The organism is Pseudoduganella aquatica, from assembly GCF_020865585.1.
Classification (GTDB): Bacteria; Pseudomonadota; Gammaproteobacteria; order Burkholderiales; family Burkholderiaceae_D; genus Rugamonas; species Rugamonas aquatica_A.
In genome coordinates this window covers 2,167,816-2,398,501 of record NZ_CP086370.1, presented here as the reverse complement: position 1 = coordinate 2,398,501, position 230,686 = coordinate 2,167,816, and the positions used below count along the sequence as shown (strand labels likewise).

The window sequence follows — 230,686 nt, the reverse complement described above, 5'->3', positions numbered from 1 at the left end:
TCGAAGGGGATCAAGCAGGTGTCCGCAGCGATCAGCGCCGACTGCGTGAAGAAGTTGTAGGCCGGCGGCGTGTCGATGATGATCTCTTCAAATTCCTTGGCCAGCTCGTTGAGCGCGTCGCGCAGCTTGTAGATCTTGTGGCGCGACTCCAGCTTCGACTGCAGCTCCCCCACTTCCGGATGCGAGGGCATCAGCGACAGGTTTTCAAACCGGGTTTCATGCACGTAGCCGCGCGCCGACAGCGAGAACACCATGAAGTTCAGGGTCTGCTCGAAATAGCCCGCCACGGTAGGCTCGATTTCCTTGGCCGCGTCGCCCAGCAGGTAGCGGCTCGAGTTGCACTGCGGGTCGATATCGATCAGCAGCGTCTTCTTGCCCTTGTGCGCGGCGATGGCGGCAAGATTCACGGCAATGGTCGACTTCCCGACGCCGCCCTTCTGGTTGAAAATCACACGTTTCATTGCTGCTCCGTAGTTTGCGATAAGGGTATGCGAGGGGTTCCGATTGATTTTAGCAGATTGCCAACTCGAATCTGTAGCCTACGCCATACACGGACTGCAAACACTCAGCAGCAGCGGGCCGCGCGGCCAGCTTGCGGCGGATATTCTTGATGTGCGAGTCCACAGTGCGGTCGCTGATGTCGCGCAGATCCTCGTGTGCCACGTCCAGCAGCTGCTGGCGCGAATACACCCGCTCCGGATGTTCGATCAGCTCCGCCAGCAAACGGAATTCCACCGGCGTGAGAGGCAGCGGCGCGCCGGCCAGCAGCACGCGCATGCTGGTGCGGTCCACCGCGAACAGCGGCGCCGCCTGCACCAGCGCCCCGGAAGCGCGCCGCAGCTGCGCGCGCACGCGCGCCACCACCTCGCGCGGGCTGAAGGGCTTGCACACATAGTCGTCCGCGCCCGCCTCCAGTCCCAGCAGGCGGTCTATCTCGTCCACGCGCGCCGTGAGCATGATGATGGGCGCCTGCAGGAAGGCCCGCGCCGCCTTGCACAGTTCCAGGCCGTCCATTCCCGGCAGCATCAGGTCCAGCAGCACCAGGTCCACCGGCGTGGCGCGCAGCCAGGCCAGCGCCTGCGCGCCGTCGGCGATGCAGGTGGCGCGGTAGCCGCCAGCTTGCAGATAGTCCGCCAGCAGCGCGGCGATCTTCGCGTCGTCCTCCACCACGAGTATGTGGGCGTTTTCCATGGTCACCTCAATGTTTCGCCAGCGGCAGCCGCAGGCGGATGCGCACGCCGCCCAGTGCGGACGGCTGCGCCACGATCTCGCCGCCGTGCGCGGCCACCAGCGCTTTGCAAATCGACAGTCCCAGCCCGCTGCCGCCGCGCTCCCGCGTGCGCGCGCGGTCCACGCGGTACAGGCGCTCGAACAGGCGCGCGTAGGCGCCGGGCGGCACGCCGGGGGCGCTGTCGTCAATGGACAGCTCGGCATGGCCGCCACGCACGGCCAGCACTACGGCGATGCGCCCGCCGGCCTCGGTGTAGCGCAAGCTGTTCTCCAGCAGATTGATGACCACCTGGTCCAGCCGGCCTGCGTCCACCATCACCGGCGCGGGCTCATAGCCCAGCGCCCAGGCCAGTTCCAGCCCGGCCGCCGCCGCGCGCGCCCGGTAGCGCTCCAGCAGGGGCGGCAGCGCGTCCCGCCAATCCAGCTCGTGCAGTTCGCAATGGAGGTCGCCCGCATCCGCTAGCGCCAGCTGGTGCAGGTCGTCCACCAGCTTGGTCAGGCGCAGCACTTCACCGTGCAGCGATTCGAGCGCGCCGGGATCGGCCTTGCGGATGCCGTCCAGCAGCGCTTCGATTTCCCCGCGTATCACCGTCAGCGGCGTGCGCAGTTCGTGCGACACGTCGGCCATCACCTGGCGCCGCTGCTGCTCGTTGCGCTCCAGTTCCTGCGCCATGGCGTTCACGTGCAGCGCCAGTTCGCCCAGTTCGTCGCGGCTCAGCACCGGCGCGCGCGCCGAGAACTCGCCTAGCGCCAGGCGCGCCGTTACGCCATGCACAGCAGCCACGGGCCGCAGCAGATGGCGCGCCAGCGCCGCCGCCAGCGCAACCGCCACCAGCAGCAGAACGCCGGACAGCAGCAGGATGTCGCGCACCTGCGCGCGCAGGAAGCTGGCCGCGCTGGTGTTGGCGCTGCTGGCCTGGCGCAGCTGCAGCAGATGCACGCTGCCCACCTGCCGGCCGTCGACCATAATGGCCCGTTCAATGCCGGGCGGCGTATCGCGCGGACCGACCAGCGGCCTGCCCTGCTCGTCCAGCACCGACAGCCGCTGTGCAAACGCCATCGGGTCGCGCAGCGGTCCCTGGCGCGGCGGCGGGTCTTCCGGCCTTGGCGGACCGTAGCCGCCAGGACGCACCGGCGGCGGACGGCGCTGCGGCGGCGCGTCCGGCTCCATCTGGAACTGCGGCGCCATCTGGTCCAGCACATCCCGCATGGCGCGCGGACGTCCGCGCAGCCAGTCAAAGCCGCCTTCCTGCTTGTAGCGCTCGGCCAGCAGGCCGCTCACCTGGTCCAGGTCCTGCGCCTGCATCTCGTTGAGATAGGCGATGAAGCCGCGCTGCAGATTAACGCTGGCCAGCCACGCCATGGTGCCTATGCACAGGATGACGATGGCGCTGACGGCGAGCGCGATCTTGCGGGCGATGGTCAGCCGCATGTGCGCTCCGGGTGCGGAATGTGGAGTGGGTTCATCCCGCCATCATACCTGCCGAATGTGCAGCAATTGTGCATGCCGTTGTTCCTATGAGACCTCACAGCCACATCCATTTTTCCTCCACATTGCCGCGCCAATATGGTCTCCACCAGAACAACGAGGAGAAAACCATGCGTGCAACCATACGCCTCGCGGCAGCCGGCCTTACCGCCGTCATCGCCGCCTCGCTGGCCGGATGCGGCGGCGGAGCCACGGACAGCGGCGCCGCATCCACAAGGCTCGCAGCGGGCGGGCCAAGCCCGGCATCCGCAACGGCGGCGGCAGCGGACACCGGCGCCGAGACTAGCGTAGTCACCACAACTGTCTCCCGCGCGGCGCTAGGCGCTCCGGCGCCCGCCGCCCCGCTGCCTCAGCCCAACCTGGACGGCGCCTCGCTCACCGTCAGCCGCGCGGGCTACATTGACATGGCGAATCCCTTCTTTACGCCCATGGGCAACGGCCGCAGCTGCGCCAGCTGCCACAGCGAGAACGCCGGATGGAGCGTAACCCCAAGTGGCCTGGCGCAGCGCTTCGAGCAAAGCCAGGGTGCGGACCCGGTGTTCCGCCTGGTGGACGGCGCCAACTCGCCCACCGCCGCTGTGGCCACGCTGGACCAGAAGCGCATCGCCTACAGCATGCTGCTGACCAAGGGCCTGATCCGCGTCGGCATGGCGATGCCGGCCAATGCCGAGTTCACGCTGCTGCGCACCGACGATCCCTACGGCTTCGCCAGCGCCCGCGAACTGTCGCTGTTCCGCCGTCCGCTGCCTTCGGCCAACCTGGCCTTCATCAGCAGCGTGATGTGGGACGGCCGCGAAAGCCCAAGCGCCGCCACAGGCGTCAACTGCCTGCTCAATGCGCGTCCCGCGCAATGCTACGCCAGCATAGACAGCGGCCTACTGTCCCAGGCCACCAGCGCCGTGCGCGGCCACGCCGAAGCAGCCCGGGAACTCAGCGCCGCCGACCAGCGCGCGATTGTCGATTTCGAGAGCGGCCTGTACGCCGCGCAGTCCACCAGCAATGCGGCAGGCAGCCTGCTGGCCAACGGCGCCGGCGGCGGCCCGCAAGCGCTGGCCGGCACGGCCTTCTATTTCGGGATTAACGACCTGGAGGCGGGCGACTACCGTACGCAAGCGCCCTTCGACCGCAACGTGATGACAATGTTCGGCGTATGGCGCAACCTGGCCGCGCCGCCCGCCCCGCCGCCACCGCCGCCACTGCCTGGCCAGCGCAATCCACCGCCCGCACCCGCGCAGCCGGCACCGGCCAGCGCTGCGGACCTGGCCCGCGCATCGATCGCGCGCGGCGAAGCCCTGTTCAACAACCGGCCTTTCAATATCACGCAGGTGGCGGGCTTCCCGCAGCGTCCGGGCCAGGTCCAGCCGCAGCGCGGCAGCTGCGCCAGCTGCCACAGCGCGCCCAATACGGGCAGCCATTCGGTGCCGCTGCTGCTCGCCATCGGCGTGGCCGACGGCCGCTTCCGCACGCCGGACATGCCGCTCTACACGCTGCGCAACAACGCCACCGGCGAGACCGTGGACATCACGGACCCCGGCCAGGCCATGCTCACCGGCCGCTGGCGCGACATCGGCAAGATGAAAGTGCCCGTGCTGCGCAACCTCAGTGCCCGCGCGCCCTACTTCCACAACGGTTCGCAGCCGGACCTGCAGGGCGTGGTGCGCTTCTACGACCGCCGTTTCCAGATCGGCCTCACGCCGCAGGAGATGGCGGACCTGGGCGCCTTCCTGAAAGCGCTGTAAGCCGGACAGGAGGGCCCTGCCGGCCCCCTTATTGCGCAGCCACCTTGAAGAAGGAGACGGCGGCCTGCAGCTCCTCCGCGCGCACACTCATCTCCTCGGATGTGGAGGCCAGCTGCTCCGAACCCGCCGCGTTGTGCTGCGTGGTTTCGCTCAGTTGGCCCACCGCCAGATTGATCTGCGCCAGGCCGCTGTTCTGCTCCTCGGACGCGGCCGTGATCTCCTGGACCAGGTCCGAGGTGCGCTTAATATTGGGCACCATCTGGTCCAGCAGCTTGCCCGCGCGTTCGGCCAGCTCCACGCTGCTGGACGCCACTTCGCCTATCTCCTGCGCCGCCACCTGGCTGCGTTCTGCCAGCTTGCGCACTTCGGACGCCACCACCGCGAAGCCCTTGCCATGGTCGCCTGCGCGCGCGGCCTCGATGGCGGCGTTCAAGGCCAGTAAATTGGTCTGGTAAGCGATATCGTCGATGATGACGATCTTCTGCGCAATCTGGCGCATGGCCGACACGGTCGACTTCACCGCCTGCCCGCCCTCGATGGCCTCCTGCGCCGCCTGCGCGGCGATGCCGTCGGTCACCCTGGCGTTCCCGGTGTTCTGCGACACCGACGCCGTCATCTGCTCCACCGAAGCGCTGGTCTGCTCCACGCTGGCGGCCTGCTGGCTCGATGCCTGCGACAGCGACTGCGCCGTGCCGCTGATCTCCTCCGAAGCGCGCGTCAGCGCCAGCGCGCTGCCGGACACTTCGCGCAGCACACTGGAAAGCTTGGCCACCATGCCGTTCATGGCGTACAGCACGCTGCTCTTGTCGCCGCGCCGCAAGGCCATCGCCACACCCAGGTTGCCCTGGGCGATCTCGCGCACGATGTCCGCCGTGTATGCCGGCTCGCCGCCCAGCTGGCGCATCAGGCTGCGGTACAGCAGGTACATCGCCAGCGCGGACACCAGCACCGAGAACGCCAGCAAGGCCATGGTCACCTGCAGCGCGCGCGCAGCAGCCGCTTCAGCCGCGTGCACGGCGTCGCCGGTGCGCTGGTCCAGCAGGGCCAGGAACTCGTTCACCGGCTTCATGATCTTCGCCTTGTTCTGGTGGTAGGCCGCGTCGTGCGTCAGGCGGCGCGCCAGTTCGGGATTGGGCTCGCCCTTCTTCGTGAAGCGGCCCGCGCCATCATCGTACAAGCCCTTGACCGCGTTCATGGCCACGGTCTCCGCCTTCACCAGATCATCCGACTGGGCGCTCGCCTCGCGCAGCTTGCCCAGCTCCTTTTCCGAGAAGCCGGCCTTCTTCATCAGCTCCAGCAAGGGAACGGCCGCCGTGTCCCCGCCCGGCTTGGGCTGGCCCGCCGCCACAAAGTCCCAATAGATGCGCTCATAATCCTTCGGGCGCGGCCTGGCGCCGTTGCGGATCTCGAGGATCTCACCGTACTGCCGCTCAAACGCCGCGTCGCCCGTCACCACATAGGTACGCGCCAGCCGCGTCAGGTCGTCCGAGCTTTGGCGCAGTTCATCGGCCAGCAGGTAGGACTGGTAGCGCGCCGCCGTGGCGGCGCTGACGCCGGACTGGGCGCGCGTCACCTGCGTCAGTCCCCACATCGTCAGGCCGGCCAGGCCCGCCATCACGGCAAGGAACAGGCTGATGGTTTGTTTTAGTGACAATGTGTGGAGTTTCATGCCGTCCCCTTATAAGAAATGCGCGTAAACAAGCACTCTACTTAGAAGGAAATCGCTTGCAACTTGTACTTTGGTACACCCCCACGTTGGGGATTGCCGGCGTCAGGGCCGTCCCGCATCAGGCTTGCTGTAATCGCACACGCCCTGCGGGAAGATGCGGCGCAGCCAGTCCTGCTGGACGGGGCTGAACTGCACGCCGGACGGATACGTGCCGTCCGCCAGCGCCGCGTCCAGCGGCTTCAGGGCGCACTTGAACACGTCGCCCTTGATGGAGCCGCCCGCCACCATGCGCGGGCTGCTGAACACCGGATAGGCCTTGGTGCAGGCGCCCGGCGGATTGCCGTTCAGGATGCCGTCCCACACCGCCGGCCCGGCGGCAATCAGCGTGCTGCCGCTGTCATAGCACTTGTCGGTGAACTCCGGCGGCGCAACACCGCCGGCGAGATGGCGCTCCAGCACCGGCAAGGCCTCCATCACGCGCGTAATCAAATCCTCGTCCAGCCGCGTGAACCAGATCACCTGTTTCTTCGCCTCGGCCGCATTCGCGTCCAGCAGGCGCTGGCGCACGGAGAACGACTGCCGCGCATTGTGCATGTCCAGCTTGGGCTCCAGATAGGGCCGCAGGTCGATCACCGGAATGCCCAGCCGCTGCCCGGTGAACACATGGCCGGACGTGTAGGCCTTGTGCATGGCAGCCAGGTCGCCCGCGCGCCGCGGCGACGGCGCGCCCGCCGGATCGCGGCAGGTGGCGCTGCGCCGCATATTGCGGCTGTCGAAGGGGTCGTCCTTGTCCCAGTTGACGAAATCGGCCTGCTCCTTCCAGCCGCCCACGCAGGCATTGATGCGCAAGAATTCATCCGCCGTGATGGCGCCGCGCGCCAGCGCCGCCAGCCCATACTGCACGCCCACATTGTCCACCGGGATGGGCGCATAGCCGCGCGCGTCCACGCCGTAGATGTCGGCCAGGTCGTTCCAGTGTGTCCATTTCACGCCGCTGAAAACATTGGCGGGATAGCCATACTGCCTGGCGCCCGCGTCGAACCTGGCGTCCCGGTAGACCGGATTGAGCACGGTGGGCATGGCCATGCGCCACCCGGCGATGCACTCGGTTGTGAAGTCGCTGGCGTTCATGCCCTCGATCAGCGCGTGGTTGCGCCACTTGGCCCATGGCGAGGATGGATTGCGCTCCGCCTCCTCCCTGAAGTACTGCTCCAGCAAGGGGCAGTCGGAAACCGGTATGGTCTGCGTCACCATGTCCGGATAGGACTGGATGGCGATGCCGGCATCGATCAGGCCGGGCTGGTTCTGCGCAAACATATACTGCTGCACCGCGCCGCCCGAGCCGCCTATGCCGATGGTGAACAGCGGCTTGCCGTAAGCCTCCACAAAGCGCGCCTTGGTCAGCAAGGCCGTCTGCGCCGCCAGCGCCATATTGTAGTGAACCCCGGTCTCGTTGCCGGTGGAGCTGGCCACTGCGTAACCCTGCGCCAGCAGCTGCGGCATCAGCAAGCGCTCGGAGCTGTTCAGGCGCTCGTTCACCCACATGGGAATGCCCTGCTGGTGGCCTATGCCCACGCCGCCGCGCATCCAGTACACCAGCTTGCGGTTCCAGGCGCCCTGCTCCAGCGTGGCGATGGTGTACAGGAAGCGGTTGATGCTGCCCACCTCCACCCGCACCACGAACGGCGTCTGCACGCCGTTGACGCCAATGGTGCGTACATCGGAAGGCGGGTCCGCCGCGTCGTAGGCCTTGAAGCGGCTGCCGTTGTAGTAGAAGCGCAGCACGCGGGTCTGGATGGCGCACTGCTGGCTGTACCCCAGCAGCTCGCGGTCCGAATTGAACACCGGGTGCCCTATGCCCTGCTGGTTGTCCACCAGCGGCTGGCCCAGGCCCGCCTCCTCTGTGCGGCAAAGGAAAGGCTGCTGCAAAGGCTGCGCCCACGCCTGCCCGCACCAGGCCAGCCCCGCCAGCGCCGCGATGCGGACAGCCCAATGTCCCCAGTTTGCCATGGCATGCCTCCTTGTGACCGCACTCCCCCTACTTCGCCAGCGACGGCGCCAGCTCCATCCATTCGCGCGTGGCGCGGATGCGGCGTATCCCTTCCCATGTGGCCTGCACCACGGCCGGATTGGACTGCGCGTACTCATTGCTGAAGACCAGGTAGGCGTCGCTCACCAGGAAGCTGGGCGCGAGAATACGCAAAGACTTGAATTCATCCTGGGCGAGAAAGCCCCTGGCGTCCGATTCCCGTATCACCACCGCCTGGTAACGCTCCGCCTTCAGCATATGCATCAGCTGCAGGGCCGTCTTGGCGCTATCGGCGTTGCGGATCGCCAGGGCGTCCAGCGCCTGCCGCACCACGTTTACGCCGGCCGGATACGATACCGGACTGTTCGCGCCCAGCAGCGCCTTGCCATCCCAGCTCACGCCGCTGTCCGCCGTGGTCACCACCACCCAGGTGTCCACGCCGAGCGACAAAGCGCGGTCCGGCACGCCGTTCTTGAGCGGGAAGCGGACAAAATCGCGATACGCCTGGAAGGCCTGCACGCCAAGCACGCCGTCCACCTGGCCCGCCTTCACCGATTCGATGCAGCGCCGCCACGGCAGCACCACGAATTGCGGCTCGGCGCCGGCGGCGCGCACGGCGCTGCGCACCAGATACTGGGCCTGGCCTTCGTGGTCGGGAAAGGTCAGCGGCGCGGCCGGACGGTCGCTCACGCACAGCGTCACGGCGGCATCGGCCCCCGCAGCCGCCAGGGCCGCGCACAAGAACGCACACTTCAATGCGGATGCGGGTAGGTACTTCATCGGATCAGCATATCATAACGACAAGCCCATGCTTTAGGATGGTGACCAACTATACAAGGGCGGATACGCTGGCCGGTTGCTGCAATCACAGACCGACCAGGAGAGTAAGACATGCCATCCCAGCGCCGTGGATCGACGTTGCCCAGTATGCTGGCCAAGCTGGGCGCCATGACCTCTATACGCGAGCTGCAGCTCGTCGAGCAAAGCCTGCTGCGCACGCTGGCCCCGCTGCTGGGTGTGGCGGAAACGTCACTCTACCGCACCAATGAGCACCACCAGGTCACGCACAAGCTGCACCACTACCGCTCCGACAAGCGCGGCCCGGACGGCGCCGCCAGCACCACCGAGCGCATCGACGACATCCGCAACGACGCCAGCGTGGCTCCGCATATCAGCGCGCTGCTCGACTATATGCGCCTGCTCAAGCAGCCCAGCCGGCGCACCCACGGCCAGGGCTACCTGTTCGGCTATCCGCTGATCCACGGCGGCGGCCAGCAGTGCGGCTATTTCGTCTTCGAGCGCGAGCAGGACCTCACGCCCGTGGAGGAAGCCGTCATCGCCGGCGTGCTGAAGCTGTACACCAACCACTACACCCTGCTCGACACCAGCCAGCGCGACCGCCTGACCGGCCTGCGCAACCGCTACTCGCTGGAACTCAACCTGGACCGGCTGTGGGAGGAACTGGCCGCCCAGCAGGCGCCCGGCGCCGACGCGCCCCAGCAGGCCTACTGGCTCGGCATCCTCGACATCGACCATTTCAAGCGCGTGAACGACCAGTACGGCCACATCATCGGCGACGAGATCCTGCTGCTGGTGGCGCGCCTGCTGGGCCGCACGCTGCGCCGCGCCGACCTGCTGTACCGCTACGGCGGCGAGGAATTCATCGCCGTGGTGGTGGCGCCCGACCTGGCCGGCGCCACCGCGCTGTTCGAGCGCCTGCGCCTGGCGATTGAACAGTTCACCTTTCCGCAGGTGGGCCGGGTCACCATCAGCGGCGGCTTTTGCAGCGCCACACCCACGCTGCTGCCCGGAACCGTCCTGGACAGGGCGGACCGCGCCCTGTACCAGGCCAAGGCCGCCGGCCGCAACCGCGTGTTGCATTACGACGCCCTGATCAGCCAGGGCATCCTGGATGAAGTGGAATGTGGCACCATCGAACTGTTCTAACCCGGACCCGGCCTCCCCATGTTTGACCGTCTCGCCCAAAAGCTGGCGCCGCCCTCCACCGCCAGCGCCCTGCTGCCCCGCACCGGCATCATGGCCCGGCTGGAACAAGCACGCTGCTACCGCCTGGTGCTGCTGCGCGCCCCGGCCGGCTACGGCAAAACCTCGGTGCTGCGCCTGCTGCACGCCGACTGGCGCAGCCGTGGCGCCGCCGTCGGCTGGCTGACCTTCGACAGCGCCGACAACGACCCCGCGCGCATGCTGCTCAGCCTGCGCGCCGCCCTGCACGGCGAACATCCGCAGCCGGACGCGCCGGTGCGCTCGCTCAAACAGGCGCGCGTCACGCATTTGTTCCTGGACGAAGTGGACAGGCTAGACGCCGCCGCCATCCGGCTGCTGCTCTCCATTGCCACCGAAATCCTGTCGCCCGGCCTGCACATCTTCCTGGCCGGGCGCAGCCTGCACCAGGTCAGCGTGGCCAACCTCAAAGTGCGCAAGGTGCTGTGCGAATTCAACCTGGAGCAGCTGCGCTTCGCGCCCGACGAAACTGCCAGCTACCTGCGGCAAAGCGCGCTCTACCTGGACGAACGCGAACTGGCTTGGCTGCGCGAACAGACCGAGGGCTGGCCGGCGGCGGTGGAACTGCTGGTGCTGGCCTGGCGCCGCATCCAGGGCGGCAGCGCCGCCGGCCTGCCCTGCCTGCACGGCAGCGAACTGAGCGACTACCTGGCGGCCGAAGTGCTGCAGGCCCAGCCGGACCATATCCAGGCCTTCCTGAAAGCCACCGCGCCGCTGGCCTCCTTCAGCGCCGAGCTGGCCGACGCCGTGCGCGGCGCCGGCGACAGCGCCCAGCTGATCGCCGAGCTCCGCCTGGCCGGCCTGCCCATCCATCCGCTGGGTGATTTATGGTATCGATATCACCCCTTGTTTGCCCAGCACATCGTGCGCCACCACGCGGGCCGGCAGCAGGCGCCGGGCAGCAGCGCGGCGCGCGCGGCGGCCTGGCTGCTCAAGCAAGGACGCGGCCTGGAAGCCTTCGACTACTACATCATGGCCGGCGACCACGAAGGCGCGGCCGACGCGCTGGAAACGCTGGCCGAAGCGCTGCGCGCCAGCGGCCAGTTCCCCAGCCTGCTGCTGTGCTGCGACCAGCTGCCGGAAGCGCTGCTGCGCCGCCGCCCCCGCATCACGCGCAACCTGGTGGTGGCCCTGAGCTACTCCACCCGCCTGGCGGACGCCGCGCGCTGGCTGGGCTACTTCCGCGAACAAAGCATGCTGCCGGAAGCCGACCCGGCCTATGGCGACGCGCTGCGCGCCTACGAGCCGGTGCTGGCTTTCCAGTTTGGCGACGTGGACAGCGCCATCCGCCTGGCCGAGCGCCACTGGCCGGACCAGCAGTACGCCAATCCGCACGAACGCGGGGTGCTGGCCACGGTGTTGGCCTATTCCTACCTGGTGCGCGGCATGCTGCCGCAGGCCGCCGGCATGCTCATCACCGCGCGCCGCATCTGCGCCGAGTCGGGCAGCATCAGCAACACGGCGGTGGTCATCTTCGTGCAGGCCTACCTGGACGCGGTGGAAGGCCGGCTGGACATCTGCCTGCAGCAGCTGGCCAGCATAGACGCCATCCTGCACCAGCACAGCGACACCATCGCCCCCACTTTCCACTACTCCTACAGCGCCGCCCTGCTGCTGATGGTGTTGTATGAACGCAACCTGATGGACGCCCTGGCCGACCGCATGAAAGTGGCGCGCGGCCTGGCCGGCATTTCGCTGCATTGGGACACCTTCAGCGCCGCCCTGCTGATCCAGACCCGCATGTGGGCGCTGCAGCACGGCACGGCCAGCGCCAAGCGCTGGCTGGAGGGTGAAATCATGAAAATCGGCGGCAAGCGGCCGCCGCAAGTGACCGCCGCGCTGGAAGGCGAACTGTCGCGCCTGGCGGTGCTGGGCAACAGCCGCACCGCCATTGCCGCCTACGCGGCCCAGCTGGCCCTGCCGTCCGCCGCGCAGCCCGCCTGGATCTTCCCCAGCCAGGAGATAGACGGCGCCGGCATAGCGCAAGCCCGGCTCGACACCAGCGCCGGCCGTCCGGATGCAGCCATAGCGCAGCTGCGCCCGCTGCTCAGCCACGCCACCGCCACGGGCCGGCTCTGGCGCGCCGCCAAGCTGCGCGTATTGCTGGCGCTGGCGCTGGAGCAGACCGGCCAGGAAGACGAGGCCCTGGCGCAGCTGGCCCTGGCGGCCGAGCAGGCAGCCAAGTCCGGCCTGGTGCGCACCTTCCTGGACGAAGGCGCCGGCGTCACGCAGCTGCTGCGCAAGCTGCAAGCGCGGCCACGCAGCCTCAGCCCGGCCGCCGCCGACCACCTGCGCCTGCTGCTGGACTACGCCGCCGGCGCGGACGGCGCCCATCAGCCGGCGGACGGCCTCACCCGCACCGAGCTGTCGCTGCTGGCCCTGGTGGCCGAGGGCCACAGCAACCGCGACGTGGCGGCCAACCTCGGCCTGTCGGTGAACACCGTGAAATGGCACTTGGCGCAAATCTACAGCAAGCTCGACGTGCACAACCGGGGCCAGGCCGTGCACCGCGCGCGCCAGGCCGGCCTGCTGGCGGCCGCCGCGCCGGCCCGGCCGTCCGGCCCATCCTAAAGCATGGTGACTGCCGCCCGGCCCGCTTCTATGCTGGCTGCATGAAGAAGATTCGCCTCTGTGCCCTTGCCCTGCTTGCCGTGTCGTCCGCCCCGCCGCCCTGCAATGCCGCCCCCGCCCTCACACTGCAAATCGTCCAGCGCGCGCCGTATCTGATGGTAGGGCCGGGCAAACAGATGAGCGGCATTTCGGTCGCGCCCACCGTGGCGGCCTTCCGGCACGCCGGCATCGACGTGGCGTGGGAGGAAGTGCCGGCGCTGCGGCAGTTGCAGCGCCTGCGCGCCAACCAGGAGAAAGTGTGCTCGGTGGGCTGGTACAAGACCCCCGAGCGTGAACGCTACGCCAAGTTCAGCGACCCGGTATCGCAGGACTCGCCCTGGGCCGCCTTCGCCTTTCGCGGCTACACGCCGCCGCCCAGCGCCAGCGTGCGCGCCATCTTCTCCGATCCCGGCACCAAGATCCTGCTCAAGCAAGGCTTCGTCTACGGCGACTACCTGGACCAGGCCATCTCCACCATGACGGCGCAGCGCATGGACACCAACGGCGACATGCACCAGCTGTTCAAGATGATCGCCGCCGGCCGCGCCGACATCAGCTTTGCGCCGCTGGAAGAAATCCGCTATCACCTCGACCAGGGCTCCATCAGCCGCGCCAGTATCCGCATCATCGAATTCCCCGAAATGCCGGCCGGCTACCCGCGCCGCCTGATGTGCAGCAAGCGCGTGGACGACGACCTGCTGCGCAGATTCAATGCCGCGCTAGGGGAAAACGAGCGTGCTATGCTGCGCAAACGGTCAACTTCCAAAAAAAAATGACATGAATTCAAAGGTAGACGCCTACCTGCAGCGGGCCACCGCCTGGCAGGAGGAGCTGCAAAAATTGCGCGCGATCATACTCGGCTGCAAGCTGGACGAAGAACTCAAATGGGGCGTGCCCTGCTACACGCACAACGGCAGCAATATCGTGCTGATCCACACCTTCGAGGACTACTGCGCCATCCTGTTCTTCAAGGGCGCCCTGCTCAAGGACGAGGAAGGCATCCTGGTCCAGCAGACCAAAAACGTGCAGGCCGCGCGCCAGATCCGCTTCACCAGCCCCGCCCAGGTGGACCAGCTGCGCGGCACCATCAAGGCCTACATCAAAGCCGCCATCGCCGTGGAGCAAGCAGGCCTGGAAGTGGCGTTCAAGAAAACGGCGGACTTCGACATGGCCGAGGAATTCCAGGCCAGGCTGGACGACTTGCCCGCCCTGCAGGAAGCCTTCGAAGCGCTCACACCGGGCCGCCAGCGCGCCTACCTGCTGTATTTCTCCGAAGCCAAGCAAGCCAGCACCCGCAGCGCCCGCGTGGACAAATGCGCGCCGCGCATCCTCGCCGGCAAAGGCCTGAAAGATTAGGGCTGTGAAACTTTTTCGCTGTGCTATGTTGAATAGATCAGCAAAGGAGGACGCACCATGGGCTACCGGGACGATTTCTACAAGAAAGAAAACATTCTTGGCTACACAGGCGACCTGACGGACATCAAGTTCACCGTCTACTTCGCGGACGCGGGCGGGCTCAATCCCAAGACCGTGGAAGTGGACGGCAGGCAGCAGGTGCTGGTGCAGTTCGGCCGCATCACGCAGTACCATCCGCACAAGGACAACATCGGGCGCGGCGAAGTGCACGAATGCTATTCTTATTCGATCTTCAACGAGAACGGCCAGGCCAAGGAATGCGTGTACGGCCGCAGCGAGCTGAAGAAAATCGGCATGCGGCAAAAAGGCGGCGAGGACGAGCACCTGTCCTTCCACACCAGCCGCAACAGCTTCGAGCCGGTCAACGGCGGCAACCTCGAAATCCTGGCCTCGGCAATCACGCGCTTCCAGAATGCCAAAGACAAGGTCGGCGCATGAAAATCCCGCCCCTCTTACGCATACTCCCGCAGTTTGACCCATCCGTACAAATGGCGTACATTGAAAGAAAGGTGGCTACTGCGATGAGGTACAACCATGCCCGATACCGTTAAAGCGCGCAACGCGCGACTGGAAGCACGCGTGCCAAGCGAGCAAAAGGATTTCTTCCAGCACGCCGCTACGCTGGCTGGCCAAACCCTGAGCGAGTTCGTCATTGAAAGTACGCAGAAGGCTGCAGCCAAGGTCGTGCAGGAACATGAACTTATTCGCCTGTCACGAGAAGAGCAAATTGCCTTCGTATCAACGTTACTCAGCCCGTCCGAGCCCGGTGCTCGCCTGCGACAAGCGGCTGAAAGCTATCGCCGGAAATCGGGGCTGTGATTGCCCATCAGACTGGCCAGTAAATACGTCGTTCCGCTTCAAAAGGAGCACGATCGCAGTGCTTTTGACTGCAAGAATGATGGCCTTAACCGCTACCTCAAACAACTAGCACGGCAGGATGCTGAGAAGTATGTGGCCGCGCCTTTTGCTCTGGTAGAACCCGACGCCCCTGTGGTCCGTGGCTACTATACGCTCGCGTCGTCACTCATCCCTTTGGACGAATTGCCGGCTGAGCTGGCCAGGAAGCTCCCGCGATACAACAACCTTCCCGTCACGCTTCAGCATGCACAACAAATTGCTTCAATGGCTGTTGTAGTGGATGCCAAGGACGATGAGGCCGAACACTTTTATAAGCACTTCAACTTCCTGCCTTTCCAACGGACACCGCTTCGCCTATTTCTGCCGATGATACAGATTGAAAAGCTCTTTCCCTAACAACAGCCGCAGCGACGGCGCCCCAGTTCTGCCTGCTCCACGCTGCGCAGCAGAGCAGCCTTAAACTCGGCGACGCTTCCAGCCGCGAAAGCATCCGCATCAGAACTAGTCGCATCCAAATGAAAGCAAAGTGGCTTGCTTGCCATGCTGGCGCCAGCGAGCGCGGCATTCACGGGTTTCCGATGCGTCCAAACGCACATATTTGTCCGTCCCCGAGTAGAGACAATCGACATAGTCAGCGAACTGGGGGGCGTCAGTATTCATAGCCCACCTTTGAGATACGACACCCTTGTGGATGGTCTCGGATGCGGGTGCCATAATGGGCATTACGGAGTCATCCAGATTTTTACCCTCTCGAGGAAATGAGACTATCCGTACCGATGTCAGCGTCGCCCGGTCAAGTCCCCATCTAGCAGGTCCTAACGCAGGGCAACTCAGGGGTTGTGCGTGCACGCTGCAGGCAACCGCCAAGAGTGACAACGCAAAAATCGAGTCGAGCTTCATTGCACGATGAAGTAAAGCTCAGGCCGTTGTGCCACGCCTCTGCTCGCGGGACGGCCGAAATAGATTTTGCGCTTGACCGGACTGTGGCCTATCCACTGGTCGAAGATCTCAATTCCATTCGGTATCTGGCGCACAAATATTGCGGCGTGATTGCCTGTGGCCTTGTTGGGATAACGGCCTTTGACAAAGGTCGCGATCGCTGTGCCCTCGGGTATGGTCTTACCCGCGTTGAGCAGGTCTTCTACTCGCTCACCTTCCTGCCACGCAGCGGTAGCTGGCGCTCCCGTCAGCGCTTTGACTAGCGCTACACATTGGCCACTACCGACTTTTTCGGTTCGCTTGCTATAGCTTTCGCTTGCGACGTATGGCATTTTTCGCCCCCTAAGATATAAAGCTTCATCCTAGTTCTACATCCAAGCCGTGACGTTGAGCGGAATCAATGCATATTCCTGAAGTTAAGAAGCAAAAAGCCCAACCGATAAAGGCTGGGCTTTTTGTTTTACTGAATTCTGGCTCCCCGACCTGGACTCGAACCAGGGACCTGCGGATTAACAGTCCGTCGCTCTACCGACTGAGCTATCAGGGAAAAGAGGCCACATTATAGTGACCTCGTTCCAGGCTGTCCAGCGCCCCGGCGAAAAATATTCCTCCCGGGCCGGGCCGCCTGCGGGCTGCTTAGAAGCTGCCCTTGAACTGCACGCCCCACTGGCGCGGCTCGTTGATGAAGCCGGTCAGGTTGTTGAAGTCTATGGCGCCGGTGATGCGCTGGGTGTCGGTGATGTTGCGGCCGAATGCTGCCACTTCATACTTGCCGCCGGCCCAGTTGTAGCCCACGCGTACGCCGCCTTCGGTCAGCGCCTTGCCGGTGAACTCTTTGGCTTCGTACAGGAAGAAGTTCACCTTGCTGCGGTAGGACCAGTCGGTCAGCACGAACAGGTTGCCTTCAGCCAGCGGCCAGTTGTAGCGCGCGCTGGCGTTGAAGATCCACTTCGGCGCCTGCGGCAGCGCATTGCCGTCGATGACCACGCGGCCAGCGGCGTTGATCGGGTCCGTCACCGTGCATTTTCCGCACTTGTTCACCGACAGCGACGCGTCGTTGATTTCGGTGAAGTTGTACGAACCGCTCAGCGCAACCTTGAACTGGTTGGTGATGAAACCTTCGATCTCGCCTTCCAGGCCGTGGCCCTTGGTCTTGGCTGCGTTGATCAGCTTGTTGACGTTGGAATTGCCGCCAACCACGGTCAGCTGCTGGTTCTTCACGTCGTACTGGTACACGCTCAGCGAAGCGCGCGCGCGGCGGTTCAGCAGGTCGGCCTTCACGCCGGCTTCCACCGAAGTGATGGTCTCGGCGTCGGCCACGGTGATCGGCACAGAGGTCGAAGCTGCGGCGATACTCGGGGCGCGGAAGCCGGTGGCAACGCGGCCGTACACGCTCACGTCCTTGTTCAGCGCGTAGGTGCCGCTCAGGTCCCAGTTGATCTTGTCCTTGCTGGCGTCCACCGAGGATGGGCCAACCAGCGTGGTGTTGATCGCCTCAAGGGTGTTGAAGTCCTTCTTGTCCTTGGTGTAACGCAGGCCGCCGCGCACGGTGAACTGCTCGTTTACGGCGTAATTCACGGAACCGAAAGCCGCCCAGGCGGTGTTCTTCTGCTGGCTGGTCACGCGGGTGGTGCGTACGCCATTGGTGCCGAAGTTGTCGGTGGTGCCGGTGGCGTCTTCATTGAAGTAGTACACGCCTGCCTGCCAGTTCAGCGGACCGGCGTTCTTCGACTCCACACGGAACTCTTGCGAGTATTGCTTCAGGTCGGGAATGCTGCCTGCGGTCTCCACCTGGAAGGGCACGGCCGGCGCATTGCCCGGGTTGCCGCCGTCGATGTCGCCACGGCTCAGGTACTGGTTGATGGCTTCATAGCCGGTGATCGAGTACAGCTTGACCGCGCCCAGGTCCCAGCTCAGGCGCACGTTGCCGCCGGTGGTTTTCAGGTTCTGGAAGTTCAGGCCGTTGGTGGCGATCTTGTCGGCGTCAAAGCCGTCAATCAGGTCGTTCGTGCCCGGCTTGATGATGTTGGCGCGGAACAGGCGCGAGCTGCCGGTGGTCACGCGCTGGTGCACATTGAACAGCGCGTTGAAGTCGGCGTTCGGCTTGTACAGCACTTGCACGCGCTCGGCGTGTTCGTTGTAGCCTTCCAGCGAGTCGTTTTCCTTGGTGTAGGTGTTCGACACGTAGTCGTCGCGGTGCTGGCGCAGCGCGGATACGCGCAGGGCCCACTCGTTCGACAGCGGAATGTTGAACGCGCCTTCCACGTTGGTGGTGCCGTGGCTGGCGTAGGACAGGTTGTAATAGCCCTCGGTGCCTTTCAGGCTAGGCTTGGCCGATTCGAACTTGACCACGCCGGCCGGGGTATTGCGGCCGAACAGCGTGCCCTGCGGGCCGCGCAGCACTTCCACGTTGGCCAGGTCGAACATCGGATAACCCTTGAGGATGGGGTTCTCTTGAACGACGTCGTCATAGATCAGCGATACGGGCTGCGATGCGAAGGTGCTGAAGTCGGCATTGCCGTAGCCACGGATGTAGAAGCGCGGGAACACGCGGCCGGTCGACGATTCCACGTTCAGGCTAGGCACTTTGCCGGCCAGTACGCGGATATCCTGGCCGCCGGACAGGATCACGTCCAGCTTTTCATCCTTCAGCGAGGAGACCGATACCGGCACGTCGCGGATGTTTTCGGTACGGCGCTGCGCGGTCACGGTGACCGTTTCCAGCTGGCCGGCCTGGGCTTGCTGCGCGTCGGCCGATTGGGCCATGGCCACGCCGCCTGGCACCAGTGCGCTCAGCGCCAGTACGGCGCCGCCGGTGCGGGAAAATCGCTTCTGCATCTTGGACATCTTCATCATCACATTCCTGTCTGGGTAGTGCTTGGTTGAGAAAGTTGTCTCCACCCCTCCCTCGTAGGGAGTGTTTTATGTTGCGCAAAATGCAAAAGGCCGCGCTAGTGGCGCGGCCCCAACACCTTGCATCAAAAGTGCGCGAATTATATATGCCCTATATCAACAGGAACAACATATTTTTCTCGATATGTGTTAAGCAATTTATTACTTCAGTGCAAAATCCACGCCGCAGAATGCCGGCGAGGTCTTGGCGGTGACGATGAAGATGCGTTCGGCCGACACCGCGCCGGTGGTGCTCAGCCACTCCTTGGCCGCTTGCGCGCGGCGCGCGCCCAGGGCCAGCACGTCCGCCTCGGTGACGGTGGAATTGGCCAGCATCAGCTTTTCCATTTCGTCCGGCGGCAGCGTTTTTTGCAGGCCGAGCGCGTTTTTCGGCTTGGCGAAGGTTTCGTCTTTGTACACGCGCGCCAGCAGGGCCGGGTATTCGTCCTTGCCAACCACGACGGTGCCCTCCGGCACGGCGTTGCGGGCTTGCAGGTCACGCGTTTTCAACTGGCGCACCTTGCGTTCGATGGCGACGCGCTTGAGCGCCTCCAGGTCCGCTGCGGGGTCGGCGCGGCCGGTGATGTCGAGCTTCAGGCCGGGGCGCTCGGTCAGCGCCTTGGCCAGCGCCTGCAGCCGCGTTTCGCTGGCGGGCAGCAGGTTGGCGTGGCCGGCCTCGAAGTCCAGCTTGGACAGTTCTTCGCCGCCGCCGAACAGGGAGCCGATCAGCGCGAACGGCGCCGTCACGGTCTTGACGATGGCGTTGCCGATGATCTTGAGGATGATGCCGCCCAGCGAAAACTCCGGGTCGTCCAGCGAACCGCCGATGGGCACGTTGATGTCGATGACGCCGTTGCGGTCGCTCAGCAGGGCTACAGCCAGGCGCACCGGCAGCTTGGTCGCTTCGGGGTTGGTGCTTTCATTGCCGAAGGTGAGCTGGTCCAGCACCAGGCGGTTCTCCGCCTTGAGCGCGCGGTTCTCCAGCTGGTATGCCACCTCGAAGGTCAGCTTGCCCTTCTCAATGCCGTAGCCGACGTATTTGTCGGCATAGGTGGACAGGGAGGCCAGTTCCATGCCGCGCACTTCGGCTTTCAGGTCCAGCGACAGGTCGCGCTTCAGCGGATTGACGCGGCCAGCGATCAGCAGCGGCGCGCTGTTGACTTCTCCGCGCAGGGATACGCTGGCGTTGCTGTTCGGGTCCGACGACAGCCCGGCGACGGTGCCGCCTATGCCTTTCAGGTTGGCCGTGTAATTGGGCTTGATGAAGTTGTCGGTGAAGCGCACGCGCCCGCCGGACAAAGTGAGCTGGCCGATGCGGATGGGGGGCATCGGGGCGGCATCGCCCGCAGGCGCGGGCACGGACGCACTAGGGGTGGAGGAGGCGGCGGCTTTATCGGCCTTGGCCGCTTTGGCTTGCGCAATCGCCGCCGTCGCGCGCGAGCCGGCTTCGGTCAGGCTGCGGTCCTCATTGGCGGCGTTGCGCTTGATGTCCTGCACATTGAGGCGGCCGGTGGGGTCGATAATCACGCGGGCGAAGAAGTCGCTCAAGGCCACCTTGTCCACGCTCAGGGCGAACGGCTGCAGCTTCACGTCCATGCCGTCGAACGACAGCGCTTTCCAGCTCAGGAAATCGTTGGAACTGGTCTTGTCCACCGTGGCCAGATTGTTCACGCTGGCGTTGCCCTTGAAGCCGCCCAGCAACGCGCCGTCCTTGCCGGTCTCCAGCAGCAGCTTGCCCTTGGTGCTTACTGCCGCTTGCGTGAAGCGCAAATTGACGTAGTCCGTGGCGTAAGGCTGCACCGGCAGCAGGCCGATATTTTTCAGGTCCAGCGCCAGGTCGGCATTGAAGGGAGCCAGTCCCAGCGTGCCGGAAATGCCCAGCTGGCCTGTTTTGTTCACCGCCGCTTTCAGGTCGAATTTGCTGTGGCTGGCCGGCGCGGTGGATATGTCCTGCACAGCGAGGCTAGCGGGAGACAGCGCAAAAATAACCGGGTCCGCGTGGCTGCGGTCCTCAACGCGCAGCGACCAGTCCTTGATATCGACATTGGCCACCGTCACGAGATAAGGCGCATCCTCCGCGGCCTTTGCGGCGGGGGCCACAGCAGCGCTGGCGGCGGCGCGCTTGCCCTGCGTGTAGGCGACGTTTGCGCTGGACGACGCCACGTCGCCTATCGCTACCGTCTTCTTGCCCGTGTCCGCCACGATGTCGCGCACGGTCAGGGCGAATTTTTCAACGCCAGCCTTGGCGGCGGATTGCGGCGTATCGTCCGCATAGCGCAGCGACGCGTTGCTGAACACCAGCTCCTTCAGCGAGACTTGCGTGCCGGTGCCCTGTGGCGCAGGCTTGGCGGCGGGCGCAGCGGCCGATGCCACGGCCGGCGCCTTGGACGATGCGGCGGCGGGCACTTCGGCGGGCGCAGCGGCTGGCTGCATCAGCCGGTCAAAGTTCAGGCGCCCCTTGGCGTCGCGCGCCACATCCACATCCAGGCCGTCGAAGGCCAGGCGCGCCAGCTCGTAGCGGCCGGCGAAAATATCCAGGCTGGCCAGCTTCGCATCCAGCGCGGCCAGCTTGAGCAAAGGCTTGCCGTCCGCCTGCGTCATCGCGAGGTTCTTCAGGCTCGCCTCGCCGCGCACCACGAGCGCGGCGGCCTTGCCCTTGGGCTGCACAAAGCTCGCCGTCAGGCGCGTGCTCAGCGACGCGCTGGGCAGCTTGAAATTCGGCGTGCCCGGCAAGTAGTCCAGATAGCGCGGCAACTCCACGCCATCCAGGTTCAAATCCACCGCGAATTCCTTCGCCTCGCTGAATGGACGCGCCTTGCCCTTCACCAGCAGCGGCGCACCGTTGATCTTCGCGCTCAGCAAAGGCTCGACAAACACCTGCACGTCTGACGGCATGGACGACACAAACGGCACGCCCAGCTTCAGCCCCTCCACCGTATGCGTGGCGCGCGCAGGCATATCCTCGAAGGCGATGCGCCCGCCTTCAAGCTCGATATTGTGCACCGCAAAGCGCGCCGGTTCGGGCGACGGCGGCTGGCTGGCCGCCAGTTCCAGAATGTCGTCTATGCTGTAATGGTTGGCGTCCTTGCGCACAAGGTGGACGTAAGGCTGCGTCAAACGCAGCTGTTCCACCACCGGCGCCAGGCGCCACAGCGATTCGCCCGCCAGGTCCAGCGACAGCGCATCAAAACTGGCAAAGACAGCCCCGCCCTGCGGCTCCAGCAGCTTGAAGCCGCGTATCTGCATCGCCAGCGTAAAGGGATTAAATGTCACCTCGTCGATGCTGAGTTGACGGTGTAATTTCTCGGCCGTGAACTGCACTGCCTGGCTTTTAACGATTGCGGGCAAAGCCAGGAAACCAATCCCGGCATACAGCGCCACGGCGCCGGCCACCGCAGCGGGTACGACGCGGAGTAATGTTGTTTTCTTCATGGAGTCATATTAGCCAAACTGGCCAACTATGGATAGTTTGCAATTGTGGACTGTAGCGCAATCATGCAGTATCTTGGCAGCCATGCCGAACCCGATAGTCCGTGTTTTTATCCGCGCCGCGCTTGCCGCTACGCTGCTGGCTAGCGGCCACGCCGCCGCTATGGACGTCGTCATCTTCGACCAGCCAGTCAACAAGGCCGACCGGCGGCGGGAGTACGCCAACGCGCTGCTGAGCGCCGTCATGGAGCGCACCACGCCCGAATTCGGCCCCTACCAGATCAAGCACGCGGCGGTGCACATGGAGCGCCCGCGCCTGTTCGAGGCGCTCAAGGAAGGCAAGCTGGCCAACCTCACTGCCTACCCCGCCACGGCGGACTGGATGCGCGAATTGAAGCCGGTGCCCATCCCCATCGACATGGGCTTGCAGTCGTGGCGCATCTTCCTGATCGACCAGAAAAGCCAGCCCGCGCTGCGCAACGCACAAACGCTGGACGCGCTGGGGCAACTCAGAGCGGGCTCCGGCAGCGCCTGGGCCACGCTGCAATCGCTGCAGGAGGCCAAGCTGCGCGTGGTCACCGGCAGCAATTACATCGGCCTGTTCCAAATGCTGATGGCGGGCCGCTTCGACTATCTGCCGCGCGGCGTGAACGAAATCTTCGCCGAGTACGACACCCACAAGCCGGCCAACCCCACGCTGGCCGTGGAGGAAACCCTGCTGTTGCACGACCAGATTCCCTCGCTGTTCTTCGTCTCGCCGCAGGAGGTGCGGCTGCACCGGCGCATTACGGCGGGCATGGAAGCCTTGCTGAAGGACGGTACGCTGGAGCGTCTGGTGCTGAGCTACCACCGCAACGACCTGCGGCGCGCCAAATTGTGCGGCCGTAAACGATTCGAGCTGCCCAACCGGCAGCTCGATCCCGCCCTGTTCAGGCGCAAGGAATTGTGGCTCAACCCCTTTGAGGCGCGCCACGGGTTCTGCCCGGCGCTGCTGCCGCGCCAGGCGGCAGCGCTGGCGTTCTGACGATTACATGCCCAGCGACTTGAGCAGTTCGTCGTTGTCCTCTTCCGACGACGACGCGGCGGTGTCGGCTGCCGGGGTGGAATGGTCCATATCCATCAGCGCGTCCGGGTCCATTTCCTCGTGCGGGTCGAAGTCGTGCAGACGGATGAACTCGGTGCGGTCGATCGCCAGCTCCAGGTAGAACACATTGTTCTTCTCGGTGTAGAACGACACGCGGCGCATTTCCGGACGGTCCAGCGGGGTGTCCACGTTCAGCATCACCTGCTTGGTCAGCACCAGCATTTTCGGCTGGTTCTGGGTGATGTTGGTTTGCAGCTCGCGGCGGATCTTGCCGGTGAAGTCACCCACGATCTGGTTCATCAGCTCGCCCAGGATGTTGGACACCTCGTCCGAGGTGTGCGAACCGGCCAGCTCGGACTTGGGCATGCCCATGTGCAGCATGTAGCGTTCGTACAACTCCATTGCCGTGTCTTTGGTGAAGTTCAGCACCACCAGGCCGGTAAAGCCGCCGTCGAACAGCACGAAGCAGCCGATATCGGGCTTCAGGCCCACTTTGGTAATCCGCTGTACCATGGCGGAGTAGTGCACCGTACTTTGCGTGGCGATGTTCAGCACGCGCGTGACCGAATCGCACAGACTGGTCAGCAAATCTTCGGTGCCGTATACAACCTTGTCTTCCGTTACCATCATCATCCCTTTTATTTTCTAGCCCGCGAGCACGGCTCGCTTGCACATACCTCAAGAATACTGGCCGGTGCTGCACTCGTCCACCTCATTCGCCCATTCTGCGGCAATTGTGGTTGCAGAAACGAAAAAGGCCCCGCGATGACTCGCGGGGCCTTTCGGCATTCTGGCTCCCCGACCTGGACTCGAACCAGGGACCTGCGGATTAACAGTCCGTCGCTCTACCGACTGAGCTATCAGGGAATTGAGGCCCGAATTATATACGCGGGATTTCAAATTGACCAGTGCCAGCCTGAAAAAACTTTAGCGGGCAGCATTACTTGAGCAGAACATAATATTAGAACAATGTTCTAGCCATGAACACTTCCGCCCGCGCAGCCCGCCGCAAACCGGCCATCCTGGCGGCCGAACCATCCCGCAGCTAGTAGCCATCGGCGGCGCAACCGGCCGTTCAGCCGGAACTTTGTGAAAGTCAGGCCGGGTAACCTATACTGCGTCCCTATTGACTCTGCTCTGGCGGGCATCATGCGATCCATATTGGCACTGGGGGGCCGTCCTGCTGGCTACCCGCGGCGCGGTCGCGGCTGGCCCGGACCTGAAGATTTATGGCATGGAGGCAAAACCGATCAGCTTCCTCAACATGGACGAGCCGGACGGCATGGCAGTGGAGCTTGCGCGCGAGCTGCAACGCTGCACCGGCGGCAAGGAGGCAATCAATATTGTTCCCTGGGCACGCGCGAACGCCATGGCGAACAGCGAACCCAACGTATTGCTGCTGTCGGCCGTGGCAACGCCGGAACGCCGCCACCTGACGTTGATCGGCCCCATCTTTAAATCGCACATCGTTGCCTATGCCGCACGCGGCAGAGCCGATGAACTGCGCGCGCGCGATCCCAGCTTACTCAGCTTGCGCAGCGGCGGCCGGCGCGGCAGCGCCTTCGTCATGTCCGCCCGCGCCAACGGCTACAACCTGTCCGACGCCCCCCCCCCCCCCCGAAAGTGCCGCGCGCATGCTGATGACGGGACGTTTCGATCTCTGGTGGGCAAGCGAGACTTTGGCCGGCGATGCGCTGGAACGGGCTGGCTACCACTTCTCTGATGTGGTAAAGATGACGCAACTGCCGTCGCATGCAGTCCATTTTGCGTTTTCCGAACATACGGACGCCACCATCATCAAGACCTGGGACCGCTGCCTGCGCCAGGCCAAGTGCGACGGTGCCTTCCAGCGCATCCACCGCAAATGGCTGCCGGAGAATGCGCTTCCCCGATCAGCGTGGCAGCGTCCTTTCAACATTCACGCGCGCCAGGGCAAATGCGTCGCGCAGCACCGCCATATCGCCGATATGGTTCGACAGCAGCAGGATCAGCTGGGCGCTCAGCATTTTGCTCTGGCCTTCATCCAGTTCATGATGCGACTCGGTGAGCATGTCATAGAAGCCGTCGTAGTCGTCGAGGTTGGGACTGAGTATCAGTTTTGTGTCCAGCATATATCCCCCTCACGCGGTCAGCATGCGGCCGGTGGCCAGCGCGTGCAGCGTGCGGACGGCCAGCACGGCGACCGACACCGTCAGCATGCACAGCAACACGATGGCGATCCATTCCAGCCCGTGGTTGCCGCCTGGCCCCGTGTACACCAGCGCCGAATTGCACAGCGCCGCCATCGGGAAGCCAACCGCCCACCAGGCAGGGGAAAACGGCGCGGGCTTTGCGGCCAGGCGGTAGCAGACGATCACAAACAGGAACAGGCCGAAGTAGAACAGCAGCGCGGCAAACATATCAACCTTCTGCACCAGGTTCACGTAGGCGATAAAGCCCACCGCAAACGGCGCCACCAAGATCATTTTGGATGGCCGCATACCCTCTGCCAGCGGCGTTTGATGCACCAGCCGCGCGAAGATCAGGATGAAGAAAACAATCGCGCTCACGCCGCCTATGGCAGCAGCCAGCAGGTTCACTTCCCGCGTCCATTCGGCCGTCAGCGCGCCGCCGGTAACCACGATGTCCAGGCTGCCCACGCCAGCGATCAGCCAGGCGGGAACGGCGCTGGCGGCAGCCGCGTTGCCGTTCAGAAGGCGCGAAATCATCACCACGCTGAGCGCCAGCGTCACCGCCGCGCCTATCGCCCACACCACCAGCTGCGCGCTGGCGCTGTAGGCGCCGATCACGCTGGAGAGCAGCAAGATGCTGATGCCCACGGTGCCGAAGAAGCTGCCGATAACGGGATGCGAAAACTCGTCCCTCACCAGCTCGGGGTGTTTGAACAGCTTGCCCAGATAGGACAAGCTCAGTACAGCGAACAGCAGCAAGGCGACCACGCCGATGGCGTTGGATACGGCGATGTCGGCGCCGTAGGATTTGCTGGCCAGGCGCCAGGCCAGCGACAGGCCGGCAATGCTCATGACGGAAGCGAACAGGCTGACAGGTAAAAACCGGACAGACGGACGTGCTTGGGCGGATTCCATGGTGACTCCAGTTGAGATAACGTGGAGCCATTCTGCACGAGCAAATGCGGCCTGTGAGGTGCCCTAAGCCCGCTTGACCCAAAACGCGCACCGCTTGTCCCAAAAGCGGCTATCGCCACCCGGGCCGATGGCGTTCAGGCGGCCGCCCTGCCCTCGTCGCCTGCGCGGAAACGCTCGCGGTACAGCTTGGGCGTGGTGCCGAGCTGGCGCGTAAAGGTCATGCGCATCTGCGTGGGCGTGTGGAAACCGCAGCGGAAAGCCACCGTCTTCAGCGGCACGTCGGTCTCCTCCAGCAGCTTGCGCGCGAAGTCGATACGCACCTGGTCCACAAACACGGACGGCGTAACGTGCGCATGCTTGGCGAAGGCGCGCGAGAAGGTGCGGCGGCTGACGCCCACCGCATCCGCAATATCCTCTATGGTCAGGGCGTCACTGATATGGTCACTCACGTACTTCAGCACTTTGGAGACCAGCGAATCCTCATCGGGACCAACCGCCAGATAGGGACTGTATTGCGACTGGCCGCCATCGCGGCGGATGTAGACGATAAGGCGCTTGGCCACTTTCATCGCGAGTTCATGGCCCCAGTCCTCGGCGATCAGCGCCAGGCACAGGTCGATGCCGGCGGCCACGCCGCCGCAGGTGAACAGATTGCCGTCGCGGACGAAGATCTTGTCCGGCCTCACATTCGCATCGGGGAACTGCATGGACAGCCGCTCCGCGTGGTCCCAATGCGTGGTGATCTCGCGGCCGGCAAGCAGCCCGGCGTGCGCCAGCAGGAATACGCCATTACAGACCGCGCCAAACCGGCCCGCGTTGCGCGCCCGCTCGCTCAGCCAGGCGAGGAAGGCCGGCTCCGGCTGATACTCGGGATAGCGCGGACCGCCCGCCACCAGCAGCAGGTCCGACTCGGCGTGGAAATTGGGATAGTCGCAGTGGATCTTGAACTCCATGCCGCTGGAGCACATCACGCTGTCCGGCCGGCCGCCCACCAGCGTTGTCTGGTAGTGGTCCTTCTCCGGCAGCAGGCGGTTCGCCTCCGCGAATACGTCCAGCGGTCCCGCCACATCAAGCGCCTGCACTCCGTCCAATACCACCAGCGTCAATTTCATAGGAGGCCCGCCCGTCCAGCTAAAGTTCTTTTCAGGCGAGATCCTAACATGCCCCGCCAAGCGCGCAAAACCAGCCTGCCCTGAAGCAAAAAAGCCCAACCGGTTAAGGCTGGGCTCTGTGCCGGCATCACGACGCCGCTTATGCGGCATGGCTGCTGCGCTTTAAACGCGGTTCAGGCCGACGCTTTTTTCTTTTTCCTGGACACAGCGATGCCAGCCAAGCCAAGACCCAGCAGCGCAAGGGAAGCCGGCTCCGGGACGGAAGTCTTCTCGAAGTTGGTGAAGGCCATATATGACTCGGTATTACCGTAAGTAAATGCCGCAGTATAGGTAAGGCTTCCCACGTCATCGCTAGTCGGTGTGTTTCGGTACCAGGCGGACTGAACACTACCGCCAACCAACTTGTATGGAACCCACACTTCGCACAAACTCGTGTTTTCACAGCTCTGAACGAGGTTGGGCTTGCTGTCGAAGTTATATGTGACACCGCCAATGAGGACGTTATCAACGAGTACCTGGTTGAACACGGCATCCAGCGCGGCGGCGGCCTGCTGTTGCGTCGTAAAGTCGAACAAGGCGCTATTACATCCTGCATACATCGAAGCGCACGAGTCGCCGAACGTCACCTTATACGATTCGCCACCAATCATGACACCGCTGGCGCTGACCAATTTGCCACCGCTGACATTGTAGATAACGGCCGCGCTGGCCGTTCCGGCGAAAACCACTGCGCACGAGGCAATCGCATTCAACAACAGTTTTTTCATACTTTCCCCTGAATTGTAAAAAAACCAAGGGGCTGGACCGTTATTGCGTTACCCCATGGATATCATAATATCCAATAAGCAACAACCATGCCACTAGAGCAACCTTCATGCGAATCAATGACTTAAGAGCTCCGGACTGGACGAGCAGCCACCAGATGTAAAGTTTTTCGACACCACAACGGTGCTTCCGATGGCCGTGCCGCACTACCGCATCGGGATCAAGGACGGCAGCCACGCCGCCGCAGGTGAACAGATTGCTGTCGCGGACAAGATTTCCCAGGAGGCCCGCATGTCCAACTTCACGCGAGACCTACCATGCCCCGCCAAGCGCGTACTGCCACCAGGGCTGGTATGCCGGATTGGACAGCGCTTCGCCGTGGGCGCGGGCGCCGCGCACGGGCTGGTCCAAGGCCGCGACATGACTCGCCGGGATATTCAGGACGCGGCTGATTGCCGCCATGGTCCGGGCGGTGGGCTCCTCAACGTGGTAGGCCGCGTACCAGCGTTCCGGCGGTGTCGCGCTGGGCCGGGCGTACCAGCCGGCGATTTCCCCCGGGGCGCTCATGTCCCAGCCGCCGGACAGCATCACCACGCGCGCCACCGGCTTGGCCTTGGCGATGAAGGCGGCATGGCCGCCGCCCTGGGACTGGCCTGCCACCGCGATGCGCTCCCAGCGCGGGCTGCCATCGGCATTCAGGTATTGCTCCCAGTGTTCGTCCTTGCGCGTTTCCTTCAATTGCAAAAGCAGCTTGCTCAGTCGATGGACTATGGCGTCCTGCGGCTGGTCCGCAATCAACGAAAATCCCTCACCGCCGAAAATGCGTTTGCGGCAGAAGTCCTCCGCGCACTGGCGATTCGCGCTCAGGTTTTTGCCTACGCAAACGCCCGACACGGCCTGCCCGGTGATGTAGGACAGCATAACGACGCGATAGCCCTGCTGCGCCGCAAATTGCGGGAAGTCGAGCTTAGGGGACAGGTGCGGCGTACCCAGGGTTCCCGGCATCCAGAGCAAAAGATTGCCGTTCGCCTTGCTCGCGTCGAACAGCACGATATGCGGTGCATCAGCCGCCTGGATCTCCGGCGCCGTCGCAGAAGGCCGCACATCCAGCCGCACCATCTCGGCTTGCGCTGAGCCCATCAGGAACAGCATGGTGCCGCACATCTGTCTCAACACACGCATCCCGCACCTCACCTCGCCTATCAATGGGCAGAGTGTATCATCGGCACTCCACTGGCTAGTGCCGCAATATTGCAATGGTAATATCGCGCTACGTCTGGACCAATACCCTCATCCAGGAAAACGACGGTTGCCAAACTTGGCGGCAACCCTTCCTGGCGCGACATCGCGGCGCGCTACCACGTCGGCCAGATAGAAAAAAGCCAGTGAGCGCCCTCCCTCCTACCAATGGCAGAGCGCTGCGGCATACGCAGATGGCAAGTTCGGGTTATCCTTGGCAGTCTAACAACACGACTATGGAAAACCTTCATGCCGGGACTGTTCAGGTATTGCTTGCTGATCGCGTGCTTGTGCTTCGCGTCCGCTGCGCCGGCCCTCAATCCAGACCTGTCGCTGGCGAGCTACCGCCATGACAAATGGCCGGCCGCCGACGGCGGCGTGCGCCACGCCGGCGCGCTGGCACAAACGCCGGATGGCTGGCTGTGGCAGGGCTCCTCCTTCGGCCTGTACCGCTATGACGGCGTGCACTTCCAGCCCTTCCAGCCGCGCAACGGCGGGCGCCTGCTCAAAAACAATGTCAGCGCGCTGCAGCCCGCACCCAACGGCGACCTCTGGATAGGCTACGGCAGCGGCGGCCTTAGCCTGCTGCGCAACGGCGAGCTCACCCATATCCTGTCCACCCCGGAAGCGCGGGCCGTGTTCTGCCTGGAGCTTGATGGCGATGGCACACTGTGGGCGGCCACCGGCCAGGGCGGCCTGCTGCGCTACCGGAACGGCAAGCTGGAACGCATGGACGACAAGCTGGGCTATCCGGACCGCGCCGCCTACTACGTGCTGCACGACAGCTCGGGCCGTCTGTGGGTGACCTCCGGCACCGGACTGTATCTATTCAACCGCAGCAAGCAGGTGTTCGAACGCATCCGCGACGTCGGCGTCGAAACCATGATGCTGGAGTCGGCCGACGCCCGCGTGTGGATGGTGCAGGCCAAACAAGTCATGCTGCTGGCCAGCCCGCAGGGCGTGACGGCGCGCGTCAAGCGCTCCTACATCAAGAGCTCCTACCAGAGCGTCTTCGACGACGACGGCAATTTCTGGACCGGCAACTGCCCCGCCGGCCTGTGCCGCCTGCGCCCGCGCGACTGGCAATCCAGCACCGAGTTCAGCGGCCTGGCCGCCACGGAGCGCTTCAGCCAGCCGTGGGAAATGACCAGCTTGCAGGTCTACGCCACCATGGTGGACCGCGAAGGCAGCCTGTGGGTGAGCACCACCGGCGGCATGGAGCGGCTGCGGCACAACAAGGTCAACACGCTGGACGGCATCAAGGACGGCTTTTCCAGCATGGCCGAGGACAGCGACGGCACGGTCTGGCTGGCAACCAGCGCGCTCGACCATTCGGCCAAGCTGTGGCGCGTGACCGACGGCCAGGCCGTGCTGCAGCCCAATCCCTATGCGCATACGCGGGTCGCGACCGGCATGGACGGCTCCCTGCTGCTGGCAGGACGGCAGGCGCTGGAGCGGCGCGGCCGCGACGGCGTCAGCGTCCATCCGCTGCCTCCGGGCACGGTCGTGGCGAACGCCTGGGTGTCCAGGCTGGGTGAGGACCGGCACGGTGTCTGGATCGGCACCACGACCCAGGTGCTGCTGCAATATGCCGGCAGCCAGTGGCATACCGAGCCGCTTGGGCCGGGGGGCTACCCGATTACGATGAGCCGGGCGCGGGATGGGGAGATGTGGTTTGGGACGAAGCGCGCCACGCTGCAAGCCGGCGGCGGCTCCGAAGCCAAAATCTACGGCGTGCAGCACGGCATCGATAGCGGAAGCATGCAGTTCATCAACGCCAACGAGGAAATCCTCCTGGGCACCGACCGCGTACTGCAGGTGCTGCAGGGAGAAAAATTCCACACCTTGTCATTCGCCGACGCCGGTGCTATCGGCATCTCCGGCATGCTCACCGATGCACTGGGCGACCGCTGGTTCAATACCCAGCAAGGCCTGCGCCGCGTGCGCGCCGCCGATTGGCGCAAGAGCATGGCCAAGCCCACCGTGCCGCTGCCGGCCACGCTGTTCGACCGGCTGGACGGCTATGTCGGCGACGCCGTCACCGGCGCCCGCCGCCCCGCCGCGCTGCGCACGCGCGACGGCCGGCTGTGGTTCTCCACCGGCGAAGGCGTGGCGTGGCTGGACCCGCTGAAGCTGCCGGTCAACCGCGTGCCGCCGCCGTCGGAAATCACCATGCTGTCGAGCGGCGGCTACGACTACCAGCCGGCCGACGTGCGCAGCTTCCCGGCGGGCACGGAAGCGCTGGCCATCCACTACGCGGCAATGAGTTTCGCGACGCCGGAACGCGTCACCTTCCGCTACCGCCTGACGGGCGTGGACCGGGACTGGCAGCAAGCCGGCCCCCGCCGCACCGCGTACTACAACAACCTGGCGCCGGGCAGCTACCGCTTCGAAGTGCAGGCCACCAATGAAGACGGCGTGCAAGGCCCGCCCGCCCCGCCGCTGGTGTTCGACATCGGCTACCGCTTCAACCAGACCTGGTGGTTCAAGGCGGCGATGGCCGCGCTGGCGGCTGGCGTGCTGTACCTGCTGTACCGCTGGCGCCTGCGGCGCGCCACGGCCCGCATCGAGGAGCGGGTGCATGCCCAGTTGGAGGAACGCGAACGCATCGCGCGAACGCTGCACGACACCTTCCTGCAGGGCGTGTATGGCCTGGTGCTGCGCATCCAGGCGGTGGCGGCGCAACTGCCCGAGGGCAAGGCGCGCAGCGCGCTGGAAACCGCCATGCAGCGCGCGGACCAGCTTCTGGACGAAGGCCGCGAGCAGGTGCACTGCCTGCGCAACGCCACGCCGCCCAGCCTATCCCTGGATGCCGCCTTGCGCATGGAGGCGCAAGCCATCGAGTCCGAGTACGGCATCAAAGTGACGGCGTCGCTGGAGCTGCCGCCGGTCAGCGCCGAAGTGGCGGACGAGCTCTACGCCATCTGCCGGCAGGCCCTGGCGAACGCGGCCCGGCATTCGCACGGCAGCCTGGTCGAACTGGCGGCGCAGCACGCCGGCGGCTGGCTCAAGCTATCGGTGAAGGACAACGGCAAAGGCATGCCGGAACACGTCAGCCAGGGGCAGACGCCGGGACACTATGGCATCGTGGGCATGCGCGAACGCGCCGCCGCCATCGGCGCCGAACTGGCGATTGCAAGCGGGCCGGACGGCACAGAGATTACGCTATCACTGCCGGTGCCGGATTAGCAGTCCGTCCATCGCCAACAAAACATCACATGTGACAAAATAGCGTTTTAACCTCATGAACACTTGCAAGAGTACCTATGCAACTACCAAACTTCAGCGATAAATTTTCCGACAACCTCGCCCTGCTGCCTTCCATGGATGCGGTTGCAGCAATCGAACTGGTCGACCAGTCCGGCGCGCCAGTGGCAAAGATCGAAAACAAACCAGGCCAGGCGGGATCGCTTCGGGTTTATAGCTGGCTGAGCGACACCCTCGGCGCGATTACCCCCGAAGCAGCTGAACTTGGCCTGAAGATTTACGCCGAGCACACTCTGGATGCCCGCGCCAACCCTGGGAATCATCCCAACATTGACCGCCTGCTCAACATTAAAACGGCAGATCAAACCCTGCAGGTGAAGAGCCTGTAAGCTTGGCGCGGACCGCCGGCGCATACCGCCGCCGGTGCCCTCCGAGGCCGCATATCCGGATTTACTCCAGTACCAGCAAGGTCACGCCTTGGCGCGGCAGCGCAAAGCGGATGGTGGCCGCGCCATTACTGATCGCCGGCGCCGGCAATGTGGCCGGGTGCATCACCGATGCGCGCTCCAGTTCCACGTATTGTTTTTCGTTTGGCGATTGCGGTGCGCCCATCGCCTTCCAGGCGCTGAAGGCGTTGGCGGTGCTGCCGTCCACGCGCCACTGGGTCGCCTTGGTCTGGCGCGCCAGGCCGGTGAGCTTGAGCGCGATGGCCGCGTCAGGACCGGCCACGTCGTCGTCGTGGTAATGCCATACCAGGACGGCCACCTTGCCGTCGTCGGTGCGCGAGGCCAGCACGCCAACGTCGGCCTTGCCGCGCACACCGCTCTTCAAGATGTCGTCGAGCGGAGCTTCGCCATCACTGCTGGCCACCAGTTGCGTGGCGCCCAGCTTGGCGAACATGCGAAACACGTTCAGCACCGGCAAATCCACACCATTGCTAGCCAACTGGCGGTAACCGGCAAACCACGGCTGGTCCTCGAACGTAAACGCCCAGGTCAGCGCGCCGTCCAGGTTGACCTGGTTACGCGCCGCCAGTTGCCAGATGCGCTTGTAGCTGGCCGCCGTGTAGCTGGAATACATGGTGCTGTTGCGGTAAGCGTTTTGCGGGCCGGGGCAGGCGGCACAGCCTTCGGGGTCGTTCTCGCCGATCACGATAGGCTTGTCCTTGAGCTTGGGCACGCCCGCGATGCGGCGAAAACCTGCATCAACGCCCTGCAACTGGTTGGCAATGCCCATGCGTACATGGCCGTCCACGAAGGTGGGGCTGCCCTTGGCGTGGAAAGCCAAAAAGTCGGTGGGGGTGCCGATTTCGCCGGTGGCGTGGTTGGTGCCGTTGGCCACGTGATCAAGGAAGGCATCCATGAATTTTCCGCCGGGGCCGGCCACGTCGGGTCCGCCCACGCGCGATTCAGGCAAGGCCCGGCGCACCCCGGCAATGGCGTAGTCGTGCAGCTTGTTGAATTCGGCCTGGGTGCCGGTCCAGTACGATTTTCCATTGGGTTCGTTCCAGACCTGGAAGTACCAGGTTTTCACTTCGTCGCGGCCGTAGCGCTCCACATTGTGTTTGGTCCACTGGTAGGCCAGTTCGCCCCACTTGGCGTAGTCCTTGGGCGGCGCGTTCCAGCCCCCTTCAATCAACTCATAGGCAAAACCGGGGCGCCAGCTATGCTGGTAAGGCGTGCCGGGCTTGGCACTCGACAGCGCCTCTGGCATGAAGCCGATCTGCAAATAGGGCCGCACGCCGCGCGCCAGATAAGTGTCGATAATGCCGTCCACCACGGTCCAGTCGTACACCGGCTTGCCGTCTTTGTCTTCGGTATAGGCATTGGTGCTGCCCCACTTGAAGGCGCCGGTACCGTCGCCGGTGTTCAGCAGGTTGTGGGTGCGGAAATACACATGACCGGGGCGCAGCTCGCCGAGATTCTTGAGCAGCTTGCGGCCATCCTTCATGGTGGCGTAATTGGGTTCGTCGGCGCCGAAGAAGCGCCAGATCGGCGTGAGGGGGCCGGCAGATCTGGCGGCATCGACCTCGATGGTCACCGGGAACGGTTCGCTGGCCTGGGATGAAAGCTGGGCCTGGGCGGCTGCAGCCAACGGTGCGATGGCGGCCGTGATGGCCATGACGGAGATATTGCTAAAAGCGCGCATGGGACTCCTGGACGGACCGGTGGATATGGCAGGCGAACCAGTGTAGTCGAGCCGCCCCATGCGCGGCGATGCAGCCGCGGTTTACTCACCATGTTGATCAGACCCGGAATACTGCCCTGGCAGGGTGCGATTCGCCGGAACAGGCCCTGAAACACAAAAAGCCCAACCGGTCAAGGCTGGGCTTTTCTTTATTCTGGCTCCCCGACCTGGACTCGAACCAGGGACCTGCGGATTAACAGTCCGTCGCTCTACCGACTGAGCTATCAGGGAATTGAGGCCCGAATTATATACGCGGGATTTGGAATTGACCAGTGCAGGGGCAAAAATTCCGATTACTCGTACTCTGTCCCCACCGCCAGCGGCTTGCTGTGGACCAGGAAGTCGCCTTGCGCGGGCCAGTCCGCGAAGCGGTAGATGACGATCTGGTAATCGCCCATGGTCGGATTCTCGAACGGATGGCCGCGCACTGCGGCGAGCGGCGTGAGCTTGCCGTCTGCGCTGCGGAACTGCACGTCGGGCGCCGCCGCGTCACGCGGGTAGACGAATTTCACGCCGGCGCATTTCTTCCCTATCAGCCGCAGCCGGTAGCCCGATTCGCGCTGCGCGCTGATCAGCTGTTCGCAGGCGGCGCGCAGGTCCGCTGCGCTGTAGACGCCGTCGTCCCGCTCGCGGATCGAATAGCGTCCGTTGAAGCTGTAGTTGCCCTTCTGCCGGTTCAGGCGCAGCACGGCGTCCTCGTCGTAGGCCTGCTTCAGCATCGGCAAGGTGGCGCGGCCCAGCGCGTCGACCGGGATGGTCAGGTTCACTGTTTCCCCAGCCAGTTGCAGCTGCAGGCCGTCCATCGGCAGGTCCGGCTGGCGGGGGCGGATCTGCATGTGCGCCTGGATCAAGGGCCGCGTCTTGAGGAAAGGCTCGAAGAAGCGCGCGGCCTTGTAGGCGTGGCGGTAGCTGTGCCACTCGGCGTCGCGCTGGGCCGGGATCAGCACCTGGGGCAAGGCATCGTCCGCCTTCGCCAGCGTTGACCCCATCAGCAGTGCCAGTGTCCACCATCCTGTCCAGTTCAAAGCACGCCTTTGCAAATTGCTATCAAGGCAGCGATTCTACGATACCGCGCGTGCAGCGGCATATGCCGAAAGTCAGGCCGCATGACTTTCGGCACTTTGACGCCCCGCCCTGCTCACGTAGAATGGCGGCGCTAAACATTGTCAATTTTACAGGCCAAATGAACAACAGCAGCCCCCGACCATTGCGTGCGCCCAGCCGCTATCCCGCCGCTGCCATCCTCGCCAGCCTGATACTGGGCCTGCTGGAACTGGCCCCGCACTGGGCTGCGGACCCGGCACGCGCGGAGCTTTACAACGCCGTGGGCCAGCTGGCGCGCTACATTGCTAGCCTGACGACGCCCGCGCCATCGCTGCTGCGCGCGGGATCGGACCGGGCCGAGATGGCCTACCGACTGTTCCTGGGCGGCGAGGCGCTGCTGATCGTCTCGTTTATCGCCCTGCTGTGGTGGCGCATCCGGCCCTCGCCGAGCCGCACGGCGCTGACTGGCACGCTGCTGCTGGCCGCGCAGTTCGCGCTGGCGCTCATGCTCAACTCGCTGGCCTTCCACCTGATCCTGTCCATGGAACTGGCGGCGCTGTTCACGCTGCGGCGCGCCCTGGCTTGGCTGGCAGTGCAGGTGCTGCTCGGCGCGGGCATGGATTTCTGGGTGCTCACCAGCGCCAGCCTGCACATGAACGACCAGCGCATCCACATCACGCTGGCCGTGCTGACCTCGGAGCGCTTCGTGCAGGTGCTTGGTTTCGCCTTTGTCTATCTGATGCGGCAGGAGCAGCGCATGCGCGTGGAGCTGGCCGCATCAAACGCGCAGTTGCGCGCCACGCAGTCGCTGCTGGGCGACACGCTGCGCTCCGCCGAACGCATGCGCATCGCGCGCGACCTGCACGACGCGGTGGGCCACCATCTCACCGCGCTCAATCTGCATCTCGACCTGGCGGTGCGCCAGGCGGACAGCCAGCCCGCAGCCCCGCTGGCGACCGCGCGCGAGCTGGCGAAATCGCTGCTGTCGGAAGTGCGCAGCGTGGTCAGCGCGGAGCGGCGGGAGAGCGATATCAATGTGCGCCAAGCCTTGCGGCTGCTTTGCGGCGGCATCCCCTCGCCCGCCATTGAACTCACTATGGACAGCGGCGTGGACGCCTGCCCCGCCGCAGCAGCCCATACGCTGCTGTGCTGCGTACAGGAAGCCATCACCAACACCATGCGCCACGCGCAGGCGGCCTTGCTGACAATTGATATCCGCTACGCAGGCGGCGGTGTCCACGCGCGCATTGCGGACGACGGCAAAGGCAGCAACGGCGCGCCCGAGGGCAATGGCCTGGCCGGTATGCGCGAACGTCTTGCTGAACATGGCGGCACGCTAAGCACCGGCTCCAGCGCTGCCACTAGCGGACGCCCAGCAGCCCGCCCAGGCCACTGGCTCGAATTCTCGCTCCCCTTCTCCGGAGCGCGCGCATGATCCGCGTGGTGCTGGTGGACGACCAGATGCTGGTGCGCAGCGGCATATGCGGCCTGCTCGAACTCACGCCGGATATCCGCGTGGTGGCCGAGGCGGCGGACGGCGCGGAAGCCGTCGGCGTGCTCGCCCAAAACCAGGCAGACGTGCTGCTGCTGGACGTGCGCATGCCGAACTGCAGCGGCATCGAGCTGCTGCGGCGCGAACAGGGCCGGCTGCCGCCCACCATCCTGCTTACCACCTTCGACGACGACGACGCGCTGTTCGACGGCATGCGCGCAGGCGCGCGCGGCTTCCTGCTCAAGGACATTTCGCTGGAGCGGCTGGCCGACGGCATCCGCAGCGTGGCAGCAGGCGCCACACTGTTCCGCCCCGCGCTCACCGAACGCACCCGCGCCGCCTACGAAAAGCCCGCCGCCTCACCCATGGAACTGTGCACGCCGCTCACCAGCCGCGAAACGGAAATCCTCGCCCTCATGGCGGCGGGTTTCAACAATGCGGAAATCGGCCAGGCGCTCGGTCCCAGCGAGGGCACTATCAAGAATCACGTTTCGAGCATCCTGTCCAAGCTGGGTGTGCGCGACCGCGTGCGCGCCGTGCTGCGCGGCCTGGAACTGGGCCATATCTGAGATGGAGAAACACTATCTGCTGGCAGCCCTGCTCTCAAGCGCCATGCACGCCGCGCTGGCCCAGCAGGATATGACCCTGCTGCCCGAAGGCTCGGTCGACTTGACGGTGGGCGCCATCGCTGCCAACGCGCCCACGCGCGCAGGCAGCAAGCAGCGAGCGAGCTATCTGATGCCGCAGTTTTCAGCGGAATGGAGCAACGGCGTATTCGTGGAGGGACTGGCGCTGGGCATGCATATGTCCGCCGATCCGCTGCTGCGCTACGGCCCGCTGATTGCGCTGGACCTGGGCGCGCAGCGCGCCGGCGGCGGCAGGACCGGGCTGCGTCCGGTGTTCGGCGCATTCGTCAACTACACGCCCCTGCACAGCCTCCTGCTGCACGCGCACGCGTTTGCTCCGGCCAGCAGGGAAGGCAGCGGCGTGCTGCTCGACGTGAAAGCAGCCACGCAAACAGCGCTGGCGCCGCACCACTCGCTGGCCGCCGGCGTGGGCGCCAGCATGGCGGACGGCGCCTATATGCAGTCGGATTTCGGCACGGCGCTTTACCGCCCATCCGGCGGCCTGCGCGACATGTATGCGGAAGCGCGCTGGCAGTGGCAGGTGAGCCGCAAGTACACGCTGTCCACCGGCGTGCGCGCCAGCCGCCTGCTGGGCGGCGCCGCCGCCAGCCCTCGCACCGAGCAGCGCACCGGCATCGCCAGTTCGCTGACGCTGCAATACGGCTACTGAGGCCTAGAAGCCCACCTTCACGCCAAGCTGCGCCGTATTCTGGCGGAGATTCACGCCCTCCTTGCGTGTGCGGCCGATGCTCTCGACTTCCAGCGTCAGGGCTATTTTCTCGGTCACGTTGTAAGCGACGCCCACTGCCAGCAGCGGCTTGGTGGCGGATACGCTGTCGGACGTGCCAGCGCCGGCTGCCTTGTAGCGCGAGCGCGCCAGTCCCGCCTTGGCGAATACGGACCAGTCGTCATTGAAGCTGTGGGTGGCACGGGCGGCCAGCGAGAAGCTGCGCAGCTCGAAGCTCGGGTCGGACGCCAGGCCCAGTTTGGCCTTGTCGAAGTGCGCTTCGGCCCCTTCCGAATAGGCCGCTTCCAGCGCCAGGTTGTTCGCCAGCGCAACGCCGCCGTAAAACTTGAAGATGGCGCCGGGATCGGCGCTGGCGGATTTGCCGTTGAGGGGATTGCGGAAGGTCAGTTCGCCGCCTTTCGCCACCGTGGCGCCCGTGTAGTAATCCTGGGCGGAAGCAGCGGAGCAAGCCAGCGCAGCGGCGGCCAGCAGGGACAATATCGGTAGTTTGGTCATACGGTTCCTTAGAATGAGTGCTGATCCCGGCACAGGCTATGGGCCGAATCAGTACTGTGATTCTAAGAACGCAGCCGCCACGGCGCATGTGCCATCAGGCACGGCAGGAAAGCATGACTTCAGGCACAGGCGGAGTGCCGCATTTATCCAATATTGCGGCGCGTGTCCGGCACGGCAATCCGCTCGGTCTGCGGAGATACGATCCAGCCTTGCAGCTGCTGCCGCAGCGATTCAACATCGGCTGCGGCAATGTCCACCAGCACATTGTCCCCGCTGCGATGGATGACGCGCCCGCGCGGCGCAGCACCGACCACGGCAAGCGCCTCGTCGGTGGACAGCGTTGCGGCATTCGTGCGTCGTAAAATCAGCTGGCTCATAGATTCAATATAGCACAGGCGATGTGCGCTTTTCAGGGCAGCAGCCCGAGCCCCTCCAGGTCTTTCGGGAAGCCGAGCGGCTTGGCTGCGGCGTTGATCACGGCCAGCATGGCCGTTGCGCGCTGGCGGTCGCGCGGCATGGCCAGCACCTGCGGCTGGGCGGCCAACAGGGCGGCGGCAGCGCCGGTGACGGCAGGGCATGCCATCGACGTGCCGCTCATCACGCCGTAAGCACCGCCTGGCAACGTAGACACGATGCCCACACCGGGGCCGGTCACATCGACTTGCGGACCAATATTCGAAAACTGCGCAATAAAAGCCTGCTTGCTGCTCGTGGCAGGCGGCGGTGCTATATCCAGCGCTTCGGATGAGCTGACGGGAAAAGTGCCTTGCTTTCCGGCCGCAGAAACAGCCACGGACTCGGCCCATGCAGCCGGATAGGACACCGGCTGCCGGCCATCGTTACCGGCCGCCACAATGCACAGCACGCCTTGGTCGAACGCGGACTTGATGGCGTCGCGCACCGCCTCATCCGGCGTGGCGGCGCCAAGGCTGAGGTTGAGCAAATCGCATTGATCCTGCACACCCTGCTCGATGGCGCGCAAAATATCATAGTTGCTGGCGCCACCGCCCGCATTGGGAAAGACGCGATAGCTGTACAGTTCAACGCCGGGCGCCACGCCTTTTTTTCCGCGCGGCTTATGCCCCCGCGCAGCAATAATGCCCGCCACATGCGTCCCATGCTCGCCTTCCAGCTTGGCCGGGCCAGGTCCGCCCGCGTCGCTCTCGTCCGCCACAAAGGCCGCGCCGCCAGCCAACTTAAGATCCGGATGTTTGCCGTCAACGCCGGTATCGATCACGCCAACCCGCAGGCCTGCGCCGGCATTGTCGGCATGCGTTCCATACAGCGTATCCAGGTAATCCGGCACGGCCAGGTCCACATGCGCGAGCTTCTTCGTGTCGCCTTGCTTGATCTTCACGTCGCGCTCGCACAAGCCCCAGTATCCCTCCGGCCCGTAGATCAGCAGGAGTTCCAGCTTCTTGCTGCTGGTGGTGAACTTCAACGTCACCATGCCCTTGGCGTTACTCGTGCCCTGCTGCCCCACGCCATTGGCAAAGTCGGTGAAAGCCACGAGCTGCGCGCCTTTCACCGGTTTGCCGCTGGCGGCGTCCACCACCTTGATGACGATTCCGGCCGCCGCCGAAGCAGCCAGCGCGCCGGAGGACTGCTTCACGATTTGCCACCGGGGACTGCGCGCCACGTGGTAAAGCACCTCGGGCACCAGCTTGATGCCGGCATTGCTGGCCTTCAAAGCCAGCGCCTCCGCATCGCTCAGCTCCACCAGCTTGGGACCGCTGTCCTCCATGGAATGCAGGACTTTCATCGCCGTCTTCGGCCGCGCCGCCTTGGCCGGCAGGCCAACCCGCACGAACATGGCTTGGGCAAACTGCTGCTCGGCGGCGGCAGTCAGCTTGAGCGCGTCCGAATGCAGTCCGCGATTGGCCAGCAGGACGTAGCGTTTGACATCCGGCCGTGCTCTGGACGATTTGGCAACCATGGCAATATCACCCTCCTTGAGAAACCCGCGCAAAGAACCCGTACCCCGGAGAATACCGGACACGAGCGTCAAGGCGCGCGCAGCACAAGGGACTCGGCCGCCAGTGCCATGACGGTGGCGAAATTGCAACATCGCACCTGGCTGGCATGCCGCTACCCGCCATCCCGGCCCAAATCGGACTTGATACGCCCCACTGCTCCATGCGCGGGAGTAATATTTAGACATGCCGCCGCAACGCAAACAGATGGAATTTCACTGAGGAGACGCGACGATGTCGTATCAGACCGTCCATACCTTTGGGGTCAGCGCGTACTTCATCTTCATGCTCCTGTTCCTCTGGATGAGCATGATTCCCAGGACCAACCCCGGTGCAGGCTGGTGGGCAGCTTCCATCTGCTGCACCATGCTCGCCCGGCTAAGCATGTTCTTTTTTCCACCCATCGCCGGCCAACCGCTGGCGGGGCCGCTCTACGTACTCTTCATCTCGCTGGAAAAACCGCTCCTGCTGACCGGCCTGACCCGTTTCCTGAATTTGCACATCCAAGCCCGCTGGTTCTGGATGGCATCGCTGGCCTCCGTGCTCTGGCTGCTTGCCGCCCTGGCCGCCGGTCTGCCGCCCTTCGCGCGCGCCATGGGCTTTTGCGCCGTCAACGCGGCGCTGCTGCTCTACATGGGCTGGATCGCCCTGAAAAACAGCGCCGGTTTCCCGCGCTGGCCGCTGGTGCTGACGGCCACAGCGAGCTTCGCGCTCTCCGCCCACTGGCTGTCAGGGCCGGGGCTGATAGAGGTCTTCCCTGCCTGGGCCAGGAACGGCTTCGTGCTGGGGACGCTATTGGTGCTCCTGCAATATCTGTCGCTGATGGCGGCGGTGCTGTCGCTGTTTCAATCGCGGCTGATCGACGCCGAATCCAAGGCCCTCGACCTGGCCTTCCACGACCCGCTCACCGGCCTGAACAACCAGCGCTACATGAAGACGCTGTTCGACCAGGCCCTGGTGCTGGCCACCCGCCCCCACCACGTGGTGGCGGTGTTCTACATCGACCTCGACAACTTCAAGCCCATCAACGACACGGCGGGCCACGCGGTGGGCGACGAAGTACTGAAAACAGTCGCCGCCAGGCTAAAAAGCAGCACGCGCAGCACGGACATCTGCGCCCGGGTCGGTGGCGACGAGTTCGTCGTTATCGCCACCCAGCTGGACGAGGAGGCGCAGGCTAGCGAAGTGGCGAAAAAGCTGCTGGCGCGGCTGACGGAATGCATACCAGTGAACGGCAAGGAGTACGTGCTGGGCGCCAGCATCGGCGTCGCCCTGTATCCGCAGCACGGCAGGAACCTGGCCGAGCTGGTGCAGCGCGCGGACAAGGCCATGTACCAGGTCAAGCGCAACGGCAAGAGCGGCTGCGAGATCTTCGCGGGTGCGGCAACGTGAGCGCCAGCGGCTCGCAATGCAAAAAGCCCAACCGGTTAAGGCTGGGCTTTTCTGTATTCTGGCTCCCCGACCTGGACTCGAACCAGGGACCTGCGGATTAACAGTCCGTCGCTCTACCGACTGAGCTATCAGGGATCAATCAAGCCAAGTTTTTGCTCAGCTCGAAGAAACAAGATTTTAGAGCACTTTGGCGATGGCGTCAACCACCTTGTCGATATTGGTCGAGTTCAGCGCGGCCACGCAGATGCGGCCGGTGTCCACGGCGTAGATCGATTCGGCGCGCAGCGCTTCCACTTGCGCTTTCGTCAAGCCCGAGTAGGAGAACATGCCCACCTGCTCGCGCACGAATTCGAAGTCGTGCGCCGGCGCTTTTTCTTTCAGTTTCTTAACGAAAGTATCACGCATTTCCTTGATGCGCACGCGCATGCCGGCCAGCTCGTCTTCCCACAGCTGGCGCAGTTCCGGCGTGGTCAGTACGGTGGCCACAACCTTGCCGCCGTGCACGGGCGGGTTGGAGTAGTTGGTGCGCACCACGCGCTTGAGCTGCGACATCAGGCGCGCGGCTTCGTCGTCCGATGCGGCCACCACGCTCAGGGCGCCCACGCGCTCGCCGTACAGCGAGAAGGACTTGGAGAAGGAGTTCGACACCAGCAGCGGGCCGCCGGTGGCTGCGAAGCGGCGCACCACGGCGCCGTCTTCGGCGATGCCCGAGCCGAAGCCCTGGTAAGCCATGTCCAGGAACGGCACCAGGCCGTTGGCCGCGACCACGGCGATGATCTCGTCCCACTGGGCCGAGGTCAGGTCGGCGCCGGTCGGGTTGTGGCAGCAGGCGTGCAGCAGCACGATGGAGCCGGCCGGCATGGCCTTCAGGTCGGCCAGCATGCCGGCGAAATTCACGCCGTGGGTGCCCGCGTCGTAGTAGGTGTAGTTGTTGACCTTGAAACCGGCGCTTTCGAACAGCGCGCGGTGGTTTTCCCAGCTTGGATCGCTGATGTAGACTTGCGCGCCCGGCGCGAAGCGCTGCAGGAAGTCGGCGCCGATTTTCAGCGCGCCGGTGCCGCCGATGGCTTGCACGGTCACCGCACGTTTCTCTTGAATTACGGCGCTGTCGGCGCCAAATACCAGCTCTTGCACCGCCTTGTCGTAAGCGGCCAGGCCTTCGATCGGCAGATAGGTGCGCGGCGTAGGCTGGGCGATCAGTGCCGCTTCAGCTTTCTGCACGCAAGACAGCAGCGGAACCTTGCCATTGTTGTCATAATAGACGCCCACGCCAAGATTGATCTTGGCTGGGTTGGTGTCGGCGTTGAAGGCCTCGGTAATGCCGAGGATAGGGTCGCGCGGGGCCATCTCGATGGCGCTGAAAACGGAAGGGTTCGTCATGATAAGATTGGATTCGATTAGAAGCGGTTCGCAGCGGATACGTGTCAGCGCCCGAACAAAATCCGGTTTTAAGCGCCAACAATCGCATATTCTATCAAAGGTCTGACCTCATGGCTGATTCGCAACCTAATAATTCTGCTGCCCCCACCGTCGTCACCTTCCCGGATTCGCCCTTCAAGCTGCATCAGCCCTTCCCTCCCGCCGGCGACCAGCCGACCGCGATCGACGCGTTGTGCGAGGGCATAGACGACGGTTTGTTCTTCCAGACCCTGCTCGGCGTGACCGGTTCCGGCAAGACCTACACCATGGCCAACGTGATCGCCCGCCAGGGCCGGCCCGCCATCGTGTTCGCGCCCAACAAGACGCTGGCCGCGCAGCTCTACAGCGAGTTCCGCGAGTTCTTCCCGGAGAACGCGGTCGAGTACTTCGTGTCCTACTACGACTACTACCAGCCGGAAGCCTACGTGCCGCAGCGCGACCTGTTCATTGAAAAGGACTCGTCCATCAATGAGCACATCGAGCAGATGCGCCTGTCCTGCACCAAGTCGCTGATGGAGCGGCGCGACGTGGTGATCGTGGCCACCGTGTCGGCCATCTACGGTATCGGTAACCCCAACGAATACCACCAGATGATTTTGACGCTGCGCCAGAAGGACAAGCTGGCCCAGCGCGACATCATCGCCCGCCTGATCCAGATGCAGTACACCCGCAACGAGGTGGACTTCGGCCGCGGCACCTTCCGCGTGCGCGGCGACACCATCGACATCTTCCCGGCCGAACACGCCGAGCTGGCGGTGCGCCTGGAGCTGTGGGACGACGAGGTGGAGTCGATCCAGCTGTTCGATCCGCTCACCGGCCGCGTCAAGCAGAAGATCCCGCGCTTCACCGTCTACCCCGGCTCGCACTACGTCACCCCGCGCTCCACCGTGCTGCGCGCCATCGAGACCATCAAGGACGAGCTGCGCGAGCGGCTGGAGTTCTTCCGCAAGGAGACCAAGCTCATTGAAGAGCAGCGCCTGGAGCAGCGCACCCGCTTCGACCTGGAGATGATGGCCGAAATCGGCTTCACCAAGGGCATCGAGAACTACTCGCGCCACCTGAGCGGCGCCAAGGCCGGCGAGCCGCCGCCGACGCTGGTGGACTACCTGCCGCCGGACGCGCTGATGTTCCTGGACGAGTCGCACGTGCTGATCGGCCAACTGTCGGCCATGTACAACGGCGACCGCTCGCGCAAGACCAACCTGGTGGACTACGGCTTCCGCCTGCCGTCCGCGCTGGACAACCGGCCGCTGAAGTTCGAGGAGTTCGAATCGAAGATGCGGCAGACCGTGTTCGTCTCGGCCACGCCGGCCGACTACGAGAACAAGCGCGCCGACCAGGTGGTGGAGCAGGTGGTGCGCCCGACCGGCCTGGTGGACCCGCTGGTGATCGTGCGCCCTGCCCGCACGCAGGTGGACGACCTGATGTCCGAGATCCAGGACCGCATCGCCAAGAACGAGCGCGTGCTGGTGACCACGCTGACCAAGCGCATGTCCGAGCAGCTCACCGAATACCTGAGCGACCACGGGATCAAGGTGCGCTATCTGCACAGCGACATTGAAACGGTGGAGCGCGTGGAGATCCTGCGCGACCTGCGCATCGGCACCTTTGACGTGCTGGTGGGGATCAACCTGCTGCGCGAAGGCCTGGACTTGCCGGAAGTGTCGCTGGTGGCGATCCTGGACGCGGACAAGGAAGGCTTCCTGCGTTCGGAGCGCTCGCTGATCCAGACCATAGGCCGCGCTGCGCGTAACCTGAACGGCGTGGCCTTGCTGTATGCGGACCGCATGACCGACTCGATGGAACGCGCCATCGGCGAGACCGAGCGCCGCCGCGCCAAGCAGATCGCCTTCAACGCCGCCAACGGCATTGTGCCGCGCGGCGTGCACAAGGTGATCAAGGACATGATAGACGGCGTCTACAGCCCGCAGGACGCGCGCGAGCAGCTGGAAGTGGCGCAGGAGGCGGCCAAGTACGAGGCCATGAGCGAGAAGCAGGTCAGCAAGGAAATCAAGCGCCTGGAGAAGCTCATGCTGGACCATGCCAAGAACCTGGAGTTCGAAAAAGCCGCGCAGGTGCGCGACCAGCTGCATGTGCTCAAGCAGCAGCTGTTCGGCGCACCCGGCGCGGACAACGTCGCGTGACCGCTGGCGGGTTACGCGTGCCGCTAACCCGCCCTACGCAATTCCACCTGGCCGGTGCCATCGTCGCGGCACAATTTCACGGGTCCCGTGCAATCGTCGCGGCGCAATCTCACGAGTCCCGCGCAATCGTAGGGCGGGTTAGCGCGCAAGCGCGTAACCCGCCGTGCTTGCAGCTTACGGCGTCTTGATCAGATCCACGGCGTCATACGCATAGCCCGGGCTGAGGTAGGTGGTGCCCGAGCTGCCGCTGGCCGGCGCCAGCGTCAGGATATTCTGCCCCACCACCAGGTTGGCCACCGGCACGGTGAAGGTGAACATCGCATTGTTGCCACGGTAGGTGCCTATCGTCATGCTGCGGCTGTCCGGCTGCGTCGATGCGGTAGGCACGGCCGAGGTCCAGCCATTGACCGTCACCTGCGGCCGCGCATTCGCATACGCTGCCGTAATGCCCACCCGCAGCTGATACGTGGAGCTGGACACCACCTGCGCCGCAGTCAGATTGAAGCGCACGTTTATCGCCCCGTTCACGCCCTTCCACTGGTACGCCGGGAAGCCCGTCGCATCGGATGAGGTGCCGACGATGTAATCGGCCGGCGTCCAGTAAGCCATGCGCGTATCCGACGGATGCATGGCGTTCACCTTGTCGCCATTCAGGAACTCCTTGGGCGAGCCGTCCCATTTACCGATACGCCACAGCGCCGTCTTCGCAGCAGGGTCGCCCGTCACCGCGAAGCTGCTCACGTTGGTGGTGCTGCCCGCGCTCACCGTCACGCTGCGGCTATCCACCGCCAGCTCGTTCTTGTACACCGTCATGGTGTAGGTGCCCGGTTTCATGCCGGTCTTGGTCATCTGCCCGCTGCTGGCGTTGGCCGCGCCCCAGTACTGCGCAGTGCTGTTGGAGAAGCCCACCGTGTATGGATAGCTGCTGTCCAGGCCCGTCATGCCCGCCACCGTTACGCCGCCACGGCCGCTGGCCGCCACGTAGCCGGTGAGGCCCATGTTGGCGACCCAGCTCATGTCCGGAATAGCCGGCGTGCCGCCGCCGGTGAACAGCAGCGCATACGGACCGTGGAAGCCCATGCGGTAGGCCTCGGTCTGGTTGTGGCCGGAGTTCATGTAGTTGTACAGCTCCGTGTCGCCGCTGGTGGTGCTGCTGCTCTGGTTCTGGATGTCGCGGAAGAAGGGACCGCCCGAGGCGCCTTCGCGGTTGTCGTACACCATGTACACGCCCACGCCGGAACCGGTGATGCCGCGCAGCGTGTAGTCCAGCGTGCGCTGGTTGCCGTAGTACTTGGAACGCGTTTCGCCGTTGGCAAAGCCGAATACATCGGTGCTTTCCACCGTGGTGGTGGTGCCGTTCAGGTTGGACTCGGCCGGCACGCCGGTGAGGATGTTGGACTTCATGCGCGTGATCCAGCGGAACTCGCCCACCGACGGCTCGGCCGTGATGTTGGTGCCCATGTAGATGTGGGACACATTGCGGCGCGCCATGTAGTAGTGGGTCAGGTTCCCGGTCGTCACCGTGATCTTGATGGTGTCCGTGTCGGGCTGGGCGGCGCTCACGCTGACCGCCGTTACGCCGGTGTACAGGCCGCTGAAACCGCTGGCGATGTGCGAGCCCTTGGTCTGGCCTTGCAGCTCCACGCCGTTGTACACCAGGCTGGAGATGTCCCCCACGCCCGCCTGGGACGTGGCGGTGCGCAGCACCTTGAACACCAGTCCCGCGCCGGTGTCGATGGTGTAGTCGCCTGTGTTGGTGGTGAGGCCGAATGCGGCCAGTGCTTGCAGCGGTGCGGCGGACAGCGCAAACAGCGCGCAGCCGGCCAGCATGGTCTTGAGTTTCAGATTGCGTTTGAGTTGATGCATTGCGTCTCCGTCTTATAGTTTAGGATATGCCGCCCGCCCCCTGCTCAAACTTTAGGCGGCACACCAGCTTAAAATGGAACGCTTGCGCTCATTGCTCGATTTACTGATTATTTGTAACTATAAAGTTTTAACGAACTGTTTGCCCTGGACGAATCGCCAATCCCGGCGTCTCCGCAAAAACAGCGGCGATGAATTCAATGAAGACCGAGGCGCGGTGCGGCAGCAGCCGCTCCGCTGAATACACGGCGTTCAGCGGCGTCAGTGGCGCGGCGTGCTCGCCGAGCAAGCGCTGCAGCCGCTGCGGCTCCGTGGACGCGGCTGCGCCGCCAAGATGCTCCATCACCATCCACGCCGGCAGATAGGCGATGCCCATGCCGTCGAGCGCAGCGCGCCTTATCCCTTCCAGGCTGTTGATGCGCAGGCGGCCGCGCACATGCACCTCCCCGTCCTTGAACGGCCAGCCGCTGCCCGCCAGCAGGGTGTACACGATGCATTCGTGGCGCAGCAGATCGTCCGGATGCTGCGGCGTGCCGTGCCGCGCCAGATAGGCCGGGCTGGCGACGCAGATGCGCTCGGACATGCCCACGCGCCGCGCACGCAGCGCGCTGTCCTTGAGCACCCCGCCCCGGATGGCGACGTCCACGCCTTCCGCCACCAGGTCCACGTAGCCGTCGCCGAGGCGCAAATCCAGTTCCACGTCCGGATAGCGCGCCATGAACTCCGGCAGCACGCCGATGATTTTCTCGATGCCCAGCCCGGCCGGGCAAGCCACGCGCAGCAGCCCGTGCGGGTTCTGCTTGCCGCGCGCGTCGGACTCGGCGCGCGCAATCGCGTCCAGCGCCACACGGGCCTGGGCGTAGTAGCGCTGCCCTTCCGGCGTGGCCACCAGCTGCCGCGTGGAGCGGTGCAGCAGCCGCGTGCCCAGATCCTGCTCCAGCGAGGCAATGTGGCGGCTCACGTTCGGCTGCCCTATGCCCAGCTCGCGCGCCACGGCGGAAAAGCTGCCGGTTTCCACGGCGCGCACAAAGCACTGCATCCACAGCAATTTATTCATTTTCATCATAGCTCCAGACTGGTCCATGCACTCAAAGCATAAATCATATGCCCACAGCCTGTCTTATCGCCGGCGCGCCGCCACGGCAAACTACATCCATTGAACTCATTTAAAGGAAGCATCATGACGAAGAAACTTGAAGGAAAAGTCGCCGTAGTCACCGGAGGCAGCACAGGCATCGGGCTGGCCATGGCCAAGCGTTTTGTCAGCGAAGGCGCGCAGGTCTACATCACCGGCCGCCGCCAGGCGGAACTGGATGCGGCGGCAGCGGACATCGGCGGCGGCGCCATCGCGGTCCGCGTTGATTCTGCGGATATGGCGCAGCTGCAGGCGCTGTTCGACCGCATCAAGGCGGACCACGGCAAGCTGGACGTACTGGTGGCCAACGCCGGCGGCGGTTCGCTGCTGCCGCTGGGCCAGATCACAGAAGCGCAATTCGACGACACCTTCGCGCGCAATGTTAAAGGCACGCTGTTCACGGTGCAGACCGCGCTGCCGCTGCTGGGCAAAGGCTCGTCCGTGATCCTCACCGGCTCCACCGCAGCCAGCGGCGGCACCGAGGCCTTCAGCGTGTACGCCGCCTCCAAGGCGGCCGTGCGCTCCTTCGCCCGCAACTGGATCGTGGACCTGAAAGACCGCGGCATCCGCGTCAACACGCTCAGCCCCGGTCCGATCAAGACCCCGGGCCTGGTGGAGCTGGTCGGCACGGACGCCGCGCAGCAGCAAGGCTTCCTGGACCACCTGGCATCGACGATACCGATGGGCCGCGTGGGCGACCCGGATGAAGTGGCCAAGGCCGCCGTGTTCCTGGCCAGCGACGACGCCAGCTTCGTCACCGGCGTCGAGCTGTTCGTCGACGGCGGCATGCGCCAGATCTGATCCGGCTTACAGGGTCTTGACGAACTCGCGGATGCCGCCCAGCAGCATCTCGATGGACATCGCGGCCAGGATCAGGCCCATGAGGCGCTCGAAGGCCGTCATCACCTGCGGGCCGAGTACTTTCTGCAAGCGCTCGGCGCCGAGGAACACGGCCAGCCACACCACCACCACCGCCGCCAGCGCGGCAACGTGGATCAGCACTTCGCCCGTGCTGTCGCGCGAGAACAGCAGCACGGTGGCCAGCGCCGAGGGACCGGCCAGCGCGGGAATGGCGAGCGGCACGATGAAGGGCTCGCCGCCTTCGTTACGGCCCAACACGCCGTCCGGATGCGGGAAGATCATGCGGATGGCGATCAGCAGCAGGATCACGCTGCCGGCAATGCGCAGCGACGCTTCCGACAATTGCAGCGCCTGCAGGAAGTGGCGGCCGAAGAACATAAAGATCAGCAGCACCACGAAGGCGATCATGCATTCGCGGATCACGATGCGCGGCCGGCGCGAAGGCGGCACGGGATTGAGCGCGGTGGCGAACAGCGGCACGTTGCCGAAGGGGTCGGTCACCAGCAACAACAGGATAAAGGTCTGGAAAAAATTCTGGGTCATTCGGGGCTTTCGGGAGTGGCTAGCCCGGAGTCTACTACACGGCCGAGGTGCGGCGGCGAATGCTGCTAGAATTGCCGCATGCGTAAATTGTTCCTGATCCTGCTGCTTGCCATTCTGCCGCTCCAGTATGCCTGGTCTGCGGCTGCGGCCTATTGCGGGCATGAGCAGGAACAGGGCCAGCAAAAACGTTCGCACTTCGGCCATCACTCGCACCAGCACAACGCGCAGGCCGAACCGCAGCATGACGGCGATGACGGCAACGACGGCAAGCTGCCCGGCAAAGCCAAGGTGCATGCCGACTGCGCGGTCTGCCACCACGCGGTGCAGGCCTCGCTGATGTCCGGCACGGCGCCGCCGCCGGACACCGCAGGCGCGGCTTATCCGCCCTCCTCCGTACCCCACTTCACTTCCCACATCTCCGAAGGGCCCAAAAAGCCCGACTGGCGCCGCGCTGCCTAGCGCGGCGGGACTCTTTCCACCTTACTGAAGTCCCGTCGAATTTCTTTTCCTGATTTCGGAGAATTCGATGGTCAAATTCCTTTGGCCGCTAGCCATGGCGACGCTCGTCGCGTCCATGCATGCGGCCGCACAAACACCGGAGCCGCAAACGGCTCTCACCTTGCGGGCCGCGCTGGCGCTGGCCATGCAAGCCCCCCCCGGCCTCGCTGCCGCCCGTTATGAAACCGAGGCGCAGGACGGCCTGGTTATGCAGGCGTCCGCGCGGCCCAATCCCACGCTGTCGTTCGAGCGCGTGGGGCGCAGCAGCGTGGGGAGCGCTGAAGGCGACGGCGAAAAAACCTGGCAGCTAAGCCAGCCGCTGGAACTGGGCGGCAAGCGCGCAGCGCGCGTGGCCGCTGCGGAGCGCGGACGCGACGTGGCCGGTGCGACGCTGGAAGCTCAGCGCCTGGAGCTGCACGCGGACGTGGTGACGGCCTTCTATGAGGTGCTAGTGGCGCAGGAGCGCCTGCGCCTGGCGCAAGACGGCAGCGAGCTGGCGCAGCGCGCCACGCAAGCGGCCAGCAAGCGCGTTATCGCTGGCAAGGTGTCGCCCGTCGACGAGACCAAGGCCAAACTCGCGGAAGCCAATGTGCGGCTGGAGCAATCCAGCGCGGCGTCGGCGCTGGCCTCGGCGCGCCATCGTCTCGCCGCGCACTGGCTGCAGCCCGCAGCGGCGGGAACCGGCACGGCAACGGCAGGCTTCGAGCGGGCGGAAGGCGATATCGGCATGCTGCCGGAACCGCCGTCCGCAGCGGCGTTGGCAAGCTGGCGCGCGCAATCGCCCGCGCTGATGCCGGCGCGGCTGGAAGTGGAACGGCGCAAGGCCGTATCGAAGCTGGAACTGGCAAACCGCGCGCCGGACCTGACCGTGAGCCTGGGCAGCAAGCGCATGGCCGACCCGTCGCGCAGCCAGACCGTGGTGGGCCTGTCGCTGCCGCTGCCGCTGTTCGACCGCAACCAGGGCAATGTGCTGGCCGCGCAGCGGCAGGCCGACAAGGCGGACGCGGAACTGGCCGCCGCCGCCATGCGGCTGGAGTCCGAGCTTGCGCAGTCGGTGCAGGAGCTGCGCGCGGCGCGGCAGGCGCTGGACATGCTGCGCAATGACATCCTGCCGGCAGCGCAGCAGGCCAGCGAGGCCGCCCGCAAAGGCTTCGAATACGGCAAACACAACTTCATCGACGTGCTCGACGCGCAGCGCACGCTGCTGCAGGCACGCGCGCAATACCTGTCCGCGCTGTCGGACGGGCACCGCGCCGCCGCCGCCATCGAACGCATCCTCGGCCACACCGCGCCGAACAACGAACACTGAACCACCATGAAACCGACCAAAAAACAAACCATCGCCATCGCAGCCATCGTGCTGTCCGGCGCAGCGCTCGCCGCGCTCATACTGCGCCCCGGCGCGCAGACAACCGCGCCGCAGGAAGCTGCTCATGGCGAAAAACACGGCGCTGCGGAGCCTGCCGACCATGCCGAAGAAGTGCAGCAAGCCACCTTCAGCGAGGCACAAATCAAGACCGCCGCCATCACGCTGGCAGCGGCGGGACCGGCGCCGATTGTGCCCGCCATCGCACTGGCCGGAGAGATCCGCTACGACGGCGACCGCACCGCGCACGTGGTGCCGCGCCTGGCGGGCATGGTGGAAAGCGTGAACGCGGAGCTGGGCCAGCAGGTGAAAAAGGGGCAGGTGCTGGCGGTGCTGTCCAGCCGCGAACTGTCCGACCTGCGCAGCGAACTGCTGTCGGCCCGGCAGCGCCAGTCGCTGGCGCAAACGCTGCTGGCGCGCGAGCGCAAGCTGTGGGAGGAGCGTATCTCGGCCGAGCAGGACTATCTGCAAGCGCAGCAGCACGCCAACGAAGCCGGCATCGCCGCGCGCAATGCGCAGCAGAAGCTGGACGCGCTGGGCGCAGGCGCCCTGCCCGGCTCCGGCCCGCTGAACCGCTATGAGGTGCGCGCGCCGTTCGACGGCACCGTGCTGGAGAAGCACATCGCAGCAGGGGAAGCGGTCAAGGAGGACGCCAATATCTTCACCCTGTCCGACCTGTCCAGCGTATGGGCGGAGTTCGCCGTCACGGCGCCCCACCTGGACACGGTGCGCGTGGGCCAGCCCGCATCGGTGCAGTCGGTATCGTCCGGCGCCAGCGCCATCGGCACGGTGGCCTACGTGGGCGCGCTGCTGGGCGAGCAGACGCGCGCCGCCACCGCGCGCATACGGCTGAAAAATCCCGGTGCCGCCTGGCGCCCCGGCCTGTTCGTCAACGTCAGCGTGTTCCCGCCAGCGGCCAACGGCTCGACGGCGGCAGTCGCAGTGGCGGTACGCAGCAGCGCGGTGCACACGCTGGACGGCAAGGCCACGGTATTCGTGCGCACGCCGTCCGGCTTCGCCGGGCGCACGGTCACGCTGGGCCGCAGCGACGGCAAGCTGGTGGAGGTGCTGTCCGGCCTCGCTGCGGGCACGCAGTACGCGGCGGACGGCAGCTTCGCCATCAAGGCCGAACTGGGCAAGTCCGGCAATGAACACGCCCACTGACGCGAAGGCCGACCATCATGTTTGAACGATTGATACGCGCGTCCATCGCGCAGCGCTGGCTGGTCATGCTGCTGGTGCTGGGCATGGCCATCCTCGGCGTCTACAACTACCAGCGCCTGCCCGTCGATGCGGTTCCCGACATCACCAATGTGCAGGTGCAGATCAACACCGCAGCTCCCGGCTACTCGCCGCTGGAAACCGAACAGCGCATCTCGCTGCCGCTGGAGACGGCGATGGCGGGCCTGCCGCAGCTGGACCAGACGCGCTCCCTGTCGCGCTACGGCCTGTCGCAGATCACCGTCACCTTCAAGGACGGCACCGACATCTACTTTGCCCGCCAGCTGGTGAACGAGCGCCTGCAGGAAGTCCGCGCGCGGCTGCCGAGGGACGTCTTCCCCGCGCTCGGCCCCGTGTCGACCGGCTTGGGTGAAATCTACCTGTGGACGGTGGAGACCAGGGAAGGCGCAAAGAAGCCCGACGGCACGCCCTACACGCCGACCGACCTGCGCGACATCCAGGACTGGATCATCAAGCCGCAGCTGCGCACCGTGCCCGGCGTGACCGAAATCAATTCCATCGGCGGCTATGTGCGCGAGTACCAGGTGGCGCCGCATCCGGACAAGCTGGCCTCCTACGGCCTGGGCGTGCGCGACGTGGTGGCGGCGCTGGAGCGCAACAACGGCAGCACCGGGGCCGGCTATATAGAGCGCAACGGCGAGCAGCTGCTGGTGCGCGTGCCCGGCCAGCTCGCCACGCGCGACGATATCGCCAACGTGGTGCTCACCAGTGCGGACGGCATACCGGTGCGCGTGCGCGACATTGGCGAGGTGCTGGAAGGCCGCGAGCTGCGCACTGGCGCCGCCACCGAGAACGGCCGCGAGGTGGTGCTGGGCACGGTGTTCATGCTGATAGGCCAGAACAGCCGCACCGTCTCGCGCGCGGTGGATGCGCGCATGGAGCAGATCAACCGCAGCCTGCCGGCAGGCGTGCACGCGGTCACCGTGTACGACCGCACCACGCTGGTGGACAAGGCCATCGCCACGGTGCGTACCAATCTGCTGGAAGGCGCGGTGCTGGTGGTGGCGGTGCTGTTCGCCTTCCTCGGCAACCTGCGCGCGGCGCTGATCACGGCCATGGTGATCCCGCTGTCCATGCTGTTCACCTTTACCGGCATGGTCTCGTACAAGGTGAGCGCCAACCTGCTCAGCCTGGGCGCGCTGGACTTCGGCATTATTGTCGATGGCGCGGTGGTCATCGTGGAGAACTGCGTGCGGCGGCTGGCGCATGCGCAGGCCGCGCTGGGGCGGCCGCTCACGCGCAGCGAACGCATGGACGAGGTGTTCGCCGCCGCGCGCGAGGCACGCAGGCCGCTGCTGTTCGGGCAGCTCATCATCATGGCCGTGTACCTGCCCATCTTTGCGTTCAGCGGCGTGGAGGGACGCATGTTCCACCCCATGGCGCTGACCGTGGTGATTGCGCTGTTCGGCGCCATGGTGCTGTCCATGACCTTTGTGCCGGCCGCCGTGGCGCTGTTCATCGGCGAGCGCGTAAGCGAGAAAGAGAATGCCGTGATGCGCGCGGCGGCGCGCTGGTACGCGCCGGTGCTGGACCTGTCCCTGGCGAACAAGCCGGTGGTGCTGGCCTTCGCGGCGGTGGCGGTCCTGCTGTCCGCCCTGCTGGCTTCGCGCATGGGCAGCGAGTTCGTGCCCAGCCTGGACGAAGGCGACATCGCGCTGCAGACGCTGCGCATTCCCGGCACCAGCCTGACGCAGTCGGTGACGATGCAGCAGCAACTGGAACGCAAGCTGATGCAGGAGTTCCCGGAGATTGAACGCGTGTTCGCGCGCATAGGCACGGCGGAGGTGGCGTCCGATCCCATGCCGCCGAACAGCGCGGACGGCTTCATCATGTTCAAGCCGCGCGACCAGTGGCCCAAGCCGCGCAAGACGCGCGAGCAATTGGAGACGGCCATCCGCGCCAGCGTGGAGCAGCTGCCCGGCAACAGCTACGAGTTCTCGCAGCCTATCCAGCTGCGCTTCAACGAGCTGATTTCGGGCGTGCGCAGCGACGTGGCGGTGAAGGTGTTCGGCGACGATATGGCGGTGCTGAACGAAACTGCGGAGCGGATTTCGGCGGTGCTGGCGAAGGTTGCAGGGGCGAGCGAGGTGAAGGTCGAGCAGACCAGCGGCCTGCCTATGCTCACCGTGAATATCGACCGTGCCAGGCTGGCGCGGTACGGCCTCAATTCGGCCGAGGTGCAGGAGACCTTGGCGGCGGCCGTGGGCGGGCAGCAGGCGGGCGATGTGTTCCAGGGCGACCGGCGCTTCGATATCGTGGTGCGCTTGCCCGAGCAGATGCGCGGCGACCTGGATGCGATACGGCGGCTGCCGATTGCGCTGCCTGCGCATGGGCGCGGCGCGGCGGGCAGCGGCACGGCTGGCGCGGGCAACTTCATTCCGCTGGGCGAGGTTGCCACGCTGGAGGTGGCGCCGGGCCCGAACCAGGTCAGCCGGGAACAGGGCAAGCGGCGCGTGGTGGTCAGCGCGAACGTGCGCGGGCGCGACATCGGTTCGTTCGTGGCGGAGGCCCAGCAGGCCATACAGCAGCAGGTGAAGCTGCCGCCGGCCTACTGGATCACCTGGGGCGGACAGTTCGAGCAGTTGCAGTCTGCGGTGGAGCGGTTGAAGCTGGTGGTGCCGGCGGCGCTGCTGGTGGTGCTGGCGCTGCTGTTCGCCATGTTCGGCAACCTGAAGGACGGCCTGCTGGTGTTCAGCGGCATACCGTTCGCGCTCAGCGGCGGCATCGCGGCGTTGGCGCTGCGCGGATTGCCGCTGTCGATATCGGCGGCGGTGGGGTTTATTGCGTTGTCCGGCGTGGCGGTGCTGAACGGGCTGGTGCTGATTTCATTTATCCGCAGCCTTCGCGAGCAAGGCAGGCCGCTGGACGAGGCGATACGGGAAGGCGCGCTGGGCAGGCTAAGGCCGGTGCTGATGACGGCGCTGGTGGCCGCGCTGGGCTTCGTGCCAATGGCCCTGGCCGCCGGCACCGGCGCCGAGGTGCAGCGGCCGCTGGCGACGGTGGTGATCGGCGGGATTCTGTCGTCCACCGTGCTGACCATGCTGGTGCTGCCGATGCTGTACCGGCTCGCACATGGCGGGTTACGCGCTGCGCACTAACCCGCCCTACGCGTACCACACGGCGCTGCATGCGGCACGTGGTACGCGTATGACACGGCGTTGCATGCGGCACGCGGTACGCGTATGACACGGCGCTGCGTGCGACACCCGGTACGCGTATGGCACGGCGTTGCATGCTGCATGCGGTACGCGTATGGCGCGGCGCTGCATGCGGTATGTGGTACGTGGCGTATCGTAGGGCGGGTTAGCGGGACGCGTAACCCGCCGATACGCGGCGTAAAAAAAGCGGCCCTCGGGCCGCTCTTTGCGATGCGCATCGAACTTACTTCGACGCTTCGCCTTTCTTGATCCACGCCGCCAGCTGGTGCGGGCGGATGCCGTCGTAGTCTTCGAACGGCTGGTGGATCCATGGGTTGTGCGGCAGTTCTTCCATCTGGTAGTCCGGACGGAACGCCGAGCTGCCCTTGGTCCAGATCACGGCCGATTTCACCTCGGTCACGCCTTCGAAGTTTTCCTTCAAATGCTGCATGACTTTGATCAGCGTGACGCCCGAATCGGCCAGGTCGTCGACCAGCAGGATGCGGCCGGACAGCGGACCCTTGGTCATCGTCATGTACTTGGCGATGTCCAGGTCACCCTGCACGGTGCCCTTGTCGGCACGGTAGGAACTGGTCGACAGGATGGCCAGCGGCACGTCGAAAATGCGCGAGAATACGTCGCCGGGACGCACGCCGCCGCGCGCCAGGCACAGGACCATGTCGAACTTCCAGCCCGATTCATGCACCTTGAGCGCCAGGCGCTCGATCAGGCGGTGGTATTCATCCCAGGACACCCACAGGTGCTTGTCATCGGATTGAGGGGTGCTCATTTGTTCTATCCTTCTTACTCGTAAGGATGGCGCAGTACGATGGTTTCTTCGCGGTCAGGGCCGGTCGATACCATATCCACTGGCACGCCAACCAGTTCTTCGATGCGCTTGATATAAGCGCGCGCGTTTGCAGGCAGCGCGGCCAGCGATTTAGCGCCGACAGTGCTTTCGCTCCAGCCCGGCATCTCTTCATAGATGGGCTGGCAGCGGCCTGCGTCCTCTGCGCCGACCGGGAAGATGTCCACGGTGCGGCCGTCCAGCGTGTAGCTGGTGCAGATTTTGATGGTTTCCAGGCCGTCCATGACGTCCAGCTTGGTGATGCACATGCCGGACACGCCGTTGATCTGGACCGAGCGGCGCAGCAGCGCGGCGTCGAACCAGCCGCAGCGGCGGGCGCGGCCCGTCACGGTGCCGAACTCGTGGCCGACCGACGACAGGTGGTGGCCAACGCCGGCATCGGTAGGCAGTTCCGAAGGGAACGGGCCGGAGCCGACGCGGGTGGTGTAGGCCTTGGTGATGCCCAGGATGTAGTGCAGCATGCCAGGACCGACGCCGGCGCCGGCGGCGGCGTTACCGGCCACGCAGTTCGACGAGGTGACGAACGGGTAGGTGCCGTGGTCCACGTCCAGCAGCGAGCCTTGCGCGCCTTCGAACAGCAGGTTGCCGCCGGCCTTGTGCGCGGCGTACAGGGCGCTCGACACGTCGGTCACCATGGGGCGCAGGCGCGGCACGTAGGCCAGCGCGTCGTCCAGGGTCTTCTGGTAGTCGACCTTCGGAGCCTTCAGGTAGTTTTCCAGCACGAAGTTGTGGTAGTCCAGGTTTTCGCGCAGTTTTTCAGCCAGGCGTTCTTCGTTCAGCAGGTCGGCGATGCGGATGGCGCGGCGCGCCACCTTGTCTTCGTAGGCCGGGCCGATGCCCTTGCCGGTGGTGCCGATCTTGGCGGCGCCGCGGGCCGCTTCGCGGGCCGCGTCCAGCGCGCTGTGGTACGGGAAGATGACCGGGCAAGCCTCGGAGATCTTCAGGCGCGAAGCCACTTCCACGCCGACCGCTTCCAGCTTGTCGATTTCGCGCAGCACGTCCGGCACCGACACCACCACACCGTTGCCGATGTAGCAGGCCACGCCTGGACGCATGATGCCCGACGGGATCAGCTGCAGCGCAGTCTTCACGCCGCCGATGACCAGCGTGTGGCCGGCGTTGTGGCCGCCCTGGAAACGCACCACGCCCTGGGCGTGATCAGTCAGCCAATCAACGATTTTACCTTTGCCTTCATCGCCCCATTGGGTGCCGATGACAACCACGTTCTTTGCCATATTTTTTTTCGACATCGTACTAACCTAAGTTTTTAAGAATCCAGTTGCTACCACTATCGTCGAGCACCAGCGCGCGGTCGCACTCGAACTCGTCCTGTTCATTGCTGTGACCCGGCAGACTCTGGATCACCACTTCGCCGGTCTTGCGCAGCTCGGCGATTTTATCTTTCAATTCAGGCGCATTGCCCCACGGCGCGCGAATCGAGTGCTTGCGCTCGGCCGTCGGCAGCAGGCGCGCCAGTTCGCGCAAATCCATCGAGAAGCCGGTGGCGGGACGCGCCCGGCCAAACGCTTCGCCAACGTGGTCATAACGGCCGCCGCGCAGCACCGCGTTCGGCAGGCCCGGCACGTAGATGGCGAACATGGCGCCGCTCTCGTACTGGTAGCCGCGCAGGTCGGCCAGGTCGACCGCCACTTCGCGGCCGATGGCGGCATTGTCCGCAGTCGCGGCCAGCGCGGCCAGCTCGGCCAGCGCCTTGGCGATGCCCGGCAGGTCCGGCAGCACCTCGCGGGCGCGCTTGAGCACGTCCACGTCGCCGTACAGGTTCGGCAGGGCCAGCAGCGCGGAGCGCACCAGCGGGCTGTAATGGGCGGTCTGGGCTTCCAGGCCCGGCACGTCCTTGGCGCGCAGCAGCAGGTACAGCGCCGCTTCGTCCTTGGCCGCGTTGGCGTCCTCGGCCAGGATGGCGCGCAGCACGCCCACGTGGGACAGGTCCAGGCGCACGTCGGTGAAGCCGGCCAGCGCCAGGGAGGCCAGCGCCAGTTCCTGGATCTCGGCGTCCGCTTCCAGGCCGGCGTGGCCGTAGATTTCGGCGCCGATCTGCAGCGGCTCGCGGGTGGTGTGCAGGCCCGACGGACGGGTATGCAGCACGCTGCCGGCGTAGCACAGGCGGGTGACGGTGGCGCGGTTGAGCAGGTGGGCGTCGATACGGGCCACTTGCGTGGTCATGTCGGCGCGCAGGCCCAGCATGCGGCCGGAGATCTGGTCCACCAGCTTGAAGGTGCGCAGCTCGGTGTCCTGGCCGGCGCCGGTCATCAGGGACTCGACGTACTCCAGCAGCGGCGGCATCACGAGTTCGTAGCCATACAGCCGGAAGTTATCCAGCATCAGGCGGCGCAATTCTTCAATCTTGCGCGCTTCGGACGGCAGTACGTCCGCAATATGTTCGGGCAATAGCCAATTCGGCATGGGGAAAACCGGCAACGGTGTTGTTGAGATATCGATCATGCGCCCACAGGACGCACACGGCAATCGGAGGGCCGAACCGCATATTTTACGCGAAAATGCGGCTCGAGGGAAATAAAACCTCAGCGGAGGGCTGGGCTTGGGCGGAGGGCTGGGGTCAGATCCGGCGGGTCTGACCCCTGATTTGCGGGCTTATTTCTTGCCGTCGCCGCCCGCGCCCTTGAAGTACTTGAAGAACTCCGAGTTCGGGTCCAGCACCAGCACGTCGCTGCGATTCTTGAACGATTCGCGGTAGGCAGTCAGGCTGCGGTAGAACTTGTAGAACTCCGGATTGCGGCCGAAGGCGTCGGCGTAGATCTGGCTGGCCTTGGCGTCGCCCTCGCCCTTGATGGTCTCGGCGGCGCGGTAGGCTTCGGCCAGGATCACGGTGCGCTGGCGGTCTGCGTCGGCGCGGATCTTCTCCGAGTCGGCGGTACCGGTGGAGCGCAGTTCGTTGGCCACGCGCACGCGCTCGGCCTTCATGCGCTCGTACACGGAGTTGTTGATCTGCTCCACGTAGTCCACGCGTTTCAGGCGCACGTCGATGATCTCGACGCCGATCTGCTTGGCTTCCACGATGACCTTGGTGCGGATCGCTTCCATGACCTTGCCGCGCTGGCCGGAAATCACTTCGCGCACGGTGCGCTTGGTGATTTCGTCGTTCAGCGCCGCTTTCACGATCTGCGACATGCGGTCGCGCGCACGGCTTTCATCGCCGCCGAAGGACACGAAGTACAGGCGCGGCTCGACGATGCGCCATTTGACGAAGGCGTCCACCAGGATGTTCATCTTCTCGGCCGTGATGAAACGGTCGGCGTCCGGCGAATCGATGGTCATGATGCGCTTGTCCAGGTACAGCACGTTCTGGAACGGCGGCGGCAGCTTGAAGTGCAGGCCGGGCTCGCTGATGACCTGCTTGACTTCACCCAGCGCGAACACGATGGCGTACTTGCGCTGGTCGACCACGAACACGGTCGAGGACAACAGCATCAGGGCGACGAAGCCACTGATCAGGATGGTAACTATGCGATTCATTAACGGCTCTCCCGATCACGTGAGGACTCGCGCGAACGGCTGTCGCGCGGGCGGCTGACTTCCGGCGGCGGCAGGCCGTCCGACGGCAGCATCACGGCGGTGGGCGGCGGCGGCGTGGCGTTCGCTTTCGCGGCGGCGTCGCTGGCGGCGGCCTGGGCGATGAGTTTATCCAGCGGCAGATACAGCAGGTTGTTGCCGGCGCGCGAATCGATCATCACCTTGCTGGTGCTGGAGAAGATCTGCTGCATGGTGTCGAGGTACATGCGGTCGCGGGTCACGCCCGGCGCCTTGGCGTACTCGGCCTGCACCGACTTGAAGCGCGAGGCGTTACCTTCGGCGTTCTCCACCACTTGCGAGCGGTAGGCTTCGGCGTCCTGGGTCAGGCGCGACGCGGCGCCGCGCGACTCGGGAATCACCTTGTTGGCGTAGGCCTGGCCTTCGTTCTTCAGGCGTTCGCGGTCCTGGCCGGCCTTGACGGCGTCGTCGAAGGCGGCTTGCACCTGCTCCGGCGGCTGCACGCCCTGCATGGTCACATTGGTGATCTGCGCGCCGGTGGCGTAGCGGTCCAGGATCTGCTGCATCAGCTGCTGGGTTTCAAACGCGACTTTCTCGCGGCCCTCGTACAGCACGAAGTCCATCTTGCTCTTGCCGACGATTTCGCGGATCGAGGTCTCCGCCACCTGCATCACGGTTTCTTCCGGATTGGTGTTGCTGGTGATCCAGGCCACCGGGTTCTTCAGCGTGTACTGCACGGCGAACTGGATGTCGATAATGTTTTCGTCGTCGGTCAGCATCAGCGACTCGCGCGGCTGCTTGTTCTTGACGTTGTTGCGGTAGCCCACTTCCACCGTACGCACCTGCGACACGTTGACGGTGACGTCGCTCTGGAAGGGATAAGGCCAGCGCCAGTTCAGGCCGGCAGGCGTGACGTGCGAGACCTTGCCGAAGGTGAACACCACCCCGGTCTGGCCTTCCTGCACGATAAAGGCGCCGCTGGCCAGCCACACCAGCGCGGCGATCGCGCCGACCGCGCCCACGGTGAAGCCGGCGCCGCGCATGTCGCCGCCACTGCCGCCGCCACCGCCGCTGCCGCCGTTGTTATTCCGTTTCTGGCCAAACAAGCCGTTCAGGCGCTGATTGAAATCGCGCCACAGCTGGTCCAGGTCCGGCGGACCTTCACCGGGTTTCTTGCCTTCTTGGGCCTGCTTGTTGCCGTCCTTCTTGTCCGCCCCCCAGCGAGGGTCGTTCAAGTTCAGCTTCAAGCCTATTCTTTTTTTTAAGGAGGAGAAAGGCATGCTAATGAGATCCAACTTGGGTGGAAGTGGAATGGCCTTCGGATTCGGAGTCGCCGTCTACATCCAGCAGATCCTCGTCTTCCTCGGGCGCCTGGTACAGATAAGCCTTGCCGGGTGCGGCCTTGGCCGCTTCAGTGATGGCACTGCGCAGCAGGTCCAGGCCTGCGCCGGTGCGTGCACTGGTGAAAACGCGAGAAATTTTATCATATTCATCACGCTCGACCGCCGGCTCCAGGCCGGCCGCGTCGATCTTGTTCCACACCAGGATCTGCGGAATATGGTCGGCGCCGATTTCGCGCAGCACCAGGTTCACCTGCTCGATCTGCTCCATGCGCACCGGACTGGCGGCGTCCACCACGTGCAGCAGCAGGTCGGCGTGAATGGTTTCCTCCAGCGTGGCGCGGAATGCCGCCACCAGCTGGTGCGGCAGTTCCCGCACGAAACCAACCGTGTCCGAAATCACCACATTGCCCACTTCCTCGCCCATGTAGACGCGGCGCGAAGTGGTGTCCAGCGTGGCGAACAGCTGGTCGGCCACGTAGACGCCGGCCTTGGTCATGGCGTTGAACAGCGTGGACTTGCCGGCATTGGTATAGCCGACCAGGGACACGGAGAAGGTCTGGCTGCGGCCGCGCGAACGGCGCTGGGTCTCGTGCTGCTTGCGCAGCTTGGCCAGGCGCGCGCGCAGCGCCTTGACGCGCTCGCCGATCAGGCGGCGGTCGGTCTCGAGCTGGGTTTCACCGGGGCCGCGCAGGCCGATACCGCCCTTTTGCCGTTCCAGGTGGGTCCAGCCGCGAATTAATCGCGTGGCCAGGTGCTGCAGCTGCGCCAATTCCACCTGCAGCTTGCCCTCGTGGCTCTGCGCGCGCTGCGCGAAGATGTCGAGGATCAGGCTGGTACGGTCGAGCACGCGCACTTGCAGGCGCTTTTCCAGGTTGCGCTGCTGCGCGGGTGACAGGGCGTGATTGAAAATGACGATCTCAAGCTTGAGATCCTGGACGGCCAGGCCGATCTCGTCGGCCTTGCCGCTGCCGACGAAATAAGCCGCGTCCGGACTGGAGCGTTTGCCGGTAATCGTGGTGACCGGGTCTGCTCCCGCCGAACGGGCAAGCAGCATCAGTTCCTCGACGCTGGCGGCAAAATCGCCCTGACCGAAGTCTACCCCGACTAAAGCTGCGCGCATGCGACCGCCAGGCAAGGTGGGAGGCGAAGATTAAAGCTCAATGATTATTCCGCTTCGGATTCGATGTTCAGGTTCACGGCGCGGGCCGGCACCACGGTCGAAATGGCGTGCTTGTACACCATCTGGGTCACGGTATTGCGCAGCAATACCACGTATTGGTCGAACGACTCGATGTGGCCCTGCAGCTTGATGCCGTTGACCAGGTAGATCGAGACAGGAACGTGTTCCTTGCGCAGTGCGTTCAGGAATGGGTCTTGTAACAGTTGCCCTTTGTTGCTCATAACAGCTCCGTTTTATGTTGTTGTGTAAGAATTGGAGGCGACTCGCTGTATTTCAAGTGCCCAGCACCATTCTCTGCCTGGAGAATGATGCTGCCAAGCTACTGTAACCTGTTTTTGACATTCGTGCAGTGCGTAGCGTACAGGAATGTCAATCTTAAGCTCGTTATCAGGGTTTATTTTACGCGCTTGTCGAACGGGTTTTTACCGGTGCGCAGTTCGATGCGCAGCGGCGTGCCAACCAGGTTGAACGTGTCGCGGAAATGCTTTTCCAGATAACGCTTGTACGGGTCGGACACCGCGTCCAGGGAATTGCCGTGGATAACGATCACCGGCGGGTTCATGCCGCCCTGGTGCGCATAGCGCATCTTAGGACGGATGGAGCCCTTGCGCTTCGGTTCCTGCTTCTCCACCGCTTCCTGCAGCGCGCGGGTCAGCTTGGGCGTCGACAGGTCGGCCATGGCGGCGGCGTAAGCCTGGTCCACCGACTTCATCAGCGGGCCGATGCCGGAGGCCTTCAGCGCGGAAATGAAGTGCATCTTGGCGAAGCCCAGGAAGTCCAGCTTGCGGTCCAGGTCGATCTTGATCTCGTCGCGGTCGTCCGACTGCAGGCCGTCCCACTTGTTGACGGCCACCACCAGCGCGCGGCCGGTTTCCAGCACGAAGCCGGCGATGTGGGCGTCCTGCTCGGAGATATCCTGCTGGGCGTCCAGCATCAGGATCACGACGTTGGCTTCCGAAATCGACTGCAAGGTCTTGACCACCGAGAATTTCTCGATGGCTTCGAACACGCGGCCGCGGCGGCGGATACCGGCCGTGTCGATCAGCGTGTACTGCTTGCCGTCGCGCTCGAAGGGAATCTCGATCGAGTCGCGGGTGGTGCCAGGCATGTCGAAGGCGATCACGCGCTCTTCGCCCAGCAGGGTGTTGATCAGCGTGGACTTGCCCACGTTGGGGCGGCCCACCAGCGCGATCTTCACGCCGCGCTCGGCCGGAGCCAGCTCCTCGGCGTCTTCCGGACGCTGCTGGAAGGCCTTGTCCAGCGCTTCTTCCACCAGGTCATGCACGCCGTCGCCGTGGGCGGCCGAGATCACATAGGGATCGCCCATGCCCAGCTCGTAGAAGTCGGACACCACGGCGGTGTAGCGCATGCCTTCCGACTTGTTGACCACCAGCAGCACGGGGCGGCCGGTCTTGCGCAGGAAGTCGGTGATGGTCTTGTCATGCGGCGTCAGGCCTTGGCGGCCGTCGACCAGGAACACCACGATGTCCGCCTCCGCGACGGCCTGCTTGGTCTGCAGCGCCATCTGGAACATGATGCCTTCCTTGGCGACCGGCTCGAAACCGCCGGTGTCCACCACCAGGAAGGGGCGTTCGCCGAGGCGGCCTTCGCCGTAATGGCGATCGCGCGTCAGGCCTGGCAAGTCCGCCACCAGCGCGTCGCGCGAGCGGGTCAGACGATTGAATAAGGTCGATTTCCCGACATTGGGTCGACCTACGAGTGCTATAACCGGCTTCATTGTATTACTCGACCGCTAACGCGGTCACTGTCCCTGATTGGGTTTGGAAAATCAAATTCGAGCCAGCGATGACGGGCGACGATTGTATCGCCGTGCCGTCGGTGCTGACCCGGGCTATTAGTGCGCCATCTTCGCGCGACAGGAAGTGAATGTGGCCCTGGAAGTCGCCCACGGCTACGCTGCGGCCGAAAGATGCGGGCGTGGACAGGCGGCGGAAGGCCAGCTTGTCGCTTTTCCAGGCACTCTGTCCGCCTTCGCGGGAGAAGGCCGCCACGGCGCCCTTCTCGTCTGCGGTGAACACGAAACGCTGGTCCACCGCCACGCCGACGTCGGAAGAGACTTCCTTGGTCCAGCGCGCCTGGCCGCCGGCCAGGTCAAAGCAGCCCACGCGGCCCTGGTAGGTCACCGCGCAGATATCTTTCTCGAACACCACCGGGGTGCCGGCCACGTCGGCCACGCGCTCCAGTTCGGTGGCGCCCTTCGGCTCGCCCACCGACACTTCGAAGCGCGGCACGCCGGTGGCCAGCGTCAGCGCCAGCAGCTTGCCGCCGGGCTGGCCGACGTAGACGTTGGCGCCGCTGATGACCATGCCCGGCGCATTGCGCAGGGTCAGGGCCGGGGTGGTGCGCAGCACGGACCAGCGCTTGGCGCCGGTCTTGGCTTCGAAGGCCGTGATGCGGTTGTCCACCGAGCGCACGATGACGACGTCGTCCGCCGCCACCGGCGAGGACAGCACCTCGCTCGAGGCCTGCGCCTTCCACAGTTCCTTGCCATTGCCGTCGAAGGCGATGATGTTGCCCTTGAGGCCGCCCACCACCACCACTTCGCCGTTCGGGCTCACGCCCACGCCGGCGGTCAGGTCGCTGCCGGCCTTGACGCGCCACAGCTGCTTGCCGCTGGCCGCGTCCAGGCGCGCCAGGGCGCCGTCCGCGTCGGCCACGAAGACGCTGCCGGCGGCGGCGGCCGGGCTGAAGTTGTACGCGCCGGACTTGCCGAGCGAGTATTTCCAGGCCGTCTTCACGGCCAGGCTGCTTTTCAGTTCCACCAGCGCGGCGGGCTTGTCCTTGGGCTCGCTGGCGAAAGGATTGATCTTGTCCAAGGTGCTGCAACCTGCGGCCAGGGCCAGCAGGCTTACGCCAACTACTTTACCGGTAATACGCATAAATATCCTTAAGCATGCATTGCGACGGCGCGGCGGGTTACGGCGCGGCGCGCCTAACCCGCCCTACGCTCCGATTTTTCGTTCTTAAGCTGCGGCCTTGGGTTCGGCTGGCACGGTGCCGCCGATGGCTTCGAGCTTGAGCTGGATCAGCTGGCGGCCCGGGGTTTTCTTGTCGGTGGCGTTCAGCGCGGCCAGGTAGGCGGTGCGCGCTTCGGCCAGCTTGTTCTGCGCGGCCAGCACGTCGCCCTTGCGGTCGGCCACGGCGCCTTCGAACTGCTTGGGCACCGCCACGGCCAGCACCTTCAGCGCTTCGTCGTAGGCTTTTTCATCCAGCAGCACGCCGGCCAGGCGCACGCGCGCGATGGCTTTGTATTCGTCGTTGCCGTGCTCGATGGCCCAGTTCAGCTGGGTCTTCGCGGTTTTCAGGTCATTCGCCTCGAAGGCTTGCTTGGCCGACGCCAGCGCCGTCATGGCGGCGTAGGAGGTGCTGGCGAACTTGGTTTCCATGTCGGCCGTGGCGCGCTGCACCTTGGCCGCGTCCTTGGCCGCGATGGCGGTCTGCAGTTCGTCGTACAGCGCCGAGGCCGATGCGGCCTGGTCGCGCTGGTAGTAGTTCCAGCCGTTCCAGCCGGAATAGGCCGCCAGGCCCGCGATCAGTACCCACGACGTCAGGTTGCCGTACTTGGCCCACCAGGCTTTGAAGTTAGCTAGCTGTTCTTGTTCTTCGAGATCGTATGCCATGAAATTACTCTGTGCTCTGGTTAAGGGTTGATATTAATGCTTGCAGTTTTCGTCATGCACGTGGAAATGGTGGTGCTCCTCACCATCGCCCGTGATGTGGTCCACGATGTAGTCGACCACGCTGTCAAACGCCACGGTGGCTTGCTGGTGCTCGCCTTCTTCGCCGCGCATGGCCTTCACATTGGCCGTGGCGCTGGCCACTTCGGATTCGCCGATGATGACGGCGAAGGAAGCGCCGCTGCCGTCGGCCTTTTTCATCTGGCTCTTGAAGGAGCCGGCGCCGCTCAGCGCTGCGCAGTGCAGCACCACGTCCAGGCCGGCGTCGCGCAGGCGCTCGGCCAGCACGAAGGCCTGCATCTGCGCTTCTTCGCCCTGGTGCACCATGTACACGTCGCACTGGTTAGGGTCGGCAGGCTCGCCGGCCGATTTCATCAGTTCCACCAGGCGCTCGATGCCCATGGCGAAGCCCACCGCCGGGGTCGGCTTGCCGCCGAAGGTTTCGAACAGCGGATCGTAGCGGCCGCCGGCGCAAACGGTGCCTTGCGTGCCCAGCTCGTCCGTCACCCACTCGAACACGGTGCGGTTGTAGTAGTCCAGGCCGCGCACCAGGCGGGTGTTGATGGTGAACGGGATGTTGTTGTGGTTCAGGATCTTCTGCACGCCGTTGAAGTGCGCCAGCGAGCCTTCGCCCAGGTAGTCCAGCAGCTTGGGCGCGTTGTTGACCAGCTCCTGCATGGCCGGGTTCTTGGTGTCCAGGATGCGCAGCGGATTGGTGTGCAGGCGGCGCTGGGCTTCGGCGTCCAGCAGCTCGCTGTGCGATTCCAGGTAGGCGATCAGGTCCACGCGGTGCTTGGCGCGCTCGTCGGCGTCGCCGATGGAGTTCAGTTCCAGGCGGATGTTTTCCAGGCCCAGGTCATCCCACAGGCGGCGGCACATCATGATCATTTCGGCGTCCACGTCCGGGCCGGTGAAGCCCACGGCCTCGCAGCCGAACTGGTGGAACTGGCGATAGCGGCCGCGCTGCGGTTTCTCGTGGCGGAACATCTGGCCTTTGTACCACAGGCGTTTCGGGCCTTCGTACACCAGGTTGTTCTCGATCACGGAACGCACCACGCCGGCCGTGCCTTCAGGACGCAGGGTCAGCGCGTCGCCGTTCATGGAATCGGTGAAGGAGTACATTTCCTTCTCGACGATGTCGGTGACGGCGCCGATGGCGCGCGCGAACAGGCTGGTGTTCTCGACGATGGGCGTGCGGATCTGCTGGAAGCCGTAGCTTTGCACCACGGATTGCGCGGTGTTCTCGAACAGTTCCCACAGGTGCGCGTCCTGCGGCAGCAGGTCGTTCATCCCTTTGATGGCGGTGATTTTTTCAGCTTTTTTATTGTCAGACATATGCTTTGCCGTAGTTCTTTTTAACGTAATCCAGCACGATGGCCTGGAATTCCTGGACGATATTGTCGCCGCGCAAGGTGGCGAATTTCTGGCCGTCGACAAACACCGGCGCGGCCGGCGATTCGCCGGTGCCGGGCAGGCTGATGCCGATGTTGGCGTGCTTGGACTCGCCGGGGCCGTTGACGATGCAGCCCATGACGGCCACGTTCATCGCTTCCACGCCGGGGTAGCTTTGCTTCCATTCCGGCATGGAGTCGCGCAGATAGGTCTGGATGTCGTCCGCCAGCTCCTGGAAGGTGGTGGACGTGGTGCGGCCGCAGCCAGGGCACGCGATCACCATCGGCGTGAATTTGCGCAGGCCCATGGTTTGCAGGATCTCCTGCCCCACCACCACTTCCTTGGTGCGGTCGCCGCCCGGTTCCGGGGTCAGCGAAATGCGGATGGTATCGCCTATGCCTTCCTGCAGCAGCACCGACAGCGCGGCGGTCGAGGCCACGATGCCCTTGCTGCCCATGCCCGCTTCGGTCAGGCCCAGGTGCAGCGGATAGTCGCAGCGCTTGCCCAGTTCGCGGTACACGGCGATCAGGTCCTGCACGCCGGAGACTTTGCAGGACAGGATAATCTTGTCGCGGCCCATGCCGAGTTCCTCGGCGCGCACCGCGTTTTCAATCGCGGACGTGATCAGCGCTTCGTACATGACGGCTTGCGCGCTCCACGGGTTCGCGCGCGCGGCGTTCTCGTCCATGATGCGCGCCAGCAGCGCCTGGTCCAGGCTGCCCCAGTTGACGCCGATGCGCACCGGCTTGTCGTGCTTGACGGCCACTTCGATCATCTGGGCGAACTGCGTGTCGCGCTTGGCGCCCTTGCCCACGTTGCCGGGGTTGATGCGGTACTTGGACAGCGCCTGGGCGCAGTCCGGGTAGTCGGTCAGCAGCGTGTGGCCGTTGTAGTGGAAGTCGCCCACCAGCGGCACGTCGATGCCCATCTTGTCCAGCTGGTCGCGGATATAGGGCACGGCGGCGGCCGCCTCCGGGCGGTCCACCGTCAGGCGCACCAGTTCGGAACCGGCGCGCGCCAGTTCCTTGATCTGGATGGCGGTCGCCACGGCGTCGGCCGTGTCGGTATTGGTCATCGACTGCACCACCACGGGCGCGTCGCCGCCGACCCAGATCTTGCGGTCGCCATGCGCCACCAGCACGCTGCGGCTGCCACGGCGCGCTTGCGGGCCGGAAGGGATTGCGGTGTTCGTCATCGGAACGTCCATCTTGATTGCTTGATACTTATTTAATATTCACGCGTGCAATTGTACCGCCTGGCACTTCCGGCAGCGCCAAAGGCTGGCCGCGCAAGGTGGCCTGCACGTGGCCGGGCTTGCCTACGATGAGCAGCGCGGCGTCGTTGATCTCGAACTGTTCCGTGCTGCCGCCCTTGACCAGGCGGGCGATCAGCGACGGCTTGCCGGGACGGCGGATTTCCACCCACGAGTCGTCGGTAAACTTCAGCACCAGCGTGGCCGGGCCGGTTGCGGCGGCTGGCGCGGCGGCGGCCGGAGCGGGCGCTGCCGGGGCTGGCGCAGCAGCGGCAGGCGCCACAGGCGCAGGCTGGACCGGGGCTGGCGTTGGGGCGGTTGCCGCAGGTGCAGGCGCGGCGGCGGCAGGACTTGCGCCGGCCGGCGTTGCTGCCGGGCTGGCCGCCGACGCGGCGGCGCCGGGCGTGGTGTCTGCCGGAGGCAGGGACACCAGCGGCACATTGGGCGAAATCAGCGGCGCGGTATCGGCGCCCGGCTTGGCCACGGTTTCCAGCGGCGCCACGGCGGGCGCGCTGGCGGCGGGCACTTCTTCCTTGGCGCTGTGCAGCAGGTTGGGAATCATGCCGGCCTGGTAGGCGCCGGCAACGGCCACCACCACGGCCACCACGGCCGCGCCTATCACCCAGCCCGCAGGCTTGGACGAGCGCTGCGTGAGCGACGGGAAGCGCGACTCCGAGAACGTGGCGGAAATTTTTTCGCGGCGCACGGGCGGCGCGGTTTCCTGGCTGGTCGCCGGGTTCACTTCTATCATCGCCACCAGCGGCGAAGCATCCAGCTTCAGCACTTTGGCGTAAGCGCGCACAAAGCCGCGCGTGACGGCCATATTGGGCAGGGCCGCGTAGTCGCCCGCTTCCAGCGCCACCACCTGGCGCGGCGCCAGCTTCAGCTGATCGGCAATCTGGTCCACGGTCAATCCCAGCGCTTCGCGCTGGGCCTTCAGCTGCGCACCGGGCGTGCCGCTCTGCTTCTCAGGCTGTTCCGCCCACTCTGAATTCATAGGTATACCTGTCTCACTCATCAAACGCCCCACGTTGATAGGCAGCATATTCCGGCGAGCCGGTATGGTGGCGGCGCAATTGCGTCACCCAAGCCGATTCCGCGCCCGTGTCGCCGAGTTTATGCTGCACCCTGATTGCAAGCCACAGCACGTCAGCCGACAAGCTGTCCATTTTGGCTAGCTTGCCCAGCCGGGTAATGAAAAAACCGGCGCGCACGTAGTCGCGCCGCTCGTAGTAGATCCGCGCCAGGTTGGCGTTGGTCGCCGGCACGTCCGGCGCAATCTTCAATGCCGGCAGCAGATACTTCTCTGCCGTGCTGTTATCTTTCAGCTTCAGCGCGCAATTGCCCGCGTTATTGTAGGCATCCGCCGGCGACTGGTAATTGCGCACAGCCAGCGCGGCGTCGAAATACTTGAACGATTCGGCTACGCGGCCGTGACGGCACAGGAAGGAACCATAATTGTTGTTCACTTCCGGATTGTCCGGCGCCATTTTCAGGGCGCGCACGAAGTTGTCCTCGGCCAGCTCGCGCTCATCCATCGCCATATAGATCAGGGCGCGCATGGCGTAGGCGTCCACCTTCTCGGGCTCGGCCGCCAGGGCCTTCTTGATTTCGTCCAGCGCCACCGCATACTGGCCCTGCTGGTAGTAGCCTATGGCCAGCTGCATGCGGATCTCGGCGCGCTTTTGCGCCGCCGTCTGGTCCGATGCGGTGGCCAGCTCGGCCTTGCCGCTCTGCCCCGGCGCAGGCGCCGAGGTCGACGCGCAGCCGCACAGCAGCCCGGCCAGGCCGAGGGCGGCGAGGCGCAGCAGGCAGCGGTGGGCTAGTACGGTCATCAGGAACGGATCTCCACGATCTTGCCGAAGTCGGCGCCGAATTTCTTCTGGTATTCGGCCATTTTACCCATGCGCTCCTGCACGCGGGTACGGTCTTGCACTTCGCCGGCCAGCTGGCCGCAGGCGGCGTCGATATCGTCGCCGCGCGTTTTGCGGATGGTGGTGACGATGCCGGCGTCCATCAGGATCTGGGCGAACTGCTTGATACGCTCGTTTTTCGAGCGGAACAGGCCCGATTCCGGGAAGGGGTTGAACGGAATCAGGTTGAATTTGCAGTTGACGCCGAACTCGCGGTGCTTGACCAGGGCCACCAGCTCGCGCGCGTTGTCGTCGCTGTCGTTGAAGCCGTCCAGCATGCAATATTCAAAAGTGATGAAGTCGCGCGGGGCGAATTCCAGGTAGCGCTTGCACGCGGCCATCAACTCGGCCAGCGGGTATTTCTTGTTCAGCGGCACCAGGCCGTCGCGCAGCGGGTCGTTCGAGGCGTGCAGGGACACGGCCAGCGCCACCGGCACCACCTGGGACAGCTTGTCCATCATCGGCACGACGCCGGAGGTGGACAGGGTCACGCGGCGGCGCGACAGGCCGTAGGCGTTGTCGTCCAGCATGAGTTTCAGCGCGGTGGCGGTCGGGTCGAAGTTCAGCAGCGGCTCGCCCATGCCCATCATCACCACGTTGGTGATCTGGCGCTCGCCTTTCGGGCCGGGCTCGATGCCCTTGGTGCGGCGCAGTTCGAATTCGGCCATCCACAGCTGGCCGATGATTTCGCCCACGGTCAGGTTGCGCGAGAAGCCCTGCTTGCCGGTGGAGCAGAAGCGGCAGTTCACGGCGCAGCCGGCCTGGGTGGAGATGCACAGCGTGCCGCGGTTTTCTTCCGGAATGAACACGGTTTCGACGGCGTTGCCGTTGCCGACGTCGACCAGCCATTTGCGGGTGCCGTCGGTGGAGGTATGGTCGCTGATGATGGCCGGCGCCGTGATGTGGGCGCGGGTTTTCAGCTTGTCGCGCAGCGACTTGGCCAGGTCGGTCATCGAATCGAAGTCCGACGCGCCGAACTGGTGGATCCAGCGCTGCAGCTGCTTGGCACGGAACGGCTTCTCACCCAACTCCGCACAGTAGGCGATCAGTTGTTCCGGATCGAAATCCAGAAGGTTGGTCAGAGGGGCGGCGTTCACGGGCGTATTCATTTCAGGGTTCAAAACAGTTCTAAAAAACACCGTTTCCACCCGCCGGGGCGGGGTGGAAACGGGGTATTGCGAAAATTACTTACCGAAGAAGTAAGCGATTTCAACGGCGGCGGCTTCGACAGCGTCGGAACCGTGGACAGCGTTGGCGTCGATCGAATCGGCGAAGTCGGCGCGGATGGTGCCTTTTTCTGCCTTCTTAGGATCGGTTGCGCCCATCAGTTCGCGGTTTTTCAGGACTGCGTTCTCGCCTTCCAGTGCCTGGATCATGACAGGACCGGAGACCATGAAGTCAACCAGATCCTTGAAGAAGCCGCGCTCTTTGTGCGCAGCGTAGAAACCTTCAGCCTCTTCACGCGACAGCTGCTTCATTTGCGCAGCAACGATCTTCAGGCCAGCGCCTTCGAAACGGCTGTAGATTTGGCCGATAACGTTTTTTGCAACTGCGTCTGGTTTGATGATCGACAGGGTGCGTTCGATTGCCATTTGAAAAACTCCAATAAAAAGAAAGGTTTAAAACAAAATTGATGACTCAATCAACCTTCGATTTTACCATAGAACCCCATACCCCGACCCATATTCACTGCCAGGCCCGATTTTAAGCCCCCTCTAAGCCGGTTTTTGCGCCTTTTGGGCCGAGCGTGCTATGCTTTTAGCAAGCGGTGCTCCGCACCTATCCTTTGGAGGCAATTCATGATCAACCTGCAGAAAACCTACGACCTGTCCGGCGGCAGCGCAAACAGCATGGCGGTACGCCACAACGTACTGCGCAACACCTACTGGCTGCTGGCCCTGTCGATGATCCCGACCGTGCTGGGCGCCTTCGCCGGCGTGCTGATGCACGTTCCCGTGCCGCGCGGCTTTATCGGCTTTATCGTCTTCATGGCGATCGCCTACGGCTTTATCTGGGGCATCGAAAAGAACAAGAACAGCGGACTGGGCGTGGGCCTGCTGCTGGGCTTCACCTTCTTCATGGGCCTGATGCTGACGCCGCTGCTGACGCGCACCCTGGGCTTTTCCAACGGCGGTTCGCTGATCATGCTGGCCTTCGGCGGCACGGCGGCCGTGTTTGCCACGCTGGCCAGCATCGCCACCGTGTCCAAGCGCGACTTCTCGGCCATGGGCAAGTGGCTGTTCGCGGGCGTGATCGTGATGATCGTCGCCAGCCTGGCCAACATCTACTTCCAGATGCCTGCCCTGCACATTGCGATCTCGGTGATGGTAATCGGTATTTTCTCGGCCTACATCCTGTATGACGTGCAGCAGATCGTGAACGGCGGTGAAACCAACTACGTCAGCGCCACCCTGGCCCTGTACCTGGACGTGTACAACATCTTCACCAGCCTGCTGAGCCTGCTCGGCCTGGCCGGCGGCGAGCGCGACTAAGCGCTAGCCCCCCCTCAAAAAGCCGGCCCCGCGCCGGCTTTTTTCATGCCTGCGCGCGGCATGCAATGGCGGGTTACGCGCGGCTGCGCCGCGCTAACCCGCCCTACGCCCCCCTCCCCAACCTCGGCCGCCCTCCGACATGGTAGATACTGTTATGCCGGTCAAGCGTTTTGAAGCTCCTGATTGAATGGTTTGCCAGATTTTAAGACGCCGAAAGCAACGTGGACGAGCTTGCGCATCATGGCGCCGATCACCAGCTTGGCCGGCTTGCCTGCTGCTTGTAGGCGGGTGCGGAACTGGCGCCCCCAGTCGGTGCGGTACAGCGCCACCATAGCCGGCATGTACAGATTTTTGCGCAGATGCGCGTGGCCGATCTTGGACATCCGGGGCCGCTGCTTCACGCTTGATCCGGACTCATGTTGGCGCGGATCGAGGCCTGCAAAGGCGGCAGCCTGCCGACCGTTGTCGAAGCGCCCGGCATGCATGCCATAGGCCAGCAGTAACGCAATGGTATTGTCCCCGACACCGGGAATGGTATCGAGTAAGTCGCGTCTGCCGCGCATGTCGGGATCGTCGTTGATGTGATCACGTACGCGCTTGCGCAGCTGTTTAATCTGCTCGCCGAGCCAGGCAATATGCTGTTCGATATCGGCCCGGACCGATTCGCGCGCCACGTCCAGGCGGTTCGTTTCCTGCGTCTGCATGGCCAGCAGCGCATCCAGGCGCAGCACCATCGCTTTCAATTCCTGTTCGCTCAGCGGCGGCGGCTGCCATGCTTCCGGACCATGCTTGGCGCAGAACTCGGCAATGACCTTGGCGTCGACCTGGTCGGTCTTGGTGCGCACCAGCTGCGCCTGGGAAAACGCCTTGATCTGGGCCGGATTGACGACACTGACGCGGTAGCCCCGACGGGCAAAGAACTCCGCGATCGCCTCCCAATAGACGCCAGTGGCCTCCATGCAGATATGGGGCAACCCGTCCGTATGACTCTGCAGCCACGCTTCCAGTTTGGCAAAGCCAGCCTGGGTGTTTTCTACAACTTTCGCACGGTGTTTGCCCGTTTCCAGGCGCAGTGCGCAATCGACCTTCAATTTGGCGACATCTATACCAAGACACAACATTACTCTTCTCCTGATCAACCTTGCAAATGCGGGCTCACGGCACGCCGGGCCAAAGATACTGTTCGATCTTTAATGGAATAAGAGCAACTGCTGCGAAATCTACATCACGGTCTTGGCGACCAAGGGCGGGTACGGCATCCAGTTGCTCTGCCCCGACGTTCCGTTTTCGGGGCAGATGGAATAATACAAGGGCGGGTTAGCAGCGCAGCTGCGTAACCCGCCAGCGCCGCCGCAACAGCAATTATGGTTCGCGGACCGCGCCGCGCACGCTAAAGCGGGTGGTGGCGACCGGGCTGCCGGCCGCATCGAGCAGGGCCAGGGTGTGCGGGCCGGGCGCGGGCCGCCAGGCGTAGCTGGCGGAAGCGGGGCCGAGGGTGGCGCCGTCCAGCTCCCAGCGCAGGCCCTGCCCTGCCTGGGCCTGGAAGAACACGCGCTGGCTGGCGTCGGGGATGTCCGGGTCGATGGCGATGATGCTGGCGTCGGCCGGGTACAGGATGCGCGGGGCGCGGCGGGCGTCATGCAGCAGCGCCACTTCGGCGCTCTCCGTGCCGGCAATGAACCATTCGGCGCGCGGCGGCTCGAATGCGGGCTGCCAGGCCACGTCGCGCCGCAGCACGCCGGGCGGCACGGCCGGCGCGCGGCTGGGGACATGCTGGTGCAGATAGTCCATCACGTCGCGCCAGACCGGCGCAGCGCCGGTGACGCCGGACACGTCCCACATCGAGCCGCCGTCGAAATTGCCGACCCAGACGCCCACCGTGTAGCGCTCGCTGTAGCCCACGCACCAGTTGTCGCGCATGTCCTTGCTGGTGCCGGTCTTGACCGCCGCCCAGAAGGTGGTGGCCAGCTCGTTCTTTAGTCCAAAGGTGACGCTGCGCGCGGCGCGGTCCGACAGGATGTCGCCGACGATGAAGGCGGCGCGCGCATCCAGCACGCGGTGCTTGCGCTCCGGCGCGCGCGGCAGCAGGCTGGCCGTGCCCTGCATGCCGCCGCTGGCCAGGGTGCGGTAGGCGTTGGACAGTTCCAGCAGGCTGACGTCGGCCGAGCCCAGCGCCAGCGAATAGCCGTAGTAATCGGCCGCTTCGGTCAGCCTGTCCAGGCCCAGACTGCGCAGGCGCTCGTGGAAGCGGTCCAGGCCCACCATCATCAGGGTGCGCACGGCGGGCACGTTGAGCGATCCGGCCAGGCTGGTGCGGGCGCTGACGTAGCCTTTGAATTCCTTGTCGTAGTTCTGCGGGATGTAGAGGCCGGACGAGGTTGAGATGTCGACCGCCGTATCGTCCAGCAGCGAGGCGGCGGTAAGCTGCTTGCGTTCCAGCGCCAGCCCGTACAGGAAGGGCTTCAAGGTGGAGCCGGCCTGGCGCAGCGCGGCCACGCCATCGACCTCGCTGCCGCCTGCGTTGCCGACGTAGGCCAGGATGTCGCCGCTGGCGTTGTCCAGCACCACCAGCGCGCCGTCTTTCACGTTGCGCTCGCGCAGGGACATGATCTGCTGGCGCAAGGCCGCTTGCGCAAAGCGCTGCAGGCCCGCGTCCAGCGTGCTGCGCACCTGCTGGGACGGCGCGGTCAGCAGCTTCTGCGCCACTTGCGGCGCGGGCGCCAGCACCGCCATGGCGGCCGAGCGCGTGAAGGCGCCGGCCGCGGCACTCTCGATGGCGGAGCATGCCGTATGGGCGTTCAATTCCTTGGCGAGCGCGCAGGCGCGCCGCGCAACCAGCCTGGGCGCAGCAGACGGTGCGCGCAGCAGGCTGGCCAGGATGGCCGATTCGGCCAGGTTCAGGCCGGACGGCGCTTTGCCGAACAGGCCCCGCGCCGCCGCGCCTATGCCCTGCAGCTCCCCCCGGAAGGTGACGAGGTTCAGATAGGCTTCCATGATCTGCGGCTTGGTCCAGGCCTGGTCCAGTTCCTGCGCGGCGCGGGCCTGGTCCCATTTCTGCTTCCAGCTGCGGCCTGCGGCTGCGGACTGCAGGGCCGGGTCCAGCTGCGCGGCCAATTGCATGGTGATGGTGGAGGCGCCGCGCGGACGGCGGCGGAACAGGTTGTCCCAGGCGGCCTTGCCCAGCGCTTCCAGATCGACGCCGCCGTGCTGCATGAAGCGCTGGTCTTCGGCTTGCATGACGGCCGCGCCCACGGCGGGAGAAACGTCGTCCAGCTTCACCCACGGCAGGCGCCGCGCGGCAAGGTCCACGCGCAGCGACTGGATCGCCACGCCGTTGCGGTCCAGCAGGGTTGAATCGGAGGCGCGGTAGGCGGCTTGCACCTCGGCCAGCGTGGGGACGGCGCGGCACGGAGCGCAGGCCAGCAACAGCAGCAAGGCGGACGCGCCAAGCCGGCTGCGGCGGGCGCGCATCGCGATCATTTCACGCTCACGGCGGCGTTGGGAAACTCGGCGAAGGCTTCCGGGCTGTACATGGCTTCGACGCGCGTGGGCGGCAGCTGGAACTGGCCGGCGTTATTCAGGCGCACCGTGTACTCGACGCTCCATTTGCCTTTCGGGACGTACTCGTAGTACGAACGGAAGGCTTCAAAGGTGCGCTCCTGGAAAGCCGGCCACACCCAGCCCTTGCTCTTTTCGCCCGCCGTCATCAGCTGCGAGTCCTTGCCCAGCCCCGTGCCCAGCACGGAGGCACTGGCGGGAATCGGATCGTCGACCACCACCCAGGTCATGTCGGCCTGGGCTTCCAGGTCCAGGCGCACACGATAGACGTCGCCGCGCGTCCAGGCGCCCTTCACCGCCTGCTCAACCGGCGTGATGGTCTTGACGATCTTGTAGCCGGACGAAATCGGCGCCTTCAGCGGAATGGCGGCCAGGCTTTGCACCGTCACCCAGGGCTTGCCGCTGCCCGCGTGCTTGAGCGACAGCTCGGCAGAGCCGCGCGGCCAGGGCAGCAGCGCGCTGCCGCTGGCCGTGCTTGCGTCCAGGACCACGCTCTTGCTGGCGCCGCCGATCGCCGCCGTGCTGCTGCCCCGCACCGGCTCGCGCTCGAATTTGTCCGAGAATTTATCCAGCGCCAGCACGCCCCAGGCGTTGGCCACCGTGGTGTTCCAGCGCCCCTTGTGCTGGCGTCCCAGCGCGCCGCGCGCCAGGCGGCCCATGTCCGTTTTCCATGCCGGGTTGTCCGCCATGGCCAGTAGCAGGCGGTTGGCGTTCACGTCGCCCGACACCATCAGCCACCACCAGTTGTCATTGCGCTCGGTGGAGAAGCTCATGGTGGTGCCTTGCAGGTTGAGGCGCGCGCGCAGGATCTGCTGCGCCTGCGCCAGCCGCTTGTCGCGCTCGGGCAGCTTGGCCACGCGCTGGTGGATCAGATACCAGTCGATGACGGCCGAGGTGGGCCACAGGTTCGGCTCCGGGGTGAAGGATTCCAGCTCGGCGGCCGTCACCCGGTCCACGCGCGACAGCGCTTCCAGCGCAGCCACCTTGCGCACCGCCAGGTCCGCCGTGGCGAGCGGCGAACCGCGCGTGATGCGGCCTTGCACGAAGTTCAGCAAGGCGTCTTCCATGCGCGCTTTCAGTTCGGCGGGGATGGTGAAGCCGGCTTCCTGCACGGCCGACAGGACATAGGCGGTGAGCGAGTCGCTGCCCTGCTCCATCACCGGGAAGTATTTCAGGAGGCCGTCGCTGTCCAGGTAGGCGGGCAGCTGCGCGGCCAGCTTCTGCCAGCGCTCGCGGTCGCGCAGGGCGATGGCGCGCGAGGTGTTCTGCTCGAAGCAGGTGTAGGGATAGGCTTGCATGTAGTCGCGCACGCCGGGCAGTTCGCTGCCCAGGCGCGCGGCAAACAGCGTCTGCACGCCGCCGCGTCCCGGCAGCGCATCGGCCGGCATCTGCACCTGCATGGATTGCGGCTTGTCGAGCTGGAGCAGCGTGGCCTGCAGCGTGCGCACCGGCACGGCGGTCTTCACTGCCTGCTTCACGCGCAGGCGGTCCGAGGATGCGGCCTCCGCGCCCGCAACGCTGGCCGCTACGTCCCACGCCAGTTCGGTGGCGCCCGCAGGCGCCTGGTAGTCCCAGCCCACTTCCTGCGCCATGCCGGCGGCGATGGCCACGCTCTGGCGCGGCAGCGCCTTGCCGGATACTTGCGCGCCCAGTTCCACCGTCAGGTCGCGCCCGGTGGCGTTGCGCAGCGTGAAGCCGGCGCGGAACTTGTCGCCTTCGCGCACCATCGCGGGCAGGCCGGAGAGCAGCATCACGTCCTGCGAGCTGCGGATTTCCGTGCGGCCGGTGCCGAACAAATCCGCGTTCGCGGTGGCGATGGCGACAATGCGGAACGCGGTCAACGAGTCGTTGACAGGCACCTGCACGCTGGCCTCGCCGTTGGCGTCGAGCTTGACGCGGCCTTTCCAGAACAGCAGCGTATCGAACAGCTCGCGTCCGCCGCCCTTGCCGCCGCCACCGCCGTGCGGCACCGCCTTGCGGCCGAAGTGGCGCTTGCCCACCACCTGCATCTGCGCCGTCGCGGTTTCCACTTGCAGGCCGCGCTGCTGCATCATCGTCTCCAGCAGATCCCAGCTGGCATTCGGCATCAGCTCCAGCAGGCCAACGTCCACCGCCGCCAGCGCCACCTCGGCGCCGGCCGGCGCGGGCGAGCCGTCGGCCCGCGTGACCTTGACCGAGACCTGCGCCCGCTCGCGCACCTTGTATAACTGGCGGTCGGTCTTCACCGCCACCTTCAGCTCGTGCGCGGCCCAGCCCACGCGCAGCTGCGCCAGTCCCATCTTGTAGGCGGGCTTGCCCAGGTCGACCAGCGCGGTGGGCTGCACGCCCGCCACGCGGCCGCGCACCACCAGCGCGGACACGAACATATTCGGCGCGTAGTTCGGCTTGACGGGAATGCTGAACACGGGCGAAGAGCCGGACAGCTCCCGCACATAGGTATCGAGTATGCCTTCGCGCTCCACCGTCACCAGCGCGGTCGCCGAACGGAAGGGCATGCGCAGCTGGAAGGTGGCAGTTTCGCCCGGCTCGTAGCGCTTGCGCTCGGGCAGCAGGTCGATGCGGTCGTCGTCACTGGCCTTGAACCACCAGTTGTCGCCGTCCGCCACCCAGGTTTCGCGGTTGGTGACGGCCACGCGCTGTTCGCTGTCCTGCGTCTTCGCACGCAGGATCAGATTGCCGGACTCCGGCGCGGCCACCTGGCACACCAGCAGGCCGTGGGCGTCGGTGACGCCTGCGCAGGCTTTGCCGAGCGCCTTTATTTCGCTGTTGTTCTCGTAGGCGTAGAAGCCGCCTATCAAGCGCCGCCGGTGCGAGTAATTCAGGCGCTGGAAGAAGTCCACCTCCACCGGCGCGCCAGCCACGGGCTTGCCTTGCGTGTCCAGCACGGCCACCTGGAATTTGAGCGCGGCCTTGCTCAGCACCCAGCTGTCCGGCTTGATGCCGATGACGACATTCGCAGGCCATAGCGGCACGCTGGTGGACGAGGACAGCGTTTCGCCGTTCGCGTCCTGGTAGGACATTTCCGCGAACAGCGATGCGGGCTGCTCCAGCCTGGGCAGCTTGTCCACCACCACGCGCGCGCCGCCCGCGCGGTCCAGCGTGAGGCTCTGCGTTTTCACCGACGCATTCGCATCGCCCGCGCCTTCGCCTTCCCCCGGCATGCGTTCGTATTCGCCCTCGTCCTCCTCGAGCACCGCGCCTGCCTTGACCTTGCCCGGCTTGACATCGCCCATGGCGAAGGCGAAATCGTCGTAGTCCTCGAAGGAGACGCTGCGTCCCTGCTGCGTGGTGCGCAGCTTGACCTGCGCGCCCGCCGCGCCGCCGCCGGACAGATAGCTGAGCTGCACATCCAGCGCCAGCTGCTCCGCCTGCACCACCGGCGCGGACGGGCCTTGCAGCAGCGCCTTCATGGTCGGCACGCGGAACTGCTCGACGCGGAAGCTGCCGCCGGAGCGGCCTTCATACATCACATCGTATGTGCCCTGCTTAGCGTCGGACGGTATGGTCCATGCGCTCTCCGCCACGCCGCCGCTACTCCATGCCAGCGGCAGTTCGTATTTCTGCTCGCTGCCCTGGTGCGTGATGATCACCTTGGCATCGCCGGCCTGCGGCGTGCCGTAGGCGAAGCCGCCCGCGTTGCGGCGGCGCAGGAAGTGCTTCATGTGCACCGTTTCTCCGGCACGCAGCAGGGTGCGGTCGAATACCGTGGCGGCGACGGTTTTGTCCGCGCCCAACTCTTCGGTAGGCACGTTGAAGCGCCAGCTTTCTATGCCCTCGGACCAGTTCGACAGCGTGAACGTCATGTCGCCGCCGCTGCGGGCGCTGACGAAATAGCCTTCGTTGTAGGGACAGCCCTCGTGCTGGATCTCCTCGCGTATGCTGGCCACGCCCATCGCGTCCGTGCGGCCTTGCCACAGCAGCTTGCCGGTGCAGGCGCGCACCGCCACTTGCGCATTGGGCACGGGCTGGCCCTTGTCCAGCGTGGTGACCCACACCAGCGAGGACTCGGCGCCGTGCTTGAAGTGCGCCACCATATTCGTCACCAGCGCCGCCGCGCTCACATAAGCCTGGCCGGGTTTGCCCTGCAGCGCCAGCGCGAGCTTGGGACTGGCCAGCTCCACCACATAAAAGCCCGGCTTGCGCAGCGGGATGCCGATCACTTCAAACGCCTTGCCGCCGCCGGGCTTGGGCAGGGTGAAGCGTTCGGTCTTCGGCTGCGGTTTGCCTTTCGGTTCGGTGAACACGGATTCGTTCAGCTGCCACAGTTCGCCCGGCACCCAGCCCCGGTCGCGGGTCTTGCCGGTAAGGCGGCGCAGCCAGGCGATCACTTGCAGGTCCTGCTGCGGGTCCGGGCCGTCGAGCCGCAGCATGGCCCCCTCGGCGCCCTTGGCGCCATCGCCGCCGGCTTTCGCTTTGCGCGCGGCCAGGACCGGCTCCACGTTGCGCACCGTGACGGGCAGCAGCTTGTCGCCGCGCGCCTCGATAATGCCGAAGCGGGCGGGGAATTTCACCAGCGGCGGCATGTCGCCGGTCTGCACGGCCAGCGGGAAGCGAGCCTGGTTCAGCAGGCTGCGGCCCGCATCGTCCTTGAGCGCATCCGGCAGCACCAGGCGCAGCCTGGCTTGCTCGGGGAAAGGTCCGGGAATGTTCACGCCGTTGACGTACTCCGACTGGGCTTCCTCTTTGGAGAACTGCGGCTTCCAGCTCTTGCCGCCGGGGCCGGACAAGACGATGGCGCGCGCGTCCACCATGCGCACGGGCGCGCTGAAGTTTACGCGCACCGGCTGGAACGGAACGCAGCGGCCCTTGGCGGACGGACGTTCACACTGGAAGCTGGCGGTGAAGTCGGGGCGCGTCTTGAAGCTCAGCACCTGGTCGTGCTCATTGGCCAGACCGCCCGGCGTTGCGATGGCCGCGCTCCACACCAGCGTCACCTTGGCGTCCTGCGGCAGGCTGCGCTTGCACTGCACCACACTGACCGGCATCTGCCGCCGGCCGTCCTTGCGCGCATCGAGCACCTGCTGGCGTTCTTTGCCTTCGATCAGGCGCAGCGGGATTTTTTCGTTGATGCCTTCGGCGGTGCAGTAGGCGTGCTGCGCGATGTCCTCCGCGCGCACCGCCGCGTCAAGCGCGAGCACGAAGACCTGGTTTTCATCGATATAGCCGGCGCCGCTGCGCGGCATGGAAAGCAGCACGGAGGGGCCGCCGGTGTTGAAGCTGTAGCTGCGCTCACCGCCCAGCGCTTTGCCCGCCACGTCGTTCAGCGCGGGCTTGAGGGTGAAGCGGCACGCAACGCCGGCCGGCAGGTCGCGCTCGAAGTCGTAGACCCAGCTGCTGCCGTCGACCCAGCGGCCCTGCCCTGCCGGCGCCTTGGCGCCGCCGCAGTCGGCATCGAAGGGGTCGCTCAGGCGCAGGTCGCCGAGGGGGACCATTTGCGCACTGAAGCGCGCCGTCACCTGCCGCACGCCTTTCACCACGCCTTGCGGCGAAAACGCTTCCACCGCCGTCTGCGCCTGCGCGGCGAAGGACAGCAGGCACAGTAAGGCTAAAGTCGGCACGGCGCGCATATGGACTCCCAGGCTGGATGCAGCCGCCAGTGTTGCAAATCCACTAACGCATGTCAACCATGCCTGGAGCCCGGCCCGCCCGGGAACGGAGGCGGCTTAGGCTGCGGCGCCCAGCGGGTTGACGGCTTCTTCCGGCGCCACGGCGGCCGGGATGTCACGGCCGTCGGCCAGCTGGGTCACCAGCGCGTCGATATCCAGGTCGAACACGGCCATCGATTCCACGTGCGAGGTGTGCGGGAACATGTTCACCACGCCGGCCTTGTTCAGCACATAGCCGCACAGGTGCACCAGCACGCCGGAGTCGCGCGCCAGCGTGGATGGGCTGCACGACACGTAGACGATGCGCTTCGGCAGCAGCTCCGGGTGGGTCTTCTTCAGTTCCGCCAGCGCCAGCGACAGAGCCATGGCGCCGTCGCGCGGCGGGTCGATCAGCATGCGGTCGAATTTGCCGAGGGCGATCAGGTCGTCCTTGGTCACTTCGAACAGGTTGCGCGTCATGAAGCTGGTCTTTTCCGACACGCCGTTCACCACCGCGTTCGACAGCGCGCGCTCGGTCAGCGCGGTGCTGCCTTCGATACCCACCACTTCGCGCGCCTGGGTGGCCAGCGGCAGCGTGAAGTTGCCCAGGCCGCAGAACAGGTCGGCCACGCGGTCTTGCGGCTGCACTTCCAGCAGGCGCAGCGCCTTGGACACCAGCACGCGGTTGATGTGGTGGTTTACCTGCGTGAAGTCGACCGGCTTGAACGGCATGCGCACATTGAACTCGGGCAGCAGATAGTGCAGCTGCTTGTCGAGCGGGTAGAAGGGATAGGCGGTGTCCGGACCTTTGGGCTGCAGCCACCACTGGATGTTGTACTGGTCGGCGAAGGCTTTCACCTTGGTCTCGTCGTCGGCCGTCAGCGGCTCCATATTGCGCAGCACCAGCACGGTCAGGTCTTCGCCGATGGCCAGTTCGATCTGCGGCACCTTGTCGAAGATGCTCAGCGAGCCGACCAGGGCGCGCAGCGGCATCATCATGTCCGACACGTGCGGCGGCAGGATCTGGCAGCTCTGGATGTCGGCCACGTAGGACGATTTCTTTTCATGGAAGCCGACCAGCACCGTGTTCTTCTTGGCGACGAAGCGCACCGACAGGCGCGCGCGGTAGCGGTAGCCCCAGGTCGGGCCGTACATCGGGCGCATCACGTTGCCGGCTTTGACCTTGGACAGGTGCCAGAGGTTGTCCTCCAGCGTGCGCTGCTTGATGGCCACCTGCGCGCTCGGCTCCAGGTGCTGCATGGAGCAGCCGCCGCAATAGTCGAAGTGCACGCACTTGGGCTTGATGCGCATGGCCGACTCCTTGCGGATCTCGACCAGGCTGGCCGCTTCCCAGTTCTTCTTTTTCTTGAACGTTGCGAAGGTGACGCGCTCGCCCGGCAGCGCGCCCTCCACGAAGACTACCTTGCCCGGCGTACCGTCTTCGTTTTCGATGTGGCCGACGCCGCGGGCGTCCATGTCGAGCGATTTGATGTCGATGATAGTGTCTTGCATAACGTTCAAGAGAATTGGGAGACTAAAGCAAGCCGCAGGGGCTTTCGGAAGGGCGATATGATAGCAGATGCGCGCCCGCAGGTCGCGGGCGGCGGGCGGCGGGGACCGGCCGGCGGTTTTACAACAGGGAGTCGCGCACCACGCCGCGCGCGGCCATGGCGCGCTTCAGCTTGACCAGCGCTTCCTGCTGGATCTGGCGCACCCGCTCGCGCGTGACGCCCATTTCCTCGGCCAGGGTTTCCAGCGTGGCCGGATCGTCGTTATCCAGCCCGAAGCGGCGCATGATGACGATGCGCTGCTTGTCCGGCAGCTTGGTCAGCCAGTCGCGCACCAGCACCGTCATTTCGTGGTGTTCGGCGCGCGCGTCCGGCGCGTCGTCGCTGTCGCCGGGCAGCATGTCCATCAGCGACGATTGCGGATCGTTGTCGAGCGGCGCGTCCAGCGAGGTGGCGTGCTCGGACAGGGCCAGGATGTCCTGCACCTCCTCCACCGGGCGCCCCACCAATTCGGCGATATCCTCGGCGGTGGCGTCCTTGCCGTTGTGGTGCTGCGCCTCCAGGTGGTATTTGCCGCGCAAGATCTGGTTCAGTTCGCGCACCATGTGCACCGGCAGGCGCACCGTGCGCGCCTGGTTCATGATGGCGCGCTCTATGCTCTGGCGTATCCACCAGGTGGCGTAGGTGGAGAAGCGGAAGCCGCGCTCGGGCTCGAACTTGTCGATGGCGCGCATCAGGCCGATGTTGCCCTCTTCGATCATGTCGAGCAGGACCACGCCGCGGTTGATGTAGTGCTTGGCGATGGAAACGACGAGCCGCAGATTGTGCTCGATCATGGTCTGGCGGGCGGAGAAGTCGCCCGCCTTGGCCAGCGTGGCGTAGTGCACCTCTTGCGGCGCGGTCAGCAGCGGGCGCGTGCCGATCTGGTTCAGGTAGTGCTGGGTGGTGTCGGTGGACAGCTCGGCGGCCAGCACTTTTTTCAGCTCATCGACGCTTTCCAGCACCGCGCCCACTTCCGGCGCCGCGCCGCTGGCGCCGCCCACATCGCCGTCTTCCGCATCGCCGTCGCCGGCTGCATCGTCGATTTGCTCGTCCGGAAAATCATCCGGCAGGGCATCGTCATCCAGGCGGTCGTGCGGCGAGTGTGTCATGGGTAGCTAGCGGTTAGGCAAGAACTTCGATGGATCGACCGGCTTGCCCTGCTGCCTGATTTCAAAGTGCAGCTTGACGGCGTCGGTATCTGAATCCCCCATTTCTGCAATCATCTGCCCCTTGCGCACGCTATCCCCTTCCTTCACCAGGATGGTCCGGTTATGCGCATAGGCCGACAGCAGACTATTACTGTGCTTCACAATAACGAGATTACCATATCCACGGATGCCGCTACCGGCATACATCACTTTTCCTGCACTTGCCGCCATCACCTGCTGGCCTGCCTTGCCGGCGATATCGAGTCCCTTGTTCTTGCCTTCGTCGAAGGTGGCGACCACGCGGCCCTCGGACGGCCAGGCCCAGCTCAGCTCGCGGTCCTCGGCGCTCAGCTGCAGGGCCGCTGCGGCCGGCACGGCGGCTGCCGGCGCCGGGGCGGCGGCCTGCACCGGCTTGTCCACGCGCGCAGGCGCGGGCTTGCCGTTGCCGCTGTCGGTGTCGTCGGAACGCTGCAGTTCGGCCAGCGCGCCTTCGCTCCACGGCTTCTTCTCGCCGCGCGGGCCGGTCTTTTTCAGCACCGGCGCCTTGGTCTCGGTGCTGCCCGGCAGCGGCACGGCCAGCGTCTGCACGCCGCCCACCGATTCCGGCGGCTGCACGCGCAGCACCTGGTCCACCTTGATGTCGTTCGGGTTGGCCAGGTTGTTCCATGCCACCAGGTCGCGGTAATTCTGGCCATGCTCGAGCGCGATGCGGATCAGCGTGTCGCCGCGCTTCACGGTGTACAGGCCGCGCTCGTCGCGCTCCTTTTGCGCATCCTCGCTGGGCGCGGGCGGCTTGGCGGACGGCGGGGTGGCCACCGGCGTGGTGCGGTCGACCACGGGCGCCTGGTTGGGCACGGTGCTACAGGCGCTCAGCACGCACAGGGAAATGCTAAGCAATAACAGGGAACTCTTATTCGTCATACTCATCTTCGTAGGTAAACTTCGGCGTGACCTTATACGGTCCCGGGGCGCAGAGGCACGAAATGGCAGTCCTCCAGCGTCTGGCTGGTCCATTCTGCCTTGCCGAGCCGCGTCACCAGTTCCAGGTGCTGCGCGCGCGCGCCCACCGGGGCGACCAGGCGGCCGCCAATGGCGAGCTGGTCGAGCAACGCCTGCGGCACTTCCAGGCCGGCGGCGGCCAGGATAATGCCGTCGAACGGGGCGGCCTGAGGCAGGCCAAGCATACCATCTCCGTAATGCAAGCGTAGATTCGCTAGCCGCAGCGGGCGCAAATTGGCCTTGGCCAGCTCGTGCAGCGGCTTGATGCGCTCGATGGAAAACACCTCCTGCGCCAGGCAGGACAGCACGGCGGCCTGGTAGCCGCAGCCGGTGCCGATCTCCAGCACGCGCTTGAGCTGGCCGCCGTTGCGCATCACCTCTATCATGCGCGCCACGATGTAGGGCTGCGAAATGGTCTGGTGATGGCCGATCGGCAGCGAGGCATCGATATAGGCTTGCGAGGCCAGCGCCTCGTCCATGAACATATGGCGCGGCACCGCTTCCAGCGCGCCCAGCACCGCCGCGTCCTTCACGCCCTGCTTGGCCACGCGCGCCACCATGGCGCGCCGCACCGCGTCCGACACCAGCGGATTCTGGCGCGGCGCGGCGGCCGGGGCCGCCTGGGCGCGTTCCATCGCCAGGATATGCGAGCGCGAGGGCATGGCCACCGGCGCGCTGCCGGGCCGCACCGCCGTGCCCGGCGCCGCCCCCACCCGCACGCCGGGGTGCGTGCCGCCCAGCGCCGCGTTGCGGGCGGCGTTCTGCGTGGCCGTCTGCGGCGTGGCCACCGGCGAGAACACCGCCGGCTTTTTCTGCGCATGGTCCACGACGGACGACAGCGGCAGCGGGAAGGTGCGGTGTTTATCGCTCATGCCAGGCCCTTTGCCAGCGTCTCGAGTTGGGTACGGTGCGTCAGGTCCACCTGCAGCGGCGTCAGGGACACGCGGCCTTGGGCGACGGCGTGGAAATCGGTGCCCTCGCCCGCGTCCTTGCAGGCGCCGGGCGGGCCGATCCAGAAGATTTCCCGGCCGCGCGGGTCCTGCGCGCGGATGACCGGTTCAGCCTGGTGGCGGCGGCCGAGCCGGGTGGCGGTCAGCTCGCCCATGCCGGCGTAAGGCAGATTCGGGATGTTGACGTTGAGCAAGTACGGCTTGGCCAGCAGATCGAAATAGCGCTGCACGATGTCGCGCGCCACCTTGGCGGCGTCGTCGATGTGCTGCCAGCCGTAGGCGCCTTGCGAAAACGCAATGGCCGGGATGCCGAACAGATAGCCCTCGGTGGCGGCGGCGACGGTGCCGGAATACAGCGTGTCGTCGCCCATATTGGGGCCGTTGTTAATGCCGGACACCACCAGGTCGGGCTTCTCGGACAGCAGACCGGTGAGCGCGATGTGGACGCAGTCGGTCGGCGTGCCGTTGACAAAGTAGAAACCGTTGGCGGCCTGCTGCACCGACAGCGGACGGTCCAGCGACAGCGAATTGGAGGCGCCGGAGCGGTTGCCTTCGGGCGCGACGACCACGATGTCCGCTATGGGCGCGAGCGCTTCCGCCAGGGCGTTGATGCCGGGCGCCAGATAGCCATCGTCATTACTAATTAGGATACGCATGGCTGGGATTTTACCTGAAGCAATGGCGCGCCAGCACATGCGGACGGCCGCCTCAAACAAATTTAATAGCCGAGTGGCAACGGTGGCGCGCGGACGGGCATGGCGCTAGGCGCGCGGCGCAGGCGTGTCCTCCGGCAACACCTGCTCGCGCACCGCTTCGGCCCGCTGCAAGGGATACGGCTCCTCGTAGCAGGCCTGCACCTGCTCCACGCCGGGGCCGCGCAAAGTCACGCCGGCCGCACCACCGGCTGGAGCGCTGCCGGCGTGGCCGGAAGCCAAAGCGGGACGCGGCGTTGAACGTTGTACGGGCGCCTGCAAAGGCGATTGCCCAAACGGCTGCACAAGCTGCTGTGCCGCCAAGCCATAGTGCAGCTGCGGACTGGCCGCTTCGTCCATGCGCGCCAAGGTCTGCGCCAGCGCGGCGCCCACGCGCAAAGTCTCCTCATGCTCGGCGCCCAGCAGCCGCGCGCGCACCGCCAGCACCTGCTCCTGCGCCTGTCTGGCCAGCTCCAGCTCGCCGCACTGGTAATGGATGGCGGCGCGCGCGGCCAGGCTGGCCAGCGTCAGCAGATGCTCGGGTCCCAGCAAGCGCATCTGGATCTGCAACACCTCCTCCTGCCGGTCCAGCGCCGCCTCGGCATAGCCCTGGCGCGCCAGGGCTACGGCCTGCGCGCTGCACGCCTCCAGCACATCCGGATGCTCGCCGCCGAGCAGCCGCGTGCGCGTTTCGACCACGCAGCGCAGCAGGATGCGCGCCTGGTCCAGTTCGTCCTCCTGCAGCAGCGCGCGCGCCAGCAGCGCCTTGGCGGCGGCCGTTTCCAGGTGCTCCTCGCCCACCACCTTCACATGCAGCTCCACGCTTTCGCGCAAGGCCAGCACGGCGGCGGCGCTGCGCCCCTCGTCCGCATACAGCAGCCCCAGCCGGAACAGGTCGCGCGCCAGCATCATGCTGTAGGCGCCGCCCGCCTCCACGGCCCGGCGCGACTGCGCCACCGCCGCCAGCAGCGGGATCTCGCGCCGCGACTGCCACGGCGGATGGCCGCCGGCCAGCCAGCCCAGCAAGGCTTCGTAGGAACGCGTGGCGGAAAATCGGTCGGCCACGGGCTCGCCGCGCACCGCCAGCCGCTCGCCGCGCGCCAGGCTGCGCGACTGCGGCAGCTGCACTTCGTCGAAATAGCTTTCCAGCGACGGGCGCGCGATGCCGTAAGCCTCGCCCAGCACCTGCTCGAACAGCGGCTGGTAGCCCGGCAAGCCGGTGGCAGGATCGCCGCGCCGGCACAGGGCGCGCTGCGCGCTGCAATCCATGTCGGTGCGCGTGGGCAAGGGGTAAATCAGCAGCGGGCGCTGCTCGTCCTCGTGGCTGCGGCGGTAAGTGGTGGCGCGCTGCACCAGCGCCTGCAAGCCCTCCAGGCTGCGGCGGTTGGCCTCGAACAACAGCACCAGCCGCGTCGGCAGCAAGGTGGTGCAGATGCCGCTGCTGTCGCTGCGGCCGCTGCGCGCATCCACCAGCACGTGGCGGAACTGGCGCGCCAGCATCTCCGCAAAGCAGCGGAACAGCGCCGGGCACTGGTGGAACAGCGCCTCCCAGTCCAGCGCCGCCACGCGCTCGGCGTAGCCGGCGTCGAAGCGGCCGGCGCGCATCAGGTACAGCGGACGGCCCTGGTCCGCCCGCACCACGTAGCGCTGCCAGCCGACCGCGTCCAGCACCGCCCTGGCCTGCTCGGCGTCATCCTGCGCCACCGCGCGCCGGCCGCGGCGCTGGAGCTGGTCGCGGCAGGCCGTGAACAGTTCCAGCAGGCCCGGGCCATCGGCCATCGGCGGAAAGTACTGATGCAGGCCCGGCGCCTCAAGATCCCAATCCACCATCAGCACGGGCGAAGTGGCATGGGCGCGGCCGGCCAGCAGCATGGCGGTGTTGGCCACGGCCATGCTGCGCCCGGCGCCGCCTTGATGCGAGTGGAAAGTGATGACTTCGCCGGGCGTGGCCTGCGGCGGCAGCAGATGCGGGTTTTCCATGATTCACCTTCAGCGCGGAAAATGGGGCGGCGGAGTGGCGCGCCACTCCTCGGGGATGGGTGGCAGCACGAAACGGCTGCAATCGTGCTCGGGTGGAATGCTGTGCTTCAGATAGTGATAGTGGGCGGCGATGCGCTGGACGATTTTTTCTATGTCCGGCAGGAAATCCGGATTGGTCTTGAGGTCGCCGCTGGCCAGGGTATAGCGCGAAAAGTCCACATACATGCCGGGATCGGTGATCTGGGTGGGCAGGCTGAAGGAATGGCGCGTCATGATGACCGGGATAATCAGGTGGCTGGGCAGCGGATACCACAGGCGGCGCTCGTTCTCGATCTGCTGCATGGCGGCGAACTCGCGCCGGGTGTAGCCATGGGCCTCGTACTTGGGTGTATAAATGACGATCATGCACACGCTCTCGCACAGCGCGGTGGCGATGCGCCGGTCCAGGTCATCGCCGCCGCCCAGCTGCTCGGTATCGATGAAGAGTTCGCTTTCATTGTCGAAATGGGGCTCCAGGTAGCACTTGAGCGCCTCGGCCAGGTCATTCTTGAACTTGATCATGTGGGGGTGGCGCCCGTGCGCATAACTGAAGAAACAGCCGTAGCGTATCGTTGACATGGCAGCCTCCTGCTTGCTTATAAAGCCACTGTAGCGCTCTGGCCGCACCGCGCTTTGCGAAAACGCAAAGGGACGTTCCGCCGGATTTATGCCATAGCCGCGCCACAGCCGCGCCGAAGCAGCGTAAAATAAAACGACCGTACTATTAATAAAAACTGGAGACCGAATGAAAGCCATCGTATGCAAAGCCTGGGGCCTACCCGACACCCTGACCGTGGAAGAGCTGCCCGACCTGGCCGCCGCGCCCGGCCATGTGGTGCTGGACGTGAAGGCGGCCGGCGTCAACTTCCCGGACGTGCTCATCATCCAGGGCAAATACCAGTACAAGCCCGCGCTGCCGTTCACGCCGGGCAATGAAGTGTCGGGCGTGGTGCGCGCGGTGGGTGATGGCGTGGAAGGCTACAAGGTGGGCGACAAGGTGATCGCCTTCTCGGCGCACGGCGCCTTCGCCGAGCAGCTGGCCGTGCCGGCGCAGGCGCTGATGCCCATGCCGCCCGGCATGGACTTCGACACGGCCGCCGCCATCACGCTCACCTACGGCACCTCGCACCACGCGGTGGTGGACCGGGCGGCGCTGAAGGCCGGCGAAACCATGCTGGTGCTGGGCGCGGCCGGCGGCGTGGGGCTGGCGGCGATCGAGATCGGCAAGGCCCTGGGCGCACGCGTGATCGCGGCCGCCTCCACCGACGAAAAGCTGGAAGTGTGCAAGGCGCACGGCGCCGACGCGGTCATCAACTACAGCAAGGAAGACCTGCGCGAGGCCATCAAGGCCGCCACCGGCGGCAAGGGGCCGGACGTGGTGTACGACCCGGTGGGCGGCGACTACGCCGAAGCCGCGTTCCGTTCCATCGCCTGGCGCGGGCGCTACCTGGTGGTGGGCTTCGCCAACGGCGAAATCCCCAAGCTGCCGCTGAATCTCGCGCTGCTGAAAGGCGCCTCGCTGGTGGGCGTCTTCTGGGGCGAATACGCCAAGCGCGAGCCGAAGGCCAACCTGGCCGGCATGCGGCAGCTGCTGGGCTGGCTGGCCGAAGGCAAGATCAAGCCCCACATCTCCGCCCGCTACCCTCTGGCCGGCACGCCCCAGGCCCTGAACGACATGGCCGCCCGCAAAGTCACAGGCAAAGTCATCATCAATCCCTAAGCCTTAAGCAAGCTGAGCCGCATTTTCCCCACTTCGGGGTCAGACCCCGAAGTGGGAAGAATGCGGCTCAGGCTGCTTGTAGGAATGGCGGAAAGGACGTCAGGATGGGCTGACGTCCGGTTCGGACGGGGGCTCGCCTTTGAAGAAGTCGATCACGACTTGCGCTTCGCGGGTGCGCTTGAACGGCGGCAGGCTTTGCCAGACGCGGCGGCCGTAGGGCTTGGTGATCACGCGCGGGTCGCACAGCATCAGCACGCCGCGGTCGCCTTCGTCGCGGATCAGGCGGCCGGCGCCCTGCTTGAGGTTGATGATGGCTTCCGGCAAGGTGTGGTGCATAAAGCCGTTCAGACCCTGCTTTTCCATCACTTCGATCCGCGCGGCCAGCACCGGGTCGTCCGGCGGGGCGAAGGGCATCTTGTCGATAATTACCAGCGACAGCGCTTCGCCGCGCACGTCCACGCCTTCCCAGAAACTCTGGCTGCCGATCAGCACGCCGTTGCCCGACTTGCGGAACTGGTCCAGCAGCTCCGTGCGGCCCTTGTCGCCCTGCACGAACAGCGGATACGGCAGGCCGCGCTTCTCGAATTCGTCGCGCAGGCGCTCGGCCGCGCGCTTGACGGCGCGCAAGGTGGTGCACAGCAGGAAGGCGCGGCCTTCGGATGCTTCGATAATCGGCAGCGCCGCGTCCAGCACGGCGTCGGTGTAGCCCATCGAGTTCGGGTCCGGCAGGCCCTGCGGCACGTACAGGATGCCCTGCTGCTCGTAGTTGAACGGGCTGGGCCAGGTGCGCGCAGGCTCGCCCGTCAGCCCCATCTGCTCGGCGAAGTGCTTGAAGTCGTTCTTCACCGCCAGCGTGGCCGAGGTGAAGATCCAGCTGCGCGGCACGCCTTCGCGCTGGCCGTTGAAGATGGGCGCGATGGACAGCGGCGTCTTGTGCAGCTGCAGCGAACTGGTATAGGCCTCGACCCAGTACACGGCTTCCTCGCCGCTGGCCACCTTGGCCTTGGGGTCGAACTTCCAGTCGCGCAGCGCGGTCGCCAGCTCGATGCCGCGCATGCGGCACTGGTCCAGCGTCTCGGCGCGCTCGCCCTGCTTCTCCAGCACGGCCAGCATGCCGTCCAGCTCGTCCTTCAGCGTTTCCAGCGCCGGGAAGAAGCCGCTCGACGGCGCGATCTGCGGCAGCGACAGGCGCACGATGTCCTGCGGGAAGGTCAGGCGCAGGTCGCGCGCGGCCTTCTCCACCACCGTCACCACCTTGCCCCAGTCGGCGCCGTCGCGCGCGTGCGCCAGCCCCTCGGCCAGCACGTCGCGGCACAGTTCCAGCACCTGCGAGGTGCTGAAGGTGTCGCCGAAGAACAGCGTGGCGGTGTCGGGCAGCTGGTGCGCTTCGTCGAAGATGATGGTGTTGGCCGACGGCAGCAGCTCGGCCACGCCGGTGTCCTTCAGCGCCACGTCGGCGAAGAACAGGTGGTGGTTGACCACCACCACGTCGGCCTGCTGCGCTTCCTTGCGCGCCTTCATCACGAAGCAGTCCTGGTAGTACTGGCACTCGGCGCCCACGCAGTTGTCGCGCGTGGACGTGACCAGGTTCCAGATGCTGGCATTCTCCGGCACGCGCGCCAGCTCGGCCTTGTCGCCCGACGAGGTCATCTTCAGGAAGCGCGAGATCTCGCGCAGATAGCCCACATCCTCGCGCGAGGTCATGCGCCCGTTCTGCAGCGTGCGCTCCAGGTGGTAGTGGCACAGGTAGTTGCCGCGCCCCTTGAGCAGCGCCACCGACACCGGCGCCTGCAGCGCGGCGCGCACGGTGGGGATGTCGCGCAGGAACAACTGGTCCTGCAGGTTCTTGGTGCCGGTGGAAACGATGGTCTTGCCGCCCCACAGCAGCGCCGGCACCAGGTAGGCGAAGGTCTTGCCCGTGCCCGTGCCGGCCTCGGCCATCAAGGTGCTGCGCCCGTCGATGGCGGCGGCCACCGCCTTGGCCATCTCGGTTTGCGAGCGGCGCGGACGGAAGCCGCCCACGGCCGGACTGAGCGGCCCGCCGGGGCCGAACATGCGGTCGATTTCGGCATCGTGCTTGCCGGGTTCGGGGGTGGGGTCGGGCGCGCCTGCGGCCGCGTCTGCCGTGAGTCGTGGATCGGTCAAAATAAGCTAAGATGAGGCAGCGGCGCGCTGGCGGGCGCGGCTCAGGCCGGTACGTCGGGCACCAGTTGCATTTTCAGCAAGGTGATGTAGTCTTTGAGTTGCAGCTTGCGTTTCTTCAGGCGGCGCAGCTGGAGCTGGTCATGGTGGCCGTCCAGGGTCAGCATGTCGATCACGGCGTCCAGGTCGCGGTGTTCCACGTCGAGCTCAATAATGCGGCGCTTGATTTCTTCTACGTCTGTCATAGGGTCTCGGTTCTGTTATATTTCCCAACAGTTTCGCCTGGTCAACAACCCTACGCTTGCAACAAAACTGCTTACCGGTGCATAGTTTAACTCACGGCACAGATGCAGGCTAGCTGGTACATATGAGCATTTATAAAATCGAAGCCGGGACCGCCCAGCACCTGGGCAACCGGCCACAACAGAATGACCGCACCGTGCTCTACACGGCGGCGAAAGCACCCGGCTATGTGATGGCGGTGCTGGCCGACGGCATGGGCAGCGGCGGCACGGCGCCGGAACAGCTGCTGCACACCGCCAAACAGCTGTTCGACGACTATCGCGCCGGCGACAGCGCCAACCTGGCGCGCGTGCAGGAATTGCTGCGCAGCATAGCGATGGAGACGCACGAGATCCTGGCCATGAATCCGCTGGGCGCCAGCGGCGAACCGCAGACCACGCTGCTGCTGCTGGTGCTCACGCCCCAGGGCCAGGCCGTCTGGGCACACGTGGGCGATTCGCGCTTATACCGCTTTGCCGGCCAGCAGTGCGTGGAGCGCAGCAACGACGCGGCCTATGTCGAGCACCTGGTGAACGTGGACAAGCTGCCGGTGGAGGCGGCCAAAAAGCACCGCAGCGCGCGCCTGCTGGCCAATGTGCTGGGCAACCGGCAGAAGGCGCCGTTCGTGACCTTCGGCACCCACCAGGGCTTGCAGCCCGGCGACGCTTTCCTGCTGTGCTCGGACGGGCTGTGGCAGTACTTCACGGAAGCGGAACTGGCCGCCGTGGTGGCGCGCGGCACGCCGCGCCAGTCATCAGAAATGCTGATCAACAAGGCCATCGAGCGGGCCAAGGGCCAGGGCGACAACTGCAGCATGGCCATCATCAAGCTGGTGGCCCCGGCCAAGGAAGCGCCCACTTACACGGTGCAGAAAATGGGCAAGGCTGTGTGAGCGGCTGCCGCAGCCAAGCCGCCCCGCCCAGCCTGGGTGACCTTTATTTCGCCTTGGCGGCTTTGGCGGCGGCGGCGGCCGCTTCTTTCGCTGCCTGGGCGGCGGCGTCTGCTTCGCGCTTGCGGGCCTTTTCATCCTTGACGGCCTTCTTGGCGACGATGTCGGCCTGGCGCTTCTCGGATTCAAGCTTCTTCTTTTCAAAGGCCGCCACGGCGGCGGCGCGCTTGGGCGCCTCGGCGGCGTCCTTGGCCTGCTGGGCCTGCACCTTGGCGTCGTGCTGCGCCTGGCGCTGCTCCAGCGTGGGACCGGGCTTGGCGGCCGGCTTGGCGGGCTCGCGCTCGACATGCGGCGCCGGCGGATTCTCCACCCGGCGCGCCAGCTCCTCCTCGTCCTTCTTCACGCGCTCGGCCAGTTCGGCGTCGCGCTTGTCGACGGCGGTCTTGCGCTTGAAATGGCTGGCTTCCACCTCGATCGCGCGCAGGCCGGCCAGCGCCTGGCGGCGCTTTTCCTTGGCCTTGTCCAGGCAGTTGTTGACGAAAAACTTGCCGTTGCAGACCTGCTCGGCCGCGTTGTACTCGGCCTGCACGGCGGCGCGATCGCGCGCCACATCGGCCAGGCGGGCGTCGGCCTGCTCAACCGAGTGCGATTGCGGAACCACAGGCGCGCCCACCGGCGCCTGGCCTATTTTCTGGGCCTGCGCCGGCAGCGCCGCGCTTGCCGCCACGGCGGCGGCCATGCAGAGTGCCGCCAGTTTGAAGTACGTTGCCATCCTGATCCTGTCGTTTAGGACAGCGCTTCGGCTGCGCCGCGCTGTTCCTTGTCCATATAGTCGCGCGACTGCATCTCGACGATGCGCGACACGGTACGGTGAAATTCGTTTGCCAGCATGCCGGAAGTATACAGCTCCTCCGGCTCGACTTCGGCCGACATGATGAGCTTGACCTTCTGGTCGTAGAACACGTCGATCAGCCAGGTGAAGCGGCGCGCCTCGGACGACATGCCGGCCGACATCATCGGTATGCCGGACAATATCACGGTATGGAACTGGCTGGCGATTTCCAGGTAGTCGTTCTGCGAGCGCGGCCCGCCGCACAGCGTGGCGAAGTCGAACCAGATGATGGTGCCGGCGCGGCGCAGCGCGCGGATCTGGCGCGCTTCAATGGTCACATGCGGGTCGTCGTCGGCCGTCTCGGCGATGCGCGCGTAGGCGGCGCGCAGCGCGGCGTCGGTCTCCGCGCCCAGCGGGGTGTAGTAGGAATCAACCTGCTCGAGCGCGCGGCCGCGGTAGTCCACGCCGGCGTCCACGTTCATCACGTCCATCTTCTGCTTGAGCAGCGCGATGGTAGGCAGGATGCGGTCGCGGTGCAGGCCGTCCGGGTACAGCAGTTCCGGGTCGTAGTTCGAGGTCATGATGAAGGACACGCCGTTGTCGAACAGCGCCGACAGCAGGTTGTACATGATCATGGCGTCGGCCACGTCGGAGATATGGAATTCGTCGAAGCAGATCAGGCGGTATTTCTTGGCCACCCGGCGCGCCACTTCCTCCAGCGGATTGGCCACGCCTTTGAGCTCGTCGAGCTGGCGGTGGATGTCGCGCATGAACTCGTGGAAGTGCACGCGCGTCTTGCGCACCAGCGGCACCACCGAATAGAAGCTGTCCATCAGGAAGGACTTGCCGCGCCCTACCCCGCCCCACATGTACACGCCGCGCGGCACGTCCGGGCGGTTGATGAAGCGCTTGAAGCCGTTCGAGCGCTGGGCTTTGTACGCCACCCACTGGTCGTAGCACAGCTGCAGGCGGTCGACCGCGCGCTGCTGCGCCGCGTCGGCCTTGAAGTCGCGCTGCGTCAGCGCGTGCTGGTAAAACTCTTGGACGTTCATGTGAGATGCCGGTTACGCATGGCGGGTTACGCGCTTTGCGCTAACCCGCCCTACGGTCCGCATCTCGTGGGAGGTAGGGCGGGTTAGCCGCGCAGCGGCGTAACCCGCCATTACTGCTTAGAAGTTCAGCGTGCGCTTGTCGATCGCCAGCGCGGCTTCTTTGGTCGCTTCGGACAGCGATGGGTGGGCGTGGCAGATGCGGGCGATGTCTTCGGCCGAGGCCTTGAACTCCATCGCTACAACCGCTTCCGAAATCAGCTCGGATGCCATAGGGCCGATGATGTGCACGCCCAGGATTTCGTCGGTCTCGGCGTGCGCCAGGAACTTGACCATGCCCGAGGTGTCGCCCAGCGCGCGTGCGCGGCCGTTCGCCAGGAATGGGAAGGTGCCTGCCTTGTACGGCGTGCCGTCGGCTTTCAGCTGCTGCTCGGTGCGGCCTACCCACGCGATTTCCGGCGAGGTGTAGATCACCCAAGGAATCGTGTCGAAGTTGGTGTGGCCATGCTGGCCGGCGATACGCTCGGCAACGGCAACGCCTTCTTCTTCGGCTTTGTGCGCCAGCATCGGGCCGCGCACCACGTCGCCAATCGCCCAGACGTTCGGCAGATTGGTTTTGCAGTCGCCGTCGACGGCGATGAAGCCGCGCTCGTCCAGCGCCAGGCCGGCCTTGTCGGCGCCCAGGCCGTTGGTGTTCGGGGTGCGGCCGATCGACACGATCAGCTTGTCGAACACGGCGGTCACAGCGTCGCCCTTGGCGTCGTTGTATTCAACGGTGACGTTGTCCGCGCCCTTGGTCACGCTGTTGATCTTGCAGCCCAGGGAGATCTTCAGGCCCTGCTTGGTGAACAGCTTGTTGGCTTCCTTGGCGATCTGCTCGTCCACGGCGCCCAGGAAGGTCGGCAGGCCTTCCAGCACGGTCACTTCCGAACCCAGGCGGCGCCATACGGAACCCATTTCCAGGCCGATCACGCCGGCGCCGATCACGCCCAGCTTGGCTGGCACGGCGTCGATCGCCAGTGCGCCGGTGTTCGACAGGATCAGTTTCTCGTCGAAGTCCGCACCCGGCAGCGCGCGCGCGTTGGAGCCGGTGGCGACGATGACTTGCTTGGCGTTGATGGTTTCAGGCGCCTTGCCGGTGATGGCGATAGGATAGCCGTCGGCGCTTACCGCGCCTTCGAAGGCCGCGCGGCCGTGGAAGAAGGTGACTTTGTTTTTCTTGAACAGGAACAGGATGCCGTCGTTGTTCTGCTTGACCACGGTGTCCTTGCGCTTGACCATCTGGCCCAGGTTCAGGGACAGGCCGGACACGTCGATGCCGTGTTCCTTGAAGGAGTGGCCGGCGTGCTCGTAGTGCTCGGACGACTGCAGCAGCGCTTTCGACGGGATGCAGCCGACGTTGGTGCAGGTGCCGCCAGGTGCCGGGCCGCCTTTTTCGTTGCTCCACTCGTCCACACAAGCGACCGAGAAGCCCAGCTGCGCTGCGCGGATTGCGGCGATGTAGCCGCCAGGACCGGCGCCGATGACGACGACGTCAAATTGTTTGTTGCTCATGTTGTATTCCTAATGATTGGCTTGTTACGTTTCGTCCGGGACGAAAATCCAAAGAAGCAGGTAAATCACCAGCCCAAAGCCGAAGCAGATCGTGAACAGCGTGAAGACCAGGCGCCAGATCCACGACTCCATGCCGGACACTTTGCCCAGGCCGCCGCAGATGCCGCCCAGCCAGCGGTCGGCGCGGGAACGGCGGAAGCGGTTGAATTCGCTGGCGAAGTCGCCGGAGCCGCTGTCCTTGCCGAGCGACACCGGCGTGGTGTCGAGCAGCTTCTGTTTGGCGCGGGCGAATTCTTCATCGCTCAGCGCGCCAGCCTGGTTGAGTTCGTGCAAACGCTTGATTTCTTCAGAAACGCTCATGACACTCCTAGCTTTGGTGCTGCATGGCGGGTTACGGCCTGCGGCCTAACCCGCCCTACGGATTCGCGGACTGCTGGCTGCGCAGGGCGGGTCAGGCGAAGCCGTAACCCGCCGCTTGGCATTACAGGTCCAGCAGCAGGCGGGCTGGATCTTCCAGCGCTTCCTTCATGGCCACCAGGCCCAGCACGGCTTCGCGGCCGTCGATGATGCGGTGGTCGTAGGACATGGCCAGGTAGTTCATAGGACGGATCACGATCTGGCCGTTTTCCACAACAGCGCGGTCCTTGGTGGCGTGCACGCCCAGGATGGCCGATTGCGGCGGGTTGATGATCGGGGTCGACAGCATGGAGCCGAAGGTGCCGCCGTTCGAGATCGAGAAGGTGCCGCCGGTCAGGTCTTCCAGGGTCAGCTTGCCTTCTTTGGCTTTCGCGCCGAATTCGCCGATTTTCTTCTCGATTTCAGCGATGCTCATCTGGTCAGCATTGCGCAGGATAGGCACCACCAGGCCGCGTGGCGAACCGACTGCGATACCGATGTCGAAGTAGCCGTGGTAGACGATGTCGTTGCCGTCGACCGATGCGTTCAGGATCGGGTATTTCTTCAGCGCGGCAACGGCGGCCTTGACGAAGAAGGACATGAAGCCCAGCTTCACGCCGTGCTCTTTTTCGAACTTGTCTTTGTACTTGTTGCGCAGGTCCATGACCGGAGCCATGTTCACTTCATTGAACGTGGTCAGGATGGCGTTGGTCGACTGCGATTCCAGCAGGCGCTCGGCGATACGTGCGCGCAGGCGGCTCATCGGCACGCGCTCTTCCGGACGCTCGCCCAGTGCAGGTGCGGGAGCGGCGACTTTTGGCAGCGATGCCTTGGCGGCGGCTGGCGCCAGCGGTGCTGGAGCGGCTGGTTTCGGTGCGGAAGCGGCGGCCAGGGCGTCGCCCTTGGTTACGCGGCCGTCTTTGCCGGAACCGGCTACGTCGGAAGCGGACAGGCCGGCTTCGGACAGGATCTTGGCGGCGGCCGGCATGGCCACGTCGCCTTTGTTCACGGCGGCGGCAGCGGCTGGCGCGGCGGCTGGAGCGGCGGCAGCGGCAGGTGCGGCGGCGGCCGGGGTTGCGCCCACGGTTGCTTCGGTATCGATGATGGCGATGACCTGGTCGGCCACCACGGTTGCGCCGTCAGCTTGCAGGATCTGCACGATCACGCCGGCTGCCGGTGCTGGCAGTTCCAGTACCACTTTGTCGGTTTCAACGTCGATCAGGTTCTCGTCGCGCGAGACGGCTTCGCCGACTTTCTTGTGCCAGGTCAGCAGGGTCGCTTCAGCGACGGATTCCGACAGTTGTGGGACTTTAACTTCGATTTGTGCCATGTATAACTCCGTATCTTGTATTTTTTGATGCCCCCGCCTGGGCAAGGATGAACCTCGCCTGGGCCGGGGGCGGGTCTAGACTTACTTGGTCAGGATGAAGCCCTTCAGCTTCGAGAACGCGGTTTCCAGCAGGTCTTTTTGCTGCGCGTAGTGCTTGTCGTAGTAACCGACGGCCGGCGATGCCGAGGCCGGACGGCCTGCGTACGCCAGGCGCTGGCCTGCGTCCATGCTTTCGAAGATGTTGTGCTGGATCTGGAACCAAGGGCCTTGATTCTGCGGCTCGTCCTGTGCCCACACCACTTCCGCCAGGTTCGGGAACTTCTTCAGTTCAGCGGCGAACGCTTTGTGCGGGAACGGATACAGCTGTTCCACGCGCACGATGGCGGTGTCGGTCTGGCCGCGCGTCTTGCGTGCGTTGACCAGGTCGTAGTAAACCTTGCCCGAGCAGGCCACGACGCGCTTGACCTTCTTGGCGTCGATCTTCTCGTCCACTTCGCCGATCACGGTCTGGAAGGCGCCCTTGGCCAGTTCGCTCAGCGGCGAACCTGCGTCCTTGTTGCGCAGCAGCGATTTCGGGGTCAGGATCACCAGCGGCTTGCGGAACTGGCGCACCATCTGGCGGCGCAGCAGGTGGAAGATCTGCGACGCGGTGGTCGGCTGCACCACTTGCATATTGTTGTCTGCGCACAGCTGCAGGAAACGCTCTGGACGCGCGGACGAGTGCTCGGGACCCTGGCCTTCGTAACCGTGCGGCAGCATCATGACCAGGCCCGAAGCACGGCCCCACTTCACTTCGCCGGAGCTGATGAACTGGTCGATCACCACTTGGGCGCCGTTGACGAAGTCGCCGAACTGGGCTTCCCAGATGGTCAGGGTGTTCGGTTCAGCGGTCGAGTAGCCGTATTCGAAGCCCAGAACGGCTTCTTCGGACAGCACGGAGTCGATCACGGTGAACGGTGCTTGCGAATCGGAGATGTTCTGCAGCGGCACGTAGGTGCCGGCGTCCCAACGCTCGCGGTTCTGGTCGTGCAGCACGGCGTGGCGGTGCACGAAGGTGCCGCGGCCGGCGTCCTGGCCGGTCAGGCGCACGGCGTAGCCGGACGATACCAGCGAAGCGTAGGCCAGGTGTTCGCCCATGCCCCAGTCCAGGTTCACTTCGCCACGGCCCATGGCGGCGCGGTCGCCCAGTACTTTCTCGACCAGCGAGTGCACTTTGAAGCCTTCCGGCACGGTGGTGATGCGGGTGGCCAGGCGTTTCAGTTCGGTCGACGGCACGGCGGTGTCGGCCGAGTCGGTCCACTTGCGGTTCAGGAACGGCAGCCAGTCGACGGCGTACTTGTTCTTGAAGTTGGAGATCACTGGATCGACGGTGTGCTTGCCGGCGTCCATGGCGTCGCGGTAGGCGGCAACCATTTTCTCGCCGCCGTCGGCAGGGATCACGCCTTGCGCGCTCAGCTTGTCGGCGTACAGGCGGCGGGTGCCTGGGTGGGTGGCGATCTTCTTGTACATCAGCGGCTGGGTCAGCGCTGGCGTATCTTGTTCGTTGTGGCCCAGTTTGCGGTAGCAGATGATATCGACCACGATATCCTTCTGGAACTGCAGGCGGTAGTCCATGGCGATCTGCGAAGCCAGTACCACGGCTTCAGGATCGTCGGCGTTCACGTGCAGCACCGGCGCTTCGATCATCTTGACGACGTCCGAGCAGTAAATGGTGGAACGCGCGTCGCGCGGATCGGAGGTGGTGAAGCCGATCTGGTTGTTGATGACGATGTGAACCGTGCCGCCCGTGCCGTAGCCGCGGGTCTGCGCCAGGTTCAGCGTTTCCATCACAACGCCCTGGCCTGCGAAGGCGGCGTCGCCGTGCACCAGGATAGGCAGCACTTGCGCGCCGGCCGCGTCGCCGCGGCGGTCCATGCGGGCCTTGACCGAACCTTCAACCACTGGGTTGACGATTTCCAGGTGCGACGGGTTGAACGCCAGCGACAGGTGGACCGGGCCGCCTGCGGTGGAGATGTCCGACGAGAAGCCCTGGTGGTATTTCACGTCGCCTGCCGGCAGGTCGTCGCCGTGCTTGCCTTCGAATTCTTCGAACAGGTCCTTGGGTGCTTTGCCCAGGGTGTTGACCAGCACGTTCAGGCGGCCGCGGTGGGCCATGCCGATAACGATCTCCTGCACGCCTTTTTCGCCGGCGCGCTGGATGATTTCGTCGATCGAGGCGATGAACGTTTCGCCGCCTTCCAGCGAGAAGCGCTTCTGGCCGACGTATTTGGTGTGCAGATAGCGTTCCAGGCCTTCAGCTGCCGTCAGGCGCTCCAGGATGTGCTTTTTCTTGTCTGCGGTGAAATTCGGGGTGGAGCGGATCGATTCCAGGCGCTCCTGCAGCCAGCGCTTTTCGGCTGGGTCGGAGATGTACATGTATTCCGCGCCGATGGAGCGGGTGTAGGTGTCGCGCAGGAAGTTGGTCAGGTCGCGCAGGGTCGCGGTTTCAGGACCGAAGTAGGTGTTGCTGATGTTGAAAACGGTGTCCAGATCGGCATCGGTGAAGCCGTAGAAGCTCGGCTCCAGTTCCGGGATCGATGGACGTTCCTGGCGCTGCAGCGGGTCCAGGTTGGCCCAGCGGGAACCCAGGTAGCGGTACGCGGCGATCAGCTGGGTAGCGGCCACGCGCTTGCGGCCCATTTCGGCGTCGGCCGAAGCGACCACGGTGCGGATAGGACCGGCTTTCGCGCGTTCGGCGAAGGAGGCGATCACGGAGGCATGGGCCACGTCCGGCTTGTTGGAGCCGTCGACTGCTGGGACGTGCTGCATGGAATCGAAGTACGCGCGCCAGTTATCGGGCACGGAACCTGGGTTGTCGAGATACGCTTCGTACAGTTCTTCAACGTACGGTGCATTCCCACCAAACAGGTAGGAGTTGGACGACTGCTGCTGCATCATATTGCTCACCTTTCTTCGCGCTTCGCGAGGAATTAGCGGGTTAATCTAACCTTCCGCGACACGGCCTGACCGGTTAGCGGATTGCACATCAAGTTGTGGGGAAGGACTTGGGTAATTCTGTAGTTCCAAAAACGGTCGCCTAGGATAGCACGCGGTATTGAGATTGAACAACCATGCAAGCACGAAAAATTGCGGGATAGGCAGGGTGTCAATCATGTCTTTTCCATAAGTGGCATGGTCGCGGCGAGCCAGACGGGGTTGCGCGCGAACCAGTCCAGCAGGTGGTCCAGCATGGCACGCAGGGCCGGCGGCATGTGCTCGCGCGAGGTGTAGATGCCGTAAATGCCCATGCGCTGGGGGCGCCATGCCGGCAGCAATTCCACCAGCTGGCCGGCGCGCAGCAGCGGCGCGGCGGCGAAGCGCGGCTGCAGGGCCACGCCCGCGCCCTCCACCGTGGCCGCCAGCAACGCCATCGATTCGTTGGCGGACAGGTTGCCGCTGACCGGCACCTGCAGCGCAGGCTCGTCCGCAAGCTCGAAGCGCCAGACACTCTTGCCGAAATAGCTATAGGTCAGGCAGTTGTGCTGCGCCAGATCGCCAGGCTGCTGCGGCGCGGGCCTCCCGGCCAGGTAGGACGGCGCGGCCACCACCACCGAATCGCAGTCGCCCAGGCGGCGCGCAATCATGTTCGGCTCCAGGCCGTTGGTAATGCGGATGGCCAGGTCGATGCGCTGTTCGACCAGGTTGACGGCCCGGTTGTCCACCTGCAGATCAATCGCGGTGCGCGGGTAGCGGCGCAGGAAATCGGCCACCGCGCCCGCCAGCGCGGTCTGCGCCAGCGAATGCGAACTGGCGATGCGCAGCAGGCCGTGCGGCGCGTCCGGATCGCCGGCCGCGTTCATGTCCGCCGCCAGGTCCAGCATTTCGCGGCAGCGCGCCAGCGTCACCTCGCCCGCCGCCGTCAGGCTCACGCGCCGGGTGGTACGGTGCAGCAGGCGCGCGCCGCACCACTCCTCCATCTCGGCCAAGTAACGCGTCACCATGGCGCGCGACATATCCAGCGCCTCAGCCGCGGCGATCATGCTGCCCCGTTCCGCAATCTCCTTGAATACCTGCGCCGCCGTCAGCCTGTCCATCATTCGTCCGATTCATGCAATTGAGAGTTGCAATTTACACTGTTTTTCAGACGAATGGACCGGCCTACACTGGCGTCATCAACTTCTCATCAAGGACCGCATCATGATCAAGCACACCTTCGCAGCCGCTGCCCTCGCCACCGCCACCGCCGCCGCATCGGCCGCCCCGCTGACGCTGGAAGTCTTCAATCCGGGCGAAGCCGCCATTTTCCCTGTCGCCTCGGTGCTGGTAAAAGGCAAAAAAGACGCCGTCCTGATCGACGCCCAGTTCTCGCGCGGCGAAGCGCACAAGCTGGTGCAGCAGATCAAGGCCAGCGGCAAGCGCCTGACCACGGTCTATATCAGCCACGGCGATCCGGATTTCTACTTCGGCCTGGACGTGATCCAAGCCGCCTTCCCGGAAGCGCGCATCGTCGCCACCGCCTCCACCGTGGCGGCGATGGAGAAGAAAGCGGCGGCCAAAGTGGCCTACTGGGGGCCTATCCTGAAGGACAACGCCCCGCACGGCATCGTCATGCCGCAAGTGCTGCAAGGCGACACCATCAAACTGGAAGGCCAAAGCCTGAAGATCGAAGGCCTGGACGGCGCCACGCCGGACCGCAGCTATGTGTGGATTCCATCGATCAAGGCGGTGGCCGGCGGTGTCGTCCTGTTCAAAGGCCTGCATGTGTGGACCGCAGACACGCAAACCGTTGCATCGCGCCAGCAATGGATTGCCACGCTGGACCGCATCGCCGCGCTCAAGCCCGCCACCGTCGTTCCGGGCCACTTCGCCCCCGGCGCCGCGCTCACGCCGGACAGCATCGCCTACACCGCCGGCTACCTGCGCCAGTTCGAAACCGCCATCCCGCAGGCCGCCGACTCCGCCGCCCTGGGCGCTGCCATGAAAGCCGCCTACCCGGCCGCCGGCCTGGCCAGCGCGCTCGACATCAGCGCCAAGGTGGCCAAGGGCGAAATGAAGTGGTAAACATGACGAGCTAAGCACGCAGTTGCCGTAGATCAAATCGCCGCGCCATGAAGTCCACTACTGTTCAAGCATCCCACCTGAACGGAGCAGACCATGGCGCGCGCAGTCATATGCAAGGGCGATCCCACCTCGCACGGCGGCAAAGTCCTCGAAGGCAATGAAAACGCCACCTGCCTGGGCAAGCCCATCGCGCTGAAGGGACACAAGACCTACTGCCCGCTGTGCAAAGGCCAGTTCCCGATAGCCGAAGGGCTGGGCCACCACAGCTTCGGCGGCATCGGCACGGTGGTTGAAGGCATGAAAACCGCCTGCGGCGCCACGCTGATCGCCACCCAGCATGTGATGACGGTGGATGATGGCGGAGGCGGGAGTGGCGGCGGCGGCGCAGTGACCGGCGACTCCCCCAGCCAAGCCGCACCCGGCGCGCAAAACAGCCCAGCCGCCAAGGTTGCCGGCCAGCCAGGCGCCGCCTACGCGGGAACATTCCGCGCCATAGACGAACACACCGGCGAACCGATCGCCGGCCTCCCCTACCGCATCGACCTCCCCGACGGCACCAGCCTGCGCGGCGTCACCGGCGCAGACGGCCGCACCGAGCCCGTCCAGCACCACGATCCGGCCACAGTGACCCTGCACTGGGAAACACTGGAGGACAAATCGTGAGCGCCAGCCAGGCAGCAGCCAGCTGCACGCTTACGCCGGGGGGCGTCGTCACCGACGTCCCGGTTAGCCAAATGGTCTCCGTGACTTACACATTCGACACCAGCGCAAGCGGCGTCGCCAAGTTGCAAATCCCCTACGCCGTGGAAATCAATGGCACCGTACTACCCGAATTCGCCGAAAAACCGCGTCCCCTCGGTGACGACCGCCAAATCAAACTAAGCGTAGCCCCGGGAACAAAAATCGCCCTTTACCTGAACAGCGACGCCCATCCGGCCTACCGTACCCAACCGGTTTACGCCGTCCAGGCCCGCACCCGCGACGTAGAGGTCACGATCACAGAACGCCTGGGCCGTGGGAATACAGAAACCGCCACTTTCGACGTCCCAACTTGTATTCAGACAACCGACGGCAAGCGTTTCGACAAATACGACGCGACATTAACCGGGGATATCTGGATGAAAGTGTCGCATCGCTACACCACTAAGGAGGTAGCCAAAATAATCGGCTCGGATACCGATCCGATTATCCGTGCCGCTGTGCTCTCAATATATTCTGCGCTGACAAACAACACGCTGAACATCAATTTCCCAGGAAGCGCCGCATTGCCAGCACAAAGCATCAGCGTCACTTTCGAAGAACAGCAGAACGTCAGCGCGAACATATCGTACTGCCCGCTCCTATCCCACGTACTACCACGCACACATCCAAATTGCTATCTCGCACTAATTAGCGAGGCGCGCGAAGCGAGCATTACCAAGCTCAAGATCAATTCAGCATGGCGCCCCTCACTCGGCAGCATAGTTCACCGCGCAGGTTTAGGGTTGGACGTAACTTATATAGAGTCCTCCGAAGGGAAGCTAAGTATAGAGCGCAAGTCGCTCAGTGATGAAAATAAGAAAAATGGAACAAACGTCACTCAGCAAGAAAAGGAATTATTTAAGGAGCTTCAGTCGAAAGAGGCCATAGCACGACAAAAATCCGACGAAGCAAAATTACTAGAGACGGCCGCAAAAAAAATCACCTATGAATTCCGTGATGACTGAAAGCAGCCGATCAGCAAAAATAGAAGCAGAAGATGCGCTTCGTGCTGCAAGGAAAGCCAAGGAAGACTGGACAGAAAAGCTCTCAGCTGACGAACCGCCACTCATAAAATCTTTCAGGTCGCGATTGTCCAGAAGAAAAGATGTCCATCAAATTTTGGACCCTTGGTATATGGATTTCAACACGAGCGACAAGAACCCAGGAAAACCGAACGCTCAGCAGTCAGATGCGGAGAAGGGTCACAACAACCACCTTCACATCACCACCAGAGAACCGAAAATACTATGAGATCCAGCGACTCAGCCATGTCAGTCACGCCATTATCCAGCATGATCATGCCCATTCGGAGCTTAATCCCTTTACTAGCTATAGTTGCCTCCGTCGCAAATGGCGCAGCACGTGCGGCAGATGGGCATTCGGGCGCATACGAATTTTCCAGCCGCCCCTGGCCTCTACGATACTTTCTCTACATCCAAGATCCGGATGTCATAAGGGCGATGAATATAAAAACTGCAGAGTGGAATGTTCGCGTAGAAAAAGGCCTTGAAAATCATGTCTATCGAGATTATGAAGAATTCTTTCCGCCAGAAAGGACGATCGAGACCCCTGACGGAAAACTTGGCATCGTATTGATGACATTTTCCAAGACAGGAATACTACTAACACCTGGCTTCAACCGATTCAACTTTACTGCAGTAGTGAGCAACATAGGGAATTTAGTATTGTTAAAGAACGGTTTCAACGACAAAAATAACAAGCCCTACAATTTTGCGAACTGGTGGGAACTGCCTGGAAGCCATATCATGTCACCGGCCGTATGCGACGGCACTGAGGGATATCGCTACAAAACAGATAATCCCAAAGACACGAACTATGTCGGTGGCTTCGGTTGCCGTGAATGGTCGGCACAACTACAGGATGATGACCGTCCATATATTGATGTCACTTCATACTGGGAAGCTGACTTCGTCATTATTGATCGTTTAGTTGGCTGGTCGGGATTCGATAGCAAACCCAAGCCTGTCATCGGAAAATACGTAAAGAACTGGGTTTGTCTGCACGAATGTCCCAACGGAGAGGAGCCGGGCATTATCAGCAATATCGAAGAGTGGACCAAAAAACACGGCTTTCCCATGCCAGTCCGCCCCAAGCGGCAGCCGGAATTTCCTGATTCGATGTTTAAGGATATCTACGAGGAATAGGCGCTTGCACGCCGAAATGGTAGACTTTGCGTTTTACCTTATCGCCGCATTGAATGTCTAATCTTGAGCAGCTGCGCGCTGGTGAACTGGCTGGCGTAAAGCGCCTGCAGCTTGCCTGCGGGCTTACCGAATTCCCCCGCGAAATCTTCGACCTGGCCGATACGCTGGAGATCCTGGACTTGTCCGGCAATGCGCTGTCTTCGCTACCGGACGATTTGCCGCGCCTGCACAAACTCCGCATCATTTTCTGTTCGGACAATCAGTTCACGGAACTGCCCGAAGTATTGGGCAGCTGCGCCACACTAAGCATGGTGGGCTTCAAGGCCAACCGCATCCGTACCGTGTCGGGAAAATCGCTGCCGCCGCAACTGCGCTGGCTGGTTCTGACCGGCAATGAAGTGGAAGAACTGCCCGCCGAACTGGGGCATCGACCGCTGCTGCAAAAACTCATGCTGGCCGGCAACCGCCTGCGCGCCCTGCCCGCCGAACTGATCAATTGCCACCGCCTGGAACTGCTGCGCATCGCAGCCAACCAGCTGGACGAGCTGCCGGCCTGGCTGCCCGCCCTGCCCCGCCTGGCCTGGCTCGCCTACGCCGGCAACCCCTTCTGCGCCCAACTGGAACACGCCGAATCCGGCACCAGCATCGCCTGGGGCAGTTTGCAACTGGGCGAGAAGCTGGGCGAAGGCGCCTCCGGCGTGATCCACCGCGCGGACTATCGGCAAGACAGCGGAAACACTGCAAAAGTAGCGGTCAAGCTCTTCAAGGGCGCCATGACCAGCGACGGCTCACCCCTGTGCGAAATGGCGGCCTGCCTCGGCGCGGGCGCCCATCCCAACCTTATTCCCATCCTGGGCGAGGTGGCGGGCCACCCGGACGGCACGCACGGCCTGGTCATGTCGCTGATCGAGCCGGACTTCGGCAACCTGGCCGGCCCGCCCAGCCTGGACAGCTGCACCCGCGACATTTATGCGGAGGGAAAGCGCTTCAGCCTGCCCGCCATGCTCGCCATCGCGGCCAGCATCGCCTCGGCGGCCAAGCAGCTGCACCAGCGCGGCATCATGCACGGCGATTTGTACGGCCACAACATTCTGCACTGCGGCGAGGGCCACACCCTGCTGGGCGACTTCGGCGCCGCCTCCTTCTACGCGCCGGAAGGACCACATGCCGCCAGCCTGCAGCGCCTGGAAGTGCGCGCCTTCGGCTGCCTGCTGGAGGAATTGCTGGAACGCTGCGACGCACCGGACGCCGCCCGCCCCGTCCTGGAGAACCTCGCCGCGCTGCAAGCCGCCTGCCTGGCGCACAGTGCCGCACGCCCCCTGTTCAGCGATATCGACGCGCAACTGGCATCGCTGCGCAAGGCAGCACTAGACAATTCGTTCTAGATATTTTATTCTAGGTCCATGATGAACACCGCCCCACCCAAACCGACCGCCTCCGAGCTGGAGATGCTGCGCCTGCTGTTCGCGTTAGGCCCCGCCACGGCCAGGCAGGTGCATGCCGCCGCCATCGAAACGCGGCCCGACATGAACTACGCAACGGTATTGCGCTTGCTTCAAGTAATGCATACCAAGGGACTGCTCACACGCGACGAAAGCCAGCGCGCCCACGTCTACGCGCCAGTGCAGGAGCAGGAATCAGTGCAAACGAATCTGTTGAAAGAGCTGATCCAGAAAGCTTTCTCCGGCTCCGGCAAAGCACTGGTCCTGGCCGCCCTGCGCGGCGGCCACGTCAGCGCCAAGGAACGCGAAGAAATCCAGGCCTTGCTGGATAAAGAAAATTGACAGGGCACGCAGCTCACCAGCCAGGTACGCGCTGAGGCCGCACACCGCAAATCAATACAACTCCGGATTCCACCGAGTATTGCATCACATAGCCGTTGCGGCCAAAGGAAACGGTTAGCTCACGCATCTCAGCGCTGCCGGCAACCGGATGGCCAAGATAAGGGAAGGTCTTCAGCTTACGTGCATCAGCCTGAATGGCACGGACCGCTCGTTTAGCCAGTGCTTCATCACGAATCGCAAGAAAATGGTAAATCTGTTGAAGTGCCCTGGTAGCCTCATCACTCCAGCTTAGCGATGGCATTTCGGCGGCTCGGCATTGTCGTTGCCGGCCTCCAGCGCTGACAACCACGCATCAATCTCGTCGTCGGTGACGTGCAAACCTGTTTCTCGATAATGCTGCAAGGAACGCTCGCACGCTGCATTGAACGCAAGCCTGTCTGTATATCGTTGCAAGTGCAACTTCAACGCTTCTTTTGCCAATTGCTCAGGCGTAACACCCGCTTCCGCCGCCATGCGGTCGACCACTTCTACATTTAGCCCATCCAGATCAATGATGAGACTGGCCGGAATTGTCTTGTCCATCATTTGCCTCCCGATGCCTTGAGTTCATCCGCCCACCTTAGCACAAGCTTCCTTATACATCTTGTGCCGCCTCAATGGCGAGGCCGGCAACAATTCGATTCCCAATAAAAAAAGCGAGCCTAAGCTCGCTTTTTTGTTGTGCTGCTACAGACCGGCGATTAACGCTGGGCCAGCGGCGGCACGTCGCGGTTGGTGGCGCCGACGAACAGCTGGCGCGGACGGCCGATCTTCTGCTCTGGATCGGCAATCATTTCGTTCCACTGGGCGATCCAGCCGATGGTGCGGGCCATGGCAAAGATACCGGTGAACAGCGACACTGGAATGCCCAGCGCCGACTGCACGATGCCCGAGTAGAAGTCCACGTTCGGGTACAGTTTGCGCGAAACGAAGTATTCGTCGTTCAGTGCAATCTTTTCCAGTTCCATGGCCAGCTTGAACAGCGGGTCGTCCTGCAGGCCCAGTTCGTTCAGCACTTCGTGGCAGGTTTCGCGCATCAGCTTGGCGCGCGGGTCGAAGTTCTTGTACACGCGGTGACCGAAGCCCATCAGCTTGACGCCGGAGTTCTTGTCTTTCACTTGCGCGATGAAGGCTGGAATGTTCTCGACCGAGCCGATTTCTTTCAGCATGGTCAGCGCCGCTTCGTTCGCGCCGCCGTGGGCAGGGCCCCACAGGCAGGCGATGCCGGCTGCGATACAGGCGAACGGGTTGGCGCCAGACGAACCGGCCAGGCGGACGGTCGAGGTCGAGGCGTTCTGCTCGTGGTCGGCGTGCAGGATCAGGATGCGGTCCAGCGCGCGCACCAGCACGTCGTTGACTTTGTATTCTTCGCACGGATTGCCGAACATCATGCGCATGAAGTTGGCGCTGTACGACAGGTCGTTGCGCGGGTACACGAAAGGCTGGCCGATCGAGTACTTGTAGGCCATGGCGACCAGGGTCGGCATCTTGGCGATCAGGCGGATGGCCGATACTTCACGGTGCTTGGCATCGTTGATGTCCAGCGAGTCGTGGTAGAACGAGGCCAGCGCGCCGACGGTGCCAACCAGGACCGACATCGGGTGCGCGTCGCGGCGGAAGCCACGGAAGAAGAACTGCATCTGCTCGTGCACCATGGTGTGCTTGGTCACGGTGTCGACGAACTTGGCTTTCTGCTCGGCGTTCGGCAGTTCGCCGTTCAGCAGCAGGTAGCACGATTCCATGAAGTCGGCGTTCACGGCCAGCTGTTCGATCGGGTAGCCGCGGTATTGCAATTCGCCCTTGTCGCCGTCGATATAGGTGATCGACGAGTTGCACGCTGCGGTGGACATGAAGCCCGGATCGTAGGTGAACTTGCCGGTGCCGGCGTACAGTTTGCGGATGTCGATGACGTCCGGGCCGACCGTGCCCTTGTAGATAGGGAACTCGACCGATGGGCTGCCGTCAGAGAACGACAGTGTAGCTTTGTTGTCAGAGATGTTCATGGACTCTTCCTTCTTGGAGAGATGCGGCTTATAAAAAAAACTTCTAAACTTCCGGCGGCGCGGGCGGCCCGCCATGGGGCCGCCCTGCGCGATCAGGCGAGACGCAGACGTTGCAGCAGTGCGTGCACATGCGGCAGATCGATCTCGCCTTCCGGCTCTGCGCGAGCCAGCACCAGATCCATCAGCGCATTGTCCGACAAGTCGAGGAGCCGCGTGAACGCGTCCACTTCTTCGTCGGTCAATTCGGTTTCATGCGCATCGAGAAAGCGAGTCAGGATGATATCGTTTTCCAGCAAACCCCGGCGGGCGCGCCAGCGCAGGCGCGCGCGGTTGGCCGGGTCTGCCTGATGCGCAGATTTTTCCAGTTCGCTCATATCAGATCGAGCGGCGTACCATCAGCTCTTTGATCTTGCCGATGGCCTTGTTCGGGTTCAGACCCTTGGGGCAGACATCGACGCAGTTCATGATCGAGTGGCAGCGGAACAGGCGGTACGGGTCTTCCAGGTTGTCCAGGCGCGCGCCGGTGGCTTCGTCGCGCGAGTCGGCGATGAAGCGGTAGGCTTGCAGCAGGCCGGCAGGACCGACGAACTTGTCCGGATTCCACCAGAACGACGGGCACGAGGTCGAGCAGCACGCGCACAGGATGCACTCGTACAGGCCGTCCAGTTCTTCGCGCTCGGCAGGGGTCTGCAGGCGTTCTTTTTCAGGCGGGATCGAATCGTTGATCAGGAATGGCTTGATCGAATCGTACTGCTTGAAGAACTGGGTCATGTCGACGATCAGGTCGCGGATCACCGGCAGGCCTGGCAGAGGACGCAGCACGATAGGCTCGGTCAGCTCGTTCAGGTTGGTGGTGCAGGCCAGGCCGTTCTTGCCGTTGATGTTCATCGCGTCCGAACCGCACACGCCTTCGCGGCAGGAGCGGCGCAGGGCCAGCGAGTCATCGACGTCGGACTTGATGCGCTGCAGCGCGTCCAGCAGCATCTTGTCGGTGTCCTTCAGTTCCACCGTCAGGTCTTGCATGTACGGCTTGGCGTCCTGGTCCGGATCGTAGCGGTAAATCTTGAATTTGAGAGTGCGTGGCATGGTAATGAGCCCTTGCTTAGAAAGTACGTGGTTTCGGCTTGAAGGTATCAACCGTCAGCGGCTTGGTGACGACAGCCTTGTATTCCAGGCGGTTGCCTTCGGAGTACCACAGGGTGTGCTTCATCCAGTTGTCGTCGTCGCGGTTCGGGAAATCGCTGTGCGCGTGGGCGCCGCGCGATTCCTTGCGCGCTACTGCCGAAGTGATGGTCGCTTTCGCCGTCTCGATCAGGTTGTCCAGCTCCAGCGCTTCCACGCGGGCGGTGTTGAACACCTTGGACTTGTCCTTGAACGCCACGTGCTTGCGGCGCTCGTCGAGCACCATGATTTCCTTGGCGCCTTGCGTCAGCAGCTCGTCGGTACGGAACACGCCGCAGTACTTCTGCATCGTGGCGCGGATGTCGTTGGCGACGTTCTGCACTTTTTCCGAGCCGGTCGAGGTTTCCAGCTTGTTCAGGCGGTTCATCGCGAAGTCGGCGGCGTCCTTGGGCAGAGGCTTGTTCTCTTTCTGCTTCAGGTTCGACGCGACCACGTGGTTGCCTGCTGCGCGGCCGAAGACCACCAGGTCCAGCAGCGAGTTGGTGCCCAGGCGGTTGGCGCCGTGCACCGATACGCAGGCGCATTCGCCGATGGCGTACAGGCCGTTGACCACTTTCTGGGTGCCGTCGCCGTTCGGCGTGACAACTTGACCGTGGATGTTGGTCGGGATGCCGCCCATCTGGTAGTGGATGGTCGGAACGACAGGAATCGGTTCCTTGGTCGCGTCGACGTTGGCGAACTTGTGGCCGATTTCCAGGATCGAAGGCAGACGCTTGGCGATGGTGTCGGCGCCGATGTGGCGCAGGTCCAGCATCACGTGGTCTTTGTTAGGACCGCAGCCGCGGCCTTCCTTGATCTCCTGGTCCATCGAGCGGGACACGAAGTCGCGCGGCGCCAGATCCTTCAGCGTCGGCGCATAGCGTTCCATGAAGCGTTCGCCTTCCGAGTTGATCAGGATGCCGCCTTCGCCGCGCACGCCTTCGGTGATCAGCACGCCCGCGCCGGCCACGCCGGTCGGGTGGAACTGCCAGAATTCCATGTCCTGCAGCGGCAGGCCGGCACGCGCCGCCATGCCCATGCCGTCACCGGTGTTGATGAAGGCGTTGGTCGATGCGGCGAAGATGCGGCCTGCGCCGCCGGTGGCGAAGATGGTGGTCTTCGCTTCCAGGATCATGCATTCGCCGGTTTCCATTTCCAGTGCCACCACGCCGACCACGTCGCCTTCGGCGTCGCGGATCACGTCCAGCGCCATCCACTCCACGAAGAAGTGGGTGCGGGCGCGCACATTTCGTTGATAGAGCGTATGGAGCAGCGCGTGGCCGGTGCGGTCGGCCGCGGCGCAGGCGCGCTGCACGGCTTTTTCACCGAAGTTGGCGGTGTGGCCGCCGAATGGACGCTGGTAGATGGTGCCGTCGGGATTGCGGTCGAACGGCATGCCGAAGTGTTCCAGCTCGTACACGACCTTCGGTGCTTCGCGGCACATGAATTCAATCGCGTCCTGGTCGCCCAGGTAGTCGCCGCCCTTGACGGTGTCGAACATATGCCAGAACCAGTTGTCCTCGGCCATATTGCCCAGCGAAGCGCCGATGCCGCCCTGCGCCGCCACGGTGTGCGAGCGGGTTGGGAACACTTTCGACAGCACGGCCACGTTCAGGCCGGCTTCCGCCAGTTGCAGGGAGGCGCGCATGCCGGAACCGCCGGCGCCAACGATCACCGCGTCAAAGCGGCGGGTAGGGATTGCAGTTTTGATAGCTGCCACGATTACACACTCCAGAGTATTTGTACCGACCACACGGCGCAGCCAATCAGCCAGCCGATGGTGATGATTTGCAGCGCCAGACGGATGCCTACGGGCTTGACGTAGTCCATCCAGATGTCGCGCATGCCTACCCAGGCGTGGTAGAACAGGCCGAACAGGGTGACGGCGCTGAACAGCTTGAACCACTGCTGGGCGAACAGGCCAGCCCAGCCTTCGTAGCTGAAGTTGCTGCCGGTGAGGAAGGAAATCAGCAGGACGGCGGTGTAGACCACCATCAGTACCGCGGTCACGCGCTGGGCCAGCCAGTCGCGCACGCCGTAGCCTGCGCCGACGACCAGGCGCTTAGGTCCGATATTGTTTTTTGCCATGTCAGAATACTCCAAACAGTTTCAGTGCGACCAGCGCGGTCAGCGTCAGGCTGATCACCAGCACGGTGGCTGCCGACTTGCGCGCCGAGTCTTTATCCAGGCCCACGTGGGTGTCCATGATCAGGTGGCGCACGCCGGCGCAGAAGTGCTGCATATAGCCCCAGACCAGCGCCAGGATCACCAGCTTCATGAACCAATGCGAAGCGATGCCCTTGAAATGCTCGAAAGAGATCTCAGATAACAGGCTCTTCTCAAGGAGATACAGCACCACGGGCAACAGCGCGAACATCAGGAAACCGGAAATGCGGTGCAGGATGGACACTACGCCGGCCAGCGGCAGGCGGTAGTTGGACAATTGCGTGACGTGGATATTGGTGAATTGCGGCCGTTCTTTTTTTGGTGCTTCTCTTACGGCTTCTGACATGACAAGACCTCCCTATACGTAATGCTAAATTTGTGAGACTGCGATTTTCGCCGATTTTTGCAGTTCAGACCAATATGTATTGTTACATATAACCAAAATTATGTTTTGTCGTAGCCGACTTTTGCAAATTGTGCAAGGTGGCGTGTTATTAGCGCAACATAGCCCGGTCGGCAGCCGGACAGCGCGTCTCCCTTATGCGTTTTTCAGTTCAGGTCATTCTGATAATGATGCCGTTCGGTCGAATAGAGGCCACGGCGCAGCTCCACCGGCTTGTCGCCGTAGGTGAAGGAGACGCGTTCGGCCATCAGCAGGGGCGTGCCCTGCGCGACCTGCAGCAGTGACGCGGCGCCCTCGTCGGCGCACACGGCACGGATTTTCTCGGCGGCGCGGATCATGCGCGTGCCGAACTCGGATTCGAACAGGCCGTACATCGGCCCTTTGTACTCGACCAGCCGTTCGGCGGTCAGTCCCTTGAAGATCAGGCCGGGCAGCCACAGCTCCTCGACGATGGTGGGCATGCCGTCGAAGGACTGCACGCGCTTGATGAACACCACGGCGTCGCCGGACTTCAGCTCCAGCAGGCGCGCCACGTCGGCGGGCGCGCGGGTGCGCTTGACCTCAATGAACTTGGATTCTGGGTAGTGCGGCACGCCTTCGTCCGGCATCAGGCGCAGGAAGCGGAAATGGGCGCGCGCCTCGTGGTGGGTGGACACGAAGGTGCCCTTGCCCTGCTTGCGCATCACGAGATTTTCCGCCGCCAGTTCGTCGATGGCCTTGCGCACCGTGCCCTGGCTGACCTTGAAGCGCGCCGCCAGTTCCACTTCGCTCGGTATCAGCTCGCCCGGCTTCCACTCGCCCGACTGCAGGCTTTGCGTGATCAGGGCCTTGATCTGCTGGTACAGCGGGGAAAACGTGGGGGAGGATGCGGATGGAGAGGCCGCCTGGCCTGCGGCGGCGGGCGCCAGCGGGCCGGCGGACGGCGCCGTCGGGCTGACCGTGCCGCTCGCGGCGGCGCCTTGGTTGGTCAGATTGGACGGGGCGGAATTCATAGACCCGGATTTCACCACAAAAGCCCGGTGGCGTCCAGCAAAACACGACAACTTATCTGTCTTATATAAGACATAAGATATGATTGACAGAAGCAGAAGACCGGCCTACACTCGGCGGCTATGCCCTCTTTGTCCGCCCGCGCGCAGCGCGCATCGGAACAAGAAGAGCATAGTCGTTGCACCGGTCAAAGGCAAACAATAAACCTTGCCGGTTTTGGTATCATTATAGTTTTCCGCAAGCGTAGGCCCAGCTTCAAGATCGTTTTCTATTCCACTTTGGAGATTCATCATGGCTAAAACCCCAATGCGTGTTGCCGTTACCGGCGCCGCCGGCCAGATCGGCTATTCCCTGCTGTTCCGCATCGCCAACGGCGACATGCTGGGCAAAGACCAGCCGGTCATCCTGCAACTGCTTGAAATCGCTGACGAAAAAGCGCAAAAAGCGCTCAAAGGCGTCATGATGGAAATCGACGACTGCGCGTTCCCGCTGCTGGCCGGCATGACCGCCCACTCCGACCCGATGACCGCCTTCAAGGACGCCGACGTGGCCCTGCTGGTCGGCGCCCGTCCGCGCGGCCCAGGCATGGAACGTAAAGACCTGCTGGAAGCCAACGCCCAGATCTTCACCGTGCAGGGCAAGGCGCTGGACGCCGTCGCTTCGCGCAACGTGAAAGTGCTGGTGGTGGGCAACCCGGCCAACACCAACGCCTACATCGCCATGAAATCGGCGCCTTCGCTGCCGGCGAAGAACTTCACCGCCATGCTGCGCCTGGACCACAACCGCGCGCTGTCGCAAGTGGCTGCCAAGACCGGCACCCAGGTGAAAGACATCGAGAAGCTGTGCGTATGGGGCAACCACTCGCCGACCATGTACGCCGACTACCGTTTCGCCACCGTGGACGGCAAATCGGTCAAGGACCTGATCAACGACCAGGAATGGAACGCCAACACCTTCCTGCCTACGGTGGGCAAGCGCGGCGCGGCCATCATCGAAGCGCGCGGCCTGTCCTCGGCTGCTTCGGCCGCCAACGCCGCCATCGACCACGTGCGCGACTGGGTACTGGGCACCAACGGCAAGTGGACCACCATGGGCATCCCATCGGACGGCTCCTACGGCATCCCCGAAGGCACCATGTTCGGCTTCCCGGTGACCACCGCGAACGGCGAATACACCATCGTTCAAGGCCTGGAAATCGACGCTTTCTCGCAAGAGCGCATCAACATCACGCTGAAGGAACTGACCGAAGAGCGTGAAGGCGTGAAGCACCTGCTGCCATAATCAGCCCGCCTGGCGACTGTGGAACCGGTTAAGCCGACCATACGCCGCACCCGCCGCACTGCCGAGAGCAGTGCGGCGTCTCCGTCTGCGCCCGCCGCAGCCCCCTCCCCGTCCCAGTCCCCTTCTTCTTCCCGCATGCATCCATCCGAGGTTTTATTCCAGGGCACTCGCCAGCCGCTGCTCTTGCCGGCCTGCGACCACTACGCCGGCTCCGAAAAGCTGATGCGCAAATCGATTGCCTTGCAACAAGAACTTGGCCCGCTGTTCGACATCACCTTCGATTGCGAAGACGGCGCCTCCGCCGGCAACGAGGAGGCGCACGCGCGCCTGGTGGCCGAGCTGCTGCTCAGCGACGACAACAAATTCCACCGCATCGGCGCCCGCGTGCACGACCTGCGCAGCCCGCACTTCGAGCGCGACGTGGAAATCATCTGCGGCGCCGCCGCGCACAAGCTGGCCTACATCGTGCTGCCCAAGCCGGACGGCGTGCAGGACGTGCAGCGCGCCATCGACATCATCAACACCCATGCGCAGAAGGCCGGCCGCGCCGGCAGCCTGCCGGTGCACGTGCTGATCGAAACCCACGGCGCCCTGCACGACGTGTACGCCATCGCCGCCCTGCCCCAGGTGGAATGCCTGTCCTTCGGCATCATGGACTTCGTGTCCAGCCACTACGGCGCGGTGCCGGGCAACGCCATGCGCACGCCGGGCCAGTTCACGCACCCGCTGGTGGTGCGCGCCAAGCTGGAAATCGCCGCCGCCTGCCACGCGCACGGCAAGGTGCCGTCGCACAATGTGACCACCGAGATCAAGGACCCGGCCGTGGTGGCCAACGACGCCCAGCGCGCCGCCGCCGAATTCGGCTACACGCGCATGTGGAGCATCCACCCGAACCAGATCAAGCCGGTGATCAAGGCCTTCACGCCGCGCCTGTCCGAAGTGAACGAAGCCACCCATATCCTGCAGGACGCCGAGCGCGTGCAGTGGGGACCGATCTCGCAGAACGGCCGCCTGCACGACCGCGCCAGCTACCGCTATTATTGGACCGTGCTGCAACGCGCGCGCCTGGCGGGCCTGGCGCTGCCGGAAGCGGCCGCCGCCCTGCTCAACCCTGTCGAACCCGTAACGGAATCCAAGTAATGTCCATCTCCAAATTATTCCTGGCCTGCAGCTTCGCGCTCGGCTCGCTGTCCCTGTGCATGGCGCCAGCCGCCCAGGCCGAAGTCCACACCACCGCCAAGAAGGCCGTCAAAGGCGCCAAGAAGGCGGCCAAGCCGTCCGAAACGGGCGCTGCGCCGGCCGTGTCGCCCACCACGCCGGAGGAAGCCGAAGAAGCCGCCGAACCGGGCGTGGAAGGCTCCACCGTGGTCGATTTCGACTGCGAGCTGGGCAACAAGATCACCATTTACCAGAACGCCGGCGACGACAACTTCATCGCCCTGCGCTGGAAAAAACGCCTGCACCGCCTGAAGCGCGTCGGCACCACCACCGGCGCCAACCGCTTCGAGAACAAGCTGTACGGCCTGATCTGGATCGGCATCCCGGCCAAGGGCATGCTGCTGGACTCCAAGCAGAACCGCCAGCTGGCCAATGAATGCCGCAACGCAGAACAGATGAAACCGGCCGCCGCCGCCCCCGCTGCGCCGGCCACGCAAGGCTGATCCGCATCACGTTAGCAACAGAATTAACAACAGACGATACCCACTGAAGGAGAGGTCATGTCCCGCAACACACTGAACACGCTGAAGGATTTCAACATTGCCGGCAAAAAGGGGAAGTTCTACTCCCTGCCGGCACTGGAAAAGAGCCTGGGTATCAACGTCTCCCGCCTGCCGGTATCGATCCGTGTGGTGCTGGAATCCGTGCTGCGCAACTGCGACGGCAAAAAGGTCACTGAAGAGCACGTGAAACAGCTGGCCAGCTGGGGCGCGACCGCCGAGCGCACCGACGAGATTCCTTTCGTGGTGGCCCGCGTGGTGCTGCAGGACTTCACCGGCGTGCCGCTGCTGGCCGACCTGGCCGCGATGCGCAACGTCGCCTCGAAAATGGGCGTGAACCCGAAAAAGATCGAGCCGCTGGTGCCGGTTGACCTGGTGGTGGACCACTCGGTCACCATCGACCACTTCCGCGAGCCGAAGGCGCTGGACCTGAACATGAAGCTGGAATTCTCGCGCAACAACGAGCGCTACCAGTTCATGAAGTGGGGCATGCAGGCCTTCGACACCTTCGGCGTGGTGCCGCCGGGCTTCGGCATCGTGCACCAGGTGAACCTGGAGTACCTGGCGCGCGGCGTGCACAAGGCCGCCGACGGCGTGTACTACCCGGACACCCTGGTGGGCACCGACTCGCACACCACCATGATCAACGGCATCGGCGTGGTGGGTTGGGGCGTGGGCGGCATCGAGGCGGAAGCCGGCATGCTGGGCCAGCCGGTCTACTTCCTGACCCCGGACGTGATCGGCGTGAACCTGACCGGCGTGCTGCGCGAAGGCTGCACCGCGACCGACCTGGTGCTGACCATCACCGAACTGCTGCGCAAAGAAAAAGTCGTGGGCAAATTCGTCGAGTTCTTCGGCGAAGGCACCGAGACGCTGTCGCTGACCGACCGCGCCACCATCGCCAACATGGCGCCTGAATACGGCGCGACCATGGGCTTCTTCCCGGTCGACGAAGCGACCATAGCCTACTTCGAGGGCACCGGCCGCACCAAGGCGGAAATCGACGCCTTCGAAGCCTACTTCAAGGCGCAGAACCTGTTCGGCGTGCCGAAAGCCGGCGACATCGACTACACCCGCGTGGTGGAACTGAACCTCACGAGCGTTACGCCCTCCCTGGCCGGTCCGAAGCGTCCGCAGGACCGTATCGAAATCGGCAACGTGAAGAACAACTTCACCGAACTGTTCTCGAAACCGACCACCGAAAACGGCTTCAACAAGGACGCCGCCGACCTGACCACCGAGTACACCACGTCGAACGGCGTGAAGGTGCACAACGGCGACGTGCTGATCGCAGCCATCACCTCCTGCACCAACACCTCGAATCCTTCGGTGCTGCTGGCCGCCGGCCTGCTGGCCAAGAAGGCCGTGGAAGCCGGCCTGACCGTGGCGCCGCACATCAAGACCTCGCTGGCGCCAGGCTCGCGCGTGGTGACCGAATACCTGACCGCCGCCGGCCTGCTGCCCTACCTGGAAAAACTGGGCTTCGGCGTGACCGCCTACGGCTGCACCACCTGCATCGGCAACGCCGGCGACCTGACCCCGGAACTGAACGCGGCGATCACGTCGAACGACATCGTGGCCTCGGCCGTCCTGTCGGGCAACCGCAACTTCGAAGCGCGCATCCACCCGAACATCCGCTCCAACTTCCTGGCCTCGCCGCCGCTGGTGGTGGCCTACGCCATCGCCGGCAACATGACGCGCGACCTGATGACCGAGCCTGTCGGCAAGGGCACCAACGGCAAGGACGTGTACCTGGGCGACATCTGGCCGACCTCGCAGGAAATCGGCAAGCTGATGAAGTTCGCCATGAACTCGAAGGTGTTCAAGGACAACTACGCCGACGTCAAGGGCGCACCGGGCAAGCTGTGGGAAGCCGTGTCGTCGACCGAAGGCCAGGTCTACAACTGGCCTGACTCGACCTACATCGCCGAGCCGCCGTTCTTCGACGGCTTCGAGATGACCCCGAAAGCGGCCGCTGCCGGCATCACCGGCGCGCGCGCGCTGGGCGTGTTCGGCGACTCGATCACCACCGACCACATCTCCCCGGCCGGTTCGATCAAGGAAGACGGCCCGGCCGGCAAATGGCTGAAGGACAACGGCGTGCTGAAGGCCGACTTCAACTCCTACGGCTCGCGCCGCGGCAACCACGAGATCATGATGCGCGGCACCTTCGCCAACGTGCGCATCAAGAACAAGATGATCCCGGCCAAGGCGGACGGCTCGGCGGTGGAAGGCGGCATCACCATCCACCAGCCTAGCGGCGAACAGCTGTCGATCTACGACGCGGCCATGAAGTACGTGGCCGAAGGCACCCCGACCATGATCTTCGGCGGCGAAGAATACGGCACCGGCTCCTCGCGCGACTGGGCCGCCAAGGGCACCCAGCTGCTGGGCGTGAAGGCCGTGATCACCCGCTCCTTCGAGCGCATCCACCGCTCCAACCTGGTCGGCATGGGCGTGCTGCCGCTGCAGTTCATCGGCAACGATTCGGTTGAATCGCTGGGCATCACCGGCAAGGAAGTGTACGACCTGAAGGGCCTGGAAGGCGAGATCAAGCCGCAACAGCTGGCCACCCTGGTCATCCACCGCGCCGACGGCTCGTCGCAGGAAGTCAAAGTCCTGCTGCGCATCGACACCCCGATCGAAGTGGACTACTACAAGCACGGCGGCATCCTGCCGTTCGTGCTGCGCCAGTTGCTGGCCGCATAATGCAGCGGCGGGTTACGGCTGCGCCTAACCCGCCCTACGGATCGCGACGATTCGTGACGATTCGTAGGGCGGGTTAGCGCAGCGTAACCCGCCAGCTCCGCCAAAAACGCCGGATTCGTCCGGCGTTTTTTATTTGGGCCGCCGCCCCGGCCCGAATCCACTACAATACGGATAACCGAACTTTCCAGAGACTAGTAAGCGCTATGCGTCGCCCATCCAAAGAATCGCAACACAAGTTAACTGCCGACAGCCAGCGCCTCGTTACCCTCGCCCAGGCCGTAGGCCAGGCCGCCAGCCGCCTCGAGGAGCGCACCTGGGAGCACACCCTGGAACTGCAACTGCAGAAGCTGCTCAAGTCCGGCCACCAGGACACCGTCGACGCCGCCCTGAACGGCCTGTTCCGCGACGACCTGAACGCCTACGACGTGCTGATGGACGGCGTGGAAGCGGTCAGCGAATCGAGCACCATCACGGTGGAAGCGGACGGCGTGAGCACCCAGTACGACGTGCTGCTGGTGGCCGCCCCCGTGCTGGCCTGGACCCGTTTTTCCATCGCCTCCGGCGCCATTCCCGCCGACGTGCTGAACACGCTGTCGGCGCACTTCTCGGCCCACTTGCTGGCCGACGGCACCCATATGGCCATGGCCTCCATGCTGTACTCCATCGACCAGCTGCCGCGCAGCCATGCCGAGGCCTACAGCAAGACCGTCAAGCTGGCGCAGGCCGCGCTGAAAGGCGTGGCCTTCAAGTCGGAAGCCAAGGCGCCGGAAACGGCGCCCTTCCTGGCCGACACGCGCTACCTGCTGGTGGCCGTGGTGGCGCCGCACGGCGGCCCGCTGTTCCGCTGGCAGATGCCGGCCGCGCAGGCGAACTTCGCCGAGGAGCGCAAAGCCGCGCTGGAGCAATGGCGCACGCAGGCGCTGCCGACCGTGAACCGCCTGCTGCCGGGCTGCGGCGTGGAGCTGCTGCTGCCGGAAGCGTATTACATGGCCTGCCGCGAAGCGGACAAGCTGATCCGCCCGGTATCGATCCGCGCGGCGGTGCACTACCTGACGCATTCGCTGGCGGTGGAGCCGTCCGAACTGCGCGCCGTGATCGCCGGCTTTGGCGAGGAAGCGGCCGACGGCCAGATCGACGAGTACCGCGTCGCCTTCACGCCGCGCCAGAGCGCGGACGTGGTGTACGGCGTGGTTTGGCCGCTGTACGGCCAGGAAGACGAGGAAGGCACGCCGCCGGAAGGCCCGATTTCCGGCAGCATCGCCGAGCTGCTGAAGCCGCGCACACCGGTTGAGGAGATCGTCGAGCACCTGAACGCGCTGGGCGTTACGCAGGTGAAGAAGCTGGGCGAGCGCTACGTGTCCGAGTACTGCGACGACTGCGGCGCGCCGCTGTTCGCCGACCCGACGGGCGAACTGGTCCACGCTGAAATGCCGGAAGACGCACCGGCCGGCAACGAGCACTTCCACTAAGCACGCTTCGGCGGGTTACGCGGGGCGTGCCCCGCTAACCCGCCCTACGATAAAGCCCTCGCAAGAGGGCTTTATTTTTGCTGGGGCCGCTGTTCCGGCGGGGCTTCCTGCCGCGCGGCGGCGGGCGTGTAGATGACGATGGGCTGCGCCTGCGGCGCCGGTACAGGCGCGGGTTTCAAGGCATTCGTCATCGCCATGAACAAGCCGCCAAAGCCGATAAACAGGCCTATCACGGTTGCCAACGTCCAGCGCGCGATGTCGGCCCTTATCGACTCGATGTAGGCGCGCAGCGCTTCCACGTCCGCCTTGGTTGCCAAGGTCGGCAGTATGGCCTCCATGCGGGCGGCGAAGATTTTCCAGTCGTCTTCCATCCCTCCAGTTTAGGATGGAAGACGGGACTTACCAAGCCGAGTAGGGGTGCTTGATCAGGTTGGAGTTGAGGTAGCGCATATCGTGCGTCACTTCTTCCCCTGCCCAGTCCGGCTTGTCGAAGGGCTGGTCTTCGGACGGCAGCTCGATCTCGGCCACCACCAGGCCGGCGTTCACGCCGAGGAACTCGTCCACTTCCCACACAAAGCCCGCGTAGGGAATACGGCGGCGGTATTTTTCGATGATGGGCTGCTCGCACAGCTTCTCAAGGAACTCCTGCGCGTCCGCCATCGGGATCTCGTACTCCCACTCGCCCCGGCTGGCGCCCACGTTCTTGCCCTTGATGGTTATCACCGCGCGCTCGCCTTCGATGCGCACGCGCACCACGCGCTGCGCATGCGAGGACAGATAGCCCTGGCGCAGCAGCACGGGTTCGCCCTGCTGCATCCAGGCGTCGCTGGTGACCAGGAACTTGCGTTCGATCTCGACGCCCACGGTCAGTCGTCCAGCGACAGCAGGATGGGCTGCAGGATGGCGCGGCCCAGCGCGGCGCTGCGCGCGCCGTTCCAGCCCACGTGCGCGTCCGGCAGGTCGGCGTTGTCCTTGAACGGCATTTCCAGCGTCAGCGCCAGGCACTTGAAGTGGTGGCCGATGTACTTGGAGGCCAGCGTCAGCATGTCTTCCTTGTACTTGCTGGCGGCGTAGCCCACGGTATCCTGGAAGTCCGGGCTGGCGTTCTTGTAGCGGTCGATGAAGGCCTTCTGCGCGGCGGCCTGCTGCGGCGTGAAGTTCTCCAGCATCTCGTTGCCGGCCACGAAGTTGTAAGGCAGCGCTTCGTCGCCGTGGATGTCGAAGAACATGTCAACGCCGGTTTCATGGATCTTGTTTTTCACGCACAGCACTTCAGGCGAGCGCTCCAGCGTCGGCGTCATCCACTCGCGGTTCAGGTTGGCGCCCGCCGCGTTGGTGCGCAGGTTGCCGCGCACCGAGCCGTCCGGGTTCATGTTAGGCACGATGTAGAAGCAGCAGCGCTGCAGCAGCTTGCGCGAGATGGGATTGGCGTCGTCCAGCAGCGAGTCGACCAGGCCTTCGACGAACCATTCTGCCATCGATTCGCCCGGGTGCTGGCGCGCGATGACCCAGATCTTTTTCTCCGCTTCCGGTTCGCCGATGACGACCAGGTTCATGTCGCGGCCGTCGACCGTCGAGCCCAGGTCCAGCACGCGCGCGGCCGGGTTCTCGGCCACTTCGCCCAGCAGGCGCAGGTGGCGTTCCCACGAATACGGCTCGAAGTAGGCGTAGTAGACGCTGTCCAGGTCCGGCGTGTGCTTGATGGTCATCACTTCGCCGTCGAAGGAAGTCGGCACGCGGAACCAGTTCTCGCTGTCGTAGCTGGCCACGGCGTTGTAGCCTTCGTAGCCCTTGGCGTAGGTAGCCTGGCTGGCATTCAGGACGCGCATGGTCACGGCCTGGCCACGCGCGCCTTGCAGGCGGAAGTGGAACCACTGGCGGATATCGGCCGCGTTGTCGTTGCGCAGATTCAGTTCTATGGTGGCGGCGCTGTCTGCGCGCACCACTTCGATGGCGCCGGAGTCGAAGTTCTGGCTGATTTTGATGGTCATGGCGGTCCTGTGTAGAGATAGATCCAAGACCGCTATTTTAAATGATACGGCGGCAGAGCATGGCGGGTTACGTGCCTAACCCGCCCTACGGACCACGACGGCTCGTAGATACTGTTATGCCGGTCAAGCGTTTTGAAGCTCCTGATTGAATGGTTTGCCAGATTTTAAGACGCCGAAAGCAACGTGGACGAGCTTGCGCATCATGGCGCCGATCACCAGCTTGGCCGGCTTGCCTGCTGCTTCCAGGCGGGTGCGGAACTGGCGCCCCCAGTCGGTGCGGTACAGCGCCACCATAGCCGGCATGTACAGATTTTTGCGCAGATGCGCGTGGCCGATCTTGGACATCCGGGGCCGCTGCTTCACGCTTGATCCGGACTCATGTTGGCGCGGATCGAGGCCTGCAAAGGCGGCAGCCTGCCGGCCGTTGTCGAAGCGCCCGGCATGCATGCCATAGGCCAGCAGTAACGCAATGGTATTGTCCCCGACACCGGGAATGGTATCGAGTAAGTCGCGTCTGCCGCGCATGTCGGGATCGTCGTTGATGTGATCACGTACGCGCTTGCGCAGCTGTTTAATCTGCTCGCCGAGCCAGGCAATATGCTGTTCGATATCGGCCCGGACCGATTCGCGCGCCACGTCCAGGCGGTTCGTTTCCTGCGTCTGCATGGCCAGCAGCGCATCCAGGCGCAGCACCATCGCTTTCAATTCCTGTTCGCTCAGCGGCGGCGGCTGCCATGCTTCCGGACCATGCTTGGCGCAGAACTCGGCAATGACCTTGGCGTCGACCTGGTCGGTCTTGGTGCGCACCAGCTGCGCCTGGGAAAACGCCTTGATCTGGGCCGGATTGACGACACTGACGCGGTAGCCCCGACGGGCAAAGAACTCCGCGATCGCCTCCCAATAGACGCCAGTGGCCTCCATGCAGATATGGGGCAACCCGTCCGTATGACTCTGCAGCCACGCTTCCAGTTTGGCAAAGCCAGCCTGGGTGTTTTCTACAACTTTCGCACGGTGTTTGCCCGTTTCCAGGCGCAGTGCGCAATCGACCTTCAATTTGGCGACATCTATACCAAGACACAACATTACTCTTCTCCTGATCAACCTTGCAAATGCGGGCTCACGGCACGCCGGGCCAAAGATACTGTTCGATCTTTAATGGAATAAGAGCAACTGCTGCGAAATCTACATCACGATCTTGGCGACCAAGGGCGGGTACGGCATCCAGTTGCTCTGCCCCGACGTTCCGTTTTCGGGGCAGATGGAATAATACAAGGGCGGGTTAGCGGCGAAGCCGCGTAACCCGCCAACCGCATCAGCCCACGTTGCGGCCGCGCGCCTTCAGGGCCGCGCGCACGCCGGCGCCGTAGGCCGGGTCGGCCTTGTCGAAATGCCCCAGCTGGCGCTGGATGATCTCGTCGCTGACCTGGCTCATGGGACCGGCCAGGTTGTCGAACAGGTTCTGCCGCTCCTGCGCCGGCATCAGGCGGAACAGGTTGCCGGCCTGGGTGTAGTCGTCCTCATGGCCACGGCCGTCGTAGCGCGCCGCCGCGCCGGCCAGCGCCAGCTCCGGCTCGCCGTGCCCCATGCCCTTGCCGTGCACGCCCGCCGCGTCCACCGTCGCGTAGTTCTGCGCCGAGCCGCCGTTGCTGATGGCCATGGCGCCGTCGCGCTGCTGGTTGTGGAAGGGGCAGCGCGGCGCGTTCACCGGCAGGTGCTGGTGGTTGGTGCCCACGCGGTACAGCTGCGCGTCGTGATAGGCGAACAGGCGCGCCTGCAGCATCTTGTCCGGCGAGTAGCCCATGCCCGGCACCGCGTTCGACGGCGACAGCGCGGCCTGCTCCACTTCCGCGTGGTAATTGACCGGGTTGCGGTTCAACTCGAACACGCCCACCGGCTGCAGCGGGAAGTCGCCGTGCGGCCAGACCTTGGTCAGGTCGAACGGATTCCAGCCGGTGCGCTCGCCCCATGCCGCCAGTTCGGCGTCGGTGGCGACCTGGATCTTCACTTCCCACTGCGGGAAATTGCCGGCCGCGATGGCGCCGAACAGGTCGCGCTGCGCGTAGTCCGGGTCTTCGCCGGCGATGCGGGTGGCGTCGGCCGCAGCCAGGTTCTTGATGCCCTGGCGCGTCTTGAAGTGCCACTTCACGTACACGCGCTCGCCCGCTTCGTTGATCAGGCTATAGGTGTGGCTGCCGAAGCCGTCCATGTGGCGGTAGCCGTCCGGCGTGCCGCGGTCCGAGAACAGCATGGTCACCTGGTGCAGGCTTTCCGGCGCCTTGCTCCAGAAGTCGAACATCATGGTGGGCGATTTCAGGTTGGTCTGCGGATCGCGCTTCTGGGTGTGGATGAAGTCCGGGAATTTGATGCCGTCCTTGATGAAGAACATGGGCGTGTTGTTGCCCACCAGGTCCCAGTTGCCTTCCTCGGTATAGAAGCGCACCGCGAAGCCGCGCGGATCGCGCTCGGTGTCGGCGCTGCCCTTCTCGCCGCCCACGGTGGAGAAGCGCACAAAGGTATCGGTCTGCTTGCCGATGGCCGAGAACAGCTTGGCCTTGGTGTAGCGGGTGATGTCGTGCGTGACGGTGAAGGTGCCGTAGGCGCCCGAGCCCTTGGCGTGCACCACGCGCTCGGGAATGCGCTCGCGGTTGAAGTGTTGCAGCTTCTCGATCAGGTGGAAGTCCTGCAGCAGCACCGGGCCGCGCGGGCCGGCGGTGATGGAGTTCTGGTTGTCCGCGACCGGAATGCCGGACGCGGTTGTGATTGGTGGCTGCTGGCTCATTGCTTGCTCCTCTGGAATGTTGTTCGGGGTGACTACATTCTAGTTAAGCAAGCAAGATTAACAAAGGCAATTGATTTTATCGATGCAATAGCTTTTTCAAATCACCGGCATTGCCACAGCTCGCGCATGGTGCCGTGCTCGCGGTAGCGGGCGTGCCAGGAGTAGGCCTTTTCCAGCACGTGCGGGGTCTGGCCGCCGCGCGGCAGCGCTTCGTCCAGGTAGGCGCGCAGCTGGGCGCGGTAGTCCGGATGGGCGCAGCGTTCGATGATGAGCGGCGCCCTTTCGCGCGGCGCCAGGCCGCGCAGGTCGGCCAGGCCCCATTCGGTCACCAGCACGTCCACGTCATGCTCGGTGTGGTCGACGTGCGGCGCCATCGGCACCACGCTGGAGATGGCGCCGTCCTTGGCCACGGATTTGCTGACGAAGAAGGACAGCTGGCCATTGCGCGCGAAGTCGCCCGAACCGCCTATGCCGTTCATCATGTGCGTGCCGCCCACGTGGGTGGAGTTCACGTTGCCGTAGATGTCGAACTCCAGCGCCGTGTTCAGCGCGATCACGCCCAGGCGCTTGACCAGTTCCGGATGGTTGCTGATCTCCTGCGGACGCAGCACGATGCGGTCCCGGTAACGCTCGATGTTGCGCAGGAAGCGCTCGTGCATGGACGCCGACAGCGTGATGGACGAAGCGGAGGCCATCGCCAGCTGGCCCGAATCCAGCAGCGCGATGGCGCTGTCCTGCAGCACTTCCGAGTACATGGACAGGTTGCGGAAGGACGAGCCGGTCAGGCCATGCAGCACCGCGTTGGCGATGGTGCCTATGCCCGCCTGCAGCGGCAACAGCTCCGGCCCCATGCGCCCCGCCGCCACCTCGGCCTCCAGGAAGGCCACGATGTGGCCGGCGATGGCCTGGGTTTCCGCGTCCGGCGGCAGCACGTTGGACGGGCTGTCCGGGCTGTCGGTAATGACGATGGCGGCGATACGCGCCGGGTCGATATGGATGGTGGAGGTGCCGATGCGCTGGCCGGTGCGCGTGAGCGGAATCGGCGCGCGATCCGGGCGCTGCGCGGGCAGGTAGATGTCGTGCAGGCCTTCCAGCGCCAGCGGCGCGCTCAGGTTGATTTCGATGATGACCTGTTTGGCCTGCTCGGCGAAGCTGGCCGAATTCCCGACCGACATGGTGGGCACAATGCCGCCGTCCGCATTGATGGCCACCGCTTCGATGACGGCGATGTCCACCGGCTTCAGGCTGCCGCCGCGCAGCTGCTCGGCGGTTTCGGACAGGTGCTGGTCGATGAACATCACCTCGCCGCTGTTGATCTTGCGGCGCAGCGCGGCGTCGGACTGGAACGGCAACCGGCGCGCCACCACGCCGGCATTGGCCATCAGGCCGTCGCTGTCGCTGCCCAGCGAGGCGCCGGTGATCAGCGTAAGCGCCAGCGGCTCGCTGCGGGCGCGTTCCACCAGCGCCAGCGGCAGCGCCTTGGCGTCACCGGCGCGGGTGAAGCCGCTCATGCCCACCGTCATGCCATTGCGGAACAGCCGCGCGGCGTCTGCGGCCGTCATTACCTTGTCCATCAGCGCCGGCAGGCGAATTCTGTCCTCATGCATGATGTGCTCCAGATCATTTATGGTTTTGATGAAGCCAGTATAGAATCGGAGATTCATGCATTGCATGACTTAAATTCCACCATTCCAGTCGAAAAACTCATGGATATCCGGTCGCTGCGCTACTTCATCGAAACCGCCCGCCTGAGCAGCTTTACCCAGGCCGCCGAGACGCTGCACGTCACCCAGTCCACCATCAGCAAGATGGTGCGCCAGCTGGAGGACGAGGTGGGTGCGCCGCTGCTGGTGCGCGACGGCCGCAAGCTCACGCTGACCGACACCGGCGCCGTGGTCTACGCGCGCGGCGGCGAAATGCTGGCCACCCTGCGCCAGCTGCAGCTCGAGGTGCGCGATACCCAGGCGCGCCAGCGCGGCACGCTGGCGATCGGCATCCCGCCCATGATCAACCTGCTGTTTACGCCAGTGCTGAAGGCTTTCCGCGAGCGCCATCCCGGCATTGCGCTCGCGCTCAGCGAGGACACCGGCCAGGGCATAGAGCGCCGCGTGGCGGCGGGCGAACTGGAGATAGGCATGACGGTGCTGCCGGCCGACCCGGAGATGGAACTGCAGACCGGCCGCATCGCCAGCTATCCGCTGTATGCGCTGGCCGCCGCCGGCACCTTCCAGCGCGCGCGCCGCACGCTCAGGCTCAAGCAGCTGGCCGCGCTGCCGCTAGTGCTGCTGAACGACGACTTCGCCCTCACCCGCACCTTGCGCAGCGCCTTCGCCGCCGCCGGCATCGAGCCTGCGATTGCCGCGCAAAGCGGACAGTGGGACTGGCTGGTGGAAATGGCTTCAGCCGGGATAGGCGTGGCCCTGCTGCCGGAGCCCTTTGTGCACCGGCTGGCCGACGAGCGCCTGCACGCGGTGCGCATCGTGGAACCGGCGCTGGAATGGGAAGTGGCGCACGTGTGGAACGGACGCTACCTGTCGCACGCGGCGCGCGCCTGGCTGGAGGTGTGCGGCGAAGTACTGGGGCCGCGCGCCGGCGCGCTCAGAAATGCTCGTGTATCGCCACGCCTTCGATAGGATCGACCGCGCCGTCCCACGGCCTGGCGGCCAGCGCGCGCCGGGTGTCATCGTAGCCGGCCTGCCAGCGGCTGTGGATGCCGGTGGCGGTGAAGTCGATGTCCTTGGTGTGGTCTTCGCTGTCCAGGCGCGGCGCCTTGAGCATGACGATGTGCATGCGCGTGCCGCAGCCCCAGCCGGCCAGCTCGCGCACCTCCGCGCTGCGGCGCTGCTCGGCGGGCAAGTGCATGGTGAGCTGGCGTATCACATGGCGCAGCCGGTGCATGCGGCGCTGCTGCTCGATATTGCTGACGCGGCTGGCGTACTGGATCTCCTTGTGCTTCTCCAGCACGTCGAGCACGCTTTGCGGCTCCTTGCCGTCCGGGTTCCACACCTGCACTGAGAAAATCACGGAATCGCGGCGCGGCTCGTCGTCCAGCACCGCCTCGATCGGCGTGTTCGAATAGATGCCGCCGTCCCAGTAGGGCTCGCCGTCTATGCGCACGGCGGGAAACGCGGGCGGGATGGCGCCGGAGGCCATCACGTGGTCCACGCTCAGCGTTTCCTTCTGGCTGTCGAAATAGCGCATCTCGCCGTTGCGGGCGTTCACCGCGCCCACCGTGAAGCGGGTGCCGTTGCTGTTCAGGTAGTCGAAATCCACCAGCATGGCCAGCGTCTTGTGCAGCGGGCCGGTGCGGTAGAAGGATGCGTTTTCCACGCCCACCTTGGCGTTCGGATTCCACCAGGTGGCCGGGTTCAGCGCGAAGAAGGCGGGGATGCCCTGCGACATCGTGAGCGCATTGGCGAATTCGCGCGGCATGCCGGGATACAGCGCCGAATGCTGCTCCATCATGGTCCAGAACTGGCGCAGCCTTTGCACGCGCCGCTCCGGCGGGTTACCGGCAATAATAGCGCCGTTGAGCGCGCCGATGGAGGTGCCGATCACCCAGTCCGGCTCGATGCCGGCTTCGTTCATCGCCTGGTACACGCCCAGCTGGTAGGCGCCGAGCGCGCCGCCGCCTTGCAATACGAGCACAACTTTTCCCGGCATAGCCGCTGCGTTGGGTTTCACTTGCTCTCCGGGTGATGGGGTATAGAGTGATTGTACCCAATCTCAACAAAACGGACGGAGCAACCATGCATACTCAGCAGCCACAGCGCAGCAACCAGATCCTGGCCCGCTGCGTCGACGAAGGACTGACCATCGATAGCCGCATCGGCGCGGCCAACGCCTGGGCGTATATGCTGCACAAGGCGGTGCCTGCCGGGGTCATCATGCGCGTTCTGGCTTACCCCGAGCTGCGCCGCAGACACTAACAAATCGCAATGGAAACATTGCAAAAATGAAATTCTTAATCAAGCGACACGCCTGAAAATTTGGTGCTAATGTGGATGAAGAAACGTTATCGCTTTAGGAGCCGCTATGCATACTGTACTGAAAAAATCCCTGCTGGCGATGCTGCTGGCAGGAGCCGCCGCTGGCACCGCGCACGCGGCGGACCTTGTTCACCAGGCCAGCAACAAGGCCTTGCTGCCGCCCGTTCCCGGCGAAGCCAGCTACCTCAACGAAGCGGATCTGCTCAGCGTGACAGTCCCCGCCACCGCGCAAGCGCAGCAGCCCGCCGTCAGCCCCATTCCCGAGCCGCCCGTCTACATCATGCTGCTGATAGGCGTGGGCCTGGTGAGCCTGGTGGCGCGGCGTTCATCGCCGCCTCCAAAATTCAGTACAGAAACTTAATCCCCGCGCAGCTTTGCGCCGGCGCAAAACCACCTGCCTCCAGTGGCGGCATCCTCACGGGATGGACCACACTGGAGCGCAATATGAACGACATCCCGCCACTTGACAGCCCTACGCTTGCGGACCACCATGAACACGATACCCGTATCATCCGGCTGGAGGTCCAGATGAGCAACGTGAGCGTGACGCTGGAATCCATGCAAGAGCGCATGGATCAAAAATTCGAGTCCCTGACGGAATTTATGGCCGATGTCGCAAAGGAACTGCGCGCAGAGCATCTGCGCGTCATGGAATCCGTGGGCTCGGCGCTGCAGCATCATAGCGACGCATTGCAGCACAATAGCGACACGCTGCGAGCTGCCCTGCAGCACGATAGCGACAAGCTCAACGATAAACTGCAGCGACAGAGCGACGAACTCAGCGCCAGGCTGCAGCACGACGGAGACAAGCTCAGCGAAAAGCTGCAGCGTCATAGCGATGAATTCAGCGAAAGGCTGCAGCGTCATAGCGACGAGCTCAGTGCCAAGCTGCAGCACGATGGGGCTGAGTTGCGCGATAAGCTTCAGCGCCAAAGCGATGAATCCAGTGCCAAGATGCAGCGACATAGCGAGGAATTCAGCGCCAGGCTACAACATAGCACCGATGAACTCAGCGCCAGGCTGCAGCACGATCGCAATATGCTGGACGCGCGACTGCAACACAACTGCGATGCGCTGCGCGCCAGCCTGAAACAAATAACCGACGCGCAGCAGTCCATCTGGGAAGCGCTACAGCGCGAAATACACCGCCTCGACAACAAGATCGACCGCATGAACCGCTGGGTGATGGGCCTCTTCTTTACTTACCTGGTGGCCACCGCTGCACTGTTCGCGCGCCCCTACCTCAATATCTGACCGCCAACCCGGCTGCTGTAATGGTCTACTTCCCGCTTTTCAGCGTGCGCCCCAGGAAGGCCCGCATATAGCCGGCGATGGCCACGCTGTCTTCCTCCAGCGCGAAGTGACCGGTGTCAAGCAGATGCAGTTCCGCTTTCGGCAAGTCACGCAAATAAGGATGCGCGCCAGCCGGCGGGAAGATTTTGTCATTCTTGCCCCAGACAATCAGCATGGGCGGCTGATGCTTGCGGAAGGCCGTTCGCCTCGGACTTCTCGGCCCAGTAGGCTTTCGGCAATTGCCAGAATTCGTTGGCGATCCCTTCATCATAGGCGTTGCCGTTCTGGACCACGATGGCCGACACGCGCTCCGGATGGGCCGCCGCCAGCCGGAAGCCTATCGGCGCGCCGTAATCCTGCACATACAGCGCGTAGCGCGACACGCCAACCGCCTCGGTGAACTTCTCGACCACGCGCGCCATGTTGTCGAAGCTGTAGGTGAACTTGTCCATCGGCGGCATATCGCTCTGGCCGTAGCCGGGATAGTCGGGCGCAATCACGTGGTAGCGGTCCGCCAGCTGCGGGATCAGGTTGCGGAACATCTGCGACGAAGTGGGAAAGCCGTGCAACAGCAGCAAGGTGGGCGCATTTTTCGGTCCCGCCTCGCGGTAGAAAATATTGACGCCGTCCACCTTCACAGTGCGGTAGCTGACGCTGGCGGTGCTGGCGACATTCGCGCTGGGCGCCGCCGGTGCGGCAAAGGCAGGCGCGGCGCCGCCGGCGCCCAGCAGGGCCAGGCTCAATGCGGCAGCGGCCAGGGTGCGGCTAGTGTTCACGGCTCGCCCTCTTCAGAAGATGAAGACGGTGTAGCCGTCGGCCGAGATCTGGGCGATGCTGGGCAGTCCCGAGGTGCCGGGCACGCTGTTGTCGGTAATCAGGTCGAAGCCGGCTTTTTCCACTTCCTCGCGGGCGCCGAACACATCGGCACAGCCGCAGGAAATGCCCACCACCTTGTCCTCCACCGCCTTGTACAGCGCGTGGATAGGATGGCTGGACGCAGCCAGCACGCCCGGCCAGCGGGTGCCGGTGCCTTGGAAGTAGATCCCGGTTTCCGTGCCTTTTTGCTTGAAATCGTAAGCGGCCGCCAGGCCGTTGAACATGCGGCCCAAAGCCTCTTCGCCAGCTTTTGGATCGGACAAGATGATGATGGCTGCTTTCATGATGGTTCCCTTTCGCTTGATGGTCAGTCTGGTCTGCCGCCATGTCGTTCAGCGGATGAGTCCATTCTAGGTACTAAGAAACGAGAGAGAAACCGCGCCACCGTCAATTCATTATTTCGCTGCGGGAAACGCCCATGGGCATGCTCAAGTGCGGGTGCGCGCGCAGATGCTGCACCAGCATATCGATGAAATTGCGCACTTTCGACGAGCCGAACTTGCTTTCGCGATGCATCACATGTACCGGCCAAGGTGCTTCCTCATACTCGGCCAGGATGATTTTCAAGCGCCCTTCGCCCAGCTCCGTGGCGATCTGATAGGACAGCAAGCGGCAAATGCCCAGCCCGCCGATCGCCGCGTCGATGGCCGAGTCGTTGCTTGTGACCATCAAACGAGGCCGCATGCGCACCATGGTGGGGTCGTCCACCGCGCCGAACTTCCACTCCACGCGCGGCGAGATTCCGCTGGCGGCAATAATGGTATGGCGCAGCAAATCCGCCGGATGCTGGGGCACGCCGTGTTTCGCCAGATACTCCGGCGAGGCGCACAGCACGCGGCGCACCTGGCCCACGCGCAGTGCCTTCAGGCTGGAATCGGGCAGATGGCCGATGCGCACGGCCACGTCCATGCCCTCGTCCACCAGGTTGACCACCCGGTCCAGAAAATAGGCCGACACGTCGACCTCGGGATACATCTCGAGGAAACGCACGATGCAAGGCATGACAAAGGCCTTGCCGAACAGCACGGAGGCCGTTACCGACAGATTGCCTTTGGGCGCGGAATTGACACCGGCGGCGGCCTCGTTGGCTTCCACTATACTGGCAAGAATATTGCGGCTATCGTCCATATAGCGGCGGCCCGCCTCGGTCATCCTTACATTGCGCGTGGTCCGCAGCAGCAGCTTCACACCCAGCTGCTCCTCCAGGGCCGAGACCGCGCGGGTAATCGCCGCAGGGGACAAATCCAGGCGCCGGGCCGCCGCAGCAAAGCTCTCCTCCTCCCCGACTGCCACAAACACATTCATCAAGTGGACCTGATCCATTCCTTACTCCAGGCGAAATAGTGATTTGCGTGGGACACCCATTCTTGTTTGCCCGATTATTTCGCAAAATACAAGCATCATCAACCGGGGGATAACAATGAACGTGCACAGCAGTTTCCACGAAGGCGAGCGCGCAGTCCAGGAACGCGCCGGCGAAAGCGCCATTGCCGACCGCAACATCGCGGTCCTGTCGGACACCGTCATCGCCGGCGCCCGGCCCTTTATCGCCAAGCAGTTCATGGCGGCGCTGGCCAGCGTCGATGCGGAAGGCCAGGTATGGTCCTCCCTGGTGTTCGGCAAACCCGGTTTTTTGCACACCGACAGCGGCCGCACCATCCAGATCGACTTGCCGGAGAAGGAGCGCGACCTGGCCGACCCGCTGTGGGAAAACCTGGCCTTCCAACCCGACATCGGCATGCTGTTCATCGAGCTGGGCTCGCGCCGCCGCTACCGCGTGAACGGCACAGTGCAGCAGCTCGACGCAAGCGGCGCGGAGGTGGCGATACGCGAGGCCTACCCGAACTGCCCCAAATACATCCAGCGCCGCCACCTGCGCCAGCTGGGCGAACCGGCACTGCCGGTGCAGGCCGCGCATGGAACCGTGCTGCGCGGCACCGTGGAGGACATCATCCGGCAGGCCGACACCGTCTTCGTGGCAAGCCGCCATTCCGGCAGCGGCGCCGACGCCTCGCACCGCGGCGGCAATCCCGGCTTTGTGAAAGTGGTGGATGAAACCACGCTGCGCATCCCCGATTACCACGGCAACAGCCTGTTCAACACGCTGGGCAATATCACCGCCGACCCGCACGCGGGGCTGTGCATCCCGGATTTCGCGCACGGCCAGCTGCTGCAGCTGACCGGCACCGCCTCCGTCCAGTGGGACCAGGACGATCCAGAAGACGAAACCGGCGGCACCAGGCGCTACTGGGAGTTCAAGGTGCAAAAATGGATACTGCGCGACACGCCCCAGCAGCTGGAATGGGAATACCTGGACGCCTCGCCCTTCAATCCGGGCACGCCGTACTGAGCGGGGGACATTATGAGCCACGTCATCACCCACGCAGCCCAGCTTGGCGGCAGCGTCAAGGAATTCCACCTGCGCCGCAAAGACGGCGCGCCGCTGCCCGGATGGAAGCCCGGCTCGCACATCGTGCTGCGCTTCGCCGACGCCGGCGGCAAGGCATACGAAAACCACTACTCGCTGATCGGCATGCCCGGGCCGGCGGACAGCTACCGCATCGCCGTGCAGCGCGAGGAGCATGGCAAGGGAGGCTCGCGCACCCTGCACGACGAGTTCGGCCCCGGCCGCGAGGTCGCCCTGAGCGGTCCATTCAACAGCTTCCCCTTGCTGGCGCAGCCGCCATCCCAGGTTCCGCCTCGCACGCTGCTCATCGCAGGCGGCATCGGCATCACGCCCATGGTCTCGATGGCGCATGCGCTGGGCGCGCGCGGCCAGTCTTTTGAACTGCACTACCTGGCGCACAGCCGGGACAAGCTGGTGCTGATGGATGAACTGCGCACCATCCCGCACGGCGCCATGACGGAGCACATCTCGCAGGAATCCGGACGCGCAGACCTGACCGCCCTGCTCGGCGCCTACCACGAAGGCGACAGCTTCTACGCCTGCGGGCCTGCGCCGCTGCTGCAAGCGCTGGCTGCGGCCAGCACGCAACAAGGCTGGCCCGCAAGCGCCATGCACTTCGAAAGCTTCGGCGCCCGCGCTCAGCCGGACGACGCGCCGCTCACCGTCGAACTGTCGCTGTCCCAGATCACGCTGGAAGTGCAGCCCGGCACGCCCATCCTGGATGCGCTGATCGCCGCCGACATCTTTGTCTCCTACGACTGCAAGCGCGGCGAATGTGGCAGCTGCTACACGCAGGTGACCGAAGGCCAGCCCCAGCACCGCGACGTGTGCCTCACCCCAGCCATGCGCGCCACCGGCATGTGCACCTGCGTCTCCTGGGCCGCGCCGGGACGGCTGGTGCTGGAGTTGTGACCTGTCGCTGCTGTACAAGAGCCAGAAACGAAAAAAACCGGCCAAGGCCGGTTTCGCTGAATCTTTAGTTGTTGGTCGGGGCGAGAAGATTCGAACTTCCGACCCCTTGCACCCCATGCAAGTACGCTACCAGGCTGCGCTACGCCCCGACGAACGCATGCATTATAGCAGCAGCTTTGGGATTTTGGTAAGAGTGCTTTATGCTTAACATATGATTAATTCCATAAACCTTGCCGCCGAGCTGGTCTCGCAGGCCGACGCCCTCATAGTCGCTGCCGGCGCCGGCATGGGCGTGGACTCCGGACTGCCGGACTTTCGCGGCAACCAGGGCTTCTGGCAGGCCTATCCTGCACTCGGCCGCGCGCGGATGGATTTCGGCAGCATCGCGTCGCCGCAGGCGTTCCGGGACGATCCCGCGCTGGCCTGGGGCTTCTACGGCCATCGGCTGGCGCTGTACCGGGCCACCGTGCCGCACGCGGGCTTTGCGCTGCTGCGCGCCTGGGGCGAGCGCATGGAGCATGGCGCCAGCGTGTTCACCAGCAACGTGGACGGCCAGTTCCAGCTGGCGGGCTTCGATCCGCAGCGCGTATTCGAGTGCCACGGTTCCATCCACCACCTGCAATGCATGCGGCCCCACCGCAGCCACGCCTGCGGCGCCATCTGGAGCGCGCAGGACTTCGTGCCGGATGTGGACGCGGACGCCTGCCGCCTGCGCAACGCGCCGCCCGCCTGCCCTCACTGCGGCGGACTGGCGCGGCCGAATATCCTGATGTTTGGCGACGGAGATTGGCTGGAGCGGCGCGCGGAGGAACAACAGGCGCGCTTGCAGGCCTGGCTGGCGCGGACGCGCCGCCCTGTGGTGATAGAACTGGGCGCCGGGACGGCGATACCGTCGGTGCGCCATTTCAGCCATAGCGTGGTGCAGCGCCACGGCGGGCGCCTGGTGCGCATCAATCCGCGCGAGCCGCAGGTGGCCGGCTCGCTGGACGCGGGCATCGCCATGGGCGCGCTCGACGGCCTGCGGGCCATCGCCGCCGCCCTCGCCCGCCTTTAAACCACTTTCAGTGCGATCGGCGCCAGGCCTTCGATGCTGGCCACCATGGTCTGGCCGCGCACCACCGCGCCCACGCCTTCCGGCGTGCCGCTGAAAATCAGGTCGCCCGGCTGCAGCGTGAACAGCGTGGACAGGTTGGCGATGGTTTCACTGATGGACCAGATCAGATGCGTGATATGGCTGGACTGCTTGACCGCGCCGTCCACTTCCAGCGTGATGGCCGCCTGCTCGATGGCGCCCGCCTCGGTTGCGCGCGTGATCACGCCTATCGGCGCCGAGTAGTCGAAGGCCTTGCCGATTTCCCACGGGCGGCCGGCGTCCTTCATCTGGCCCTGCAGGTCGCGGCGTGTCATGTCCAGGCCGACCGCGTAGCCGAACACGTGCTGCAGCGCGTCCGCCACGGCAATGTCGCTGCCGCCTTTGCCGATGGCCACCACCAGCTCGCACTCGTAGTGGTAGTTGCTGGTGCGGGGCGGATACGGCAGCTCGGCCACGCCTTGCGGCGCCACCGGCAGCACGGCCATGCCGTCGCCCGGTTTGCAGAAGAAGAACGGCGGCTCACGCGTCGGGTCGGAACCCATTTCACGTGCGTGGCCGGCGTAGTTGCGGCCGACACAGTAGATGCGGCGCACCGGGAACAGCGCGTCGGAGCCGGCCACCGGCAGGCCCACGATGCCGTGGGCGGGGAAGATGTAAGGAGAGTTCATTGCTGCCTTTATGAAAACAGCATCGCCTTCATGGCGATGCCCATATAGCGCGCCAGCGCCGGCTCGTTGACATTCGGATTGTGCACCACGCGCACGTCCAGCCCCTGGAACAGGCTGATCATGGCATCCAGCAGGCCGTCCAGCGTGTCGCTGTCCACGGCCAGGCCGTGCCGCTCGCGGGAGGACTTGAGGATGGCGCGGAACTGCACGCGCGCGCGCACGTCGGCGTCGCGCACCACTTCGGCGATCTTGGGATTGCGCGCCGCCTCGGCGGAGATCTCCAGCGCCAGCGGCCAGGTGTTGGGGTCCAGGTGCTCGCGCACATGGCGCGGCGCGTCGTCCACCATCGACTGCAGCGGGTCGGCCTGCTGCTCCAGGTCGCGCATCAGTTGCGATACGCGCTCCACGTTCTGCTCGACGAAGGCCGCGATGATGGCGTCCTTGCTGTCGAAGTAGTTATAGATATGGCCGGCGCTCATGCCGGCCGCCTTCGAAATCTCGGCCATGCTGGCGCCATGAAAGCCGCTGCGCCCGAAGCAGGCCGCCGCCGCATCCAGTACCTGCTTGCGGCGCACCAGGGCGCGGTCCGGGTCGATATGGCGTTTTTCGGTGGTGCTCATGCAGAATTCCTCGTGTTCGATGCGGTACTGTGGCCAAGCCCGCGCATTTTGTCAATTTGGCGTGCAACATCGGACTGGATTGGTGATACCATAAAGACAACATCAACCAGCCCAGGGTGTTGCCCATGACGACCTACAAGACCGCGCCATCGATCGAATTGCGCCCGGCCACGGCGGCCGATCAGCATTTCCTGCTGCGTCTTTACGCCAGCACGCGCGGCATGGAATTCCGCCTGCACGGCTGCGACGCGGCCACCGAAGCCATGCTGCAGGCGGTCCAGTGCAAGGCCCAGCAAACCGATTTCCAACTGCAGTACCCGGACGCCGAGGCCACCATCATCGTCGAGCGCGAGCGCCCCATCGGCCGGCTGTACGTGCAGTACAACGAGACCGAAGTGCGGCTGATCGATATCACGCTGCTGCCAGAATACCGTGGACGCGGCATAGGGCGCGGCCTGCTGCGCGGCCTGCAATCGCACGGCCAGCGCCTGCACCTGCCGGTGCGGCTCAACGTCCTGCTCGGCAATCCGGTGCAGCGCCTGTGCCAGCGCTGCGACTTCGTGATGCAGGGCCTGGACGGCTTGTACGCCACCATGGAGTGGACGCCGGCCTGAGCCCTGCCCGGCCGCCTCACTGCTTACTGGTAGCCGCCGCCCAGCACCTTGTACAGCGTCACCTGGTTGCTTGCGCGCGCCAGGCGTGCCGAGATCAGGCTTTGCTGGGCCGCGTACAGCGCGCGCTGCGACACCAGCGCGTTCAGGTAAGACTCCGAACCCTTCTGATAGCGCGCCTCGTGGATGCGGTAGCTCTTTTGCGACGCGTCGGCCAGCGCGGCCTGCGAGGCCAGGCGCTCGTCCAGCGTGCCGCGCTGGGCCAGCGCGTCCGCCACTTCGCGGAAGGCCGACTGGATGGCCTGCTCGTAGCGCGCCACGGCGATGTCGCGCTCCACCTTGGCCACCTTCAGGTTGGCGGTGTTGGCGCCGCCGTTGAAGATGGGCAGATTAATCTGCGGCAGGAAGCTCCAGGTGCCGGAACCGGCTTTGAACAGGCCGGACAGATTGCTGCTGGCGCTGCCGGCGCTGCCGGTCAGCGAAATGCTGGGGAAGAAGGCCGCGCGCGCCGCGCCGATATTGGCGTTGGCCGCTTGCAGCCTGCGTTCCGCGCCCAGCACGTCCGGGCGGCGCTGCAGCACTTCGGACGGCAGGCCGGCGGGCAGCTCGGCCATCGCCGCCACGCTGGCCAGCGGCGCCTGCTGCTGTTGCAGCTCGGCCGGCACCACCGTGCCCACCACCAGCGCCAGCGCGTTCTCGCCCTGCGCCACTTGCGCGGTATAGACCGCCATGTCGTTGCGGGCCGCTTCCACGCTGGTCTGCGCTTCGTACATGTCCAGGCCGGAGGTGGCGCCCGCTGCGAAGCGGCGCTTGCTCAGCTCATAGCTGATCTGCTGGCTTTTCAGCGTGTCCGCAGCCAGGCCCAGGCGCTCGCGGTCGGCCTGCAAGGACAGCCAGGTGTTGGCCACTTCGGCCACCAGGCTCATTTGCTGCGCGCGGCGCGCTTCCTCGGTGCCCAGGTATTGCTGCAGCGCCGCCTCGGACAGGCTGCGCACCTTGCCGAAGAAGTCCAGCTCGTAGGACACGCCCAGGCTGGCCGTGTACTGGCGGTTGATCTGGCCTTGGCCGCCGGCGCTCATATTGTCCGCCGTGCGGGTGGCGTTCTGGCCGCCGGAGGCGCTCACGCTGGGCACCAGCGCGGCGCGCTGGATACCGTACTGCGCGCGCGCCTTCTCGATATTGAGCGCCGAGACGCGCAGGTCGCGGTTGTTGGCCAGCGCCAGCGCGATCACTTCGCGCAGACGCTCGTCAGCAAAGTAGTCGCGCCAGGCGATGTCCGCGGCGGGCTTGGCGTCCGCCGCCACCGGGGCCGGCTTGTAGGCGTCGCCTTGCGGCCAGCCTGCCGTCACCGGCGCGGCCGGACGTTCATACACCGGGGCCAGGCTGCATGCACTGAGCAGCGCGGCAGCGGCCAGGGAAAATAAAGTCTTTTGCATATCAATGCACTCCTGCTGCGGTGCTGGCGGCGGCTTGGCGTTGCTTGAACAGGCCGCGCACCAGCACGAAAAATACCGGCACAAAGAAGATGCCGAGGAAGGTGGCCGTCAGCATGCCGCCCAGGACGCCCACGCCGATGGCGTTCTGGCTGCCCGAACCGGCGCCGCTCGCGATGGCCAGCGGCAGCACGCCGAGACCGAAGGCGATGGAGGTCATCAGGATGGGGCGCAAGCGCAGGCGCACAGCTTTCAGCGTGGCGGCCTTCAGCTCCATGCCCTGCTCCTGCAGCTCCTTGGCGAATTCCACGATCAGGATGGCGTTCTTCGCCGCCAGGCCGACCACGGTGAGCAGGCCCACCTGGAAGTACACGTCGTTGGCCAGGTGAAAGCCCCAGGTGGCCAGCACCGTGCCGATCACGCCCAGCGGCACCACCAGCAGCACCGAGAACGGCACCGACCAGCTTTCATACAGCGCGGCCAGGCACAGGAACACCATCAGCAGCGACAGCGTGTACAGCACCGTGGTCTGCGAGCCGGAATCGCGCTCTTCCACCGACAGGCCGTTCCACTCGAAGCCTATGCCGGGCGGCAGCTGGGCCGCCAGTTTTTCCACCTCGGCCATGGCCGCGCCCGAGCTCACGCCCGGCGCCGGCGCACCCTGCACGTTCATCGACGACAGGCCGTTGAAGCGCTCCAGGCGCGGCGAGGCGTAGATCCACTGGCCGCTGGCGAAGGCGGAGAACGGCACCATCTCGCCCTGGCTGTTGCGGACGAACCATTTGCCCAGGTCTTCCGGCGCCATGCGCGAATCCGGCTGGCCTTGCAGGTAGACCTTTTTCACGCGGCCGCGGTCGACGAAGTCGTTCACATAGGACGAGCCCCAGCCGGTGCTGAGCACGCGGTTCACTTCGGCGATGGACAAGCCCAGCGCGGTGGCCTTCTGCTGGTCCACGGTGATCTTGTACTGCGGCGTGTCATCCTGGCCGTTGGGGCGCACGCCCACCAGCAGCGGGCTCTTGGAGGCCATGCCCAGCAGCTGGTTGCGCGCACCCATCAGGGCGTCGTGCCCCAGGCCGGCCTGGTCCTGCAGCTGCAGGTCGAAGCCGCTGGCGTTGCCCAGCTCCAGCACCGCAGGCGGCGCAAAGGCGAACACAAAGGCGTCGCGGATCTGCGAGAAGCTGCCCATGGCGCGGCCGACCACGGCTTTCACATTGCCTGCCGGGCCGGGACGTTCGGACCAGTCCTTCAGGCGCACGAAGGCGATGCCGGTATTCTGGCCGTTGCCGCCGAAGCTGAAGCCGGCCACCGTGAAGATGGAAGCGACGTTCTGCTTTTCCTCGGTCAGGAAATGCTGCTCGACCTGCTCGATCACTTTCAGTGTGCGCTGCTGCGTGGCGCCGGCAGGCAACTGGATCTGCGCGAACAGCACGCCCTGGTCTTCTTCCGGCAGGAAGGAAGTGGGCAGGCGCATGAAGGCGGCGGCCAGGATGGCCAGCAGCACCGCGTACAGCAGCATGGAGCGCTTGCCGCGATTGAGCATGGCGCCGACCACGCCTTCGTACTTGCCGCTGCCGCGCTCGAAAGTGCGGTTGAACCAGCCGAAGAAACCGGTGCTGGCGGGCTGGTGGCCCTTGGCCACAGGCTTGAGCAGCGTGGCGCACAGCGCCGGGGTGAACACCATGGCCACCAGCACGGACAGCACCATGGCCGACACGATGGTGACGGCGAACTGGCGGTAGATCACGCCGGTGGAGCCGCCGAAGAAAGCCATGGGCACGAACACGGCCGACAGCACCAGGGCAATGCCCACCAGCGCGCCGGTGATCTGGCTCATGGACTTGGTGGTCGCCTCTTTCGGCGGCAAGCCCTCCTCCGTCATCACGCGTTCAACGTTTTCCACCACCACGATGGCGTCGTCCACCAACAGGCCGATGGCCAGCACCATGGCGAACATGGTCAGGGTGTTGATGGAATAGCCCAGCGCGGACAGCACGCCGAAAGTGCCCAGCAGGACCACGGGCACCGCCATGGTCGGGATCAGCGTGGCGCGGAAATTCTGCAGGAACAGATACATCACCAGGAACACCAGCACCACGGCTTCCACCAGCGTCTTCACCACTTCTTCAATCGACAGCTTGACGAAAGGCGTGGTGTCGAAAGCCACTTCGGCCTTCATCCCGGCCGGGAACTGCTTGGACAGCTGGTCGATCTTGGCGCGGATGGCCTTGGCCGTATCGAGCGCGTTGGCGCCGGTGGCCAGCTTGATCGCCACGCCGGTGGCGGCGTTGGCGTTGAAGCGCGCCACGGTGTTGTAGTTCTCGCTGCCCAGCTCCATGCGGGCCACGTCGCGCAAATGCACGGTGGCGCCGCTGGCGGAAGTCTTCAGCAGGATGGCGCCGAACTGCTCGGCGGTCTGCAGGCGGCTTTGCGCCGACACGGTGGCGTTCAGCTGCTGGCCCGGCATGGCGGGCGCGCCGCCCAGTTCACCGGCCGATACTTCGGTGTTCTGCGCGGTGATGGCCGCGCTCACGTCGGCGGGGGTCAGCTGGAAGCTTTGCAGCTTGGTCGGGTCCAGCCAGATGCGCATGGCGTATTGGGAACCGAACAGCGTCACGTCGCCCACGCCTTCCACGCGGCTCAGCGGGTCGATCACGTTGGCGGCCACGTAGTCGCCCAGGTCGGCCTGCTTCATGCTGCCGTTTTCGGACACGAAGCCCAGCACCATCAGGAAGTTCTTGGTGGACTTGGAGACCACCAGGCCTTGCTGCGTCACGGCGGCCGGCAGCAGCGGCGTGGCCAGCTGCAGCTTGTTCTGCACCTGCACCTGCGCGATGTCCGGATTGGTGCCGTTCTTGAAGGTCAGCGTGATGCTGATGCCGCCGGTTGAATCGCTGCTCGAGCTCATATAGCGCAAGCCGTCGATGCCCTTCATCTTCTGTTCGATGACCTGGGTGACGGCGTCTTCCACCGTCTTGGCCGAGGCGCCCGGGTAGGAACCGCTGATGGTGATGGCGGGCGGCGCAATGCTCGGGTATTGCGACACCGGCAGGCCGAGGATGGCGATCAGGCCCGCCAGCATGATGACGATGGCCACCACCCAGGCGAAGATCGGCCTATTGATAAAGAAACGTGCCATGGAATACCTCGCTTATTGCGCCGCGCGCTGGTTTGCCGCTGCGGTAGTGGCGGGTTTGGCGGCCACTTGCGCAGGCGCGCCGGGGCGCACTTTCTGCAGGCCGTCGATGATGACGCGGTCGCCGGCGGACAGGCCGGACTTCACCAGCCACTGGTCGCCGACGGTGGCGCCGGTGGCCAGCACGCGCTGCTCCACTTTGCCTTCCTTGTTCAGCACCATGGCGGTCGCCTCCCCTTTCGGGTTGCGCGTCACGCCCTGCTGCGGCACCAGGATGGCCTGCTCGTCCACGCCGCTGTCGACCACGGCGCGCACGAACATGCCGGGCAGCAGATCATGCTTGGGGTTGGGGAACAGCGCGCGCAGCACCACGTTGCCGGTGCCGGGGTCCACGCTGGCGTCGGAGAATTGCAGCTTGCCTTCCTGCGCGTACTTGCTGCCGTCCGCCAGCAGCAGCGTCACCCTGGCCTGGCCGCCGTTTTTCTTCAGGCTGCCGCTTTCCAGCTCGCGCTTCAGGCGCAGCATGTCGGTGCTGGACTGGGTCACGTCCACATAGATCGGGTCCAGCTGCTGCACCGTGGTCAGGGCGTTGGCCTGGCCTGCGGTCACCAGCGCGCCGGGCGTGACGTTGGAACGGCTGATGCGGCCGGAAATCGGCGCCGCCACGCGGGTGTAGTCCACATTGATGCGGGCGCTGTCCAGCGCGGCCGCTGCGGCCTCCACGTCGGCCCTGGCCTGCTCGGCGGCGGCCACGGCGTCGTCATAGTCCTGGCGGCTCACGCCTTCGATGGCCACCAGCTCCTTGTAGCGCGCCACTTTCGGCGTGGCGGCGGCCAGATTGGCCTTGGCCTTGGCCAGCGCGGCCTTGGCCGAGTTGTAGGCGGCCTGGTAGGTGGCCGGATCGATCTGGTACAGCTGGGCGCCGGCCTTCACGTCCGCCCCTTCGGCGAACAGGCGCTTCTGGATCAAGCCGCCCACTTGCGGGCGCACTTCGGCCACCTGGTAGGCGGTGGTGCGGCCCGGCAGCTCGGTGGTGATGGACAGGCTCTGCGGCGTGACCGTATGCACGCCCACGGCCGCCACCTGCGCCGGTTTCCCGGCGCCAGGTGCTCCGGCAGTGGTGGGTTGGCAGCCTGCGCTCAGCGCGGCTACGGAAATCAGGACCAGGGAAATAGGTTTCATTGTTCACCTCACATTTATCTTTTTATAGAATGAACGATCATTCTAAGACTGTCAAGCAATTATTTACTAATGAAACAAAAAAAGGCCAGCCCTCGAAATGCGAGGGCTGGCCCGAAAGGCTGCAGCAGGGGAGACTGCAGCGGGAGTGAAACTGTATGTAAGGCGCTGGCTTATTTCACCGGATCGGCATCCACCACCACGGTCTGGATATTGATACGGGAAGCGGCTTCAAAGCCGGAATCGATGCCCGCCAGCAGCCACATCTTGCCATCGGCGTCGGTCTTGACGATCAGCGGCTCGGCGCTCTTGACGGTCTTGAACTCGGCCTTCGTCACGCCGCATTCCTGCGTGTTGCCGATATTGCCCAGTACCTGCCCGTCCTTGCCGCCGGTGCCCTGGTTGCCGCGGTCCAGGTTCAGGGTGTTGCGGCCGTCCTTCAGCACCGATTTCGGTTCAGTGGCCGAAGCGGCGCCGATGACAAACACCGATTCGCCCGGCGCGCCGCCCACACCGGAGCAGCCGGAGGACACGTCGGTGGAAAATTTGACACTAAAGGTTACTTTATAGCTGGTGGATGGCACGAAACCGCCGAACTGTTTCCTTACATACAAGAACATGTCGTCGCTGCGGTTATGGCCGGCCATGTAATAGCCCTTGCCGGTCAGCGGCGCGTCCACGGTGCGCTGTTCGAAGACCACGAAATCCGGCGCGTCGCCGTCGCCGTAGTCGGTCGATTCGCCCTTCCAGCCTTCAATGCTCTGGCCGAAATCCGCCGTGATTTTCACAGCGACCGGCACGGTGGGCGGCGGCGGACCGGATTGCGGCACCGCAGGCCCCGGATAGTCGCCCGCGCCGCAGCCGGACAGCACGGCGGCGATGGCGGCGATGCCAGCGGCCAGGGCCGACGGCTTGATCAATTGTTTCATCGGATTTATCCCCTGTTGTTATAGGAGCGCACATTGTATGAAAACTGCATTGCAGAAACCGTCACAATTGTAACCATTTGTAGGTTTCCATACTGAACTAATTGCAAAATGTGGCCTACCGTACATTGTGTTTTCATACCCTGCGCTATTATTTCCACAACTAATCTCCGTATCTGCGAGTCGCTATGGAACAGCAAAATGAAGACCACAACCGCACCCTGTCTTCCGGCGTTCCCGGCCTGGACAACATCCTTGCCGGGGGGCTGACGCGCGACCGTTTGTACCTGATCGAAGGCGAGCCGGGCACGGGCAAGACCACGCTGGCGCTGCAATTTCTCAATGAAGGCGTGCGCCTGGGCGAATCCGTGCTCTACATCACCCTGGCGGAAACCATCGTGGAACTCAGTTCCGTGGCCCACTCGCACGGCTGGACGCTGGACGGCATCCACGTCGAGGAGATCATCCCCGACCAGTCCGCGCTCGCGCCGGAACAGCAGTACTCCATCTTCCACCCCTCGGAAATCGAGCTGGGCACGACCACGCAGCGCATCCTGGCGGCGGTGGAGCGCTACAAGCCCACGCGCGCCGTGCTCGACTCGCTGTCCGAGCTGCAGCTGCTGGCCGAAAACCCGCTGCGCTACCGGCGCCAGGTGCTGGCCCTGAAGCAGTACCTGGCCAACCGCAACTGCACCACCATCTTCCTGGACGACCGCACCGCCCTCAGCACCGACCTGCAAGTGCGCAGCGTGGCGCACGGCGTGATCACGCTGGACCTGGCCAGCCAGTCCTACGGCACCGAGCGGCGCCGCCTGCGGGTCGTGAAATACCGCGCCGTCGCTTTCCGGGGCGGCTCGCACGACTACCGCATCCTGTACGGCGGGCTGCAGGTCTACCCGCGCCTGGTGGCGGCCGAGTCGCGCGTCACCAGTCTGCGGCGCCAGCTCTCGAGCGGCCTGCCGGAGCTGGACCACCTGCTGGGCGGCGGCCTGGAGGAAGGCATGAGCACACTGGTGGCGGGGCCGCCGGGCAGCGGCAAGTCCACCGTGGCGGCGCAGTTTGTGGCGGCCGCCTGCGCGCGCGGCGAACGCGCCGCCATGTTCCTGTTCGAGGAGGCGCGCAACAATATGCTGAACCGCGCCGAAAGCCTGGGGATGAAGCTGAACCAGGCCGTCGAGGACGGCCTGCTCACGGTGCAGCAGGTGGACCCGGCCGAGCTGACGCCGGGCCAGTTCACGCAGGCGGTGGTGGAAGCGGCCAGCGGCGGCGCGCGCGTGATCGTCATCGACAGCCTGAACGGCTACCTGAACGCCGTGCCCGACGAGCAGTTCCTGTCCACCTACCTGCACGAACTGCTCACCTACCTGGGCCAGCGCGGCGTGGTCGCCATCGTGGTGGGCGTGCAGGCCGGCCTGATGGGCGGCGCCATGACCACGGCGGTGGACGCCAGCTACATCGCCGACAACATCATCACCCTGCGCTACTACGAAATGCAAGGCGAAGTGCGGCAGGCCGTCGCCGTGTTCAAGAAGCGCGGCAGCAGCCACGAACGCACGCTGCGCGCCTTCCGTATCGGCATGGGGGGCATCCAGGTGGGCGACGTGCTGGCCGGCCTGCACGGCGTGCTGACCGGCGTACCAACCAGCAGCGGGCAGGACGCGCCGCCTCGCGGCAAGCCTTGAGCATGATGGAAAAACGCATCCTCATCTATGCGCCCACCGGGCAGAACGCCGCCCTGTGCCACAAGGTGCTGGAGGTGGCCGGCATCGCCAGCCACGTGTGCGAGACATTGGGCGAGCTGCGCCAGGAGCTGCTGCTGGGGGCCGGCGCGGTGCTGACGGTGGAAGAAGCGCTGACCGCCAGCAGCTTCCGCCTGCTGAGCGAATACGTGGCGCAGCAGCCCAACTGGTCCGACCTGCCGATCTTGCTGCTGGCGCGCGGCGGCGACTCGCTGCTGGTGCGGCGCGCGGTGATCAGCCTGGGCAACCTGACGCTGCTGGAGCGGCCGGTGCGCACCGTCACCCTGATCGCCGCGCTGCATGCCCAGCTGCGCGCGCGGGAACGGCAGTACCAGATGCGCGAAGCGACGCGGCGCAAGGACGAATTCCTGGCCAGCCTGGGCCACGAGCTGCGCAACCCGCTGGCGCCCATCCGCACCTCGGCCGCGCTGCTGCCGCACCTGTTCCCGCAGTCGGCGCCGGCCGGGCGCATCAAGGATGTGATCGAGCGGCAGGTGGTGCACCTGACGCGGCTGGTGGACGACCTGCTCGACGTGGCCCGCATCACCAGCGGCAAGATCGCGCTGCAGCCCCAGCCCATCGTGCTGGCCGACGTGCTGCGGCACGTGATGGAGCTGAGCCAGCAGGCCGCGCTGGCCAAGCGCATCCGCGTGGAACAGCAGCTGCCGGACGAAGGCATCGTGCTGGATGCGGACTACGCGCGCGTGGTGCAGATCTATTCCAACGTGCTGTCGAACGCCATCAAATTCACGCCGCAGGGCGGCCGCGTGGCGCTGCGCGCCTGGCCCGAGCACGGCATGCTGTGCGTGAGCGTGTGCGACAGCGGCATCGGCCTGGAGCAGGAAGCGCTGTCCAAGATCTTCAATATGTTCGAGCAAAGCCGCACGGTCAGCGGGCAGATGTCCAGCGGCCTGGGCATAGGCCTGAGCCTGGCGCGCCAGTTCGCGCAGATGCACGGCGGCACCATCGAAGCGCACAGCGCGGGCATAGGCCTGGGCAGCGAATTCCTCATCAAGCTGCCGCTGCCGGAACAGCCGACGCAGGCGCCCGAACAGGCGCGGGAGGCGCCGGCCGGCCTTGCCGAAGCGGCGTCCAGCCGGCGCACCAAAGTGCTGGTGGTGGACGACAACCGCGACGCCGCCGACTCGCTGGGCGCGCTGTTCGAGATGCGCAACTTCGACGTGCACACCGCCTACGACGGCTACGCGGCGGTGGCCGCCGCCAACCAGCAGCAGCCCGACCTGATCGTGATGGACCTGGGCATGCCCGGCATGGACGGCTACGAAGCGGCGCGCCTGATCCGCCAGCAGCCGGGCGGCCAGGCGATCCAGCTGGTGGCGCTGACCGGCTGGGGCCAGAGCGACGCCCGCAGCCGCACCCAGGACGCCGGCTTCGACCAGCACCTGATCAAGCCGGTCGACTTCGACGACCTGCTGCGCCTGGCCGCCGCATCCCACTAACCCCTCAAAGCGAGCTGAGCCGCATTTCCCCCAATTCGGGGTCTGACCCCGGATGAGAGAAAATGCGGCTCAGCTCGCTTGTAGGAATTATTTCCAATCGCCTCGCAATTCCGCAACCTGGGCGTGCAGCAGTTCGGGGGTAGCGTCGAGCGGTGCGACCGGCTGGCCGACGGCCAGCGCCAGACGCGAGCGCCAGCCTTTGCGGAAGGCGCGCTCGAACACATTGTCCTTGCTGCGGCTGAGCAGGTGGCCCCACAGGCCGCGCAGCGCCATCGGGATCACCGGCACCTTGCTGCGCTCGATAATCTTGGCGATGCCGCCCCTGAACTCGTTGAGCTCGCCCGTGGTGGTCAGCCGCCCTTCAGGGAAAATGCACACCAGGTCGCCCTCGTGCAGCGCCTGCGCAATGTCGATAAAGGCCTTCTCCATCAGCCATGGATCTTCTTTTGCCGGCGCGATCGGGATCGCCTTGGCGGTGCGGAAGATCCAGCCCAGCAGCGGCGTGTTGAAGATGCGGTGGTCCATCACGAAACGGATCGGACGCGGGCTGGCCGCGCCGATCACGATGGCGTCGACGTAGCTGACGTGGTTGCATACCAGTACCGCCGGGCCGCTCTCGGGAATGCGGTCGGCGTCGATGGTCTTCACGCGGTGCAGCGTATGGATCAGCATCCAGGCCAGGAAACGCATCAGGAACTCCGGCACCAGCGAGAAGATGTACACCGCCACCACCGCGTTCATGATGGCCGTGGCAAGGAACAGCTGCGGGATGGTGAAGCCCTGCCCCAGCAGCACGATGGCAACGCCGGCCGCCGCCACCATGAACAGCGCGTTCAGGATGTTCATGCCGGCGATGGTGCGCGACAAATGGGCAGGCTCGCAGCGGATCTGGATCAGCGCGAACAGCGGCACGATGAAGAAGCCGCCGAACACGCCTATCATCACCACGTCGAACAGGATGCGCAGCGCGCTGTCCTGCGCCACAAAGCCCAGCCACTGCACGGCCGCCGTGTTGGTGTAGCCCATGCTGGCGAAATACAGGTCCACGCCGAACAGCGTGAGGCCGATGGAGCCGAACGGCACCAGACCGATCTCCACCTTGTGCCCGGACAGGCGCTCGCACAGCAGCGAGCCGGTGCCCACGCCCAGCGAGAACACCGTCAGCAGCAGCACGAACACGCTATGGTCGCCGTGCAGGAATTCCTTGGCGTAGACCGGGAACTGGGCGAGGATCAGCGCGCCATAGAACCAGAACCAGGAGTTGCCCAGCATGGACAGGAACACGCTGCGGTTCTGCCTGGAGAAGCCGATATTGCGGATGGTTTCGCTCACCGGGTTCCAGTTGATTTTCAGGTCAGGCGCCGACGCCGGCGTGAGCGGCACGCGGTAGCTGGCGAGCAGGCCTATCACCGCCACCGCCACCGTGGCCCCGGCCACCAGTTCTATGCCTATGCCTTTGTAGGCCACCAGCACCGCGCCCAGCACCTGGCCCAGCAGGATGCCGACAAAAGTGCCCATTTCGATCACGCCGTTGCCACCCATCAGTTCCTCGGGCTTGAGCTGCTGCGGCAGATAGGCGTATTTGACCGGGCCGAACAGCGTGGAGTGCACGCCCATGCCAACCACGGCGGCGATGAGCAGCCACAGCGTATGCGTCATCCAGCCCGCGCCGGCCATCAGCATGATGGCCACCTCCAGCCATTTCACCAGCCGCGACAGGCCCGCCTTTTCAAACTTGTCGGCGATCTGGCCGGCCGTGGCGGAAAACACCACGTAAGGCAGGATGAACAGGCCGGGAATCAGATTGGTCACCGTGGAGGGCGACATGCTGGTCCAGCTGGCCGCCTCGAAGCCCAGGATCACCATCAGCGCGGTCTTGAACAGGTTGTCGTTGAAGGCGCCCAGGAACTGCACCCAGAAGAAGGGGGCGAAGCGGCGCTGCGTCAGCAGGGAAAACTGGCTGGGCTTGCTCATGGTGGCGGTCTTTGCAAAAGTTAAATGTTGAACATAGACAAAATATATCAGGAAGCATGGTCCGGCAAGCGGCCCGTGACCGGGCGAAGCTTGATTTAACGCATCAAAGACTGAAACGCCTTCGGCATCCACGGCCGCGCCGCCAGCATGAAGGTCAGCGAATGCCGCTGTTCATACGGCAGGCGGGCATCGTCCTGATGCTGGCGCGAGAACTCGTCGGCCACCTGCTTCAAGCGCTCCAGCAGCGCCCTGGTGGAACGCTGCGACAGCATCACGCTCACCAGCTTCATGATCTCCTGCTCGCCGGCGAAGCGCGCGTCGAGGAAATCGCCGTAGGCCTCGCCCCGGAACCAGGTCTGGATCGGGCCGTTCGGTATCCAGCTGAAGGTGCGCGCCACCAGCAGCTTGACGCGGTTGTTCGGCATCAGCCGGAGGAAGCCGGTCTTGTCCAGCCGCAGCAGGTACTTCACCGCTTCCGCCTCGCTGATCTTGTACACCGCCACGATTTCCTCCAGCGGTATCATGTTCAGCGACGCCACTGCCACGATCAGCAATTTCGTGTCGCCGATGATTTCCTGCTCCTGCGCATAGCTCAGCTGCGCAATCAGCTGGGGGGCGTCGGTGGCGGCCTGCACCAGCTCGGCGAAATCCATGCCGACCGCCTCCAGTATCTGCTCCAGCCGCTCCAGCGTGAAACTGCGCTGCGCAAACATGCGCTTGACGCTCGCTTCGGACAAGCCGATGCGCTTGGCCAGTTCGGCGTACGTCACCGCCTTGGCCTTCAACTGCCGTTTCAGTGCGTCGATCATGAGGCTGGAATGGGACATGGGCTAGCTTTGCGCCAAAAGTATCGAAAAATAATACCACGCGCCCCAATTCTGACAACTAGTATCGAAGATATTGCCAGCCAGGCTGGCCGGGTCCAAGATGCGCCATCAACCCACCGGAGACCCAAATGAAACGCCTGCTGCTGCTTTCCCTGCTCTGCCTCACCACTGCCGCCGCCAATGCGAACGGCGCCAACTCCGAATTGTCGCGCGCCTCGGAAGCGCTGTCCGGCGCGGCCGGTATCGTCGTGCTGGGATCGATGTCGGCGGTGGCCGCATCTGGTTACGTGCTTATCGCCAGCGTGGACGCGGTGGCCGACGGCAGCGTGATCGTGCTGAAAGGCGCGTCGGACGGCGCCACCGCCTCGGTCAAGCTGAGCGCCAAGGCGGCTGAAGGCCTGTCGCGCGCGGCCGGGCAGGCCGTCACGGTGACGGCCATCTCCACCGGCCACGTGCTGGTCATGTCCGGCAAGGCCATCGCCTTCATCCCCAACGAAATCGGGCAGGCGCTGATACACCATAGCCGTGTGGGGCAATAATCATGCGCCGCCTGATCATGCCGGCCGCAGCGCTGGCCGCCCTCTTCCTGGTCCAGCTCCCGCACGCGGCGCGGGCAGGCAACAGCTGCGAGGACAAGCCGCTGGAACTGCAATCCATCGTCAAGGGCATGGACCTGGCGCTGCGCACCAGCCGCGCGCTGGACGAGAGCGGCGCGCAGGTCGCCTTCATCGCGCGCGCCGGGCAGGACCTGAGCAAATACCGCCTGCGCTACTCGCACATGGCGCTGGCGTGGCGCGACGAGGAACGCCAGCGCTGGCTGGTGGTGCACGAACTGAACGACTGCGGCAGCGCCACGTCCGCACTGTTCAACGAAGGCCTGGGCAACTTCTTCCTCGACGATATGTTCCTGTACGAGGCGCAGCTGGTGATCCCCAGTCCGGAAATGCAAGCCCGGCTGGCGCGCGTGCTGTCCGCCAGCACGCCGCGCAAGCTGCATCAGAGCAGCTACAACATGCTGTCCTACGCCTACTCCACGCGCTACCAGAATTCCAACCAGTGGGTGCTGGAAACCTACGCCGCCGCAAGCGCGGAGCCGGGCCGGGTGGAAACGCGCGCCGAAGCGCAAGCCTGGCTGCAGCAGTCCGGCTTCCGCCCCATCACGGTCGAGATCCCCGCCATGACGCGCCTGGGCGCGCGCATGTTCCGCGCCAACGTGGCTTTCGACGACCATCCCTACGAGCGCCGCATGGCGGGCCAGATCGACACCGTAACGGTGGACTCGGTTGTGCGTTTCATCAAGGCGCAGGACAAGCAAGCACGTACGATCACGATACGCTGAACCACATTGGCAGGAGCTGTCATGGAAACAATCATCCTCGGGATTTTAGCGCTTGGGTTGTATTTAATCGGGATGCCGGTCTATTGCATCCTCGCCGCGCGGCGCGCCAGCCGGCATGCAGAGAGCAACGACCGGGATCTGCTGCAGCTGCGCCATCTGGTTGACGAATTGCGGATGCAGGTGCGGGAACTGTCGGCAAAACGCGCGCCAACCATTCCGCCCGCCCCGACGGTCACGGCCGAGCCGCCGGCCGCCAGGCAGGACGCGCAGGCTGCTCCTGCAGCAAGTGCGCCCACCGCTGCAACGCCCACTGCACCACCCGCCGCACCGCCGGTTGCACGCCCCGCTGTACCTGCCGCTGTACCTGCCGCTGTACCTGCCGCTGCACCCGCCGACGCTCCGGCCGACGCTCCGGCCGATTCTCCCGCCGCAGCCGCTGACGATATCCCGCTCTACACCCGATCACTGGGTGCGCCGCCGGCATGGCTGACGGCCGCGCACGCATGGCTATTGGGCGGCAACATCGTCGCCAAGCTTGGCCTGTTGATCCTGTTCATGGGCGTGGGCTTCCTGCTCAAGTACACCGCCGCCAATTTCAACACCCCCATCGAGCTGCGCCTGAGCACCGTGGCGCTGGCGGACATGGCGCTGCTGGCCTGGGGCTGGCGCATCCGCGAGACCCGGCCCGGCATGAGCCTGCCCGTGCAAGGCACGGCGATTGCGGTCCTGATCCTGACGACCTTTGCGGCCTTCCGCATCTACCATCTGCTGCCCGCCACGCCGGCCTTTGCGCTGCTCATCGTCTTCGTTGCCTTCGCCTGCGTGCTGGCAGTGCTGCAAGACGCCGTCTGGCTGGCCGTTTTCGGCATCATCGGCGGCTTCGCGGCCCCAGTGCTGATCTCCACCGGCAGCGGCAACCACGTTGCCCTGTTCAGCTACTGCGCGACTCTGAACACGGGCATACTCTGCATCGCCACCAAAAAATCCTGGCGCGCCCTCAACGTGCTCGGCTTCGCCTGCACCTTCGTGCTCGGCACCGCTTGGGGCGTGCTGCGCTACGCGCCGGAAAACTACCTGTCGGCCCAGCTGTTCCTCGGACTGTTCCTGCTGATGTACATCGCCATCGCCGTCTTCTACGCGCAGCGGCAAGCGCCCAAGCTGGCGCACTACGTGGACGGCACGCTGGTGTTCGGCACCCCGCTGGCGGTCATCGGCCTGCAGCACGGGCTGGTGCAGCATATGGAGTTCGGTATGGCCTGGTCGGCCCTCGCCATGGGCCTGCTCTACACCGGCCTGGCGCTCGCGCTGTGGCGCCGCATGGGCGCAAGCGGCCGTCTGCTGGCCGAATCTTTCCTGGCCCTCGGCGTGGTGTTCGGCACGCTGGCCCTGCCCTTTGCGCTGGACGGACGCTGGACCGCCACCGCCTGGGCGCTGGAAGGCGCCGGCCTGGTGTGGGTGGGCCTGCGCCAGCAGCGCAAGCTGGCATGGATCTTCGGACTGCTGGTCCAAGCCGCCGCCTGGATCGGCTTCCTCGGCGACATTGTCACGCCCGATGCCACCATCGTGGCCGGCACCAATATCTGGCTAGGCTTCCTGATCCTGGCCGCCAGCACCTTTATCGCCGCCGTTCAGTTGCGCGGCGCGGACGACGCCGTGCCGGCAGACCTGCGCAGCCAACTGGCCCCGCTCCTGCTGGCCGTGGCAGCCGCCTGGCTGCTGGCGGGCGCCTGGAACGAAGTGTTCAGCCGCAGCAGCGGCGCACTGCAGCTTAACTTGCTCACCGCGAGCGCGCTCATGGTGGCAGCCCTGCTCGGTGTGATTGCCGGCCGCTTGCGCTGGCGCATGGCGGGCAGTTACACCGTGGCGGTACAGCTCCTGGCCGCCGCCGTGTTCCTGTACCGCACGAACTGGTACTGGATTGACGGCCGGATCCCCCTGCTCGACGGCCCATTCCTCAGCGCTGCCATGCTGGGCGCCGGCCTGTTCCTCTCCAGCCTGTCGTTCCGCCGTCGCGCCCAACGCAGCGCCGCCCAGGATGACCGGGACGCGCTCGCCCTCACTTCCGACGCCCTGCTGACCGGAGTGGGACTGGCCTGGTTCGGCATGGCACTGGCGCCCCTGGCCTCCTGGCTGGCGGCCCAGTATTCCCTGCCGCAGAGCCTTGCCGTGCCAGCCATGGCATCGTTCTACGCCATCGCCGCCAGCGTGCTCGCATTGGTCCTGCAATACCTGGCGCGACGCCTGGACTGGAGCGGCCTGCGCGCGCTGGCAGCGCCGGTGTGGCTCGCACTGGCCGGTATCGGTACCGCCATGCTGCTGGTGATGTACATGGCAAGCCAAACGCCCGGTGCACTGGCATGGAGCGCTTACGCCATCGCATGGGCCGCCGCAGAATACACGCTGCGCACCTGGACGCGCATGGCATGGCCGCTGCCGCGCGCCGCGCTGGTGGCACTCCATCTGCTGCGGATCGCCGTGCCTTGGCTGATGATCTGGCCGGTACTGAACCACGCCATCAGCGGCGCGCTGCTGGCGGGCAGCACCGAAGCGCAGACCCGCTTGCTGCTGGACGGCTGGGAAGTCAGCGGAGGCTGGGCGCGCTACCTGCCCGCATGGGCCATGATGGCCGCCACCGCCTTCCTGCTGCGCTGCGCGGCGAAGGACGACTGGCCGCTGCAGCCCCTGAACGGCTGGCACCGCAGCGTGCTGCTGCCGATCGCCGCAGCGTGGACATTGCTGCTGGCGGCGCGCTGGAACCTGCTGTACAGCGGCGCCATGGAACCGCTGCCCTATCTGCCCTTGCTTAACCCGCTGGATCTGACAACCGGCTTCGCACTGCTGCTGGCGGCCGCCGCGTTCCGGGAACACCGCTACGCCGCGCAACTCAGGCTGGCGGCAGCCGGCGCCGGCTACGTGTGGTTCAACCTGATCCTGTTGCGCTCCGTGTCCAACTACATGGATGTGCCCTACCGCTTCCATGCGCTGATGGCATCGCAATTCGTGCAAGCGCTGCTCTCGCTGATATGGACCGTGAGCGCCATGCTGCTCATGCGGATGGCGGCGCAGCGCGGCTTGCGCACGCTATGGGGCCTAGGCGCGGCGCTACTGGCTGTGGTGGTACTCAAACTGTTCGCGGTCGACCTGTCCAACGCGGGCGGCATAGAGCGCATCATATCCTTCATCGGCGCCGGTTTGCTGATGGTGGCCATAGGCTACGTGGCGCCGCTGCCGCCTGCCGCCCAGCGTGCGGAGGCCGTGTGAAGCGCGCCGTCCTGCGTCTCATCCCGCGCCACGCCGCCCTTGCGGCACTGCTGCTGGCGGGCGCCTGCCACGCGGCCGCTCCGGCAAGCACCGCCGGCTACAGCCACACCATCGCCGTCAACGTGGATAAGGACAGCGGCCTGGCGGCGCTGCGCCTGCCGCAACAGGTTTACCTCGGTTCCCAGTCGTCATCGCTGGGCGACTTGATCGTGTTCGACAGCACCGGGGCAGCCGTGCCATTCGCGCTGCTCGCGCCGCCGGTGCAAACGCGCACCACGGTGACCGAGCTGCCGGTGAAGATCTTCCCGCTGAAATCGGCAGTGGGTACGGCCGGCGAAGCGGCAGGCGCGCGGCTGGATATCCGCACCGACGGCAGCGGACGCCTGCTGTCCGTCGCCAACAGCCCGGCATCGCCAGCCGCCGCCGCGCAGGAAAGGCTGTCGAACCTGATACTGGATATCGGCAGCGACAAGGACGCGCGCGGCGAAGCGCCTGCAATATCGGCGCTGCGCTTCGAACTCCCACCGGGCACACCCAGCTACAGCGCGCAGCTCTGGCTGGAAACCAGCGACGACCTGCAGCATTGGGAATCCACCGGCGCCGCCGAATTGAACTGGCTCGCCAATGCAAATGCCGACACGCTGTCGAACAGCCGCATGGTGCTGCAAGCCGCCCGCTTCCGCTATGCGCGCATCAGTTGGCGCAGCGGCACGCCGCTGGTGTTCGCACGCATTGTGGCCGAAAGCGCCAGCACAGCCAAAACAGGCACGCCGCTGGATACCATCACCCTGCAGCCCACGACGGCCAGGAACGGCACGGACCTCGTGTACCGCAGCAGCATCGCCATCCCGGTGGAGCGCATCGGCATGCAGTTTGACGCCGCCAACGTTGTCTTCCCCGTTGTACTGGGCCGCTACGAGCAGCTGCCAAGCCGGCACCGCAGGCACCAGTCCCAGCCGGTATGGCAGTTCATTCCCGTGCTGAACACCACCTTTTACCGCATCAGCCAGCAAGGCGTGGAACGCAAATCGGACGATGCCGCCATCGAAGAGACGCACACGGAAACCTGGGTCGCGAAGACGCAGCACGCCTCGGCGGTGCAGCCGGCGCTACGCGTTTCCTGGACGCCGTCCACGCTGCTGCTGCTCGCCAACGGCAAAGGCCCCTACCGGCTTGCTTTCGGCCGCGCGGACACCGAACGGGCCGCGCTGCAACCGTCCCAGATCGCGCCCGGCTTCAGCGCCGACGAACTGCGCGCCCTGCCGCAAGCGCACGCCGAACCGCCTGCCGCTCAACCGGCGCCGGGCATCCCCGGCGCCGCGCCTCCGGAATCCAAGGTCACGCAGCGCACCGTCATCCTCTGGACAGTGCTGCTGGCCGGGATCGCCCTGCTGGCCTACTTCGCACGCACCCTGCTGCGCCAGATGAACGGCAGCCAGCAGTCGAAATAGGTTCCGGCCTACATCCCCAGCGGCAGGCGGATGGTGATGGTGGTGCCCTGGTGGCCGGTGGCGATGGCCAGGCTGCCGCCGAACGCGTCGGCCCGCTCGCGCATGCCGATGATGCCGATGCCGGGCGACGCTTGCGCCGGGTCATAGCCTTTGCCGTTGTCGGCCACCTCGATCAACAGCGTGCTGCCTTGCGGACCGGCCGCCTGCCGCAAGGAGACTGTCACGCGCGTGGCACGGGCGTGCTTGACCACGTTGGACAAGGCTTCCTGCACCGTGCGGTACGCGGAGATGGCGACTGCGCTGTCCAGTTTTGAGAAGTCGCCTTCGGCCTGGAACTCGAAGCGGCAGCCTGCGCCTGCGCGGTCGTAGTGGCGCACCATTTCTTCAAGCGCGCCTTGCAGGCCCAGCATCTCAAGCACTTCTGGCCGCAAGCGCCGCACCAGCGCGCGGCCGCTGTTGTACAGTCCCAGCGCCAGCTGGATCACGCCCTGCGCGCGCGCAGCGATCTCCTGCGCCTCCGGCCCCTGCTCCAGCTTGCGCGACAAATCCACCACCCGCTGCGACTCCAGCCGCACCGCGATCAGCGTGGCGTTCAGCTCATCATGAATTTCCAGCGCGATGCTTTTGCGCTCTTCCTCCACCGCGCTGTTCACCTTGCGTATCAGCCGGCGCTTCTCCGCGTCGGCCTCGCGCAAGGCGCGGATGGAGGCGTTCAGCGAATGACTGAACTGCTTGGCCAGATGCCAGGCCAGCAGCGCGCACACCAGCAGCCCCAGGCTCGCCACCAGCAGCGCAAAGCAGAAGCGGCCGGTCTGCTTGCGCAGCATGGCGGTGGAGGACATGGTCACGCGCACGTGGCCGACCGTCTCCACCGTCATACCCTCCGGTCCCGGCGCAAGGCTCTGCATATTCATCCAGACCAGGCGCCGCAGGATGGGCGCCTCGTAGTAGCTCGGCTCCGGCTGGTCGCCGCTGCGGCTGGCCACTTGCAGCAAGGGCTTGCGCGCCTTGTCGAACAACTCCACTTTGTGGATGCTGCTGTCCGACTGCACCATGCGGCTGACGCTGGACCGAAGCTCATCGAGCTTGCCCAGGCTGATGCTGTATTCGCTGCTGTCGGCCACCACCTTGGCCACGAGCGGCCCGCGCTCGGCCAGCTCCTCCCGCACCTCGGTCAGGCGCGACTGCCAGGCGTAAGCCACAAAGGTGACGAACATATACGCCACCGGCACGATGATAATGGACAGCAGCCGCGCGCGCACGCTCCAGCCGCGCCAGAAGGCCAGCGCCATCAGGGTTCAATCAGGCCGTGCTTGACGGCTAGCCGCGTGATCAGCGCGGGCCGGTGCACGCCCAGCTTCTCCTTCACGGCCTGGCTGATATTGCTGATGGTCTTGGTGGATACGTCCAGCTTCTCGGCGATCTCCGCGTTGGTCAGGCCTTCGGCCATCAGCGTGAAGATCTCCAGCGCTCGCTCGTCAAGCTGCGCCTGAGGCGACTGCTCGCCCTGCACCGACAGCTGCGCCAGGCGCTCGGCGATCTGCGGCGCGAAGTACAGCCCACCCTCCTGCGCGCGCAGCACCGCCGCCGCCAAATCGGCCGGATCGCAATCCTTGGTCATGAAGGCGCGCCCGCCGAGGCGGTAGGTTTCCTTGATCAGGCTGTCCTGGTCGAACTGGCTCAGGAACACGATCTTGGCCGACGGCGTCTGCGCCAGCACCTGCTTGGCCACGTCCAGCCCGGTCAGCTCCTCGCCGAAGCGGATGTCCAGCACCAGCACGTCCGGCTGCAGGGCCGCGAACTGCGCGATGGCGTCGGCCGGCGTGCGCGCCTGCCCCACCACGTCCATGCCGTGGCTCTCCAGTGACATGGCAAAGCCCGTCATGACAATCGGATGGTCATCCGCCAGCAGAACCCGTGTTTTTCGTTCCATTTCCATCCAGTCGCAAAAATAATTTCCACTGGTTAGAAGCATATCACACCATGCATTTCCACTGAAACTGCTTTTCGTTTTCTATTTGATAGAATAATATACTTCCACAACCTAGCAATTTTAGGTTCCACATGAACAGGAGCGCACATGAAGAACGAAAAAAACCTGACCGGCATCACGGTGGTCGCAGCCCTGCACGTGGCTTTGGCCGTGCTGGTGATGAGCAGTTCCCGCATCACGGTGTTCCATTTGCCGGAAACCACCGTGGATCTGGTGAAGGAAGTGGTGGAGCCGCCGCGCAAAGTGGAATACACCGACCTGCCGATGGACGCGCCGCGCCAGCCCGACATCTACGTGCCGCCCGTGCCGGACCATATTCCGCAGCAGCAGTCCAACGTCACCGCCCGTCCGCTGACGGACAGCGCGCAGCCGTCGACTCCCGGCCCGGTGGTGGCCAGCGCAGACACCGGCGCCGCCCGCGTGGCGCCGACCAGGGCGCCGGTGCATGTGGCTGCGGTGGTGGACGCAGCCAACTGCGCCAAGCCGGACTACCCGAAAAGCGCGCTGCGCAACGGCGACTCCGGCGCGATCACGCTGGCCCTGCTGATCGGCACCGACGGCCGGGTGGCGGATTCAAAAATAGTAAAGTCCAGCGGCTTCCGCGACCTGGACCGCGCCGCGCAGGTGGGACTGGGCCTGTGCAGGTTCAAGCCCGGCACCATAGACGGCGTGCCTCAGCAGTCCTGGACGCGCATGCAATACGTGTGGAATCTGGATGATTGAACGGCGCTAGGAGCGCATGCGGCGGAACAGCGGCCCTATCGCCAGCACCAGGATCACCATCCGCGCCACGTGGAAAGCGGTGACAATAGGTACGCCGAGATGCAGGGTCTGCGCCGTCAATGACATTTCGGCGATGCCGCCGGGAGAAGTGGCGAGGATGGCGGTGCCGGGGTTCAGGCCCGCCATCTTCGCCAGCAGCAGGCCGAAGGCGGCGGCCAGGGCCAGCGCCAGCGCGCTGCAGGCCGCTACGCTGGCGAGGTAGCGCGGCGCGGTGTGCAGAAAGCCCGGCGTGAAGCGCGTGCCGAGCGATATGCCGATGAACAGCTGCCCTGCTTTCACCATCCATTCGGGCAGGCGGCTCAGGTGGATGCCGAAGGCGGTCAGCGCCATCGCCATCAGCAGCGGGCCGATCACCCACGCATTCGGCAAGCGGCCCTTCTTCAGCGCCAGCGCGGCGGCGCTGGTGAGCAGTATCAGCACCAGCAGCCCCGCCGGCTCCACGCTGCGCGCGCCCGGCACGAACAGGTCTGTCCCCATGCCCAGGCCATGCTGGCCCCAGTAGCGTATGGCAAACGGGATAATCCCCACCACCATCATGATGCGCAGGCTGTGCGCGGCCGCCACGCGCTCCACGTTGGCGCCGTGATGCTCGCCCTGCACCGCCATCTCGGAAGCGCCGCCTATGGCCATGGCGAAGAAAGCCGTGGTGCGGTCCGTGCGGGAGAGTTTGTGCAGCAGCCAGGCGCAAAAGCAGCCGAGCAGCAGCGCGAAGGCGACTGCGGCGGCGATCCAGCCCGCGCGCGCAGCCAGCACGGCGAGCACCGGCGCGGTGAAGTACAGGCCGAGCGCGGTGCCGATGGCCCACTGTCCCGCTTCGCGCACGCGCACCGGCGCGCTTAAATCAATGCCGCACAAGCGCAGTGCTGCGGTGGCAAACAGCGGGCCTATCATCCACGGCAGCGGCGTGTTGAGGACCACGCACAGCAGCGCGGCGGCGATGCTGGCCGCCAGCGCGGAGAGAAAGGCCCGCCCGGGTTTCACGCTGCCTCAGAACACCCAGAGTTTTTCGGCCGGCAGCTGCAGCCAGTAGCTGCCTGCGTCCAGCTTGTACTTCGAGTAGGCGCGCAGGCTGATGTCGCCATTGGCGCTCTGGAACAGGCATTCCCAACGGTCGCCCAGGTACATGCAGGTGAACAGCGGCACCTGGATGGCGTTCTCTGCCTGCTCGGAACTGATGCGCACTTCCTCAACGCGTATCAGCGTGGCCGGATCGGCCATGCCGGCGCCGCGCGCCGTGCCGCGCAGCTTCTGGCCATTCACTTCCAGCACCACGCTGGCGCCGTCGCGCGACAGCACCTTGCCAGGCAGGCGGTTGTTACTGCCCATGAACTCCGCCGTGAACAGCGTTTCCGGCGTTTCGTACATGCTTTGCGGCGTGCCTTGCTGCTCGATCTTGCCATTGTTGAGCAGCAGGATGCGGTCGGAAATCGCCATGGCTTCGGCCTGGTCGTGCGTCACCATCAGCGCGGACAGGCCCAGGCGCACAATCAGCTCGCGCAGAAAGGCGCGCGCTTCTTCGCGCAGCTTGGCGTCCAGATTGGACAGCGGTTCGTCCAGCAGGATCACGGGCGGGTTGTACACCAGCGCGCGCGCAATCGCCACGCGCTGCTGCTGGCCGCCGGACATCTGGTGCGGGAAACGCTCGCCCAGGTGGCCCAGGCCCAGCTGCTTGAGCACCTCGTTCACGCGCTCCTTGATTTCGGACGATGGCATCTTGCGCAGCTTCAGGCCGTAGGCGACGTTGTCGAACACGGTCTTGTGCGGCCACAGCGCATAGGACTGGAACACCAGGCCCAGGTTGCGCTGCTCGGCCGGCATCTCGAAGGATTTCGATCCGTCGAACACATTGCGGTCGCCGATGTTGATGGTGCCCAGCTTCGGGCTTTCCAGGCCGGCCACGGCGCGCAGCAAGGTGGTCTTGCCGCTGCCGGAAGGGCCTAGCAGTGCCACCACTTCGCCCTTCTGCAGGTGCATCGATACGCCCTTGAGGATGGGGTTGGCTGTGGCGCCCTGGCCGTATTCCAGGTGCAGGTCGTTGACGGTCAATTCATTCATGGCGAGGTCTCGTTTCATGATTATTCTCTCAGTTATGCACTTAGTTGTGCAGCTTCACGCCAAAGCGCAGCGCGATGCCCAGGCCCACGGCCACCAGCGATATATTGATGAAGGACAGCGCCGCCACCAGGTCGGTCGAACCGCCCGCCCACAGCGACACCAGCATGGCGCCGATCACCTCGGTGCCCGGCGAGAGCAGGTACACGCCGGTCGAGTATTCGCGCTCGAAGATCAGGAACACCATCAGCCATGCGCCCAGCAGGCCGTATTTGATCAGCGGCAGCGTCACGTCGCGCGTCACCTGGCCGCGCTTGGCGCCCACGGCGCGCGCCGCTTCTTCCAACTCGGGACCCACCTGCAGCAGCGCGGTCGAAATCAAGCGCATGCCGTAAGCCAGCCACACCACCGAGTACGCCAGCCACACCGCAAAGATGGTGGAACGCAGGGAACGTAGCGCGGGAATCAGGTGCTCGCTCAGCCACAGGGCCAGGCCGTTGTCCATGCCCTTGAGCATGCCGTCCAGCCACGAAGGCACGAACAGGAACACCCACAGGAAGGCGAGGCCGGCCAGCAGGCCAGGCACGGCGCGCGGCACCAGCACGCTGTAGTCCAGCATGCGGGTGATGCCGTCCGGCTTGCGGTGCATGGCCAGCGCAATGGCGCAGTAGCAGGCCACGGCCAGGCCGCCGCCGATCACGCCGATCAGCACCGTGTTCAGGATGCCGCGCATCAGCGAGTGCTGCTCGAAGATGTCGCGGAAGTGCTGCAGCGTGAGCACGTCGGCCAGCTTCACGCCCTCGCCCCAGTACTGCACGAAGGAGCGCAGCACGATGCCGGTCAGCGGCAGGATGATGGTGAACAGCAGCCAGGCGAACAGCAGGCCGAAGGCCAGCCATTTCCATTTACCGAGCGGCATGGCCTTGGTGCGCGCGCCCTTGCCCTTGATGGACACGTATTTATTGGCCGACTTGAGCAGCCAGCGCTGCATCATCACCAGCGGCATGGTCACCATCACCAGGCAGACGGCGACGGCGGCCATCAGGTGGTAGGACGGCGTACCCAGCTTGTTGGTCAGCTTGTACAGATAGGTGGCCAGCACCAGGTGGCCTTCCGGATCGCCCAGCACCAGAACCAGACCGAACACCTCGAAGCCGAGGAAGAACACCAGCACGCCGGCGTAGGACAGCGCGGGCATGATCATCGGCAGCGACACGTTCATCATCACCTGCCACGGCGAGGCGCCTGCCACGCGGGCCGCTTCCTCGACGTCCGAGCCCAGGCTTTTCAGCGCGGACGAGGCATACAGATAAACGTGCGGCACGTGCGTGAGACCGGCAATGATGACGATGCTGGTGAAGGAGTAGATATTCCAGGGAATGAAGCCGAGCAGCTCCTTGGCCCAGATCGAGTAGAAGCCCACCGGCCCCATGGAGACCACGTAGCCGAAGCCCATCACCATGGGCGAGACGAAGATGGGCACCAGCAGCAGCGGCGCGATCCAGCCGCGGCCAGGCAGGTCGGTGCGTATCATCAGGAAGGCCAGCGCGCCGCCCAGCGGCACGGCGATGGCTGCCAGGCCGGTGGCCAGGATCAGGCCATTCCAGAACGCCTGCGCGAAATCGGGGTCGTCGAAGATGAAGCTGTAGGCTTCCAGGCTCAGCACCTTGTTCGGCATGAAGAACGGCGCCGACAGGAAGCTCTGATAGAAGATCAGGTACAGCGGCAGGAAGATGGCGATCGCGGTCAGCGTCACCACCACGCCGCGCGGCCAGTTCAGGCTGCGGCGGCCGCTTGAGGGTAGGGTCAATGTTTGCATGGTCGGGTCTCGATTCAACGGTTGGCTGCTGCTTGGCGGGTTACGCTGCGCTAACCCGCCATCCTGCTTACTTCTTACCGGCGGTCTCTTTCCACTGCTTCAGGAAGGCCATGCGCTTGGCCGGTCCCAGGAACTGCAAAATGATGGGGTGCACCGGCACCGGCTTGACGTTGTCCTTGCCGATCTGCTTGATCAGGTCGGCCGAAGTGGTTTCGCCGGTCACGTCGGCGCGGATGGCGTACAGCTTGGATTCGTTCGCGATCACGGTCTGGCCGCGATGGGACAGCATGAAGTCCAGCCACAGCTTGGCGGCGTTGACGTTCTTCGCGGCCTTGTTGATGAACATCACGCGCGACAGTATCAGCGTGTAGTCCTTCGGCAGCATCACGCCGATGGACGGGTCGGTCTTGGCGCGCACCAGCGCGTAGGAGCCCAGCACGTTGTAGCCGATCAGGTTCTCGCCCGAGGAAATGCGCTCCATCATGGTGCCGGTGGACGACTGCACGCGCACCTTGGCCACGCCGAATGCGTTCTCCAGATCGATGAACTTCGGATTTTCCTTCGCGTCCTGGGTCATGAACATGAAGCCCACGCCGGATTTTTCGATGTCGTAGGTGGTGACCTTGTCCTTGAACTTGGGCTGCTGGATCAGCTTGGCGAAATCGGCGTGCGTCTGCGGCACTTCCTTGGCGTCCACCAGGCGCTTGTTGTAGACGATGGCGGCCGGCTCGAACGTGGTGCCGTAGGCCTGGTCGTCCCACACCGCCCAGCCGGGGATCTTCGGCGCTTCAACCGATTTGTATTTCAGCGCGTGGCCGTCCGAGGCCAGGCGCATCTGCAGGTCCATGGCCGAGGACCACATCACGTCGGCGGTGTTGCCGCCGGCGGCCGCTTCGGAGATGAAGCGGTTGTACACCTCGGTCGAATTCATGTCGTTGTACTCGACGGTGATGCCGGGGTAGATGGCGTTGAATTCCTTGATCAGCGGCTGGGTCGCCTTGCTGTCGGTGGCGCCGTAGACAACCAGCTTGCCTTCCTTCTTCGCGCCGTCGATCAGCTTCTGATAGTCGGCGGGATAGCCGGCCGGTACTTGGGCGAATGCTGCGGATGCGAACAGGGAAGCCGCGACGGCCAGGGTCGATTTCTTGAACATATAAGTCTCCGGTTAGAGTGTTTTGCTTGCTTAGCGCACCAGGCCGAATTCGCTGGCGCGCTTGCCGTAGTTGTCCACGGCCTTGCGTACATAGTCGGCGAGCGCGTCGCCGGTCAGTGCAAAGGGATACAGTCCGTAAGCCATGCGGGCTTCGGCAAATTGCGGCGTGGCCATCATGCGCTCGAACACCTGCACCCACTGGCGGTAATCCGCCTCGGGCACATGGGGTCCCATCCACACGCCGCGGATGATGGGCCAGACCACGTCCACGCCCTGCTCGCGCGCGGTGGGCACGGCAGCGAGCACGCCGGGCAGGCGCTGTTCGGACAGCACCGCCAGCACGCGCGTCTTGCCCTTGGCCGCGTACAGCGTGGCTTCCGACGCGTCGCCGGACACCACGTGCACAAAGCCCGCGTCCATGGCGGTGAAGGCCTCGCCGCCGCCCTCGAGGGCCACGAAGCGCAGCACTTTCGGGTCCACGCCTGCGGCGCGCATCACCAGCGCGATCTTCAGCCAGTCCTGGCTGCCGATGGTGCCGGACACGCCGATCAGCACCTTTTCGGGATGCTTCTTCAGCGCCGACACCAGGTCCGCCAGCGATTTGTAGGCCGAGTCGGAACGCACGGCGATCATGCCGTAGTCCGCGCCCAGCGCCGCCACCCAGCGCACATCGTCCGCCTTGGCCTTGCCGAACTTGCCCTGCGCCAGATTGAGCAGCGAGCCGCCCGAGAACACCACCAGCGTGTTCGGATCGGCGCGCCGCTGCGACATCAGCGAGTGCCAGGCCACCGCGCCTATGCCGCCGGGCACGTAGCTGATGTGCACATCGCGCTGCGCCTCGCCGGCCAGCGCCTGCAAGCCCTTCTGCGCCAGCTTGCAGGTCAGGTCCATCGCGCCGCCCGGCTTGGACGGCACGATGCACTCGACACGGCCGGCCGGCACGCCTTGCGGCGGTTTGGCCGCGTGCGCGCCCGCCGCCAGCAAGGCAAGCGGCAACAGCAAGGTTGGCAGGGCTTTCATGGCGCGGTGCTCGCTAGGCTGATTAGAAGCGGTGCTGGATGCCGGTGACCACGCCGCGCTGGTTCGTGTCGAAGCCAGCGTCGTCGCGCGACAGGCCGGTCAGCTGGCCGTGCTTGGCCTTGGCGTAGGCGGCAGCCACGTACACGTCGGTGCGCTTGGACAGCGCGTAGCGGTAGCGCGCCACGTACATCACAGGATCGGCGTCCTTGCCGCTGGCCACATTCTTCACGTTCACGCGGTACACGGCGCCGGTGATGGTGGTGTTCGGAATGGCCTTGTACGCCACGCCGGCCCACCAGGTGGTCGCCTTCACGTCCGCCGTGGCGGCTTTGCCGGCCACCAGCTTGTAGTCGCGCATCACGCCGTAGAACTTGAACGGGCCGGTCTCGTAGCTTGCGCCCAAGTGGTAGACGGTGTTCTCGTCGCGGCGGCCGGTGACAGCGACGGTGTTGCCGTTGATGCGCTCCCAGGTCGCCATCAGGCCCAGGCCATTGGCGGCGTAGGCCACGTTGCCCGCCATTTTGCGGCTGTCGGACTGGCCGGTGGTCTGCTCGCCCATGCCGTAGGTGGCGCCGTATTTGAAGTCGCCGGTGCTGCCGGTGTACTTGATCAGGTTGTCGAAGGCGGTGGTGAAGCCGTATTTGCTCGGGCCGGTGGCCGGGCCGCTGGTGGCCCACGAGTAGTAAGGCGCAAAGCCCATCGGATCGTAGGAGATGACGGTGTCGTACACGGTGGTGAAGGAGCGGCCGATGACCACGCGGCCGAAGCTGCCTTCCAGGCCGACGTTGGCCTGGCGCTTGAACAGCGGGCCGTCCTGCGCGCCGCTGTCGAGCAGGATGCCGCCTTCCAGGTTGAACACGGCTTTCAGGCCGCCGCCCAGGTCTTCGGTGCCGCGCAGGCCCCAGCGCGAGGTGTTCATGCCGCCGGAAATCACGCTGGTCTTGGAGCCACCCGCAGGCGTGGCATTCGAAGCGTTTTCAACGCCGGCGTCGATCAAGCCATAGACTTGCACATTCGACTGCGCGTGCGCCGCGCCGCCCAGGGCGCTAACGGCGGCAGCGGCAACGGCCAGCGCCAAAGTGGACTTCTTCATGGGTGTCTCCTATAGATATAATTGTTGGTGATATGCCTGATCACTGAAATCAGGGCTCCACTATAGGTTTCACTTCCTTTCAATTCTCTTTCACTGCCAATATTGTCGCCACGTCACCACAAAGAATTTACTTTTGGCGGCGCGGCGAGGAAGATGCAGGCCTGAGCATACACCCGGCAACACGAAAACCATGCGCATCCTCCTCGTAGAAGACCATACCGAACTGCAGCACTGGCTGGCCAAGGCCCTGCGCGACGCCCACCTGACGGTGGAGTGCGCCGACAACGGCGCCGACGCCGACGCCCTGCTGCACACGCAGGACTATGCGCTGGTGATACTCGATCTTACCCTGCCGCGCATGGACGGGCTGGAGGTGCTCAAGCGCCTGCGCGCGCGCGGCGGCCCGCGCGGCAAGACGCCGGTGCTGATCCTGACCGCGCGCGGCGGCCTGGAGGAACGCGTGCAGGGCCTGAACCTGGGCGCGGACGACTACCTGGCCAAGCCTTTCGAGCTGGCCGAGCTGGAAGCGCGCGTCAAGGCGCTGCTGCGCCGCAGCGTGGGCAACGAGGCGCTGGTGCACAGCTGCGGCGCGCTCAGCTTCGACACCATCACCCGCATGTTCAGCTACCACGGCGCGGCGCTGGCGCTCACGCCGCGCGAGCACGCGGTGCTGGAAGCGCTGATCAGCCGCAGCGGCCGCGCCGTGTCGAAGGAAAAGCTGTTCGACGAAGTGTTCGCGCTGGCGGACGACGCCAACCTGGACGCGATCGACCTGTACATCCACCGCGTGCGCAAAAAGCTCGAGAGCGGCCAGCCCGGCGGCGCCGCCATCACCACCCTGCGCGGCATCGGCTACCTGCTGCAGCCGCGCGAGCCGGCCGAGTAATGGAGCGCGCGCCGCCACCGCAGCAGCCCGCGAGGTACAACGCCCCGCTGGGCAGCTTGCGCGGCCAGCTGCTGCGCTGGCTGCTGGTGCCGCTGATCTGCCTGATGGCGCTGGACGCCGTCTCGGTCTACCGCAACGCGCTGGACGCGGCCGACATGGCCTACGACCGCTCGCTGCTGGCCTCCACCCGCGCGCTGGCCGAGCGCGTCTCGGTACAGGACGGCAAGGTGGTCGCCGACGTGCCCTACGTGGCGCTGGACAGCTTCGAGACCGACACGCTGGGCCGCATCTTCTACAAGGTCAGCGGCATCAACGGCGAGACCGTGTCCGGCTTTGGCGACCTGCCACCGGTGCCGGCCAATGTGCCGCGCTCGGAAGCCTATCCCGCGCTGGTGCGCTTCTACCACGCCAAATACAACGGCCAGCCGGTGCGCATTGCCGCACTGCTGCAGCCGGTGTACGACGACAGCATGCGCGGCATCGCGCTGATCCAGGTGGCCGAAACGCTGGACGCGCGGCGCGGCCTGTCCAACCAGATCCTGCTCGACACGCTGCTGTGGCAGGCCGGCCTGGTCCTGGCCACCGGCCTGCTGGTGTGGTTCGCGGTGCGGCTGGTGCTCAAGCCGCTGATGCGCCTGAAAGTGGAAGTGGAAACGCGCAGCGTGTCCGACCTGTCCGACGTCGATCCCGCGCTGGTGCACAAGGAAGTGCGGCCGCTGGTGGAGGCGATGAACGGCTCCATGTCCCGCATCCAGGACCTGATCGCCAGCCAGCGCCGCTTCATCGCCGACGCCTCGCACCAGCTGCGCACCCCGCTCACGGTGCTCAAGACGCAGTCCGAACTGGCGCTGCGCGAAGCGGACCGCGCGCCCTGCGACGCGGCGGCGCTGCGCGCCATGGTGCAAGGCATCGCCGCCACCACCGACTCGGCGGTCCACCTGGCCAACCGCCTGCTGATGCTGGCGCGCATCGAGCACAGCGGCGGGGTGGAGCCGGTGCCGGTGGAGCTGCGCGCGCTGGTGCGGCAGGTGGCGCTGGAGCAGGCGGTGCCGGCGGTGAGCCGCAATATCGACCTGGCGCTGGAAGCGGAGCAGGAACTGGTGGTGCCCGGCCAGGCGCTGCTGCTGCACGAAATGGTGGCCAACCTGGTCGACAACGCGCTGCGCTACACGCCGGACGGCGGCGGCGTCACGCTGCGGATCGGCCCGGGCCGCGTGCTGGAAGTGGAAGACAGCGGCCCCGGCATCCCGGAAAGCGAGCGCGAGCGCGTGTTCTCCCCCTTCTACCGCGCCGCCGCCTCCATGCAGCGCAACCCCGGCGGCGCCGGCCTGGGCCTGGCCATCGTGCGCGACATTGCCGCATTGCACGGCGCCACCATCGCCCTCGCCGACGGCGCCCACGGCCAAGGCCTGAAAGTCAGCATAAGCTTCCCTCCCTAGTCCCCTTCCTACAAGCGAGCTGAGCCGCATTTACCCCAATCCGGGGTCAGACCCCAAATTGGAGGGAATGCGGCTCAGCTCGCTATACCAATCGGACGCGGAGTTTCGGGCTTTTCCCCTATGATGCAGTGGATACGCTGCTGAGCCGTCCGGCCTCCGTTTCCTATGTTTCCCAAGCTGTCTTTCCGCCATCTGCTGCTGGGCGTGTTTCTGCTGGTCGCCGTGCTGCTGAGCGCGACGTCGGTGCATGCCCTGCTGATCCTGGACCGCCTCGCCGCCCATAGCCGCGAGGCCGGCCAGCATGCCGTCGCCCTGACCGAGAATGCACAGCGCCTGGCCGAACGCAGCGTGGCCATGGAGCGCAGCGCGCGCCAGTATCTGGTGCTGGACGATCCGGCCTTCCGCCAGCGCTATGCCGAGGCCTGGCGCGACGCGCAAACAGCCTTGGCGGCAGTGTCGGCCGGTCTGCCCGGCGCGCCGCCGCACACTTTCGCCGACTGGGCGCAGCGCAGCGACGCTGCGTGGACCGTGCTGCAGACGCCGCGCGCCCGCCGCGCCAGCCGGGTGCAGGCACTGAACCAGGCGCTCAGCGGCCTGCCTGCCATCAGCCAGCGCCTGGAGGATGAGGTGAAGCGCGAGGTGGAGCGCCGCAACCAGTTGCTGCTTGACGAACTTGACCAGCGGCGCGGCGTCCTGACCGGCCAGGTGGCCGCCGCCATCGCCTTGGCGGCGCTGTTGGCGGTGGGCTTCGGGGCCTGGGTGTCGCGCCCGCTGAAACAGATCGAGCAGGCCATCCACAGGCTGGGCGAGAACCGCTACGGCGACGCCATCGCAGTCGAGGGGCCAAACGATTTGCGGCGGCTGGGTCAGCAGTTGAATTGGCTGCGCCAGCGCTTGTCCGACCTGGAGGCCGACAAGTCGCGCTTCCTGCGCCATATCTCGCATGAGCTGAAGACGCCATTGGCCGCGCTGGTGGAGGGCGTGGCGCTGCTGGAGGACCAGGTGCTGGGCGCGCTCACGCCGCAACAGCGCGAGATCGCCGCCATCCTGCGCCACAACACGGCCTCGCTGCAGAACCAGATTGAAGACCTGCTGCGCTACAACGCCGCCAATTTCGAGGCCCAGCACCTGCTGCGCACGCCCTGCGATCCGGCGGCGCTGGTACACGAGGTGGTCGCCAACCAGCAACTGCAGATGCAGGCGCGCGGCTTGCAGGCGCTGGTGGAGGGCGCGCCGCGCACGCTGCCGCTGGACCGCGACAAGATAGCCGCCGCACTGGGCAATCTGCTGTCAAACGCGCTGCGTTTCAGCCCGCCAGGCGGCGTGGTGCGCTTTGCACTGGACGAGCACCAGGACATGCTGCGCATCGACTGCATAGACCAGGGGCCGGGGGTGGCGCCGGAGGACGCGGAACGCGTGTTCGAGCCGTTCTACCAGGGCGAGCGCCAGCCGCCCGGTGCGCGGCGTGGCAACGGTATCGGCCTGTCCATCGTGCGCGAGTACGTGCAGGCGCACGGCGGCGCTCTTCAGCTGCTTCCCTCCCAGGCGGGAGCCCATTTTCGGATTGAACTTCCTTATGACCATTAAATTGCCTATTCCTCCGCCACTCACTGCGGTGCTGATTACCGCGCTGCCGCTGGTGCTGGCCGCGTGCGTCACCCAGGCCCCGCCGCCACAGGTCGCGCTGCCGCCGCCTGCCGTTGCACCGCTGGCGCAAACGCCGATCACGCATGTGTCGCCGCAGGACGAGGCCGCGCCGCTGCTGGCCTACCATCAAAGCCTGCGCCGCATGGCGCAAGGCGAGCTGCTGAAAGAACTGAGCGGCTTGAGCCTGCAGCAGGCCACGCCCAAGCTGTCGCTGCAGATCGGCATGATATTGATGCTCACGCGCGGCAGCGGCGACCTGGCGCGCGCGCAGGCGCAGTTCGACAGCGTGGCCACCTCCGGCGAGCCGGCTGCGCAGTCGCTCAAGCCGCTGGCGCAGTTGCTGTCCAGCCATTGCGCGGAGGCGCGCAGGCTGTCCGAGCACAACGAGAAACTGAGCACGCAGCTCAAGGAAAACCAGCGCAAGACCGAACAGCTGAACGACATGCTGGAAGGCCTGAAGGCCATCGAGCGCAATCTGCCGGTGCGGCCGCCGCCGCAATCGTCCGCCCAGGGAGGCCGCTGATGGCCGGCGCGCACATACTGTTGGTGGACGACGATACGGACTTGCTGCGGCTGCTGTCGCTGCGCCTCACCGCCAACGGCTACCGCGTCACGTCGGCCGACAGCGCGGAGGCGGCGCTGGCGCGGCTGTCGATCGAGCTGCCGCAGCTGGTGGTGAGCGACGTCCGCCTGCCCGGCCGCGACGGCATGGCGCTGTTCCAGGAAATCCGTTCGCAGTATCCCGCGCTGCCGGTGATACTGCTGACCGCGCACGGCACCATACCGGACGCGGTGGAGGCCACCACGCTGGGCGCCTACGCCTATCTGACCAAGCCTTTCGACGCCAAGGTGCTGCTGGACCGCATCGAGCACGCGCTGAGCCTCACCGCGCCGGCGCCGGCGCAGGGCGGCGGCGGCGAGCGCTGGCGCGAGGAGATCATCAGCCGCAGCCAGTCCATGGCGGAGCTGCTGGCCGAAGCCAAACTGGTGGCGGCGTCCGATGCGAGCGTGCTGATACGCGGCGAGAGCGGCACCGGCAAGGAGCTGCTGGCGCGCGCCATCCACCGCGCCAGCCGGCGCGCGAAAGCGCCCTTCATCGCCGTCAATTGCGGCGCGATACCGGAGCAGCTGCTGGAGTCCGAACTGTTCGGGCATGTGAAAGGCGCGTACACGGGCGCGGTGAACAGCCGCGAAGGCCTGGTGCAGGCGGCCGACGGCGGCACGCTGTTCCTGGACGAGATCGGCGACATGCCGCTGCTGCTGCAGGTGAAGCTGCTGCGCGTGCTGCAGGAGCGCGTGGTGCGCCAGCTTGGCTCGGACCAGGGCCGGCCGGTGGATGTGCGCATCCTGTCCGCCACCCACCGCGACCTGGACGCGGCCATGCTGGAGGGGCAGTTCCGGGAGGATTTGTACTACCGGCTGAATGTCATCACGCTGACCTTGCCGCCGCTGTCGGAGCGCCGCGAGGACGTGGCGCTGCTGGCCACGCGCTTTCTGCACGCGCTGGCGGCCAAGTACCAGAAGACGGTGAGCGGCTTTGCGCCGGGCGCGCTGGAGGCGCTTACGCGGGCGTCCTGGCCGGGCAATGTGCGGCAGCTGTACAACGTGGTCGAACACGTGTGCGCGCTGGCGACCGCGCCGCTGGTGCCGCTCACGCTGGTGCAGCGCGCGCTGCGCGTGCCCTCGCTGGAGGTGCTCAGCTATACGGAGGCCAAGCAGCGCTTCGAGCGCAACTACCTGGTGCAGCTGCTCAAGCTGACCGACGGCAGCGTGGCCGACGCGGCCCGCCTGGCCGAGCGCAACCGCACCGAGTTTTACCGCCTGCTGCAGAAGTATGACTTGAACGCGGCCCAGTTCCGCGCCGACGGCGTGGCTGATTCGTAGGGCGGGTTGTAACCCGCCCTGACCACCCGACGGCGGCGCAAGTTACCTGAGCGCGAGGGTGCGGCCCGGGGCATGCCGGCGCACGGCGCCGGCTTCGATCTTGAACACGCTGACCGCTTGCGCCAGGCTGGCCGCCTGGTCTTGCATGGCCTTGGCGGCGGCCGCCGCCTGCTCCACCAGCGCGGCGTTCTGCTGCGTCACGTGGTCCATTTCGATAATCGCCTGGTTCACTTGCTCCACGCCGGTGGTCTGCTCGCTGCTGGCGAGCGCAATCTCGCCGATGATGGAGCTCACGCGCTGCACGCTGGCCACCACTTCCGTCATGGTGGCGCCTGCCTGGTCCACCAGCTTGGCGCCCAGGTCCACACGCTCCACTGAATCGCTGATCAGCGCCTTGATTTCCTTGGCCGCCGCCGCCGAGCGCTGCGCGAGGTTGCGCACCTCGGACGCCACCACCGCAAAGCCCCTGCCCTGCTCGCCCGCGCGCGCCGCTTCCACGGCCGCGTTCAGGGCCAGGATGTTGGTCTGGAAGGCGATGCCGTCGATCACGCCGGTAATGTCTTCGATCTTGCGCGAGGCGTCGTTAATGCCCTGCATGGTGGACACCACCTGCGCCACCACTTCGCCGCCGCGCACGGCCACCGTGGCCGCGTTGGACGCCAGCTGGTTGGCGTGCCGCGCGCTGTCGGCGTTCTGCTTCACCGCAGAGCTGATTTCCTCCATCGACGCCGCCGTCTCTTCCAGCACGCTGGCCTGGCTTTCGGTGCGCGCGCTCAGGTCCAGGTTGCCCTGGGCGATCTCGCTGCTGGCGGTGGCCACGCCGTCCGCATCCTCGCGCACCGTGGCGACGATGCCTTGCAGGCTGGCGCGCATGTTTTCCAGCGCCTGCAGCAGCTGCGCCGTCTCGTCCTTGCCTTCCACCTGCATGGCCACGGTCATGTCGCCCTCGCTCATGCGGTGCGCGCTGCCGACCGCCACCGCCAGCGGATTGGTCACGTGGCGGCTGACCGCGAAGCCGAGGAACACGCCCACCGCCAGCCCGGCCAGCACCAGAACGATGGTCACGTTGCGGCTGCTGGCGTACAGGTCCGTATTGGCTTCGGCCACGGCCTTGGCTTCGCTTTCCTTGAGCTGGGACAGCCTGGTCATCGCCACGCCCAGCTCCACGCTGGGCTGGACCACGTTGGCGCGCATGTATTGCTGCAATTCGGTGTCGGCGTGCATGTCGCTGGCCTTGATGCGGGCGATCAGGCCGTCGGCGGCGGCCTGGTCGGTCTTGATGACGTCCTGCAGCTGCGCCACCTGGCGCCGGCCTTCCTCTGTCGTAAACAAGCTGCTGGCCTGCGCGATGTAGGCCTGGCTCTTGGCCCGGCCGTCGGCGATGCGGGCGTTGGCGCTGTCGCGCTCGGCCTGGGACGTGGCCAGGATGGCGTCGCGCAGGCCGACCACGGCCTTCAGGCGCTCCACATTGGCTTCCTTGAAGTAGGAAAGGCCCATCAATTCCTGCTGGTAGAGCCGGGTGTCGGCGTCGTTGATGCGCTTCATGTTGTAGATGGCGTAGGCGCCCAGCAGCGCGCCTATCGTCGCCACCGCGATGAATGCCAGCACCAGCTTGGTTGAGGTTTTGTAGTTGGACAATTGCATGAGCGGTCTCCTATGACTGGTGTTCAGACTCTACCCAATCACCGTGCGGCGGGCCATAGTGTTTTTTTCTGTCGTGCGGCGGCGACAGAAAAAAACCCTTTGTTTTCAACAACTTGGGAAAACCACCGTGGAATGTGTCGCCGTATCACGACAAATCATGTGACAAATTTGCTGCCTGTCGGCAAGTCAATCTTGGCAAAAATGCCAAGCCTTTGATTTCATTGGACTTTTTAGAGCTGGCACACCGCTTGCAATGGAGAGGATAACGTCACAAGGCGTTCCCTTAAAACTTTATGGAGTAGCAAACATGACGAACACCAAAATGATCACCCGCCTGCTCGCCGCCGCAGCCCTGAGCGCCGCTTCGATTACCGCCGCCTACGCCGTGCCGCAGCAAGAAGGCACCATGGCAGGCGTGGGCACCGCCGCCAATTCCACCGATGGCGCGCTGAGCAAGAAAGTCCAGGCCGCGCTGAGCGACTACAAAGGCGTGGGCGTCACCGCAGCCCAGGGCGTGGTCACGCTGACCGGCCAGGTTGCCAACACCGACATTGGCACCAAAGCCATCCAGGCCGCTTCCGCCGTTGAAGGCGTGAAGGAAGTAAAAAGCGAACTGACCGTCGCCAGCAAGTAATTCCGTTTCGTAGCACCCGCAGTTGAAGTTGTAGTTGTAGTACCTACCCAGAGTAAGACCTTTTCGCCGGGCCGCGTTTTGCGCAGCCCGGCTATTTTTTTTCTTGCACGGCGGCCGCAAAAGCACCCAGGCCGATCAGGGCGCTGCCGGGGCGCGGGTGGTAGCTGCGCAGCACGGGCAGGCTGCCGTCGGGCTGGCGGGGCGCGTCCCAGCCTTCGGCGGAGACGCTGTCGAAGTCGGCGTCGCCGACGGTGAGCGGCAGGGTCCAGCTGTTGTGGGCCTGGTCGGCGCCGGCGGCGTTGCGGATGGTGCGGCCGATGTTGTTGCGCAGCAGGCCGAAGCTGGCCGGTCCGCCGTCGGGGGCGATGCCGCGCATGTCGTAGTCGGCGCCGTTGCCGAAGGCGGTGTTGTTGAAGAAGTCGATCGCCAGCGGGTGGTGGTTGGCGTAGAAGCCGGCGGCCTTGTTGTTGAAGGCCACCGAGAAGCGCACGGTGTGCTTGACGCCGTTGGCCACGTACACGCCGCCGTAGCCGCCGGCCTTGATGCCATTGCCGTTGCCCGCCGCCAGCGGCGTGCTGGTGCCCGGCAGGTAGCCGTGCTGCCAGGCCCACGAGTTTTCTATGGTGACCGGCGAGTAGGCTTTGATCAGGTCGAAGCCGTCGTCGGTGTTGGCCCAGGCGCGGCAGCCGCGGAACACGTTGCCGGGCTGGTTGGGCTTGATGTGGGCGCCGAAGCCGTCCGCGCTCTGCCCTGCGCCGTTGGAGGTGTAGGGGTCGTAGTTGTGGTGCGAGTCGCTGTTGAGCACCAGGTTGTGGCTGCCGTCCGCGATGAACACGCCCGGTCCCATGTTGTGGTGGGTGTTGAGCTGTTCGAAGATGTTGTGGCTGCCCTTGATCCACAGGCCCCAGGATTCGTGGTTGAGGCGGTTTTCGGGCTGCTGCGGCGCGCCGGTGATTTCCAGGCCTTTCAGGTGCAGCCAGCTGGCGGAGGCGTTGAAGCCTTTCACGCGGCAGTCGTCCTTGATGGCGGAGAAGTCGAACACCGGGGTTTCGCCGGGATAGGCCCAGTAGCGGATGGGCGCGCCTTCCTGGCCGCTTTTGTTCAGCGTGACGGCGTCCACCACGGCGGTGCGGCTGGCGCAGGCGGTGGCGGCGGCGGTGTAGGCGTAGCGGCCGCCGCGGAAGTAGATGGTGTCGCCGGGGGCGGCGGCGTCCTGCGCGCGGGCGAAAGTGAGCCACGGGGCGTCCTGGGCGCCGCTGGCGGCGTCGTTGCCGGTGGGGGAAACGTACCAGGTGGCGGCGCTGGCGTGGCCGGCGGCAAGCAGGGCGAGGATGAATGGCTTCAAGGCGGGCTCCGGTGAGAGCGCCAAGAGTAGCACCGGCCATGGGCGGCGGATGATCGAGTTGCTGATTATTGCGGCGGCTTGGCGGGTTACGCTACGCTAACCCGCCCTACGCGTACACGCCCCGCGTTTTCGTAGGGCGGGTTAGCGGCGTAGCCGCGTAACCCGCCATGCCGGTGCCGGTCAGCTCAGGTTTTCCAGGCGGATGCGGGTCACGCTGCCCACCACCGTGCTCAGCGCTTCCATCTTGGCGATGGCGGCGTTGACGTTCTTCTCCTGGGTCTGGTGCGTCAGGATGATGATGTCGGTGTGGGTCTCGTTGTCCGCCGGTTCCTTCTGCATCATGGCGTCGATCGAGATGGTGGCGTCGGCCAGGATGCGGGTCAGGTCGGCCAGCACGCCAGGCTGGTCCACCACGTGCAGGCGCAGGTAGTAGCTGGTGGTGATCTCGGACATCGGCAGGATCTGGATGTCGGTCATGGCGTTCGGCTGGAAGGCCAGGTGCGGCACGCGGTGCTCGGGATCGGCCGTGGCCAGGCGGGTGATGTCGACCAGGTCGGCGATCACGGCCGAGGCGGTCGGCTCGGCGCCCGCGCCCTTGCCGTAGTACAGCGTGGCGCCGACGGCGTCGCCCTGCACCAGCACGGCGTTCATGGCGCCTTCCACGTTGGCGATCAGGCGCTTGGACGGGATCAGCGTCGGGTGCACGCGCAGCTCGATGCCTTCGGTGCCGTTGACCTTGGCGCGCTTGGCGATGCCCAGCAGCTTGATGCGGTAGCCCAGCTGCTCGGCGTACTTGATGTCCACCGCGTCCAGCTTGGAGATGCCTTCCACGTGTGCCTTGTCGAACTGCACCGGAATGCCGAAGGCGATGGCCGACATGATGGTGGCCTTGTGCGCCGCGTCCACGCCTTCGATGTCGAAGGTGGGGTCGGCTTCGGCGTAGCCCAGTTCCTGCGCCTGCTTCAGCACGGTGCCGAAGTCCAGGCCCTTGTCGCGCATCTCGGACAGGATGAAGTTGGTGGTGCCGTTGATGATGCCGGCCAGCCATTCAATGCGGTTGGCGGTCAGGCCTTCGCGCAGCGATTTGATGATGGGGATGCCGCCGGCCACGGCCGCTTCGAACGCCACCATCACGCCCTTCGCTTGCGCGGCGGCGAAAATCTCGTTGCCGTGCACGGCCAGCAGCGCCTTGTTGGCGGTGACCACGTGCTTGCCGTTGGCGATGGCTTGCAGCACCAGGGCCTTGGCTTCGTCGTAGCCGCCGATCAGCTCAACGACGATGTCGATTTCCGGGTCGTTGACGATGTCGAACGGGTTGGCGACCACGTTCACTTTGCCGCCAGTACGCTGCTTGGCGCGTTCCAGGTTGCGGGCCGAGACGGCCACCACTTCAATGCCGCGCCCGGCGCGGCGGCGAATTTCTTCCTGGTTGCGTTCCAGTACGTTGAACGTGCCGGAGCCGACATTGCCGACGCCTAACAGGCCTACTTTGATGGGTTTCATAATTGGTGAGTTCCTTGCAGCGCGGCCGGCGGCGCCGGCGCGGCGCTGTGTTGATCAGATGGGGCTGCCGTGGCGCTTGCGATAGCCTTCCATAAAGCGCGCGATGCGGCCGAACGCTTCCGTCATGTCGTCGGTGTTCGGCAGGAACACCACGCGGAAGTGGTCGGGCGCAATCCAGTTGAATCCGGTGCCCTGGACTATCAGTACTTTGGTTTCTGCCAGCAAGTCGTAGGCGAATTGCTGGTCGTCCGCGATCGGATAGATCTTCGGATCAAGACGCGGGAACATGTACAGCGCGGCTTTCGGCTTGACGCAAGTGACGCCCGGAATATCGGTCAGCAGCTTGTAGGCCAGATCGCGTTGCTTTAACAGGCGCCCGCCGGGGCCCACCAGGTCTTGTATGCTCTGGTAGCCGCCGAGCGCAGTCTGGATGGCAAACTGGCCCGGCGCGTTTGCGCACAAACGCATCGAGGCCAGCATGTTCAGCCCCTCGATGTAATCTTTTGCATGGCGTTTCTCGCCACTCACCACCATCCAGCCGGCGCGGTAGCCGCAGGCGCGGTAGTTCTTCGACAGGCCGTTGAAGGTGACCATCAGCACGTCGTCCGCCAGCGAGGCGATCGAGGTGTGCTGGGCTTCGTCGTACAGCACCTTGTCGTAGATCTCGTCGGCGTAGATGATGAGCTGGTGCTGGCGCGCCAGTTCGATAATCTGCAGCAGCACCTCGTTCGGGTACAGCGCGCCGGTGGGGTTGTTCGGGTTGATGACGACGATGGCCTTGGTGTTGCTGGTGATCTTGCGGCGCATGTCGTCGATGTCCGGATACCAGTCCTGCTGCTCGTCGCACACATAATGCACGGGCGTGCCGCCGGACAGGCTCACGGCGGCGGTCCACAGCGGGTAGTCCGGCGCCGGCACCAGCACTTCGTCGCCGGTGTTGAGCAGCGCGTTCATGGCCATCACGATCAGCTCGGAGGCGCCGTTGCCCAGGTAGATGTCGTCGATCGCCACGCCGGGAATGTTCTTGCCCTGCGTGTAATGCATGACCGCCTTGCGCGGCGCGAACATGCCCTTGGAGTCGGTGTAGCCGGCCGCGTTGTGCAGGTTGACCATCATGTCATGCACGATTTCATCCGGCGGGTCGAAGCCGAACACGGCCAGGTTGCCAATGTTCAGCTTGGTGATCTTGTGGCCTTCTTCTTCCATCTGCCGCGCCTTCTCCGGCACGGGACCGCGGATTTCATAGCAAACTTCGGCCAGCTTGTTCGACTTGGTAATCGGTCGCAAAATCTAATCCTATCGAGAAAACGGGCCCCGTCGCCGGCCCCTGAAGGCCGCCACATGGGGCGATGCGCGCAAATGGTGCATTGCGAAAATACCCATTCTGCCGAAAGCGCTTCATTAAATCAACCTTCCCGGGCCGCAGATCAAGGGAAAACGTTACAATAACGGTCTGTATCGCGTCCCTTTACGCCACTTTACGTACAGTTACTTACGCATAGACTTAATTATGAAGCTCCACGCCAACAGCACCCAGGCCTACCAGACTGTCACCGGCTATTTCGCCGGCGGCGTAGAAATCAACGCCCTGCCCTACGACTACAGCCTGGTCGTGCTGCCGGAAACGCCGCCGCGCGCCTGGCCGGTGGCCAGTTTCGACCAGCTGACGACCGAGCATTTCGAGCAGCTGCTGGCCGACGCGCCGGACGTGGTGATACTGGGCACCGGCGAGCGCCAGCGCTTTGTGCATCCGAAACTGAGCGCCCCGCTGGTGAACCGGCATATCGGCGTGGAGTGCATGGACACCAACGCCGCCTGCCGCACCTACAACATCCTGATGGCGGAGGGCCGCAAAGTGACGCTGGCCCTGATCATCGAAAAATAGCTTGAATAACAAACTTTCGTCCCCACCTACGCGCCGCTGGGTACGCTGCCAGCAACCAGCATGTCCACGCGCCAGCGCCACCGTCCAGGAGAGCACCTGTGGCTGATAGCCCATCCGTAGCAACCGTCGCCGATTTTTCCGCCGCCATGACCAGCGGCAAGACCTTCCAGCTGTCCGGCCGCCCGGCCAAGCATACCGTGCTGTTTTTCTATCCCAAGGACAATACTCCGGGTTGCACCACGGAAAACATGGCCTTCCGCGACCTGCACGAGCAATTCCTGGCCGCCGGCGCCGAGGTGGTGGGCATCAGCCGCGACTCGCTGAAGTCGCACGAGAACTTCAAAGCCAAGCTGGGCCTGCCTTTCGAGCTGATTTCCGACCCGGACGAGGCTGTCTGCCAGCTGTTCGGCGTCATGAAGATGAAGCAGATGTATGGCAAGACCGTGCGCGGTATTGAGCGCAGTACGTTTGTCATTGACGGTAGCGGCCGATTGGTGAAAGAATGGAGAGGCGTGAAGGTTGCCGGTCACGTGGATGAAGTACTGGAATTTGTGAAATCATAGAACGCACCAATCAATCGACGCACCAAAATAGAGATTTTGAGTCTGCAAAGTTCTCCCACCAACTGTACCAGGTGGCTGCGGCCACCAACCGGTACATTCAACGGGCGCTACCCGCCCGCGGCAGTTCTTATATTCCTTTTCGTCAGCATCCACCCCATGCGCCGCTATCTGCGCGGCGCGTCCTATGGGCGGACCCTTCCAGCATTTTTTAGATCGAGATCCTGATGCCACTGCCAAAACTGCCTACCAAGCCAGCAACCCTGTTGCTCGCAAAAGATTACCCGAAGGCCAGCGGCGTTCGTCCCCAGCCTTTGCCTGTTGTTGAACTGGCGCCTGTCGCCGCACCGAAGAAAACCCCGGTCAAGGCCGCGCCCGCAGCCAAGGCCGCCAAAGCCGTTCCAGTACCCGCACCGGTCGCAGCGCCTATCGCTGTCGCCGCACCGGCCGCCAAGGCCAAGACCGCCGCCGCCAAGCCGGTGGCGAAGAAGGCCGCCCTGCTGAAAGCCGCGCCGGCGCCCGCCGCAGCGCCAGCACCCGCCGTTGCACCGGCACCGAAGGCCAAGTCGCCGCGCGGCAAGAGCGCGCCGGTGCTGGCCGAAGCGCCGCATCCAGCCAAGCACAAGCCGGTGGAAGTGGTGCTCAAGTCGTCCACCAGCCGCCATGCCGACCAGGAAGGCAGCACCAAGCTGTTCGTGCTCGACACCAATGTGCTGATGCACGATCCGTCCTCGCTGTTCCGCTTCGAGGAGCACGACGTCTACCTGCCGATGATGACGCTGGAGGAGCTGGACAACCACAAGAAAGGCATGACCGAGGTGGCGCGCAACGCACGCCAGGTCTCGCGCACGCTGGACGCGCTGGTCGGCAGCACCGACGACGACGCCATCGAGAACGGCATTCCGCTGTCCAAGCTGGGCAACAAGGACGCCAAGGGCCGCTTGTTCTTCCAGACCAAGCTGCAGATCGCCGAACTGCCGTCCAGCCTGCCGCAAGGCAAGGCCGACAACCAGATCCTGGGCGTGGTGCGTTCGCTGGAAGATGAGCAGCCGGGCCGCGCCGTGGTGCTGGTGTCCAAAGACATCAATATGCGCATCAAGGCGCGCGCGCTGGGCCTGCCGGCCGAGGACTACTTCAACGACCACGTGCTGGAAGACACCGACCTGCTGTACTCGGGCATCGTGCAGCTGCCGGACGACTTCTGGAACAAGCACGGCAAGGACATGGAATCCTGGCAGGAGAACAAGAACGGCCAGAGCGCCACGTTCTACCGCGTGACCGGCCCCGTCATCCCGACGCTGCTGGTGAACCAGTTCGTGTTCCTGGAGCCGGCCAGCGGCGAGGCGCCGTTCTACGGCCAGGTCAAGCAGATCAACGGCAAAACCGCCGTGCTGCAAACCCTGCGCGACTACTCTCACAACAAGAACAGCGTGTGGGGCGTGACCGCGCGCAACCGCGAGCAGAACTTCGCGCTGAACCTGCTGATGAATCCGGAGTGCGACTTCGTCACCCTGCTGGGCCAGGCCGGTACCGGCAAGACCCTGCTGGCCCTGGCCGCCGGCCTGGCGCAGGTGCTGGAGACCAAGCTGTACAACGAGATCATCGTCACCCGTGTCACGGTGCCGGTGGGCGAAGACATCGGTTTCCTGCCGGGCACCGAGGAAGAGAAGATGTCGCCGTGGATGGGCGCTTTCGACGACAACCTGGAAGTGCTGAACAAGTCCGACAGCGACGGCGGCGAATGGGGCCGCGCGGCGACGCAGGACCTGATACGCTCGCGCATCAAGATCAAGTCGCTCAACTTCATGCGCGGCCGCACCTTCGTCAACAAGTTCCTGATCATCGACGAGGCGCAGAACCTGACGCCGAAGCAGGTCAAGACCCTGGTGACGCGCGCCGGTCCCGGCACCAAGATTCTGTGCCTGGGCAACATCGCACAGATCGACACGCCTTACCTGACCGAAGGTTCGAGCGGCCTGACCTATGTGGTGGACCGCTTCAAAGGCTGGTCGCACAGCGGCCACGTGACCCTGGCGCGCGGCGAACGCTCGCGCCTGGCGGACCACGCCAGCGACGTGCTGTAACTCACGTTCAGGCACAAAAAAACCCCGCACGCTGCGAAGCGTGCGGGGTTTTTTCATGGGCTTTCAGGAGGCGTATCAGGCGCGCTGGTACACGTCCTCGAAGCGCACGATGTCGTCCTCGCCCAGGTAGCTGCCGGACTGCACTTCGATCAGGTGCAGCGGCAGTTTGCCCGGGTTTTCCAGGCGGTGGTTCATGCCGATAGGGATGTACGTCGATTCGTTTTCCGTCAGCAGCGTGACCTTGTCGCCGCAGGTGACGCGGGCGGTGCCGCTGACCACGATCCAGTGTTCGGCGCGGTGGTGGTGCATCTGCAGCGACAGCTTGCCGCCCGGATTGACCGTGATGCGCTTGACCTGGAAGCGCTCGCCGATGTCGATGCCTTCATAGCAGCCCCATGGACGGTAAACCTTGGTGTGGTGCAGGTGCTCGGTGCGGTCCTTGGTCTTCAGGTGGTCGACGATCTGCTTGACGCGCTGCACCTGGTCCTTGTGGGCCACCAGCACGGCGTCGTTGGTTTCCACCACGACCAGGTCCTTCACACCCACCACGGCCACGATGCGGCTCTCGGCGCGCACCAGCGTGCCCTGCACGCCGTCCAGGTAGACGTCGCCGCGGGTCACGTTGCCGTTGGCATCCTTGGGCAGCACGTCGTGCAGCGCAGACCAGGAACCGACGTCGTTCCAGCCTATGTCGGCCGGCACCACCACGGCGTGCTGGGTCTTCTCCATCACGGCGTAGTCGATGGAGTCGGACGGGCAGGCGGTGAAGGCGGCCTCGTCCAGGCGGCAGAAGTCCAGGTCGCGGTAGTCCTTGAGCACGGCAGCTTCGGCGGCGGCGGCGATTTCGGGCTGGAATTTCGCCAGTTCGGCGATGTAGGCGTCGGCGCGGAACAGGAACATGCCGCTGTTCCAGTAGTAGTTGCCGGCGGCGACGAAGCCTTCGGCGGTTTCGCGGTTCGGCTTTTCAACAAAGCGGTCCACCTTGAAGCATTGCTCGGCGCCTGCGCCGGCGCCGCTCTGGATGTAGCCGTAGCCGGTTTCCGGCGCGGTCGGCACAATGCCGAAAGTGGCCAGGGAGCCGTCCTTGACCATCACCAGCGCGCGCTCCACGGCTTGGTGGAATGCGTCCACGTCGTTGATGACGTGGTCGGCCGGCAGCACCAGCATGATGGCGTCGGCGTCGATGGCCTTCAGGTAGTGGGCTGCTGCGGCCACGGCCGGCGCGGTGTTGCGGCCGACCGGCTCGAGCAGGATGCCCAGCGGCTTGACACCGATTTCGCGCATCTGTTCGGCCACCAGGAAGCGGTGCTCATTGCCGCACACGACCAGCGGCGGCATCAGTTCGGCGCTGGTGGCGGCGCGGCCGGCCACGCGCAGCGCGGTTTCCTGCAGCATGGTCTTGTCGGCAACCAGCGGCAGCAACTGCTTCGGCAGCACGGCGCGCGACAGCGGCCACAAACGGGTACCGGCGCCGCCGGACAGAATGACGGGATAAATTTTCATGCGGTGATGGTCCAATTATTTGTAGAGTAATTCTTCTTGCCTGCGGCGGCGACGGCGGTCGCGGGCATTTGCCCATTCACCCGTTTCATATTCTGAAACGTGTTTCATTTCACCAGCTCGGTCGACACTATAGTCCTTAAAGACAATTAATTCTTCTAAGGTAACATCCGGTAACACGCGAGTATATTCGAACAACACGCTTCGCACCACCTCCGCGCCGCTGCAAACGTGGCTGCCGTGGCCTATCCACGTCGGTCCGATGATGTGGGCGCCCGCTTCCACCCTGGCGCCGGAGCCGATGTAGACCGGTCCTTCTATCTTGGTGCCGCCGCTCCAGTCTATGCTGGTGTTGAGGCCGACCCACAGGCCTTCGTCGACCTGGATGCCGGGCACTTTCATGTTTTCCACCTCGCCCAGCAGCACGCTTTGCAGCACTTCCCAGTAGTCTTTCACGCTGCCGATGTCGATCCAGTTGAATTTGCGCTGCTGGGCGTAGAACGGCAGGCCCTTCTCGGCCAGCAGGGGAAACAGCTCGGAGCCGATGTCGAAGGGACGGTCGGTGGGGATCAGGTCGATCACTTCCGGCTCGAAGATGTAGATGCCGGTGCTGGCGAAATTGGACAGCGCCTCCTCCTGCTTCGGTTTCTCCTGGAAGGCGCGGATGCGGCCGTCCGCGTCCGTCACCACCACGCCGTAGCTGGGCACTTTGTCCCACGGCACTTCGCGCGTGATGACGGAAGCCAGCGCGCCCTTGCGGCGGTGCTCGAACAGCGCCGATTTGATGTCCAGGTCGATAATGGCGTCGCCGCACAGCACGATGGTGGTGTCGTCGAAGAAGCCGCCGAATTCCTGGATCTTCTTGATGCCGCCCGCCGAGCCCAGCGGTTCGGGCACGACTTCGCCCTCGTTGTTGGTGTAGCCCTCGAAGGAATAGCCGATCTGCACGCCGAACTGGTGGCCTTCGCCGAAATATTCCTCGATCTTCTCGTGCAGATAACTGACGTTGACCATGATTTCCGTGATGCCGTAGCGGGCCAGGTGCTCGACCAGGTAGGCCATCACGGGCTTGCCCAGGATGGGGATCATGGGCTTGGGGAGGTCATACGTCAGGGGCCGTACGCGCGTGCCTTTGCCGGCTGCCAATATCATCGCTTTCATGCATGCACTCCTTGATTTAAAAAGGGGCCGAAACCGGCCCCTTGTGTAATTACAGGCGCCAGACGCACAGCCCGGCGTCTTTCAGCGCGGCGCTGTCGAACGCCGCTTTGACGTCGATAAAGCAGCCGCCCTTGATGAGTTTTTTCTGGATGTCCTCGACCGGCCGCGCCAGCAGCTCGGCGTGCGAGACCGCCGCCACCACCGCGTCCGCGCGCGGCAGGTCGTCCCAGCCGTACAGGCGCACGCCATACTCGTGCATGGCCTCGTCGGCGTCGGCGTAGGGGTCGTGCACGAACACTTCGATGCCGAAGTCGCGCAGCTCGTTGATCACGTCGCCCACCTTGGAGTTGCGCAGGTCGGCGCAGTTTTCCTTGAAGGTCAGGCCCAGCACGTTGACGCGCGCGCCCTTGATGTAGCTGCCGGCCGCGATCATGTTCTTGACGGTCTGCTCGGCGATGTATTTGCCCATGCCGTCGTTGATGCGGCGCCCGGCCAGTATCACCTGCGGGTTGTAGCCCAGCTGCTCGGCCTTGTGCGTCAGGTAGTAGGGGTCGACGCCGATGCAGTGGCCGCCCACCAGGCCCGGGCTGAACTTGAGGAAGTTCCACTTGGTGCCGGCCGCCTGCAGCACTTCGGAGGTGTCGATGCCGATCTTGTCGAAGATGATGGCCAGCTCGTTCATCAGCGCAATATTCAGGTCGCGCTGGGTGTTCTCGATGACCTTGCAGGCCTCGGCCGCCTTAATGCTGGTGCAGCGGTGCACGCCGGGCACCACGATGCGCTCGTACAGCTGGGCCACCTGCTCCAGCGTCTCCGGCGTGTCGCCCGCCACCACTTTGAGGATGGTGGTCAGGGTGTGGTGCTTGTCGCCCGGGTTGATGCGCTCGGGCGAGTAGCCGACGTTGAAGCCTTCCCTCCATTTCTTGCCGGAGGCCTGCTCCAGCACCGGGATGCACACTTCCTCGGTCGCGCCCGGATACACGGTGGACTCGTAGACCACGATGGCGCCGTCCTTCATGTGCTTGCCCACGCTCTTGCTGGCGCCCACCAGCGGCGTGAAGTCGGGGTTGTGGGCGTTGTCCACCGGGGTCGGCACGGCCACCACGATGATGTCGGCCTCGGCCAGCATGGCCGGGTCGGCGGTGTATTCGGCGTGCGCGGAGGCGGCCATCTGCTCGTCGCTCAGTTCGCGCGAGGGGTCGGTGCCGTGGCGGCAGGCGTCCACCTTGGCCTGCGAAATATCGAAACCGATGGTGCGGCCGTGCTTGCCGAACTCGATCACCAGGGGCAGGCCAACATAGCCCAGGCCAATCACTGCAACTGTCGTCATTTTTTTCTTCCTCTTGTTGGGATCAGCGGCGCGCCGCTTCCTTCAGGAACAGCCAGACAAAGGCCATGTCCTCGATAAAATAGCGCCGGAACATGCGGCGCGGCTCCTGCAGAAAACGGTAAAACCATTCCAGTCCGGACTTTTGCATCCACAGCGGGGCGCGCTTGACGCGGCCGACCGCCACGTCGAAGGTGCCGCCCACGCCCATGGCGAACGGGATTTTCATATGGGCCTGGTACTGGCCCAGGAAATGCTCTTTTTTCGGCGAGCTGATGGCCACGAACAGCAGGTCCGCCCTGGCCTCGCGGATCTGCTCGACCACGCCGGCTTCTTCTTCCGGCTTCCAGTAGCCGTTGCGGTAGCCGCACACGGTCAGGCCCGGGTATTTGATTTCGTACTGCCGCTTCACCTCGGACACCACTTCCTCGCGCGCGCCCAGCAGGAACACCCGCCAGCCGGTCTTGGACGAGCGCTGCATCAGCGCTTCGAACAGGTCCACGCCGGCCACGCGCTCCTTGAGCGGCTTGCCCAGCAGGCGCGAGGCCCACACCACCGGCATGCCGTCCACATTCACCAGTGCGCAGTCGTTGATGATGCGGCGCAGCTCGGCGTCGTGCGCGGCCTTGACCAGCTTGTCCACGTTGACCACCACGTGCTGGTGCGGCCGGCCGGTCTGGATAAAGCCGTCTATGGTTTGCAGGGTCTCTTCCATGGTCAGATTATCGACCTGGCAGCCCATCATGTTTATGCGTTCGCTCATTTCGTGCGCTCTTTTTTCAATTCCTGCACCAGCACATCCACGATGCGCTCGGCGGCCTTGCCGTCCCACAGGTGCGGGCGGCGGCCCTGCTTGCCTTCGCCGCGCAGGATTTGCTCCGCCGCTGCGGTAATGGCCTGCGGCACGGTTCCGGCCAGCACATTGGTGCCCTCTTCCACCGTCACCGGGCGCTCGGTGTTCTCGCGCAGCGTGATGCAGGGCACGCCCAGCGCCGTGGTTTCCTCCTGCAGGCCGCCGCTGTCGGTAAGCACCAGCGCGGCGTCCTTCCACAGGTCGAGGAAGGCCATATAGCCTTGCGGGCCGACCAGGGTGATGTCCGGTCCCAGGCTGATATCGAATTTTTCCAGGTTGGCGCGGGTGCGCGGATGCACCGGGAACACCAGCGGCAGCCCGCGCGCGATGTCGCGCAGCGCGCCGGCCAGCTGGGCCAGCATGGCCGGATCGTCGACGTTGCTGGGGCGGTGCAGGGTCACCACGCCGTAGCGCTGGCCCGGCGCCAGGCCCAGGCCGGCCTTGATGGCGGCGCTTTCCAGGCCAAGGTGGGCAACCGCGCCACTGGCGGCCAGCTTGTCGGCCTGGAACAGCACGTTGTCCACCATCACGTGGCCAACGTAGTGCACGGCCGCCTCCGGCTTGCCCTCGCGGCGCAGGTGGTCCACCGCGCTGGGCTCGGTGACGAAGAACCAGTCGCTGATGCTGTCGGTGACCAGGCGGTTGATCTCCTCCGGCATGCTCATGTCGCCGCTGCGCAGGCCCGCTTCCACGTGGGCCACCGGAATGGTCAGCTTCTTGGCGACGATGGAGCACGCCAGCGTGGAATTGACATCGCCCACCACCAGCACGGCGTCCGGGCGCTGTGCAATGCACAATTCCTCGAAGGCCAGCATGATCTTGGCGGTTTGCTGGGCGTGGCTGCCGCCGCCGGCGGCCATGAACAGGTCGGGCTGGGGAATGCCGAGCTCTTCGAAGAAGACGTCGTTCATCTCCCGGTCGTAGTGCTGGCCGGTGTGGATGATCTTGAACGACAGCCCGCCGTGCGCCTGCAGCGCGCGCACGATGGGCGCGATTTTCATGAAGTTCGGCCGCGCGCCGGCGACCAGGTAAATCATAGCCATATCATTCCTAAAAACAGATCAAAGAGACAACATATTAATCGCAGTGCAGCATTTGCAGGCGCACGGCTGAGTCAGGCTGTGCGCGCGGCAGCCGGGGCCACAGTGGCCGGGCCGAGCGGCACGCCCAGCTCGGCGTAAATCGCGCGCAGCTGGCCCAGCACGGCGTCGAAGGCATACTCGCGGGCCACACGCGCAAAGGCCTGCTCGCGCAAGCGGCTGCGCAGCGCCCTGTCCTGCAATGCCGCGACGATGGCGGCGGCGAGCGCCGTCCCCGGTCCGGGCGGCACCAGCAGCGCCTCCACGCCGTCGTCGATAAAATCGGGAATGCCGCCCACCGGCGTGGCGATCACGGGCACGCCGCAGGCCATGGCCTCCAGCAGCGCCACGCCCAGCGCCTCGAAATACGTGGGCAGCACGAACAGGTCCGCCTGCTCCAGATGCTGCTGCTTGGCGGCGCCGTCGACCCAGCCGGGCAGGCGCAGCGCGTGCGCCACACCCTGTTCCGTGGCCAGCGCGCGGATGGCCTCGGTCTCGCCGTCGCCGGCAAACACAAAGGTGGTGGCAGGCAGCACGGACAGCACGGCCGGCATGGCGCGCACCAGGTCGAAGATGCCTTTCTTTTCATGCAGGCGGCCCAGGAAGAGCACCGTGGCCGCGCCGTCCGCGCGCTCAGGGCGCAGCGGCGCCAGCAGCGGCGGCACGCGCACCGGATTGCCGACCACGGCCACGCGCGCGGCCGGCTCGATGCGCAGCACGTCGGCGCGCCAGCGCGGCGCCACCACCACCACGCGGGCGGCGCGGCGCAGCACCAGACGCACCCAGGCGCGCGCCAGCGGGCCGCAGCCATGCGCGTAAAAGTCGGGAAATTCTCCGCTGTGCAGATGGAACACATAGGGCACGCGGAACACGAAGGCCAGGGCGGCCACCAGCGACTTGCGCCAGAAGCTGCCGCGCGAGGCGCTGTGCACATGGACCACGTCCACGCGGCGCGCCGCCAGCAGGCCGGTGATGCGGCACAGCGCGGACGCGATGGTGCGCAGCTGGGTCAGCTTGCCCTTGCCTTCGTAGGTGGACACATAGCGCACGCCCCACTGCTCGAACAGGCCCACCTCCAGGTAGGAGCGGATCACGGCCGTGATGCCGCCATGGGCCTGCAGGCCGGTGCCGACCATCAGGATGCGGCGCCGGCGGGACGACGCAGTGCTTGCTAAACTCATGGAAAATTAATGACTAAAATGAAAGTATGTGGAGGAATCATAGCAGCAATGCATGACAAATCTACAGTGCTCGGTGCGCACGATAGAAGATATGTTTCAAGCAAGTTTAACAAATCACCATGCTAGAATCAGAGCATGAAAATCAGCATCGTGATCCCCGCCTATAACGCCGCCGCCTGCCTGGAGACGGCGCTGCGCTCCGTGCAAAACCAGACCTTCCGCGACTGGGAGGTGCTGGTGGTGGACGACTGTTCGCGCGACGAGACGCGCGAGCTGGTGCGGCGCTGGGCGCTGGCCGACGAACGCATCCGCCTGATCGAACAGCCGCGCAACGGCGGCCCGGCGGTGGCGCGCAACGCGGGCTTCGACGCCGCGCGCGGCGAATGGATAGCGCTGCTGGACGCGGACGACGCCTGGGCCGAGGACAGGCTGGCCAGCTTTATGCCGTACATGGAATCGGGCCAGTACGACCTGCTGTGCGACCGCCTGGCGCTGTACAACGCGGCGCAGGACAAGGTGGTGGCGGCCAGCTGGCCGTGGGTGCGCCAGCCGCACCGCATCGCCATGCGCGACCTGCTGCTGTGGGATCTGCCGGGCCAGCGCGCGCCGCTGGGCTGGGCCAAGCCGCTGTTCCGGCGCGCCTGGCTGAACCAGCACGGCCTGCGCTACCAGCCGGCGCTGCGTTTCGGCGAGGACTGGCGGCTGCTGGTGGACGCGGTGATGGCCGGCGCGCGCGCCGGGCTGCTGCCCTTCGCGGGCTACCGCTACACCATGCGCCTGGCGGAAAAGAATTTCAGCCAGACCAAGACCGACACGGTGTCGCCGCTGCGGCTGCAGCGCGACATGGTGCAGCAGTACGGCGCGCGCTGGACGCCGGGCACCCGGCTGGCCGCGCGCCTGCGCGGCTGGCTGATCGGCGGCCTGGACGCCAAGGCGCGGCTCAAGCCCGCCGTGCACGGCAAGCGCTGGTTCGCCCTGGCCAAACTGCTGCTGAGCAGCCCGCGCTGCTGGGGCATCCTGCTGGTGCACCAGTACGAAAAACTGGTCTGGTACCGCTAAGCTCCCACCCTGCCCCGGGCGCCGCCTGCGCCCGCCTCCCTCAAACACCGCATCATCCAATACCGCGTCATCAAGCGGCCCACGGTGTGGCCGCGCCCGCCGGACGCAGCGCGTGGCCCGGCGCGCGGCCGCCCTCGCTGCCCTCGCCGTTCTTGGCGCGCGCGGCCGCTTCGGCGCGGCGCAGCTGCAGCGAGTAGGCGAAGGCCATGCCAAAGAACATGAAGGGGATGGCCACGGTGTTGGGGTCGCCGTAAATCGGCGCCGTCAGCGAGCCGGTGAAGGCCAGGAAGTGGCCGACGAAGGCCAGGCGCCACAGCAGGCGCTCGCGCGCGTGCTGCACCGTCCACGCACGCTGCAGGGCGAACAAGGTCATCACGCCGCCGAACAGGAAGACCGCGCCGCCGCCCAGCCAGCCGGTCTCGCCGAACAGGTTGGGCCAGTAGGTGTCGAGCAGGTACAGGTCCTGCCGGTACCACCAGTAGCGCGTGCTGTAGCCCAGCATTTCATACACGGAGCGGTCGTACAGGCGGGCGGCGTCGCCGCCGAATTTGCCGAAGCCGGTGCCCAGGGGGAAGTAGGTGTTGGCCAGGTGGAAACCGTCCATGTACAGCACGGTGCGCGGATTGGCCAGCGCCTGGTAGGACGGCAGCAAGCCCCACTGCAATCCCAGTTCGGCGCGGTGCACCGGCCCCAGCACCAGCATCATGGCGCCCAGCAGGAGCAGCACGGCCGCCACCGCCAGCAGCACCGCGCTGATGCGCGGCTTCATTTTCGCCGTGAACAGCAGGATGGCGCAGGCCGCCAGCGCGTCGAAGATTTCCTGGCGCTCGCCGGCCAGCATCAGCACCAGCATGAAGCCGCACAGCAGCGCGTAGTTGCCCACCGAGCTGCCCTGCCCGCACAGGCGGCGCACAAACACGCAGCACAAAAAGAGCGAACCGACCGAGGCCAGCACGCTGGGGTGAACGAAGGGCCCGGTGGCCAGGTGCAGGCCAGGCAGCAGCGGGTTGCCGTTCTGGCCGCCGCCTGCGTTGCGCGCGATCAGGTGGTGCACCGACGGCGCGGCGAACTCGACGGCCAGCGCGGCCAGGCACAGCACCAGCACCAGCTTGACCACCAGCCAGAAGCGCTGCTCGCCGCGCTCGCCCAGCGTGACGCTAAAGCCCAGCAGCAGCATGATGGGCAGCTTCAGGTCGTAGCCGATCTGGTAGAAAAAGGGATGCCAGTGGATGCGGCCGGCGCTGATGGAACTGGCCGCGCCGAGCGCGAAGAACAGGCCGAACACCAGCACCATCAGCTTGCCGAGCCAGGAGTTGCCGGCAAAAATAAACAGGCCGCGCAAGGCGTAGATGGCGAGCGGGATCAGCACGATGGACATCACGCCGCGGGTGCGCAGCGGCGACACCGTGTCGGCCAGCGCGGTCAGCAAGGTCAGGCCCAGCATCAGCCAGAACACGCCTTCGCCGCCGAAGCGGAAACTGGAAAAGGAATTGGTGAACAGGAGCAGCCCGAACAGCAGGACCGGGGCAGCCAGCACCAGGGCGAACACGCCGGCGCCAAGGCCGACCAGGCCGCCGAACAGCAGCACGCTGAGCAGGCCTACCAGGACCAGGGGCAGCACCGACAGGCTGGAGCGCAGCTTGCCCGGCAGGCGTGGCGCGGAGGGGAACTTCATGATGATTACCGTGGAAATCTATAGTCCAGGTAACTTATCATATCGTCAAAAAACCGCCCACGCGATTGCGCAAGCGGTCTTCCGTTTTCGGTGCTTAGCGCGGCCCGCAAGGGGTCTGCGCGTACATCATGTCGTAGGTGCTGGCGGCGCCGCCGAGGTGGATGAAATCGGCGTACAGGTTACGCTGCGGCACCATCATCGTGCCAGGCAGATACAGGCCCACCTTGGCGTAGTTGCCCAGCCAGGTTTCGTAGCTGTTGTAGGTGTTCTTGGCGCTGAACACCTCGGCGCCGTTCATCCACACCTGGATCTGCCCCACGCCCGGCTTGTAGGACCAGTCCGCGCGCACCACGAAGCAGTACCATTTGTTCAGCTCCACCGTGCCCAGGCGGATGGACTCGGCCACCGAGTTGGCGCGGGTGGCCGGATCGGTGCCGCCGCTGGTGCTGCGGTGGTTGTAGTTGAAGTCCAGCGACAGCGTACGGTCCTGCACCGTCAGCGAGGCGGGCGGCGACACCACCGCCGTGTTCTGGCTGGTGTGCAGCTGCGCCACCAGCGTGGGCGAGTTGTGGAACACCCAGTCGCTGGGGAAATACATGCTGAAGGTGTACCAGCGCAAGCCTTCCTTCACGTATTCGTTGCGCGGGGAAATCTCGGTGCGCGAGCCGCCCAGCACCAGCGGATCGGTCTTCGCCACTTTCATGTTGAACACCTTCCTGCCGCTGCCGGCCGGATCGTCCACCAGCGTGACGTTGTTGGGCGAACCGCTGTTCAGCGTGTAGAAGTCAGGAAAGTAGCGCGTGGTGGCGGTGGCGTTGGCCGCCAGCAGCCAGGAGATGTACTGGTAGGTCTTGGGGTTGGTGGCCATGGTGGTGACCGGGCCGCCGCGCGCCGGGTCGATCTGCGCGTGCGCGCCGGCCGCTGCGCCGCACAGGGCCGCCAGCGCGATGAGTTTGTTCGTCAATTGCATGCTCAACCTCTCTAGGTCCTTATTTCACCAGCGCCGTGGTCGCGCTGGTGGTTTTGCAGGGCGTTTCCGCCAGGAGTTTTTCCAGGGTGGTGTCCGGGCCGCCGAGGCGGATAAAGTCGGTGTACAGCACGCGCTCGGCCACGCCGAGCAGGCCGGGGAAAGACAGCCCGACGCGCGGCACATTGCTCGCGCCGCCCGGATAGGAATTGATGTCGCGCTGCGCATCGAACACCTTGTCGCGGTTCTGGTAGACCGTCAGCGCCCCATTGCCCAGCGTGGGCGACCATTCCGAGCGCACGGCGAAGCAGTACCACTTGCCGGTCTGCAGCGTGCCCAGCTTGACCGCCTTGACCGCAGAATTGGCGGCCGTGGCCACGTCCGCCGCGCCGCTCAGCGGACGGTGGTTGAAGCCGAGGTTCAGCTCGATCGCGGTGCCGCGCACCACGATGGCCAGCGGCGCCGGCAAGCCGGACAGCTGCGCCACCGGCCCCACTTGCGCCACGACGGCCGGATTCGGATGCGCCACCCAGGTGGTGGGGAAATACACGCTCAGGCCATACCAGCGCGGGCCGCTCTTGCCCTCCTCGCCCAGCGGCAGCACATCGGTGCGCAGCTTGCCACTCACCGTGGCGTCGGTGCTGCGCACGCGGCTGCGCAGCACGGTGCGGCCGCTGCCGGACGGGTCGCTGGCAAAGGTCAGATTGCCGCTCCAGGCGGAATACAGCGCATAGCGCTTATTAAAATCGGCCTGCGACACCGCGCCGCCCACTGTGGGGTCGATCTGGCTCCAGGCCGAAGCGCACGCCAGCGCGCTTAAAATAATAAAACCAAGTTTCGGTAATTGCATAACGGCTTCCTCCGTGTTTCGTTATTTAATTACGATAGCATGAAACCGCTGTTTTAAGCGTTGCCACAGACCAACACGCCATATTAATTCCGCATATTATCGCTGCATGTTAATTTTGAATGAAAAGACGCCAATTGATAAACAAATCACGGTTGTTTATTTTAGTTAATATTAAATTGGAATATCCGGTTCATTTATATTAACTTGAAACAGCCGGACTCTGGCGCAGCAGACGCAGGGCGCGCGCCGGCAGCAGGGCCAGCTCCGCCGCGGACAGCGGCCGCAGCAGCAACAGCACGCCCCAGCTGACGCCGGTGGCCGCGCACAGCGCCAGCGCCAGGTGGAAGGCGTCCGCCCCGCCCGGCAGGCTGGCCAGCACCATGGCCGCCAGCAAGCCGGCCACCAGGTATTTCGCCAGGCCGCTCCAGTGCAGGCGGTAATGCCAGTCCGGCGTGCGCAGCTGGCGCAACACCAGCGCCGAATACACGGTTTCGGCCAGCGCCAGCACGGCGAACAGCCAGCTCCAGCGCTGTTGCGGGGCCACCAGCAGCAGCGCCAGCGGCGTGAGCAGCAACACGAAATTGGCGCGCGTGGTGGCCGACGAGCGGCCCAGCGTATGCGCCATCAGGTCGGTCAGGCGGCGGTGCGCCAGCACCACCAGCACGGCCAGCCAGCCGGTGAGCAGCCAGTGCGCGTCCGGGTAGCGGCCCTTGCTGAGGAAGGCGGCCAGCTCCGCGCCGCGCACCGCGCACAGCACCAGCAGGGGCAGCAGGCATAGCAGGTTAACTTTGTAGATCAGGCCGGCACGCAGGCCCAGCTTGCCTTTGTCCTTTTCCGCCGCGTAGCGCACCACCAGCAAGGTGCGCACGATGCCCAGCAGGAATTCACTGGGCAGGTATTTGCGCACCTGCTCGGCCAGGTTGCGGGCAAAGCCCAGCGGCGCGGCCGCCTCCGGCCCCAGCGTACGGGTCGCCAGCAGGATCACGGCCTGCCAGCTCCAGGTCAGATTGGCAATATTGCTCAGCCAGGCGTTGCGGCCCACGCGCAGCATGTCGCGCCAGGCCGGCATGGCCCACGCCGGCTCGGCGCCGGGCATGCCGGCGGTGGCGGCCGGCTGGGCCGCGGCCGGCCGGCCGGCTTGCGCGCGCAGCGGCCACAAATGCCGCTGCAAGCACCATGCGGCCACCAGCAGGCTGCCGCTGCTCGCGATCAGCTCGCCGACCGCCAGCGCGTGCGCATTGCGCCATTCCTCGTGCGAAAAGGCCAGCACAGCGTAGCCGGCCAGCGCCACATTGCGCAGCAGCTGGCTGGCCTGGCCGGCTTTCTGCAAAAGCAAACTGGACAGCAACTGGTCGCGGAATACCCGGCTCACGCCTTCGATCAGCATCACGCCCGCGTAGAGGCGCAGCACGCCCTGCGCGTCGCGCAGGCCGAGCCAGGCCGTGAGCAGCGGCGCTGTAAAAAACAGTATCAAGGCGCCGCCCGCCAGCAGCAGGGCCTGCAGCGCCGCGCTTTGCCACACAAAACGGTATAAATCCCGCCCGCTGGCGTGCATGCGGATTTGCGGGATATAAATACCGGTCACCCATTCCATGCCGAATCCGGATAAAACTATCCCCATTTCGATAATCGAATAAGCGGCGACGTAATTAATATACTGATTCTCCGGAAGCTGGCGCGCAATCCAGATAAGAATAAAAAAAGCGGCCACTGCATTAAGAAAACGGCCGCCTACGTAATAAGCTATGCTGTGATTAAAAGCACGGCCCGAATAATTTTCTGACATGTGCTATGGCCTTGCCGGATTGCCAACCAGTTTGGCCGCGTCGGCGGGCGGCATGCTGCGCACCAGGTCGGCGATGAAGCTGTCTTGCAGCGCGTAGCCGGCGTCGCGGTCGGCCCCGATATTGGACACGCGGAACAGCAGCCCGTCCGGAATCTGCCCGTTCAGGCTGAAGCGAAGCTGGGTGATGCGCTGGGCCAGGGTGCCGGACACGGTCTCGTCGCCCACCCGTATCCAGTAGCTGATGGGCTCCTGGCGCGCGCCCAGCACCGCGTACAGGCGGTTGACGACGACGTTGGCGCCCCCCACCTGGCGCTGCTGCTGGGCCACATTGTCGACCCGGAAGCCCTGCGCGGAATAACATTTCTCGGGGCGGTGCACGCGCAGCCGCCCGCTCTGGTCGCCGCCGTAGGCAATCGACAGCATCACCCGCTGGCCGCGCGCATTGACGTAGGTGCGCGCCAGCGTTTCGTCGTACAGCTGGCCGATGACCTCCTCCACCTCGGGCGGCGGCTGCACCGGCACCACGCTGCGGTCGATGCGCCAGCCGGCGAACTCGGCCGGAACCAGGGTTTCCAGGCCCAGTTTTTCCATCTCGGGCGCGGCGTGTTTTTTCGGTTTCAGCAAGGCGGCGGCGGCGCTGGTGCCGCCCATCAGCGTGGCCAGAATGGCGCCGGCGGCGGTTCTGCGGTTCATGTCGTACTCCTGGAGGCGGCCGCGCTGCGGCGGCGCACCGCGCCGCGCAACAGCGTATCGACGCCGATGATCAGCAATAGCGCGCTGATAAACAGCACCATGCCGGCAAATCCATGCAGGAAACCCTGCCCGGCGGCATCGCCGAAATGGTAGGTAATCAAGGTCAGCGTCATGACGCGGATAATATTGGCGGTAAATGAAATCGGCACGATCAATAGCGCAAGGCCCACATTGCGCAGAAACGAGCCGTGCCGCACGATATTAAGATACAGCAATCCGAGCGCTTCCAGCGTGAACAGGGTGTGCAGGCCGGCGCAGGCGTCGGCAACCAAAAGTTGATACTGGCCCACCTGCAGCACCACGCCGCTGCGCGCGATGGGATAGCCGGCCGCGAACAGGATGTGCTCGGCGCACCAGGACACCGCCATCTTCATCGGCATGGTCAGCGTGTCAACAAAGGGGCCGGGCAGCGGCAGCATGAACAGCATGAAAAACAGCGGGAACCACTGCACCCGCAGCGCGGCCGGTCCCTGCAGCAGCAACAGCACCGCCAGCACCGTGCACGGGAAGGAAAACATTTCGATGAACTGGATGTTGAGCACGCGGCCCAGGAAATAGCTCAGCAGGCCCATGGCCAGCAGCGGCCAGCCCCAGGAGGCGCCGCGCGCCAGCCGGCCGTCGCCGGAGCCGGTCCCGGCCGCCATCATGGCCGGCCAGTTGCGGTACAGCAGCCACAGCGACACGCCCAGGATAATGGGGCCGTGCGCCTGTTCTTCCCTGCCCCACACTTCCTGCAGCGCGTCGTAGAAAGTGGGCAGGTAGAGCGCCAGCAGGCCCGCCAGGGCCAGCAGCCAGCAGGCCGGCAAGCTGTCCCGGCGCTGCCCCTGGCCCGGTCCGGCGGCCGAGCCGCGGCCCGGCGGCAGCGGAGTGCTGGCGGACAGCATTTAGTGCTCCACCATGACCGAGCCGACCACGGCGATGCCGGCGTGCTGCAGCTGGTCCACGCTGGCGCTGATGGCGGCCAGCGAGGTGCGGTTCTTGCGCGCCACCAGCAGCACCCCGCCCACGCGGGAGGCCAGCGCCAGCGTATCGGAGCCCAGCACGCAGGCCGGCGCGTCGTACAGCACCACGTCGTGGCGCGCTTCCAGGTGCAGATTCAGGCTGGCGAAGCCGGGGCGCGCCAGCAGCTCCTGCGGATTGGGCGGCAAGGTGCCCGCCACCAGCACCGACAGGTCCACCATCTGGTCGATTTTTTCCGCCACGCCCGGATCGGCGCGGCCGGCCAGCACGTCGGACAGGCCGGCGCGCTGCTTCAGGGCGAAAATTTCCTGCTGGCGCGGCGTGCGCAGATTGGCGTCCACCAGCAGGGTCTGTTCGCCCAGCTGCGAGAACACCACCGCCAGGTTGGCGGCGAACAGGCTGGCGCCGTCGCCCGGCTCCACGCCGGCCACCGCCAGCGACTTGCGGCCGCGTCCGAACCAGCGCAGCATCAGCTGGCTGCGCACCGCGCGCAGCACTTCCACCTGCGCCGAGAACGGGTGGTAGGCCGCCACCAGCTGCGGCGACAGGCCGCCCTCGCCCGGCGCCAGATAGGGATAGTCGAACTGGCGCGCCAGCACCTGCTGGATGTCGGCCTCGGAGATCAGGCCCAGGCGCTGGGCCGCCTCGCCGAAGCGGATGCCCAGCTCCTGCTGCATGCGCAGCACGCGCTCGGCGTTTTCAGGGCTCAGCTTGCCGGAGGCGAGCAGCAGCCCGCCTATGCTGGAGTCGACGGCGGGCGGCAGCGCCGCGGGTTTCATGGCTGGGTGGTTCATCATCTTGTCCATATCAGGTCAGGCGCACGCGGCGCGGCATCAAGGCCATGCCCAGCTTGGAGCGGGCACGGGCCGGGCCCCAGTGAATTTCGCCCAGCACAGGGATCTGCACCAGGTCGGCCAGGTCGGCGCGCGAGCGCACGCGGCGGTCCAGCATCTCGGCCAGCATGCCGAAGCCCACGCCCAGCAGGCTGCCCATGAACAGGGCCAGCACGGTGTTGAGCAGCAGGCGCGGCGAGGACGGCTCGACCGGCGCCACGGCCGGGTTCAGCAGCGCGATGTCGGACTGGTCGGACTGCCCTTCCATGCGCGTCTGCGACAGGCGCAGCGAGGCCGCGTCCATGGCGCGCTGGGCCGCCTCGACGTCGCGCTGCAGCACATTGAGCTCGTCGCGGCTGCGGTTGATTTGCAGGATGCGGGTCTTCTGCTCGGCCAGCGCCTCGCGCAGCGCGGCCTCGCGCGCGCCCAGGATCTGGGCGTTGTTGCCGACGCTGTTGGAGGTCGACGCCACCGCCGAATTGAGGCTGGCGCGCAGCTGGTCCGCCTCCGCCTTGGCGCTCTGGTATTGCGGGTGGTTGCGCCCCAGGCGCTGGCCCACTTCGGCCAGCTTGGTGTCGGCCATGCTCAGCTGCGCGCGCAGGTTCTGCACCAGCGGGCTGGCGGCCACGTCGGGCGAATCGAGCGCGCGGCCGCTGGCCACGCTGCGGCGCGAACTCGCTTCCATCTGCTGCGACTGCGCCATCACCAGCTGGGCCGACAGGTCGTTCAGGCGGTTCGACTCCACGTCCAGGCGGTTGTCCAGGCTGACGATGCCGTTCTCCTGCTGGTACTTCGACAGCCGGCTCTGCGCCGCCTCCAGCTGGTCGCGCAGGCCCTTGATCTGCTCGGTGAAGTAGCCGGTGGCCTTCTTCATCGGGTCGGCCTTCAGCTGCACGCTGAGCTTCTGGTATTCGTCGGCGAAGGCGTTGGCCACCGCCGCCACGAAGGCCGGGTCGGCGCCCTTGAAATTAATCTCGATCACGCTGCTCTCGCGCGAGGGCACCACGTCCAGCTTCTTCAGCAGCAGCGTGGCCAGCCAGTCGCGCACCGTGCCTTTGCCGCCGGTGTCTTCGCGGAACTGCTCCTGCACCGCCGGGTTGGCCGCCAGCTTGAGCTGGTCCACCACGCGCAGCGCCACGTTCTTGCTGGAGATCAGGTCGATCTGCGTGGCCACGTAGCTGGGCATGAGCTGGCCCGGCATGGTCATGCCGGTGACCGGGTCCACGCCCTTGGTGTTGAGCAGCACCGAGGACGAGCCCTTGTAGGTGGCCGGCAGCAGCAGGCTGACCAGCACGGTGACCGCCACGGTGGCGATCAGCGTGGCCAGCACGATCTTCTTGCGCGCTTGCAGTATCAATAAAAATTGGGCGAAATTCATGGCGTTTCCTTAGAACAGGCTTTCCTTGACGTACACGATGTCGTCCACCTGTACCGGGTCGTCGTGCTTCACGTTGATGATCTGCAGCTGGCCGCTGGCGTCCTTGCGCTTGATGCGCATGCCGCGCTCGGTGCCGCGCGGGGTCAGGCCGCCGCCGGCCGACAGCGCCTGCAGCACCGTCATGCCGCGCTCCAGGCGCACCGCGCCCGGGTGCTGCACTTCGCCGTAGATGTAGAAGCGCGGCGCGCGCTCGACGTAGATGATGTCGTTCGGCTGCAGCTGGTAGTCGCGGCCGAAATCGGCGGCCTGCACCATCTGCACCACGTCGATCACTTCGCGCGTGGTCTTGCCGTCGCGGGTGCGTATCAGCGACACGGTGTCGCCGCCCTCGGGGCCGATGCCGCCGGCCTGGGCCAGCATGTCCATCAGGCTGCGCTTGCCGTCCACCGGGTAGCGCCCGGGGCGGTTCACCTGGCCCAGCACGGACACCTGCTGGCTCTGGATCTGCGTGACCAGGATGTTGACCTGCGCCCGCTTCACGTAGCCGCCGCTTTCCAGCAGGGAGCCGATTTTCTTTTCCGCCGCCGGCACCGTCAGGCCGCCCAGGGCCACCTGGCCGATCAGCGGGAAGGTGATGCCGCCGCTGTCGCTGACGCGGGTTTCCAGCGCCAGGTCCGGACTGCCGTAGACCGAGATTTTCAGCACGTCGCCGGAACCGAGCACAATGTCGGCCGCCATGGCCGGACGCAGTACCAGCGCCATGACCAGGCTGGCGGCCAGGGCCAGCCACAGGATGAGTTTTTTCATGATGAGCTCACTTGATGAGGGGTGGATGCGGGTCGTTTATTTCAGGCCGGCCACGCCGCGCGCGGCGGCCTCGTCGGCGGAGGACTGCGATGCGGCGGCCTGCTGGGCCGGCGGCGTTGGGCTGGCAGCGGCGGCAGGTGCCGCAGGCGCGGCGGCGGCGGTCGTGTCCGCCTTGTTGAAGTACTCGATCTTGGCGGTCGAGCGCAGGCGCTTGATCTCGGCCTCGGCCGCTTCCTTGTTCTTCTTGTTGAACAGGAACTGCTCGATCTGCGCGGTGGCCGCGTCCAGGCTGAGCGGGCTGTCCTTGACGTCGGTGATCTGGATCAGCATGCTGCGCTCGCCTTCGCGGATGATGAACAGCTGCCCCTTGGGCATGGCCGCCAGGCGCGCGCCCAGTTCCGGCGGCAAATCGGTGCTGGTGCGGGTCAGGCCGGCGCGCACGTATTTGATCTGGTGCCCGTCCAGCCAGGCGGCGGCCTCCTCCAGCGACTTCACGCTGTCGAGCTGGCTCTTGAGCTGCTCGCTGACGTCCTTGGTGGCCAGCACCAGCTGGCGCATGTCGAACTGCTTGCGGTTGGCGAAGAATTCAGGATGCTGCTGGTAGTACTGCTCCACCTCGCCCTTGGCCGGACGGGCCTGGCTGCCGATGCGCTTCTGCATATACGCCTGCGCCACGATCATGGCCTTGGCGCGCTCGATAGCCTGCATCACCTGCGGGTCGCGCTCCAGCTTGTCCTTGGCCGCCTCGTTTTGCAGCAGCTGGCGGTCGATCAGCCCTTCCAGCAGCTGCTTGCGGGCCGTGTCCTGCTGCGCCGCCTGCACGCCGGAGCGCTGCATTTCCTCGTTCAGCTGCAGCACCGTGATCTCCTCGCCATTGACGCTGGCCAGGGCCTGGCCGGTCTTCTTGGCTTTCTCGCCGCATGCGGACAGGGCCAGCGCCGCCGCCAGCATCAGAACGGCCGCCGAACGGCTGGATGGGAAAGCATTTTTCATGATCATTCCTTTGTGAAAGCTTTGCAACATTGTCATTAGACAAACATCTTAGCGAAACATTGCCAACCGTGACGCACGACTGGCGGCGTTGCCGCCGGCGCCCGGCCTAGTGCGCGTTTTCGCGCGCCGCCACCACCTTGACCGTGCGCATGACGATCAGCAGATCCATCCACAGCGACCAGTTGCGCAGGTAGTCCAGGTCGTAGCGGATGCGCGCCTCCATCTTGTCCAGCGTCTCGGTCTCGCCGCGCAGGCCGTTCACCTGCGCCCAGCCGGTGATGCCGGGCTTGACCTTGTGGCGCAGCATGTAGCCCTTGATCAGCTTGCGGTACTGCTCGTTGTGCGCCACCGCGTGCGGGCGCGGACCGACGATGCTCATGCGCCCCTGCAGCACATTGATAAACTGCGGCAGCTCGTCCAGCGAGGAGCGGCGCAGGAAGGCGCCCACGCGCGTCACGCGCTGGTCGTTCTTGGTCGCCTGCACCACTTTCGCGCCATCCTCGGCCACCGTCATCGAGCGGAATTTGTAGACGATGATTTCCTCGCCGTACAAGCCGTAGCGGCGCTGCCGGAAGATCACCGGGCCGGGCGAGCTGATGCGCACGGCGGCGGCGATCACCGCCATCACCGGCACCAGCGCCAGCGTGATCAGCGCGGCCAGCACGATGTCGCTGCTGCGTTTGACCAGGCTGTTGAAGCCGGTGAACGGGCTTTCGCAGATGGCGATCACCGGCATGCCGCCCACGTTGTCGAAGCGCGCCTGCATCAGGTCGAACACGTAGATATCGGGCAGGAAATAGACCGAGGCCGTGGTGTCCTGCAGCTCGTCGAGCAGGCGGCGGATGCGCGGCTGCGCCGAGATCGGCTGGCTGATGAAGATCATCTTGATCTGGTGCTCGCGCACATAGGCGGCGATGTCGTCCATCGTGCCCAGCACCGGGTGGCGCATGGTGCGCGGCTGGCGCACGTCGGTGCGGTCGTCGAAGAAGCCGCACACCTTCATGTACAGGTTCGGGAAACGGTCTATGGTGTTGGCGAACTTCACGCCCACGTCGTTGGCGCCGATGATGAGCACCGAGCGCAGTTCGCTGTCCTTGGCCGGATCGGAACCGAGCTTGCGCGCGGCCAGGTGGCTCAGCAGCAGCACGAAGGGCGTGGCGAAGAACCACACCAGCACCACGTTCTCGTCGTAGTGGTAGGACAGGCCGCTGACCGAGCCCAGGAACACCAGGATCAGCGCGGTGACCACCCAGCCCACCACGATGTCGCGCGCATAGGCCATCATGCGGCCGCTGCGCCAGGTGCGGTAGGGGTCGACGTACTGGTACACCGAGGACGAGATGAAGAAGGCCAGTATCATCAGCACCAGCGAATAGCCGGTGAAGGGTTCGGCGAACAGCATGGAAAACAGGTACAGCGTGCCCATGATAATGAGCGGGTCCAGCACGCGCTGGAAGAAGGAAATCAGGGGAATGTCGTTAACCGTCATGGTCATTCTCAAAACTGTATGCTGGCACTGACGGCGGCGCCGTGCGTGCGGTAGTTGGTGGAGGCGTTTCCGCTGCGGACTTCATGAAACACATTGGCGGACAGCCGTACCGACTGCAGCGGCGCATAGTTCACGCCGAGGGACGCGTTGCGGCTCTTGTCGTGCAGATTGGGCGGCGCGATCCTGCCCTCCAGCGTACTAAAATCGCGCTTTTCCCGACGCACCGCAGCAACCACGTTGATCTTGGCGGTCGCGTCCCAGGTGGTGCTGAAGCTGGCGCCCTTGTTCAAGCTGTTGTTGACGACGTTGCTTTCCACCGGCGCGAACTCGCGCCAGGCCGAGGCCTGCATGCGCAGCTTGCGCAGCATGGACCAGTTCATCGAGGCCCGGCCGTTCAGGCCGCTGCTGTCGCGCTCGGGAAAGAAGCTGTGCTTGCGCTCGGCCCAGCCGGCCAGCATGGTGAATTGCGAAGTGGCGGAGAACAGCCAGTACACATTGGCCTTCAGCTCGTTCTGCGTGTAGCCGTCGTCGATGGACGTGCCGCCCAGGATGCGGTGGTTGGGGTATTTTCCCTTGAGCTGGCTGGCCTGCAGGCCGAAGCGGCTGCCGCTGGGCGGCAGGTAGTCGAAGCCCAGGTCGACCTGGTCCTCGGTGCGGTTGTTGAACTGCTGCTGCGGCAAATCGTAGGTGAACTTCTGGCTGCTCGCGGCGGCGCGCACGCGGTAGCTCGGGTGGAAGCGCCAGGCGCCGTCCACGTACTCGCGCTTCTGCACGCGCAGGTTGCGCTGGTTGGTGTGGAAGTCGCTGAAGGAGGTCAGCGTTTGCGCATACAGGCCGCCCAGGTGGCCTTCCAGGTGGTTGCCGATGTGCCACTCGAGGTCGGCCAGGTAATCCTTGCCGCTGTAGTCCAGTTCGCTGTAATGGTTGAACTTCACGCGCGACTGCTTGAACTGGCCGGTGAGTTTCTGCCGGCTGATGGGCATGTCGATCAGCACGCCGTACTGGGTCTGCGTCAGCGTGTCGCCGCGCGGCCCCAGCAGGCCGGGGGTGTTGTCGTCCAGCCGGAACAGATTGGCGTCGTAGGAGCGCGTCACGGCCAGGTAGGGGTGGATGGTGTCGCTGACGCCGGCCGCGGCCGGCAGGCAGGCCGCCGCGCCGATCGCACTGATGAGCAGCGCCAGATGTGGTTTTTTGTAAGGGAGTCGCATGGGATTTACCAGTAGTGCCAATTGCCGGTGGCCACGATCCACGCGCCCAGCACCCCATTGGTGACGCCGTGCGCCACGATGGCGGCCCAGAGATTGCCGCTGCGCATATACAGCAGGCTGTAGGCCAGGCCGGCAACCATGCCGGCCAGCCACAAGTTGTGCTCAAAGCCAAACAGCAGCACGGTGATGGCGAGCGCCTTCAGCGACACGGCGGCCGCGCGGACAGAGAGGAAATCGGGGGAATCGAGCCAGCGCAGCAGGAACGAGCGCCAGAACAGCTCCTCCATCACCGGCACCACCAGGGCCGCGCCCGCGATGCGCAGCGCCACCAGGCCCCAGTTGACGGCGCCGCCTGCGCCGCGCGGATCGAAACCGGCCGCGGAGCCGATCTGCATCCAGCCCGCATCGAGGCTGATCCACAGCACGAACACCAGCAGGCCCAAGGCCACGCTGGCCGCCAGCAGCGACGCGCGCATGCCCTTCCACGCCAGCTCGGCGTAGTGGCGCCAGTAGAACATCAGCGCGGCACTGACGGCGAGAATTTTTGCGCCGTACAGCCAGCGCGTGTCCTGCGCGCTATAGCCCAGGCGGACCAGCACGTCGGCAATGAAAATAAAGAACAGATAGACGGCGAACGGAACAATCCGTGCCAGGGCGGGGGCCGAACCTGCGGGCTCGGCGGTAGAGAGGTAGGGTTTCACAGTCGTGCGCCTCGGCCAATTGAAAGATCTGCATTGCTGCCGCAGCCCGGTCGGGCCGCTAAGCAACAATGCAGATCTTACAATTTTCCGCTCTGCAGCAGCGCACGCCTGCGCGGCGGCTGCTAGCCCTTAGCGCGAGCCTCGATCGCTTCCCATTTTTCCAGAGCTTCCAGCAGTTCGCCCTCGATTTGCTCAATACGCGCGTTCACACGCTTGGCTTCGGCCGCGTTTTTCTTGTAGAAATCGGGATCCGACAGCTGCAGATTGAGCGCGGTCTGCTCGTCCTCCAGCGCGGCGATCTGCTTCGGCAGCTCGTCCAGCTCGCGCTGTTCCTTGTAGGACAGTTTCTTCTTGGCAGCAGCAGGCGCGGCGGCAGCGGCGGCCGGGGCGGCCTCCACTTTCGGGGCGGCCTTGGCGGCGGCGGCCTTGGCGGTGGCCGTGGTGTCGCGCACGCGCTCCCAGTCGGTGTAGCCGCCGACGAATTCGCGCCAGTTGCCCTCGCCTTCGGCCACGATCACCTGGGTCACCACATTGTCCAGGAACATGCGGTCGTGGCTGACCAGGAACACGGTGCCCGGGTAGTCTTCCAGCAGCTCTTCCAGCAGCTCCAGGGTGTCGATATCCAGGTCATTGGTCGGTTCATCGAGCACCAGCACGTTGGCCGGCTTGGCGAACAGGCGCGCCAGCAGCAGGCGGTTGCGCTCGCCGCCGGACAGGGTCTTGACCGGCGAACGCGCGCGTTCCGGCGCAAACAGGAAGTCGCTCAGATAGCTCATGGCGTGCTTGCGCTGGCCGTTCACTTCCACCCAGTCGCTGCCCGGGGCGATGGTTTCCAGCAGGCTGGCTTCCTCGTTGAGCTGGGTGCGCATCTGGTCGAAGTACGCCACCTGCAGCTTGGTGCCCTGCTTGACGGTGCCGCTGTCCGGCGTTTCCTCGCCCAGAATCAGCTTGAGCAGGGTGGTCTTGCCGGCGCCGTTGGCGCCGATCAGGCCCACCTTGTCGCCGCGCAGAATGGTGGCGCTGAAATTGTTGACGATCTTACGGTTGTAGGACTTGGACACGTTCTCCAGTTCCGCCACGATCTTGCCCGAGCGGTCGCCGGCCGACACCTGCAGGGTGACCTGGCCCTGCTGGTCGCGGCGCACGGCGCGCTGCTCGCGCAGGCGCTCCAGGCGGCGCACACGGCCTTCGTCGCGGGTGCGGCGCGCCTTCACGCCTTTGCGTATCCACACTTCTTCCTGGGCCAGGAATTTATCGAACTTGGCGTTCTCGATTTCCTCGATCTCCAGCTGTTCGGCCTTGCGCACCTGGTAGGTGGTGAAGTTGCCCGGATAGGACAGCAGGCGGCCACGGTCCAGCTCGATAATGCGGGTGGCCACGTTGTCCAGGAAGGAGCGGTCGTGGGTGATGAACAGCACCGAGCCCTTGTAGTCCTTGAGCAGGCCTTCCAGCCACATGATGGAGGTGAAGTCCAGGTGGTTGGTCGGTTCATCGAGCAGCAGCACGTCCGGCGCCGACACCAGCGCGCGCGCCAGCGCCACGCGCTTTTGCATACCGCCGGACAGGGTCTTCATCAGCGACTCGGCGGCCAGGTTCAAGCGGTCCAGCGTGGCTTCCACCTTGTTTTTCAGGTTCCATGCATCGGCCGCGTCCAGCTTGACCTGGATGTCGTGCATGCGCTCCATCAGCGCGTCGTCGTCGCCCTGGCCGAACTGGCCGGTCAGCGCGTCGTACTCCTTCAGCAGGTCCTGCAGGTCGCCCATGCCGGACGCCACCGCCTCGTACACCGTCATCTCCGGCTCGAACACCGGCTCCTGCTCCACGTAGGCGATCTTCAGGCCCTGCTGCATCACCAGCAAGCCGTCGTCGAGCTTGAAGCGGCCGGAAATGATTTTCAGCAGGGACGACTTGCCCGTGCCGTTGCGGCCGATCAGGCCGACGCGTTCGCCCGTTTCCAGCGAAAATTCCGCATGGTCAAGGAGCGCAAAGTGGCCGAACGCCAGTTGCGCGGAAGAAAGAGAGATGACTGCCATAGTGAGTAAGCCTGCGCGCGGCGTGGTGAGGAAGCCGCTGAAAAGATGAATGAAGCCAGCATTGTACCGACATCGGGGAGGCGGGACTATTTTTTGCCTGCCCATCGGCTATAATTGCGCTCGCCTAGCGTCCTCCCCGTAGCACAATGGATAGTGCACATGCCTCCTAAGCGTGGGATACTGGTTCGATTCCAGTCGGGGGGACCACCAGCATCTTCCTCTGCGCAGATTCGCCATGCTGGGTTGGCGCGCCCACCAAGCAAGCTCCCTCGGAGCCTTTGACTGGGCTCGCTGCCGATGCAACTCTCGACCAAAAATCGTCTCTGGTAGCGTCAGCGTAGCGCTTTGCGCGCTCGACCTCCTTACTGACATCGATTTCCATAGCTAATTTTCGCTGCTCGACTGCACGATCTTTAAAGCATGCAGCGGCCATTTTTTTCCCTGCAATCCGAACTTTCATATTCAGTCCTCAGTTGCCGTTTGCGCCGTAGTAAGACGTTTCCGCAGGCCCAGCACCGCACCACCTCGCCTTATTACACTGGTGTAGCCCAAGTCTATATAGAAGTCCAGCAGATCCGGCGCGGGCCGCCACAGCACAGCTTGATCGCAGCCAGTGAGCGCGCCCATAGTCTCAATGTAGCGCGTAGCGATCGCTTCGATGAAGCGAACCAAATGCACAGCATGCGGATCACGTTCCAGCCAGTCCAAGCTCGCCACGACTTTGCCATCGCTGACTCTGCCAAGTGCCAACCCACACAGTCTGGAGTGAACCCAAATTGCCAGTTCAATTCGCCTCGGCCGCTTCCTTGCTCGCCGCAACAGTCTGTCCCAGTTCCACCCGACCCGCCGATCATGCCATTCGGATGCTTGCTCCAGTGCTCCGGGGCCGATATCGCTCAAGCGCAACGCAGGGTGTCTCGTAAGTAGCTCTTCTAAAACTATTGCACGAGCAATGCCACGATACTGACGAAAGTAGATTTCCAGGCGAGCCGCGCTATCGTCCCGCATATGATTTAATCGTCTGCCGGGTTGAAAAAGTCAATCTACAACCCGATTGGAGCCGCCGGTTTGATGACAGACAATCTCCGCCGCAAAAAGTTCATTGCCTGGCGAGGCGATTAGAGGGTTTATGTAAAAAACGGCAACGCCGCCGTGCTACGCTGGCCGGATTATTTTCACCATTCCAGCCCCATGAGCGAAGCTGATCCTCTCGATATCCAGGCCACGTTTGATGCGCAGCTGGCCACTGCGCTGGCGTGGCGCACGTCCACGGCGCAGCAAAGGCTGCGACGCATCCGCCGCCTGCGCGATGCGATGATGGCGCAGCGCGAGGCTTTCTACGCCGCGTTCGCGCAGGATTACCGCAAACCGCCGGCGGAGGTGGAGGCGTCCGAATTCCTGCCGGTGATGGATGAGATCCGCCATGCGCTGGGCCGCCTGAAACGCTGGATGAAGCCGCGCACGGTATGGCCCACCACCACCATGCTGGGCACGCGCGCGTCGGTGCAGTACCAGCCTCGCGGGCGCGTGCTGATCGTGGCGCCGTGGAACTATCCGCTGAGTTTGTGCTTCGGACCGCTGGTGTCGGCGCTGGCGGCGGGCAACACGGCCATCATCAAGCCGTCCGAGATGACGCCCGCCGTGTCCGCGCTGATGGGCCGCATCGTCGCCAGCGTATTCCCGGCCAACGAGGTGGCGCTGTTCGAGGGCAGCCAGCCTACCTCGCGGGTGCTGCTGGAGCTGCCTTTCGACCACATCTTTTTCACCGGCTCGCCCGCCGTGGGCAAGCTGGTGATGGCGGCCGCAGCCAGGCACTTGGCCAGCGTGACGCTGGAGCTGGGCGGCAAGTCGCCCAGCATCGTGGACGCCAGCGCCAACCTCAAGCTGGCGGCGGAAACGCTGATGTGGGGGAAGTTCCTGAACAACGGCCAGACCTGCGTGGCGCCCGACCATGTCTATGTGCACGCGTCCGTGAAAGACGCTTTCGTGGATGCCTGCCGCGCCGTGTTGCAGCAGCGCTACGGCGCCGGTCCGGCGGCGCAGAAGGCCAGCGCCGATCTGGCGCGCGTTGTGAACCGGCGCCACACGCAACGCCTGGCAAGTCTGCTGGCGGATGCGCAGCAGCGCGGCGCGCGCCTGCTGGCAGGCGGCGAAGTGGATGAAGATCAGTGCTATATCGCGCCCACGCTGCTGGACCGGATACCAGCCGGCGCGGCGATACTGTCGGAGGAGATTTTCGGTCCGCTGCTGCCCATTATCGGCTACACGGAGCTGGACCAGGTGATCGCCGCCATCAACGCGGCGCCCAAGCCGCTGGCCTTGTACGTGTGGAGCACAGACCGGCGCGCGGTGGGAAAGGTGCTGGAGCAGACCAGCTCGGGCGGCGCCTGCGTGAACCATTGCGTGGCACATTTCGCGCACGGCAATCTGCCGTTCGGCGGCGTGAATAATTCAGGCATGGGCAGCGCGCACGGCGAGTATGGCTTCAAGGCTTTCTCGCACGAGCGCGCGGTACTGCGCGCCTCGCCGCTCATGCTCATCAAGCTGTTTTTCCCACCCTACACCGGGCGGCGCACCGGCCTGATGCGCACCATCGTCGATGCACTGCGCCTGCCGATGCTGTAACGTCAGGCTGGCTGCAGTGCGTGTTCCAGCGCCTGCGACAGCATGGCGCTCAGTTGCGGTTCGGCGCCGCTGGGCAAGGTCAGCTTGCCGCTGAAGTAGCGCAGGCCGCCGCTGGAACGCTCGGCCACCAGCGACGCTTCGCCTTCGCTTGGAAGGTGCAGGCTGACCGTCAGCAGGCTGTCGGCCGCGCCGCGCAGGCGCACTTCCAGCGTGACGCCGGCGTGCGTGTCGAACAGCTTGCGGCTCGCCTCGCTCACCAGGCAGCCGCCCTGCGCGCGCGCGATCACCGCCGTGCACGTGCGCAAGGCCGCATCGGCGCGCTGCGCCAGCTCGGTGCGCACCGCGCCCGCCTCGGCCAGGCCAGCCATGCGCTCCACTTCGGCGAGCATCAGCTCGTCTTCCATCCGCTCGAGCATGAGCAGGATTTCGTCTTTATTTATATTGCCCATATGAAATATATATTTCCAAATGACAAGAACAAATGCAGTATATCACCAAGAAACGCGCGTGATGCGGGAATTTTTTTCCCCTCTAACGTTCAGTTCGGTTTGCGGCAGGCGTAGGCCATGACACCCAATCCGGCCACCAGCAAGGCCAGCGTCCCAGGTTCCGGCACTGCACGCACGGCGTACACCTCCATTGCCAGGTAGGTGAACTGGCCGGTGCCCGCCACGCTGCCGCCAAAGGGCTCGGCGCCCGGCTCGAAGCTGTAGTAAGAGGTCAGATAAGAGCTGCCGCCGGTGGCCAGGTCCTCATTCACCAGCAGGTCCGCGCCGCTGCCAAAGGCCGGTCCGCACTTGGCACAGTTATAGGTCTGGTGCGAGCCGTAGTCCGGCACTCCCTGGTCCGGCGGAGCGGGCACCTGGCGGTACATATGGCCCGCGGTGGCGTTGAAGATAAAGGCGGTGCGCTCGGACTCGGGTATGGTGATGTTCTCCCCGTCCACCGAACTCCAGCTTTGCGGATTGTAGCCGCCGATTACCCAAATGTTGCCGGCACTGTCGCGCGCGCGCAGCAGCGAGAACGTGGCGCCCTTGCCGTCCGCGGCGGCATGGAACTGCGCGGCGCTGTCGCCGTCCTTGCGGACGAACAGCTGGTCCAGCTCAGTATTCGCGCTGCCCAGCCAGCCCAGCAGCTGGGTCTTCAGTTCGGACGTCATGATGGGGGTGGCATACGCCGGCGCCGCCCCCAGGCTCCAGAGCAGGCCCGCCACAGTGGCGGCCTTCACAGCGTTCAACATACAACCTCCATCAACCATTGCAAAAGATTCAACGCTATCACAATGGTGCGCGCCTGTCGCCACGATTGGATTAGAATGCCCGCCGCACCGCAGACAGCGCCTATTCCGGCGCGTTCAGGTGGCGCTTCATCTGCGACAGCAGGTCGATCAGCTGGCCTTTGTCGGCCGCCGGCATGGGCTGCAGCAGTTCGGCTACCCAGCTTTCATGCACCGCCGCCATCCTGGCGAAGGCGCTGCGGCCCTCCTGCGTGAGCTTGACGCTGTAGGCGCGGCCATCCTTCGGATCGGGCACGCGCATGACCAGGTTTTCCTGCTCCAGCTGGTCGGTGATGCCGGTGATGTTGCCGCCGGTGACCATCATGCGCTTGGACAGTTCGCCCATGCGCAGCCCCTCGGGGTGGCGTTCCAGCTGCGCCATCAGATCGAAGCGCGGCAGCGTGATGCCGAAGGTGGTGCGCAGGCGGCTGCGGATTTCATTCTCTATCTTCACCGTGCAGGACAGCATGCGCAGCCACAGCTTGAGCGACTGGTGGTGTTCCTGCGTAAGGCGGCTGGCCAGGTCCAGGTCCTGGTTTTCGGGTAATGGCATAAGTCTTCCTTGCTTATTTACTTGGACTGGCGCGCAGTTTGAAGCGCTGCAGCTTGCCCGTTTCGGTGCGCGGCAAGGCGGCCAGGAAACGGATGGCGCGCGGGTATTTGTAAGGCGCGATCTGGCCCTTCACGAACTCCTGCAATTCGGCGGCCAGCTGCGGCGACGCATCATAGCCGGGTTTGAGCACGACGTGGGCTTCGACGACCTGGCCGCGCTCCTCGTCCGGCGTGCCGACCACGCCGCATTCGGCCACCGCCGGATGGCGCAGCAGCGCGTCCTCCACCTCGGGGCCGGCGATGTTGTAGCCGGCGGAGATAATCATGTCGTCCGTGCGCGAGCGGTAGAAGAAATAGCCGTCGGCGTCCATTTCATAGGCGTCGCCGGTGAGGTTCCAGCCATGGTGGACATAGTCGCGCTGGCGGTCGTCGGCCAGGTAGCGGCAGCCGGTCGGGCCTTTCACGGCCAGCCGTCCCACCATGCCCGGCCCCACCGGATTGCCGTCGCGGTCCAGGATGCAGGCCTGGTAGCCGGGCACCGGCTTGCCGGTGGCGCCGGGGCGGATGTCGCCGTCCGCCGCCGAGATAAAGATGTGCAGCATTTCGGTGGCGCCTATGCCGTCTATCATGCGCAGGCCGGTGGCCTGCTGCCAGGCCTCGCGCGTGGCCAGCGGCAGCGCTTCGCCCGCCGAGACGGATTTTTTCAGGCTGGCGATGTCGTACCTGGCGGCCAGCGGCGCCATCTGGCGGTAGAAGGTGGGAGCGGTGAAGCACACCGTGGCGCGGTATTGCTGGATGGCCTGCAGCAGCGTTTCGGGCGTGAGCTTTTCCAGCAGCACGGTGGCGGCGCCCACGCGCAGCGGGAACAGCAGCAGGCCGCCCAGGCCGAAGGTAAACGCCAGCGGCGGCGTGCCGATGAAGATGTCGCCGGGTTCGGAGCGCAGCACCGAACGCGGGAAGCAGTCGCAAATGGCCAGCACGTCGCGGTGGAAATGCATGGTGCCTTTGGGGACGCCGGTGGTGCCGGAGGTGAAACTGATCAGGCAGACGTCGTCCGCAGCGGTATCGCAGGCGGCGAAGCCGGCGGGCTGCAGCGTCATCATGGCTTCGAGCGATGCATCATCCGCCGCCTCGGCGTTGAACCAGACCACCTGGGCGGGCAAGCCTTCGGCCGCTTCCAGTTCCGCGCGCAGGCTGGCGGCGCACAGCACCGCGTCCACCTTGGCCTTGGCCATGATGGCGCCCAGTTCGCGCGCGCGCAGCAGCGGCATGGTGGGTACGGCAACCAGCCCGGCCTTGAGCACCGCCAGCACGGCGGCCGCCATCATGGGATTGTTGGCGCCGCGCAGCAGCACGCGGTTGCCGGTCTTCAGTCCCATGGGGCCGCGCAGCACGTGGGCGATGCGGTCCACCTGCTCCAGCAGATGCGCATAGGTCCAGCTGCGGTCCGCGCCGCCGTGCGCGTAGTGGATGGCGATGCGGCCACCCTGTCCTGCCGCCAGGGCGCGGTCCAGCAGTTCCGCCACGCAGTTCAGGCGTTCCGGATAGTTGAGTTCGGGGAGGTCGAAGCGCAGCTCGGGCCACAGGTCCGCTGCTGGCAGATTCATGCGCGTGAAGGGGTCTTCGTGTGCGCTGTCGCTCAACCCCGGTAAGGGTGCGGCATTGGGTCTGTTCATGGTCGCCCTGGATAGATGGTCGGTTCAAGTCAGCCTGACGGCTAATTTAAACCTAAACCATTTCTGCCACAAGCAGATTCAGTTGCCGCCGCCAATCGATTTGCGCACCAGCGCGGACTGGTGGATAACGGCGCGTATCACGTCCGACAGCACGGCCTGCACCGCGTCGCTGGACAGAAATCCGGGCGCGAAACTCTTCAGCGCCGCCGCCGCGCCGTGCAGGCCCAGCGTGACGCAGCCGGCGTGCAAACGGTCGATACGGGCTTGCGCCTCCTGCTGCTCGCCGCGCGCGAACAAGGCGTCCAGTTCGCCGCTGGCCACGGTGAGCTGGTTCTGGAAGCCGGTCAGGTAGACCAGCAGGCGGTCGGCGTTGATGCCCAGCCGCAGCTGCGTGGCGGACGGGGTTTCAGCTACGTGCTCGTAGCCGCTGGCGGCCTGGTCAAGGAAGGCGGTGAGGTGGATACGCACCTGGTCGGCCTGGAAGGGCTTGACGATGTAGCCGGCCGCGCCGGCCTTGGTGGCCTGCTGCACGGTCTCCTTGTCGGTGGCCGAGGACACCAGCACGAAGGGCACGGCGTTCAGGGCGTGGTTGCCTTTCACGCGCTGCAGCAGCTCCATGCCGGACAGGCGCGGCATGCGCAAATCGCAAAAGACGATGGCAGGCCGCAAGCCGTCTTCCAGCTGCTGCCAGGCGTCCGCGCCGTCTTCCGCTTCCACGATGTCGAATTTCCCGCAACTGTCGATCAGGTGCATCAGCACCATGCGCGACACCACGTCGTCATCCACTACCAAAACTTTCATGTAGGTCTCCAGTGCCCTGCCGTACCCCTTTGCAGATACGCGCTGTCAGTCAGTTGTCGCCGTTCTGTGGCACTAACGTCAATATAACCGATAAGCCGTTCGCTGTCAGTCCGCTTGAGCCATGCCGTCCATGCCGGCCGTCGCCGCCAGCAGAACCCGCAGCTGCGGCATGCGCAAGGCGATTTCCTCCCACGCGGCGCGGTCGGCGCGTTCTTCCAGTTCGCCGCACAGGTCGCGCAGTTCCGGTTCGTCCAGGTAGGCCGCGCTGCCCTTCATGCCGTGGAACAGGCGCGCCGCGCCGTCGCTGTCGCCGTGGACGATGGCCTCGTCCAGGTCGGCCAGGCGCGCAGGCAGGTCGGCCAGGAAGGCGGCGCGCAGGCGCGCCTTCAAGGGATCGTCGTCATGCCCGCGCGGGCCGTGCACGGCGGCTGCGACGGACGGCGCGACCGGCGCGGACGGCACGCCGAACATGGCGTCCAGTTCATCGATGCTGGGCGCGCGCGGCCCCATGCGCTGCAGCACGATGCCGCGCTGCAGCTGGCGCTCGATGGCGCGGCTCAGCTGATAGTGCAGCGCCGCTTCGTCGATAGGCTTGGTCAGGAAGTCGTCCATGCCGGCCGCCAGGTAGCGGCTGCGGTCTTCCTCGCTGGCGTTGGCGGTGAGCGCGATGATCATCAGTTCCTGGTCGCGCACCGGCGCGCCGTCCGGGCCGCCCTCGCGTATCAAACGGGTGGCGGTGGGGCCGTCCATCTCCGGCATGCGGCCGTCCATCAGTATCAGGTCGTAGCGGGTGCGCGCGCAGGCGGCCACCGCCAGCAGGCCGTTGGCCGCCACGTCCACCTTGTGGCCCAGCTCCTCCAGCATCATGCGGATAATGATCTGGTTGGTGGGATAGTCCTCGGCGCACAGCACCTTGAGCTGGTGGCTGTGCGGCTCGCGCGGCATATGCACCACGGTGGGCGGCGCCACGCCGTCTGCCAGCGGCAGCTCGAAAGTGAACACGCTGCCCACGCCCGGCGTGCTGGCCACGCGGATCTCGCCGCCCATCAGCTCCACCAGCTGGCGGCAGATGGCCAGCCCGAGGCCGGTGCCGCCGTAGCGGCGCGTGGTGGTGGTGTCGGCCTGCTCGAACTTCTGGAACAGGCGTGGCATGGCGTCGGCCGGGATGCCGATGCCGGTGTCCTCCACCGTGAAGCGGATCAGGTTGTCGCCCGGGCGCGCCGGCGCCGGCTGCGGCGCGGGCAAGCGCTCCACGCGCAGGCGCACCTCGCCGCGCTGGGTGAACTTGAAGGCGTTGCCCACCAGGTTGACCAGCACCTGGCGCAAGCGGGTCGGGTCGCCCAGCACGTACACCGGCAGGTTCTCGTCCAGCTCCACCGAGAAGCCCACGCTGTAGGCGGCGGCCTGCTCGTCGAACAGCGCGGCCACGTTCTGCACCATGCCGGCCAGCGCGAAGTCGATATTTTCGATACTCAGCTTGCCCGCTTCGATCTTGGAGAAGTCCAGCAGGTCGTTGATGATGCCCAGCAGCGCCTGCGCGTTGACCTGTGCCCGTTCGATCTGCTCGCGCGTCACGTCCTGCAGCGTGGCGTCGCGCAACGCAAAGCCCTGCATGCCGATCACGCCGGCCAGCGGGGTGCGCATCTCGTGGCTCATATTGGCCAGGAACTCGGACTTCTGGCGCGTGGCGTCTTCCGCCTTCCGCTTGGCGTAGCGCAGGCGCTCCTCGTTGTCCTGCAAGGCGCGGTTGGCCAGCGCCAGCTCCTCGGTGTGCAGCCTCACCTTGGCCTGCTGCTGCATCAGCTCCACCTGCGTCTCGCGCAGTTCCTGCAGCGTTTCCTCCAGGCGCTGGTAGGCCAGCGCGTTGTCCAGGCTCACGGCGGCGTGCGCGGCCAGCGTTTGCAGCATGTCCAGGTGCACCTGGCGGTAGGCGTGGGTTTCCTTGCTCTGCACCGACAGCACGCCCACCACGCGGTCGTTCACGATCAGCGGCGTGTACAGCATGGACTGCGCGTAATCGGGCTCGCTGCCGTCGGCCAGCAGCACCGGCTTGAGCTTTTCCAGGCCGGCCGGCCCCATGTAGCGGCTGTATTCGGCGAAGAAGTCGTTGATGAAGATGTCGTGCCGGTGCTGCAAGCACCACACGGCAAGCTGGTCCGGGTCGTCCACCTTGCGGCTGTATGGCAGGCTGCGCACGCCGCGCTCCATCGAGAACGGGAACTCCAGCACGCCCTCCTCCTCGCGGTAGAAGCCGATGCCGAACATGTGCGCGTCCATCAGGTGGCGCACGTGGCGGTACAGCGTGCGCATGGCTTTCTCGATGTCCAGCGTGGCGCTCATTTCGCGCCCGATCTCGCTCAGCACCGAAATATTGCGGTGCGCCTGCTCCACCGCCTCCTTCTGCAGCTCCACTTCCTGGCGCTGGCGTTCGGCGTCCATGTGGCGCTGCTCGGCCTCGGCGCGCTGCGCCTCCGCTTCCAGGCGGCGCTTTTCCAGCTCCATCTTCTGCTGCTGCAGCAGCTGGTTCTTCAGCTCCACCTCGGCCGTGCGCAGGCCCACCTGCTGCTCCAGGCGGGTCTTCTGGCCGCGCAGTTGGCGCATGCGCACGCGGTACACGCCGTAGGCGCTGCCCAGCAGCAGCAGCGCCATGCCGCCGCGGAACCACCAGGTCTTCCACAGCGGCGGCAGGATGGTGATCTCCAGCGTGGCCGCGTTGTCGTTCCAGATGCCGTCCTTGTTGGCGGCCTTCACGCGGAACACGTAGCGGCCCGGATCGAGGTTGGTGTAGGTGGCGAAGCGCTTGCCGGCGTCGGTCACCACCCAGTCGTGGTCGAAGCCCTGCAGCTGGTAGGCGTAACGGTTGCGCTGCGGCGCGGCGTAGTGCAGCGCGGCGAACTCCAGCGAGAACACCGAGTCCTCCTCGCGCAGCGTGAGCGCGGCGGTGTGCTCGATGGCGCTTTTGAGCACGCTGCGTTCGCCGTCCTGGCCGGCCTTGACCGACTTGTTGAAGATCTGGAAATCGGTAATGGCCACCGTGGGCGCCACGCTGTTCTCGCGGATCTCGCCCGGCGCGAAAGCGGTCACGCCGTTGAAGCCGCCGAAATACATGGTGCCGTCGGGCGTGCGCAGCGCTGCGCCGTCGAAGTAGGCGCCCTCGATGGTGCCGTCGGCGCCGGCGTAGTTGCGCACCTCGCCGCCCGGCACGGACAAGCGCGTGATGCCGGTATTGGTGCTCAGCCACAGGTGGCCCTGCTCGTCGTCCAGTATGCCGGCGATGGCGTCGTCGGCCAGGCCGTCCTTGCGCTGGTAGCGTTTGAACCGCACCGTGCCGTCGGCGGCCTGCTCCATGCGGTTCAGGCCCGCCGCCGTGCCGACCCAGATCACGCCCTGCTTGTCCTCGAACAGGTAGTGCACCTCGTCATGGCTGAGGGAGGCGGGATCCTTGGGATCGTGGTGGAAGTGGCGGAAGCGGCCGCTCTGGCGGTCCAGCAGGTCCAGGCCGTTGAAGGTGCCCACCCACAGCGCGCCGCGCCTGTCCTCCAGGATGGGGCGCACCACGTTGTCGGCCAGGCTGTTGCTGTCGGCCGGGTCGTGGCGGTAGGTGTGGCTGGCGCCGGTCTTCGGATCGTAGCGGTGCAGGCCGCCGCGCGTGGCCACCCACAACACGCCGCCGCGGTCGCCCACGATGTTGCGCACGTTGTCGCCGTCGGGATCGCTGTGCCAGGCGCGCACGCGCTGGTAGCGGCGCGTGGCCGTGTCGAAGCGGCGCAGGCCGTTGCGCCCGCCCACCCACAGCGTGCTGCCGTTCTTCTCCTTCCACAGCGAGATCACCTGCGGGTCGCGCACGTCGGCAAAGTCGGGCGCCGGGTCGCGGAACACCTGGCCCTCGCCGCTGATCGGGTCGTACAGGGTGAGGCCGTCGTTGTTGCCCAGCCAGAGCTTGCCGCCGCCGGCGTCGACGATGGCGCGCACCTTGTTGTCGCTCAGCGAGCGCGGACGCTCGGCGTCGTGCACCAGGCGCGCAAAGCCGCCGCTGCCCAGGTCCACCCGGCTCACGCCGCTGTACCAGGTGCCCACCCACATGGTGCCCAGGCGGTCGCGGAACAGCGCCGAGACGTAGTTGTCCGCCAGGCTGTGCGGGTCGGAGACCTGGTGCCGGTACTGCACGAAGCGGTCCTCGGCAGGGCGCCAGCGGAACAGGCCCTCGGTCTGGCTGCCGGCCCACAGCGTGCCTTCGACGTCCTGGTAGATCACCGTCACCACGCCCGGCTTCAGGCCCTGCTTCTCGCTCAGGCGGCGGCGCTGCGGCGCCTCGGCGCCCTTGGCCAGCTTCCATTGCTCGATGCCGGCCATGGTGCCTATCCACAGCACATGGTTCTTGTCCGCGAACAGCGACAGCACGGCCTCGAAGCGCGTGTCCGGCGCCGCCTCCACCTTGAAGTGGCGGAAGGCCTGCGCGCCGGGTTCCAGCAGGTCCAGGCCCGCCGCCGTGCCCACCCACAGCCGGCCGGCGGCGTCGCGCGCCAGCGCGTTCACCTGGTCGCTGCCCAGGCTGCCCGGCAGCTCGGCGTCGTGGTGCCAGTAGGTGTAGCGGCCGGTGGCCGGATCGAAGTGCTGCAGGCCGTCCGAGGTGCCTATCCACAGCCCGCCGCTGCCGTCGTCGACGATGGCGCGCACGTGGCGGTTGCCGTTGCCGCGCTTGGCCGGCTCGCTGGGCGGGAAATGCGTGAAGCTTTGCGTGAGCGGCTCGTAGCGGTCCAGCCCCCCGTCGGTGCCTATCCACATGCGGCCGGCGCGGTCCACGTGCAGCACGCGCACCCAGTTGTCGGCCAGGCTGCGCGGGTCGGACACGGCGTTGCGGTAGGTCAGGATGCGCGCGCCGTCGTAGCGGCTCAAGCCGGCCTGGCTGCCGAACCACATGAAGCCCTGTTGGTCCTGGGCCACCGCCAGCACCGACTCCTGCGCCAGGCCGTCCTGCACGTCCAGCTGCTCGAAGCGCAGCGTGCGCGGCGGCGCGGCGCCCTGCGCCGGCGGCAGCAGGCCGCATGCCAGCATGGCTGCGAGGCAGAGAACACGGCGGACAGGCAGCGCAAGCAGCACAGGCAGGTCCTAGCTATTGAAGAAGGCCAGCACGTCGGCCTTGCGCGCATGCGTATCGCGCTGCCCCAGGCGTATCAGCTCGCAGGTGTACGTCGATTCAAACAGCAGGTAGGAGGCGAGCGAGGAACCGCGCGTTTCGGTGGCGCCTATGCCCGACAGCATGGTGCGTATCGGCGCGGGCAGGCTGCCGATGTGGCGGCTGGCGATATCGTCCAGCCGCTCGGACGGCGCGATCACCAGCAGCTCGACCGGCTTGAGCGGTGTTTGCGACAGGTACTCCGGCGGCAGCAGCGACAAGGTCTTGTTGATGCGCTCCAGGCGTTCGATGTCCACCGCCAGGCTGTCGAGGAAAATCGAGGACAGCGCATGGCCGGCGATCTGCGCCAGGCTGGGGTAGCGCGCGGTCTCGCTGCGCTGCTGCACCGGCTCGGACAGGCGCCCCGCGCCGATCACCAGCACCTTGTCGGCGCCCAGGTGGATGGCCGGCGAGATGGGCGCCAGCTGGCGCATGGAGCCGTCGCCGCAGTATTCGTGCTGGCCGCCCAGGTAGAGCGGCGTGGCCGGGAAAATGAAGGGGATGGCCGACGAAGCCAGCAAGTGCTCCACGCCGATCTGGTCCTGCATGGCGATGCGCTGGGTGCGCACCCAGGGCGCGATCTCGGCGGCGGTCTGGAAAAAGGTGACGTGCTGGCCGCCGGTGTAGGACGAGGCGGTGACGGCCAGCGCGTGCAGCAGGCCCTCCTGCAGCACCGTGTCCAGGCGCGGCAGGTCCAGCATGCGGTGCAGCAGGCTGACCAGCGGGGTGTTGTCGAGCAGGGAGCGCGGCGGCGCGGCGCGCCACTTGCGCAGCAGCCAGCCGAAGGACAGCAGTGACAGCCAGCGCGCGCCGGAGCGGATCACGCCCAGCGAGTCGGCGCGGTAGACCTGCTCCACCGAGAAGTTCTGCCAGACGTCGAGCAGCTTCTGCACGCCCTCGCTGAAATTGTCGGCGCGGCAGGCCAGCGCCGTGGCGTTGATGGCGCCGGCCGATGTGCCGCAGATGATGTTGAACGGATTGCGCGAAGGCGGCCAGCCTTCTTCCCACAGGATCTCGTTAATCGCTTGCAGCACACCCACCTGGTAGGCGGCGCGCGCGCCGCCGCCGGAGAGGACCAGACCTGTTTTCTTTTTCATTCCCATCTGACAAGAGTAGCAGGGTCAGTCGCCGCGCACAACGCCCTCGCGGCGCGGATCGGCGCCGCCGAACCACACTTCCTTGCCGTTGCGCGTGACGCGCATGATGCCCTGCAGGCCGGAGTTCTGCTCGTACTGGCGCACTTCGTGGCCGCGCGCCTTGAGCGCGTCCACCACGGCCGGCGCCACGCGCGCCGCTTCCAGCTCGGTGGGGCCGTTGCGGCTGCCGAAATTGGGCAGGCTGATGGCCTGCTGCACGTCCAGCTTCCAGTCCAGCGTGCCGACCAGCACCTTGGCCACGTAGTTGATGATGGCCGAGCCGCCCGGCGAACCGGTCGACAGCACCAGCTTGCCGGTGGCCTTGTCGAACACCAGCGTGGGCGACATGGCGCTGCGCGGGCGCTTGCCCGGCTGGACGCGGTTGGCGATGGGGCCGTTCTCGTCCACCGAATCGAAGGAGAAGTCGGTCAGCTGGTTGTTCAGGATGAAGCCGTCCACCATCTGGCGCGAGCCGAATGCGTCTTCCACCGAGGTGGTCATGGAGATCACGTTGCCGTAGGCGTCCGCCACCGACAGGTGGGAGGTGGCCGGGCTTTCGATGGCGTTGTCCGCGCCCCAGGCCACGTTCACGGAGTCCGGCACGCCGAAGCGCGCACTGCCCATGGAGCGCTCGCCGATCAGGGAGGCGCGCTGCTGCAGGTAGTGCTTGTCCAGCAGCGCCGCCGCGCCCTTGCCGGGCAGCGGCACGAAGTCGGTGTCGGCCACATAGCGGGCGCGGTCGGCGTAGGCCAGGCGGCCCGCTTCCGAGAACAGGTGGATGGCTTCCACGCCCAGCTGGCCGTTCACCGGCGCGTAGCGCTCCATGCCCTTGGTCTCGAGCACGCCCAGCATCTGCGCGATGGCGATGCCGCCGGAAGACGGCGGCGGCATGCCGCACACGGTCCAGGTTTTATAGTCGGAGCACACAGGGTCGCGCCGCTTGGCCTGGTAGGCGGCTATGTCGGCCGCCGTCAGCAGGCCGGGATTGCTCGGGTGCGACGCCACCTTGGCGGCGATGTCGCCGGCGATGCGGCCCTTGTAGAACGCGTCCGCGCCGCCCTTGGCCACTTCGCGCAGGGTGCGCGCCAGCTCGGGGTTCTTCAGCACGTGGCCCACCGGCCAGGGCTTCTTGTCCGGGCCGTAGAAATAGGCGGCGGCCACCGGGTCGCGGGAGATGTATTTGTCCCAGGTCAGCAGGCCGTTCAGGCGAGGGCTGACGGCAAAGCCGTTTTCCGCCAGCTTGATGGCGGGGCCGAACAGCGTGGCCCACGGCAGCTTGCCGTGCTCCTTGTGCGCCAGCTCCAGCATGCGCAGCACGCCGGGCGCGCCGGTGGAGCGGCCGCCCACCACGCCCGCTTCACGCGAGAGCGGCTTGCCGTTCGCGTCCTGGAACAGTTTTTCGGTCGCGGCCGAAGGCGCGGTTTCGCGGCCGTCATAAGCCTGCACGCGCTTGCCGTCGAAGTGCATCACGAAGGCGCCGCCGCCTATGCCAGACGACTGCGGCTCGACCAGCGTGAGCACCAGCTGGGTGGCGATGGCCGCGTCGATCGCGCTGCCGCCCTGCTTGAGCATCTCGTAGCCCGCCGCGGAGGCGTGCGGGTTGGCCGAGGCCACCATGTATTTTTCGGCGACGACGCCGGTTTTCTCGGTGTAGCCGGTGGCGATTTCAGGCGCGCGCTGGGCGCTGTCCTGGGCGTAAGCGGTGGATGCCGATTGTGCGGCCAACAGTGCGGCCAATGCCAGCGCGTGCAACTTGATCATGTAAGCTCCAAAAATAAATCGGGCGCGCAACCAAGGCTGCGCGCCCGATGACTTTCGCATCCTACAGCAAGTTTATTTCGGTTGCATCCTGATAGCACCGTCCAGGCGGATGGTTTCGCCGTTCAGCATCACGTTTTCGATAATCGACTTGGCCAGCATGGCGTATTCGGACGGCTTGCCCAGGCGCGGCGGGAACGGCACCATCTTGCCCAGCGCGTCCTGCACTTCGGCCGGCATGCCCAGCAGCATGGGGGTTTCGAAGATGCCGGGGGCGATGGTCATCACGCGGATGCCGCTGCGCGACAGGTCGCGCGCCATGGGCAGCGTCAGGCCCACCACGGCGGCCTTGGAGGCGCCATAGGCCGCCTGGCCGATCTGGCCGTCATAGGCCGCCACGGAGGCGGTGTTGATGATGATGCCGCGCTCGCCGTGCTCGGCCGCTTCGGTCTTGCCCATGGCGTCCGCCGCCAGGCGGCACATATTGAAGGTGCCCACCAGGTTGATGTTCACGGTGCGCTGGAACACGTCCAGCGGATGCGGGCCGTCCTTGCCCACGGTTTTCACGGCCGGCGCCACGCCGGCGCAGTTGATGAGGCCGCGCAGCGTGCCCAGCGCGGCGGCTGCTTCCACCACGGCCTTGCCGTCCGCTTCCGACGTGACGTCGCACTTGACGAACACGCCCTTCAATTCGGCAGCCAGCGCCTGGCCGGCTTCGGCCTGCACATCGGCCAGCACCACCTTGCCGCCCGCGTCCACGATCATGCGCGCAGTCGAGGCGCCCAGGCCCGACGCGCCGCCGGTGATGATGAATACGTTGTCCTTGATTTGCATGTCTTCCCCTATCCGGTTGTTTTGCGAAAACCATACTTTACGTTTACGTAAGCGTAAATGCCAATTGTAGCTCAACACTGCACCCAGTGGCCATCCGTGCGGCAGGGACGGCCGGACGGGTCCAGCACCACCGGGCCGGTGCCCTGGTAGCGGGTGCCGCTGGCGTCGCGGCAGCCGGCGGCGTCGCACGTGCCCAGGGGGCGGATGGAGGATGGCGCGGGAGCCGCCGGGGCGGGAACATAAGCGGTGGCCGGCGGACGCGAAAGCTGCGGCAGCGGCTGGGAAGATGGCGGCGGAGCCAGCCGGGGTTGCGGCGCGGCTTGCTCCGCATGGCGGCGCTGGGCGAAGTTGCGGTAAGGCGCGGGGCGGCAAGGCTCGAGCAGCAGCTTCTTGCCGCCGGGGGCGAGCGAGCAGACTGGCAGCTTGCGGAAGGCTTCGGCGGCCGCTTCGCCGCCCGAGGCATCCGGCACCACGCGCGGCAGCGGCGCGGCGGGCTGCCGGGCATCGGCGGCCGGGGAAATGAGCTGGCAGGCCAGCAATGCGGCAAACACGGTCTTCATGGCATCCTCCCGCAGCGCGGCGACAGGACATGATACCGCCGCCCGGCCCGCCTTGGCGCGCGGACCAGGGACCGGGCACCGGACGCCGCAGGCCGTAGGGCGGGTTAGCGGGAACCGCGTAACCCGCCGGCGCGGCGGCTCCGGCGGCTCCTGCGGGTTACGGCCAAGGCTGCGCCTCGGCCTAACCCGCCCTACGCTTACCGTACCGGCGCGGGCGCCACCAGCGCTGGCGGTGCGTGTGCCGCTTGCGGCGTGACCGACAGCCAGCCCGACGCAGGCAGCAGCGGCACCAGCAGCAGCGCCACGATGTTGATGATCTTGATCAGCGGATTGACCGCCGGCCCCGCCGTATCCTTGTACGGATCGCCCACGGTGTCGCCGGTGACGGCCGCCTTGTGCGCGTCCGAGCCCTTGCCGCCGAAATTGCCGTCCTCGATGTATTTCTTGGCGTTGTCCCAGGCGCCGCCGCCGGTGGTCATGGAAATGGCCACGAACAGGCCGGTGATGATGGTGCCCATCAGCAGCCCGCCCAACGCCGCCGAACCCAGCAGCATGCCCACCAGCACCGGCACCAGCACCGGCAGCAGCGACGGCACGATCATCTCCTTGATGGCCGACGCGGTCAGCATGTCCACCGCCTTGTGGTATTCCGGCTTGCCGGTGCCGTCCATGATGCCCTTGATGTCGCGGAACTGGCGCCGCACCTCCACCACCACGGCGCCCGCCGCGCGGCCCACCGCCTCCATCGCCATGGCGCCGAACAGGTACGGTATCAGGCCGCCGATGATCAGGCCCACGATCACCATGGGATTGGACAGGTCGAAGGTGATGCTCTTGCCCACCGATTCCAGCGCGTGCGTGTAGTCGGCGAACAGCACCAGCGCAGCCAGGCCGGCCGAGCCGATGGCGTAGCCCTTGGTGACGGCCTTGGTGGTGTTGCCCACCGCGTCCAGCGGATCGGTAATGGCGCGCACCGAATCCGGCATGCCGGACATTTCGGCGATGCCGCCGGCGTTGTCGGTGATCGGGCCATAGGCGTCCAGCGCCACGATAATGCCCGCCATCGACAGCATGGCGGTGGCGGCAATGGCGATGCCGTACAGGCCGGACAGCTGGTAGGACACCAGGATGGCCGCGCACACGGCCAGCACCGGATAGGCGGTGGATTTCATGGACACGCCCAGCCCGGCGATGATGTTGGTGCCGTGCCCGGTGGTGGAAGCCTCGGCGATGTGGCGCACCGGATGGAAGTCGGTGCCGGTGTAGTACTCGGTGATGTAGACCATGAGCCCGGTCAGCACGATGCCGACCACGGTCGAGCCCATCATCTTGTAGCGCATGGCGTCGTCCGGCCATACCTGCCAGGTGACGGCGGCAAAGCCCACCAGCGACAGGCCCGCCGCCCACCACAGCCCGGTGTACAGCGCCGACATGATCTTCTTGCCCGGCTTGGCCTTGACCATGGAGCAGCCGACGATGGACGCGAGGATGGACACCGCGCCCAGCAGCAGCGGATAGACGATGGCCTGGGTCGGCGCATTGACGATCATCAGCGCGCCCAGCAGCATGGTGGCGATCAGGGTCACCACATAGGTTTCGAACAGGTCGGCCGCCATGCCGGCGCAGTCGCCGACGTTGTCGCCCACGTTGTCGGCGATCACGGCCGGGTTGCGCGGGTCATCCTCGGGGATGCCGGCTTCGACCTTGCCCACCAGGTCGGCGCCCACGTCCGCGCCCTTGGTGAAGATGCCCCCGCCCAGGCGGGCGAAGATGGAAATCAGCGAAGCGCCGAAGGCCAGGCCGATCAGCGGCTTGATCACGTCGTGCGGGGTCAGCGTGGGATTGGGGTAGCCGTTGGAGGCCAGGCCGGTCAGCAGCGCGTAGAACAGCACCACGCCCAGCAGGCCCAGGCCCACCACCAGCATGCCGGTGATGGCGCCGCCCCGGAAGGCGACGTCGAGCGCTTCGTTCATGCCCTTGGTGGCGGCCTGCGCGGTGCGCACATTGGCGCGCACGGACACGTTCATGCCGATGAAGCCGCAGGCGCCGGACAGCACCGCGCCGATCAGAAAGCCGAGCGCGGTTTTCACGTCCAGCAACACGCCGATGGCGATCAGCAGTACGATGCCGACCATGGCGATGGTCTTGTATTGCCTGCCCAGGTAGGCGGCGGCGCCCTCCTGGATCGCCGTTGCGATTTCCTGCATGCGCGCGTTGCCGGCATCCTGCCGCAAAATCCAGCTGCGCGCCCATAAACCATACACCACGGCGATCACGCCGCAGGCTACCGCGAACCAAAGGCTTGCTGTCATATTGTCCCCTTCGTTTGTTATCAAGCTCGATCACTACAGCCTTACGAACTGCGTACTGCGCTGACGCGCCCGCCGGTTGTTGGCGGGCTAAAACAGAAGTTGATATCGAGTCTACAGCAAACGTGGAAAATTAAGCAATTCACACGTGAATTGATTTTTCTCCAATGTGGGGATTTTGTGAACGCCCGGTCAGAACTCCTCCCAATCGTCGCCGGCGGCGGCAGGGGCGGGCTTGCGCGCGGGGCCGGCCTTGGCCGCCGGGGCAGGACGGACCAGCTGCGCGGCGGGCTTGGCGGCTGGCTTAGCGGCGGCCTTGACCACCGGCCGGGCCGCCGGCTTGCGCGCAGCGGAGGCAGGCGCGGCGCCGTGCGCCATGCCGTCCAGCTTGAACACGCTGACCGCCAGCGCCAGCTCGCTGGCCTGGTCCTGCATGGACTGGGCGGCGGCGGCGGCCTGCTCCACCAGCGCGGCGTTCTGCTGGGTGGCGTTGTCCATTTCCGTGATGGCGCCGTTCACCTGGTCGATGCCCGCGCTCTGCTCCTGGCTGGCATGGGTAATGTCGCCCATGATGACGGTAACGCGCTCAATGCTGGCCACAACCTCCTGCATCGTTGCGCCGGCCTGCGCCACCTGGCGGGTGCCGGCGCCGACCTTGTCGACCGAATCGCCGATCAGGGTCTTGATGTCGCGCGCCGCCGCGGCCGAACGCTGCGCCAGGTTGCGCACCTCGGACGCCACCACCGCAAAGCCCCTGCCCTGCTCGCCCGCGCGCGCCGCCTCCACCGCCGCGTTCAGCGCCAGGATATTGGTCTGGAACGCTATGCCGTCGATCACGCCGATAATATCGACGATCTTGCGCGAAGACTCGTCGATCGACTGCATCGTGCCCACCACGTCCGAGACCGCCTCGCCGCCCTTGCGGGCCACGTCCGACGCCGCCATGGCCATCTGGTTGGCCTCGCGCGCATTGTCCGCGTTCTGGCGCACGGTCGACGTCAGCTCCTCCA

The 230,686-nt window shown here is 65.1% G+C and carries 193 protein-coding genes, 6 tRNA genes and 1 pseudogene (2 of these 200 running past the window's edge); 64 read left to right on the top strand and 136 right to left on the bottom strand.

What is annotated here, in order from left to right; all coding sequences use genetic code 11:
- The 3 genes in view from KT882_RS10530 to KT882_RS10520 are tightly spaced (at most 49 nt apart) and all read right to left on the bottom strand, a layout consistent with a single transcriptional unit that may run on beyond the window.
- Positions 1-461, bottom strand: the 5' portion of a protein-coding gene (locus KT882_RS10530) for a ParA family protein (RefSeq protein ID WP_161072029.1). The gene continues 343 nt to the left of window position 1, outside the view; only the first 461 of its 804 coding nucleotides appear in the window; the start codon lies at positions 459-461; the stop codon falls past the left edge of the window.
- A gap of 49 nt (positions 462-510) precedes the next feature.
- Complete coding sequence (locus KT882_RS10525) at positions 511-1,191, bottom strand: response regulator (RefSeq protein ID WP_161072030.1); 681 nt, start codon at positions 1,189-1,191, stop codon at positions 511-513.
- A 7-nt stretch (positions 1,192-1,198) separates the two neighbouring features.
- Positions 1,199-2,662 carry an ATP-binding protein gene (locus KT882_RS10520; RefSeq protein WP_161072031.1) on the bottom strand — a complete coding sequence of 488 codons (1,464 nt, stop codon included), beginning with the start codon at positions 2,660-2,662 and terminating at the stop codon, positions 1,199-1,201.
- Between the two features lie 167 nt (positions 2,663-2,829).
- On the opposite strand from KT882_RS10520, the gene KT882_RS10515 reads away from it, so the two are divergent.
- The gene (locus tag KT882_RS10515; protein WP_228895652.1) at positions 2,830-4,458 is read left to right on the top strand and encodes a cytochrome C; all 1,629 of its coding nucleotides are present in this window, start codon (positions 2,830-2,832) and stop codon (positions 4,456-4,458) included.
- A gap of 28 nt (positions 4,459-4,486) precedes the next feature.
- Here KT882_RS10515 and KT882_RS10510 read toward each other — a convergent pair whose 3' ends face one another.
- From KT882_RS10510 to KT882_RS10500, 3 genes are all read right to left on the bottom strand, one after another.
- On the bottom strand, positions 4,487-6,127 hold the full coding sequence (locus tag KT882_RS10510; protein ID WP_228895650.1) for a methyl-accepting chemotaxis protein: 1,641 nt from the start codon (positions 6,125-6,127) through the stop codon (positions 4,487-4,489).
- Positions 6,128-6,229: 102 nt separating this feature from the next.
- Positions 6,230-8,137, bottom strand: coding sequence for a DUF6351 family protein (locus tag KT882_RS10505; RefSeq protein ID WP_161072034.1), 1,908 nt, complete (start codon positions 8,135-8,137; stop codon positions 6,230-6,232).
- 28 nt (positions 8,138-8,165) lie between these two features.
- Positions 8,166-8,912: a substrate-binding periplasmic protein gene (locus tag KT882_RS10500; RefSeq protein ID WP_228895647.1), complete on the bottom strand. Its 747-nt coding sequence runs from the start codon at positions 8,910-8,912 to the stop codon at positions 8,166-8,168.
- Between the two features lie 135 nt (positions 8,913-9,047).
- Here KT882_RS10500 and KT882_RS10495 point away from each other — a divergent pair, with 135 nt between their 5' ends.
- From KT882_RS10495 to KT882_RS10465, 7 genes are all read left to right on the top strand, one after another.
- The gene (locus tag KT882_RS10495; protein WP_228895645.1) at positions 9,048-10,103 is read left to right on the top strand and encodes a GGDEF domain-containing protein; all 1,056 of its coding nucleotides are present in this window, start codon (positions 9,048-9,050) and stop codon (positions 10,101-10,103) included.
- Positions 10,104-10,121: 18 nt separating this feature from the next.
- Positions 10,122-12,749, top strand: a complete 2,628-nt coding sequence (locus KT882_RS10490; protein ID WP_228895643.1) for a LuxR C-terminal-related transcriptional regulator — start codon at positions 10,122-10,124, stop codon at positions 12,747-12,749.
- A 41-nt stretch (positions 12,750-12,790) separates the two neighbouring features.
- Positions 12,791-13,564: a substrate-binding periplasmic protein gene (locus tag KT882_RS10485; protein WP_228895642.1), complete on the top strand. Its 774-nt coding sequence runs from the start codon at positions 12,791-12,793 to the stop codon at positions 13,562-13,564.
- A 1-nt stretch (position 13,565) separates the two neighbouring features.
- Positions 13,566-14,144, top strand: coding sequence for a YdeI/OmpD-associated family protein (locus KT882_RS10480; protein WP_228895640.1), 579 nt, complete (start codon positions 13,566-13,568; stop codon positions 14,142-14,144).
- 57 nt (positions 14,145-14,201) lie between these two features.
- Entirely contained in the window at positions 14,202-14,642 is a 441-nt protein-coding gene (locus KT882_RS10475) for a hypothetical protein (protein ID WP_228895638.1), read from the top strand.
- Between the two features lie 96 nt (positions 14,643-14,738).
- Positions 14,739-15,023: a type II toxin-antitoxin system TacA family antitoxin gene (locus tag KT882_RS10470; protein ID WP_228895636.1), complete on the top strand. Its 285-nt coding sequence runs from the start codon at positions 14,739-14,741 to the stop codon at positions 15,021-15,023.
- On the top strand, positions 15,024-15,458 hold the full coding sequence (locus KT882_RS10465) for a hypothetical protein (protein ID WP_228895634.1): 435 nt from the start codon (positions 15,024-15,026) through the stop codon (positions 15,456-15,458).
- 500 nt (positions 15,459-15,958) lie between these two features.
- On the opposite strand, the gene KT882_RS10460 is transcribed toward KT882_RS10465, so the two are convergent.
- The 4 genes from KT882_RS10460 to KT882_RS10445 form a co-directional block, all read right to left on the bottom strand.
- A complete protein-coding gene (locus tag KT882_RS10460) occupies positions 15,959-16,333 on the bottom strand; it encodes a BPSL0067 family protein (protein ID WP_228895632.1) in 375 nt (124 codons plus the stop codon).
- Between the two features lie 139 nt (positions 16,334-16,472).
- Positions 16,473-16,548, bottom strand: a tRNA-Asn gene (locus KT882_RS10455).
- 89 nt (positions 16,549-16,637) lie between these two features.
- Positions 16,638-18,857: a TonB-dependent receptor gene (locus KT882_RS10450; protein ID WP_161072043.1), complete on the bottom strand. Its 2,220-nt coding sequence runs from the start codon at positions 18,855-18,857 to the stop codon at positions 16,638-16,640.
- Positions 18,858-19,055: 198 nt separating this feature from the next.
- Positions 19,056-22,325: a DUF748 domain-containing protein gene (locus tag KT882_RS10445; protein WP_161072044.1), complete on the bottom strand. Its 3,270-nt coding sequence runs from the start codon at positions 22,323-22,325 to the stop codon at positions 19,056-19,058.
- 82 nt (positions 22,326-22,407) lie between these two features.
- On the opposite strand from KT882_RS10445, the gene KT882_RS10440 reads away from it, so the two are divergent.
- Positions 22,408-23,346, top strand: a complete 939-nt coding sequence (locus KT882_RS10440; protein WP_161072045.1) for a type 2 periplasmic-binding domain-containing protein — start codon at positions 22,408-22,410, stop codon at positions 23,344-23,346.
- A 3-nt stretch (positions 23,347-23,349) separates the two neighbouring features.
- Here KT882_RS10440 and KT882_RS10435 read toward each other — a convergent pair whose 3' ends face one another.
- Both KT882_RS10435 and KT882_RS10430 read right to left on the bottom strand, forming a co-directional pair.
- A complete protein-coding gene (locus KT882_RS10435; protein ID WP_371869344.1) occupies positions 23,350-24,036 on the bottom strand; it encodes a DUF3334 family protein in 687 nt (228 codons plus the stop codon).
- A gap of 161 nt (positions 24,037-24,197) precedes the next feature.
- Positions 24,198-24,273, bottom strand: a tRNA-Asn gene (locus tag KT882_RS10430).
- A 367-nt stretch (positions 24,274-24,640) separates the two neighbouring features.
- Between KT882_RS10430 and KT882_RS10425 the strand changes: the two genes are divergently transcribed.
- Entirely contained in the window at positions 24,641-25,129 is a 489-nt protein-coding gene (locus KT882_RS10425; protein WP_228895630.1) for a transporter substrate-binding domain-containing protein, read from the top strand.
- Positions 25,130-25,298: 169 nt separating this feature from the next.
- On the opposite strand, the gene KT882_RS10420 is transcribed toward KT882_RS10425, so the two are convergent.
- From KT882_RS10420 to KT882_RS10400, 5 genes are all read right to left on the bottom strand, one after another.
- On the bottom strand, positions 25,299-25,517 hold the full coding sequence (locus tag KT882_RS10420) for a DUF2783 domain-containing protein (RefSeq protein WP_161072047.1): 219 nt from the start codon (positions 25,515-25,517) through the stop codon (positions 25,299-25,301).
- 9 nt (positions 25,518-25,526) lie between these two features.
- Positions 25,527-26,492: an SLAC1 anion channel family protein gene (locus KT882_RS10415; protein ID WP_161072048.1), complete on the bottom strand. Its 966-nt coding sequence runs from the start codon at positions 26,490-26,492 to the stop codon at positions 25,527-25,529.
- 134 nt (positions 26,493-26,626) lie between these two features.
- On the bottom strand, positions 26,627-27,604 hold the full coding sequence (locus KT882_RS10410; protein WP_228895628.1) for a GlxA family transcriptional regulator: 978 nt from the start codon (positions 27,602-27,604) through the stop codon (positions 26,627-26,629).
- Between the two features lie 173 nt (positions 27,605-27,777).
- Positions 27,778-28,371 (bottom strand): PEP-CTERM sorting domain-containing protein, encoded by a 594-nt coding sequence (locus KT882_RS10405; RefSeq protein ID WP_228895626.1) that lies wholly within the window; start codon positions 28,369-28,371, stop codon positions 27,778-27,780.
- Positions 28,372-28,681: 310 nt separating this feature from the next.
- Positions 28,682-29,521, bottom strand: a complete 840-nt coding sequence (locus KT882_RS10400; RefSeq protein ID WP_228895624.1) for a BPSS1187 family protein — start codon at positions 29,519-29,521, stop codon at positions 28,682-28,684.
- A gap of 336 nt (positions 29,522-29,857) precedes the next feature.
- On the opposite strand from KT882_RS10400, the gene KT882_RS10395 reads away from it, so the two are divergent.
- The gene (locus KT882_RS10395) at positions 29,858-32,797 is read left to right on the top strand and encodes a sensor histidine kinase (protein ID WP_228895622.1); all 2,940 of its coding nucleotides are present in this window, start codon (positions 29,858-29,860) and stop codon (positions 32,795-32,797) included.
- 77 nt (positions 32,798-32,874) lie between these two features.
- Positions 32,875-33,204, top strand: a complete 330-nt coding sequence (locus tag KT882_RS10390; protein WP_228895620.1) for a DUF2322 family protein — start codon at positions 32,875-32,877, stop codon at positions 33,202-33,204.
- Between the two features lie 61 nt (positions 33,205-33,265).
- On the opposite strand, the gene KT882_RS10385 is transcribed toward KT882_RS10390, so the two are convergent.
- The 3 genes from KT882_RS10385 to KT882_RS10375 form a co-directional block, all read right to left on the bottom strand.
- Complete coding sequence (locus KT882_RS10385) at positions 33,266-34,963, bottom strand: GH39 family glycosyl hydrolase (protein WP_228895618.1); 1,698 nt, start codon at positions 34,961-34,963, stop codon at positions 33,266-33,268.
- Between the two features lie 194 nt (positions 34,964-35,157).
- Positions 35,158-35,233 (bottom strand) — tRNA-Asn (locus tag KT882_RS10380).
- 62 nt (positions 35,234-35,295) lie between these two features.
- Complete coding sequence (locus tag KT882_RS10375) at positions 35,296-35,991, bottom strand: hypothetical protein (protein WP_228895615.1); 696 nt, start codon at positions 35,989-35,991, stop codon at positions 35,296-35,298.
- Positions 35,992-36,185: 194 nt separating this feature from the next.
- On the opposite strand from KT882_RS10375, the gene KT882_RS10370 reads away from it, so the two are divergent.
- From KT882_RS10370 to KT882_RS10360, 3 genes are read left to right on the top strand one after another with little or no spacing between them, the layout of a single operon-like run.
- Positions 36,186-37,481, top strand: a complete 1,296-nt coding sequence (locus KT882_RS10370) for a sensor histidine kinase (RefSeq protein WP_161075168.1) — start codon at positions 36,186-36,188, stop codon at positions 37,479-37,481.
- Positions 37,478-38,107, top strand: a complete 630-nt coding sequence (locus KT882_RS10365; protein ID WP_161075167.1) for a response regulator — start codon at positions 37,478-37,480, stop codon at positions 38,105-38,107. Before KT882_RS10370 ends, KT882_RS10365 begins: the two co-directional genes overlap by 4 nt.
- A 1-nt stretch (position 38,108) precedes the next feature.
- Positions 38,109-38,834, top strand: a complete 726-nt coding sequence (locus KT882_RS10360) for a MipA/OmpV family protein (RefSeq protein ID WP_228895613.1) — start codon at positions 38,109-38,111, stop codon at positions 38,832-38,834.
- Between the two features lie 3 nt (positions 38,835-38,837).
- Here the strand turns inward: KT882_RS10360 and KT882_RS10355 are convergent, their stop codons facing one another.
- From KT882_RS10355 to KT882_RS10345, 3 genes are all read right to left on the bottom strand, one after another.
- A complete protein-coding gene (locus tag KT882_RS10355) occupies positions 38,838-39,407 on the bottom strand; it encodes an outer membrane protein (RefSeq protein WP_228895611.1) in 570 nt (189 codons plus the stop codon).
- A 143-nt stretch (positions 39,408-39,550) separates the two neighbouring features.
- A complete protein-coding gene (locus KT882_RS10350) occupies positions 39,551-39,784 on the bottom strand; it encodes a hypothetical protein (protein ID WP_161075164.1) in 234 nt (77 codons plus the stop codon).
- 32 nt (positions 39,785-39,816) lie between these two features.
- Positions 39,817-41,406, bottom strand: coding sequence for a S8 family peptidase (locus KT882_RS10345; RefSeq protein ID WP_228896604.1), 1,590 nt, complete (start codon positions 41,404-41,406; stop codon positions 39,817-39,819).
- A 358-nt stretch (positions 41,407-41,764) separates the two neighbouring features.
- On the opposite strand from KT882_RS10345, the gene KT882_RS10340 reads away from it, so the two are divergent.
- A complete protein-coding gene (locus KT882_RS10340; protein WP_228895609.1) occupies positions 41,765-42,772 on the top strand; it encodes a diguanylate cyclase domain-containing protein in 1,008 nt (335 codons plus the stop codon).
- Between the two features lie 59 nt (positions 42,773-42,831).
- On the opposite strand, the gene KT882_RS10335 is transcribed toward KT882_RS10340, so the two are convergent.
- Both KT882_RS10335 and KT882_RS10330 read right to left on the bottom strand, forming a co-directional pair.
- A tRNA-Asn gene (locus tag KT882_RS10335) sits at positions 42,832-42,907 on the bottom strand.
- A gap of 42 nt (positions 42,908-42,949) precedes the next feature.
- Positions 42,950-44,152 carry an amino acid aminotransferase gene (locus KT882_RS10330; RefSeq protein WP_228895606.1) on the bottom strand — a complete coding sequence of 401 codons (1,203 nt, stop codon included), beginning with the start codon at positions 44,150-44,152 and terminating at the stop codon, positions 42,950-42,952.
- Positions 44,153-44,262: 110 nt separating this feature from the next.
- On the opposite strand from KT882_RS10330, the gene uvrB reads away from it, so the two are divergent.
- Complete coding sequence (gene uvrB / locus KT882_RS10325; protein WP_228895603.1) at positions 44,263-46,335, top strand: excinuclease ABC subunit UvrB; 2,073 nt, start codon at positions 44,263-44,265, stop codon at positions 46,333-46,335.
- Positions 46,336-46,509: 174 nt separating this feature from the next.
- On the opposite strand, the gene KT882_RS10320 is transcribed toward uvrB, so the two are convergent.
- Together KT882_RS10320 and KT882_RS10315 are read right to left on the bottom strand one after the other, a co-directional pair.
- Positions 46,510-48,201, bottom strand: a complete 1,692-nt coding sequence (locus KT882_RS10320; protein ID WP_228895601.1) for a rhamnogalacturonan lyase B N-terminal domain-containing protein — start codon at positions 48,199-48,201, stop codon at positions 46,510-46,512.
- Between the two features lie 127 nt (positions 48,202-48,328).
- Entirely contained in the window at positions 48,329-49,255 is a 927-nt protein-coding gene (locus KT882_RS10315; protein WP_228895599.1) for a LysR family transcriptional regulator, read from the bottom strand.
- A 123-nt stretch (positions 49,256-49,378) separates the two neighbouring features.
- Here KT882_RS10315 and KT882_RS10310 point away from each other — a divergent pair, with 123 nt between their 5' ends.
- Positions 49,379-50,134 carry an SDR family oxidoreductase gene (locus tag KT882_RS10310; protein ID WP_161075158.1) on the top strand — a complete coding sequence of 252 codons (756 nt, stop codon included), beginning with the start codon at positions 49,379-49,381 and terminating at the stop codon, positions 50,132-50,134.
- 6 nt (positions 50,135-50,140) lie between these two features.
- Here KT882_RS10310 and KT882_RS10305 read toward each other — a convergent pair whose 3' ends face one another.
- Positions 50,141-50,737 carry a MarC family protein gene (locus KT882_RS10305; protein WP_161075157.1) on the bottom strand — a complete coding sequence of 199 codons (597 nt, stop codon included), beginning with the start codon at positions 50,735-50,737 and terminating at the stop codon, positions 50,141-50,143.
- A 78-nt stretch (positions 50,738-50,815) separates the two neighbouring features.
- Between KT882_RS10305 and czcI the strand changes: the two genes are divergently transcribed.
- The 4 genes from czcI (at position 50,816) to KT882_RS10285 (ending at position 56,941) form a co-directional block, all read left to right on the top strand.
- Positions 50,816-51,196, top strand: a complete 381-nt coding sequence (gene czcI / locus KT882_RS10300) for a cation efflux protein, CzcI family (protein ID WP_161075156.1) — start codon at positions 50,816-50,818, stop codon at positions 51,194-51,196.
- A gap of 67 nt (positions 51,197-51,263) precedes the next feature.
- On the top strand, positions 51,264-52,544 hold the full coding sequence (locus KT882_RS10295) for a TolC family protein (RefSeq protein WP_228895597.1): 1,281 nt from the start codon (positions 51,264-51,266) through the stop codon (positions 52,542-52,544).
- A gap of 6 nt (positions 52,545-52,550) precedes the next feature.
- Positions 52,551-53,765 carry an efflux RND transporter periplasmic adaptor subunit gene (locus tag KT882_RS10290; RefSeq protein ID WP_228895596.1) on the top strand — a complete coding sequence of 405 codons (1,215 nt, stop codon included), beginning with the start codon at positions 52,551-52,553 and terminating at the stop codon, positions 53,763-53,765.
- A gap of 17 nt (positions 53,766-53,782) precedes the next feature.
- On the top strand, positions 53,783-56,941 hold the full coding sequence (locus KT882_RS10285) for an efflux RND transporter permease subunit (protein ID WP_228895594.1): 3,159 nt from the start codon (positions 53,783-53,785) through the stop codon (positions 56,939-56,941).
- Positions 56,942-57,224: 283 nt separating this feature from the next.
- On the opposite strand, the gene KT882_RS10280 is transcribed toward KT882_RS10285, so the two are convergent.
- The 16 genes from KT882_RS10280 to ndk form a co-directional block, all read right to left on the bottom strand.
- Complete coding sequence (locus KT882_RS10280) at positions 57,225-57,770, bottom strand: phosphoribosyltransferase (RefSeq protein ID WP_161075152.1); 546 nt, start codon at positions 57,768-57,770, stop codon at positions 57,225-57,227.
- A gap of 14 nt (positions 57,771-57,784) precedes the next feature.
- Positions 57,785-59,098, bottom strand: a complete 1,314-nt coding sequence (locus tag KT882_RS10275; protein ID WP_161075151.1) for an adenylosuccinate synthase — start codon at positions 59,096-59,098, stop codon at positions 57,785-57,787.
- 4 nt (positions 59,099-59,102) lie between these two features.
- Entirely contained in the window at positions 59,103-60,272 is a 1,170-nt protein-coding gene (locus KT882_RS10270) for an ATP phosphoribosyltransferase regulatory subunit (protein WP_161075150.1), read from the bottom strand.
- A gap of 189 nt (positions 60,273-60,461) precedes the next feature.
- The gene (gene hflC / locus KT882_RS10265) at positions 60,462-61,343 is read right to left on the bottom strand and encodes a protease modulator HflC (RefSeq protein ID WP_228895592.1); all 882 of its coding nucleotides are present in this window, start codon (positions 61,341-61,343) and stop codon (positions 60,462-60,464) included.
- Positions 61,343-62,638, bottom strand: coding sequence for an FtsH protease activity modulator HflK (gene hflK / locus KT882_RS10260; protein ID WP_161075148.1), 1,296 nt, complete (start codon positions 62,636-62,638; stop codon positions 61,343-61,345). Before hflK ends, hflC begins: the two co-directional genes overlap by 1 nt.
- Before the next feature lies 1 nt (position 62,639).
- Positions 62,640-63,821, bottom strand: a complete 1,182-nt coding sequence (hflX, locus tag KT882_RS10255; RefSeq protein WP_161075147.1) for a GTPase HflX — start codon at positions 63,819-63,821, stop codon at positions 62,640-62,642.
- A 44-nt stretch (positions 63,822-63,865) separates the two neighbouring features.
- Positions 63,866-64,102: an RNA chaperone Hfq gene (gene hfq, locus KT882_RS10250; protein ID WP_008450615.1), complete on the bottom strand. Its 237-nt coding sequence runs from the start codon at positions 64,100-64,102 to the stop codon at positions 63,866-63,868.
- Positions 64,103-64,275: 173 nt separating this feature from the next.
- A complete protein-coding gene (gene der / locus KT882_RS10245) occupies positions 64,276-65,619 on the bottom strand; it encodes a ribosome biogenesis GTPase Der (RefSeq protein WP_161075146.1) in 1,344 nt (447 codons plus the stop codon).
- Positions 65,620-65,623: 4 nt separating this feature from the next.
- Positions 65,624-66,781 carry an outer membrane protein assembly factor BamB gene (gene bamB, locus KT882_RS10240; protein WP_161075145.1) on the bottom strand — a complete coding sequence of 386 codons (1,158 nt, stop codon included), beginning with the start codon at positions 66,779-66,781 and terminating at the stop codon, positions 65,624-65,626.
- A gap of 84 nt (positions 66,782-66,865) precedes the next feature.
- Entirely contained in the window at positions 66,866-67,522 is a 657-nt protein-coding gene (locus KT882_RS10235) for a YfgM family protein (protein ID WP_228895590.1), read from the bottom strand.
- Positions 67,523-67,555: 33 nt separating this feature from the next.
- Complete coding sequence (gene hisS, locus KT882_RS10230) at positions 67,556-68,914, bottom strand: histidine--tRNA ligase (RefSeq protein ID WP_161075143.1); 1,359 nt, start codon at positions 68,912-68,914, stop codon at positions 67,556-67,558.
- Positions 68,907-70,166 (bottom strand): flavodoxin-dependent (E)-4-hydroxy-3-methylbut-2-enyl-diphosphate synthase, encoded by a 1,260-nt coding sequence (gene ispG / locus KT882_RS10225; RefSeq protein ID WP_161075142.1) that lies wholly within the window; start codon positions 70,164-70,166, stop codon positions 68,907-68,909. Before ispG ends, hisS begins: the two co-directional genes overlap by 8 nt.
- A gap of 28 nt (positions 70,167-70,194) precedes the next feature.
- A complete protein-coding gene (locus tag KT882_RS10220; protein WP_228895588.1) occupies positions 70,195-71,220 on the bottom strand; it encodes a RodZ domain-containing protein in 1,026 nt (341 codons plus the stop codon).
- Between the two features lie 13 nt (positions 71,221-71,233).
- A complete protein-coding gene (gene pilW, locus KT882_RS10215; protein WP_161075554.1) occupies positions 71,234-72,058 on the bottom strand; it encodes a type IV pilus biogenesis/stability protein PilW in 825 nt (274 codons plus the stop codon).
- Entirely contained in the window at positions 72,058-73,245 is a 1,188-nt protein-coding gene (rlmN, locus tag KT882_RS10210) for a 23S rRNA (adenine(2503)-C(2))-methyltransferase RlmN (protein ID WP_161075553.1), read from the bottom strand. The genes pilW and rlmN overlap by 1 nt, the downstream gene beginning before the upstream one ends.
- Before the next feature lie 75 nt (positions 73,246-73,320).
- Positions 73,321-73,728 (bottom strand): nucleoside-diphosphate kinase, encoded by a 408-nt coding sequence (gene ndk, locus KT882_RS10205; RefSeq protein ID WP_090314593.1) that lies wholly within the window; start codon positions 73,726-73,728, stop codon positions 73,321-73,323.
- Between the two features lie 207 nt (positions 73,729-73,935).
- On the opposite strand from ndk, the gene KT882_RS10200 reads away from it, so the two are divergent.
- Positions 73,936-74,628 carry a Bax inhibitor-1/YccA family protein gene (locus tag KT882_RS10200; RefSeq protein ID WP_228895586.1) on the top strand — a complete coding sequence of 231 codons (693 nt, stop codon included), beginning with the start codon at positions 73,936-73,938 and terminating at the stop codon, positions 74,626-74,628.
- 161 nt (positions 74,629-74,789) lie between these two features.
- Here KT882_RS10200 and KT882_RS10195 read toward each other — a convergent pair whose 3' ends face one another.
- The 10 genes from KT882_RS10195 to KT882_RS10150 form a co-directional block, all read right to left on the bottom strand.
- Entirely contained in the window at positions 74,790-75,749 is a 960-nt protein-coding gene (locus KT882_RS10195) for an IS110 family RNA-guided transposase (RefSeq protein ID WP_228892791.1), read from the bottom strand.
- Positions 75,750-75,990: 241 nt separating this feature from the next.
- On the bottom strand, positions 75,991-78,108 hold the full coding sequence (gene pbpC / locus KT882_RS10190; RefSeq protein WP_228895584.1) for a penicillin-binding protein 1C: 2,118 nt from the start codon (positions 78,106-78,108) through the stop codon (positions 75,991-75,993).
- Positions 78,105-83,753 carry an alpha-2-macroglobulin family protein gene (locus KT882_RS10185; RefSeq protein WP_228895582.1) on the bottom strand — a complete coding sequence of 1,883 codons (5,649 nt, stop codon included), beginning with the start codon at positions 83,751-83,753 and terminating at the stop codon, positions 78,105-78,107. The genes pbpC and KT882_RS10185 overlap by 4 nt, the downstream gene beginning before the upstream one ends.
- Before the next feature lie 96 nt (positions 83,754-83,849).
- Positions 83,850-85,283: a 23S rRNA (uracil(1939)-C(5))-methyltransferase RlmD gene (gene rlmD / locus KT882_RS10180; protein ID WP_161075550.1), complete on the bottom strand. Its 1,434-nt coding sequence runs from the start codon at positions 85,281-85,283 to the stop codon at positions 83,850-83,852.
- A 118-nt stretch (positions 85,284-85,401) separates the two neighbouring features.
- Complete coding sequence (gene rpoS, locus KT882_RS10175; RefSeq protein ID WP_161075549.1) at positions 85,402-86,430, bottom strand: RNA polymerase sigma factor RpoS; 1,029 nt, start codon at positions 86,428-86,430, stop codon at positions 85,402-85,404.
- A gap of 6 nt (positions 86,431-86,436) precedes the next feature.
- Positions 86,437-87,390 carry a peptidoglycan DD-metalloendopeptidase family protein gene (locus KT882_RS10170; protein ID WP_228895580.1) on the bottom strand — a complete coding sequence of 318 codons (954 nt, stop codon included), beginning with the start codon at positions 87,388-87,390 and terminating at the stop codon, positions 86,437-86,439.
- A gap of 32 nt (positions 87,391-87,422) precedes the next feature.
- A complete protein-coding gene (locus KT882_RS10165) occupies positions 87,423-88,340 on the bottom strand; it encodes a protein-L-isoaspartate(D-aspartate) O-methyltransferase (RefSeq protein ID WP_228895578.1) in 918 nt (305 codons plus the stop codon).
- On the bottom strand, positions 88,337-89,074 hold the full coding sequence (surE, locus tag KT882_RS10160) for a 5'/3'-nucleotidase SurE (protein ID WP_161071898.1): 738 nt from the start codon (positions 89,072-89,074) through the stop codon (positions 88,337-88,339). The genes KT882_RS10165 and surE overlap by 4 nt, the downstream gene beginning before the upstream one ends.
- A gap of 105 nt (positions 89,075-89,179) precedes the next feature.
- Positions 89,180-91,090, bottom strand: a complete 1,911-nt coding sequence (locus KT882_RS10155) for a KGGVGR-motif variant AAA ATPase (RefSeq protein ID WP_228895576.1) — start codon at positions 91,088-91,090, stop codon at positions 89,180-89,182.
- Between the two features lie 9 nt (positions 91,091-91,099).
- Positions 91,100-91,708 (bottom strand): toll/interleukin-1 receptor domain-containing protein, encoded by a 609-nt coding sequence (locus KT882_RS10150; protein ID WP_228895574.1) that lies wholly within the window; start codon positions 91,706-91,708, stop codon positions 91,100-91,102.
- Between the two features lie 166 nt (positions 91,709-91,874).
- On the opposite strand from KT882_RS10150, the gene KT882_RS10145 reads away from it, so the two are divergent.
- On the top strand, positions 91,875-92,849 hold the full coding sequence (locus tag KT882_RS10145) for an NADPH:quinone oxidoreductase family protein (RefSeq protein WP_228895572.1): 975 nt from the start codon (positions 91,875-91,877) through the stop codon (positions 92,847-92,849).
- A 99-nt stretch (positions 92,850-92,948) separates the two neighbouring features.
- On the opposite strand, the gene KT882_RS10140 is transcribed toward KT882_RS10145, so the two are convergent.
- Both KT882_RS10140 and KT882_RS10135 read right to left on the bottom strand, forming a co-directional pair.
- Positions 92,949-94,904, bottom strand: a complete 1,956-nt coding sequence (locus KT882_RS10140; RefSeq protein ID WP_228896602.1) for an ATP-dependent DNA helicase — start codon at positions 94,902-94,904, stop codon at positions 92,949-92,951.
- A 131-nt stretch (positions 94,905-95,035) separates the two neighbouring features.
- Positions 95,036-95,236 carry a YdcH family protein gene (locus KT882_RS10135; RefSeq protein ID WP_056394845.1) on the bottom strand — a complete coding sequence of 67 codons (201 nt, stop codon included), beginning with the start codon at positions 95,234-95,236 and terminating at the stop codon, positions 95,036-95,038.
- 122 nt (positions 95,237-95,358) lie between these two features.
- On the opposite strand from KT882_RS10135, the gene KT882_RS10130 reads away from it, so the two are divergent.
- A complete protein-coding gene (locus tag KT882_RS10130; protein ID WP_161071894.1) occupies positions 95,359-96,165 on the top strand; it encodes a PP2C family protein-serine/threonine phosphatase in 807 nt (268 codons plus the stop codon).
- A 43-nt stretch (positions 96,166-96,208) separates the two neighbouring features.
- Here the strand turns inward: KT882_RS10130 and KT882_RS10125 are convergent, their stop codons facing one another.
- The 7 genes from KT882_RS10125 to KT882_RS10095 all read right to left on the bottom strand — a co-directional run bounded on the left by KT882_RS10125 (position 96,209) and on the right by KT882_RS10095 (position 105,396).
- Positions 96,209-96,934 carry a hypothetical protein gene (locus KT882_RS10125; protein ID WP_161071893.1) on the bottom strand — a complete coding sequence of 242 codons (726 nt, stop codon included), beginning with the start codon at positions 96,932-96,934 and terminating at the stop codon, positions 96,209-96,211.
- Between the two features lie 14 nt (positions 96,935-96,948).
- Positions 96,949-98,046, bottom strand: a complete 1,098-nt coding sequence (zapE, locus tag KT882_RS10120; RefSeq protein WP_161071892.1) for a cell division protein ZapE — start codon at positions 98,044-98,046, stop codon at positions 96,949-96,951.
- Positions 98,047-98,163: 117 nt separating this feature from the next.
- A complete protein-coding gene (lpdA, locus tag KT882_RS10115; protein ID WP_161071891.1) occupies positions 98,164-99,597 on the bottom strand; it encodes a dihydrolipoyl dehydrogenase in 1,434 nt (477 codons plus the stop codon).
- Positions 99,598-99,621: 24 nt separating this feature from the next.
- Complete coding sequence (locus KT882_RS10110; protein ID WP_161071890.1) at positions 99,622-99,957, bottom strand: PspC domain-containing protein; 336 nt, start codon at positions 99,955-99,957, stop codon at positions 99,622-99,624.
- Positions 99,958-100,078: 121 nt separating this feature from the next.
- Positions 100,079-101,323 carry a 2-oxoglutarate dehydrogenase complex dihydrolipoyllysine-residue succinyltransferase gene (gene odhB / locus KT882_RS10105; protein ID WP_161071889.1) on the bottom strand — a complete coding sequence of 415 codons (1,245 nt, stop codon included), beginning with the start codon at positions 101,321-101,323 and terminating at the stop codon, positions 100,079-100,081.
- Between the two features lie 81 nt (positions 101,324-101,404).
- Complete coding sequence (locus KT882_RS10100; protein WP_161071888.1) at positions 101,405-104,260, bottom strand: 2-oxoglutarate dehydrogenase E1 component; 2,856 nt, start codon at positions 104,258-104,260, stop codon at positions 101,405-101,407.
- A 212-nt stretch (positions 104,261-104,472) separates the two neighbouring features.
- A complete protein-coding gene (locus KT882_RS10095) occupies positions 104,473-105,396 on the bottom strand; it encodes a LysR family transcriptional regulator (RefSeq protein WP_161071913.1) in 924 nt (307 codons plus the stop codon).
- A 103-nt stretch (positions 105,397-105,499) separates the two neighbouring features.
- Between KT882_RS10095 and KT882_RS10090 the strand changes: the two genes are divergently transcribed.
- The 7 genes from KT882_RS10090 (at position 105,500) to KT882_RS10060 (ending at position 111,053) form a co-directional block, all read left to right on the top strand.
- A complete protein-coding gene (locus tag KT882_RS10090) occupies positions 105,500-106,363 on the top strand; it encodes an MBL fold metallo-hydrolase (protein WP_161071887.1) in 864 nt (287 codons plus the stop codon).
- 93 nt (positions 106,364-106,456) lie between these two features.
- The gene (locus KT882_RS10085) at positions 106,457-107,026 is read left to right on the top strand and encodes a PAAR domain-containing protein (protein WP_161071886.1); all 570 of its coding nucleotides are present in this window, start codon (positions 106,457-106,459) and stop codon (positions 107,024-107,026) included.
- Positions 107,023-108,069, top strand: coding sequence for a hypothetical protein (locus KT882_RS10080; protein ID WP_228895570.1), 1,047 nt, complete (start codon positions 107,023-107,025; stop codon positions 108,067-108,069). The genes KT882_RS10085 and KT882_RS10080 overlap by 4 nt, the downstream gene beginning before the upstream one ends.
- The gene (locus tag KT882_RS10075; RefSeq protein WP_228895568.1) at positions 108,062-108,355 is read left to right on the top strand and encodes a hypothetical protein; all 294 of its coding nucleotides are present in this window, start codon (positions 108,062-108,064) and stop codon (positions 108,353-108,355) included. Before KT882_RS10080 ends, KT882_RS10075 begins: the two co-directional genes overlap by 8 nt.
- On the top strand, positions 108,352-109,269 hold the full coding sequence (locus tag KT882_RS10070; RefSeq protein WP_228895566.1) for a hypothetical protein: 918 nt from the start codon (positions 108,352-108,354) through the stop codon (positions 109,267-109,269). The genes KT882_RS10075 and KT882_RS10070 overlap by 4 nt, the downstream gene beginning before the upstream one ends.
- Positions 109,270-109,322: 53 nt before the next feature.
- Positions 109,323-110,654 carry a leucine-rich repeat-containing protein kinase family protein gene (locus tag KT882_RS10065; protein ID WP_228895564.1) on the top strand — a complete coding sequence of 444 codons (1,332 nt, stop codon included), beginning with the start codon at positions 109,323-109,325 and terminating at the stop codon, positions 110,652-110,654.
- A gap of 21 nt (positions 110,655-110,675) precedes the next feature.
- The gene (locus tag KT882_RS10060; protein ID WP_161071912.1) at positions 110,676-111,053 is read left to right on the top strand and encodes a BlaI/MecI/CopY family transcriptional regulator; all 378 of its coding nucleotides are present in this window, start codon (positions 110,676-110,678) and stop codon (positions 111,051-111,053) included.
- Between the two features lie 13 nt (positions 111,054-111,066).
- Here the strand turns inward: KT882_RS10060 and KT882_RS10055 are convergent, their stop codons facing one another.
- The 9 genes from KT882_RS10055 to KT882_RS10015 all read right to left on the bottom strand — a co-directional run bounded on the left by KT882_RS10055 (position 111,067) and on the right by KT882_RS10015 (position 117,817).
- Positions 111,067-111,354 (bottom strand): type II toxin-antitoxin system RelE/ParE family toxin, encoded by a 288-nt coding sequence (locus tag KT882_RS10055; protein ID WP_228895560.1) that lies wholly within the window; start codon positions 111,352-111,354, stop codon positions 111,067-111,069.
- Positions 111,342-111,638: a CopG family transcriptional regulator gene (locus KT882_RS10050; protein WP_223149318.1), complete on the bottom strand. Its 297-nt coding sequence runs from the start codon at positions 111,636-111,638 to the stop codon at positions 111,342-111,344. Before KT882_RS10050 ends, KT882_RS10055 begins: the two co-directional genes overlap by 13 nt.
- A 155-nt stretch (positions 111,639-111,793) precedes the next feature.
- The gene (gene gltA, locus KT882_RS10045) at positions 111,794-113,095 is read right to left on the bottom strand and encodes a citrate synthase (RefSeq protein WP_161071881.1); all 1,302 of its coding nucleotides are present in this window, start codon (positions 113,093-113,095) and stop codon (positions 111,794-111,796) included.
- Positions 113,096-113,187: 92 nt separating this feature from the next.
- Positions 113,188-113,469: an FAD assembly factor SdhE gene (locus KT882_RS10040; protein ID WP_161071880.1), complete on the bottom strand. Its 282-nt coding sequence runs from the start codon at positions 113,467-113,469 to the stop codon at positions 113,188-113,190.
- Position 113,470: 1 nt separating this feature from the next.
- Entirely contained in the window at positions 113,471-114,181 is a 711-nt protein-coding gene (locus KT882_RS10035) for a succinate dehydrogenase iron-sulfur subunit (RefSeq protein WP_161071879.1), read from the bottom strand.
- A gap of 16 nt (positions 114,182-114,197) precedes the next feature.
- Positions 114,198-115,976 carry a succinate dehydrogenase flavoprotein subunit gene (gene sdhA, locus KT882_RS10030; RefSeq protein WP_161071878.1) on the bottom strand — a complete coding sequence of 593 codons (1,779 nt, stop codon included), beginning with the start codon at positions 115,974-115,976 and terminating at the stop codon, positions 114,198-114,200.
- 2 nt (positions 115,977-115,978) lie between these two features.
- A complete protein-coding gene (sdhD, locus tag KT882_RS10025) occupies positions 115,979-116,344 on the bottom strand; it encodes a succinate dehydrogenase, hydrophobic membrane anchor protein (RefSeq protein ID WP_161071877.1) in 366 nt (121 codons plus the stop codon).
- A 1-nt stretch (position 116,345) separates the two neighbouring features.
- Positions 116,346-116,768, bottom strand: coding sequence for a succinate dehydrogenase, cytochrome b556 subunit (gene sdhC / locus KT882_RS10020; protein WP_161071876.1), 423 nt, complete (start codon positions 116,766-116,768; stop codon positions 116,346-116,348).
- Between the two features lie 203 nt (positions 116,769-116,971).
- The gene (locus tag KT882_RS10015; protein WP_187358660.1) at positions 116,972-117,817 is read right to left on the bottom strand and encodes a GntR family transcriptional regulator; all 846 of its coding nucleotides are present in this window, start codon (positions 117,815-117,817) and stop codon (positions 116,972-116,974) included.
- A gap of 289 nt (positions 117,818-118,106) precedes the next feature.
- On the opposite strand from KT882_RS10015, the gene KT882_RS10010 reads away from it, so the two are divergent.
- The 5 genes from KT882_RS10010 to KT882_RS09990 all read left to right on the top strand — a co-directional run bounded on the left by KT882_RS10010 (position 118,107) and on the right by KT882_RS09990 (position 124,992).
- Positions 118,107-119,096, top strand: a complete 990-nt coding sequence (locus tag KT882_RS10010) for a malate dehydrogenase (RefSeq protein WP_161071875.1) — start codon at positions 118,107-118,109, stop codon at positions 119,094-119,096.
- Between the two features lie 135 nt (positions 119,097-119,231).
- Positions 119,232-120,236: an HpcH/HpaI aldolase/citrate lyase family protein gene (locus KT882_RS10005; RefSeq protein ID WP_228895559.1), complete on the top strand. Its 1,005-nt coding sequence runs from the start codon at positions 119,232-119,234 to the stop codon at positions 120,234-120,236.
- Positions 120,236-120,757, top strand: a complete 522-nt coding sequence (locus KT882_RS10000) for a lysozyme inhibitor (protein WP_161071873.1) — start codon at positions 120,236-120,238, stop codon at positions 120,755-120,757. Before KT882_RS10005 ends, KT882_RS10000 begins: the two co-directional genes overlap by 1 nt.
- Positions 120,758-120,814: 57 nt before the next feature.
- Positions 120,815-123,523: an aconitate hydratase AcnA gene (acnA, locus tag KT882_RS09995; RefSeq protein WP_228895558.1), complete on the top strand. Its 2,709-nt coding sequence runs from the start codon at positions 120,815-120,817 to the stop codon at positions 123,521-123,523.
- Between the two features lie 203 nt (positions 123,524-123,726).
- Complete coding sequence (locus tag KT882_RS09990) at positions 123,727-124,992, top strand: DUF2863 family protein (RefSeq protein WP_161071871.1); 1,266 nt, start codon at positions 123,727-123,729, stop codon at positions 124,990-124,992.
- Between the two features lie 71 nt (positions 124,993-125,063).
- Here the strand turns inward: KT882_RS09990 and KT882_RS09985 are convergent, their stop codons facing one another.
- From KT882_RS09985 to KT882_RS09960, 6 genes are all read right to left on the bottom strand, one after another.
- A complete protein-coding gene (locus tag KT882_RS09985; RefSeq protein WP_161071870.1) occupies positions 125,064-125,363 on the bottom strand; it encodes a CCDC90 family protein in 300 nt (99 codons plus the stop codon).
- 28 nt (positions 125,364-125,391) lie between these two features.
- A complete protein-coding gene (locus KT882_RS09980; protein WP_161071869.1) occupies positions 125,392-125,856 on the bottom strand; it encodes a CYTH domain-containing protein in 465 nt (154 codons plus the stop codon).
- 2 nt (positions 125,857-125,858) lie between these two features.
- Complete coding sequence (locus KT882_RS09975) at positions 125,859-126,983, bottom strand: M14 family metallopeptidase (RefSeq protein ID WP_161071868.1); 1,125 nt, start codon at positions 126,981-126,983, stop codon at positions 125,859-125,861.
- 123 nt (positions 126,984-127,106) lie between these two features.
- Positions 127,107-128,066, bottom strand: coding sequence for an IS110 family RNA-guided transposase (locus KT882_RS09970; protein ID WP_228893647.1), 960 nt, complete (start codon positions 128,064-128,066; stop codon positions 127,107-127,109).
- Between the two features lie 229 nt (positions 128,067-128,295).
- Positions 128,296-129,762, bottom strand: coding sequence for a catalase (locus KT882_RS09965; protein WP_161071867.1), 1,467 nt, complete (start codon positions 129,760-129,762; stop codon positions 128,296-128,298).
- Positions 129,763-129,863: 101 nt separating this feature from the next.
- The gene (locus tag KT882_RS09960; RefSeq protein WP_161071866.1) at positions 129,864-131,369 is read right to left on the bottom strand and encodes an acetyl-CoA hydrolase/transferase family protein; all 1,506 of its coding nucleotides are present in this window, start codon (positions 131,367-131,369) and stop codon (positions 129,864-129,866) included.
- Positions 131,370-131,468: 99 nt separating this feature from the next.
- Here KT882_RS09960 and KT882_RS09955 point away from each other — a divergent pair, with 99 nt between their 5' ends.
- Entirely contained in the window at positions 131,469-132,395 is a 927-nt protein-coding gene (locus KT882_RS09955) for a LysR family transcriptional regulator (RefSeq protein WP_161071865.1), read from the top strand.
- Here the strand turns inward: KT882_RS09955 and KT882_RS09950 are convergent.
- Positions 132,361-133,425 (bottom strand): patatin-like phospholipase family protein, encoded by a 1,065-nt coding sequence (locus tag KT882_RS09950; RefSeq protein ID WP_161071864.1) that lies wholly within the window; start codon positions 133,423-133,425, stop codon positions 132,361-132,363. The genes KT882_RS09955 and KT882_RS09950 overlap by 35 nt on opposite strands.
- An 86-nt stretch (positions 133,426-133,511) precedes the next feature.
- Here KT882_RS09950 and KT882_RS09945 point away from each other — a divergent pair, with 86 nt between their 5' ends.
- The 3 genes from KT882_RS09945 to KT882_RS09935 all read left to right on the top strand — a co-directional run bounded on the left by KT882_RS09945 (position 133,512) and on the right by KT882_RS09935 (position 135,005).
- The gene (locus tag KT882_RS09945) at positions 133,512-133,691 is read left to right on the top strand and encodes a hypothetical protein (protein WP_161071863.1); all 180 of its coding nucleotides are present in this window, start codon (positions 133,512-133,514) and stop codon (positions 133,689-133,691) included.
- Between the two features lie 106 nt (positions 133,692-133,797).
- The gene (locus KT882_RS09940; protein WP_161071862.1) at positions 133,798-134,112 is read left to right on the top strand and encodes a PEP-CTERM sorting domain-containing protein; all 315 of its coding nucleotides are present in this window, start codon (positions 133,798-133,800) and stop codon (positions 134,110-134,112) included.
- Between the two features lie 83 nt (positions 134,113-134,195).
- Positions 134,196-135,005, top strand: a complete 810-nt coding sequence (locus KT882_RS09935) for an apolipoprotein A1/A4/E family protein (protein WP_228895557.1) — start codon at positions 134,196-134,198, stop codon at positions 135,003-135,005.
- Positions 135,006-135,030: 25 nt separating this feature from the next.
- On the opposite strand, the pseudogene KT882_RS09930 reads toward KT882_RS09935, so the two are convergent.
- The 3 genes and pseudogenes from KT882_RS09930 to KT882_RS09920 form a co-directional block, all read right to left on the bottom strand.
- A pseudogene (locus tag KT882_RS09930) lies at positions 135,031-135,820 on the bottom strand (alpha/beta fold hydrolase).
- A 12-nt stretch (positions 135,821-135,832) separates the two neighbouring features.
- Positions 135,833-136,204, bottom strand: coding sequence for a DsrE family protein (locus KT882_RS09925; protein ID WP_228895556.1), 372 nt, complete (start codon positions 136,202-136,204; stop codon positions 135,833-135,835).
- Between the two features lie 103 nt (positions 136,205-136,307).
- Positions 136,308-137,243 carry a LysR family transcriptional regulator gene (locus KT882_RS09920; RefSeq protein WP_161071858.1) on the bottom strand — a complete coding sequence of 312 codons (936 nt, stop codon included), beginning with the start codon at positions 137,241-137,243 and terminating at the stop codon, positions 136,308-136,310.
- A gap of 97 nt (positions 137,244-137,340) precedes the next feature.
- Here KT882_RS09920 and KT882_RS09915 point away from each other — a divergent pair, with 97 nt between their 5' ends.
- Together KT882_RS09915 and KT882_RS09910 are read left to right on the top strand one after the other, a co-directional pair.
- Positions 137,341-138,270: a pyridoxamine 5'-phosphate oxidase family protein gene (locus KT882_RS09915; protein WP_228895554.1), complete on the top strand. Its 930-nt coding sequence runs from the start codon at positions 137,341-137,343 to the stop codon at positions 138,268-138,270.
- A 12-nt stretch (positions 138,271-138,282) separates the two neighbouring features.
- On the top strand, positions 138,283-139,239 hold the full coding sequence (locus tag KT882_RS09910) for a PDR/VanB family oxidoreductase (RefSeq protein ID WP_228895552.1): 957 nt from the start codon (positions 138,283-138,285) through the stop codon (positions 139,237-139,239).
- 72 nt (positions 139,240-139,311) lie between these two features.
- Here KT882_RS09910 and KT882_RS09905 read toward each other — a convergent pair.
- Positions 139,312-139,388: transfer RNA gene (locus KT882_RS09905), tRNA-Pro, on the bottom strand.
- Positions 139,389-139,450: 62 nt separating this feature from the next.
- On the opposite strand from KT882_RS09905, the gene KT882_RS09900 reads away from it, so the two are divergent.
- A complete protein-coding gene (locus tag KT882_RS09900) occupies positions 139,451-140,293 on the top strand; it encodes an SIR2 family NAD-dependent protein deacylase (protein WP_228895550.1) in 843 nt (280 codons plus the stop codon).
- Here the strand turns inward: KT882_RS09900 and KT882_RS09895 are convergent.
- The gene (locus tag KT882_RS09895) at positions 140,290-141,000 is read right to left on the bottom strand and encodes a fumarylacetoacetate hydrolase family protein (protein ID WP_228895549.1); all 711 of its coding nucleotides are present in this window, start codon (positions 140,998-141,000) and stop codon (positions 140,290-140,292) included. The genes KT882_RS09900 and KT882_RS09895 overlap by 4 nt on opposite strands.
- Before the next feature lie 8 nt (positions 141,001-141,008).
- A complete protein-coding gene (locus KT882_RS09890; protein ID WP_161071851.1) occupies positions 141,009-141,620 on the bottom strand; it encodes a TetR/AcrR family transcriptional regulator in 612 nt (203 codons plus the stop codon).
- 125 nt (positions 141,621-141,745) lie between these two features.
- Between KT882_RS09890 and KT882_RS09885 the strand changes: the two genes are divergently transcribed.
- Positions 141,746-142,234 (top strand): GNAT family N-acetyltransferase, encoded by a 489-nt coding sequence (locus KT882_RS09885; RefSeq protein WP_161071850.1) that lies wholly within the window; start codon positions 141,746-141,748, stop codon positions 142,232-142,234.
- A 23-nt stretch (positions 142,235-142,257) separates the two neighbouring features.
- Here KT882_RS09885 and KT882_RS09880 read toward each other — a convergent pair whose 3' ends face one another.
- The 4 genes from KT882_RS09880 to KT882_RS09865 all read right to left on the bottom strand — a co-directional run bounded on the left by KT882_RS09880 (position 142,258) and on the right by KT882_RS09865 (position 148,908).
- The gene (locus KT882_RS09880) at positions 142,258-143,667 is read right to left on the bottom strand and encodes an efflux transporter outer membrane subunit (RefSeq protein ID WP_228895546.1); all 1,410 of its coding nucleotides are present in this window, start codon (positions 143,665-143,667) and stop codon (positions 142,258-142,260) included.
- Position 143,668: 1 nt separating this feature from the next.
- Complete coding sequence (locus tag KT882_RS09875; protein ID WP_228895545.1) at positions 143,669-146,803, bottom strand: efflux RND transporter permease subunit; 3,135 nt, start codon at positions 146,801-146,803, stop codon at positions 143,669-143,671.
- A 12-nt stretch (positions 146,804-146,815) separates the two neighbouring features.
- Positions 146,816-147,982 carry an efflux RND transporter periplasmic adaptor subunit gene (locus KT882_RS09870; protein WP_228895543.1) on the bottom strand — a complete coding sequence of 389 codons (1,167 nt, stop codon included), beginning with the start codon at positions 147,980-147,982 and terminating at the stop codon, positions 146,816-146,818.
- Between the two features lie 170 nt (positions 147,983-148,152).
- Positions 148,153-148,908, bottom strand: a complete 756-nt coding sequence (locus tag KT882_RS09865) for a hypothetical protein (protein WP_228895541.1) — start codon at positions 148,906-148,908, stop codon at positions 148,153-148,155.
- Positions 148,909-149,093: 185 nt separating this feature from the next.
- Here KT882_RS09865 and KT882_RS09860 point away from each other — a divergent pair, with 185 nt between their 5' ends.
- Together KT882_RS09860 and KT882_RS09855 are read left to right on the top strand one after the other, a co-directional pair.
- Positions 149,094-150,587, top strand: coding sequence for an ATPase domain-containing protein (locus KT882_RS09860; protein ID WP_228895539.1), 1,494 nt, complete (start codon positions 149,094-149,096; stop codon positions 150,585-150,587).
- A 2-nt stretch (positions 150,588-150,589) separates the two neighbouring features.
- Positions 150,590-152,104 (top strand): hybrid sensor histidine kinase/response regulator, encoded by a 1,515-nt coding sequence (locus tag KT882_RS09855; protein WP_228895537.1) that lies wholly within the window; start codon positions 150,590-150,592, stop codon positions 152,102-152,104.
- Positions 152,105-152,191: 87 nt separating this feature from the next.
- On the opposite strand, the gene KT882_RS09850 is transcribed toward KT882_RS09855, so the two are convergent.
- Positions 152,192-154,078: an MFS transporter gene (locus tag KT882_RS09850; RefSeq protein ID WP_228895535.1), complete on the bottom strand. Its 1,887-nt coding sequence runs from the start codon at positions 154,076-154,078 to the stop codon at positions 152,192-152,194.
- A 95-nt stretch (positions 154,079-154,173) separates the two neighbouring features.
- Entirely contained in the window at positions 154,174-154,905 is a 732-nt protein-coding gene (locus KT882_RS09845) for a helix-turn-helix domain-containing protein (RefSeq protein ID WP_161071843.1), read from the bottom strand.
- Between the two features lie 128 nt (positions 154,906-155,033).
- Here KT882_RS09845 and KT882_RS09840 point away from each other — a divergent pair, with 128 nt between their 5' ends.
- The 4 genes from KT882_RS09840 (at position 155,034) to KT882_RS09825 (ending at position 160,956) form a co-directional block, all read left to right on the top strand.
- Positions 155,034-155,444: a hypothetical protein gene (locus KT882_RS09840; RefSeq protein ID WP_161071842.1), complete on the top strand. Its 411-nt coding sequence runs from the start codon at positions 155,034-155,036 to the stop codon at positions 155,442-155,444.
- A 2-nt stretch (positions 155,445-155,446) separates the two neighbouring features.
- Complete coding sequence (locus KT882_RS09835; protein ID WP_228895533.1) at positions 155,447-156,244, top strand: DUF2145 domain-containing protein; 798 nt, start codon at positions 155,447-155,449, stop codon at positions 156,242-156,244.
- Positions 156,245-156,316: 72 nt separating this feature from the next.
- Positions 156,317-159,505 carry a DUF2339 domain-containing protein gene (locus tag KT882_RS09830; protein WP_228895531.1) on the top strand — a complete coding sequence of 1,063 codons (3,189 nt, stop codon included), beginning with the start codon at positions 156,317-156,319 and terminating at the stop codon, positions 159,503-159,505.
- Complete coding sequence (locus tag KT882_RS09825; protein ID WP_161071839.1) at positions 159,502-160,956, top strand: DUF3999 family protein; 1,455 nt, start codon at positions 159,502-159,504, stop codon at positions 160,954-160,956. Before KT882_RS09830 ends, KT882_RS09825 begins: the two co-directional genes overlap by 4 nt.
- Before the next feature lie 8 nt (positions 160,957-160,964).
- Here the strand turns inward: KT882_RS09825 and KT882_RS09820 are convergent, their stop codons facing one another.
- Positions 160,965-162,248, bottom strand: coding sequence for a sensor histidine kinase (locus tag KT882_RS09820; RefSeq protein ID WP_228895529.1), 1,284 nt, complete (start codon positions 162,246-162,248; stop codon positions 160,965-160,967).
- A complete protein-coding gene (locus KT882_RS09815) occupies positions 162,248-162,889 on the bottom strand; it encodes a response regulator transcription factor (protein WP_228895528.1) in 642 nt (213 codons plus the stop codon). Before KT882_RS09815 ends, KT882_RS09820 begins: the two co-directional genes overlap by 1 nt.
- A gap of 147 nt (positions 162,890-163,036) precedes the next feature.
- On the opposite strand from KT882_RS09815, the gene KT882_RS09810 reads away from it, so the two are divergent.
- Positions 163,037-163,672, top strand: a complete 636-nt coding sequence (locus KT882_RS09810) for an energy transducer TonB (protein ID WP_228895526.1) — start codon at positions 163,037-163,039, stop codon at positions 163,670-163,672.
- A gap of 6 nt (positions 163,673-163,678) precedes the next feature.
- Here the strand turns inward: KT882_RS09810 and KT882_RS09805 are convergent, their stop codons facing one another.
- The 6 genes from KT882_RS09805 to KT882_RS09780 all read right to left on the bottom strand — a co-directional run bounded on the left by KT882_RS09805 (position 163,679) and on the right by KT882_RS09780 (position 170,869).
- A complete protein-coding gene (locus tag KT882_RS09805; RefSeq protein ID WP_228895524.1) occupies positions 163,679-164,713 on the bottom strand; it encodes an AbrB family transcriptional regulator in 1,035 nt (344 codons plus the stop codon).
- 6 nt (positions 164,714-164,719) lie between these two features.
- The gene (locus KT882_RS09800) at positions 164,720-165,787 is read right to left on the bottom strand and encodes an ABC transporter ATP-binding protein (RefSeq protein ID WP_228896600.1); all 1,068 of its coding nucleotides are present in this window, start codon (positions 165,785-165,787) and stop codon (positions 164,720-164,722) included.
- A gap of 40 nt (positions 165,788-165,827) precedes the next feature.
- Positions 165,828-167,603: an ABC transporter permease gene (locus KT882_RS09795; RefSeq protein ID WP_161071834.1), complete on the bottom strand. Its 1,776-nt coding sequence runs from the start codon at positions 167,601-167,603 to the stop codon at positions 165,828-165,830.
- A gap of 67 nt (positions 167,604-167,670) precedes the next feature.
- Positions 167,671-168,756 carry an ABC transporter substrate-binding protein gene (locus tag KT882_RS09790; protein ID WP_161071833.1) on the bottom strand — a complete coding sequence of 362 codons (1,086 nt, stop codon included), beginning with the start codon at positions 168,754-168,756 and terminating at the stop codon, positions 167,671-167,673.
- A 30-nt stretch (positions 168,757-168,786) separates the two neighbouring features.
- The gene (locus KT882_RS09785; RefSeq protein WP_161071832.1) at positions 168,787-169,776 is read right to left on the bottom strand and encodes a tripartite tricarboxylate transporter substrate binding protein; all 990 of its coding nucleotides are present in this window, start codon (positions 169,774-169,776) and stop codon (positions 168,787-168,789) included.
- A 22-nt stretch (positions 169,777-169,798) separates the two neighbouring features.
- A complete protein-coding gene (locus tag KT882_RS09780) occupies positions 169,799-170,869 on the bottom strand; it encodes a porin (protein WP_161071831.1) in 1,071 nt (356 codons plus the stop codon).
- 190 nt (positions 170,870-171,059) lie between these two features.
- Here KT882_RS09780 and KT882_RS09775 point away from each other — a divergent pair, with 190 nt between their 5' ends.
- The 5 genes from KT882_RS09775 (at position 171,060) to KT882_RS09755 (ending at position 176,725) form a co-directional block, all read left to right on the top strand.
- Positions 171,060-171,755 carry a response regulator gene (locus KT882_RS09775; RefSeq protein ID WP_161071830.1) on the top strand — a complete coding sequence of 232 codons (696 nt, stop codon included), beginning with the start codon at positions 171,060-171,062 and terminating at the stop codon, positions 171,753-171,755.
- A complete protein-coding gene (locus tag KT882_RS09770; protein ID WP_161071829.1) occupies positions 171,755-173,194 on the top strand; it encodes a sensor histidine kinase in 1,440 nt (479 codons plus the stop codon). The genes KT882_RS09775 and KT882_RS09770 overlap by 1 nt, the downstream gene beginning before the upstream one ends.
- Before the next feature lie 165 nt (positions 173,195-173,359).
- Complete coding sequence (locus KT882_RS09765; RefSeq protein WP_161071828.1) at positions 173,360-174,781, top strand: sensor histidine kinase; 1,422 nt, start codon at positions 173,360-173,362, stop codon at positions 174,779-174,781.
- Entirely contained in the window at positions 174,771-175,364 is a 594-nt protein-coding gene (locus KT882_RS09760; RefSeq protein WP_187358659.1) for a hypothetical protein, read from the top strand. The genes KT882_RS09765 and KT882_RS09760 overlap by 11 nt, the downstream gene beginning before the upstream one ends.
- Positions 175,364-176,725, top strand: a complete 1,362-nt coding sequence (locus KT882_RS09755; protein WP_228895523.1) for a sigma 54-interacting transcriptional regulator — start codon at positions 175,364-175,366, stop codon at positions 176,723-176,725. Before KT882_RS09760 ends, KT882_RS09755 begins: the two co-directional genes overlap by 1 nt.
- Before the next feature lie 42 nt (positions 176,726-176,767).
- On the opposite strand, the gene KT882_RS09750 is transcribed toward KT882_RS09755, so the two are convergent.
- Positions 176,768-178,369 (bottom strand): methyl-accepting chemotaxis protein, encoded by a 1,602-nt coding sequence (locus tag KT882_RS09750; RefSeq protein WP_321170350.1) that lies wholly within the window; start codon positions 178,367-178,369, stop codon positions 176,768-176,770.
- A gap of 307 nt (positions 178,370-178,676) precedes the next feature.
- Here KT882_RS09750 and KT882_RS09740 point away from each other — a divergent pair, with 307 nt between their 5' ends.
- The gene (locus KT882_RS09740) at positions 178,677-179,003 is read left to right on the top strand and encodes a BON domain-containing protein (RefSeq protein ID WP_161071825.1); all 327 of its coding nucleotides are present in this window, start codon (positions 178,677-178,679) and stop codon (positions 179,001-179,003) included.
- Positions 179,004-179,094: 91 nt separating this feature from the next.
- Here the strand turns inward: KT882_RS09740 and KT882_RS09735 are convergent, their stop codons facing one another.
- From KT882_RS09735 to KT882_RS09725, 3 genes are all read right to left on the bottom strand, one after another.
- Entirely contained in the window at positions 179,095-180,348 is a 1,254-nt protein-coding gene (locus KT882_RS09735) for a right-handed parallel beta-helix repeat-containing protein (RefSeq protein ID WP_267478646.1), read from the bottom strand.
- Positions 180,349-180,528: 180 nt separating this feature from the next.
- Complete coding sequence (locus KT882_RS09730) at positions 180,529-181,851, bottom strand: homoserine dehydrogenase (RefSeq protein WP_161071823.1); 1,323 nt, start codon at positions 181,849-181,851, stop codon at positions 180,529-180,531.
- Between the two features lie 54 nt (positions 181,852-181,905).
- Positions 181,906-183,138 (bottom strand): pyridoxal phosphate-dependent aminotransferase, encoded by a 1,233-nt coding sequence (locus KT882_RS09725; protein ID WP_161071822.1) that lies wholly within the window; start codon positions 183,136-183,138, stop codon positions 181,906-181,908.
- A 223-nt stretch (positions 183,139-183,361) separates the two neighbouring features.
- Between KT882_RS09725 and KT882_RS09720 the strand changes: the two genes are divergently transcribed.
- From KT882_RS09720 to KT882_RS09710, 3 genes are all read left to right on the top strand, one after another.
- Positions 183,362-183,736: an Mth938-like domain-containing protein gene (locus KT882_RS09720; protein WP_161071821.1), complete on the top strand. Its 375-nt coding sequence runs from the start codon at positions 183,362-183,364 to the stop codon at positions 183,734-183,736.
- 98 nt (positions 183,737-183,834) lie between these two features.
- Entirely contained in the window at positions 183,835-184,299 is a 465-nt protein-coding gene (locus KT882_RS09715; protein ID WP_161071820.1) for a peroxiredoxin, read from the top strand.
- Positions 184,300-184,523: 224 nt separating this feature from the next.
- The gene (locus KT882_RS09710; RefSeq protein WP_161071819.1) at positions 184,524-186,380 is read left to right on the top strand and encodes a PhoH family protein; all 1,857 of its coding nucleotides are present in this window, start codon (positions 184,524-184,526) and stop codon (positions 186,378-186,380) included.
- A gap of 75 nt (positions 186,381-186,455) precedes the next feature.
- Here KT882_RS09710 and KT882_RS09705 read toward each other — a convergent pair whose 3' ends face one another.
- The 6 genes from KT882_RS09705 to KT882_RS09680 all read right to left on the bottom strand — a co-directional run bounded on the left by KT882_RS09705 (position 186,456) and on the right by KT882_RS09680 (position 193,481).
- On the bottom strand, positions 186,456-187,883 hold the full coding sequence (locus KT882_RS09705; RefSeq protein ID WP_161071818.1) for a mannose-1-phosphate guanylyltransferase/mannose-6-phosphate isomerase: 1,428 nt from the start codon (positions 187,881-187,883) through the stop codon (positions 186,456-186,458).
- Between the two features lie 15 nt (positions 187,884-187,898).
- Positions 187,899-189,041, bottom strand: coding sequence for a sugar phosphate nucleotidyltransferase (locus KT882_RS09700; protein ID WP_161071817.1), 1,143 nt, complete (start codon positions 189,039-189,041; stop codon positions 187,899-187,901).
- A 49-nt stretch (positions 189,042-189,090) separates the two neighbouring features.
- Positions 189,091-190,371 carry a nucleotide sugar dehydrogenase gene (locus KT882_RS09695; protein ID WP_228895521.1) on the bottom strand — a complete coding sequence of 427 codons (1,281 nt, stop codon included), beginning with the start codon at positions 190,369-190,371 and terminating at the stop codon, positions 189,091-189,093.
- A gap of 22 nt (positions 190,372-190,393) precedes the next feature.
- Positions 190,394-191,131 (bottom strand): WecB/TagA/CpsF family glycosyltransferase, encoded by a 738-nt coding sequence (locus tag KT882_RS09690; RefSeq protein ID WP_161071815.1) that lies wholly within the window; start codon positions 191,129-191,131, stop codon positions 190,394-190,396.
- Entirely contained in the window at positions 191,128-192,264 is a 1,137-nt protein-coding gene (gene wecB, locus KT882_RS09685; protein ID WP_161071814.1) for a non-hydrolyzing UDP-N-acetylglucosamine 2-epimerase, read from the bottom strand. Before wecB ends, KT882_RS09690 begins: the two co-directional genes overlap by 4 nt.
- Before the next feature lie 71 nt (positions 192,265-192,335).
- Complete coding sequence (locus KT882_RS09680; RefSeq protein ID WP_223149317.1) at positions 192,336-193,481, bottom strand: glycosyltransferase family 4 protein; 1,146 nt, start codon at positions 193,479-193,481, stop codon at positions 192,336-192,338.
- 135 nt (positions 193,482-193,616) lie between these two features.
- Between KT882_RS09680 and KT882_RS09675 the strand changes: the two genes are divergently transcribed.
- Entirely contained in the window at positions 193,617-194,540 is a 924-nt protein-coding gene (locus tag KT882_RS09675) for a glycosyltransferase family 2 protein (protein ID WP_161071813.1), read from the top strand.
- A gap of 70 nt (positions 194,541-194,610) precedes the next feature.
- Here KT882_RS09675 and KT882_RS09670 read toward each other — a convergent pair whose 3' ends face one another.
- From KT882_RS09670 to KT882_RS09605, 14 genes are all read right to left on the bottom strand, one after another.
- A complete protein-coding gene (locus KT882_RS09670) occupies positions 194,611-196,215 on the bottom strand; it encodes a hypothetical protein (RefSeq protein ID WP_228895519.1) in 1,605 nt (534 codons plus the stop codon).
- A 94-nt stretch (positions 196,216-196,309) separates the two neighbouring features.
- Complete coding sequence (locus KT882_RS09665) at positions 196,310-197,185, bottom strand: polysaccharide lyase (RefSeq protein WP_161071811.1); 876 nt, start codon at positions 197,183-197,185, stop codon at positions 196,310-196,312.
- A 19-nt stretch (positions 197,186-197,204) separates the two neighbouring features.
- Positions 197,205-198,032: a heparin lyase I family protein gene (locus KT882_RS09660; RefSeq protein WP_161071810.1), complete on the bottom strand. Its 828-nt coding sequence runs from the start codon at positions 198,030-198,032 to the stop codon at positions 197,205-197,207.
- A gap of 199 nt (positions 198,033-198,231) precedes the next feature.
- The gene (locus KT882_RS09655) at positions 198,232-199,818 is read right to left on the bottom strand and encodes an oligosaccharide flippase family protein (RefSeq protein ID WP_228895517.1); all 1,587 of its coding nucleotides are present in this window, start codon (positions 199,816-199,818) and stop codon (positions 198,232-198,234) included.
- A gap of 3 nt (positions 199,819-199,821) precedes the next feature.
- Positions 199,822-200,511 (bottom strand): exosortase-associated protein EpsI, B-type, encoded by a 690-nt coding sequence (epsI, locus tag KT882_RS09650; protein WP_161071808.1) that lies wholly within the window; start codon positions 200,509-200,511, stop codon positions 199,822-199,824.
- Positions 200,508-201,455 (bottom strand): exosortase B, encoded by a 948-nt coding sequence (gene xrtB / locus KT882_RS09645; protein WP_228895514.1) that lies wholly within the window; start codon positions 201,453-201,455, stop codon positions 200,508-200,510. The genes epsI and xrtB overlap by 4 nt, the downstream gene beginning before the upstream one ends.
- The gene (gene epsG / locus KT882_RS09640) at positions 201,456-202,325 is read right to left on the bottom strand and encodes a chain length determinant protein tyrosine kinase EpsG (RefSeq protein WP_228896590.1); all 870 of its coding nucleotides are present in this window, start codon (positions 202,323-202,325) and stop codon (positions 201,456-201,458) included.
- A 13-nt stretch (positions 202,326-202,338) separates the two neighbouring features.
- A complete protein-coding gene (gene epsF, locus KT882_RS09635) occupies positions 202,339-203,742 on the bottom strand; it encodes a chain length determinant protein EpsF (RefSeq protein WP_161071805.1) in 1,404 nt (467 codons plus the stop codon).
- Positions 203,743-203,751: 9 nt separating this feature from the next.
- On the bottom strand, positions 203,752-204,549 hold the full coding sequence (gene epsE / locus KT882_RS09630) for a polysaccharide export protein EpsE (protein ID WP_161071804.1): 798 nt from the start codon (positions 204,547-204,549) through the stop codon (positions 203,752-203,754).
- A gap of 36 nt (positions 204,550-204,585) precedes the next feature.
- Complete coding sequence (locus KT882_RS09625; RefSeq protein ID WP_321170349.1) at positions 204,586-205,542, bottom strand: EpsD family peptidyl-prolyl cis-trans isomerase; 957 nt, start codon at positions 205,540-205,542, stop codon at positions 204,586-204,588.
- Positions 205,543-205,648: 106 nt separating this feature from the next.
- Entirely contained in the window at positions 205,649-207,031 is a 1,383-nt protein-coding gene (locus tag KT882_RS09620; protein ID WP_161071803.1) for an undecaprenyl-phosphate glucose phosphotransferase, read from the bottom strand.
- Between the two features lie 8 nt (positions 207,032-207,039).
- Positions 207,040-208,239 (bottom strand): XrtB/PEP-CTERM-associated polysaccharide biosynthesis outer membrane protein EpsL, encoded by a 1,200-nt coding sequence (gene epsL, locus KT882_RS09615; protein WP_228895510.1) that lies wholly within the window; start codon positions 208,237-208,239, stop codon positions 207,040-207,042.
- 5 nt (positions 208,240-208,244) lie between these two features.
- Positions 208,245-208,940 (bottom strand): CAAX prenyl protease-related protein, encoded by a 696-nt coding sequence (locus KT882_RS09610; RefSeq protein ID WP_161071801.1) that lies wholly within the window; start codon positions 208,938-208,940, stop codon positions 208,245-208,247.
- A gap of 122 nt (positions 208,941-209,062) precedes the next feature.
- Entirely contained in the window at positions 209,063-210,973 is a 1,911-nt protein-coding gene (locus KT882_RS09605; RefSeq protein ID WP_161071800.1) for an ATP-binding cassette domain-containing protein, read from the bottom strand.
- A gap of 132 nt (positions 210,974-211,105) precedes the next feature.
- Here KT882_RS09605 and KT882_RS09600 point away from each other — a divergent pair.
- Positions 211,106-211,180: transfer RNA gene (locus KT882_RS09600), tRNA-Arg, on the top strand.
- A gap of 255 nt (positions 211,181-211,435) precedes the next feature.
- Here the strand turns inward: KT882_RS09600 and KT882_RS09595 are convergent.
- Positions 211,436-211,681: a hypothetical protein gene (locus tag KT882_RS09595; RefSeq protein ID WP_161071799.1), complete on the bottom strand. Its 246-nt coding sequence runs from the start codon at positions 211,679-211,681 to the stop codon at positions 211,436-211,438.
- Between the two features lie 483 nt (positions 211,682-212,164).
- Here KT882_RS09595 and KT882_RS09590 point away from each other — a divergent pair, with 483 nt between their 5' ends.
- A complete protein-coding gene (locus KT882_RS09590) occupies positions 212,165-213,598 on the top strand; it encodes an aldehyde dehydrogenase family protein (RefSeq protein ID WP_228895508.1) in 1,434 nt (477 codons plus the stop codon).
- A 2-nt stretch (positions 213,599-213,600) separates the two neighbouring features.
- Here the strand turns inward: KT882_RS09590 and KT882_RS09585 are convergent, their stop codons facing one another.
- The 12 genes from KT882_RS09585 to KT882_RS09530 all read right to left on the bottom strand — a co-directional run.
- The gene (locus KT882_RS09585) at positions 213,601-214,047 is read right to left on the bottom strand and encodes a hypothetical protein (RefSeq protein ID WP_161071797.1); all 447 of its coding nucleotides are present in this window, start codon (positions 214,045-214,047) and stop codon (positions 213,601-213,603) included.
- A gap of 89 nt (positions 214,048-214,136) precedes the next feature.
- A complete protein-coding gene (locus tag KT882_RS09580) occupies positions 214,137-214,838 on the bottom strand; it encodes a PEP_CTERM-anchored TLD domain-containing protein (RefSeq protein WP_161071796.1) in 702 nt (233 codons plus the stop codon).
- 100 nt (positions 214,839-214,938) lie between these two features.
- On the bottom strand, positions 214,939-215,427 hold the full coding sequence (locus tag KT882_RS09575) for a MarR family winged helix-turn-helix transcriptional regulator (protein WP_161071795.1): 489 nt from the start codon (positions 215,425-215,427) through the stop codon (positions 214,939-214,941).
- Between the two features lie 13 nt (positions 215,428-215,440).
- Positions 215,441-217,102: an AMP-binding protein gene (locus KT882_RS09570; protein ID WP_228895506.1), complete on the bottom strand. Its 1,662-nt coding sequence runs from the start codon at positions 217,100-217,102 to the stop codon at positions 215,441-215,443.
- Between the two features lie 78 nt (positions 217,103-217,180).
- Positions 217,181-217,903, bottom strand: a complete 723-nt coding sequence (locus KT882_RS09565; RefSeq protein WP_161071794.1) for a response regulator — start codon at positions 217,901-217,903, stop codon at positions 217,181-217,183.
- 105 nt (positions 217,904-218,008) lie between these two features.
- Positions 218,009-222,958, bottom strand: a complete 4,950-nt coding sequence (locus tag KT882_RS09560) for a two-component regulator propeller domain-containing protein (protein WP_228895504.1) — start codon at positions 222,956-222,958, stop codon at positions 218,009-218,011.
- Positions 222,959-223,012: 54 nt separating this feature from the next.
- The gene (locus KT882_RS09555) at positions 223,013-224,182 is read right to left on the bottom strand and encodes a patatin-like phospholipase family protein (protein WP_161071792.1); all 1,170 of its coding nucleotides are present in this window, start codon (positions 224,180-224,182) and stop codon (positions 223,013-223,015) included.
- Between the two features lie 18 nt (positions 224,183-224,200).
- Positions 224,201-225,976: a gamma-glutamyltransferase gene (gene ggt, locus KT882_RS09550; protein ID WP_228895502.1), complete on the bottom strand. Its 1,776-nt coding sequence runs from the start codon at positions 225,974-225,976 to the stop codon at positions 224,201-224,203.
- A 72-nt stretch (positions 225,977-226,048) separates the two neighbouring features.
- Positions 226,049-226,807: a 3-hydroxyacyl-CoA dehydrogenase gene (locus KT882_RS09545; RefSeq protein WP_161071790.1), complete on the bottom strand. Its 759-nt coding sequence runs from the start codon at positions 226,805-226,807 to the stop codon at positions 226,049-226,051.
- 71 nt (positions 226,808-226,878) lie between these two features.
- Positions 226,879-227,367, bottom strand: coding sequence for a hypothetical protein (locus KT882_RS09540; RefSeq protein ID WP_228895500.1), 489 nt, complete (start codon positions 227,365-227,367; stop codon positions 226,879-226,881).
- A gap of 197 nt (positions 227,368-227,564) precedes the next feature.
- Positions 227,565-229,679 (bottom strand): sodium-translocating pyrophosphatase, encoded by a 2,115-nt coding sequence (locus KT882_RS09535; RefSeq protein WP_228895498.1) that lies wholly within the window; start codon positions 229,677-229,679, stop codon positions 227,565-227,567.
- Positions 229,680-229,868: 189 nt separating this feature from the next.
- On the bottom strand, positions 229,869-230,686 hold the 3' end of the coding sequence (locus KT882_RS09530; protein ID WP_228895496.1) for a methyl-accepting chemotaxis protein. The gene runs 931 nt beyond the window's last position; only the last 818 of its 1,749 coding nucleotides appear in the window; its start codon lies off the right edge, out of view; it ends in the stop codon at positions 229,869-229,871.

Coding starts and splice junctions, on each gene's coding strand:
- KT882_RS10525 (WP_161072030.1), bottom strand. CDS start 1,191: ATGGAAAACGCCCACATACTCGTGGTGGAGGACGACGCGAAGATCGCC.
- KT882_RS10520 (WP_161072031.1), bottom strand. CDS start 2,662: ATGCGGCTGACCATCGCCCGCAAGATCGCGCTCGCCGTCAGCGCCATC.
- KT882_RS10515 (WP_228895652.1), top strand. CDS start 2,830: ATGCGTGCAACCATACGCCTCGCGGCAGCCGGCCTTACCGCCGTCATC.
- KT882_RS10510 (WP_228895650.1), bottom strand. CDS start 6,127: ATGAAACTCCACACATTGTCACTAAAACAAACCATCAGCCTGTTCCTT.
- KT882_RS10505 (WP_161072034.1), bottom strand. CDS start 8,137: ATGGCAAACTGGGGACATTGGGCTGTCCGCATCGCGGCGCTGGCGGGG.
- KT882_RS10495 (WP_228895645.1), top strand. CDS start 9,048: ATGCCATCCCAGCGCCGTGGATCGACGTTGCCCAGTATGCTGGCCAAG.
- KT882_RS10490 (WP_228895643.1), top strand. CDS start 10,122: ATGTTTGACCGTCTCGCCCAAAAGCTGGCGCCGCCCTCCACCGCCAGC.
- KT882_RS10485 (WP_228895642.1), top strand. CDS start 12,791: ATGAAGAAGATTCGCCTCTGTGCCCTTGCCCTGCTTGCCGTGTCGTCC.
- KT882_RS10480 (WP_228895640.1), top strand. CDS start 13,566: ATGAATTCAAAGGTAGACGCCTACCTGCAGCGGGCCACCGCCTGGCAG.
- KT882_RS10475 (WP_228895638.1), top strand. CDS start 14,202: ATGGGCTACCGGGACGATTTCTACAAGAAAGAAAACATTCTTGGCTAC.
- KT882_RS10470 (WP_228895636.1), top strand. CDS start 14,739: ATGCCCGATACCGTTAAAGCGCGCAACGCGCGACTGGAAGCACGCGTG.
- KT882_RS10460 (WP_228895632.1), bottom strand. CDS start 16,333: ATGCCATACGTCGCAAGCGAAAGCTATAGCAAGCGAACCGAAAAAGTC.
- KT882_RS10450 (WP_161072043.1), bottom strand. CDS start 18,857: ATGATGAAGATGTCCAAGATGCAGAAGCGATTTTCCCGCACCGGCGGC.
- KT882_RS10445 (WP_161072044.1), bottom strand. CDS start 22,325: ATGAAGAAAACAACATTACTCCGCGTCGTACCCGCTGCGGTGGCCGGC.
- KT882_RS10440 (WP_161072045.1), top strand. CDS start 22,408: ATGCCGAACCCGATAGTCCGTGTTTTTATCCGCGCCGCGCTTGCCGCT.
- KT882_RS10435 (WP_371869344.1), bottom strand. CDS start 24,036: ATGATGGTAACGGAAGACAAGGTTGTATACGGCACCGAAGATTTGCTG.
- KT882_RS10425 (WP_228895630.1), top strand. CDS start 24,641: ATGGAGGCAAAACCGATCAGCTTCCTCAACATGGACGAGCCGGACGGC.
- KT882_RS10420 (WP_161072047.1), bottom strand. CDS start 25,517: ATGCTGGACACAAAACTGATACTCAGTCCCAACCTCGACGACTACGAC.
- KT882_RS10415 (WP_161072048.1), bottom strand. CDS start 26,492: ATGGAATCCGCCCAAGCACGTCCGTCTGTCCGGTTTTTACCTGTCAGC.
- KT882_RS10410 (WP_228895628.1), bottom strand. CDS start 27,604: ATGAAATTGACGCTGGTGGTATTGGACGGAGTGCAGGCGCTTGATGTG.
- KT882_RS10405 (WP_228895626.1), bottom strand. CDS start 28,371: ATGAAAAAACTGTTGTTGAATGCGATTGCCTCGTGCGCAGTGGTTTTC.
- KT882_RS10400 (WP_228895624.1), bottom strand. CDS start 29,521: ATGCTGTTCCTGATGGGCTCAGCGCAAGCCGAGATGGTGCGGCTGGAT.
- KT882_RS10395 (WP_228895622.1), top strand. CDS start 29,858: ATGCCGGGACTGTTCAGGTATTGCTTGCTGATCGCGTGCTTGTGCTTC.
- KT882_RS10390 (WP_228895620.1), top strand. CDS start 32,875: ATGCAACTACCAAACTTCAGCGATAAATTTTCCGACAACCTCGCCCTG.
- KT882_RS10385 (WP_228895618.1), bottom strand. CDS start 34,963: ATGCGCGCTTTTAGCAATATCTCCGTCATGGCCATCACGGCCGCCATC.
- KT882_RS10375 (WP_228895615.1), bottom strand. CDS start 35,991: ATGGGGTCAACGCTGGCGAAGGCGGACGATGCCTTGCCCCAGGTGCTG.
- KT882_RS10370 (WP_161075168.1), top strand. CDS start 36,186: ATGAACAACAGCAGCCCCCGACCATTGCGTGCGCCCAGCCGCTATCCC.
- KT882_RS10365 (WP_161075167.1), top strand. CDS start 37,478: ATGATCCGCGTGGTGCTGGTGGACGACCAGATGCTGGTGCGCAGCGGC.
- KT882_RS10360 (WP_228895613.1), top strand. CDS start 38,109: ATGGAGAAACACTATCTGCTGGCAGCCCTGCTCTCAAGCGCCATGCAC.
- KT882_RS10355 (WP_228895611.1), bottom strand. CDS start 39,407: ATGACCAAACTACCGATATTGTCCCTGCTGGCCGCCGCTGCGCTGGCT.
- KT882_RS10350 (WP_161075164.1), bottom strand. CDS start 39,784: ATGAGCCAGCTGATTTTACGACGCACGAATGCCGCAACGCTGTCCACC.
- KT882_RS10340 (WP_228895609.1), top strand. CDS start 41,765: ATGTTCTTTTTTCCACCCATCGCCGGCCAACCGCTGGCGGGGCCGCTC.
- KT882_RS10330 (WP_228895606.1), bottom strand. CDS start 44,152: ATGACGAACCCTTCCGTTTTCAGCGCCATCGAGATGGCCCCGCGCGAC.
- uvrB (WP_228895603.1), top strand. CDS start 44,263: ATGGCTGATTCGCAACCTAATAATTCTGCTGCCCCCACCGTCGTCACC.
- KT882_RS10320 (WP_228895601.1), bottom strand. CDS start 48,201: ATGCATCAACTCAAACGCAATCTGAAACTCAAGACCATGCTGGCCGGC.
- KT882_RS10315 (WP_228895599.1), bottom strand. CDS start 49,255: ATGAATAAATTGCTGTGGATGCAGTGCTTTGTGCGCGCCGTGGAAACC.
- KT882_RS10310 (WP_161075158.1), top strand. CDS start 49,379: ATGACGAAGAAACTTGAAGGAAAAGTCGCCGTAGTCACCGGAGGCAGC.
- KT882_RS10305 (WP_161075157.1), bottom strand. CDS start 50,737: ATGACCCAGAATTTTTTCCAGACCTTTATCCTGTTGTTGCTGGTGACC.
- czcI (WP_161075156.1), top strand. CDS start 50,816: ATGCGTAAATTGTTCCTGATCCTGCTGCTTGCCATTCTGCCGCTCCAG.
- KT882_RS10295 (WP_228895597.1), top strand. CDS start 51,264: ATGGTCAAATTCCTTTGGCCGCTAGCCATGGCGACGCTCGTCGCGTCC.
- KT882_RS10290 (WP_228895596.1), top strand. CDS start 52,551: ATGAAACCGACCAAAAAACAAACCATCGCCATCGCAGCCATCGTGCTG.
- KT882_RS10285 (WP_228895594.1), top strand. CDS start 53,783: ATGTTTGAACGATTGATACGCGCGTCCATCGCGCAGCGCTGGCTGGTC.
- KT882_RS10280 (WP_161075152.1), bottom strand. CDS start 57,770: ATGAGCACCCCTCAATCCGATGACAAGCACCTGTGGGTGTCCTGGGAT.
- KT882_RS10275 (WP_161075151.1), bottom strand. CDS start 59,098: ATGTCGAAAAAAAATATGGCAAAGAACGTGGTTGTCATCGGCACCCAA.
- KT882_RS10270 (WP_161075150.1), bottom strand. CDS start 60,272: ATGCCGAATTGGCTATTGCCCGAACATATTGCGGACGTACTGCCGTCC.
- hflC (WP_228895592.1), bottom strand. CDS start 61,343: ATGAATCGCATAGTTACCATCCTGATCAGTGGCTTCGTCGCCCTGATG.
- hflK (WP_161075148.1), bottom strand. CDS start 62,638: ATGCCTTTCTCCTCCTTAAAAAAAAGAATAGGCTTGAAGCTGAACTTG.
- hflX (WP_161075147.1), bottom strand. CDS start 63,821: ATGCGCGCAGCTTTAGTCGGGGTAGACTTCGGTCAGGGCGATTTTGCC.
- hfq (WP_008450615.1), bottom strand. CDS start 64,102: ATGAGCAACAAAGGGCAACTGTTACAAGACCCATTCCTGAACGCACTG.
- der (WP_161075146.1), bottom strand. CDS start 65,619: ATGAAGCCGGTTATAGCACTCGTAGGTCGACCCAATGTCGGGAAATCG.
- bamB (WP_161075145.1), bottom strand. CDS start 66,781: ATGCGTATTACCGGTAAAGTAGTTGGCGTAAGCCTGCTGGCCCTGGCC.
- KT882_RS10235 (WP_228895590.1), bottom strand. CDS start 67,522: ATGGCATACGATCTCGAAGAACAAGAACAGCTAGCTAACTTCAAAGCC.
- hisS (WP_161075143.1), bottom strand. CDS start 68,914: ATGTCTGACAATAAAAAAGCTGAAAAAATCACCGCCATCAAAGGGATG.
- ispG (WP_161075142.1), bottom strand. CDS start 70,166: ATGACGAACACCGCAATCCCTTCCGGCCCGCAAGCGCGCCGTGGCAGC.
- KT882_RS10220 (WP_228895588.1), bottom strand. CDS start 71,220: ATGAATTCAGAGTGGGCGGAACAGCCTGAGAAGCAGAGCGGCACGCCC.
- pilW (WP_161075554.1), bottom strand. CDS start 72,058: ATGACCGTACTAGCCCACCGCTGCCTGCTGCGCCTCGCCGCCCTCGGC.
- rlmN (WP_161075553.1), bottom strand. CDS start 73,245: ATGAATACGCCCGTGAACGCCGCCCCTCTGACCAACCTTCTGGATTTC.
- ndk (WP_090314593.1), bottom strand. CDS start 73,728: ATGGCAATCGAACGCACCCTGTCGATCATCAAACCAGACGCAGTTGCA.
- KT882_RS10200 (WP_228895586.1), top strand. CDS start 73,936: ATGATCAACCTGCAGAAAACCTACGACCTGTCCGGCGGCAGCGCAAAC.
- KT882_RS10195 (WP_228892791.1), bottom strand. CDS start 75,749: ATGTTGTGTCTTGGTATAGATGTCGCCAAATTGAAGGTCGATTGCGCA.
- pbpC (WP_228895584.1), bottom strand. CDS start 78,108: ATGATCGCGATGCGCGCCCGCCGCAGCCGGCTTGGCGCGTCCGCCTTG.
- KT882_RS10185 (WP_228895582.1), bottom strand. CDS start 83,753: ATGCGCGCCGTGCCGACTTTAGCCTTACTGTGCCTGCTGTCCTTCGCC.
- rlmD (WP_161075550.1), bottom strand. CDS start 85,283: ATGCAAGACACTATCATCGACATCAAATCGCTCGACATGGACGCCCGC.
- rpoS (WP_161075549.1), bottom strand. CDS start 86,430: ATGACACACTCGCCGCACGACCGCCTGGATGACGATGCCCTGCCGGAT.
- KT882_RS10170 (WP_228895580.1), bottom strand. CDS start 87,390: ATGACGAATAAGAGTTCCCTGTTATTGCTTAGCATTTCCCTGTGCGTG.
- KT882_RS10165 (WP_228895578.1), bottom strand. CDS start 88,340: ATGAGCGATAAACACCGCACCTTCCCGCTGCCGCTGTCGTCCGTCGTG.
- surE (WP_161071898.1), bottom strand. CDS start 89,074: ATGCGTATCCTAATTAGTAATGACGATGGCTATCTGGCGCCCGGCATC.
- KT882_RS10155 (WP_228895576.1), bottom strand. CDS start 91,090: ATGGAAAACCCGCATCTGCTGCCGCCGCAGGCCACGCCCGGCGAAGTC.
- KT882_RS10150 (WP_228895574.1), bottom strand. CDS start 91,708: ATGTCAACGATACGCTACGGCTGTTTCTTCAGTTATGCGCACGGGCGC.
- KT882_RS10145 (WP_228895572.1), top strand. CDS start 91,875: ATGAAAGCCATCGTATGCAAAGCCTGGGGCCTACCCGACACCCTGACC.
- KT882_RS10140 (WP_228896602.1), bottom strand. CDS start 94,904: ATGTTCGGCCCCGGCGGGCCGCTCAGTCCGGCCGTGGGCGGCTTCCGT.
- KT882_RS10135 (WP_056394845.1), bottom strand. CDS start 95,236: ATGACAGACGTAGAAGAAATCAAGCGCCGCATTATTGAGCTCGACGTG.
- KT882_RS10130 (WP_161071894.1), top strand. CDS start 95,359: ATGAGCATTTATAAAATCGAAGCCGGGACCGCCCAGCACCTGGGCAAC.
- KT882_RS10125 (WP_161071893.1), bottom strand. CDS start 96,934: ATGGCAACGTACTTCAAACTGGCGGCACTCTGCATGGCCGCCGCCGTG.
- zapE (WP_161071892.1), bottom strand. CDS start 98,046: ATGAACGTCCAAGAGTTTTACCAGCACGCGCTGACGCAGCGCGACTTC.
- lpdA (WP_161071891.1), bottom strand. CDS start 99,597: ATGAGCAACAAACAATTTGACGTCGTCGTCATCGGCGCCGGTCCTGGC.
- KT882_RS10110 (WP_161071890.1), bottom strand. CDS start 99,957: ATGAGCGTTTCTGAAGAAATCAAGCGTTTGCACGAACTCAACCAGGCT.
- odhB (WP_161071889.1), bottom strand. CDS start 101,323: ATGGCACAAATCGAAGTTAAAGTCCCACAACTGTCGGAATCCGTCGCT.
- KT882_RS10100 (WP_161071888.1), bottom strand. CDS start 104,260: ATGATGCAGCAGCAGTCGTCCAACTCCTACCTGTTTGGTGGGAATGCA.
- KT882_RS10095 (WP_161071913.1), bottom strand. CDS start 105,396: ATGGACAGGCTGACGGCGGCGCAGGTATTCAAGGAGATTGCGGAACGG.
- KT882_RS10090 (WP_161071887.1), top strand. CDS start 105,500: ATGATCAAGCACACCTTCGCAGCCGCTGCCCTCGCCACCGCCACCGCC.
- KT882_RS10085 (WP_161071886.1), top strand. CDS start 106,457: ATGGCGCGCGCAGTCATATGCAAGGGCGATCCCACCTCGCACGGCGGC.
- KT882_RS10075 (WP_228895568.1), top strand. CDS start 108,062: ATGACTGAAAGCAGCCGATCAGCAAAAATAGAAGCAGAAGATGCGCTT.
- KT882_RS10070 (WP_228895566.1), top strand. CDS start 108,352: ATGAGATCCAGCGACTCAGCCATGTCAGTCACGCCATTATCCAGCATG.
- KT882_RS10065 (WP_228895564.1), top strand. CDS start 109,323: ATGTCTAATCTTGAGCAGCTGCGCGCTGGTGAACTGGCTGGCGTAAAG.
- KT882_RS10060 (WP_161071912.1), top strand. CDS start 110,676: ATGAACACCGCCCCACCCAAACCGACCGCCTCCGAGCTGGAGATGCTG.
- KT882_RS10055 (WP_228895560.1), bottom strand. CDS start 111,354: ATGCCATCGCTAAGCTGGAGTGATGAGGCTACCAGGGCACTTCAACAG.
- KT882_RS10050 (WP_223149318.1), bottom strand. CDS start 111,638: ATGATGGACAAGACAATTCCGGCCAGTCTCATCATTGATCTGGATGGG.
- gltA (WP_161071881.1), bottom strand. CDS start 113,095: ATGAACATCTCTGACAACAAAGCTACACTGTCGTTCTCTGACGGCAGC.
- KT882_RS10040 (WP_161071880.1), bottom strand. CDS start 113,469: ATGAGCGAACTGGAAAAATCTGCGCATCAGGCAGACCCGGCCAACCGC.
- KT882_RS10035 (WP_161071879.1), bottom strand. CDS start 114,181: ATGCCACGCACTCTCAAATTCAAGATTTACCGCTACGATCCGGACCAG.
- sdhD (WP_161071877.1), bottom strand. CDS start 116,344: ATGGCAAAAAACAATATCGGACCTAAGCGCCTGGTCGTCGGCGCAGGC.
- sdhC (WP_161071876.1), bottom strand. CDS start 116,768: ATGTCAGAAGCCGTAAGAGAAGCACCAAAAAAAGAACGGCCGCAATTC.
- KT882_RS10015 (WP_187358660.1), bottom strand. CDS start 117,817: ATGAATTCCGCCCCGTCCAATCTGACCAACCAAGGCGCCGCCGCGAGC.
- KT882_RS10010 (WP_161071875.1), top strand. CDS start 118,107: ATGGCTAAAACCCCAATGCGTGTTGCCGTTACCGGCGCCGCCGGCCAG.
- KT882_RS10005 (WP_228895559.1), top strand. CDS start 119,232: ATGCATCCATCCGAGGTTTTATTCCAGGGCACTCGCCAGCCGCTGCTC.
- KT882_RS10000 (WP_161071873.1), top strand. CDS start 120,236: ATGTCCATCTCCAAATTATTCCTGGCCTGCAGCTTCGCGCTCGGCTCG.
- acnA (WP_228895558.1), top strand. CDS start 120,815: ATGTCCCGCAACACACTGAACACGCTGAAGGATTTCAACATTGCCGGC.
- KT882_RS09990 (WP_161071871.1), top strand. CDS start 123,727: ATGCGTCGCCCATCCAAAGAATCGCAACACAAGTTAACTGCCGACAGC.
- KT882_RS09985 (WP_161071870.1), bottom strand. CDS start 125,363: ATGGAAGACGACTGGAAAATCTTCGCCGCCCGCATGGAGGCCATACTG.
- KT882_RS09975 (WP_161071868.1), bottom strand. CDS start 126,983: ATGACCATCAAAATCAGCCAGAACTTCGACTCCGGCGCCATCGAAGTG.
- KT882_RS09970 (WP_228893647.1), bottom strand. CDS start 128,066: ATGTTGTGTCTTGGTATAGATGTCGCCAAATTGAAGGTCGATTGCGCA.
- KT882_RS09965 (WP_161071867.1), bottom strand. CDS start 129,762: ATGAGCCAGCAGCCACCAATCACAACCGCGTCCGGCATTCCGGTCGCG.
- KT882_RS09960 (WP_161071866.1), bottom strand. CDS start 131,369: ATGCATGAGGACAGAATTCGCCTGCCGGCGCTGATGGACAAGGTAATG.
- KT882_RS09955 (WP_161071865.1), top strand. CDS start 131,469: ATGGATATCCGGTCGCTGCGCTACTTCATCGAAACCGCCCGCCTGAGC.
- KT882_RS09950 (WP_161071864.1), bottom strand. CDS start 133,425: ATGCCGGGAAAAGTTGTGCTCGTATTGCAAGGCGGCGGCGCGCTCGGC.
- KT882_RS09945 (WP_161071863.1), top strand. CDS start 133,512: ATGCATACTCAGCAGCCACAGCGCAGCAACCAGATCCTGGCCCGCTGC.
- KT882_RS09940 (WP_161071862.1), top strand. CDS start 133,798: ATGCATACTGTACTGAAAAAATCCCTGCTGGCGATGCTGCTGGCAGGA.
- KT882_RS09935 (WP_228895557.1), top strand. CDS start 134,196: ATGAACGACATCCCGCCACTTGACAGCCCTACGCTTGCGGACCACCAT.
- KT882_RS09925 (WP_228895556.1), bottom strand. CDS start 136,204: ATGAAAGCAGCCATCATCATCTTGTCCGATCCAAAAGCTGGCGAAGAG.
- KT882_RS09920 (WP_161071858.1), bottom strand. CDS start 137,243: ATGGATCAGGTCCACTTGATGAATGTGTTTGTGGCAGTCGGGGAGGAG.
- KT882_RS09915 (WP_228895554.1), top strand. CDS start 137,341: ATGAACGTGCACAGCAGTTTCCACGAAGGCGAGCGCGCAGTCCAGGAA.
- KT882_RS09910 (WP_228895552.1), top strand. CDS start 138,283: ATGAGCCACGTCATCACCCACGCAGCCCAGCTTGGCGGCAGCGTCAAG.
- KT882_RS09900 (WP_228895550.1), top strand. CDS start 139,451: ATGATTAATTCCATAAACCTTGCCGCCGAGCTGGTCTCGCAGGCCGAC.
- KT882_RS09895 (WP_228895549.1), bottom strand. CDS start 141,000: ATGAACTCTCCTTACATCTTCCCCGCCCACGGCATCGTGGGCCTGCCG.
- KT882_RS09890 (WP_161071851.1), bottom strand. CDS start 141,620: ATGAGCACCACCGAAAAACGCCATATCGACCCGGACCGCGCCCTGGTG.
- KT882_RS09885 (WP_161071850.1), top strand. CDS start 141,746: ATGACGACCTACAAGACCGCGCCATCGATCGAATTGCGCCCGGCCACG.
- KT882_RS09880 (WP_228895546.1), bottom strand. CDS start 143,667: ATGCAAAAGACTTTATTTTCCCTGGCCGCTGCCGCGCTGCTCAGTGCA.
- KT882_RS09875 (WP_228895545.1), bottom strand. CDS start 146,803: ATGGCACGTTTCTTTATCAATAGGCCGATCTTCGCCTGGGTGGTGGCC.
- KT882_RS09870 (WP_228895543.1), bottom strand. CDS start 147,982: ATGAAACCTATTTCCCTGGTCCTGATTTCCGTAGCCGCGCTGAGCGCA.
- KT882_RS09865 (WP_228895541.1), bottom strand. CDS start 148,908: ATGAAACAATTGATCAAGCCGTCGGCCCTGGCCGCTGGCATCGCCGCC.
- KT882_RS09860 (WP_228895539.1), top strand. CDS start 149,094: ATGGAACAGCAAAATGAAGACCACAACCGCACCCTGTCTTCCGGCGTT.
- KT882_RS09855 (WP_228895537.1), top strand. CDS start 150,590: ATGATGGAAAAACGCATCCTCATCTATGCGCCCACCGGGCAGAACGCC.
- KT882_RS09850 (WP_228895535.1), bottom strand. CDS start 154,078: ATGAGCAAGCCCAGCCAGTTTTCCCTGCTGACGCAGCGCCGCTTCGCC.
- KT882_RS09845 (WP_161071843.1), bottom strand. CDS start 154,905: ATGTCCCATTCCAGCCTCATGATCGACGCACTGAAACGGCAGTTGAAG.
- KT882_RS09840 (WP_161071842.1), top strand. CDS start 155,034: ATGAAACGCCTGCTGCTGCTTTCCCTGCTCTGCCTCACCACTGCCGCC.
- KT882_RS09835 (WP_228895533.1), top strand. CDS start 155,447: ATGCGCCGCCTGATCATGCCGGCCGCAGCGCTGGCCGCCCTCTTCCTG.
- KT882_RS09830 (WP_228895531.1), top strand. CDS start 156,317: ATGCCGGTCTATTGCATCCTCGCCGCGCGGCGCGCCAGCCGGCATGCA.
- KT882_RS09820 (WP_228895529.1), bottom strand. CDS start 162,248: ATGGCGCTGGCCTTCTGGCGCGGCTGGAGCGTGCGCGCGCGGCTGCTG.
- KT882_RS09815 (WP_228895528.1), bottom strand. CDS start 162,889: ATGGAACGAAAAACACGGGTTCTGCTGGCGGATGACCATCCGATTGTC.
- KT882_RS09810 (WP_228895526.1), top strand. CDS start 163,037: ATGAAGAACGAAAAAAACCTGACCGGCATCACGGTGGTCGCAGCCCTG.
- KT882_RS09800 (WP_228896600.1), bottom strand. CDS start 165,787: ATGAATGAATTGACCGTCAACGACCTGCACCTGGAATACGGCCAGGGC.
- KT882_RS09795 (WP_161071834.1), bottom strand. CDS start 167,603: ATGCAAACATTGACCCTACCCTCAAGCGGCCGCCGCAGCCTGAACTGG.
- KT882_RS09790 (WP_161071833.1), bottom strand. CDS start 168,756: ATGTTCAAGAAATCGACCCTGGCCGTCGCGGCTTCCCTGTTCGCATCC.
- KT882_RS09785 (WP_161071832.1), bottom strand. CDS start 169,776: ATGAAAGCCCTGCCAACCTTGCTGTTGCCGCTTGCCTTGCTGGCGGCG.
- KT882_RS09780 (WP_161071831.1), bottom strand. CDS start 170,869: ATGAAGAAGTCCACTTTGGCGCTGGCCGTTGCCGCTGCCGCCGTTAGC.
- KT882_RS09775 (WP_161071830.1), top strand. CDS start 171,060: ATGCGCATCCTCCTCGTAGAAGACCATACCGAACTGCAGCACTGGCTG.
- KT882_RS09770 (WP_161071829.1), top strand. CDS start 171,755: ATGGAGCGCGCGCCGCCACCGCAGCAGCCCGCGAGGTACAACGCCCCG.
- KT882_RS09765 (WP_161071828.1), top strand. CDS start 173,360: ATGTTTCCCAAGCTGTCTTTCCGCCATCTGCTGCTGGGCGTGTTTCTG.
- KT882_RS09760 (WP_187358659.1), top strand. CDS start 174,771: ATGACCATTAAATTGCCTATTCCTCCGCCACTCACTGCGGTGCTGATT.
- KT882_RS09755 (WP_228895523.1), top strand. CDS start 175,364: ATGGCCGGCGCGCACATACTGTTGGTGGACGACGATACGGACTTGCTG.
- KT882_RS09750 (WP_321170350.1), bottom strand. CDS start 178,369: ATGCAATTGTCCAACTACAAAACCTCAACCAAGCTGGTGCTGGCATTC.
- KT882_RS09740 (WP_161071825.1), top strand. CDS start 178,677: ATGACGAACACCAAAATGATCACCCGCCTGCTCGCCGCCGCAGCCCTG.
- KT882_RS09730 (WP_161071823.1), bottom strand. CDS start 181,851: ATGAAACCCATCAAAGTAGGCCTGTTAGGCGTCGGCAATGTCGGCTCC.
- KT882_RS09720 (WP_161071821.1), top strand. CDS start 183,362: ATGAAGCTCCACGCCAACAGCACCCAGGCCTACCAGACTGTCACCGGC.
- KT882_RS09710 (WP_161071819.1), top strand. CDS start 184,524: ATGCCACTGCCAAAACTGCCTACCAAGCCAGCAACCCTGTTGCTCGCA.
- KT882_RS09705 (WP_161071818.1), bottom strand. CDS start 187,883: ATGAAAATTTATCCCGTCATTCTGTCCGGCGGCGCCGGTACCCGTTTG.
- KT882_RS09700 (WP_161071817.1), bottom strand. CDS start 189,041: ATGAAAGCGATGATATTGGCAGCCGGCAAAGGCACGCGCGTACGGCCC.
- KT882_RS09695 (WP_228895521.1), bottom strand. CDS start 190,371: ATGACGACAGTTGCAGTGATTGGCCTGGGCTATGTTGGCCTGCCCCTG.
- KT882_RS09690 (WP_161071815.1), bottom strand. CDS start 191,131: ATGAGCGAACGCATAAACATGATGGGCTGCCAGGTCGATAATCTGACC.
- wecB (WP_161071814.1), bottom strand. CDS start 192,264: ATGGCTATGATTTACCTGGTCGCCGGCGCGCGGCCGAACTTCATGAAA.
- KT882_RS09680 (WP_223149317.1), bottom strand. CDS start 193,481: ATGAGTTTAGCAAGCACTGCGTCGTCCCGCCGGCGCCGCATCCTGATG.
- KT882_RS09675 (WP_161071813.1), top strand. CDS start 193,617: ATGAAAATCAGCATCGTGATCCCCGCCTATAACGCCGCCGCCTGCCTG.
- KT882_RS09670 (WP_228895519.1), bottom strand. CDS start 196,215: ATGAAGTTCCCCTCCGCGCCACGCCTGCCGGGCAAGCTGCGCTCCAGC.
- KT882_RS09665 (WP_161071811.1), bottom strand. CDS start 197,185: ATGCAATTGACGAACAAACTCATCGCGCTGGCGGCCCTGTGCGGCGCA.
- KT882_RS09660 (WP_161071810.1), bottom strand. CDS start 198,032: ATGCAATTACCGAAACTTGGTTTTATTATTTTAAGCGCGCTGGCGTGC.
- KT882_RS09655 (WP_228895517.1), bottom strand. CDS start 199,818: ATGTCAGAAAATTATTCGGGCCGTGCTTTTAATCACAGCATAGCTTAT.
- epsI (WP_161071808.1), bottom strand. CDS start 200,511: ATGAACCGCAGAACCGCCGCCGGCGCCATTCTGGCCACGCTGATGGGC.
- xrtB (WP_228895514.1), bottom strand. CDS start 201,455: ATGCTGTCCGCCAGCACTCCGCTGCCGCCGGGCCGCGGCTCGGCCGCC.
- epsG (WP_228896590.1), bottom strand. CDS start 202,325: ATGAACCACCCAGCCATGAAACCCGCGGCGCTGCCGCCCGCCGTCGAC.
- epsF (WP_161071805.1), bottom strand. CDS start 203,742: ATGAATTTCGCCCAATTTTTATTGATACTGCAAGCGCGCAAGAAGATC.
- epsE (WP_161071804.1), bottom strand. CDS start 204,549: ATGAAAAAACTCATCCTGTGGCTGGCCCTGGCCGCCAGCCTGGTCATG.
- KT882_RS09625 (WP_321170349.1), bottom strand. CDS start 205,542: ATGAAAAATGCTTTCCCATCCAGCCGTTCGGCGGCCGTTCTGATGCTG.
- KT882_RS09620 (WP_161071803.1), bottom strand. CDS start 207,031: ATGACGGTTAACGACATTCCCCTGATTTCCTTCTTCCAGCGCGTGCTG.
- epsL (WP_228895510.1), bottom strand. CDS start 208,239: ATGCGACTCCCTTACAAAAAACCACATCTGGCGCTGCTCATCAGTGCG.
- KT882_RS09605 (WP_161071800.1), bottom strand. CDS start 210,973: ATGGCAGTCATCTCTCTTTCTTCCGCGCAACTGGCGTTCGGCCACTTT.
- KT882_RS09590 (WP_228895508.1), top strand. CDS start 212,165: ATGAGCGAAGCTGATCCTCTCGATATCCAGGCCACGTTTGATGCGCAG.
- KT882_RS09585 (WP_161071797.1), bottom strand. CDS start 214,047: ATGGGCAATATAAATAAAGACGAAATCCTGCTCATGCTCGAGCGGATG.
- KT882_RS09580 (WP_161071796.1), bottom strand. CDS start 214,838: ATGTTGAACGCTGTGAAGGCCGCCACTGTGGCGGGCCTGCTCTGGAGC.
- KT882_RS09575 (WP_161071795.1), bottom strand. CDS start 215,427: ATGCCATTACCCGAAAACCAGGACCTGGACCTGGCCAGCCGCCTTACG.
- KT882_RS09570 (WP_228895506.1), bottom strand. CDS start 217,102: ATGAACAGACCCAATGCCGCACCCTTACCGGGGTTGAGCGACAGCGCA.
- KT882_RS09565 (WP_161071794.1), bottom strand. CDS start 217,903: ATGAAAGTTTTGGTAGTGGATGACGACGTGGTGTCGCGCATGGTGCTG.
- KT882_RS09560 (WP_228895504.1), bottom strand. CDS start 222,958: ATGCTGGCATGCGGCCTGCTGCCGCCGGCGCAGGGCGCCGCGCCGCCG.
- KT882_RS09555 (WP_161071792.1), bottom strand. CDS start 224,182: ATGGGAATGAAAAAGAAAACAGGTCTGGTCCTCTCCGGCGGCGGCGCG.
- ggt (WP_228895502.1), bottom strand. CDS start 225,976: ATGATCAAGTTGCACGCGCTGGCATTGGCCGCACTGTTGGCCGCACAA.
- KT882_RS09545 (WP_161071790.1), bottom strand. CDS start 226,807: ATGCAAATCAAGGACAACGTATTCATCATCACCGGCGGCGCGTCGGGC.
- KT882_RS09540 (WP_228895500.1), bottom strand. CDS start 227,367: ATGAAGACCGTGTTTGCCGCATTGCTGGCCTGCCAGCTCATTTCCCCG.
- KT882_RS09535 (WP_228895498.1), bottom strand. CDS start 229,679: ATGACAGCAAGCCTTTGGTTCGCGGTAGCCTGCGGCGTGATCGCCGTG.